Origin of the sequence: Puia sp. P3 (genome assembly GCF_050632245.1) — a bacterium.
GTDB lineage: Bacteria > Bacteroidota > Bacteroidia > Chitinophagales > Chitinophagaceae > Puia.
The window spans coordinates 4,895,748-5,116,819 of the sequence record NZ_CP192583.1; the positions used below are offsets into that span (position 1 = coordinate 4,895,748).

Below are 221,072 nucleotides of genomic sequence, written 5' to 3' on the forward strand. Positions count from 1 at the left end.
CATCTGGGGCATCGGCTGCGACGCCACCAACCCCTCCGCCGTAGCAAAGTCTATGACCTCAAACAACGGGTCGCCACCAAAAGCCTCATCGTCCTCATGGCCGACGAACGCGATATACTAAAATATACCAGCCAGCCCGATCTCCGCGTCTTCGACTACCTCCAGACAACAACCAAACCCACCACCGTCATCTACGAAGGCGCCATAGGCCTCGCCGACAACCTCATCAACGCCGACGGCACCATCGCCATCCGCCTCGTCGACGACCCCTTCTGCAAACACCTCATCAAACGCTTCCGCAAACCCATCGTCTCCACCTCCGCCAACATCTCCGGCGACCCCTCCCCTCCTTCTACAAACAGATCGATACCCGCATCCTCACCGGCGTCGACTACACGGTCCACCACCGCCGCGACGACGAAAACCCCCAAAGAACCCTCCGCCATCGTCAGATACAACACAGACGGCACCATCACCGTCATCCGCGCCTAACCTTCCGTCATTCGCTCTTCAAAATGGCCCTAAATCAGGGTACCCGTCTCCTGCCTATCCGTCCTGCAAAAATCTGTAGTTTTGCCCCGTGCCAAAATTCCTCGTAATACAAACCGCCTTCATCGGCGACGTCGTCCTCGCTACCGCGATCATTGAAAAATTACACCAGTTCTACCCCGACGCCCAAATCGACTTCCTCCTGAGAAAAGGCAACGAAGCCCTCCTCGCCGGCCATCCCTGGCTCAACGAAGTCCTCGTATGGGATAAAAAAGAAGGCAAACTCAGAAACCTCTGGCGAATGGGCCGCCTCATCCGCAAAAAACACTACGACAAAGTCATCAACGTCCAGCGCTTCGCAGCCACCGGCCTCCTCACCGCCTTCTCCGGCGCAAAAGAAACCATCGGCTTCGACAAAAATCCGCTAAGCCGCTTCTTCACCAAAAGCATCCCCCATATAGTAGGCGGCTCCACGCCCCTCCACGAGATCGACCGCAACCAACACCTCATAAAAGAGTTTACCGACACAAAACCGGCCAGACCCCGCCTCTATCCCACCCAAGAGGACGAGGCAAAGGTCCAGCCCTACAAAACCCAAACCCCTTATATCACCATCTCTCCCGCCTCCGTCTGGTTTACCAAACAATACCCGAAAGAAAAATGGGTGGCATTCATAAAGGAAGTCCCCGCCAACTACCATATCTACCCTCCTCGGCGCCCCTTCCGATAAACCGCTGGCCCAATTCATTGTGGACCAGTCAACCACCTCACCATCCGCCCCAAACCTCGCCGGAACGAAAATCACCGACCTCACCGGCCAACTCAGCTTCCTGCAGTCCGCCGCCCTCATGCGCTCCGCCGCCATGAATTACGTCAACGACTCCGCCCCCATGCACTTCGCCAGCTCCGTCAACGCCCCCGTCACCGCCGTATACTGCTCCACCATCCCCGGCTTCGGCTTCGGGCCCCTCTCCGACAACTCCAACATCGTCGAAATACAACAACCCCTCGACTGCCGCCCCTGCGGCCTCCACGGCTACAAAGCCTGCCCCAAAGGCCACTTCAACTGCGCCAAAAAAATTGAAGAATCGCAATTGCTGCAAACTTTAATAACTTCGCGTCCCGATGGACATTAATGTAACAGAACGCGAACTGTTCGTATTCAAAAAGATCGCCCAGGCAGCAGCGACACTCCGGCAACCCGCCTACCTCATCGGCGGATTCGTCCGCGACAAGCTGATCGGCCGCCCCACCAAAGACGCCGACATCGTCACCGTAGGCGACGGCATCGTTCTGGCTCACCGCGTCGCCGAACTCCTCCATCCCCGGCCCACCGTCGCCTTCTTCAAGAACTTCGGCACCGCCCAGATAAAATGGAACGACTGGGAGATCGAATTCGTCGGAGCCCGCAAAGAAAGCTACCGCGCCGAATCCCGTAACCCCGAAGTCGCCCCCGGCACCCTCGAGGACGACCGAGCTGCGCCGCGATTTCACCATCAACGCCATGGCCATCAGCCTCAATACCCAGGACTACGGCAAACTCATCGACCCCTTCAACGGCCTCAGCGACCTCAGGGAAAAGCGCATAAAAACCCCGCTCGATCCCCTCAAAACATTCAGCGACGATCCACTCCGCATGATGCGCGCCATCCGCTTCGCCACCCAGCTGAACTTCACCATCGAAGACGCGACGCTAACGGCTATCGCCCAAGACGCAGGCAGAATAAAGATCATCTCCCAGGAAAGGATCACCGACGAGATGAACAAGATCATCCTCGCACCCAAACCATCCATCGGCTTCGACCTGCTCTACCGCACCGGGATCCTGAAGATCATCTTCCCCCTGATGGTCGACCTCGCCGGCGCCGAATATATCGACGGCATGGGACACAAGGATAATTTCTATCACACGCTCCAGGTTCTCGATAACATCAGCCCAAATACACCAGACCTCTGGCTGCGCTGGGCCGCCATCCTCCACGACATCGGTAAACCCGCTACAAAGAAATTTGAAAAAGACCACGGCTGGACCTTCCACGGTCACGAGGTGGTGGGAGGACGAATGGTCCCGAAGATTTTTACGAAACTCAAGCTGCCCCTCAACGAAAAAATGCGCTTCGTCCGCAAGATGGTCGAATACCATCTGAGACCAATCAGCCTCACAAAAGAGAATATCACGGACTCGGCCATCCGCCGCCTGCTCTTCGACGCCGGCGACGACATCGACTCGCTCATGACCCTATGCGAAGCCGACATCACGTCCAAAAACAAACAAAAAGTAAAAAGGTTCCTCGAAAATTTCGAACTCGTCCGCCAGCGACTCAAAGAGGTCGAGGAAAAAGACAAGATCCGCAACTGGCAGCCACCCATCACCGGTGAAATGATCATGGAAATATTCGGCCTGCCCCCAGGACGCACCGTCGGTGAGCTCAAAAACGCCATTCGCGAGGCCATCCTCGACGGCATCATCCCAAACAGCTACGACGCTGCATACGAGTTCATGATGAACAAAGCCAAAGAGCTCAACCTCTCACCGGCCAAATAACCACGAAATCCATCGATTAGTAGAATTAATGAATTTATGTATCTTGTGAGCTAAATTGCATATTAGTCATGGCGATATTGAAATTCCGGGTATATTTTGAGGAAGACGATAGCATTTACAGGGATGTAGCAGTTCGGCACACGCAGACTTTCGTTCAACTGCACCAGATTATCCTGAAAGCTTACGAATTCGACAGTAAGCACCAGGCAACTTTCTACCGCAGCAACGACAACTGGCAGAGGGGCAGAGAGATCTCGCTCGAGAAATACGACAAACCTTACAAAGTGCCGCCATTGCTGATGGCCGAGACCAACATCGGCTCAGAGATATTCGATCCAAACCAGAAATTTATCTACGTATACGACTTCGTCAAGAACTGGAGCTTCCTCGTTGAGCTGATCAACGTCTCCAAAGAAGAAGGCGGCAAGCTCGAATACCCCGCAGTCATCAAGTCCGAAGGCATCCCCCCTCTCAGTACGGCACCAAGGGTATCGTCGGCGACAAACTCACCGAGATTGAAGAAAAATACGACCTGACAAAAGGTACCGAAGGATTTGGCGAGGAAGGCGAAGAAGGCGAGACCGACCAGGAAGAAGAGGAAAACGGCGAGGAAGGAGGAGGAGAAGAAGAACTGTGACCGTCTTTGTCATCGTCGGACCCACTGCCGTTGGAAAAACCGCGGCCGCCATCCGGCTCGCGCAACAGCTCAACACAAAGATCATATCCGCCGACTCCCGCCAGTGCTTCCGCGAACTCAATATCGGTGTCGCCAAACCCTCACCCCGTGAGCTAAGCGCGGTCCACCACTATTTCATCGACTCACACTCCATTCAGGAAGAGGTCAACGCCGCCGTCTTCGAACGGCTGGCTCCTGCAATGGACCGAAGAGATCTTCAAAACAGCCCCTCGGTCGTCATGGTCGGCGGCACCGGACTATATATAAGGCCTTCACCGAAGGCCTGGACAATATCCCCCCGCCGATGAAACCATCCGCTTCCACATCCAGCAGCAGTACGAGCTCCAGTGGCATCGGCTGGCTGCAGGAAGAGATAAAAAAATACGACCCCGGCTTCTACGAAAAAGGAGAGATCCTCAATCCCCAGCGCCTCATGCGCGCCCTCGAAGTCAGGCTCACAACGGGGCAGTCTATCCTCTCTTTCCGCAGCCGGGATCCCAAACCCCGGCCATTCAATATTCAAACCATCGGTATCCAACTACCCAAAGAACAACTCCACGAACGCATTCACCACCGCGTCGACCAGATGATGAAGGACGGCCTGCTCGAAGAGGTCAAAAACCTCCTCCCCTACCGTGACCACAACGCACTCCAGACCGTCGGCTATCGCGAACTCTTCCAATACCTCGACGGCAAATGCACCCCGGACGCCGCCGTCACCAACATCAAGACCAACACCCGTCAGTACGCCAAACGCCAGCTTACCGTGTTCCGCCGCAACCTCTCCACCCAATGGATCGGCCCCGACGACAACTTTCCCCTTCCCTCCTCCCTGTAACGCTCTCCCGTCCCATACATCCACCCCCACCCGACGTGAACCATTCGTGAACCGCACGACCACCCCCACCCGACGTGAACCATTCGTGAACCGCACGACCACCCCCACGCGACGCGAACCATGCGTGAACCACGCGACCATCCCCACCCCGCGTGAACCACCCCTCCCCCTTCAACCGCGGCCCTCTCCGGCCAAAAACATAACCATAAGGTAACCTTGCCGTAACATAGATAAACCCAAATTTTGCGTCACAAAAACAAATCTCGCCCGGTGGTTCAAAACCTGCACAAACTCATAGCCAGTGGAATTCGGTGATGACTTTCAATGGGGAGTGGCCATGGCCGCCGCACAGAACGAAGGAGCCTCCAACGCCTACGGCAAAGCCCCATCCATCTGGGACAACTTCTCCCGCCGCCAGTGGCAAGATCAAAGGAGGCGGCCGCCCCACCGTCGCCTGCGACTTCTATCATCGCTACAAAGACGATATCCTCCTCGCCAAAGCCCTCGGATTCTCCGTATTCCGCTTCTCCCTCTCCTCGGGCCCGCATCCTCCCCGAAGGCATCGGCCGCGTCAACAAGGAAGGCGTCGCCTTCTACCACCGCGTCATCGACGAATGCCTCAAACTCGGCCTCACCCCCTACGTCACCCTCTATCACTGGGACCTCCCCGTCACACTCGAAAAAGAAGGCGGCTGGACCAGCCACCTCATGCTCAAATGGTTTACCCGCTTCGCCACCTTCTGCGCGGAAGAATACGGGGATAAGGTCAAAGACTGGATCGTACTCAACGAACCCTTCGGCTTCACCAGCCTCGGCTACATGCTCGGCCGCCACGCCCCCGGCAGAATGGGACTCTCCAACTTCCTGCCCGCCATCCACCACGCCGCACTGGCCCAGTGCCGAAGGCGGACGGATCATTAGAGAAAAAGTACCGCACGCCCACATCGGTACCAGCTTCTCCTGCTCCGAGATCGTCCCCTATACCAATTCCCCGAAGACATCCAGGCCGCCAAACGCATGGATATCCTGATGAACCGGCTCTTCATCGAACCGGCCCTCGGCCGCGGCTACCCCCGCGAAGACTTCAAATTCCTCGAACGACTCGAACTCCACAATCGTAGCTGGAAATATACCGAGCGCATGCAGTTCAATTTCGATTTCATCGGCATTCAAAACTACTTCCCGCTCGTCATCCGCCACAACCCGCTCATCCCCATCGTACAGGCCTCCGAAGTAAAAGCCGCTACCCGCAAAGCACGCCGCACCGACATGGGCTGGGAGATCAACGGCGACAGCTTCTATCGTCTGCTGAAAAGATTCTGGCTTTACGGCGGCGTCAAGGAGATCATCGTCACCGAAGGCGGCGCCGCATTCCGCGACGAAATGGTCGATGGCTCCGTCAACGACCAGCGACGCATCGACTACTACCAGGAATACCTGCTGGCAGTTCTCCGCGCCAAAAAAGAAGGGGTCAACATTAAAGGCTACTTCGCCTGGACCCTCATGGATAATTTCGAATGGGCCGAAGGCTACAAGGCCCGCTTCGGCCTCATCCACGTCGACTTCGAAACCCAGCTCCGCACCATCAAAAGCTCCGGCTACTGGTTCCGCGACTGGCTAAGCCAACGCTAGTCGCCCAGCCAAAAATAAAAAACCGGCTGCGCCAGCAGCCGGTCCCTATCAAACCATTCTCTATTAATGGAAATCTCTGTTAATTGCATTACTAAACGTCTTCAAACTCCATCCACCCCCAACAATAATTCTCCTCACCGTCATCAGCGGATCCGTCGGATCCATCTTATCAGCCAGCTGAAACGCGGCAATAAAGCCCCTCTTCCTCAACTCAGGCAGCGCCTGCCGGTTCCACAGCCCAAACGGAAACGCGAAATACCGGATAGGCCCACCCGTAATAGCCTCCAGCTGCTTCGTCGGCTTCTCGATCTGCGTCACCCAGTCCTGTCCCTGATATTTCTTCACACTGTGGTGGTCCCGGTGTGGCTGCCGATCACATTACCGGCGTTATAGAGTTCTTTCACCTGATCTTTCGTCATATAGTGCGGCACCCGCCCCAGGCTAACGGTCATAATGAAGAAAACGCCTTTGAAACCATATTTCTTCATCTCCGGCCACGCGACCGAATACTGGTCCTCGTCGGTGTCGTCGAAAGTCAGCATGATCGGCTTGCTCGGCAATGCCGCGCCCTTCGTCAGGTAAGCATACAGCTGATCCGGCAGGATCGTATGATAGCCGCTGTCGTGCAGCATCTTCAACTCAGCCTTCAGGTCGGCCGGGGGCATGATATAGTCTTTTGAAACTTTCGAGTCCGTCGCCTTCCAGTCCCTTATCTGGTGGTAACACAGAATGGGAACTTCCTTGCGACCCATGATCACCGAAGGCGGTGGAACCTTCTCAGACGGATTCTGAGCTACGACGCTCGTTGCAATACATAACAAACCCAGGCTAGCACTAGCGATTTTCTTGAACATAACTTTAATAGTAAAAAAATTGAATTTGAGTAACTAACGGGCATCCCGTAAAATTATTATACGCAGGTTGTTAAAAGGGTATGGCCCCGACTACCTCCTCCAGCCAACGCTGATCCTCCTCGTCAAACGCACCCAGCTCAACGCTGTCCACATCCAACACCCCCAACACCTCCCCGTCACGAATGATCGGCACCACGATCTCCGAACGCGACAGGCTGCTACAGGCAATATGCCCCGGAAAAGCCTCCACATCGGGCACGATCAGGGTCCGGGCCTCGGCCCAGCTGGTACCACAAACTCCCTTCCCTTTACGGATTCGCGTACAGGCTATGGGACCCTGAAAAGGTCCTACAACAAGTTCGCCGTTCCTGACCAGATAAAATCCAACCCATAACCAGCCAAACTGCTCCCTCAGCGCAGCCGAGACATTGGCGAGGTTGGCCACCGTGTCCGTTTCCCCTCTACAAGGGCCTTTATCTGCGGCAGGAGCGAGCTATAGCGCTCCTTTCTGCTTCCTTCGACTAGCACCAGATCTTCTGCCATTTGCTAAAAATATCCCGCAAAAATACACCGCAATTATTATATTTAATTCTTTTAAACGAGTCACATGCTAAAAACCGTTGTCCTAACAGCGCTCCTGTTGAAGGGAGCCTTTGCCGTATCCGCCCAGTCAGACCCCCACTCAGGTCGTCAGCAACCCACCCCCTCTTCCGGGTCAGACACTATTTATTTACTCCGCCCCGACCGCGTCTTCGACGGCGAGCAAATGCACGAAGGCTGGTCAGTCCTCGTCCACGGCAAGACCATCGAACAAGCCGGTCCCGCCAGCTCCATAAAGACTCCCCCCAACACCATAACCCTCGACCTCAAAGGAACAACCCTCCTCCCTGGTCTCATCGAAGGACACAGCCATCTCTTCCTCCATCCCTATAACGAAGTCCCCTGGAACGACCAGGTCCTCAAAGAATCCCGCGCCGAACGCACCGCCCGCGCCGTCGTCCACGCCCGCGCCACCCTGATGGCAGGCTTTACGACCACCCGCGACCTGGGAACAGAAGGCTGCATGTACGACGACATCGGCCTGAAACAGGCGATTGAAAAAGGCGTCGTCCCCGGCCCCCATATCCTCGCCGCAACCCGCGCCATCGTCGCGACCGGCAGCTACGGCCCCAAAGAACTCAGCTACGACTACGAATCCCCACACGGCGCCGCCGAAGCCGATGGCGCCGAAGGCCTCACCAAAGAGATCCGGACCCAGATCGGCAAGGGCGCCGACCTCATCAAGATCTACGTCGATTACCGCTGGGGCATCGACGGAAAAGCAGCCCCCACATTCACGGTTGACGAACTGAAAAAGGCCGTCGAAGCTGGCTGCCAGCGCCGGCAGATACGTCGCCGTACACTCGTCTACCACCGAAGGCATGCGAAGAGCCATCGAAGCCGGCGTCGCTACCATCGAACACGGCGAAGGCGGCACCCCCGAACTCTTCGCCACGATGAAAGCCAAAGGCATCGCGCTCTGCCCGACCCTGGGCGCCGGAGACGCAATCGCTCAGTACCACGGCTGGCGCAAAGGCATCGACCCCGAACCTCATAATATCTCCCAGAAAAGGAAAACTTCCGCCAGGCACTGGCTTCAGGCGTCACCATTTGTATGGGGGGCGACGTAGGGGTTTTCACCCATGGAGACAACGCACGCGAAATGGAAGACATGGTCGAGTATGGGATGAAACCCTTAGACGTCCTCCGCTCCGCCACTTCCGTCAACGCCGACGTCTTCCGGATCAGCTCGCACACTGGCCGCATCAAACAAGGCCTCCGGGCCGACATTATCGCCGTCGAAGGCGACCCCTCCGCCAATATCCATCAAATTAGAAAAGTGCAACTCGTAATGAAAGAAGGAACCATCTATCACTAACTGAACGGCCCCCGTCCCAACCATCCCGCGTGAACCACCGATCCACCCAGATCCGGGTGAACCATCACTACACCCCCAACCCCGCGTGAACCATCCACCCCGGGACCGCCACGCGTCACCCGCCCCCTTCAAACCCGCGTCAACCGCCGGATCAACTCTCCATGCTCCGGATACTGCTGCACCAACCCCTCCCTCTCCGCCAGCTCAAAATCAGCAAAATCGAACCCCGGTGCCACCGTACACCCCACCAACCCATACTCGCTCCCCTGCGCCGGCTCCGACGCGAACCAACTCCCGGCCTTCACAACGGTCTGAAAACTCTCCCCCTTCGCGGGGTCAGCCCCAAGACGATGCGTGACCAACCGCCCACTATGGCTGATCTCATAGACCACCAGCGGGTCGCCATAATAGAAATGCCATAGCTCATCCGCCGCAATGCGGTGAAACGCCGAGAACTGTCCCCGGGCCAATAAAAAATAAATACTTGTACAGGCGCTGCGGTCCCCCTGAAAGAAAAGCTGGCAGACTACTGCGGGGAATCGTCAGTTCCGACCGGTAAACCTCCCGGAAAGAACCGCCCTCTACATGCTCCGTCAGCTGGAGCTGTTTGATCCAATAAGAGGAATCAGGTCGCATATCGATGATAAGATCGTGATTACTTTTCGATGCTCACCTGCGCCGCATACACGTCGGCCAGTGAGTCCTTGATATGGGTCGTGTCCCGTATCCCCGCTGCGATAGGGAAATATAGCTTGAAATAGGAAGAGTCCTTCTCGTCCATATGAATATTCAGCTGGTAGCCCAGCAGCTGATTATACCGCCGGAGCGCCCTGTTCTTATTGCCAGTCTGCAGGATTACAAATCTGTACAGACTCTGTCCCTCTCCCGGCACCGGCACGCTCAGATTCGGTACCGCCGCAGGGGGCGCCACCACGGCAGTAGACGCCGCACCCGCGGCAGGCGCCGCTGGCACTACACCATGCGTAACCGGCGTATCCACAGCCTTCGCCACGGCAGGACTATCCGTCCGCGTCGCCGATGAGACAACACTATCGGCGGACCGCCTTGCGGCGCTCGTATCCGGCAAAATAGTTGCCTTGTTCTCCGCCGTAGGTTCTATGATGTTATTTCGCTTATAAAGATAGTAACCTCCCCAGCCGATCACGACAAGTCCCGCCACCAGTCCGAGCAGCAACAACACCTGACGGCTCGAACCGCCACCGCTGGCGGGCTCGGCAGCTCTTCCCGTTGATTCTTCAATACTGACAGCCTTCCGCTCAGGGCTCAGGTCGTCCAGTCGGGCGACCACATATTCCCCCGGCGTAAAGTCCAGCCGGCCGTCCTTGTTCTTCAACAGCGTACCGATCCCCTCCAGATGAAAGGGCTTGCCGATATTCAGCAGCTGCTTACCGGTAGTAAGGTAAAAATCCAGGTCCGCCGAAGCCAGCGACTTCATCTTACCCGTATGCTCCTTGATGAAAAGGACAAGCGCCTCATCGGCAACAGCAATATTTGCGTTTTTGAAAGTAATACCCGCAGCCGGCACATGCCCCATCCGGTCCGACTCCTGCGGTATAACCGCGCTTGGGTCCAATTGAAAACTTCCGATCCCGGGCAGATCCAGCTTTTTCGTCTGATACAAAAATTGCGAGAGTAGTTGTGGTAGTTTCAAACCAAAGGATATTTGAGTAAGGCTAAGGTAAAAAAACTTCTTCGTAAAACATTGGAAATGAAAATTTGTTATCCGCACGGACTACCTTTGGGCCATGTTGAGCAAGGAAGAAGCAGCATTCATTAATTACTGGGAAGCCAACCGCATCAAACAAAAAAGGTCTTCCGCCAGTTTCTCGTCGGCATCCCCATCGGCCTTCTGATCGTAATACCCACCGTCATTAGCCTCACCTCCGGCTGGTATAAACGCGCCGAAATGGAAGCCAACAGCTCCAACTTCAACCCGATGGTCCTCTTTGTGGCCCTCCTGCTGATCGTCGCCTTCAGCGCCATCTTCTACCAACGCTGGAAATGGGAACAATACGAACAACGCTACCTCGAGCTCCTCGCCCGCGAAGACCACGAGTCCAAAAAGTCCGCCGCCAACCTCACCCCTACCCCCACCGACACAGCCGAAACCCACCTTCCCGTCAACTCCCCGGAGTCCCACCTTCCCGTCAACTCCCCGGAGTCCCACCTTCCCGTCAACTCCCCCGAATCCGCTAACCCCACCAACGCCACCACTTCCACTCCCCAGGATCCCACCAACCCCAATCCCCCCAACTCATCCCCGACAAACCTGCCCTGACTCCCTTCCAAACCTCCCCGGCACCTTCCCCGGTCCTCCCACCTCCCTGACGCCTTCCTTCCTGTCCCCCACCTCCCGCCACCTAACCCTTGATCCACCTCCTCCCGCCGCCTAACCCCTGGTCCACCCACCTTCCTTCCGCCTTATCCCGGTTTCCGGCAATCTCCCCGCACCCTCCCCGCGGTCTTTTTCACCCGGAAAAATAGAAGAAATTAAAAAAAACCAACTTTTTTTAATTCTCTTGCAGCAATTCCAAAACACCAGTTGTCTAATTTATCGGGGACTATATTTGCGTAAAAAATAGGGATGAGGACTTTACTCTGGTGCTTAGTGTTGATTTTCTTTTGTTTAGGTTCGTGCTCAAAGAAAAAATGTGACTATGTCGACGACGGACTTGTGGCACCGGCATCTGAACAGGCAGCGGTAAAGAAATACCTCGATTCCCTTGGCGTCCAGGCCGTTTTACACCAAAGAGGTTTCTACTATAAGATAGATAACGGAGAGAATGGAACAGGTCCGACACCCGGCGAATGTACACCGATAACGGTGGCCTACAGCGGGACGCTTACGAACGGAACTGTATTTGACCAACAGACAAGCTATGCCACACAATTGTCTAACCTTATCGATGGCTGGCAACAGGGCGTACCCCTGATAAAAAAGGCGGAAGTATTAAATTATATATTCCGCCGTCCTTAGGATATGGTTCAACAGCCATTTCCGCGGGCAACGTAACAATCCCGGCTTCTTCCATCCTGATTTTTGATATACATCTGCTTGATGTGCAGTAACCATGAACTACCTGCTGGAGCCCTGGATCAACCCCAGGGCTTTTTTTATTTTACCCCCTCCCAACGTGAACCGTTCCCACACCCCGAATCACACCCGGTAATCCCTACCCCCTCACCTTCATAAACTCCCCGATCAACCAATTCAACCGCTCCTCCACTGCCCCAAGCCTCGGATCATAATCCCTCTCCACCCTCTCCTCCAATTCCCCCAGCCTCACCCCATCCTTCCTCAACCCCTCCTCGACCACCCGAAGCCCTCCCTCTACCGCCTCCAGCCTCTCTCCCACTCCCTTGTCCTCAAAATCCCCCTCTTCTTCTCCCGGATCCCCTGCAACTCCTCACCAAACGCAGAATAGAACCGTCGCAGAAATGACTTCGTTATCGGCAAATGCCCATTCACATAACTACTGAAGTTGGACCTGTCCATCCCCATCCCCCTGGCTATCTCAGCATCATTATAGGGTAGTAACTCTCTGTCCTGCAGAAACCTACTCAGACTTTCGCCATCCGCGCGCTGCGCCATAGTTATAAAAAATTATAGAAAAGTTCTTGGAAATTGAAAATCCTATGTACCTTAGAGGTCTAATTAGGCCGCATACCAATAAAAGTGTCCCACTGTTCCAGCCTTATTTAATGAGTAAATAAGGAATCTATGGCAAAATATAACTATTGCCCCCACTGTGGGCACCCCATAAATCGCGAACAACGCATGGCAGGTGGCAAACCCATGACAGGAGCGCATCAGCAAGGACGCCGATCACACTGCGGTCTTATTAGACCACAAATATATTTATTTCAGAACACATTCCCGCATTTCCAACAACTTTTTACCATGTCCGCCACAAAAGACCGCATCGACAGATTCCAGGCCGACAAAGCCCTCCTCGGTCTCAGCAACGACGACATTGCCAAAAAGATGCGAATGTCCGGACCACGCTTCGAAGCCTGCGCCCAGGGCCTCATCCCCATCACCGACTCATTCCTGAAAAGATTCTACGGCACATTCGGCTTCGAACTCGGCCGGCGCTGGCAACAACTCCATTCAAACGATTTCGATAACAAAACCATCAGCCCCTCCACCGAAGATACCGACCTGGAAAATCGCATAACCGTCCTCGAAGACGCACTCGCCCAGCTTTCCAAAACCCAACAGAGCATATCCACAGACCTCCTCCGCCTGGACACCAAGCTCGACAAAACCGTCGACAAAAGACTGGATAAAATAGAAAAGATGGTGAACACCCTCATCACACTGGTCCAATCACAATCATCCGAAACACTCACCAAAGAAAAAAGAAGCAGAACGATCAGAAAAAGAAGTCGATCGCAAACTCAGAAAAGACAAACTATCAAAATCCTTCATCAAAAAAACCAAATAACCACGTGAACCGCCGCCACACATCGGCGGCCACGCCCCGCCGCCATACATCCGCGGCGGCCACACCCCGCCGTCACACTCCAGCCACCACACCCGCGGCCGTCACCCCACACCCCCGGCGGCCACCCGTCAATCCACCCAAACCGCCCTCCTCACCCTAACATCCCCTCCTCCCGAACTCACCGTCACATAACAAACACTCCTCCCCGGCAACCCATCAATCGCCATCGTCCCCCCCTGCGAAACAAACAACTTCCTCAACACCCTCCCCTGCCCATCATATACCACCACCGAACAACGCTCAAACCCCTGAGAGGGCAACACCACATTCACCTTCCCCGCGGCTGCACAAACACGAACACCCGACGAAACAACATTCACCACCACCGTCGAACTATATTCATACTTCCCATCCAAATCCTCCTGCCTCACCCGGTATGCCACCCGCTCCACATTCCCCACACCCCTATCCACAAACCCATAAACTGTCCCCGACACACTATTCCCCCCACATTCGCCGACCCCACATACCCTATCTCCGCAAACTCCCCATCCACACCCCTCCGCTCGATCACAAATCCTTTATTGTTCTCCTCCTGCGCCGTCACCCACTTCAACACCACCCCATCCTCTCCCGCAGTCGCCGTAAAAGAAGCAAAATGCACCGGCAACGCCGCCGGATTCGATACCACCACACAGTTCGAGTTACAGGAAGCATCATACGAACAGATCCCCCACACCACCCCCGTCTCCGGATTCGTCATCTCCATCGACAACGTCCCCGCCGTAGGCAGATTAGAGCCGTAAAAACAATAGTTGACCAGCGTATTCCCCGCACTCACCGTCGGCACAGCCGCCGGCCCAAACGAAACACTCTGTATTGTCGTCGTTCCCGATGTCAGCCACACCCTCGTGATAGCAAACGGCGACATAGCCGCATTCGAACCCGTATAACTCAACTGAAAATTTCCGGTCTTCGCCGTCACCGGCACCGTAGCATAGGAAGTCCCCGTAAAATTCGCAGCATACGCAGTCCCGCTAACGTTGGGACAACTAGCGGCACCGCCATTGCTATTAGCCCGCTGGCCTACACCCGTACAGGACGTGGGATACTGGGCAAAACCCTCTACACTCATCGCGGATAAGATGCATACAGCTACGGTCATCCGCAGGCATACCATAGCCGCTAGCCGGAAGCCATAAAATTTGCGGGTCATGCTTAATAATTATTCTACAAACAACGCAAAATAATCAGCGACCATGTACCCCCAAACGTTCAATTTGCCCATTTCTTAGAGGAATACCCTAACACCCGATAAACATTCTACTCAAAGATGCTCCCCGCGCGCCGAAAGCCGATACAACCCCGCCCCATGCCAACGGATCAACGGCGCAAAACTACCCGAGAACCTCCCCAGCCGCTTACCCGTCCACAGATCTACCACCCTGCAACCCGCATCAAATCCAATCTCACTCAACTTCACCGGCACCGGCAACCCCGGGGCCGAAACATTCCCACCCCCGGCAACAACACCTCCACCAACAACACCGCCAACAACACCAACCCCCACCGAATCCGCCCCAGGGACATCCCTCGTATTGAACACCGCGAGGTACTTATCCCCCGACTTCGGAACATCGGCTACCCACGCCACCAGATCATCCGAATGATACAACTGACGATTGTTCACACTATACTTCAACACATTCATCACCGCCTTATTCGTAAGTAACGACAGCGTAAAGGAATCATTAGCGGGCAGATCACCCCCAAAGAACATCGGACTCCGGAAGATCGCCCACAGCGTCATCAGCGTATACTGCTCATCCCTCGTAAACTTAGTCATCCGCGGATCACCCCGCTCCGCCCGTATCCCGATCCGCCCCAACGGCAACATATCCCCATCCGGATAAGCCCCCGCAGCCCGCCACCCATTCCACCGCTCAAAAACTGTAAAATGCTCCTTCAGCTGCTTCCAGCTATCCCAAAAATCCCCCACCGTCCTCCACATATTCGCCTTAGCCTGCACATCTTTCGCCTGATCCACCGGCGTCTCCCCCGGCGACGTACTCAGCACAATAGCCCGCCCGCACCCATCGATCGCCTTCCGTATCATCGCCAGCTCCTCCCCATGATAAGGCTGCGTCAGATCGTCCACCTTCACAAAATCCAAACCCCACGACGCAAACAATTTGAACAAAGAATTGTAATACGCCTGAGCCCCCTCCTTCGTCGCATCCACCGTATAATTATCGTGCAGCCAGTCACACTGCCCCTGCTCACTGTAAATATCACGCGCCGTCACCGCCGAACCATATACAGGCAAAGCCCGCTTGACCGCGATCACCGGCACACCCCTCATCACGTGCACCCCCAGCTTCAACCCCTTTGCATGCATATAGTCCGCCAGCGGCCTGAAACCCTTCCCATCCGCCGCCGAGGGAAAACGTACCACCGACGGCAGATACCGCCCATATTCATCGATATTGAACTCCGCATTGGATTCATTATACCCATGCGCCTTGTCATTATTCACATACCACCGGATATCCACGATAATATAATTCCATCCAAAAGGCTTCAGATGAGCGGCCATATAGTCCGCATTCGCCTTCACCTCCGCCTCCGTCACAGTAGGACCATAACAGTCCCAACTGTTCCAGCCCATCGGCGGAACGGGCGCCCACTGATGAAAGCCGGCCCCCTGCCCCCGTCCGGATAAAGAAAATATCAGAGCCATTACCCCCACAAGGACAAGACGCCGGTCTCCCGAAACACCGATTATAAAATGCTTCATTCCTTTTTTACACTAATATCCGGCATTCTGCGGAAACTTCGGCCCTTCCACCACCCGATCTATCTGACTTTGTGGTATCGGCCGCAGCACATGGAAGCTCCGAATATTGGCCGCCGCCTCCGCATTCCAGTGCCTTGATCACTCTCAAACCCCAATTTTAGGTACTTTCCCCTAGTCCTTGATGAGTTAAGTAATAAAAGAAGGACAAACCACATCAATTATTTGGGCCGCCGCCCCAATCCGATGCATCTTTACATCGTCAAGCAGCCGTTGCTAATCCCAATAACCGATCCAATATCCAGGGCCACCCCAAACTCAACCATCCAATATCCCAGGCCGCCCCAAACTCTGTCATCCAATATCCAGCTAACCCCTGAACCCGGTACACGAGCCTCTACACCCTGAACACTAACCCCTACCCGAACCCCTGATCCCTCTGCCGCTATCTGATCCCTCTGCCGCTATCTGAACCCTGTACCACAAGCCGGCCCCGAACACCTGCCGCAACCCTAAACCCAACGCTGTCGCACTCTTAAACACAAAAGTTATCGCACCCCCAATCCCAAACACGAATTAGCCCGCTGATCGGCGGGCTCTTTCAATTTCTCCCCTTAAATAATATCACTCTTCGCTTTTCCGGTCCACCATTCCTCTACCGGCCACCCATGCCCGCATCTACTTCTCCGCCGCCGGCTCAAACAATTCGATCTTGTTCCCCTCCAGGTCTACGATATGAACAAACTTCCCGTACTCATACGCTTCGATTTTATCCAGCACCGTGACCCCCTCCTTCTTCAACTCTTCAACGAGGGCCTCGATGTTTTCCACCCGGTAATTGATCATAAAGTCTTTCCCCGACGGATCAAAATATTTTGTCTTGTCAGGGAAGGGGGTCCATAACGTATAACCCTTCTTCGTCGAGTCCCCATCCTCCCTCCAGTCAAACTTCGATCCATACGGACTCATGTCCAGACCAAGATGGGTCTTATACCAATCCCTTACTTTTTCGGGGTCCTGACATTTAAAAAAATGCCGCCGATACCTGTAACTCGTTTCATTTTTTATTTTGGTTTTAGTTGTCTCCGTCCAAACGCCCTTAAAAGCGAAACCGACACCAAACGATGCCGCAAGCGCCACAATCATAATTACCCTTTTCATCATTTTTCAATATTAAAACAAGATAATACTTTTTCCTTCTTGACCTCGACAAACCAATTATAGGTACTTCTCCCTATCATCCCGTGAGTTTATTAATGATAGACGCACAAACCGCTCCCAAAACCTTTGATACCCCTCAAAACCGCGGCATCTTTACACCAGAAACACAGTCGTACCAAATCCAATATCCAGTTAAAACGCTGATTCATCACAAACCCTGAATATTACTAAACCTAAGGTTCCTGATCGACCCTAAACCCAAGGCTCTGAATACCCTCTAAACCCAAAGCTCTGATGACAACATCAACCCGCCAGACCCGCGGGTTTTTGTTTTCACCGCCAGCCCTCTCCTCAACAACTGCCAGCCCCTCCCCCAAAACTCCGCAATCCCAAACTCCCACAAAACCAACCCCTTACATTCATCCAACCCCTCACCAACAAAAATTTTCAACAAAAACACAAAACAAACTTGTCTGTTTTATCAAACTCCCCTAGCTTTGACTCATGAAAAAGCCCACAGCCAGAGACGCCATCGTAAAAACAGCCGCCCGCCTGTTCTACAAACAAGGCTATTCCAACACCGGCATCAACCAGATCATCGAAGAAGCCGGCGTTGCCAAATCCACCCTATACCAACGCTTCCGCTCAAAAGAAGACCTGTTGATGACCTACCTCGACACGACCGGGTCAGCAAATATATCGGCCCTCACCAACGCCGCCTCCACCGCCACCAACCCAAAAGATAAACTCCTCGCCATATTCGACTACCTCCAGGAAAGGACAACCCAACCCGAATTTCACGGCTGTCATTTCCTCAACCTCGTCTACGAAATGCCCGAAGGAGAAGAAAGAGCCCGCATAGAGATCAAAAAACAAAAGGACAACGTAAGAACCCTGTTCGCCCAAATCCTCAAACCCATCCACCAGGAACAACTCGCCGACGAGATCTATATCCTCTTCGAAGGCGCACTCATCGGACACAAGACCCACCACGATACCTGGCCGATCCAATCCGCAAAAAACACCATCAGCAAACTGCTCTAAAAATTTTACCCAACAGAAAACAAGTCGGTCTGTTTCGACTTCACCCCGAACACCCAGCCAAATCATTGTCAATAAAGTAAAACTCAGAAAAATGAACACTCAAACAGTCAATTACAGAACAACAAAAGTCCACGACCTCAACGTCTTCTACAGAGAATCGGGCCCAAAAAACGCGCCCACCATCCTTCTCCTCCACGGCTACCCCACGTCATCACATATGTACCGGCAGCTGATACCCATCTTAAATAATAACTACCACGTCATCGCGCCCGACCTTATCGGCTTCGGCTTCTCCGACGCACCACACCACAAAACATTCAAGTATACCTTCGACAACCTGACCAAATACGTCCAGGGCCTGGTCGACCAGCTCGGTCTCAAAAAATTCGCCATCCAGGTATTCGACTACGGCGCACCGGTAGGCTTCCGCCTCGCCATGGCCAACCCGGAAAAGATCACCGGCATCATCTCACAGAACGGTAACGCCTACGTCGAAGGCCTCAGCGAAGGCTGGAACCCGATCCAGAAATACTGGTCCGATCCCACAGAAGAGAACCGCAACAACCTTCGCGCCTTCACAACCCCCGACGCCACAAAATGGCAGTACACCCACGGCGTCGCCGACCCATCCTTCGTCGCGCCCGAATCCTACACACCTGGACCAGTTCTTCCTCGACCGCGGCGACAACGTCGAACTGCAGCTCGACCTGTTCGGAGACTACGCCAGCAACGTAGCCCTCTATCCCAAATTCCACGACTACTTCAAAAAAACCAACCACCCTTCCTCGCCGTCTGGGGCAACAAAGACCCGTTCTTCATACCCCCGGAGCAGAAGCATTTAAAAAGACCTGCCCAAAGCCACCGTCAAATTCTTTGACACCGGCCACTTCGCCCTCGAAACACACGTCCGCGAGATCGGTGAAGAGATCCTGAAATTCCTCTCTACCCTCCCGGAATAATCCTAAAAACAAAAACACGGGCACATGAAAAACGAAATGCATACCAACGACATGGGAATGACAGCAGGCTCCGCAAAAGAATCCGGCCCGGAAAGGGTCAATGCCTTCTCCGACGGCATTTTCGCCATCATCATCACCATTATGATCCTCGACCTGAAAAAGCCCGAAGCGCCGACATTCGCGGCCCTCGCCCAGCAATGGCCCACCTGGATCAGCTACCTGGTAAGCTATCTGTTCATCGCGATCGTATGGACAAACCACCACTTCCTGTCAAAACACATGCATTCGGTTACACCCGGACTCATCTGGGCCAATTTCGGTCATATGTTCGCTGTAGGACTGATCCCGTTCCTGACGTCGTGGATGGCCGAAACCCGGCTCGCCCCCCTCCCCGTCGCCATGTATGCATTCGTTTTTTTGCTCGTCAATCTCACTTATCTGGCGCTCATTTACCAGACACTGTGCAAATACAGCGGAACCACCGCTTCGGAAAGAACGCGCCAGTTGGTACACCTGCGGTCCGTAACAACCATCGGCGCCTTCATCACCGCTACGATAATTTCCTTCTGGCTGCCATACCTGGGATTCCTCATCATCACTCTCTGTCTGACCCTCTATCTGAAACCAGAGGGCGCCCTTATGCCTCGTACCTCCATAACAAAAAACAAAACACATGCATCAACCATCCTGGCGGAATTCGTATGAATAGTGCGGCGCCGTATCATCAGGAAGAGATAAAAACACACCAGACAGGCGGTTTTTTCTTATCTTAGTTATATGTCGGAGGAACTCTATCCCAATATATTTATCTACCGGAGGATCGTCCAGGCGAAACTATATATCGACGCCCACTACGCCAGGCCCCTCGAGGTCAACGACATCGCCGGCGCAGCCTACTCCTCCCAGTTCCACTTCATCCGCCAATTCAAGGAGACCTACGGCAAAACACCCCACCAATACCTGATGCAGGTGCGCATCGCAAAGGCCAAACAACTCTTCGCGACTGGCGCGCGGGTCGCCCAGGTCTGCCACGCCGTAGGCTTCGAAAGCCTCGGCTCCTTCAGCGCTCTTTTCAAAAGGCTCGAAGGCTCAACCCCATCCGAATATCTAAGAAAACACCGCCTGGCCAGAAGCCGCATGAAAGATTCACCCCTCAGCTTCATCCCGGCCTGTTTCGCCCACAAATACGGCATCATCTGAAACCCGCGAGGTTCCATCCGACCATTTTAAGATAATTATGCCCGGATGAAAAAACAGCAATTTTCGAGAAATCCCGTTTCCCGTTTCGGCCTTTCTTTACAAAAAAGAATCAGCATGCAGACTGTTGCCGACAAAATAACAAGGACCGACATCATCGCCCGCATTGTCCAACTCGATCCAAATAGCCCCTCGCAATGGGGAAAAATGTCCGTAGACCAGATGCTCAAACACTGCCGCCTATGGGAAGAAATGGCGCTGGGAAGACTGCCGGCCAAACGCGTCTTTATAGGCCGTATCTTTGGACAGCTCGGGCTGCGGGCAATACTAAAGGACGAAAGACCCCTCACGCAAGGCACACCCACTGCCCCGGAAATACTCGTCACCTGCCACAGCAATATCGACAGCGAAAAAACAAAATGGATCCAACTGCTCGAAGAATACGCCGTCCCCGTGGATACTTACATCATCCACCCTTTCTTTGGTAAAATGACAAGGGAACAGCTGGGGTATATGTCTTACAAACACGCAGACCACCACCTGCGCCAGTTCAACAGCTAAAACAACTATATGATCACAAGCGTCACCCACTTCAACATCAACGTCCTCGACCAGGCCAGAGCCTGCGACTTCTATACCAACAAACTCGGCTTCACCATCGTCACCGACGTCCCCATGGGCAACGGCCACCGCTGGCTGACAGTTACCCCTCCCGGCAACCCCGGACTCGAGATCAACCTCACACCCGTCGTAGCAGGCTTCGGCCACACAAAGGCATCCGCGGAAGCCCTTAGAGAGCTCATCAGCAGCGGCACCTTCGGCGTTGGCGTCCTCACCTGCAACAACGTCTACGCAACATACGAGGAACTAAAAGCCAAAGGCGTCGAATTCACCAAACCACCCAAAGAAGAATTTTACGGGACCGAAGCCCTTTTCAAAGACGATTCCGGCAACTGGTGGTCCCCGGCACAACTAAAAAAGCCTGAGACAGCAAAAACCCCGGGCCTCCTGTATAAACCTTATCCCCGGTCATCAACTATCTGGGGCATCACCATATCCGCCGACAGATTGATCGTCGCGTCCGCGAGAACTACTCACTCCTCCCCCGCCAAAATCCTAAAAGTCAAATTGATCCTCGGCCCCACACCCCTCGACGTCTTTGGAACATGATGCTCATACAGATCCTGCATCGTCTCTCCCATCAGTAAAAAACTCCCGTGCGTCAGCGGAATACTCAACTGCCCCACATCCTTCCTCGACTTATGCCTTATCTTGAAAAGTCGGGTGTCCCCAAACGTTACCGACGCAATAGCACGATGCTTCCCATCGGCGGGCAGCGTATCACTATGCCACGATACCGAATCATTCCCGTCCCTGTAATAATTGAGCAATACCCGGTTAAAAACAACACCGCACTCCTTCTCCACAACATCCTTTATCTCCAGCAACGGAGCCGTCCACTCCAGTCCGTTCGACCCGCCATACCAGGCCGTCAGCCGCGGGTCCAAAACCATCTTGTCGTACATCTTCCGCTCACGCTGCCGCCACGGCGTATCCTCCCTCAGCACCCTGAAATAACCATCCGAGTCGGCCTTCGAAAAGAACTGCTCCCACAGCCTCAGATCAGTCCCCGGCAGCTGAAAATCCGTAAATCGCTTCGTCCCCTCATCAAAAAGGGCTACGTCCTCAAACAAATTCATATCAGCAAAATTAGCAAAAACTAACTTTATTAGCAAATCCAGGCAAAAACCACCCTCTAAATCCTGGGGCCCAATCTTTCTCCTCCGGGGGGCACACCGTCCCCCCCACGCCGTCCCGTCACCCCTTCACCCCCATTACCGTCAACACCACCAACAACACCCCAATCCCAACCAACCCCCAATACACATATCCAAAAAATCGCTCCCCACGAAGCCGATGATTAAAATACCTCCCCAAAAAAATCGCCGGCACCACCGCCGGCAAAACGACTAAAAAATCCCCCAACACCGTCCACCCCAACAACCCCTTCACCCCATAACCTATAACACCAAAAAGACTCGCCGGCAAAAAATACGCCTGCAGCGTCGCCCGAAAATGCTTCGGACTCCACCCCTTCAAATTGCCATACACTGCCAGCGGAGGTCCGTTCACCCCATACGCCCCCCCAGCACCCCCGACAAAAACCCGCACACAAACAAAACCAGTCGGCTATCCCCCTCAACGCCAGCCGCCCCTTCAACAGTATCGAATAACCACTATAAAGAACTATCAGTATCCCCAGACCGATCTTGACCCAGTACTCATTCCCATAACTCAACACCACCAGCCCGACGGGTATCCCCAGAAAAGCATAAAGGATCAGCCACTTCGCACTATAAATTTCAATATGACGGTGGTCCTGTATCACCACCACAAGAGCGACAAACACCGACATAAGCACCGACAAAGGCACCGCCACCCGCAACGGAACAAACAACGCGAACAGCGGTACCGCCACCAACGATTCACCAAACCCGAACGTAGAACGCACCAGCGTCGCTACGAAACTCACGACGATCAGCAACAACGTAACCATCTCCAAAATTACCGGATATCTAATTAATCTCCTAAATTGCACGTAGTCCAGCACCAAATACCAAAAATGGCGAACCTGCTATGACGACTACCGCTCGAGGCTTGCTCTATTTACTCTTACTGATCTCCTGCACCGCCTCCGCGCAATCCTACGGCCTCGGCTTCCACAGCCATACCGAAGTACAGGACCGCCGTACCTCCCTCGACCTCTTCCCAAATACCCCATGGTGTCCCAAAGACAGCTTTACCCTCTCCTTCGAACTCAGCTTCCTCCCCGGACACCACGAATACTTCGGCTATATATTCCGGATGATCAACGACGACAAAAAAAACATCGACTTCATCTACGACGAACGCTCCAATCTGCACCGGCGCTTTAAAATGGTCCTCGGAGATGACCTCACCCATATCGCATTCGACCTCGACAGCAACAGCATGTTCCGCATATGGAACAAATTCCGCATTACCTTCGACCCCGCCGCCGACCGCATCATCTTCCGCAACGACAGCACCTCATTCGTCCAGGAAAAGGTCGGCCTCTCTCCCAGCAGTTGCCTGAAACTCTTCTTCGGCACCAACCAATACAAGCAATTTCAGGTCACCGACGTCCCTCCGATGAAAATCCGCAACCTGCAGATCACCCGCGGCGGCAAGCTGCAGTATAACTGGCCCCTCGACGAACGCGACAGCCTCACCGTACACGAGTTGGTGTCCGGCGCCGACGGCAAGGCCGTCAACCCCATCTGGATTCGCGACGAACACTATTCCTGGCGGCAAGAGCAGGACCTGCTTCTCGACGGGTATGCCAGCGTAGCCTTCAATCCCCAGACCGAACAGCTATACATCGCGGACGGCGACTCCCTCCTCATCTGGTCGGTGTCATCCGGCCAACTCTCCGGTATTCGCTATGCCAACGGCCCGCAGCCCCTGCTCCGCGGCAACCAATCCCTCTATGCGCCGTCTACGTCAACTCTATATAATATATACATCGACCACCAACTCGTGACAGCCTTTGATTTCAAAAACGCGCAATGGGACCAGGCACACAAACAGGGGCCCGTCACAGACTTCTGGCATTTCAATAAATTCTTCTCCGCCGGAGATACATCGATCTATCTCATCGGCGGCTATGGACACTTTCAGTACCGGAACGTCATTTTTCGTTATCATCTGCCGACCCACCAGTGGGACACGATCACATCCAACGGCGACCACCTCGTTCCCCGCTACCTTTATGCACTCGCCCCCACACCCGGCGCCGACTCGGCATATATCATCGGCGGTTATGGCAGCCAGACAGGCCAGCAGATCCTCAATCCGCAGAACATCTACGATATGATGGTATTCGACGTCAGGCGGAAGAAGTTCAAAAATTATTCGACATAAAACCCGGCGGCAGAGACTTCGCCTTCGCCAACTCCCTCGTCCTCGAACCCCATACCCGCAACTACTACGGCCTCATATTTCCCAACTCCCGCTATGCCAGCCAGCTCCAGCTGATCAAAGGCCCCCTCGACGGACCCGCATACCAACTCGTCGGCGATACGATACCGTATTCCTTCCACGACGTGACCTCGGCGTCTGACCTTTTCTTCGCTCCGTCATCCGACAAATTTCTCGCCGTCACCCTGCTGATCGATACGCTGAAAAGAACCCGTGTTCATATCTATTCACTATCCGGCCCCCCGTCACCGCGGAAACCCCCTATCCGGCTACCCCCGCCCCAAAACAATCAGGTTGGCTCAAATATGTCCTTGGTACACTATTCGTCGGCCTAATCATCGCGGCCACCACCATCCGTCGAAAAACAAAAGCCCCGCTGGCCGCAACCGGCTCCACGCAACCGCAAACCTCCGCCGCAACAGCACCACCACCCCCAACCGAACCCATATCCCCCCAACCCATACCCACGAACGAACCACCCTCTCCCCCAATCAACCACATCTACCTCTTCGGCGAGATGCAGATCTTCGACAAGGACGGCGTCGACATCACCCGCCAGTTCACCCCCTGATCCGCGAACTCTTCTTATTAATATTATTGTATTCCGTCCGCAAAGGCACCGGCGTCAGCTCGGACAAACTCACCGAGATCCTCTGGTCCGACAAATCCACCGCCGCCGCCCGTAACAACCGGTCTGTCAATATAGCAAAGCTCAAAGCCCTGCTCGACCGCCTCGGCAACGTCCAGCTCTCCAAAGACACCGGCTACTGGAAGATCGACCTCGACCCCTCCACCACCCACCTCGACTACCAGTCCTACACGGCCATAGTCAAGGACAGACGCCAACTGAGCAAACAAAAGATCAACGAGCTCGCCGACATCACCCGCCGCGGCTCATTCCTCAGCAACATCGAATTCGAGTGGCTCGACGAATACAAGTCCGACACCTCCAACGAGATCATCGACACCTACCTCCACTTCGCCCGCACCGTCCCCATCAAGGACGACCCCGACTTCCTCGTCCGCCTGGCCAACTACATCTCCTACTTCGACGCCGTCAACGAAGAAGCCATCGCCATCAAATGCAAGGCCCTCGCCACCATGGGCAAACACTCCCTCGCCAAAACCGCCTTCGACACCTTCACCCGCCAGTACAAAACCATCTACGGCGAAGACTTCGGCCGTGACTTCCAGCAAGTCGTCGAATCCTGGCCCGACCCCGGCACCCACCCCTAATTTCCCCCTAACAACCCCCTTAATTCCAAAAAATCCTCCCCAAACCCGCTCCTTAATACTTTATTAATCATTTTTTATTCTCCCCCGGATACTTTCACCGCATAATTGATCGGGTCAAAACAACACCCCGTTTCATCACTCCAAAACTTAACGATTATGCGATTTGCCTTGCCACTGCTAGTCATTTACCCGGCACTCATCGGCCTCGGGTTAACATCCACCCTACCCACCCGGGCCCAGTCCCAAACCCAAAGAACCACCATCCACGGCCACGTCTCCGACGACAACGGCAAACCCCTTGCCGGAGCCTCCATCACCTCAACAACCGATAAAGCCTCCACCCTCACTAAAGACGATGGTACCTTCTCCATCACCGTCAACAACCCGGAAAACGCCATCCTCCTCATCTCCCACGTGGGCTTCACCACAAAAGAGCTCGCAGTAAAGGGCAACACCCAACTAACCATCGAATTAGCACAATCCCAGGACAAACTCGGCGACGTCACCGTCATCTCCGCCCTCGGCCTGACAAGAAAACAAAAGTCAATCGGCTATTCCAGCCAAACCGTCAACGTCGACCAGCTCACCGAAGCCCGCGACGTCAATCTCACCAACGGCCTCGCCGGAAAAGTCGCCGGCCTCCAGGTCACCACCACCGGACAACCCGGCTCCTCCTCCCGCATCGTCATCCGCGGCGAGAACTCCATGACCGGCAACAACCAGCCCCTCTGGGTCGTCGACGGCGTACCCATCAACAACGACCCAGGCGACGCCCCCGGCAGCTACGCCTCCAACAGCAATATCGACTACGGCAACGGCGCAGCCGACCTCAACCCCGACGACATCGAGTCGATCACCGTCCTGAAAGGCCCCAACGCCGCAGCCCTCTACGGCTCCCGCGCCGCCAACGGAGCCATACTCATCACCACGAAAAAAGGCAAACCCGCCGACAAGAACCTCGGTATCTCCATCAATCAGAATACCCTGTTCAATACCATCACCGAATTCCCCGCCTACCAGAATGAATACGGCGAAGGCGCCAACGGCGGCATGATCACCAACGGCAACCAGATCGTCCCCGGCACCGGAACGGTCAATATGGGCTTCAACGGCACCAGCTGGGGCATGCCCATGCTCGGTCAGCCGTACAATGACTTCAGCGGCCACCCCATCCCCGGCGGCTACTCACCACAGCCATTCAACGTCCGCGAACTCTATAAAACCAGCATTACCAATACATCCAATTTATCCATCAGCAAAGGCGACGCACTCGGCGCCTTCCGCCTCTCCTATACCAATACGTATAGCAACGACGTGATGGACAAACAGAACCTCATCCGCAAACACAACCTCAGCCTCACGGCCTCGCGCAAATTCGGCGACCTCATCACCATGGACACCTGGATCCTGTATACCAACCAGGCCACTACCAACCGTACTCCGCGTAACCTCGATCCCGCCAGCCCCATGGCAGCCTACGTCTACATGCCCCGCAGCACCAACATCAACTACCTCACGCCATGGGCCAACTCCGTCGGCAATTCCCCCGTCCTCGGATCGATCAACAACACCGAGAACCCACTGTGGGCTATCAACGAAAATACCAACGAAGACACCCACAACCGCCTTATCGGGGGTATCCGCGCCAACATACAACTCCTCCGCCCGCTGAGCCTCCGCCTGCAGGGATCCGGCGACATGGACTTCATCAGTTCGTATATCTATAAGGAACTCGGCGGCCTAAAAATCCCAACGGCTCGTATAGCAATTACAATCAGAACCAGGCCAGTTGGGACTACCAGGCCATCCTCACCTACAACGGGCGCATAAAGACCAACTTCACCCTCACCGCCAACGCCGGCGCCGAGCTCGTGAACTTCAAGAACTCCATCCGCAGCGCCTCCATCAACGCCCTGCTGGTCCACAACATGCCGAGCATCTCCAACAGCAACGCCGTCCCCGCAGTGACCGCAGCTGGCCGGGCCACCCAGACCCAATCCGTCTTCGGCAACGCCACCCTCGGCTTCCGGGATTTCCTATTCCTCGACGTCAGCGCACGTAACGACTGGTCCTCGACCCTCCCGGTCAACAACTGCTCCTTCTTCTATCCATCCGCCACGGGGTCCTTTGTCTTCACCAGCTTCCTGCCGCAAAACAGCATCATCAGCTATGGCAAACTACGCGGCTCCGTCGCCCAGGTCGGCAACTCCGCACCCTTCGGCGCCCTGCTCAACACCTACGGCGGCAGCGTCCTCTTCCTCGGCACCCCGTATATCACGTATACATCCAGACTCAACAACCCCAGTCTCAAACCGGAACAAACCGTTTCGACCGAAGCCGGCCTCGACCTCAATTTCTTCCACGACCGCATCGTCTTCAGCGGTACCATATACCGTTCGACAGCCACCAACCAGATCATCACCGCCAGCACCTCGCCCGAGACAGGCTTCACCTCCCGCGTCGTCAACGCAGGCAAGATGACCAACCAGGGCATCGAACTCTCGATCAACGCCAAAGTCCTAAAAACAAACAAATTCTCCCCGGAACCTCCTCGCCAACTGGTCCATGAACCGGAATAAGGTGATATCATTGACCCCCGGCGTCGACCAGCTGACCCTCGGCACCAACCTCGGCGTCACCGTCGTCGCTAAAAAGGCTATGCCTACGGCACCATGCTCGGCAACGCCCCCTACAAGGTCGGAGACACCGTGCTCGTCAACAGCTCAAACGGCAGGACCATCGTCGATCCCAATGTCATCGTCGGCAACTTCCACCCCGACTGGATCGGCTCCATCGGCTCGGAATTCCGGTACGGCGGCTTCGACCTCTCAATACTATTCACAGCAAAATGGAAAGGTCAAATTTATTCTGCCTCCTACGGCCGCGCCAACTTCGCAGGCGTGACCCGGGCCAGCCTCTATGGCAGGGACGCCTGGCTCTTCAGCAACCTCGTCCTCGGCGAGAACGCGCAGGAACAGATGGGCAACGGCCAGACGGTCGGCAGCACCGTCACGCCATACGGAGACGCCAATCGCCCCAAAGGCGCCGCATACCCGAACGCCTACTTCCCCAAAACTAACCCCGACGGGACCCTCGCCACGGACAAAAATGGCCGTTATATTCCCGGTACAAAAAGCAATATCTGGATGAACCCGACGACCTACGAGTCCGATATGGTACTCAACAACGTCCCGGCCATCACCTACGACGCAACAAGCATCAAACTCAGCCAGGTCATCTTCGGCTATACCTTTCCGCAACAGTGGTTCGGGCGTATACCGATCCGCGGCCTCCGCCTCGCCTTCGTCGGCAGGAATCTCTGGACCCTGCTAAAACACACGCCACAAGGCATAGACCCCGAATCCGCCAACAACTCCGGCAACGCCCAGGGCATCGAGGCCGGCGGCTCCTTCCCCTATGCAACCTACGGCTTTGACTTAAAAGTTAACTTCTAAAACCCGGAACAATGAAACGAATCTATATATACATACTACCGATCGCCCTGCTCGCCGGCTGCACAAAGAACTTTACAAAAAGAATACCGACCCCAACCAGTTCCTCAGCGTCAGCCCCGAAGCGACAATCGAATCCGTAGTCCGCAGCCTCAACAACCAGATGGTCAACTACAACGCGACCAAATTCTGGGACATCTCCAACCAGGTCACCACCGGCTCCCGCTACGACGTCACCGACGGCGGCCTCTGGCAAACTGCCTATGTCAGCGTCCTCGGAAAATCTGAAACAGATCGAGATCAACTACGGCAGCGACACCTCCTACAACAACCGCGTCCAGATCGCCCGCATCCTCAAATGCTACACCTATTCCATACTCACCGGCATCTACGGCCCCATCCCGATCACACAGGCCAACGATCCGAATTATCTCTCCAGTATCCTCTTCGATGGCGAAGACTCGGCCTATGCTTATATCCTCTCCAACCTCAAAGACGCCGCCAGCAGGATCAAGCCGACCGGCGACAAGCTCGCCTACGACGTGGTCTACCCCGGCGGCTCAGTCGCCAACTGGGTCAAATTCGCCAACACCCTGAGACTAAAGGTCGCCCTGCGCTGCATGCGCAACCTCGGAGCCACCGCAACGGCCAATATCCAGGACGTCATGGCCAACGAAGCCACCACCATCAGCTCAGAATCCGACGCCGCCAAAATGTCCTACGAGAACGTCACCAACAACTACAACCCCAACTGGACCCGCTACGTTCAACCCAATAATATCTATCCCTTCAATCCCACGGCCACCAATCCGCCGCCAAAAATGGTCGACAACTTCCAGGCCTTCCTGCGCAGCTACAACGACCCGCGCATGACCGTGTTCTTCGACTCCGTCCCGCTGGCCAACCGGTATATCATCACCGATACCCTCACCAGCACAGCCGACGACTCGCTGAGAGTGGTCACTTACCCCATCCCCTACCCTGGGACAACCGGTATCGCCGCAGGGCATCCTCGGCAGCTGGGTCACCCTCAACGGTATCGCCAACCCTATCGGCGGCCTCAACAACAAGGCCTACTCGAACCTCATGCCCATCTTCCTCTCCAACCCCGCGCGTCCGATCACCATGCTGGGCTACGCAGAGACCCTGTTCATGAAAGCCGAAGCCGCCATTCTCGGTTACGGCGGCTCCAAAACTCCGGAACAATACTATACCGCAGGCATAGACGCCAACTTCGCATACTGGAGCATCCCCTCAGCCGCAGCCACAGCCTACAAGGCTACCAACGGCATCAAGTTCGGAACGTCTGCCACCGGCTTCAACAACTTCACCGGCCTTGTCAACTTCAGTATACCTATCACCGACATCAACAAGATCTGGATCCAGACCTGGATGGCCTACTTCCTCGACGAAGGCTTCGACGCCTGGTGTCTCGAACGCCGGACCCGTTTCTTTACCTTCTCACCGAATACCAACCCTGGCGGCTACAGCAGCTACACCAGTCACCCCACGTTTATGGATATTCCGGGCAGAGGCTCTTATCCCAACTCAGCCACACAGTCGATCCAATCCCTCAACCCCAGCGGCTACCAAAGCGCGCTGAAATCTCTCGGCGTCACGCGCGCCGACGACTACGACCCCGACCAGACCCTGCACTTCGCAGCGCCATACACTATGCCCAACTGGACCAACCCCAACGCCTTCTATGACCTTTCTTACCTCCGCAAATGGTACGGCACGACCATACAGGCGCTCCAGACAGCATCCGCAGCCGGCGGCTTCAAGTACACCGTAACTCTCACCTATCATCCATAATAACATGAAACGTAGTATATATATCGGCTTCCCGGCCACTATCCTCTTCGCCTGCAAAAAATACAGCACGGGCCCTTCTCCCTCGGACAATTTTCTGAACTACAAGATCAACGAGATCCCGGTCACTCAGGACTATACCGTCGGAGCATTCTACTATAATTTCGGCGCCTTCAACGCCAACATCACCGAGGTCCCCGTCGTGGGTAAATACGCCATGCCCGCCGGTGTACTCACACCCAATGTCATGAGCCAGCACATCACCCAGGCGGCCGCGGCGGGTATCGACTATTTTATTTTTTCCTATCGCAGCGCCAACAAGGACGCCAACAACTGGAAATCGGACTCCGCGCTCATCCGCGGCTTCCTCAACGCCAACAGCGGCGGCATGAAATTCGCCCTGCAGTATAATTTCTCCAATACCTCCTACGGGATCTCCAACACGGCGCCCCTCGAGAAGAACGCGACAACACTCAACCAGTTCTTCAACGACATCACCAGGACCGCGCCCTACATGAACGACGCCAACTACATGAAGGTCGGCGGCAAGACGCTCCTGCTCATACAGAACGCGCAGCTGCTCTTCTCCAATAACAACAAGAGCATCTATGATACCCTCCGCAGCCGCCTCTCCGCGCTAGGCTTCACGATGTACCTCGTGGGCATGCAGGACCGCTGGACGCCGCCCGCCCGCTACCCGTTCCGCTACGTCGGCTGCGTCGACGCCATCTACCACCAGTGCTTCAGCACACAGCTTTCCTCCTGGGACCGGTGGTACGTCCTGCCCCAGGCCATCGACCAGAACTGGGAGTACTCGAAAAAATACTTCGCCGACAGCATACACGTATCCTACATCCCCAACATCAGCCCAGCCTACAACTGGCTGATCACCAACCCGACCTCCCTGAACCCCAGCTACCCCCGCACCGACAGCGGCATGATGTACAAACAACTCTGCAACGTCGCCAAAATGAACGCCGACAACAGCACCCGGCTCGTCCTCATCGACTCCTCGAACAGCTGGGCCGACGACTCCCAACTGGAACCCGCAACCGACTACCAGAACCGCTACCTCGACATAACAAAAAAGGAATTTAAAAAATGATGAAAAACCACTGGCTCATCCTTCTGACCCTATGCACCATCGGCGCATCAGTTAAAGCCACGCAGAATCCGTCAAAACACAGCCAATCCTCCGCCTACCCATCGTATAAGGGACTCGTCATGGCGGGCTACCAGGGCTGGTTCAACGCACCCGACGACGGCGCAGGCCGCGGCTGGAACCACTACGTCGCACACGGCGACTTCGCCCCCGGCAACTGCAAGATCGACCTCTGGCCCGACGTCAGCGAGTACCAGCAGGTCTACAAAACCCCGTTCACAACCGCCGACGGACAGCCCACTTACCTGCCAAGCAGCTACGACGCATCCACTACCGACCTGCACTTCAGGTGGATGAAGCAATACGGCATCGACGGCGTATTCGTCCAGCGCTTCATCGGCAGCACCCGCGGCGGCAAGGCCCTGCAGCACAACGACAAGGTACTCGCCCAGTGCCTCGACGCCTCCCGCAAGTACGGCCGCGCCATCGCCGTCATGTACGACCTCTCGGGAATGAAAGACGACGACGCCGACCCGGAAACCGTCATCCGCGACTGGCGCCACCTCGTCGATAGCCTGAAACTCACGGCCCGCGGCAACCACCAGACCTATCTCTATCACAACGGGAAGCCCCTCGTCGCCGTATGGGGCGTGGGCTTCCCCGGCCGGTCCTACGGCCTCAAAGGCGCCGGGAAGATCATCGACTTCCTCAAGAACGATCCCGTCTACGGCGGCTGCTCCGTCCTCCTCGGCGTACCTTCATACTGGCGTACCCTCGACAACGACGCGATGAAAGACCCCCAGCTCCACGACGTCCTACGCAAGGCCGACATCGTCCAGCCCTGGTTCGTCGGCAGGTACAACGAAGACAGCTACCCGAAGTTCAAAGCCCGCGTCGCCGACGACGTCCGCTGGTGCACCCAAAACCACCTCGACTATGTCCCCGTCGTCTTCCCCGGTTTCAGCTGGCACAACATGTACCCAAAAAGCCCGCAGAACCAGATCCCCCGCAACCACGGCCGCTTCTTCTGGGAACAACTGAAAGGCGATATCGACGCCGGCGCCAAAATGCTCTACATCGCCATGTTCGACGAAATAGACGAAGGCACCGCCATCTTCAAACTTTCAAAGAATCCCCCTCCGGCCCCAGCAATTTCGTTACCCCCGACCCGGACATCCCCGGCGACTACTACCTCACCCTCGCCGGCGACGCAGCCCACCTCCTGCGCCACGAACCCTTCGACGAGGCTCAACTCCCCGGCCCGAGCCCCGTCTCATTCGTCGATCCCCTCATCGGCAGCGGCGGCCACGGCCACGTCTTCGTCGGCGCCAGCACTCCGTTCGGCGCAGTCCAGCCCGGCCCCGAAAACTTCTATAAAGGCTGGGACTGGTGCTCCGGCTACAACTACGGCGACTCCGTCTGCATCGGCTTCGCCCACACCCACCTCAGCGGCACCGGCATCGGCGACCTCGGCGACATCCTCATCATGCCCTACACCGGCAACGAACAAACATCCAAAGGCACCGAGACCATCCCCGGCAGCGGCTACGCCTCCCGCTACTCCCACTCCACCGAGACCGCAAGACCCGGCTACTACGCCGTCACCCTCAGCGACTATAATATCCGCGCAGAACTCACGGCCACAGACAGGGTAGGATTTCACCAATATCACTACCCGCCCGGCCAGACCGCCCGACTCGTCATCGACCTCCGAGGAAGGCATCAACGACCGGACAACCCAGTCCTCGGATACGCCAGCTCGACCCCACCACCTTCGAAGGCTGCCGCCGTTCAAAAGGCTGGGCCAAAGACCAGACGATCTTCTTCGCGATCAAAACCTCCGTCCCCATTACATCTTTTCACACCTTCCAGGATACCCTCAAAGGTCTCATCGATCTTCCGCCCAACACAACAACCCTCCAGCTAAAAGTCGGCATCTCCCCCAACAGCGCAGAGAACGCCCTGAAAAACATCGACGCCGAACTCCCCGGCTGGGACTTCACCGCCACCGCCAACGCGGCCAAAGAAAAATGGAACCGCGAGCTCTCAAAGGTCGAACTCACCACCACCGACGAAAAGGCCCGCCGCATCTTCTACACGGCACTATACCATACCATGATCGACCCCGCCCTGTTCAACGACGCGGGCAGCGCCCAAAACACCTACTCCGTCTTTTCCCTCTGGGATACCTACCGCGCCGAAAACCCACTCCTCACCATCCTCCAGCCCAACCGCGCCGGCGACATGGTACGCACGATGATCGATATCAGCCACCGCCAAAAGCTACTTCCCATCTGGCACCTCGAAGGCAACGAAACCGGCACCATGGTCGGCGTCAGCAGTCTGCAGATCATCGCCGAAGCTATCCTCAAAGACCTGAAAGGCTTCAATAAAGACTCCGCCTGGGCGGCCATAAACGCACAACCCTCTCCGATACCCTCGGCTGGCAATATGTCCGCGACGGCCGGCCGATCCCCGACAATATCGAGCGCCGGGCGGTCGCCCGCGCCATGGAATACGCCATCGGCGAAGGCAGCGTCGCCCTCCTCGCAAAACACCTCGGCCAACAAAAAGACTATGAATACTATCGCCAGCGCGCAAAAGACTACGGGCTATACTACGACAAAGCCACCGGCTTCTTCCGCGGCATTCCCGGCAAATCCGGCAACATCCCCGGCATCCCCGCCGACTCCGGCCACTTCAGCACCCCCTTCGATCCCTTTAGAACTACCCCGCCCCGGAGCCGAGACTACGCCGAAGCGCAATGCCCCGGCACATACCTCTGGCTCACACCCCAGACCCCTACGGCCTCATGAACCTCCCTCGGCGGCGAACAAAATTTCCTCAAACGTCTCGACTCTCTTTTCACTGCACAGCCACCCATACCCGATACCCACGCCCCTGGCCGACATCACCGGCACCATCGGTCAGTACGCGCACGGCAACGAACCCAGCCACCATATCGCATACCTCTACGCATACGCCGGCCGCCATGGCAGACAGCGGAAAAGATCAGATACATTCTGAAAGAAATGTACCACGACAACCCCGACGGCATCATCGGCAACGAAGACTGCGGCCAGATGTCGGCTCTGGTACGTCTTCTCGGCCCTCGGGCTTCTATCCCGTCTTCCCCGCTTCCGGCGTATACGTCATGGGCAGCCCTTTATTCGGCAGGGCAACCCTCCGCCTCGAAAACGGAAAAACATTCACCGTTCAAACCACCAACAACAGTCGCGACAACAAGTACATCCAGGCCATGGAACTCAACGGTAAACCATATCCCAAATCCTATATCCTGCACAACGATATCATGGAAGGAGGAACGCTGAAGATCACCATGGGCCCGCACCCAAATAAATCCTTCGGCCGTGCCCAAAACCAGCGTCCCCCCGACAGCCTCAATCCCCCGGGCACCACCCCCCAACCCCACGCCGCAACCACCGTCACCAACCCTCACCCCCGATCCGCCACCGTCCAATCCGCAACCTCCGGTCCCGCCGCTGTCCACCCGTCCTTCCTCCAAACCACCGTCACCAATCCTCACCCCCAGTCAACCACCAAACCCGACACCATCCTCATCCAACTCAACAAACGCCAACTCCATCCCGGCGATACTCCTATCCTTCTCCTGCGACGTCCCCTCCTTCGCAAGAGACAGCACCGTCGGCTCCCTCCACCTCATCCTCGAAGACATCCACACCAACCGGCGCTGGCAATACCGCTATCCCATCATCAACGGTTCCGCATCCGGCGACCTCGTCGTCGGCGGCGGAATACAAGACGGCAACTACGCCGTCAACTTCATCGTCCAGTCCCGCTTCTTCCGCGTCGAAGGAAAAGTAAAGGACTATAAGGAAAAACTCAGTCCGCTTACCTACGTCGTAATGATCCGCAACAAACCCGGTTTCATGGAAAGGATCGTCCCCGACCCCGACGGCACCTTCCGCCTCAAACCCGCCTACATCGAAGACACGGCCTACTATGTCTTCTCATCGGCGAAGAAACAACAGTCTTCAAGACTATGGCTGGACATCCGGACACCAATGGATTCGACCTTCGTCCCCTTCGCCTCCGCCACAAAATTCATCACCGTCTCCTCCCAGGGCGACAGCATTCCGCTCCTGGCCCCGTCCAACTTACCGCTTGAACATGCGACAACTTACCGGCCCCGGCATCCTCCAGACCGTCACCGTAGCCGCCAAAACTAAAAAAGCCGTCGACCGCTTCAACGAAGAATACTCCACCGGCCTCTTCCGCAACAACGCGTATATGACCTTCGACGGCCTCGAAAGCGACGCCATCGCCAAAAGCTTTACCATCTATGATTTTCTGAGATTTCAGATCCCCGGTTTCACCGCGACACCCAACAACGAGGGCGCCTATACGCTCCGCTGGCGCAACACCGGCGTCAGCATCTTCCTCGACGAATTCCCGCTGCTCCATCCCGAGGACGTATATATCGATCCTGCCGAAGTAGCCATGATCAAGGTCTACCAACCGCCCAATTCCATCAGCAACCGCACCGGCGTCATCGCTGTCTATACGAAACGGGGAGACTACGACAAGGATCCCCGCCGCAAAAACAAATTCAAGGTAGCCGGCTATACCGCTCCCGTTGCCGGGTGGCAATAAAAATAAATAGCAAATGAAACAACCTATTTTCATCTCCGTACTCTTCTTATCACTGATCACCCACGCCCAACGCGTCCAGTATACCGCGACCTTCGCTCCGTCCACCGGCCACACCCATCCATCCGAGTCGCCCTGCCGCCAGTCCATTTGTCTCAACGGCAACTGGAGGTTCCAACCGATCCCACTACCCGAAAAATTCAAGGAAGGCGTCGACTCGACACCCATTCTTCCCCCACCTGCCAACACCTGGGAAAAACCCCGATCCGCATCCCTTCACCATGGAATGTGAACAGCTTCGCCGACAGACAGGGCCAGGGCGGCGACTTCCGCACCTACCCCAGCTACCCCAAAAGTTGGGAAACTATAAAAATGGGCTGGCTCCAAAAAGATTTCACCATCCCCTCCGGCTGGAAGGGCAAAAAGATCCAGCTATACTTCGAAGCCCTCGCTGGCGACGCCGAGATCATCGTCAACGGGAAGCCCGCCGGAAACCGATTCGATATCTTTCTTCCCTTCACCATCGATATAACCGATCTGGTCAACTACGGCAAACCCAACCAACTCCGCGTCGGTATCCGCAAACCCTCCCTCTTCGACCACCGGGGGTCTTACGGGCGCCGGCCCTACCAGGCAGGCTCCTTCTGGGGACAACATATCGCCGGCATCTGGCAGGACGTCTACGTCGAAGCCATTCCACCCGTCCATATTTCTAACATATACGTACAACCACTCCTTGATTCCAATCGCCTCCAGGCCGGGATCACCGTTACCAACGAAACCGCCACCACCCAAACCCTGACTATCGGCGGCGATATCTACCGCTGGATCGCGGGAACCCTCCCCCTGCCCTCCACCCAGCTCGAAACAACTCCAACCCTCAGCTTCCCTGACCAATCGATCACAATCCCCCCACACGCTACAACTATACAAAGCCTGACCATCACTGTTAACGACCGCCTCCAAAAATGGTCACCCGATAACCCGGCCCTCTACGGTCTGGTCGCCCACCTGTCCTCAGGGCACCCTATCACCGGTCCGACCCAAACACTCGACGCCCGATACACCCGCTTTGGCTACCGCCAAACCGCCCTCAAAAACAACCAATTCCTCCTCAACAACCAACCCTTCACTCTCAAAGGCGATTCCTGGCATTTCCTCGGCATCCCCCAAATGACCCGCCGCTACGCCTGGGCCTGGTTCACAGCCCTCCGCGATGCCCACCTCAACGCCGTCCGCCTCCACGCCCAACCCTACCCATCTTTTTACCTCGATATCGCCGACGAAATGGGCATCATGGTCCTCGACGAAACTGCCGTATGGGCCAGCGACGGCGGCCCCAAACTCGACGACCCCAACTTCTGGCAAGACACCCGCGAACAACTGCAGCAACAGATCCTCCGCGACCGCAACCACCCCTCCGTATTCGGATGGAGCGTGTCCAACGAAGTAAAGCCCGTTATCCGCAACGTCATGCACGGCCCCCAATCCATGATGGACACCCTGCTAAATAATTTCTCCCTCTGGTCCGCCATCTGCAAAAAACTCGACCCCTCCCGTCCATGGGTATCCGCCGACGGCGAGGACGACGGCGACGGCCGCCTCCCACTATATATCGTTCACTATGGCGGTACCGACGCCATGGACCGCGCTCACCGCACCGGCAAACCCCGGGGCGTCGGTGAAGCCGGCAACGCCTACTACGCCACCCCCCAGCAAGTCGCCGAAATCAACGGCTCCCGCGCCTACCAGTCCTTCGCCGGCCGCATGGAAGGCGTAGCCACCTCGTCCTGGTCCTCCCTCATGGCCCAGCGCAGCCGCGACGCCGTCTATCGCAGCGTCTTCAATCTTGTTTGGTACGGCCTCCAACCCCTGGCCCTCGGCATGAATGACACCACAAAACCTCCGTCAGCCGACGACGGCATCTTCTTCACCAGCTACAAAGAAGGGCCAACCCGGCGTCCAGCCCGAACGCCTCGGCCCCTACTGCACCACCCTCAACCCCGGCTACGACCCTTCGTTACCGTTATACCGCACCTGGCCCCTCTTCAACGCCATCAAAGACGCCTCCGGCCCCGACCCCCTGATCATAGACGCCACCCAACCCATACCAACCGAAAAATTATCCAAACCCTGGCCAGTAACGGTACCGTCCTCATCCTCGGCATCTCCCCCGCCAACCTGGCGACCATCAACCACCTGCTTCCCAAACCCCTGACCCTCACACCGCGAACAGCCTCATCCCTCGACCTCACCACCCCCGACCCCATTACAAAAAACATCACCGCCGCGGATTTATATTTCTCCGAACTCCGTCCCCCCGAGATCATCACCAACACCTTCGACGGCCCGCTCGTCCAAACCAACACGACTATACTCCAGGCTTCCAACACCGACTGGCTCAAATGGAACAAACAACCCGAATACGCCAAAACCGCGATGATCATCCGCTCCGAGCGCGAAACAAAACCCTCCGGCGCGGCACTCATCAGAATAAACAACCTCCTCCTCTCAACCCTCCCCTATAACCCACACCTCCAAAAAGCCCAGCAACTCATCGATAAACTCCTGACCAACCTCGGCGCCCTCACCGACACGGCCACGTCAACCCTCCTTCAACCCAACGGCGACCTCACACCCGACCTCCGCCACCTCCAACCCACAAACACCAACGGCGCGTCCACCACCCCTAACGCGGCGTCCGCCATCCCCAACGGCGCGTCCACCATCCCCAACCAATCCTCCCGCGCTTCCAACCTCGCCTGGCTCGACTTCTGGATCTCCAGCCCACGTTCCCTCGAAGACCTCCTCTCCGAACCCGATATCCCGGTCGTCGGCCTCCAACTATCCGACGAAATCGTCAAAATTGACCTCAACGGACACCCCCTTTTTCCCATTGACCAAAAATCACCTTCCGGACCCCAAAAACCGGTCAATACAGCGCAAGCACTCCCAATTCCCAACCAAAAAAATTTTCGATATACCCTTCCGACCCTCCCCCTCCAACGAGGCTGGAATCACATCCGCATCCTCCTCCAACAAACCCCCGACGGCTGGACCTTCACCGGCCGCCTCACCTGCAACCAACCCGAATTCCTAAAAACCCTCTCCGCCACAATGAACAAACCATAAAAACCATCCATATGAGACACATCACTATCCTTCTATTCATCACAACCATCATCTTCACCAACTGCAAAAAAGCCGAAAACCCAATCAACCAAACCACTCAAACCTTCCCCCGCGCCGTCTCCCCCACCGGCGACGTCGTCGGCAAGATCATCGCCGGCTACCAGTGGTTGGTTTCAGGCGGCCGGCGACGGCGGCCCCTTCAACACGCTGGCAGCACACCAACCTCGAATGCTGGCCCGACATGCGCCAGTATACAAAGACCTACGGCAGCGTGCGCTTCAACCAGGACTCCATCTTCGAGCCCCCCTTCACCGGCACCCTCGGCAACGGCCAGCCGGTTACCATGTTCTCCGACTGGGACCAGTCATCCGTCAACCTGCACTTTCTCTGGATGCAGCAGTACGGCGTCGACTGCGCCGCCCTCCAGCGCTTCGGCTCCCACTTCAGCGACCCAAGAGTATTAACGAGCTCCGACAACATCATCGCCCACGCCCGCTCCGCCGCCGAGACCTACTCCAGAAAATTCTATATCATGTACGACATCAGCGGCTGGACCAACTTCCAAACCGAACTAAAATCCGACTGGACCACCTACATGAGCACCCACACCAGCTCCGCCGCCTACGCCAAACAGAACGGCAAACCCGTCGTCTGCATCTGGGGCATCGGCGTCTCCGGCCGCCCCGGCAACCCCACCACATGGATCGACGTCATCAACTGGTTCCAGTCCCAGGGCTGCTACGTCATCGTCGGCGGCCCCGGCAACTTCGCCACCGACGCAACCAACCGCTCCGCCTACCTCCAGGCCAACATGCTCATGGGATGGCGCGTCGGCGCAAGCCCCACCACCGACTTCGTAAAGAACGATTCCACGGACCGCAACTTCTGCAACTCCAACGGGATCGACTACCAGGTCGACGTCTACCCCGGTACCAGCTTCTTCAACACGAACACAACTAAAAAGAACATCATCCCCCGACAGCACGGCGACTTCATGTGGACCCAGTACGCCGCCGCAAGATCCACCTCCATACCCAGCGTATACATATCGATGTTTGACGAGATGAACGAGGCCACCGGCATCCTCCCCTGCGCCGAAGACAGCAGCATGATCCCAACCGGCCAGTACTTCCTCACCCTCGACTACGACGGCACCCACGTCTCCGCCGACTTCTACCTGCGGCTGACCACCGACGGCGGCAAGATGATAAAAGGCCAGATCGCCTATACCCCCACACACCCTACACCCCACGTCCTTACCCCACCGACCAGCCTGACGCCACACGTGCTTTCGTCCACATCGATCCAGGTCAACGTCTCGGCGGTCACCGACGCCCCCTGCTACAACTTCAAACGATCCACCACCCACGGCGGCCCCTATACGACAGTAGCATCCGGACTCCCCAACCCAACCTTCACCGATACCGGCCTCTCACCAGGCACAACATACTATTATGTTTGCACAACCGGCCGCATCAACGCCGGCGAAAGCATCATCAGCCGCGAAGTCAGCGGCACCACCAACCCCTAACGGCGGTCCCCACCTATAAAAACAAAAGAGGCGGGATTTAGTCCCGCCTCTTCGTTAATCAACGATATATCGCAATCAACAAATCCCAACCCAACCCCCAAATCACTCACCCCCAACACCTTATCTAAATGGCACAATCCTTGGCTATGCCGCCCTACTAAACGTCATCCATTGAACACGCACACCACTATACGACGCCTTCCCAACAATAAGATCGCTCTCAAACCCAAAAAACCGATAAAAAATCCAACACCCCCATCAGAAGATACAATCAACCGCCTCAACCATCTCGCAAAATCCCACCCCTTCTGCCACCCCCACAAAGCAAAAAAACACGATTTCCTATAACCACTCTCCCCGGGGCTCCACACTCCCCTCAATCCCCGGGCTCCACCACCCCCAAAACACCTACAACAATTTCTTCCTTATCCTGCTCAACGATTCCGGCGTCATCCCCATCATCGACGCCAGATACTTCAACGGTACCTGGTTGAACAACTCCGGATTCTGCCCCTGCAAATACCTGTATCGCTCCTCCCCCGTCATCGACAACAACGAAAATACCCTCAGCTCCATGAACTCGAAACACCTCACCATCAGCACGCGCTCCAGCCGCCCCCACACCGGCAACACCTCCGGCAGCCGCAAATAATCTTCCTTCCCGATCGTATAGAACTCACACTGCGTCAGCGCCTGCGCATTGAACCGAGCCGGCGTATCACAGATCAACCCACCCAGATCCGCCATCAGATTCCCCTTCGACGATATCCACTGCGTCACTTCCTATCGCCCTGCTCCGCAAATACCCGCAGCAATCCACTGCGATGAAAACTCAATTTATCGCATACCCTTCCCTGTTTTAAATAATACTCCCCCTTCCGCAGCGACGTCGGATGAAAATACGCGGACAGCGCCTCCATATCGGCATCGGCCACATTCATATACGTCCGAAGATAATTCCCGAGTTCAGTCATGGCCCCAAGTTACCAGCCACAACCGTAAATTTCTTACCATTTATCAAGAATTCCACCCAAAACCCACCCTAATTTTGACCCCCACAAAACACGGCAACACTATGGTCCTCGGTCATTTCGGCGTCGGCCTCGGCGCAAAAAATTCGCACCCTCCCTCTCCCTCGGCTTCCTCTTCATGGCAGCCCAATGGGTCGACCTCCTCTGGCCCGTACTCCTCCTCCTCAACGTCGAGCACGTCGACATCAACAAAGGCGACCCCCACTTCCCCCTCGAGTTCACCTCCTATCCCATCAGCCACAGCCTCCTCATGGGCCTCGTATGGGGCGCGGCTTTCGGACTCATCCACTACCTCATAAAAAAAGACCGGAAAGCCGCGATAATTCTGGGCCTCTGCGTCCCCAGCCACTGGCTCCTCGACCTCATCGTACACAAACCCGACCTCCCCCTCGTCCCCGGCAACAGCCCCCACCTCGGTCTCGGCCTCTGGAACTATCCCGGCCTCACCGCCCTGGCCGAATGCCTCTTCTTCACCATCGGCCTCGTCCTCTACCTGCGATCCACACACGCAAAAGACCGCCAGGGTAAATGGTCCCTCTGGCTCCTCGTCTCCCTCCTCGTCATCAACCAGCTTGCGGGCGTATTCTTCCCCCTTCCCACATCCGCCCACGCCATCGGCTGGGCCGCACAATACCAAGTGGATCTTCATCATCCTCGGATTCTGGGTCGACAAACACCGCCGTCCGAATCAGCCTTCCATAAAGTCTATATCCCCCCTGCAAACCCAACCCTACCCACGCTAAATTTGTGCAACAAAACGCACAAAATGAAATCCATACAGCTCGACCAATGGGGTATCCAAAACCTCCGGCTCAGAGACATCCCCACCCCCTGTACCGGCGAGAACGAAGTACTCGTAAGAACTACCGCGACCGCACTCGAATTCCACGACCTGCTCGTCGTCGAGAACAGGATCCCCTTCGGCATCCGTCTCCCCTATACTCCCCTTACCGAAGGCGTCGGAACAGTAGAAAAAGTCGGCAGCCGCGTCACCCGCTGGAAGAAAGGCGACCGCGTCATGATCCCTTTCATCTCCCGCTGGGAGTCCGGAAAAAATACCCCGTACAACGACCAGCTCCGCACGGGGTTCTCGGCCCCCGGCCTCCTCTCTGAATACACCGTTCAACCCGAAAACACGCTGGTCAGAACACCCGACAATCTCACAGATGAAGAAGCAGCCCAACTGCCGGTCACAGGGCTCACGGCCTGGGCTTACCTCGTCGACCAGGCAAATATGCAGGCCGGCCAAACCCTCCTCACCCAGGGCACCGGCGGCGTCTCCCTTATCGCTATACAACTGGCAAAAATGACAGGCCTCAAAATCATCGCCACCACCGGCAATTCCGCCAAAGAAGCCAGGCTAAGATCCCTCGGTGCCGGCCACACCATCAACTACAACGACTTCCCCAAGGGAGCGGCGAAGCAAAACGCCTCAACGACGGCATCGGCGTCGACATCACCCTCGACGTCGCCGGGACGGACAGTATCGAACAATCTATTCTTTCGGTAAAACAACACGGCTTCGTCGGACTCGTCGGCCTCCTCACCGGCGTCCAGCTATCCATCAACATGATCCCCCTTATCACCAACTATATCCGCCTCCGGCCTACTCCGTCGGCAACGCCCGGCAACTCGCAGACCTCGCCCGCGCTGTCGAAGCCAACGACCTCCATCCGACCATCGACAGCTCCTTCCCCATCGACCGCGCCCAGGACGCCTTCAACCACTTCAAATCCGGCAACCCCTTCGGCAAAGTGATCATCACCGTCTGACCGCTACCCGGTGCGCGCCCCGGTATTTATTCGGCGTCGTATTCACCACCGACCGGAACAGCCGGTTGAACAACGAGATATTATTGAACCCCACCAGCGACGCCACCGTCCCCACCGGTGTATCCGAATTCAGCAACAGCTCACACGCCTTCTGGATCCGCGCCTCCGTCAACGCCTCCTTGAACGTCTTCCCCGTAGTCGCCTTAAAGAACCGGCAGAAAGAACTATCCGTCATCGCCAGCTCATCCGCCACTCTCCGCGTCGTGAGATCATTTGAATACTCCTTCTGGATGATCCGGTACACCTGCTCTATCCGCCGAAGATGCAGCGGTTCCACCGACAACAGCGTTCTGGCCCCCGGCCTCCTCCACCTCCTTCGACAACGACATCTCCCGCAACACCTCGAACAGCCGCAGCAGACGCTGAAAAGAATTCATCCCCATCATCTCCCGGATCATACCCCCGATACGATGCTTCGACTCACCGCCAAACGCCATACCGGTCCGGGCCCGGTCCAAAACCACACTCACCTTCCCGAACTCCGGAAAAGAATCGGCCAACCCCCCGAACCTCCCCGCCGCGAAACTGTATCACGTATTCTTCATACCCCTCCGACTCAAAACCAAAATTGAACGCATTATGCTGGATATTCGACCCCAGCAACACCAGCAGCCCATCGGAAAATACTCCCGCCTGGTGCCCGACAAACCGGCGGCCATTGCCGTGCGGCACATACACGATCTCGAACTCCGGATGGAAATGCCACCAGTCCAGGTGACAAAGACTATGGTCGTCATGATAATGGAGGGAAAAGAAAGACCCATCCGAAGGACTGATCTTCTCGAAACTTGCCTTTTTCATCGATTTTCCTTAAAATCAGAATTAAAGACAATTTAGTGCAATTTTTGGAAAAACCGATGGGAATACCGCCCCAACAGAAACTGGAGCTTTGTGAAATGAAGAACACCAGCACATCCCAATACCGCCTCGCGGTCGTCATATTTTTCTTTATCAACGGCTTCCTCTACGCCAATTGCACCGGCCGCCTCCCCGAGCTCAAAGGCTTCTTCGGCGTCTCCAACAGCACCCTCGGAACCATGCTCTTCATGACCGCCATCGGCGCCCTCGTCGCCATGCCCCTCACCGGCTGGCTGACCACACGCTACAGCAGCGGCAAACTCACCGTCTGGACCGGCCTCCTCTTCTGCTGCGCCGTACCCCTGATCCCGCTGTCCGACAACACACAAATTGGCAGGGTCTTCTTCTTTACGACAGGCTCTTCTCCGGCGCCATGGACATTACCATGAACGGCCAGGCCGTCCTCGTCGAAAGAGCTTATAAGAAAACGATCATGTCTTCCTTCCACGCGGCATACAGCATCGGCATGGCACTCGGCGCCGGCGCGGGCGCACTATTCGCAGCCTACCGCTGCCCCCTGCTCCCCCACCTGCTTTCCGTAGGCAGCCTAAGCCTCGTCACACTGGCCATCGTGTCGCCCATCATCACCAGAAACCAGTCACCCCGCCAGAAAACCCAGACCAGCAAACACTCACATAGACGGATCCCCACATTCATATGGCTCATCGCCATCATCGCCTTCTGCGGCATGACCGGCGAAGGCTCCATCGTCGACTGGTCCGCCATCTATGTCAATACAGTCGTAGGCACTACAAAAGCCTTCAGCGCGCTCGCTGTCGGCGCATTCGCCACCGCCATGACCATCGGCCGCCTCTTCGGCGACCGCATCATCGACCGCTTAGGCAAACGAACCGTCCTCCTCACCAGCTGCGCCGCCGCCATCACCGGTCTCTCCATCGTTCTGATCATCGTATCCCCGGTCACAGCCCTTCTCGGCTTCTTCCTCGTAGGCGCCGGCCTCTCCAACGTCGTACCCGTCATCTACTCCACCGCCGGCAATATCCAGGGCATCGAACCCGCCGCAGGCATCGCCATCGCAAGCACCGTAGGCTACACCGGCTTCTTCGTCGGCCCTCCTTCGATAGGCTACATCTCCGACAGTTTCGGCCTCCGCATCGGCCTCTGCTTCACCCTCCTGCTCTTTACACTCATGCTGACCTTTATCAGCATCAGTCTAGCCGCTTCACGTCCACACCCCCAAAATGAAGCCCTTTGACGATCTCCGGATTACCCATATAACGCAGCTTCGCCTCGCCAAAAGAAGTTATCGCGATCCGGTCCGAAACATTCAGTCTGAACTCGGCCTCTCCATACGCCGTGATCTTACTCTCCTTACCCTTCGTCGCCGTAGTATTCACCTTTCCTTCGCCATAGCAAACATAACGCTGCCACTCTATAGCCCCTGACCTGACTTCAAGGTTACTCTCGCCGTAAATATGCGCATTCATCTCCCGGACACGCATCTCCGTAAAACAAACCCGGGACTCACCATAAATACTCAAAACAAATTTATCCGCAACGACTGGGCTCGTACACAGCTGGGTCTCGTCTCCCCGCAGCGACAGCTCCTCCAGCGACCGGAAGGTCACAGTTGCGACTACGGCATGTTTGGGGTAGAGGGGGACACTTTGAGTGCCGTCCTTTTGATTCTTCGGTATCTCCTTAGCCCCTTCGAGGTACAGTCGCAATGTCCCGTGCTTGACCTCTACATGAAGCTTGTTACTATCCACCAGAAGACTGTTGATCGCGACACTCTCCGTCTCCCCCTTTACAAACTCCACCTGTATAAAAGGGCTTACGATCACTTTGGTGAACGGTGCGACCGCTCCGCCCTGTGCACTGCAGGATAAGGTCAGGGCAACCAAAAGAGAGGCGGGAAAAATATCTTTTAATATTCGCATAACAAAGGCTTTATGCATGATACGCAACTTCCCGCCAAAATGTTACACCCTTCCTATTGTTTCTTCAGATATCCAAAGACCCCATGCCCTTCTCCCCCGGTCCTGCCGTAAAATAGAGCTTCCCCGGATCGAATGTCGCGTCCTCGTTGAAGGGGAAATCGATCGCCCAGAGCCCCGGTATCGCCACCGGCTGCCCGTTCTTCTGCAGCGCCCCCTTATAGGCCCCCGTTGCGTCGTATACATTGATCCATCCATCCCCGAAATTCCCGATCAGGATCGACTTCTCCGGCACCCCCGATCCGGCCGGCGCCTGCGTAACCCCCCACGGCGAGTTCAGCGCACCCTGCGACGCGAAATTCTTCACCAGCTTGCCGTCTGGCGAATAGATATCGACATAGCCGTTCCCCGGACCCGCCTGATCGTCCTCGTTATCCGGCCCCTTCAATTTAGCATAGGTGACATACAGCATCCCGCCGATATTGACAATGTTGAACGGTCCAAAACCCGCCGGTATATTCGGGTCCTTAAAATCCCTGCCCGAAGTCAACTGGAAAGTCTTGTCGAATACGTCGATCTTCCCCTGTTTGAAATTAGCCGCATACAGAAAATTCGTCCCGCCGTCCGAGGCGATCGTACAACCCTTGTACACCGCACCCGCCGACGAAAGATCCGCCACCGTCGTAGTGTTATGATCGTTCAGCCCCAGGCCGAGATCGTGCCGTCCTCGTTTACAAAAATGAACTTGGCCACCCCACCCGTCGCGTGAATAGTAAAATCAGCCGTGGCACTAAAGACGACACCCGTCGGCGACCCACCGTTAGGATTCCCCATGGAAGGTATCGGCACTGGCCCAAGCAAAGTCTTCCCCGTAGAATCATACACGTCCGTTACCCCGCCGTGATTGGAGGACAACCAGATAATATGCGCGCCCGGATTGATCGCAAGACCCCATGGATTCACAAGACTGGCGTCGGTCCTGGCCCCGCCGCCATCGGCATTGTCCGACACCAGATTGGTCTGCTGAAAACTTCCGTCCACCGCCGGCGGCGGAGGATTATTCCCATAACCGTTGTTGTTGTTGTAACTGTTCTTACTGCAGGCGACCGCACCCCCAAGGATAAGTGCCAGAACGAAAACATTCTTTTTCATAGCTGTGCGTTGTGTTTTAAATGTGATACGGATAAGAAACGCCCGCCCAGACACGCGGGTTGCCCATTTTCCCCGCCGCGCAACGGACATTTACACCATCCTCACACTCCACTACATCAACTACACCTGTCTACTCCACGAACTTCTCCCTCCTTTTTCCAAACACCTTTCTCTCCACCACCGGCCACACCCAATATGCCGCCTTCGCCGATAAAAACCCTATCGCCGCACCCGCAACCACCTCACTGAACCAGTGCTTGTCATTGTATACCCTAAAAAACTCGTTCCTACCGCCGCCGTATAACCGGCAATCCCATACCACACACTTCTCCCCTGATACTCCTGCCTCAGGAACTCCGCCGCCGCAAACGCCGTCGCCGAATGCCCCGACGGAAATCCGTCATCGCCACTCCCATCCGGCCGCTCCGCACTGATCACGTGCTTCAATCCCAGCACCGCCGCCCCAAGAACCCCATTCGCCATGATATAAATGACCGTCCGATCCCTCAGATCATGCTTCCCCTTCACGCCCGCGGCATTCAGCACATATACTGTCAGCGCAGGAGCATACTGTAAATAATCATCCACCGGCAACCGGCTATGCGGATTCTTCTCCCACACCACAGACCGCACCGAATGATCAAAAGACACCAGCGGCTCCCACCTGAGCGCCGCAAACCCATACCCCACCATCACCCCTCCTACAACCAGCGAACCCACCGACGGCCTGTACCGCGCGGTATCCGACGACTGCCCAAACCCCCGAAAAAAAATAAGAATAAAAAATAAAGGAAGCAGCGTTCTCTTTAACATAAAACAGTATTAATCCAGAATTTCCACCGAAATTACACAGACAAAGCACTACAGAAAGGACATGAACTACAATAAATACACCAAAGACACCGCAGCCCACATCAAGGACCTCTTCTCCCAACACCCCGAAAAACAATTCCCCTACCACAACCAGGAACACACCATCCTCACCGTCCTCCACGCCCGCGAGATAGCCCAATACTACGCCCTCGACGACGAGAATAACTTCATCGTCACAGTAGCTGCCTGGTTCCACGACATCGGCCACCTCTTCGCCCCCCTCGAAAAACACGAAGAAAAAGGCGCGGAGATCATGACCGAATACTTCACCGCCAACAGCCTCCCGGAACACCTGATACCCACAATCGCCGGCTGCATCCTCGCCACCAAATTCCCCTCCCACCCCGGCACCCTCAACGAACAGATCCTCTGCGACGCCGACACCTACCACTTCGGCACCACCTACTTCCGCCAGACCGACAACGCCGTCCGCCAGGAATTCGAACTCCGCACGGGAAAATCCTTCCCCGACTGGCACAAAAAGACGATCGCCCTCCTCCGCCTCCACCAGCTCTCTTCACCGACTACTGCCAGCAACTCCTCAACCCCGGCAAACAACTAAACATCCTCTGGCTCCAGTCCCTCCCGGACTAACCCACCCAACACCCCTGAAAATGCAGCCCCCCGGAAGGCGGCCGCCCAATCCTACAGAATTCCTCCAGATTAGGGTAGTTATTTTACCCAAAAACCACAATGAAGATACTCATCGTCGAAGACGAGCACGAGCTGATGAAAAGCATGGTGACCTATCTTAAGAGCGAGAACTTCATCGTCGAAGAAGCCCCCGACTACCAAACCGCCCGCCAAAAAGTCGAAATGTTCAACTACGACTGCATCCTTCTCGACGTATCCCTCCCCGACGGCGACGGCCTCTCCTCCTCCAGGAACTAAAAGCTAATAAAAAGACCGACGGCGTCATCGTCATATCCGCCAAAAATTCCATCGGCGACCGCATCCAGGGCCTCAACCTCGGCGCCGACGACTACCTCACCAAACCCTTCCACCTCTCCGAACTCAACGCCCGCATCCTCGCCGTCATCCGCCGCCGCCAGCTTCCAGGGCCAGCAGGTACTCGTATTTAACGAACTCACCATCGACCTCATCGCCAAGACCGTCTTCGTCAGCGACAAAACCCTCGAACTCACCCGTAAAGAATACGACCTCCTCCTCTACCTCGCCTACAACAAGAACCGCGTCATCTCCAAGAACGCCATCGCCGAACACCTCTCCGGCGATGAAGCCGAGATCTTCACCAACTACGACTTCATCTACTCCCATATGAAAAATCTGAAAAAGAAACTCCAGCTCGCCGGCTGCAAAGAATACATCCGCTCGGTCTACGGCATGGGCTACAAATTCGACGTCTGACCATGCGCCTCAACAACAAGACCATACGGAACTACCTCTTCTATTCCTCCATCATCTCCCTGCTGACCATCCCCGTCTTCTACCTCGTCGTCAGAAAAGTACTCCTCCATTCCGTAGACAGCTCGCTAAAATCCCAACTGCATGAGATCCGCGGAAACCTCGACGCCATTCATACCAGCGACGAGCTCCGGGCCTGGACAAAAATGGACAAGGACATTAACCTCTCTCCCACCGACCGCGCCGAAAAAGACAAAATAATCAGCACGACACACTACAGCGTCAAACACCGCGAGGAAGAACCCTTCCGCGAAATGTCCGGCACGGTCAGCGTAGGCGGACAACAATACAAGCTCACCGTCAGCGCCAGCCTCGTCGAGAATGAAGACCTCCTGATCAGCATACTCATGGTCCAGATCGGCGTCCTCCTCGTCCTCATCGGCGGAATGCTCTGGATCAACCAGAAAATATCCCGCCGCCTCTGGCAGCCCTTCTATATCGCCCTCAGGAACATGCAATCCTTCGAACTCAACAAACAGACCGACCTGCCGTTCAAATCCAGTACCACCGACGAATTTAACGAACTCAACAAAGCCATCAACAACCTCTTCAGCCGAAGCACCCAGCTTTACCAGCACCAAAAGGAATTTACCGAGAACGCCTCCCATGAAATGCAAACACCGCTCGCCATCTTCCAGAGCAAGCTCGAACTCCTCATGCAAACCTCCCCGCTCTCCGAAGAACAGGCCGGACTCATCAACGCCCTCGACGAGACCAACAATCGCCTCATCAAACTCAACAAATCCCTCCTGCTCCTCACCAGGATCGAGAACAACCAGTACCAGACCACAGAGACCGTATCCATCAAAAACCTCTGCCTCAAACTCACCCGCCAGCTCTCCGCCTACGCGGAGAACAAAAACACCACCATCCATACCCGCTTCAACGAAGACATCGGCATCGACGTCAACAACACCCTCATAGAGATCCTCGTCGGCAACCTCCTCACCAACGCCATCCGCTACAACCGCGATAACGGCGAAGTCACCGTCACCACCGAATCCAACTCTCTGACTATCGGCAACACCGGCGCCCCCACCGCCCTCGACCCCAGCCGCATCTTCGACCGCTTCCACAAACAGAACGGCACCGAAGACAGCACCGGCCTCGGCCTCGCCATCGTCAAAAATATATGTGCACTATACAATTATAACATTAACTATAGCTTCACCGACGACAGGCACTTCTTCACCGTCATCTTCAGAATAACCCCAGAATCTTCCTCTACCTTTACAGCCAATTATCACCACCAATGAAGATTCCGCTTCTTATACTTATACTTTTCCCATCATATATATACGCCCAAACCCGCGACCTGTCGTTCTACCTCGATCAGGCCAAAACAAACAGCCCCCTCCTAAAAGACTACCAAAACCAGATGCTCTCCCTCGGCCTCGACAGCCAGATGATCCGCGCATCCTACCGCCCACAGGTCACCGGCCTCAGCAACGACCTCTACGCCCCCACCCTCAACAGCGGCTGGGGCTATGACAACGCCGTCACCAACGGCGGACAACTCTCCGCCCAGGTCCAGGCCTCCAAATCCATCGTCAGCCGCAACAACCTCGCAACCCAATACCAGGCGATCTCACTGGACAGGAACAGCATCGGCAACACTGCCGCCATCGCCGGACGCGACCTCAAAAAGACCGTCACCGCACAATATATTCTCGCCTACGGCGACCTCACTACCGTCAACTTCAACAGAGAAAGCCTCGACCTCTTAAAAAAGAAGAGACCATACTGAAAAGCCTCACAGAGACCAACGTATACAAACAGGCCGACTACCTCACATTCTACGTCACCCTCCAGCAGCAACAGCTGCTGTTCCGACAGACCGAGATCCAATTCAGGAACGACCTCAACACCCTCAACTACCTCTGCGGCATCGTCGATACCGGCGAATCGGCTCTCCCCGACCCGGGCATCACCCTGGCGATCGTACCCGACGCCTACAACTCGGAATTCTACCGGCAGTTCACCATCGACAGCCTCAAAAACCTCAACCAGCGCTCCGTCATCAACTATAGCTACAAACCGAAACTCAACGTATTCGCAGACGCAGGCTACCTGTCCAGTCTCCAGTATCAGGCACAAAAGAACTTCGGCACCAGCGTCGGCCTGAACCTCAGCATCCCCATCTACGACGGCAAACAAAAACGACTCAAATTCCAGAAACTCGATATCGCCGAAAGAACCCGCACCGACTACCGCGACTTCTACCTTCGCCAGTACAATCAGCAGATTGCCACCCTCACCCAGCAGCTCCGCGCCACCGAATCGCTCATCGAAGAGATCAGGGGCCAGATCAAATACTCCAATACCCTCATCGACGTCAACGGCAAACTCCTCGAGACCGGCGCCATCCGCATCACCGACCTCGTCATCGCCATCAACACCTGGCTCAACGCAAGAAACCTTCTTAACCAGAATTATATAAATCGCCTCCAGATCATCAATCAGATCAACTACTGGGAAACACAAGCACAATAAACATGAAAAGATACCTCTTCATACTCCTCGTCCTCACCGCCTGCAACCACGGCGCCGAAAAGGCCGGCCCCGCACCCGAAGACTCCGCAGCTGCCGGGACGAAAACTCCCGTAACAACCACATCCGTAGCAGTCAGCGACCTCTCCGACTCCATCGAACTGAACGCTACCTCCTCCTATCTCCAAAGCAGCTACGTCCGGTCTATTGCAACCGGCTATATAAAATCCGTCGACATAAAACCCGGTGAGTTCATCAATAAGGGAGCCTCCATGTTCACCATCGAGACCAAAGAATCCATGGTCATCGGCAACTCGATCTCCAAACTCGACAGCTCCTTCAAATTCACCGGCATGAGCACCGCCAAAGCCCCCTGTCCGGCTATATAACCCAACTCAACCACCAGACCGGCGACTACGTCCAGGACGGCGAACAGCTCGCCGTGATCAGCGACATCAACAGCTTCGTCTTCCTCCTCAACCTTCCCTACGAACTGCGCCCCTACGTCCTCAATAAAAGAAACGTCGACCTCGCCCTTCCCGACGGACAGCGGCTAAAAGGCTATATCAGCCAGGTCATGCCCACAGTCGACTCCGCCTCCCAGACCCAGCCCGTCGTGATCCGGGTCAATTCCCAAACCCCCATCCCGCAGAACGTCATCGCAAAGGTCATCATCATAAAAAGCCTCAAACCCCACGCGCAGACCGTTCCCAAATCTGCGGTACTCTCCGACGAAGCGCAGACCGACTTCTGGGTCATGAAAATGATCGACTCGGCCACCGCCGTCAAAATCCCCATCAAAAAAGGACTCGAACAGAACAATACCATCGAGATCCTCGACCCCGTCTTCGAGAAGACCGACCAGATCCTCGTCACCGGCAACTACGGACTGCCCGATACCGCCAAAGTCATCGTTGAAAAACCGTAACGCATGAAAAATTTCTTCGTCTCCTATAAGAGCCCTATCGGCGCGCTCCTGTTCATCGTCCTGCTCGGCGGACTGTTCGTCTACGGCCGGATGAAGACCTCCCTGTTCCCAGAGATCACCTTCCCCAAAATAAAGATCATCGCCGACGCCGGCCTCCAGCCCGTCGACAAGATGATGGTCACCGTTACCAAGCCCCTGGAAGCCGCTATCAAACAGGTTCCCGACCTCCAGACCATCCGCAGCACCACCAGCCGCGGCACCTGCGAGATCTCCGCCTATATGGACTGGAGCGCCAATATCGACCTCGCCCAGCAGCGCATCGAGTCGAAGATCGCCGAGGTCAGCAACAACCTCCCCGCCGGCGTGCAGATCACCGTCGCCAAAATGAACCCGGCCATCCTCCCCGTCCTCGGCTATTCGCTCGAGACCAGCAACAATATCCCCGCCATCGATATCAAGCAAATCGCCCTCTATACCGTCAAACCCTTCCTCTCCCAGGTACAGGGCGTATCCGAAGTCCGTATCATCGGCGGCAAACAAAAAGAATACTGGCTCACCCTCGATATGCAAAAAATGAGCACCCTCGGCATCACCCCCGACATGCTCACCACTACCCTCGCCCAGACCAACTTCATCCGCAGCAACGGCTACCTCTCCGACTACCACCTGCTCTACCTCACCGTCACCGACGCCACCGTCAAAACCCTCGACCAGCTGAAAGACCTCATCGTCAGCAACAACGGCAAACGCATCGTCCACCTGCAGGAAATAGCCAACGTCTCCATCCAGGAAGCCGTCGAATACACCCGGATCAACGCCAACGGAAAGGAAAACCTCCTCGTCGCCGTCATCAAACAACCCAACTACAACCTGATCGACCTCTCCACCCGGATGGAACAGAAGATCGCCGAATTGCAGAAGATCCTCCCAAAAGGCGTCAGGCTCAAACCCTACTACGTTCAGGCCGACTTCGTCAACGACTCGGTAAAGAGCGTCACAGACAGCCTCTGGATCGGCCTCGGCCTCGCCATCCTCGTCGCCATCGTTTTCCTGCGCAGCCTCAAAGCCAGCGCTACCATCCTCATCACCATACCCATCACCATCTGCCTCGCGCTGATCGCCATCTACGCCTTCGGATACACGTTCAATATTATGACCCTCGGCGCCATCGCCGCGTCCATCGGCCTTATCATCGACGACGCCATCGTAGTCGTCGAACAGATCCAGCGAACCCACGAAGAACACCCCGAGGAACCCTCGAGGCTGCTCGTCCAAAAGGCCATCCGCTATCTCCTGCCCGCCATGGTCGGCTCCTCACTGAGTACCATCGTCATCTTCATCCCCTTCGAATTGATGAGCGGCGTCGCCGGCGCCTACTTCAAGGTCCTGACCAATACCATGATCATCACCCTCGTCAGCTCCTTCCTCGTGACATGGATCGGCCTGCCCGTCATCTACCTCCTGCTTAGCCCCGAAAGAAGAAAAAGCCTCAACAAAAAACAACCCAAAGGCCACGACGTCCGCCAACAAAAATGGGTCGGCTTCTTCATCCACAAACCCTACTTCAGCATCGCCATCATCCTCGGCCTCGCCTCGGCGATATACCTCATCCTCCCCAAACTCGAGACCGGCTTCCTCCCCGAAATGGACGAAGGCAGCATCGTACTGGACTATAACTCACCCCCAGGCACCTCCCTCCAGGAGACCGACCGCATGCTCCAGCAAATAGAAAAGCTCATTACCGCAACGCCCGAAGTCGCCAGCTACTCCCGCCGTACCGGCACCGAAATGGGCTTCTTCATCACCGAACCCAACAGAGGCGACTACCTGATCAACCTGAAGAAGCAACGAACCCGCAGCACCGACGACGTCATCGCCGACCTCCGCAAACAGATCGAGTCCTCGCAACCCGCCCTCCGCGTCGACTTCGGCCAGGTCATCGGCGACATGCTCGGCGACCTCATGACATCGGTACAACCCGTACAGATAAAAATATTCGGCAACGACGCAAAAACCCTGCAACAGATCTCCAAACAAGTCGCCGACAGCATCAGAAAAGTAGACGGTACCGCCGACGTCTTCGACGGCATCGTCATTGCCGGCCCATCTGTCACCGTCGAACCCGACTACAACCGCCTCGCCCAGTACGGCCTCACCCCCGCCGGCCTCCAGACCCAGCTGCAAACCCGGCTGGAAGGCAATATCGTTGGGTCCATCCCGGAAAGAGAACAGCTCACCAATATCCGCATGGTCTACCCCAACAGCCGCACCGCCTCCGTCAGCGATATCCAAAACCTCGAAGTCTTCCTCCCCTCCGGAAAACTCAAACCCATCACCCAGCTGGCCGACGTAAAAGTCAACCTCGGCGACGCCGAGATCAATAGGGAGAATCTACAGTCCATGGGAGAAATCACCGCCCGCCTCGAGAACCGCGACCTCGGCAGCACCATGAAAGACATTCAGCAAACCATCAGTAAAAATATCGTCCTCCCCCAGGGCTACCACATCGAATACGGAGGCTCCTACGCCGAACAGCAGCAATCCTTCAAAGAACTCCTGACCATCCTCATCACCGCCAGCCTGCTCGTCTTTTCGGTAATCCTCTTCCTGTTCCGCGACCTCCGCGTCGCCCTGCTCATCATCGTACTCGCCGTCCTCGGCATCTCCGGCAGCTATATCGCACTCTACCTCACCCAGACACCCCTCAACGTCGGCAGCTACACCGGCCTGATCATGATCGTCGGTATCATTGGTGAAAATGCCATCTTCACCTTCCTCCAGTTCCGCGAATCCCTGCAGACAAAAAGCATCGACGACTCCATCGTCTACTCCATCTCCACCCGCCTCCGGCCCAAGCTCATGACAGCCCTCGGCGCCATCATCGCCCTCCTGCCCCTCGCCCTCGGCATCGGCACCGGCGCCCAGCTCCACCAGCCCCTGGCCATCGCCGTCATAGGCGGCTTCATTGCAGCCCTTCCCATCCTCCTCATCGTCCTTCCCTCGATGCTGCGGATACTCTACCGAAAAAATCCGAATAATTCATAGTATCTTGGCGGGACTAAACCTTCTTTTTTTATGAAGTCCCGCCATTTCCTCCTATCCCTATGCATCCTATCCTCCCTTACCTACCTGTCCTGTAAAAAAGATCCCGGAACCCCACCCCCCGTCATCCACCTCGACAGCCTGAAGTCCATCGACTCCCTAAGCCTCTTGAGATCCGACAGCACGGCATTCAAAGTGGGCGATGTCGTCATCACGCTCTCCGGCGACTCCATCTTCGTCAGCCTGCCGCCCTTTACCGATACCACCAGCCTGATTCCGGTGATCACATACAAAGGGAAGACCATTTCACCCCTCAGCAACACCAGACTGAACTTCTCCTCCCCCGTCACCTTCACGGTCATGGCCGGGGACGGTAGCAAAAGACTTACACCGTCTCCGTCTCCACGCGCGGAGTCGTATACTTCGGCAACTCGGACCACCATTTTTATGCGGTCGACGCAGTACTCGGCAAATTGATATGGAAGGATTCCGCGGGCGATTTCTCCTATTCCGATCCGACACTGGTCAACGGAACCATCTACGCCGGAAATATCGACTACAATATGTACGCTATCGACGCAAAAACAGGCGCAATAAAATGGACCTTCCCCACCGACTTCACCATCGAGTCTCCGCCAATCATAGCCAACGGGATCGTCTATTTCGGCAACGACAATTACCATTTTTACGCCGTCGACGCCGCCACCGGCCAGCTCAAATGGCAGTTCAATACCGGCCACAACATCAGTACCAAACCCCTCGTGTCCAACGGCATCGTCTATTTCGGCAGCGACGACACCAACATTTACGCGCTCGACGCCGCCTCGGGAACACAAAGATGGAAATACTATACCGGCAACCTGTTCAACGCCTCCAGCCCCGCCTTCGACAACGGAACCCTCTACATCGGCAACCGGGATGGCTATATCTTTGCCCTTGACGCCGCAACAGGAACTCTAAAATGGAAATACTTCGACGGCGGCGTCTCCCTCGAACAATCCAGCGCCACCGTGTCCAACGGAATAGTCTACATCGGAGGATGGTACAACATATCGAACTTTAAAATAGCCGGAAGCCTCTACGCCGTCGACGCGTCCACAGGCCTCCTGAAATGGCAGGCGCTCGACAGCCTCGGCATCGGCTCCAACCCCGCCGTCGGAGCAGACAAACTCTATATCACCTGCGACGACAACTATCTCTATGCCGTAGACCTGGCGACCCACAAACCCGCCTGGAAATACCTGATCTATGCCAACGGCGCCTCGCCCGCCATCAGCGGCTCCACCGTCTACTGCGGAGGCGGCGGCGCCCGCAACTTCTTCGCATTCGATACCGGCACAGGCTCGCCAAAATGGACATTCCAGCTTCCCCCCGGCAACTACCTCCCTTTGATGACATCTACACCCGTCATCTCAGGCAAAACAACCCTCCGGTAAACCACCCCACAACACCAATACAAAAGGGTCAGACGAACTGACCCCTTTTTCCGCTATTGACTATAGAACGTAACAACTACTGCTGCTTATAAACATACACCGTGAACGTCCCCGGCACTGCCGTCCTCGTCCCCGGCATAAACTCCGGCGCACTGAAATAGATTTTCTTCGTCTTCTTGTCAAAAGCCATCGTCTTCGCACGCGGCGCCGTGGCGATAGTCTGCACCACCGTATACTTGTCCGCCGACTCCTGCCGGATCACCGTAGCCGTCGCATCCCCGTTGGACGCAAAGATCAATTTATCAGCCGCGTCATAGATCACCGCGTCTACTCCCGCTCCGATAGGTACCGTCGCAATTACCTTTCCACTCGACGCATCCACCACGCTCATCCCCTTATTCGCCCGGCATACCGTAAATAGCCGCTGGTTCGCCGCATCATAAGCGATCCCCGTCGGCTGCCCGCAGGGCGCCAGCGGCCAGGTAGACATCACAGAAAGCCCGCGGGTGTCGATCACCTTCAAAACATTGAGGTCCTCGATATTATTATACAACAACCCTTTCCCGTCAGAGACAGCAAACTCGGGCCCGCCACCCAGATCGATCGTCTTCACCAGCTCCAGCGAATGAATATCGATCACACAGCTGCTCTTGCTGTCGCCATTGAATACAAAAACTTTCTTCGAAGCAGGATCATACACAATAGCATCCTCATCCGAAGCCGGCAGCTTGATCGTCTTGACGACCTTCAGCGTACCCGGGTCCACCACAACAACCGCATCTCCTTTGCCATCGCTGATAAAACCCTTGTTCACCTCGTTGACGATCGCGATCCCATGCACGCCCTTCATCCCATCGATGACGGCAACCAGCTTCTCCGTCGCCAGATCCACCACATTGAATGCCGTACCATGCGATATAAAAAGATGATTGTTCGCCTCGTCGATCGCCATATAATCATACCCGCCGTCACCCGGCACCGCTATCTTCTTGTCCAAAACATACTGCTGCGCACTAACAGGCTGCGAGGCCACGATCAACGCTATCAACCCCGGTAATACAAACTTCATGGTTTTTATTTTAGTCGGCTAAGATGCGAACAAATACTGAGGTAAATCTGGATATACAAAAACTTTACACTGCATACCGGTTCTCTACAGAATTGCATCAAGCCGCCCCCCAGGTCGGCTTTTTCAGGCCCCCAATCTATATACACCCGCATTCTGAACCAATCCTGGAGCGATTCTGTAAACCACGTTAAATAAAAATTAGCGAATGTTTACCAAATCGCTAAATACTCCCCGACCGCACAATCCCGTCATTTTTTTCCCAACTTTTGCCACCTCAACTTAACTACCTATGCTCTCCAAAGCTAACCAGGCAAGGCTTTCACTAAGCCTTCTCTTCACTCTATTCTCATTCATCAGTCAGGCCCAGACCCTGCGCGGCGTCGTCCTCGACGCCAAAACAGGCGAACCCATGAGCGGCGCCACCGTCCTCATCAGACCCAGCAACCTCCGGCAATACGTCCAGCTCGACGGCTACTTCACCTTCAAAACCTCCCGGCCGGCGACTACGACATGGAAATAACCTTCGCCAACTACAAAAAACACGCTGAACACATCAGCCTCGAGAAAACACAACAGCCGCTCCGTATCGTCATGGAACCCTCGATCGTCGAACTCTCCGCAGTCACCATCTCCGGCGGCGGCGAAACCGACCACAACACCCGCAGCCTCGAAAAACACTCCAACCGGCTGGTCAATATCGTTTCTGCCAGAGCAATGCAGCTCTCACCCGACATCACCGTCGCCAACGTCCTGCAGCGCATCGGCGGCGTCACCATCGAACGCAACAACTCCGGTGAAGGCCGCTACCCCATCATCCGCGGGATGGAAAAGCGATACATCAACACCCTCGTCAACGGCATCAAGATCCCCAGCCCCGACGACAAGAACCGCTTCGTCCCCCTCGACCCTTTCTCCTCCGAGATCCTCGAAAGACTCGAGGTCAGCAAAAGCCTCACCCCCTCCATGGAAGGCGACGCCATCGGCGGAACGATCAACCTCGTCATGAAGGACGCACCCTCCACCAAGCTGCTCCAGGTCAACGCCTCCGGTGGATACAACAATATCTTCGACAAACAGGACTACCTCAATTTCAATAGCGGCAGCATCAGCAAGTCCTCGCCCGCCGAGATCCACGGCAGCGACTACCACGCAGTCCCCGCCGACTTCCAGGTCAACTCCCTCAACTATTCGAAAAAAGCACGCCCATCAACACCGCCTTCGGCCTCACCGCCGGCAACCGCTTCGGGAAGAACAAGCAGCCGGGCGTACTCTTTTCCGGCAGCTACCAGAACATTTTCAGCGGGACCCAATCGACCTTCCTGCTGCCCAACGCCCAGCCCGGACTAAATAACCAGCCACAGTTCGTCGACCTCTACTACCGCCGGTATTCTACCGACAACCAACGCCTCGGCCTCACCGGCAAACTCGACTACCACTTCGGCAACAACAACAAGATCGCCCTGACCAATACCTATGTCCGGCTCAATATGTTCCAGACCCGCCAGTCCTATGACACGATAGCCCTCAACTCACTGGTCGACGAGTCCTATCGCACCACCTGGCAATACCAGTCCATCAACAGCACCAGCCTCCAGGGCCTCCACCAGTTGGGACAAGACTGGACCATCGATTGGACCGGCGCATATTCCGTCGCTTCCAACCATATTCCCGACCAGGCCATCTTCACACACGAATACCCCGTCCTGGTCGACCCCGCCACCAAGACCGTCACCCGCGGAACCCCCGACATCCTCCGCGACATGACCCGCAACTGGGAACACAACACCGACAAAGACTGGGCAGGCTATCTCAACGTTACCAAACTGACCCGGCTCATCCGTCGCCCACTGGAGGTCAAAGCCGGCGGCATGTTCAGGGACAAAAAACGCGACAACTTCTACAATGCTTATTCCCTCGGACCCCAGCTCCCGACAGGTGCTACAACGGAACTATTTAGCAATATCAACGCCGCGCAATTCACCTTCAAGAGCGGCAACGACCAGCCCTCCCTCAACGGCCTCAACTATACTTTTACGGAAGACATCTCCGCCGGCTACGTCGAGGGCAAATGGAAGGTGCTCGAAAAACTCGAACTCCTCGGCGGTCTTCGTATCGAACACACCGAACAAAAATTCAATACCGAGCTCACCCCCGACAACTACGGCCGCTCCGGAAAGATCTGGTACAACGACTGGCTGCCCAGCGGCCAGGCCAAATATGACCTGACAGCCCGCCAGTCCTTCCGACTCTCCTACTACCGCGCCATCGCCCGACCCCAGTTCGCCGAGCTGATACACGAAGGCCCCGACAACTTCGAGACCTTCAAACAGGTGGGTAACCCCGACCTGAAACACTCCATATCCGACAACCTCGACCTTCGCTACGAATTCCTGCCCGGTAAGGCCGACCAAATCCTCCTCGGCGTATTCTACAAACATATCCAGGACCCCATCGAACTTACCGCCTACAAGTCCGGCGTCACCGCCCAGCAGCCGACACCGAAGAACATCGGCAACGCAACCAACTACGGAGCAGAACTGGTATTCACCAAATTCTTCGGAACCTTCGGCATATCGGCCAACTACACCTATACCCACTCGCGAGTCACCAACGACAGCATGCTCTATACCTACCGCGACGACCAGGGCAGACAGTTCTCCAAATACATTCCGGAAACCCGCCCCCTCCAGGGCCAGTCCAACCATTTTGGCAACCTGTCCCTGCTATACAAAAGTGCAAAATACGGCCTCGACGCGCAGATCGCCTTCACCTACACCGGCGAACGCATCTCCCTGGTAAGCCCATACGCCGGCCTCCACTACTGGCAGCAGCCCTACGCCGGACTGGACGCCTCCTTCGAGAAACGCATCTTCAAAGGATTCAGCTTCTACGGCAAACTGACCAACCTGACCAACACCCCGACGACCAGCAGCCTCCACGTCCCGTATAACACCTACCTGACGGGCAGCGGCGCAAGAGCCCTCTCCATTCAGAGCGACCCGGCCCACAAACTCATCGTTCAAAAGGACTTCGTCAGGTCATCATTCTTATTCGGTTTCCGCTACAAACTCTAACAACAACTACCATGAAAAAATATTTCTTCCTCACCATCAGCATCATCGCAGTAGCCTTCATCAGCTCCTGCAAAAAGACGGAGAACAGAGACATCTGGAAGGCCGTCATCGTTCCCGCCTCACCCGTCAGCGACGCCGCTCCCCTCTCGGGCACCATCAAGGGAACCATGCTCGCAGGCAAAACCTATACCATCGGCGGCGACGTCATCATCAACGAAGGCGACACCCTGATCGTACAAGACGGCGTCACCGTCAACATCACCGGTAAATTCGGTATCGCGGTGAAAGGCAGCCTCATCTGCATCGGTACAAAAGACCACCCGAACCGCTTTACCTTCCCTGGTATCACAAAGACCGATACCTACGGCGCAGACCCCAACGCCGACCCTGCCTTCTCCGGAAAATGGATCGGCATCATGGGCGGCGTCAACTCACCCATGCTGATCGTAAAATGGACGCACATAGAATTCGGCGGCGCTGCCATCCCCTCCTCCAGCCCGCTCGCCCAGATCAACAAAAGCCCCTATCCCATCTTCTTCCAGAATCCCGGCGGCATCTTCGTCCTCGAAGATTCATGGATATATGGTAGCACCGACGACCCCTTCCGCGTCCTCGGCGGAAAGATCGCCGTGTTCCGCAATACTTTCGAAAAATGCGGCTACACCGGCGGAGAAGCTATGAACGCCAAAGCCGGCACCATCGGCAACTTCGCCTACAACGTCTGCATCGGCATGGCCACCAACGGCCCCAAACTGTCCAACTCCGGCGCGGCAGTGGGCGTACCCGGCTCCAACGTCCGCATGTACAATAACACCATCCTCAACTGCGGCTACAGAAGAGCGGCAGCAGGACGCGGCGGCTCCATCAACTTCGAGGAAGGCGCAGGCGGCATGGCCTACAACAACATCATCGTTAACTGCAAATTCGGCCTCCGCGTCGTCCAGAACCCCATCGCCGACACCGCCAACCTCCGCTACGGCTACAACTGGACCTACGCAGACTCACCCTCCGTCGCCAACAACATCTACCCCTCGATGGCCGTCAGCGTCTGCATCACGCAGGCAATGCCCACCGACATACCTAATCCCTCCTCGTTCCTGCCCGCAGGCTGGAAACCGGGCGATACCTACACTGCTCCCTCTGCCGTCCCCGGTACCAACAACCCCCAGTTCATCAGCGGCCCTATACCCATGCCCGCAGGCCTGAAACTCGCAGACATCTCTACCGTCGGCGCCTATAACTTCCGGCTGAAGACAGAGTCACCCTGTATCGGCAAAGGCTACACCGGCTTCGCACCACGCACCGACGTACCCGTCGACCCCATCCGCGGAGCCACCGAGATCACGCCCCCCGGACGCGACCTCGGCGCCTATCAGTTCGACGGCACCGGCAATCAACACTAAATAAGCAGCAATGCAACTATTCATCAGCATCTTCCTTCTTACCCTCTCCCTCCTGGCAAAAAGCCGAGGAGGCCATATTCATCGCCAAACCCTATCTCAACATCGGCCGCGCCGCCCTCCCCTAACTCCGGCTTCACAACCCTGCGTCACCTGTGTCGTCTGAACACATAAGGAATATTATTAAACACTCCATTACTCACAACCAGCGAATCTACCTTCAGACTCGTGGAATCAATGGTAAGCACACGCGCCGTAAAATTAAAAGTCCCCGTCACCTTCCTCCCGACAGAATCATCAGCACTCACCGTCGCCTGCCCGCTATAAGCCGTCCCCACATGCTGCCACACCGAATCCCCACGGAAAGCCAGCTTGTCCGCAGCATACGCAAAACCCGCCGCGGTACGCCATCCGCCTACCAGATACTGTCCCACGTCGATACTGCTGTCCGCAGCCCTCACAGAACTCGTATCCAGCAGACTCACCGTAATAAATTTGTCTTTTGAAAAACCCGTGATCGTAAGCACCTTCTCCCAGTCATGGTCGCCCTGCACAAGCACGGCCGACACCGAGTCGGCCGTCCAGGCCGTCCCCGCAATAGAGGCGGAAAATACGCCGGTCGTATCAGCAGCCGACGTTGGATTCGCTAGTGGCCCCGTCTTCCGGCAGGCAGTTGTCAATAGCAACGAGAGTCCGGACAATAGGAATACCGGCAAAAGAATAGCTCCTTTGTACATAAAGTTCACAGTTTGATAATGGGAAATATTGTGTCTATTCAAGGATACGCAAGATCATTGCAGTTGGTTGCCGGCCCCCGCGCAGCGATCAACCCACCCACCCGGTCCGGCCACCCACCCACCAATTCTAAAGAGATTTTGGGGGAATCGTGATATAATTATTATCCTACAATTACTTAATTGCTAACTAACTACCGAATAGCAAATTATTCGGTCGCATTCCTTAAAACTTTGCAAAAATTAAATCAAAGCTTTTATGCGAATGAGACAACGACAGCCCCTTTACAGGAACGTCTTTCTTTCCTTCTTGCTGATCTTTCTTTACACTTCGGCATCATCCCAAACCATAAAGGGCAAAGTATACGACCCCGCCACGTCAGAACCACTGGTCGGCGCAAACGTCATGCTCGCCCACACCCATTTCGTCTCCGTCGTACAACTCGACGGCAGCTTCATCTTCCGCCACGTCCCCCGGCAAATACGAGATCGTAGCCTCTACCATCGGCTACGCACCCTCCGCACCGCAGACTGTCGAAGTCTCCGGAAAAAATGACACCAGAATAGTCGGGATCGCACTCATCTCCAAAGCCACCTTCATGCAGGAAGTGCAGGTATCCTCCCTCGCTGGCGGCGACCGCGGGTCACGCCGCCTCGAACAGCGAGCCGACATGGTACAAAATATCCTCGGAGCCCGCGCCATCGAAATATCTCCCGACATCACCGTCGCCAACGCCCTCCAGCGCGTCAGCGGCGTCGTCATCCAGCGCGACAACACCGGCGAAGGCCGCTACGCCATCATCCGCGGCATGGAACAGCGCTACAACAACACCCTCGTCAACGGCATCAAGATCCCAAGCCCCGACGACAAATTCCGCTTCGTCCCCATGGACATCTTCCCCTCCGACATGGTCGAGCGCCTCGAAGTCATCAAGGCCCTCACCCCCAATATGGAAGGCGACGCCATCGGCGGAACCATGAACCTCGTGATGAAAAATGCACCGGACCGCTTCGTCTTCACAGCCAACGCAGCCGGCGGCTACAACACCATCTTCGCCAACCAGCCCTTTACCTCCTTCTCACACAGCGGGATTCCCAAACAGTCCCCCGCCGAGATCCACGGCAACAGCTACGCCGCCAACCCCTACACCGACCTTCCCACAAGCCAGTTCAACTATAGCTCCTCCCACCCGATCAACAGCCAGCTCGGCTTCACCATCGGCGACCGCTTCGCGCAAAAGAAATTAGGCGTGATCCTCTCCGCCAGCTACCAGAACATGTACAAGGGCTCTACCTGGGAACGCCTCGTACCCGACGCCCAGCCCTATACACAGCCCGCCGCCAACACGCCGTCCTTCTCCGACGCCTACGTCCGCCAATACAGCACCCAGACCAGCAGACTCGGCATCCAGAACAAGATCGACTACGTCTTCAACGCCAACAACAGGATCTCCCTGTTCAATCTCTTCCTCCACCAGGTCGACAACGAAATGCGCTATACCCCCGACACCACCGTCGGCCTCAACTCCTCCGCAAGCCAGGCACAGCTGCAGATCGAGAACCGCAGTACATGGACGATCCAGAACATCTACAACGCTACCCTCCACGGCGAGCACCAGCTCGAGCAACAAGGTCAAATTCGACTGGAACGGCGTCTACTCCATCGCCAAAAAAGAGACCCCCGACCAGAGCTGGTATAATTTCGACGCCACCGTAAAAAAATCCGGCGGAAAAATTACCGGGATCGACTCCACGGTCAAACAGGATAAAGGACTCATGACCGCCATCTGGCAGCACAACAAAGACCAGGACCTCGCCGGCTACGCCAACCTCACCTACACTCCCCACCTCTTCGGTCAGGACGTAGAATTCGAGACCGGCGGCCTCTATCGCTACAAGACCCGCGACAACTACTACAACAAATACGACCCACAGTCCGATACCACCGGAGCCTTCCACACCATCGGCGCAACGCCCCGATACTTCACCCCGGCCGACTACGCCACGGGCAATATCACCGCCGTCAACGCCAATTCCTATACCGCCCACGAAAAGATCGCGGCAGGATATATCCAGGCCAAATTCATGCTTGCCGGCGCCCTCCAGGTACTGGGCGGCGTACGCGTCGAGAACACCCAGCAGGACTACACCACCGTAATGCCCGAGACCTTCACCGGCGCCTTCGGCAGCATCCACTACACCGACGTCCTGCCCAGCGTACACCTCAAATACCTGATCAGACACAACCAGAACCTCCGGCTCTCCTATTTCAAATCCGTCAGCCGCCCCGGCTTCGGCGAGGTAGTACCCTTCTCCCTCTCCACCGGCGAACAGTTCACCGAACTCGGCAACCCCTACCTCAAACACGTTCGCGCCGACAATATCGACCTTCGCTACGAGCTGTTCCCGCACATTGCCGACCAGATCCTCATCGGCGCGTTCTACAAACAGCTGCAGAACCCCATCGAATACTTCGTTGTTCGCGACGCCAGCCCCAGCGCGCTCTATGTAAAACCCCAGAACGCCAACAAAGCGACCAACTTCGGCGCCGAAGCTGTCATCACCAAATACTTCGGAAAATTCGGCTTCTCCGCCAACTATACCTATACACACTCGCGGATCACGACGCCCAAACTGGTGTATGAATACACCGCGGGCACAGGCAACCAGACCGTCTCCACCAGCCAGAGCCGTCCCCTCCAGGGCCAGGCCGACCACATCGGCAACCTCTCGCTGCTCTACAAAGACCCCGTCTTCGGCCTCGACGTCCAGCTCGCCCTCTCCTACATCGGCAACCGCGTGGTGCAGGTATCACAGTACTATAACCTCGATATCTGGCAGAAACCCATCCAGCAGCTGGACCTCTCGCTCGAAAAACGCATCGTCCGCAGACTGGCCTTCTACGCCAAGATCAACAACCTCACCAACTCGAAACCCAAACAATACATAAAGATCCCGTACAGCGTCGTCAACGGCAACTTCAACGGCTACTCGATCCCCTTCCAGGACGCCGGCAGCAACTACACGGTCGTTCAAAGGGACACCTACCAGCTCAACTTCCTGGCAGGCTTCAGGTATAAATTCTAATTAGCAAAAACAGAAAAAAAGAATATGCGCCTAAATAAAAGATTCATCGTTCCCATTCTCATCCTCCTCACCGCAGCAGGCTGTAAAAAATGGTCGGACGACAAGATAAATATCCACCAGTACGTAGCAGCGCCGCCGCCGGACAGCATCAAGCTCCACCACCCCGCTCTGCGGCTCCATCAAGGGCACCATGCTCGCCGGCAAGACCTACACCCTCGGCTGCGACATCAACATCCCCAAAGGAGACACGCTCATCGTCCAGCAAGGCGTAACCATCTACGCCACCAACAGCGCCGGCATCGTCGTTCACGGCACCCTCATCAGCCTCGGCACCAAAGCACAGCCCAATACCTTCACCGTACAGGGCGTGACAAAGAACAACACTCCCGGCCTTCCCCTTTCCAAAGACTCCGCCCATATCGGGCTCTGGAGAGGCATCATGTGCGATACCTCCTGCCCGATGCTCGTCCTGAAATGGACCCATATCGACTTCGCCGGCGCCTCCTACGGCAACGTGGACGGTCCCGCAGTCGAAGAGACAGCAGGCACCTCCTTCGACATCCTCTTCCAAAACCCCAACGGCATATTCGTCATGGAAGACTGCTGGCTGTACGGCGGCACCGACGACGCCGTCCGCATCTCCAACGGCAGGATCCACCTCTTCCGCAACACCTTCGAAAAATGCGGCGGCTCCGGCGGAGACATCCTCAACTGTAAAGGCGGCACCACCGGCACCATGGGCTACAACTTCTTTATCGGAACAGCCTACAACGGCCAGAAAGCCTCCAACAAAGGCGAGGTGTAGGCGCCCCCCAGACCAATATCGTCATGTACAACAGCACCTTCGTCAACGGCGGCGTCCAGATCGTCGCGGGCGCACGCGCCGGCGGCATCAACTTCGAACAGGGCGCAAGAGGCGCTTTCTACAACAACGCCTTCATCAACTGCCGCGTCGGCTACCGCGTCGTCAACAACCCCGTCGCCGACACCGCCAACCTCACCTACGGCAACAACTACCAGTGGGCCGACTCCCTCGTCATCGCCAACCAGTTCTTCACCTTCGGCGGCGTCTGTACCAAACCACAGCCCACCGACATCCCCAACCCGTCCCTCTACCTCCCTGCTAACTTCTACTACCCCAACCCGCCGGCCAACGCCTACGACGGCACGCCGGTAGTACAATACGCCAACCCGATGTTCGTCAACTACCCCCTGCCCGTACCCGGAGGCCTGCCCCTGTTCTCTATCACCGCGATAGGCAACTACGACTTCCACCTCCAACCCAAATCCCCCTCATCGGCAAAGGCAACACCTCCGTCGCCCCCTTCGTCACCGTCCCCATCGACCCCGTCTACGGCGCGTCGGAAGTGACACCCCCCGGCGTCGACCTCGGCTGCTACCAGATCAACGGCACCGGCAACCAGCACTAAAAAAAGGCCCGCTACATCGTAGCGGGCCTTCAATCAATTCTCTACCGGCGGCCTCCGGCCGGCCCACCCTCGCATCATCAGTCGTCACCTTCCCCCTGATCACTCCACCCCCAACCCCCTGGACTCTACCCGTCACCCCCAGAGCCACCCCTCTCCAACTGAGCTCTTCCAAAAAAAGAAATCATCGAAAACAGAAGTACAAGGACCGGCAGTTTCATAAAATAACTCGTTTGGTCCCGTAAAAATGTCCTTTAATAACGGAGACCCACTCCCCGGAAGAGAGAAATAAGCAAGCGATAATTTTCAGATAACTATATGATAACAATCGGATTACAAAATCAGAAAACCATCAATATGTCTTCAGATTGATCCCAGTTTTTACTCAGTATTTAGTTTGGCATGAGTTTAGCGCCTTTTTGCTTAAACAAATTTTCCTAACGCGCCTGCCTGATGCAAAACCCCAAAATAATTCTTGTCGACGACGACCCCGACCACCTGCTAGTCTGTAAACTCATCTTCGAAAGACGAAATTTCCAGGTCCACACACTCCCTGGCTTCAATACCCTCGACGACATGATCGGCCAAATCAAAGAACTCGAGCCCCACCTCATCTTCATGGACCACGACATGCCCGGCGTAAAAGGCGACGACGCCATCAAAGCACTCAAATCTTCCCCCGAAACGAACCATATTCCCGTCATCTATTTCTCCGGCACCCACGACATCGAAGAACTCGCACGCCTCGCCGGCGCCGACGCCTACATCCAAAAACCCTTCCTCATCGAAAGCCTCGTGGCCCTCGCGCACAAATACAACCTCACCGCACCAAAACTCTAATACAAACCCAGTATTCTTTTTCCTTTCTCTGAGGTAAATAATATAAATACCGATTGCACGTTTTATATTCGTCTTACGAAGCCCGATGGTCGGCCGCGATACTGACCCGGCAGCCCGCGTAAAAACACGCTGGTCCGCACCCTATGGACATGGACCCGCAGGCAGCCATCAGCATCCGCCACGAACACGTCAAACAAGCTGTTCAAATGAGCCATATACATTCAATATAAGATTCATTTGATCCGTGTCCGAAGTACCCCCTGGGCGACCCTTGCCAGTAAGTAAATTAACTGAGACACCAACACGCAGGTGAGAGCCTCCGGAATCAACTCCCGGAGGCTTTGTTTTTTGCACACATTCTAACTCACCGTCCTATTCTGGCACACAAATGGCAAATAAATCTTATTCTTAAAAAAATCGCTTGCCCATGAGCTTACTAAAATCCATACTCCCAGCAGAAATCTATCAAATCGTTCGAAAGACCTACCAGCGCCTCAGACTCAAACGCATCGGCTCAGACGACCAGTACAGCGACATGAGCCACAGCAAGATCTTCTCCGAGATCTACGACAACGGCCTCTGGTCCCACGGCAAAGAAGCCAACTACCTCCCCGCAGGCGCAAAATACTACTCCGGCTCAGGCTCTTACAACCGGTCCAGCGCCGAATACATCCGCCTCGTCACCGACTATATCAGAGCGCACAACATCACCACCATCACCGATATCGGCTGCGGCGACTTTAACATCGGCCGCCAGATCTGCGAGCAAAACCCATCCCTCTCCTACAATGGAATAGACGTCGTCCCTTCTCTCATCCAGTACAACAACGATACCTTCGCCTCCGAAAAAATTCACTTCTTCTGCCTCGATACCCTCCACCAGAAAATACCCCGCGCCGATCTATTATTGATCCGTCAGGTCTTACAACACCTATCCAACACCGATATAATAACGCTTACCAGCAACTGTTTTCCTGGCTTCCCCCACATCCTCATCACCGAACACCAGCCAAAACCGCAATACCTCATCCGCGAGAACATCGAAAAAGCATCCGGCCCCAACACCCGCGTCGGCTCCTTCACCGGCTCCGGCGTCTACCTCGACAAATCCCCCTTCCACTACCGCTGGCAGCGACTCCTTTCCATCGAAGACGACAACCCGCACACACAGATCAACACCTACAAGATTCTCTAGTTTCCCGTACCGTCCCCTTCTTCTTCTCTAATTTCCCGCCCTCCCCCTTTCCTCTTCCGATCCCGACCTCGCCCCATTCCGCGTCACTCTCCCCCTTCCCCACCGGTACGCCACCCCCAAACTCACAAACCGCGTATAAAAACTGCCCCCATATACTGACGAAACCCCGGATAGGAATCCCTCGACCATATAACCTCGCTCTGAAAAATATTATGCGCATTCAGCGTAACACTACCCCTTCCCTTCCACAATGACCGCCTCACCGCGAGATTCACCAGATAATAACTCCCATACTCCGAACCCACAAACCTCCGCTTCGACTCATACTCTCCCCCTATCTCCCAAGACCAGCGATCATCCAGCCGCAGACTATTGTTCATCGTCCATTCCACCGATACCAGGCCACGCCCCGACAGCAACCCTCCCTCCGAAAAAAATTCTCATACACCGATACCGTATTATCCATACTCCACCAACCCGTCACCCGACCCGTATACGCCAGATCGGCATTCCACGACCGCGCATTTATATTAGTTGGACGCCTCGTGATCGTCATCCCCCCCGAATCCAGATACGGCAGCGTCCGCAGCTATAATCCCGGTCATCATCCACTCCAACAGTCAGGGATATCCTATTCTTCCACGACCATCCCAGCTCCCCATGCCAGGTCAGCTGCGGACGCAGATAAGGATTCCCCTGGAAAAAGAGTTGCCGACAAAGGTCTCCTGAGAGGGATCATCTCGGAATAATCCGGCTTCTCCGTCCTCCTCCCCAACCGCGACACCACCGAGTTCGAACTATCCACCTTATATCCCGCAAACAGACTCGGAAACAACTGAAAATAATCCCGAGTCAATTTCTCCTCACCCACACGGTCTCCAATACCTGTCCTCCACCACTCCACTCTCACTCCCCCTTGTATTTCCAACCTCCCCGCACTCCGATATACCTGACCATACAACGCATCTACTTTCTCATCATTCTGCACCGTATCCTCCACATCCACCCCCACCCTGCTGGACTTCCATCCCGCCTCCATCCTCCCCCAACTCCAGGGCCTCACATAATCCGCCTGCGCCGAAAAAATACGCACCCGCCTCCGTAAAGAAAACACCCCGTCATCGTCCCCGGTCACGCGACCACTCGTATCATACACCACCCCCGATTCTCCTGCACCAGCCGGCTGAAGAACGCCGAATAGTCCAGGTCCACAGTCAACGCGCCTCCCTTCCCACCCAGCTGTTGCGCCCACTTGCAGCGTGCTCATATAATTCGACGGCCGGTCCCTGTCCCGACTCACAAAATCCTCGTGATTGACCACCGCCCCCTTCCTGTCCACCACCGAACCGATCTCGTCCCCCGCCTCCCCAAAACCCGCCATTCCCGACAGACTGAGCGTGGTCTTCGGCGACAGATACCAGTCGATCCCCGCCGAAGGCCGGTCCGTTCGCCTCGTCGCCACACGCCGGTTGTCCGACACCTGCTGATTCATATCCAGCAGCTCACTCGTCGCCCGCTGCCCGAATAAAGTCTTACTATAATTGTAGCCATCCCCGAACGAAATATTAACCCGTTCATTCTTATAACTCCCGGTCACACCCCCGCTGTATCCCGGAAAATACCCCGCCACCCAACTCCCGTTCACATTCCCGTTGAACCTCTCCGCCGAATTCTTCTTGCGCACGATATTGATGATCCCCGCAGTCCCCGTCGCGCCATACCGCGCAGGCGGATTCGTCATGATCTCGATCCGCAGCACCACCGAAGCCCCCATCCCGTTCAACAGCGCAGCCAGATCCTCCGACGACAGAAACGTCGGCTTCCCATCCAGATATACCTGCACTCCCGGCTTCCCATTCAGCGAAACCTCCCCCTCGGGACTCACCTGTACCCCCGGCAACCCCCGCAGCGTCTCCAACACCGTTTCCCCCGAAGCGCTCAATTTCTGATCGACATTGATAACAGTCTTGTCCAGCCGCCGTTCGACCAGCGGCTTCCTCCCCGTAACGGTAACGGCAGCCAGACTGTCCTTCTTCTGCCCCCGCACACACAGAGACACAAACACCAGCAATACAACAACTATTTTTCGCATGCCCAATATTCGGGCAAACCACGTCCCGAAATTTCCCAACTCGTCCAACCCACCCCCAAAATCGACCCGTCCTGTTCAGGGGGCAGTTTTACCCGTTCGTCGACGACCCGGCTGTTTATCCCGCAAATGGCTTATTATTACACCGCTAATGAGCCCGATCGACCATATTCTCCGGTTCCAGAGAAAACACAGGCTGGCCAGCCATATCCTGTTCTGGCTGATCGTCTACCTCCTCGGCCTCAGCTCCAGCAAATACTACGACGGCAATAAATTCTCCTTCGACTTCTCCCTCATCACCGATGGACTCTACCTTTCCCACAGAGATCATCGCCGCCTATTTTCTGGCTTACCTCATCATCCCCGCCTTCCTCTACCGGAAAAAATACGTCATCGCCACCGCCGGCTTCCTGGCAGGTAGCTACTTTATCTGCCTCCTCGCCCGCATCATCATCATCCGCATAGCAGAACCCCTCGCCGGCATCGCCCCCAAAACTTCCGAAGACAACCACGAGCTCCTCACCGATATACCCAAGCTGATCTATGTCTATTTCTTCCAGATCTTCTCCGTCGCCCTCGTCTTCGTCATCATCCGGCTCCTCACACAACACCTCTACCAGCAGCAACGCACCCTGACCCTCGAAAAGAAAAGATCGCTACCGAACTGCGGCTGCTCAAATCCCAGCTCAACCCCCACTTCTTCTTCAACACCCTGAACAATATCTATGCCCTATCCATACTCAACTCCCCCGTCACTTCCACCAGCATCGCCAAACTCGCGGAGATCCTCGACTATATCCTCTACCGCTGCGACAACACCTTCGTCCCCATCGCCGGCGAGATCGGCCTGCTCAACAACTACCTCGAACTCGAACGCCTCCGCTACGACCAGCGACTCTGCCTCCGATTTACCAGCCGCATCGAACAGGACACATCTATCCCCCCGCTGCTCCTCCTCTCCCTCGCGGAAAACGCATTCAAACACGGCGCCAGCCACGACCCAGGACAACCCACCATCGAAATAGACCTCCACGTCACCCGCGACAGCCTCCGCTACTCCGTATCCAATAGCACCACCGCTACATCCACCCCCATACCCTCCAACAAAATTGGCCTCCCCAATATCCGCCAGCAACTCGACCTCCTCTACCCAGGCCGCCACAGTTTCTCGGCAACCAGAGACCAGCAACCAATTCAATACCCTCCTCATCCTCCAACTAAACCCCGCACCATGACCACCAACATCCGTTGCCTGCTCGTCGACGACGAACCACTTGCCATTCAACTGCTGCAAAAACACATCGCCCAGCTGCCTTTCTTCGAAGTCGCTTCCACCTGCTCCAACGCCATTCAGGCCCTCGAAATACTCAACCACCAACCCATCGACCTGCTCTTTCTCGACATCCGCATGCCCAGCCTCTCCGGACTCGACCTCCTCAAAACCCTGCGCAACCGACCGCAGACCATCCTCACGACGGCCTACCGCGAATACGCACTCGACGGCTTCGACCTCGACGTCGTTGACTACCTCCTGAAACCGGTCACTTTCGACCGCTTCTTCATGTCTGTGGAACGCTACCTGCGCATCAACCACCAACCCATGACCCGCGTCCTCTCCTCCTCGGAGCCGCAGTTCATCTACCTCAAGTCGGGGTATAAATACTTCAAACTCGACCTGCAGGAAATTTTATTCGTAGAAAGCAGAAAAGACTATATCCGCGTCATCACAAAAGAAAGGACCATCGTCGCCAAATACAAACTCAGCGACATGGAAAAAGAACTCGAAGACAAAGGCTTCCTCCGCATCCACCGGTCCTACATCGTCAACCGCCATCACATCACCTCCTTCACCGCCGCCGGCCTCGACATCGCCGGTCACCAGCTGCCTATCGGCGACACCTACAAGGCATTGGTTACTGCAACCATTATGCGCTAAACACATCCGTCATTCTTAACAATCTTTTAGTCCGCAACAACCACCGAATCCACGTACCTTCAGCAAAACCTTATTATTATGACAGTAGACGTCTATCAGATCCCCAGCTACTTCCCCACCAACGATCCGGCAAACCCGGGCACCACGTACACCAAGCTCACCACAGTCAGCTTCATTCCGGTCCTCAACTCCTACTTCTGCGACCTCGTCAACGACAAAGCCTACCGCGTTCTTCAGGTCCTTTCCTCCAAAGACCTCGACCGCGCCATCGTCGTCACCGTACCGCAGACCATCTCCGTAAAAAACATCTTCTTTATCCCCGGCGAACACCCGACTTCCACCGTCGACATCTTCGCCGATATCAGCGGCGAGGTCCCCAGCCCTCCCGGCTCCGGAGGCTACGGCCTGATCAATTCCCCCGACTTCATTCCCCCGATCGGCTCGTTCTACTACCAAACCCTCCGCGAGCGGACCTACAGGATCATCGATGTATTATATGCTATCGGCGAAGACCGTACCATCGTCTTAGCCGTTCCATCCGCGCAGGACGCACTGGATATTTTCAATCTCCCATAGTAAACCATCAAAAAGGTGGCCGGCGACAAACCGGCCGCCCTATATACCTATTCCGTTCGCAGATTCTTCACCGGATTCGCCATCGCAGCCCTTACCACATGGAACCCCACCGTCAGGAGCGCCAGCCCCAGCGCCGTAGCCCCAACACCCGCAAACATCCACCACTCCAGCGCCACCCGATAAGGGAACTCCTGCAGCCACTGACTCATGATCAGCCACGACAACGGCGTAGCGATCACCACCGCCAGCGCCACCAGCCCCACGAACTCCCGCGATATCAGCACGCTTATCTGACTCACGCTCGCCCCCAGCACCTTCCGGACCCCGATCTCCTTCACCCGCTGGCTGACGATCAGCAACACCATCGCCAGCAGCCCCATACAGGAAAGAACTATCGCGATCGCCGCGGCAATACCGAAAAACAATGACATCATCCGCTCGCCCGTGTACCAGTCATTGACGTTATCATCCACAAAACTCGCCCTGAACTCCTGCCCCGGCTCGAGCACCGCCATCTCTCTCTTCAACCGCTCCATCAGCCCGACCGCCCCGGCCGCCGTCGTCTTGACAAAACAATAGTCGAGCCCCCCTTCGCAAAACTCAGCGTCAGTGGCCTTATCTGCTGCGCCATCGAATAAAGATGGAAGTCGGCAAAGACCCCGACCACATGCATCCCCTTCGTCTCCCCGTCGGGAATGATCGTCTTCCCAACCACATCCTTTTCATGCAGTTGCTTCGCCATGCTCTCCGATAACAAGACATTGTCCGCCGTATCCGTTCCATAACTCTTATCGAACTCCCTTCCCGCCACCAGCGGGATCCCCAGCGTCTTTAAATAGTCATAGTCGATCCAGGCCCGGTCCGTCGAAACGCTCTTCCCCTTATAGTCGAACCCCGTACTGATCGATACCGTCTTCCGGTCCGCACCCCTCCCCATATTGATATTGCTCCCCGATACCGACAGCACACGCGGGTCCGACGCCAGCATCATCCGCAGCTTCTCCACCGTCTCACGACCCTTTTCGGGCGCCCGCAGCGGTATGCTCACCAGAAAACTCTTATCCATGCCCAGATCGGCATCCTGCAGATGCCTGCCCTGCAGGTAGACTACGAACGTACAACAGATCATCACACACGCGATCACGAACTGCGCAACTATCAGACTGCTCCTCACCCCACTCTTTCGCTTCAACCCCAGCCTGCCCTTCAACGTCTCCACCGTGTTGAACCGCGACATTATCCACGAAGGATATCCCCCGCGACCAATGCGACGAATAAAAGCAACACCACCGACAACCCAAGGAATTTTGGATTCAGCAGTATCTCCCCCAGCGGAATATTCATCCGCTGAATACCATCGATCGAATGCATCAGCACATTGGTCAGCAGCAGCGAAAGGACAAAGGCCAGCGCACATATCATAAAACTCTCGTACCACAACTGTCCGAAAAGCCTGTTCCTCCCCGCCCCCAGACACTTCCTCACCCCGATCTCCCTGCTCCTCGTAAAAGCAGTCGCCAGATTGATATTCACGAAATTAAAGCTGGCGATTGCAATCACCAGCAGCCCCACCAGCAACAGCGTATACACCATCATATAACTCGTAGCCTTATGTCCGTTGACCTGGACGGAGAAATGCGCCTTCGACAGCGGTAACAGCCTCGTCGCATAGATATCCCCATTCTGGTCCGGCTTCGCGCCCTTCTTCACCAGATCCGTATACACGCCCGCCTGATACCGATGATTGATCAGCCGCAGCTGCTGCTCGGCCTCCCGCTGCGTCGCCCCCTCCTTCAGTTCCACATACAACGCCAGCATATGATTGTCCCAGCGATTCGTAGCCGCCGTATAGTCACCCCTGTTCTCTATCCGCGTCAGCATCTCGAATTTTACCGTCGACAACTTCGGGTCTTTGACCACGGCCGACACCGTATACGCCTTCAGTTTTTCCCCCGCCGACGCGCTCAGCTGCTGTCCGATCGGATCCTCGTTACCAAATATCTTTTTTGCCGTTTCCTCCGTCAGGACGATATCCGTCAATTTCCCCAGCGGATTCGACGCATTCCCCCTGACCACCTTGAAAGTAAACATTCGGAACAGATCCTCATCCGCCATCATCACCGGAATATCCAGCGACCTGTTCCTATAATTCAGATGGCTCCCCCCATCGACAAACCGGGCACTCCGCTCCACCGCCGGCGCCTCGGCCCTGATCACCGGACCCGCGGAATAGTCGAACTGGTTGTTGATCCCCGGCCCGTCCGGCCCATTGGTAAAAACATACGCCTCATAGATCCTCCCCGAATTGACATGCTGCGAATCATAACTCAGCTGACTGTATACCAGCAGCAGCACGGCAATACCGATCGTAAATCCGATGACAAGACCACCCATATTTACTGCCGTATGCAGCCTGTTCCGCGACAAATTCCGCCACGCGGACCGAAAAATAGTGTTAACCATAGCTAGATAAAATTACTCCGTTCTAAGATATTTTATTGGATTGGCCATCGCGGCCCGTATGACATAAAAGCTCACCGTCACCAACGCAACCGCCAGCGCCGCCACACCAGCCGCCACAAACACCCACCAGCTCAGACCCGTCCGGTATGAAAAATCCTGCAGCCACTGATGCGAAAAATACCAGGCAATTGGCGTCGCGATCACGATCGACACCCCAACCAGCCACACAAAATCCATGCTCAGACTCGCCGTTATAGCGCTCACACTCGCACCCAGCACCTTGCGGATACTGATCTCCTTCGCGCGGCGCCTCGTCGTAAAAAGCCCCAGCCCGAACAGCCCCATACAGGAGATAAAGATCGTCACCCCCGTAGCCATATTCACCAGCCAGGCAGTCTTTCGCTCCTGCCCAAACAACTGCCCCACATACTCGTCCAGGAACAGGCGATTGAAATCCCTGTCCGGAAATAGCCGTTTCCATTCGCCTTCCATCGCCGTCAGTACCGCTTTCACCCCCTTTACATCCCGCCGGTCAGCCGTCAGCCGGACGGCAATATTCTGCTCCCGCGCCGGCGCATTCTCGATGACCACCGGAGGTATTGCTTCATGAAAAGAGGCGATATGAAAATCCGCCACCACGCCGACTACAGGAAAACCCTTCCCGGCCCCTCCGTTGGATCCCGAGTGATACAAAACCCTGCCGATCGCATCCTCCGGCCGCCGGCAGCCCATCAGCCGCGTCAGCGTAACGTTAACCACCAGCTCGTTCAGACTATCGCCGCGCAGCATATTTCTTCCCGCCACCAGCTTCATATGATAGAACGGAATAAAAGCATCGTCACCGATCTTCGCCGACACCTCGTGCATCTCATTCGACGCCGGCTGGAAAGCGAACATATCCATATCCTGCGCAAACCCCATAGGAGGCGTCCCCTGCAGCATCGCCTTCTCCACACCGGGTATATGGCGGGCCGCCTCGACAAAGACCCGCAGCTTTTCCGGCGGATCATTCCAGTCCGTGACCGTCAATACCCTGTCCATGTCGAACCCCTTATCCGTCCCGTCCATATAGTTTATCTGCTTGCCGATGACCAGCGAAGCAGTAATAAATATCAGCGATACCGTGAACTGAAAGACGATCAGCGCCCGCCGCATATTCGATCGCTCCCGGCCCGCCCCTCCCTTCAGGCTCAATACCGGCACATAACCCGAAAGTACCCACGCAGGATAAAAACCGGCCAGCAACGTAGTCCCCGCAACAAGCCCGAGCAGGAACAGCAGCGTCGACGGCTCCCCGACACGGAACGGCAATCCCTCGGGCACATACTCGCGGAACAGCCCCAACACCGGCTCGACAAGCAGCAAAGCCAGTATAACAGCGAACAGCGTAAGCACACCAGTCTCGACCAGCAGCTGTACCCGGATATCGACCTTACGCCCGCCGATGACCTTCCTCACCCCGATCTCCTTCGCCCGGCTCATCGACTGCGCGGTCGCCAGATTCACAAAATTGATCGCGGCAATCAGCAAAATAAATACTGCCACGCCGATCATCACATACAAGGTCGGTAGATAAGGTTTCCGCCAGTTGTCTCCATCATCCCCCCGGTGAAACTCATGCGTGAAATGAATATCGCTTAGCGGCTGTAACCACATTCTCAATCTGGAATTACCATAGACCCCCTTGACTTTCTGTTTGATATAAGCCGCCATGGCTGCATTCACCTGCTCCGGACGCACTCCCCGCGCCAGTTTCACAAAGGCCATGCTCTTGTGTGGTCGGAGAGGCGTCCAGTCGGCTGTCGGTATCCACGACCTCAGCCAGCTATGCGTCGCAGTACTAACGGACAAAAAATCCGTATAGCCGAGGTCGGTATTCCCCTCCGGGTCGGCAACGATCCCGGCAACCATCACCCGCAGCGAATCGTCATACACTATCGTCTTCCCGACCATCGACGCAAGCGGACCAGACCCAAAATATAGCCTCGCCCGGCTCTCCGTCAGCACCACACGATTTGGCTGGGCCATCGTCCGGGCATTCCCTTCCAGCCATTTATAATCAAAAACAGAAAAATAGTCCGGCCACGTGAACACAGCCGTCGGCTGATAGGCCCCTGGTATGCTGTTGTCCACCTTTTTCGGCGGCTGCCCCGCCTGCGGGATGCTGATCTTGCCACCATAGGTATACAACCCCGAGGCAGCGGCAAAACCCCGTATCTGCGTCTGAAACCCCGCAACACCTGCATCAGGGCTGTTACCGAAACGCGTCTCCCCCGAGGGCGTCACGAGCTCTCCGACGATCCGGTAGATCCGGTCGCCGTCCTTATGATAGCGGTCATAACTGAATTCGTAACTGGTGATCAGATAGAGAACAAGGCAACCACAAACGCCAAAGGCGAGCCCCAATACGTTTATCGCGGCAAATAGCTTATTCCGGGCGATATTCCGCCAGGCAATAACCAGGTAGTTCCTCAGCATGGGAAGGTTAGTTTCATAATCCCGAACGAAACCAATGCCAATACCTAAACCCATTGGCAGCCAAACAACTAACGGTGTACCCCATCCACGGAATGTCCGCTTTTGATACGCCCACTGTCCGGAAAACACCCGCCACTAACCAGAGACAAAACCACACCCTCCTGATAATCAACTCTTTTTTGTTTTGGACCCAATATTGTACCTTCTGGCACAAACCAGCCACTACACATGCTGCTCAGCTATATAAAAATCGCCCTCAGGAACCTTCGACGCAACCAACTGATCTCCTTTATCAACATCTTCGGCCTCGGCCTCGCCATGTCCGTCGGCCTCATGGAGCTCGTTATCGTACAGGACGCTCTCAGCTATGACCGTTTTCACCCCTACCCCAACCGTACGTGGCGCGTCATCAGCGACTACCGCCAGAACGACGGCCAGCACTGGAAGCTCGCCAGCACCCCCTGCCACTCCGCGACGCCCTGGCCAAAGATACCACCGACATCGAAGAGACCGTCAGCATCAACCCCAGCCTCCAGGGCCCGGCCATAGCCGCAGGCCGCGAATTCCACCTGAATGCCGCCTTCACCCAGCCCTCCTTCTTCCGCATCTTCGGCTTTACCCTCGCCTCCGGCGACCCCCAGACCGCTCTTCAAAACCCGGGCTCCGTCGTCCTGACCGCCACCTCATCAAAACGACTCTTCGGCTCCGCCGACCCCATGGGCAAATTCATCAGCTTCGGCAAAAAAGGACAATACATCGTCACCGGCGTCATAGCCGGCAGCACCAATAAATCACATATCGACTTCGAAGCCTACGCATCCGGACCCGACATACTCTCCGACGACTGGGGAGAATGCCGGGCCACCTACACCTACGTGCTCACAAAGAGCACAACACCTCCTGTAAGCCTGCTGAACAGCCTCGCCGCCAACGCCAACAGCCGCGACAAAAATGGCCGGCTTTCCTTCGAAACCCAGCCCATCACGAAGATCAGCCCCGGCCCATCGGACATCTACAACGATATCGGCCGCGGAACCTCCTGGTCCAAACTCTGGACGGGCATCGACGTCACCCTCCTGCTCCTCATCGCCGCCTGCTTCAACTATACCAACCTCACCGTCTCCCGGGCCCTGACCCGCGCAAAAGAGGTAGGCGTAAGAAAGATCAACGGCGCCCGGCGCTACCAGATATTTGTTCAGTATATCGTCGAAGCCTGCATCACGGCCTTCCTCGCCCTCGCCTTCGCCTGGATGCTCTTCTCCCTCATCGTTCGGTATGCCCCGTTCAACGACGGCTACGAGATGGTCCCCTCATCTTTTCACTATAATATTGCATACGTCCTCACCACCCTCGGTTTCGCGGTCTTCACCGGTCTCCTCGCCGGCGCCGCCCCCGCCTGGATGCTCTCTTCCTTCCGTCCCCTCCGCGTCCTCAAGAACCTCACCACAGCCAAACTCTTCGGCAGCATCGGCCTCCAGAAGACCCTCATCGTCTTTCAGTACAGCCTTTCACTCGTCCTCGTCATCTTCTTGTCCTCCTTCTATCGCCAGTTCGCATTCCTCTCGGGAAAAGACCGCGGCTTCAAAAAAGACAATATCGCCGTAGTCCCCCTCGACGGCGCAGATAAAGGACCTGGTGGCGGCCGCATTCGCCTCCACCAGCGGCGTCACATCCGTCTCAGCCATGTCCGTCCGCTTCCAGCCCCGCTACGAAGGACCCCGCGGGCCCGCATGGATCGACAACAACCAGAAGGGCACCATCAACCTCAACTACCTCTACGCCGACCGCGCCTTCATCCCCGCCATGAAGATCGCCCTGACGGCAGGCCATAACTTCACCTCCGACGACAGCACCGAACGCTCCGTCATCGTCAATACCAAAGCCGCCCGGCTCCTGGGCTTTCCAACACCAGCCGCCGCCCTGGGTAAACAGCTCTGGGTCAACGATAGTACAAAACTCACCATCATCGGCGTAACCGCTGACTTCGTCTACGAAGGCGCCGGACGCTCCATCGACCCCACGGCCTTCCGCAACAAGTCCGGCGCCTGCAACTATTTATACATCGACGCCGGCCACTCCGACAAAAAAGCCCTCACCCAACGCCTCGCCGCCGCATGGCATCGCACGGTACCCAAACAATCCTTCACCGGCACATGGCTGTACGATGACATCGCCGGCATGGACTCCCAGTCCGCCACACTCTCGCTGCTCGGCTACCTCGCCTTCATGGCCGTCACCATCGCCACCCTCGGCCTGCTCGGCCTCGTCATCTATAGCGTAGAGACCAGACGAAAAGAGGTCAGCATCCGCAAGGTCGTCGGCGCCAGCCAATCCCAGCTCGTCCGCCTCCTCTCCCGCCGCTTCATAAAGCTGCTCGTGATCGCCGGAGCCGTCGGCCTGCCCATCGGCTACACCCTGAGCTTCCTCTTCCAAATGAACTTCGCCGACCGCCCCGGCAACGGCTTCCTCGCAGCCGCAGCCTGCTACATCCTCCTCCTAACCATCGGCCTCGTTACCATTATATCCCAGACCTACGCCGCCGCCAAACAAAACCCCGCCCCCGCACTAAAAACCGAATGACCATGCTCAAGATCTTTTCACGCTACATCCGCCGCAATAAATTCTATACCGCCGTCAATATCCTCGGCCTCTCCCTCGGACTAACCGCCTGCCTCGTCATCTATACCATCATCCACCACGAACTCAGCTTCGACCGCTTCCATCCCGGCAGCGAACGCATCTACCGCGTCATGGGCGACCTCCCAGAGTCCTCCGGCAAGATCCTCCACTTCGCCCGCATCCCCCTGGCCGCATCCACCTCCACCCCGCCAGGCCTCGAATCGATAGCCAGCTGCGTCCCCTACCCCTCAAGGCCAACCGCCGTCTATACCCAATCAAAATATTTCTCCATCTTCCCCTGCGAATGGCTGGCCGGCAACCCCGCAACCGCCCTCCAGACCCCGTCCACCGTCGTATTGACGCAGGCAAAAGCCAGATTCTATTTCGGCAACACCGCCCCCGCCGACATCATCGGCAAACAGATCGTCTTCGACGATTCGGCTATATCCTCACCTTCGTCCGGGTCTGCTTCACGTCCGTCGGCAAGACTAACGGTATCGGGTATCGTAAAAGACCGTACACAAAACACCGACTTCAACTTTACCGAATTCATCTCCTCCTCTACTGATACCAACACCCGCGCCGACGCCTGGACCCAGGGCGATATGTCCGCGTGGACCTTCATAAAACTCCAACCAAACACAAAACCCGCCGCCGTCGACCGCGCACTCGCGGCCTTCGTCCAACCCCACCTGACCCATAACTTCAAACTCCGCCTCCGGCTCCAGCCGCTCGCCAATATACACTTCGACGCAGACGTCATCGAGAACCCCGTCCGCACCGCCCATATGCCGACCCTCTACGGCCTGCTCGTCATCGCCGGCTTCATCCTCCTGCTCGCCGTCATCAACTTCATCAACCTCTCCACCGCCCAGTCCCTCCGCCGGGCCAAAGAGGTAGGCATCCGAAAAGTACTCGGCAGCACCCGCACCAGCCTGCGCCTGCAGTTCCTGTTCGAAACCGCCCTGATCACCGGTTTCTCCATTCTGCTCGCCGTCACGGCCGTCCGCCCGACCCTGCAACTATTTCACGCCTTCCTCCCTCCCGGACTAAAAGCCAATCTGCTCGCCGGGTCAACCATCGCCTTTATCGCGGCCATCTTTCTCACCACCACCCTCCTCGCCGGCTTCTACCCCGCAAAGGTCCTCTCTTCATATTTACCCGCCCTCAGCCTCAAAGGCGGCGCAGAACAAAAAGGCGGCGAACAATGGCTGCTCCGCAAAAGCCTCATCGTATTCCAGTTTGCCACATCCCTCGTCTTCATCATCGGCAGCTTCGTCATCACCGCCCAGCTCCGCTACGCCCGCGAAATAGACCCCGGCTTCAGCTCCGACGCCATCCTCACCGTCGACGCCCCGCGGGGCGACAGTATCGCCAAAGCCAAAGTCCTCGCCGAAAGACTCCGCAGCATCCCCGGCATCAGCCAGACCGCCCTCCAGTGGGTAACCCCCATGACCGACAACACCCGCGGAATGGCCCTAAAGTCTTCCCCCGCAGACCCCAGGCCCGTCAGCGCAACACAGGTCGTAGGCGACGAGAATTTTATACCCCTCTACCGGATAACCCTGCTCGCCGGTAAAAATATTTCGCCCGCCGACAGCGTCCGCGAACTCGTCATCAACGAGACCCTGTCCCGTCTCCTCGGCGACAAGACACCCGAACAGTCCCTCGGAAGGATCCTGTACTGGAACGACCGTCCCTATCCCGTAACAGGCGTCGTCGCGGACTTCCACACAAAGTCGATACACGACCCCATCCTGCCCGCCTGCATCATCAACCGGCCCGACAGAAAAGGCTCCGTCGCCGTCCGCCTGGCCACAAACAACCCGGCCGCCGTCCTCCCTCAAATGGCCGCCGCATGGAAAGACATCTATCCCGGGCGCCCGTTCACCTACCGCTTCTTCGACGAATCACTGGCCCGCCTATACGAAAACGACCGCCGGACCGCCACCCTCATCGACACCTCCATGGCCACTACCATCCTCATCTCCTGCATCGGCCTCTTCGGCCTGGCCCTCTTCACCGCCGAAAAGAAAGCAAAAGAAATAAGCATCCGCAAAGTCCTCGGCGCCACAACAGGCACCATCACGGTCCTCCTCTTCAAAAATTTCCTGTCCCTCATCATCCTCGCCCTCCTCATCGCCACCCCCTTCGCCTGGTTCCTCAGCAAAACCTGGCTCGACAATTTCGCCTACCACATCCGCCTCAGCCCTGGCCCTTCCTCGCCGCCGGCGCCGCAGCCTCCACCATCGGCCTCATCACCGTCGGCTACCAGTCCATAAAAGCCGCCAAAACAAATCCTGTAAAAAATCTAAAAGCAGAATAACCTCCGGCCGCCGCCACACCCGATCGCAGGATCGTACTCGCCGATACCCAATCCCCATTCACCTATCCGCGAATAAAATCCGCACGGGTATCTCTAGCTTTATCCCCTTATGAGAATCTTCGTATTCTTTTTTCTTTCCTGTCTGTCACTTTATGCAACGGCGCAGCCACACATCCGCGGCAGCATAAAAGGCATCGTCATCGACTCCGCGGCCAACCAACCCCTGTCCGAGGCCACCATCTCCCTCACCCCGGCCTCCGACAGCACCGACGCCCAGTTCGTGATCAGCGACAAACACGGCGCATTCGCCTTCAAAAGCCTCGAACCAGGGCAGCTACCAGCTCGACCATCACCTTCGAAGGCTTCCACCACATCAGCAAACGCCTCACGATCAGCTCCACAACAAAGGACATCGACGCAGGAAAACTCCTCATGAAAAGTGCCACCGACTTCCTCCAGGAAGTCGTCGTCCAGAGCCCACCCATGCGGATCAGAAAAGACACCATCGAATACAACGCCGCCAGCTTCGCCACCAAACCCAACGCCGTCGCCGAAGACCAGCTGAAGAAACTACCCGGCGTACAAGTCGACGCCAGCGGCAATATCACCGCGCAGGGCGAAAAAGTACAGCGCATCCTCGTCAACGGCAAACGCTTCTTCGGCGACGACCCCAAACTCGCCACCCGCACCCTTCCCCCGATATCATCGAGAAATACGAGATCTTCGACGACCTCGACGACCAAAGTAAATTCTCCGGCTTCGACAATGGCAACCGTATCAAGACCATCAATATCGTTACCCGCAGAGACAGACGGCAGGGATACTTCGGCCGGGCCATCGCAGGCGCCGGAACCGACCAGGCCTACAATAACAGCTTCAACTTCCACCGCTTCAACAACAACCAGCAGATCTCCGTCCTCGGCGAAGGCAACGATATCAACAAACAGAACTTCACCGCCCAGGACATCCTCGGCTCCTCCGGCAGCAGACGCGGCAGCGGCCGCGGCCCCTCTGCCGCCACCAACGGCAGCGGCGCAGGCGTAACGACCGTATGGGCCGCCGGTCTCAACTACCGCGACTCCCTCGGCAAAAAGGGCGAGATCTACGGCAGCTATTTCTATAACTTCACCCACGTCTCCACCGGCAGCCAGAGCCTCACCGAAAAATTCTTCGACGCAGCCGAAGACACATCCAATACCACCGCCCGCAACTCCACCGCCTTCCAGCGCAGTACCAACCAGCGCATGAACCTCAACCTCGAAGAAAAGATCGACAACTTCACCTCATTCGTATTCCGGCCCAATATCGCCTTCCAGACGAGCAGCCCCAACTCCTCGTCGGTCTCCTCCACCACCGACCAGCACGCCACACCCATCAGTACCTCGGACGGTACCACCAACAGCACCAACCACGGCTTCAACGTCAACGGCTCCAATATCACCCTCCGCCACAAATTCGCAAAACCATACCGGACCCTCTCCCTCGACATCAACGGGATGGTCAACGTCAACAACGGCTACGGCTACAACAACGCCCTCAACAACTTCTTCCTGCTCGACTCGACCGAGAACCTGCGGCAGTACTATAACGACTCCCTGCACTCCGTCACCCTCAGCCCGACCCTCTCCTATACCGAACCGATCACAAAGAATTCAATCGTCGAACTCAACTACAACCATACCTATACCCACCATACCACCACCAACGACACCTACGACTACCAGGACGCGTCAAAAGGCTACACCGGCTACGACAGCCTGTTCAGCAACTCCTATAAATTCGAATCCAACTCCGACCGCATCACCCTCAACTACCGGATCCAAAACGCCAAATTCAATATCAACGCGGGCTCCGGCGTCCAGTTCACCACCTACAACAGCCTGAACACGACAAAAAGCATCGACGTCGCCCACACCTATGTCAACTGGACACCCGCCGTCAACTTCATGTACTCCTTCTCGCATATGCAGCGGATCCGCTTCTACTACTCCGGCAGGACCGGACAGCCGACGGCCTCCCAGCTGCAGCCCCTGACCACGACCAACGACAACATCAACTATACCACCGGCAACCCGGCGCTGAAACCGCAATTCACCCACAGCGTCCGCCTGCTCTACCAGTCCTTCAACCCATCTACCCAGAACGTCCTTTTCGCCACCATCAACGCCAGCACCACCGTCAACGACATCCAGAGCGCCATCGTCCCCAATAAAAAAGGCGGCCAGACGACCACCTATGTCAACCTCAACGGCACCTACAGCGTAGCCGGCTATTTCGACTACGGCTGGTCCCTGAAACGCCCCAGGTCCAACCTCAACCTCATCACCAACATCAACTACGGACAGTCCCAGACCCTCGTCGATTCCACCATCGCGGGCATCGGTGGCTACCAGCACGACTACTCCCGCAATACCACCCTGTCACAGACGGTCTCATGGACCACCAACATAAAGAAGAATTTCGACATGAACCTCAGCGCCACCTCCAACTACAACATCGCGCGCAACAGCCTCCACCCCCAGCAAAACTTCGACTACTTCTCCCAGGTCGTCGACGCCGAGATAACCGCCTACACCAACAGCGGCTGGCTCATCGCCACCAACTTCACCTATACCTATACCGACAACCGCGTGCCCGGCTACAACGCCAGCATCCCGCTGATCAGCCCCAGCATCGCAAAATCCCTGTTCCGTAAAAAAAATGGAGAACTCCGCCTCACGGTCTTCGACCTTCTGAAAGAAAATACATCCGTCAGCAAGACAGTATCGCTCAACCGCGTATCCACCAGCCGGACCTCTACCCTCCAGCGCTACGCCATGCTGACCTTTACCTATAACCTAAACAATTTCGCCGGCAGGAACCAGCGAAAAATGCCCGGCGTCTTCCCCGGCCGCTTCCGCAACGGCGGAGGTGGAGGAGGCGGCTTCCGCGGCGGCGGCGGCGGCCGGCACTAATCACCACCCCAGTCCCCGTAGTCACCACCCGCGGCCGTCACTAATCCCCTTTACTCCCCTTCCTCACCAACAACACCAACACCCCAGGAAAAGAATCCCCTGCAATCCCCAATACTTCCCAACCACAACCCCCAGAAAACACCCAGCCAAAAACCCAAACAACACCACCGCATCCTGTCCCCCCTTTATCCTATCTCCCTTCAAAAGATTCAGCGCCGCCTGCGTCACATTCCCCGTCATCATCGTCGTCGGCGCATACACATCCTTGCTATATAGCTTCCCAAATGCATTTTGCAAACCCATCGCAAACACCACCATCAGCGCGACCCAAAACACCCCACGGGGCACCCCCAAACCAATAACCCCGCAACCATCAGCACCGCCGCCTCCACCCGCAGTATCCTCAACCCGCTGGCGCGGGGCGCCACACCCAACCCTCCCGCACCGGGCGCCGCCCCGACAAACGGCAACCCTCCACCACGCCTGTCGATCCACCCCCCATCATCACCGCCGAAAAAACACGGGGAATGTCAACAACCTCACCCAGGTCACATAATCCGCCTCATTCACCAGATCGTAGGCAAACAAAATAAAATTCCCCGTCACATGCGCCGAGAACAACTCATCCGCCTTCGTGAACGTGATCGCATCACAAAACCCTGCGCTTAAAACCAGCAATAATGTATTCCTCCGGATACTCATTTCTTAAAGATCGCTTTCGGCAAGGTACAATGTACGCCCACATTCCCATCCACCAGCTCCGTAATATTCACATCCACCGCCACACTGCACAACATATACGCATCCGCCTGGCTCATCCCCTTCTCCTGCATCAAATACGCGATCATCTCCCGCACAGCAATATGCGTAGCCGCATTCAGATCCCGGTCACACCCCATCGTGATGACATGCGTAGCCGTTTCCGCCCGCGGCCACTTCAAACTCTTCCCCTTATGCACCGTAAACCGCAACTTCCCCACCAGCGAGGTCTCGATCGCCGTGATATCCACCTCCCCATTCCCCTGCGCCGCATGCCCGTCCCCCGATCTCGAACAACGCCCCCCTCACAAACACCGGAATGAACAGCGACGAACCCTCCACGAGGTCTTTATTGTCCAGATTCCCCGCATTGACCCACGGCGGAGCGCTGTTCCATTTCCCCACCTCCGAAGGCGGCGCCACCCCGCACTCCCAAAGAAAGGATGCAATGGGATCTCGATACCATCGGCAAAATGCCCGACCATTTTGGAACGGTCCATCTGGATGATCCTCGTCTTCCGGTCAAAGATCTCATCCGACAAAAACCCCGCCTGACCAATCGCGTTATACCCATATGGGATAGCCAGCTGAATGGAGTCATAGTGGACCTCCAGCACGTCCCCCGGCTCCGCCTCCTCGACATAGATTGGTCCCGTCAGCACATGCCCTCCGGGGCCCCGTTCCTTCACCGCCTGCACATCCCGCAACTCCTTCTCCACCTGATCCGCCGGCACTCCCGCCGCCTCCAGTCGTTCAGGATTCGACGTGATCAGCGTCCTTACCCGCACATAGTCTCCCGAATGCACCGACAACACCGGCTTAGCCTCCGACCAGTAATAACCCCAGGCCACCGTGCCCACCGAAGGATTCAATACAAAAGGATTCGCGGCCGATCCCGGCTTTTGCCCGGCTGCACCCAATCCTGCCAACATAAAAACGACGAAACCAAATAGATTTGCTTTCATAACAGACGATTTCGATTGCCGACAAATAACCGGATTTTTTCTACTTTTAAATAAAAAATGGGCCCCAACCCCTCCCCTGCTGGCGCCGTCCCTTCACCTGAAGGCACCAACCCCATTCCAGTTGCACCCGTCCACTCCCCAGCCGGCGCCGCCCCACCACCGGACGCCAACCAAAAACACCGTATTGCATCCATCGACATACTCCGCGGCCTCGTCATGCTCATCATGGCCATCGACCACATCAGGGACGCCCTCCACAAAGGCCACCCCCTCCCCACAGACCTCTCCGTAACCACCCCCATCTTATTCATCACCCGCTTCATCACCCATTTCTGCGCGCCCTCCTTCGTATTCCTCAGCGGCATCTCCGCCTGGCTCGCCGGCGCCCGCCGCACAAAAGACCAAATGGCCGCCTTCCTCTTCAAACGCGGCATCTGGCTCCTCGTCGTCGAAGTAGTGCTGATCAGCTTCGCCATCACCCTCAACCCCCACTACGACTATATCATCCTCCAGGTCATCTGGGCCATCGGCGGAAGCATGATCATCCTCGCACTCCTGATCAAACTAAAAGTCTCCCCCACCACGGCAGGCATCATCGGATTCATCATATTCATCGGCCACAATAGCTTCGACTCCGTAAACCCCGGCCCCATCGCAAGAACGATCCCCCGGCAACTCCTGATATCCGGCAATGGGTGGGACGGCGAGATCCCCCTCGGCCACGGCCGCGTCATCAACGTCCCATACGCACTCCTCCCCTGGACATCCGTCCTGCTCATGGGCTACGCCCTCGGCCCCATCTACTCGGCAAAATTCGACGCCCAACAACGACGGCGTCTACTCCTGCGCACCAGCCTCGGCCTCCTCGTCTTCTTCGTAATATTCCGCTCATTCAACATCTATGGCGACCCCGCCCCATGGTCAGTCCAAAAGACCACAGCCCTGACCATCATCTCCTTCTTCAACGTCACCAAATACCCCTGCTCCCTCCTGTACCTCTGCCTCACCCTCGGCGTCACAACCCTCATCCTCACCCGCACCGAAAACATCCAAAGCAAATTCCTCAAAATTTACGGCTCCGTCCCCTTCTTCTATTATGTCCTCCACTGGTACCTCATTCAAACCATCACCATCATCATCTTCTTCGCCAAAGGATACACCGTCCACCAGATCGTAACCCCCAATAGCGCTTTCCTCTTCGCCCCTCCCGACTTCGGCATCAGCCTGACCGGCGTCTACCTCGTCTGGCTCATAGTCATAACGGTCCTGTACAAGCCATGCAAATGGTTCAGCAACTACAAAAAACCGCCGCGACTGGTGGCTCAGCTATATATAACTGCAACCCCATGACAGTCAACTGTCAACAGACAGCATGGGGTAAATGGGTATAATTTTAACAATTCTATAAAAAAACAGTATCTTAGAACTGGTTATTAACGAATTAACTGCAAAATCTACTCTACTACCGCGCGTCACATGCCTCCTGTTGCAGAATGGGACGGGAATGAATTATTTATTTATAAATTAAAAACCCTTGGTTCAGCTTATGAGATTGGCCAGATTTACCCTTTTTCTACTTTTAGCTTTTTGCTTTCAGGTTTCAGGGCAGGGCGTCAGTCAGAGTGTAACAGTGCACGTGACCGATAGTGTCGGTCAGCCGCTGCCCGGAATTACCGTTCAGGTAAAAGGGACTCCGAGAAAATACGTCTCCAACATCAACGGTGAGCTCACGATCAGCAACCTTCCCTCCGGCGCAGTACTCATCTTCTCCGGTGTCAGCGTCGAAGACCTGCAAATGACCGTGGGCACGAGAACAGAACTCACCGCCCACATGAAAGCAAAGGTAGCCGCCCTCGAAGACGCTGTAGTAACAGGCTTCCAGCGCATCGACCGAAAGAAATTCACCGGTGCGGCCGTCACCGTAAAAGCCGATAGTATCCGCACCGACGGCGTCAACGACATCAGCCGCATGCTCGAAGGACGCGCGGCAGGCGTCTCCATCCAGAACGTATCCGGCACCTTCGGCGCGGCACCCAAGGTCCGCATCCGCGGCGCCACCTCCATCAACGGTGAGAACAAACCCCTATGGGTAGTCGACGGAGTAGTGCTCGAAGACATCGTCAACGTCTCCAACGAACAACTGACCAGCGGCGACGCCAGCACCCTGCTCGGCTCCTCCGTCGCAGGCCTCAACATCAACGACATCGAAACCTTCGACATCCTCAAGGACGCCTCCGCCGCCGCCCTCTACGGCGCGCGCGCCATGAACGGCGTTATCGTCATCACCACCAAAAAAGGACGCGCCGGCACAAAGCCCGTCATCAACTATACCGGCGCCTTCGGCCTCCAGCTCCGCCCCTCCTACTCCAATTACGACGTCATGAACTCGGCCGACCAGATGTCGGTCAACGCGGAAATGGAACGCAAACAGGTGCTCAACTACCCGCAAATGGTCAACGCCGAGAACTCCGGCGTCTACGGCGAACTGGCCCGACTTCTCCAGTCCCCCGACGCCAGCGGCAACTTCGCCGTACAGAACACCCCCGCGGCAAGACAGGCATGGCTGATGAAATACGCGAACGTCAACACCAACTGGTTCAAAACGCTTTTCAAGAACTCCGTCAACCAAAACCATTCGCTCAGCATCTCGTCCGGCAACGAGAAAGCCACCACCTACCTGTCCACCAGCTTCTACAACGACCCAGGCTGGACCGTCGCCGACAACGTAAAAAGCTATATCCTCAGCCTCAACCAGAACTATACGCCAAGTAACCGGCTGTCCTATGGCTTCCTCATCTCCGGCAACGTGCGCCAGCAACAGATCTCCGGCACGGAGAACCGCAGCGTCGACCCCGTCATCGGAGCCTACAGCCGCGACTTCGACCTCAACCCGTTCACCTACGCACTCTCTACGTCCCGTACCCTCCCGGCCTACAACGACGACGGCTCATACAACTACTCGATCAGGTCCTACGCGCCGTTCAACATCCTCGATGAGCTGAAGAACAACTCCACGCACCTCAACGTCCTCGACGGAAAGATCCAGTGGCAGACTCAGCTACAAACTGACACCCTTCCTGACCTATGACTTCACCGGCAGCCTTCGCTACGCCAAGACCACCGAAGAACACGACGTCCTCGGATAATTCCAACGAAGCCAACGCCTATCGCGTAGGCGACGCCAACATCTGGCCGGGTTCCAACAGCATCGTTAACTCGAACAACAAATTCCTCTACCAGGACCCGAGCCTGCCCTTCAACCAGGCCGTCTCGGTACTCCCCTACGGAGGCTTCTACAAGCGGACCGACAGACAACTCTCCACCATCTATCTCCGCAACCAGTTCACCTACAACCAGAGCTTCAACGACCGGCTCCACCAGATCACGGCCCTCGTCGGACAGGAATACATCTCCACCGACCGCCAGACCGCCAGCGACGTCGGCGTAGGCTACCAGTGCGGAACTCCGGCGGAACGCCCTTCGTAGACTATACTTATTTTAAACAGCTCACGCAGACCAACGGCGTCTACTACGGCATGCTCAAAGAATACGAACGCAACGCCGCATTCTACGGCACCGCCACGTATACGTATAACAATCGATATACGATCACCGGTACGGCCCGCGCCGACGGTTCCAACCGCATGGGCAACACCTCCGCGCGCGCTGGCTCCCCACATGGACCGCCGCCGGCGTATGGAACGTCGACCAGGAAAAATTCATGGAGCCGCTGTATCCTACCGTCAGCCACCTCATGCTGAAGAGCAGCTACGGCCTCAACGCCAGCATCGGCAACGCCATCAACAGCACGACCATCCTGAAATCGGCCATCACCAACCGCCAGTACCAGAACGACCAGCAGACGGCCATCAATATCCAGGACCTCCAGAACCTCGACCTCACCTGGGAAAAGAAATACGAATTCAACGCAGGCACCGACATCGGCTTCTTCAAAGAACGACTGATCGTGACCGGGGACTACTACCGCCGTAGAAGCTTCGACCTGGTCGGCCTCGTTCGCACCTCCGGCATCGGCGGCGAAGTCTACCAATACGCCAACTACGCCGACATGCAGTCCCACGGCGTCGACTTCTCCGTCACCGCCAGGGTCGTCCAGCAAAAGGACTGGAGCATATCCAGCACGTTCAACTTCGGATGGAACATCACAAAGATCACCAACCTCAAATCCAACCCCAATATCTGGTCGCTGGTCGGCGAAGGCGGCGGCGCACAACAGGGCTACCCCGTAAGAGGCCTGTTCTCGATCCGCAACCGCGGTCTCGACCCCTACCTCGGCTACCCGCTCTTCCTCAACGACAGCGGTCAGATCAGCCCGGTAGTCAACCTCGCCAGCCTCAACACCTCCTACCTGAAATACGAAGGTCCCACCGACCCCACCATCACCGGCGGCTGGTCCAACACCTTCCGCTACGGCCCGTTCACGCTGAACGTGCTGCTCACCTATCAGGCAGGCAACAAGATCCGGCTGAGACCCGCCTACGCCTCCATCTACTCCGACCTGGACGCCCTCCCCAACGAATTCAAAAAAGATTCGAACTGCCCGGCGACCAGAAACTGACCAATATCCCGTCGGTACAGATGTATACCCAGGCCGGCTACCTGCTCTCGACACTGTCGGCCTTCCCGTATAGCAATTACAACTACTCGTCAGACCGCGTCGCCGACGGCGGCTTCGTCCGCATGAAAGCCGTAACCGTCTCCTATCAGCTGCCCACCACACTGATGTCCAAAGTAGGGATGCGCAGCGGTTCCATCTCGGCAGTCGCCAACAACCTCTGGCTGATCTATTCCGACAAACGCCTCCACGGACAGGACCCGGAATTCTACGCCACCGGCGGAGCCGCACTGCCGATCAACAAACAAGTAACCGTCGCGCTAAGACTTGGACTTTAACCGAAAACATTTCACAGTATGAAAATCACGTTCAAATATATATACATCCTTGCTCCGGTTCTCCTCACAGCTGCCTGTAACAAACAGCTGGAAAAACTGCCGGACAACAGGGCCGTCATCACCAGCGTGGACCAGGTGACACAGCTGCTCACCTCCGCCTATCCCCACGCCATGTACGCCCCCTTCACCGAGCCCATGAGTGACAACGCCGAAGACAAAGGCACCGCCCCCAGGGCACCGATCCGGTATCCTACCAGATCAACTCACAGGCCTACGGCTTTCGGGACATCACCTCCTTCCGCTTCGATTCCCCGACAGCCTACTGGGACTCCTGCTACCGCGCCATCGCCACAGCCAACCTGGCCCTCTCCTACTGCAACGGCCCCGACTCGGCCAACTTCTCCGCGCAGAAAGGCGAAGCCCTCGTATGCCGCGCATACGCCCACTTCATGCTGGTCTGCCTGTTCGCCAAACCCTATGACCCGACGACCTCCGGCACCGACCTGGGCATCCCCTACGTCACCACCGTACAGAGCTCCGTCTTCCAGACCTATAAAAGAGGCACCGTCGCCGCTGACTACGCCGCCATCGAAAACGACCTTACCCGCGGCCTTGCCCTCATCCAGGACCGCATCTACGGCGTAGCCCCGAAATTCCACTTCACCCTGCAGGCCGCACACGCCTTCGCCTGCCGCTTCTATATGTTCAAGCAGGACTACAACTCGGCCATCGCCCACGCCAACGCAGTATTCGGCACCGCCGACCCCGCTACCCTGATCCGCGACCAGGTCAACCTCTACGGCACCCTGCAATACCAGCAGCTCGCCATCTTCAACCCCTCCTCCAGCAACGGCGCGAACATCCTGCTGCAGGAAGCCCAAAGCAACTACTTCGACTCCTACTACCAGTATCGCTACGGCCTTGGCCTCGGCCTCCAGAGCACCGTCCTCGGAGGCAACAACAACGTGACCGGCGGATCATACGCGGTTACCGTTTATGGCGCTACCCCCCAATACTTCAACTTCCCAAAATGGAGTTCCTACAACGTCGGACCCTCCAACCTCAACATCAAATACGGCCTCATGCCCCTCTTCAGCATGGAAGAGGTCCTGCTCAACAGAGCCGAAGCCTACGCATGGACCGGCAACCTCAACGCCGCCCTCACCGACCTCAACTCCTGGGTTAGCAAGAACATCGACAACTACAAACCGGCCACACACGATATCACCCAGCAAAAGGCCGTCAACTTTTACGGAGCGCCGGTCAATATCTCCCTCGTCCTGGCAGCCCTCGACTTCAAAAGAGTTACCTACTTCCAGGAGGGACTCCGCTGGTTCGACAATATCCGCCTCGGCTTTACCATATACCGTTACGCCGGCAGCGACTTCTCGTTCCCCATCGATTCAGTTCCCTATAACGATAAAAGAAGAGTCCTGCTCCTTCCCGCAGAAGCGGTCACCGCCGGCCTCGAACAAAATCCACGCTAAAACCTTCAACCTTTAGACATGAAAACATCCTCAAATATAATACTGGTCCTGATCCTGCTGATAGCGGCAGCCTCCTGCAAAAAGGACAAATTCACACCGCTGACAACCCCGCCGCCGGGACTGGGCGGCGACACCTGGGCGCAGGACGCCACAGACCTGTTCATCCACGACAGCATGACCGTCCCATACAACGTGGCGGTATACTACAAATGGCTCCCCGGCCAGCTGGACTTCCCCAGCGAGATCACCCCGCCCGACGAAGCACAGGTCATCCCCATGCTCAAGGCCCTCCTCAACGTGGCCTACGCACCCTACAACCAGCAGACCGGCAGCACGGCCTTCCTGCGTAAATACCTGCCCAAGGCCCTCGAAATGGCCGGCAGCGCCGAATACCTCCCCAACGGAGCCATATTCCTCGGACAGGCCGAAGGCGGTACCGCCATGCTGCTCTATCAGGTCAACAACTATAGCAGGAAAAAGGCGGACTCCAACACCTTCAAGCAAACGATGCATACCATGCACCACGAGTTTGGACATATCCTCCACCAGAACGTCCTCTACCCCGCCAGCTACAAGACCATCTCCACCGGCTATACCGCACAGTGGTACAACGTGAGCAGCCCCGACGCACGGGCACAGGGCTTCATCACCGCATACGCCATGTCCGGCCCCGACGAAGACTTCGTGGAAATGATCAGCTCCATGCTCGCCGGCGGCGATACCGGCCCGTCCGGAGGCTATGACGAATACGAAGCCCTCCTCACACAGACCGGCGGCCCCGGATCACCAGGCTACACTACCATCAAAGCCAAGGAAGCCGTCGTCGTCGACTATTTCCAGCGCGTATGGAACATTGACTTCTACGCCCTCCGAGCCAAATGCCGTACCGCCTTTGTTAACTATCTGCAATAACCGCCAAAACAAAGCAAAATGAAAAAGATACTTATCTATATACTGGCTGCGATGACCATCGGCGCCGGCTGTACAAAGTCGTACAACGACACTATCAACGGCCAGACACCAGACCAGCGCGTCGCCGCCGCGATGGCCGCCTACCAGAAGAAGCTGACAAGCGCCCCCTACGGCTGGATCCTCATGGAAAGCACCACCGGCGTCGCCTACAACCAGCGGCACCAGCCAGAACGGACCAAAGATCGTCCTGGCCTACTATATGTCGTTCACCGACAGCAACCGGGTGACCATGTTCTCCGACTGGGACCCCACCATGGCCGCGACGCCAAAGACCTCCAGCTACCTGGTCAAGGAACTCACCCGCCCCGCCCTGGTCTTCGATACCTACAGCTATATCCACGTCCCCTGCGACCCCGATCCCAACATCTCCCACAGCCCCTACGGCTTCGGCTACGGATGGGGGACTGACTTTGAATACTCCTTCTCCGACTCCGTCACCGCTGACAAGATCGGCGACACCATCCACCTGACCGGCAACCTCAACAGCGCCAACGCCGTCCTGATCAAGGCCACACAGGCACAGCGCGACGGCTACTACGCCGGCAACGTCCTCGCCCTGATGGGCGGCGCACTCAGCCTCAACAATATCCTCGAATACTTCAAACGCCTGTCCATCGGCGGCAACAACTACGAACTGCGCCTCGACCTCACCAACCGCACCGTCACCTTCACCTGGGTCGACGGCTCAGGCAAGATCCAGACGCAAACCGTCAACTACTATATCACCGGCTCGGGCATCCAGTTCGCCACGCCTATCGTCAACGGCAGTCAGACTATAACCGCCATCAACGGCCTCACCTACAACCCCGGCAACTCCACCGTCACCGTCACCATCGGCTCACAGACGGGAACGATCACAGGCGCCGCCACTCCCCTCAAAGTAGACGCCACCGCCGGATCGCGCTGGTGGAACTACGGCGCAAACAACGGCTACTTCTGGGCTTCCGGCTACGGCTTCCACGTCAACGGCGTCGACGACGCCTATGGGATCAGGAACCAGACAGACACGGCAAAGGGCGGCGGTACATTCTATTACCTCGCCTACTGGCCCGCCTACTACTCGAATCCCGCCGACAGGCTGAGCTCCATCATGCTCTACACCAACTCGCTCGGATTCGCCTCCTATCACTGGGCCGGCTTCCCACCCCTCTATCCCTCCAACGGAACCACCGTCTTCCAGAACGCAGGCAGCGACGGCAACGCCCCCATCCCAGCCGGCGGAGCCTTCGACAAGACCAGACAAACACTCTTCAACCCCGCCGGCTACTACGTCGTACAAACCGGCGAGAAATCTTACGATATGGTCCTGGCCACCGACGGACGCACCTGGATCTCCTGGTTCTGGCCACAATAACAATCACCAACTCTTTCCATACGACCCCGCCACCAGCGGGGTCTTTTTTTAACACCCCACCACCCGAAATATCCACCCATCACCCACCCGGGTTATCCCCCACCCTCCACCCAAACAAACCTTCATCCAAACAATCCTCCCCCAGTCCCCCTCCCCCATCCAAACATATCCTCCCTCCAACCAAACATTTAACGATAAAAAAATACCAATTGGTATTAAAACCTCCTACCTTTATTGCCGAAACCCACCAACATGAAAGTTATTCTGTTCGAAGAATTCGGAGGCTACGACAAACTGAAGATCGTCGACCGGCCCATGCCCACACCCAAACAGGGACAACTCCTCGTAAAGATCACGACCGCAGCCGTAAACCCCGTGGACGATACCCTCCGCCTCGGACACATCAAAAGCAGAGTGACCTTTCCGAAGATCCTCGGCAACGAGGCCGCGGGCATAGTAGTCAAAGGCAACGACGAATTCCCCGACGGCACAAGGGTCATCATCTCCTGCTACGACGCCCAGGGCGGCGTCCGCGGCATTTCCAGCGACGGCTCATGGCAGGAATACCGCGCCCTCGATCCCTCCGAACTGATCAAAATACCCGACACCGTCAGCGACGAGACGGCGGCCTCCTTCCCCGTCGCCTATTTCTCCGCATGGGCCTGCCTCGACAAGGCAGACTTCACCGCCGGCCAAAGCGTCCTCTCATTCGCGGCAGGCGGCGCCGTCGGCAACGCCGGCGTACAACTCGCTACCGCCATGGGCGCCAGCCTCGTCATCACAACCGCCGGATCGACCGATAAATCTAACCGGGCCGCAAACGCCGGCATCTCCAACGTCATCGACCTCAGCAAGTCCCCCCTCACCGAATCGGTCATGCTCCTCACACAAAATAAAGGCGTAAACGTCGTAATCGATATGGTCGGCGGCAACCTCACCGGCCAGGCGCTGAGCGCGCTCTCGAAAGACGGCATACTCGTGGTCATCGGCTACGCCGCCGGTGTGGAATTTACCGCAAAGATCACCGACTTCGTATGGAAAGGCATCCAGATGCGCGGCCAGTCACTCTCCACCTACACCGACAAGGCCAAACACAAACAGGCCCTCGACACCATGCTCCCACTCCTCGCCAAGGGAAAGATCCAGCCACCCGTCGCCAAAGTCTTCACCGCAAACGAAATAGGAAAAGCCCATCGCTACATGATCGAAGACCGCCCCTTCGGCAAAGTCCTGTTCAAATTCTAACACAACAACCCACAAAAAGACCGGCGGAGTAGAAACTCCACCGGGGATATCACATGAGAAAATCTACAAGGGAATACCGGCCGGCTGCGCGGGCCGCAGTTACACCAATTCCGCCTCCGCCTCCTTCCTCGAAAACGCATAAGACGTATTCGTAAGAACGGTCACCTTCTCGAGCAGATCCTGCAGATAAGATTCCCCTATCGGCAAATAACGCTCCGACAAATAGACGGTATGGTTGTCAAAAGACCTGATCTCGCCAACAGCAACGACGAACGACCTGTGTATCTGACAAAAGTCGGCCGGCGGCAACGCCGCGACGAGATGCTTCAGAGCCACATGTACCAGGTACATATGGTCCGCAGTAAAAATTTTGCAGTAATTCCGACTGGCTTCAACGTACTGGATAGTCTTGACGTCTATCCTTTGAAACCGATGTTCTGAGCGGATAAAAAAGGCATTCATACGGCTGACAAGCAATAATTTTTATCAAAATTTAGAAATGTGGCGTAAAAAACCAAGAGAAGTAAAAATATTAATAAAAATAACTAGTTTTGGTCAGCTATACGACAATTTTGACTATAAAGCAGGCCCGACCAGACCCGTTTTAGCAAAAACAACTACCAATGACCGATCTGGATATCATCGATCTCCGCATTCTGGACCTCCTCCAGCACGACGCACGCGTCACGACCAAGGAGATCGGCGACAAATTGGGCCTCACCATCACCCCTATCTCCATCCGCATCCGCCGCCTCGAAGAGACCGGCTATATCCGCCGCTACGTCGCCATCCTCGACAAAGAAAAGATCGGCAAGAAACAGATCGCCTTTACCATGGTCCAGCTCCTTGAGCACTCCCAGGCCGCCCTCGCCGCATTCGAACAGGCCAGCGTCAAATTCAGAGAGGTCATGGAAAGCTACCGCCTCACCGGAAAATTCGACTTCATTCTGAAAGTCGCCGTCCGCGACCTGCAGGAATACAACAACTTCCTCACCGACCGCATCGCCTCACAACCCAATATTGGCGCCGTCCAAACTTCCTTCGTCCTATGGGAAGGGAAAGTCGACACCGCTTATCCGCTGGATTTTCCGACCATCCCATCGAAAACAACAACACCGTCTCGCCGCTCATCTATCACAGACCCCCGCAAACCCGCGAAAAAGAAACGCTGATCACCCGCGACATCCTCGTCATCCCCACCTTCATCCTCCCGATCGCCGCCTTCATCATGTTCATTCATAAAGAGGATGCCGTATCTTCATCCCATGAATAGGACGATTGTTACATTTTTATTTTTTCTAATAATATCTTTTGCCAAAGCCCAATCCGGATCCGGTAAAACCGTCCCTCGGCGCCACTATCAGCATCCTAAACACCAATTACAGCATCATCGCCGACGCCACCGGGCACTTCCAACTTCCACCAAACCTCAGCGCCGGCACCTACATCCTCGAAGTCAGCGCCACCGGCTATGCGACGACAACCCGGACTATCACCGCCCATGATACCCAACTCGATATTCCTCTAACCCCGTCCTCCAAACAACTCGACGAGGTCGTCGTCACCGCGGAAAAAGACAAGACCTCCTCCAACGGGTCCCCATCTCCATCACCGCCCTTTCCTCCCGTCAGGTCACCGACTACCACATCTGGAACAGCCACGACATCACCGCCATCGTTCCCGACCTCTACTCGGCCGACCCCGGCGACGGCCGCAACGCCACCGGCATCCGCGGCATAGCCACCACCTCCTATACACCCGCCGTTGCGACATATATAGACGGCGTCAACCAGTTCAGCCTCGACAGCTATATCTTCCAGCTCCTCGACATCGACCGCATCGAAGTCCTCCGCGGCCCTCAGGGCACCCTCTACGGCCGCAATGCCATGGGCGGCGTCATCAACATTATTACCAAACAACCCAACAACCAGCTCAGGACCTTCGCCGAAATCAGCATCGGCAACTACGGCCGCCAGCGCTATTCGGTCGGATTCCGTGCCCCACTCATTCCAAATAAACTATTCATAGGCGCCGCCGGCCTCTACGACACCCGCAACGGCTACTATCACAACGACTTCACCAACCACTCCTACGAGGACCAGCACAGCTTCACCGGTAATTACTACCTCCGCTGGCTCCCCGCTACCAACTGGGACGTCACACTCAACTTCAAACACGTCGACAACCGCAACAACGGCCCCTTCCCCCTCGTGGCCAGCGATCCCTTCAAAGATCCCTTCGTTCTAAATCAGAACGCCACCACAAAAATGATCGACAACACCCTCAACTCCGGCCTCTCTGTCAATTATAAAGGCCGCGGCTTCATCTTTACCTCGCAGACCGCCTTCCAGCAGAACTATCGCTACTATACCCAGCCCATCGACGGAGACTTCTCTCCCCTCGACGCGATCACCATCATCAACAACTACGGCGGCGACTACAACAAAACAAAGACCTGGACACAGGAATTCAAATTCGCGTCCCCGCGGGCCGCAATTCGCCCTGGAGCTGGACCGCAGGCGCATACCTCTTCCACAACGAAGCTCCGGTAAAACAGGCCACCCACTACGGCAAAGACGCAGGCCTGCTCGGCTCACCCGACATCGATTTCTCGACGATCAATACCACCAAAAGCACCAACAAAGGCATCGCCTTCTATGGCCAGGCCTCATATGCACTGACCCACCAGATCGAATTAACGGCCGGCCTCCGCTACGACTACGAACACCAGTCGGAGAACGTCCTCGGCGAATACCAGCCCGACGGCGCACCCGTCATCGTCACAACTCCCGACACCAGCGGCAAGACCAGTTTTCATGCCTGGTCGCCCAAGGCTACCATCAGCTACTTCCTCTCGAAGAGCCAGACCCTCTACGGCACCTACAGCCGCGGATTCCGCACCGGCGGACTGACCCAGCTGTCTTCCGACCCCTCACAGCCACCACTATACGCTTACTCTCCTGAATACAGCAACAACTTCGAAGCAGGCTGGAAAGGCAATATCGTCCGGGGTACCCTCCAGGCCAACCTCGCCGTATTCTATTCGAACATCCGCAACGCACAGGTCCCCACCCTCGTTCTGCCCGACGCCATCACCGTCACAAAGAACGCCGGCAAACTCAACAGCAAAGGCTTCGAAGCCGAACTCGCCGCCACACCTGTCAAAGGACTCGAGCTCAACTACAGCTTCGGCTATACCCACGCCCTCTACGACCAGCTCAAGCTGTCCTCGAACGGTTCCGTCGTCGACCTCAAAGGCAAACACCAGGTCTTTACCCCGGAATACACGTCCATGCTCGCCGCACAGTACAACTACTCACTCAGCCACCGCGGCCAGCAGCCCGCCCTCGTCCTCCGCGGCGAATGGCGCTACCTCGGCAACACCTGGTTCGACCTCGCCAACACCATCCAGCAGTCTCCCTATAGTATTTTCAATATCAGCGCAGGCATAAAGACGAAAAATTTCAGCCTCATCTTCTGGGAGCGCAACCTGACCAACAAAAGATACATCGCCTACGCCTACGACTTCGGCGCCGCTCACCTCGGCGACCCGCAGACATACGGCGCAACCCTCGGCTTTAACCTTTAAAAACAAGCATCACCATATGAACAGACCTCTCTCCTTAGCCCTCGTAATGACGCTGCTCATTACAGCAAGCTACACCCCCGTCCCGGCGGTCCCGGTACACCTGGTTCCCGCGCCACTGGCGCCACCCCCGGTACCCCCGAAGAAGACCGCTTCACCAAGACACCGCTTGCCATGGGTGAGTTCTTCGAACCGACCGAAATGACCATCCTCCCCAACCTGGACATCCTCGTTGCCCAGCGCCGCGGAGAGATCCTGCGCTACAACCACCTCACAAAAAAGTCAGCCAGGCGGCCTTCCTCAACGTCTACTTCAAGACACAACATACCCCCGGCGTCAACGCCGAAGAAGGCGTGCTTGGCATCCAGGCCGACCCCAACTTCGCGACCAACCACTACGTCTATATCTATTATAGTCCCGCGGACACTTCCGTCAACCGTCTCTCGCGGTTTACATACGTGAACAACCGCATCGACCTCAAGTCGGAAAAGGTCATCCTGCAACTGTACTCACAACGCGAGATCTGCTGCCACACCGGCGGCTCCATCGCCTTCGACGGAAAGGGCCTGCTCTACGTCTCTACCGGTGACAACTCAACGCCGTTTGACGAGCCGAAGACGCCCTATCCCAGCCACGGCTACGCGCCCCTCGACGACCGGCCGGGCCACCTGCAGTACGACTCCCGCCGCGGCGCCGGCAATACCAACGACCTGCGCGGAAAGATCCTCCGCATAAAAGTAAAATCGGACGGTACTTATGAGATCCCCGAGGGCAACCTCTTCCCCGCCGGCGAAGAAAAGACCCGCCCCGAGATCTACGTCATGGGCGACCGCAATCCCTACCGGATCTCCGTCGACAAAAAGAACGGCTTCCTGTACTGGGGCGAGGTCGGACCCGACGCCAACAACGACAGCCTCTCATCACGCGGCCCCCGCGGATACGACGAGGTCAACCAGTGCAAGAAAAGCAGGCTTCTTCGGATGGCCATATTTCGTAGGGAACAACTATCCTTATCATATCCACGACTATGCAACCGATTCCAACGGAATCGCCTTCGACCCGGAGCACCCCGTCAACGAATCCCGCAACAACACCGGCCTCCGCGACCTGCCGCCGGCTCAACCCGCCTTCATCTGGTATCCATATGCAGCCTCCCCCGAATTCCCCGAAGTAGGCAGCGGCGGCCGCTGCGCCATGGCCGGCCCGGTCTTCTACTCGGATCTCTATCCAAAGACCACGCGCCTCCCGGACTACTATGACAAAAAGGTCTTCATCTACGACTTCACCCGCTGCTGGTTCAAGGTCGTATCCCTCAAAGACGACGGCGACTACGACCATATGGAACCCTTTATGGAGCACACCAAATGGAACTCCCCCATCGACGCGGAAATGGGGCCCGACGGCCGGCTCTATGTCCTCGAATACGGCAGCGGCTGGTTCAGCAAGAACCCCGACGCCGGCATCTCCCGCATCGACTTCAATCCCGGCAACCGCAGCCCCGAGGATCACCGATCTTCAGGTCAACAAGACCTCCGGCGGCCTGCCCCTCCACCTCAGCGCCAGCATCGAAGCCAAAGACCCCGAGGACGACGCACTCACCTACGTCTGGCATATTGGCAAGACACTGAGAAAAACGACCACCACACCCAGCCTCAGCTATACCCTCTCCGCCGCGGGTGACTACCCCATCTCTGTAGAGGTCCGGGACGGCAAGAGCAAACCCGCCATCAGCAACACGGTCGGCGTCTACGCCGGCAACGAGGCCCCGACCGTAGGCATCACGCTGAAGGGAAATAAATCGTTTTACTTCCCGGAAACACCCATAGCCTACAGCGTCACGGCAAAGGACAAGGAAGACAAGACCATCGTCAAAAACAATCTGATCGTAACAGCCGACTACCTCGAAGGCTCCGACAAGGCCGCTGCTCCACAGGGCCACCAGGTCCTCAGCTCCGCCGCCACCGGCAGGAACATCATGATGTCCCTCGACTGTAAGACCTGCCACAAACCTACCGAGAAATCCATCGGACCCGCATTCAGGGACGTAGCCATCCGCTACCAGAAGGACCCCAATATGGTCCCAGGCCTCACCCAAAAGATCAAAAAAGGAGGCAGCGGCAAATGGGGCGAGGTCGTCATGCCCGCCCACCCCGACCTGAAAGACGAAGACATCCGGCTCATCATCGGCTATATTCAATCCCTCGCCGCGCCGAAGATCAAGTCCCTGCCCGCCACCGGCACCCTCAAGCCCACGCTCGACAAGCCGGAAAAAGAAAAGGCGTGCTCACCATCACCGCCACCTATACCGACAAGGGCGGCCCCGGCATCAAACCCCTGACGGCCACCGAGGCCCTGTCCCTCCACAACCCGAAGATCACCTTCGGCCGCCGCGGCGGCGAGCGCATACTCTCCACCGATAGTATCGACCTTGCAGAGATCAGGTCCTTCGACATAAGCCTGACCCCCGGAAAGGACACCACCGGCAGCCGCCGTCTCGAGATACACCTCGACGCCGAGTCGGGCGCAACCATCGGCCACCTCGACCTGGACGCCGCCGCCAAAACACCCGGCATCTTCAGCGCGACCCTCGACCCGGTCACCGACGGCCAGCCCCACCGCCTGGTCATCACCCGATCACCCGACGCCGCCGATATGCGAATACACTGGTTACTGTTAAAAGACAAATAGCCTTCACCTGCGGCACAAATTTCAAAGCCGGGCCCCGCGCCCGGCTTTTTTATAGATCTCCCTTGCCTCAACCATCCCGCTAAAATTTGCAAAACCCCAAAACTAAGAGCATCTACTTATCATTGTCCTATCCAATTCCTCAAACCATTTCAAACCACTTCCAAATATTACCACACCCGTCCGAAACACACTACTTTTGAGTCAGGATAAGGTTAAATGGTTAATGGTATTTGATTGAGTGCAACCCGGCTAACACCGGGGTTTTTTTATTTACTGGCCCCGCTCGCTCGTCCCCTCATAGCTCCGCTTCGGCCCCCTCCATCCCCTGGGCATCTCCCCTCACTCCCTCAAATCATCTCCAACCCCGGGGCCCACCCCAATCCGGCCCAATTTTGGTACACCCCTTTCTATGCCATCTTCTGTCGTAAGAGCCATAAAATACGATGAACCATCGCACACCCTGCGGGTCGTCTACGTCTCGGGCAACATCTACGAATACAAAGAAGTGCCCCCGGCCGTCTACGAAAAATGCGATCAGCCGTCTCAAAGGGCATCTTCCTCAACACGGAGATCAAAGGCCACTATGACTTCCAAAAATCAAATGATTATGCCAACACCTACCGCTCACTTCCAGCCCGATGACCGCAATATCGTCATCGTCGAAGACTGCCGCGACATCCATGACGCCGAAAAAGCAGCCGACCAGTTCCTCGATACCATCACTTCCTGCGACGAAGCCGGCTCCCACTACCAGCGCGTCCAGGTCAGCGGCACCCAGCGCGAAGGAAAATACTTCTTCGACGTAGTCGTCGTCCACTAGACAGACCACCCGGTCAACCCCACCCATCAACCACAAACCAACGTCCACCATCTACCCGGCCGCCAAACACCAACCATCCGTCCCCGGCCGACACAATCAGGCCAACATCGACCCCAGGGCCTATGCCAATCCTATCCCAACTTATACCTCAACCACAAAACATCATGCTCCAGCTTCTTCACCTTCAGCAACTTGAGTCTGCTGACCGGCACCTTATTCCCATCACTGTCTTCAAATATGGACGGAGATCCTATATTACAGTCCGCTACCGGCAAATGCAGCACACTCAGCTCATCAATCAATCCCGCCTTCAGGAACGATCCATTCAGATGTCCCCCACCTTCCAGCAGCAGCTTCCGGATAAAAAACCCTTCCCACAACTTCTCCAGTACCAGCTTCAGATCAAGCTCCTTCCTCCCTCCAAAAATATAGCTGATGCCGCGATCCCTCAGATGCCCCAAATAAGCGCTGCTAACCCCTTCATTGAGAACCACCACCAGATGGTCGCCCCCGATCGAAGACTTGTCCCAGTTCAGTTTCCCGTCCTTATCCACCGCGATGGCAAACGATCGGGCGTCAAGTGACGCCAGATGATCGGTCTTCGGAATAGCCTTCCCGCCCCGCCGCAGCTTCAAAGGGTTGCTGCTCGCAAAATCCCGCTCCATCGTCGTCCGTCCGCATATCCAGGCAGTGGCCCTATAGGTATTCCCTGTCTCCTCATAAGCCCCCATTCCCTTCACCCTCCCCCAATTCTTCGTCAGCGTTCGCCCGTCGACCGAGCTCATCATATGACATATAACATATGGTTTCATAGCATTTCATTTACAGGTAAGTTACCACTAATATCCTGAACCCGGTCCCTACCCGCCAATGCAAAAAAAAAGCTGTACTCCTTTTGGGAACACAGCTTTCGCGGATGCTTATTCCATTTACTTTTTATAATTGCGTTTCTGAGGCGCTTTTATAATTGTTCAGCTGGAAATCACCATCCTTGGAACATTATACCATTCTAAAACCGTGCCACCCCATACTCCGCTCAGACCGTCCTGCAGCGACCAATCCCGTCCACACCTCAGGGGCGCAAATGCCACACCACTCTACAACTTATCGATCCACGATTTTACTTCTTCCTTCGTATGTCCGGTCTTCTTCTGGATCCGTCCATATAACTCATCCTCCTTCCCTTCTTCATACAACAGATCGTCATCCGTCAGATTGGCGTACTTCTGTTTGATCTTGCCCTTCATTTCATTCCAGTTGCCCTTGATCTTCAGGCTCGTGCTCGAATTATTAGGTCTGTTTTCCATAATAATAAATTTAAAAAGTGAACAATGGTTTCCACCACCTGCTTCAAAACCTTTGCCACCCCCATACCCTACTGTTTAACCCCTTCACCGCCGGATCTTTTCCACCATCCCCCATCCCCCCGCACCCGGCCCCATCCTTCCACCAAACGAGAGATCGCGCGATCCACCATATTCACCCACCCATCCACGCCCTTAAAATATATGTTTCGTCCAACGGTGTCAGCAGTTCAAAAAATATAACGTATATATACAAACGAAAATAAAAAAATCCATCGCCCTGTTCAAATATGACCAATATTCCGGACCTTCGGGCAGCGACAGCAGTCCGTTGCTAAGGACCAATTATCCGATCTCTCCAAATTCCGCTGTTCGCAGCCTCTGAATACCTAAACCCCTGCCCAACAACCGTTAGATCTTCCAGACCTCTGCCTACTTTTAAACATTGCCATCGCCTGCAGAAAAATCGAGCAAGTTCCGGGTTTCCCACCCACCCAATTCTTCCCATCTTTACACCCTAAACTGAAAACAATGCACCACATAAGTTATCCATCCATTCTCTATTTCGGTACACCGGTTGTACTCGTCAGTACCGTCAACGCGGACGGCACCCACAACATCGCCCCCATATCCTCCATTTTTTGGCTGGGCTGGCGTTGCATGGTCGGCATTTCCGCCTTCTCCAAAACCACAGAGAACCTCCTCCGCACCAGCGAATGCGTCCTCAACCTTCCGTCCGTCAACGAAGTCGGCGCTGTCAACAGGCTGGCGCTCACCACCGGTTCGAATCCCGTTCCCGCCGGCAAACTACAAAAAGGCTACCGCTACGAACCCAACAAATTCGCCATCTCCGGCCTCACTCCCCTATCCTCAGACATCGTCAAACCCGCCCGCGCAAAACAATGCCCCGTCCACCTGGAGAGCGTACTGATGTCCACACACCCCTCAGCGAAGAAGACCCGCAGCAACGCGGCAGAATTATGACTTTCGAGCTAAAGATCGTCCGTGTACACCTCGACGACCAGATCCTGATGGACGGGAAATCCGATCATATCGATCCCGACAAATGGCGCCCCCTCATCATGAGCTTTCAGCAGTTTTACGGCCTCGGCCACCAGGTCCACGCCTCGACCCTGGCCCAGATCCCCGAAGAGCTCTATCAGACCGCCGACCGCGACCATGCCACCCGGGCTTAATCCCCCGGCGGCGTCCCCACCCAACCGGCCCGCATCGGCGCCCCCGCCCCCGTAAACAGCGGAGTCCCGTCACCCAACCATCCACCCCACCGGCGGGGCCCCGTCAACCGGGTCACCCACCCCTAAATCTCCTCCCCCCAACAAGTAATCACCAACTCCCTGCTCCCCCCATGATTCCTATGTTCACATAAATAGATCCCCTGCCACATACCCAGGGCCAGTCTCCCACTATTGACAGGTATCAATACAGAGGACCCGAGGATCGCCGCCTTCAAATGCGCAGGCATATCATCGGGCCCTTCATCATTATGGACATAGTCCGGATCATTCTCCGGCACCGCCTTGTTAAAAAATGTTTCAAAATCTCTTCTCACCGTCGGGTCCGCATTCTCGTTGATGGTAAGCGACGCGGATGTATGCCGGATAAACACCTGGCACATCCCGCACCTGAACCGCGTAATTCCCGGCGCGGCCCGCAGCACCTCCGGCGTAATCAAATGAAATCCCCTGCGCCTCCCGGGAAGCGTCAGACTGTATTGAAGCATTTCCATGGCCAAAAATAACCATTCCCCCGATCAACCGACCCCGGCCAACTCATTTCTCCGGCACCTTCCGCCACTTCGAACTGTTAAGATTACTAGCCCGGCCGTCACAGGCGTCGTCCACAAGGACAAGCGTCAATATATCGTCCTTCAGACTGACGGTATAACGGCCCGTCATATCCTGACACGCATACTGTCCGTCATAGTCACTAATAGTAAGCGTGTCACCGGAAACCTTACAGATCGAACGGACGACCACCGATCCGTCACTGGTCGTTACGAAAGACGAATCCGTCCGGATATGGATGGTAATACTATCATGCAACGGATCCCCGATAAAGGTCCTCCAGCTTGTATTCTTCAATGACTGGGCCCGCACGCCCACAGACATAACGGTTAGGATAAAGCCTAAGAGAGCAATCAGTTTCATGCTGGTGTTTTACCAGTAATATAATCTTTTTTTCAGGACTGAACGGGGTGATTCGTACTGATATGGTATTTATCTTCCATCAACCACAGCTTAGCCCCCACCTTTGATCCCGTCCTGATTCGGAAAAAGGATCATGTTCTCCTCCAGCGGGACCTTCAGCTTCTGCGCTTCACCGCCGCCAATATACAGCCGGTCGTAGTTGAAGACCACTTTAAGGATGCCCAGGACCTTCTCTACCCGCCTGTTCCACTTCTCCTTTCCCACTTCCTTCTGCGCCCGTTCACCGATATAAGCGTCGTAGGTTACGTCTTTACGAATAGGATGATGCGCCAGCTCCATATGCGGCAGCAGAATAGCCGTCGATCAGGAATGCCGTCCCAAAACCCGTCCCCAGCGTAACCGCGATCTCATATCCCTTGCCGCTAACAACCCCAAGCCCCAGCTCGGTCGGCGTCATTCACCAGCCGCACCGGCCTCTTCAGCGCATTGCTGATCTGCTGACCGAAAGGAATGTTCTTCCAGTAGGGATTGTCAAGGTTGGGAGCGGTATATACGACCCCGTTCCTCACATAACCCGGAAATCCAACCGAAACCCGGTCATAATCCGGTAACCCATTCACCAGTTCTGATATGGTGGAAAGCACTTTCTCCGGCCGCGCAGAGGGGGCGTGTCCACCCGCCTGTATTCTGTCTGCATTTCGCCCTGATCATCGAGGATCGTACACTTGATATGCGAACCTCCTACATCGATAGTTAAAATATTACCCATGCGGGAAATTACAAAAAATCCAGCCCCCCCCGTTCAAGCTCCACCAATCCCCCTTCCTGATAATTTGCGTCCACAGCCTTCCACCAGTGTGGAAGCTAAACCACACTATTGCCCGATCAATACCCGCCCCACAATTTTTTTTATACTCCGGAAAACCCAGGGCCCGAACCTCCACCACCCACGCTCCCATCTCAGCACGCGACAGATCCCAACCAGCGCCCAGGCAACTCCGCACCCAGGCCTCACCCCGCACCAGCCCTGAGCCACACTCCCATCCGACCCATCCGTCAACTACATTCCCCGAACCCATGCCCATCACCACCAGCCCCCACTCTCCACCGCGCATAAACCATCGTTGCACCCGACGAACCTCTCTCTCAAAGCCAATTGGCCCCAAAATTGTGCATCCTGAACAAAAACTGGCGTATGAAGAAAATCCTGATTGTCGAAGACGAAGGCGATATGTGTCTGCTCCTCAATATCCTGTTGGATCAGCCGGAGTTGACAATTGACCACGTTAACACCCTTTCAGGAGCCAGGACTTTCCTTGAAAAAGAGACCCCCACTCTCGTCCTGTTGGACAACCGCCTCCCAGATGGCATGGGCGTCGATTTTATCGGATATATCAAGGAAAAATCCCCCGCCGTCAAGATTATCATGATCTCCGGCGTGGACGCAGCAGTCTCGGATCTCGCGCTTGAGATCGGAGCGGACACTTTCCTCTGTAAGCCGTTTACCAAAACCCAGCTGCAGGCAACCGTCCAACAACTGCTTAACTAAATTACCTTATCGCTCACTGACCCCTGCCCCGACGCTAACCAATCTCCCACCACTAACGATTGCCAGTCGGATCAATCATATTTTCTAATTACTTACTTCAATGTAAGCGAATTGTGCAAACAAATGGCAGTACAAAATAATACAATGCAGGGCGTCAGTACCAGAGACAAGATCATCATACTCGGCAGAGACTTCATCCAGCATATGGGATATCATACCTTTAGGTATCAGCTGATCGCAAAGGAGCTCAACATCAAGAACGCCGCCGTACACCACTACTTTCCCGCCAAGGAAGACCTCGGCGTGGCTATCATTGAAAAGGACAGGTCAGACTTCCTCGACCTCATCGAGACGTCCAAGGACCAGTCCGCCAAAGCACGAACGGAGGTCCTTCTCACCATGTATGCCAACTACTGTCTGTCCGGCAAAAATCTCTGTATCATCGGCGCCTGCACCTCCATCTACTCCGAACTTCCACCCAAAATGGAAAAGGCAGCCAACGAATACATCGATACCGTCGATAGCTGGCTCACCGACACCATCCGCGCCGGCCGCGACGCTGGCGAGTTCCGTATCAACCAGTCACCCGAAGACATCGCCGCCCTCTGGACCTCCACCCTCCCCGGCGCCCTCCAGGTCGCTCAGGCAAAAGGAGCGGGCTTCTTCCGCGGCGTCCTCGAACAGCTGCGACGAACCCTTCGACCTGAGTAACCCGCGGCGTCATCCCGTCATCTACCATCACAACACCACAGGCGTCGGATCCTCTCACGCCCTTTCGCGAACTCCCCCGTTTTTCGGCGAAATATCGTCCCCGCCTCCACATGCCGGCACTGGCTATCAAACGCTTATGTCTCTCGCATAGAATTTATACGTATACAACGCACAAATTCAAAAACCAAAAAATCCCTCAATCATGAGAAAAACGGGTACACACGCCGTAGTAGACAAGATCGCAGACCTCCAGAAACGCGGATACTCCTCAGACTTCGTAGTAATGGACAACCAGCTCTTCTGCACACAGCAGAAGATCTTCCTCCGCAACGATGAATTCGACATCAACGAGGTCCACAGCTTCCCCCACACCAATTCGCGCAACGAAACCATCCTCTTTGGCATCGAGTCCGAACGACACGGGTAAGAGGCATCCTGCTCACGCAACCTTCATCCCACAGCTCCCCCGTCCCCAACATCCTCTTTAAAAAAATGGGAAAATTTTGGACCTAGACGCTGGCGCACCCGCTAGCACCGGTCCTCGGACCACCCGCTAACTAAAGTATAATTCCGCCTCCGCCTTTCGCCGCTTCAGCAACCCGTCATTCACCACGAGCTTCCCGTCGACGTGGATCTTATCCCACATCTGAAAAGCATCCCCGATCGACGGGTCCGCTGAATTAGCCTTGACCAGTTTCAGCAGCGTACTGCCATGCAGCGCACCCGTACCCACATTATAGGCAAAATCCACAAGCGCGTCGAACTGGTTTTGATTCAATCCCTGCGGCACCATCGCATTGACCGCGACACCGGTGTCCTGCAGATCGTTGTGCAGGTAGTTCTCCGCCTGCTGCTGAGTTATCGGACCGTCTTTCATGGTCACATGCGCCCCGCCCGGATACCGGGTAGTGCCGTATCCGATCGTCGGAACACTCGCCTGATCGAGATAAGGGTGAAGTACAAGGCCTTCCTGTGACTTGATAAGGTCGATACAATTGCCGGATGGTGCCATAACGGTTTTGAGTTTTTAAGGCTGGAATTTACAATTCTTCCACACTATGTACCATTCTTCCACACCACCGGAAGATACAATTTACCCAACTGCCGGAACATACCACTTACCGGGAAATATTCCTCCCATCCCGCCGAAAATGCACTCACCGGGAAATCTGTACTTTTACACCATGCTACAGGACTCTTTCCATATCGAAAGACTCGACCCAACGGTCTCCCCAAATTCCCAGCCCCAACGACTCGACGACCACCAACTATTCCTTATCACCGGCGGCTCATCCCAGGTCCACGTCGACCTGACTACCTACACCCTCTCATCAGGCAGTCTATTGTTAATTTCCAAAGGACAAGTCTATACCTTCCTGCCGGCCGCATCATCCGACACCTCAATTTCCCACGGAAGCCACCCCGCCCGAGGCAACACCGTTGCCCGCAACACCCGATCCCCTCATGGCAACCAACTACCTTCCGCCACCCAGCCAACCTCCGATACCCACCCCCTTTCCGGCCTCCGCCTCCGGTTCGGCGACTGCTTTTGGCAACGCACCCCCATCAGCGCCAGCAACTGCAAGGCCGTTCTCTTCGACGACCCGGCCGCCGGCCGCCTCTTCCTGCCCGGGCCCGCGGATCTCAAAGACCTCGAAACTCTCCTAATCACAACTCTGGGGGAATACCAAACCCCCGACTACTCCAACAAAAGCGACGTCCTGGCCGCCTACCTCAAGATCATCATCATCAAGACCGCCAACATCCACTCCCTGCTCCGGAAAGACATCGCTACCTATGACGGCCGTATCTACCAGGACTTTCTCGCCCTCGTCCGTGACAACTATAATACAGCGCACGACGTCCCCTTCTTCGCCCGGCAACTCGGCGTCACCACCCGCAAACTTGCCGCGGTCTGCAGAACCTACGGCGCAGGAGCCAAGGAAATAATCATCGAACAGCTGATATCCGAAGCCAAACGTTCCCTCCGGTTCAGCTCCCGCAGTATCAAGGAAATAGCCGGCGACCTCGGCTTTCCGAGTCCCTACCAGTTCAGCAGCTTCTTCAAAACCTACACACAACAATCCCCTTTGGACTATCGCGAACAATCCACGCCGAAACCCACGGTAAAAATTCATATCTGATTCTCCATTTCTGACATTTTCTCCAGGCCCATGCCTGCATAGCTTTGAAGAAAAAAGATGTCAGTAGAACGTCCATCGTCAGTAGCCGGGATCAGTATCCCCGACAGCAAGATCGCGAAACAAGCAACAGAATTATTATTGGAACACGGCAACGAATTCATCTACAACCATTCCCTCCGCGTATTTCTTTTTTCTTCCCTCAACGGTAAACAACGCGGCCTCGCCTACGACCCCGAACTGCTCTACGTCAGCTCGGCCTTCCATGACCTCGGTCTGACACCCCACTACAGCAGCCCGGACAAACGCTTCGAGGTCGACGGAGCCAACGCCGCCCGCGACTTTCTCAAAAGCCACGGTCTTCCACCGACCACCCTCCAGCTTCGTCTGGGACACCATCGCCCTGCACACTACAATTGGGATCGCCGAATACAAGCAGGCCGAGGTCGCACTGATGTACTCCGGCGTAGGACTGGACGTAATGGGCGAAGGATACCACGAACTTTCACCGGCAGACCGCGAAGAGATCACCCGCTTCTTCCCACGCCCCGGTTTCAAAAAGAAGATCATCCCGGCATTCTTCGAAGGCTTCAAACACAAGACAGAAACAACCTTCGGCAACATCAAGGCCGACGTCTGCGCATTCATGATCCCCGGCTTTCAGCGGAAGAATTTCGTCGACCTCATCCTCGCCTCTCCATGGAGCGAATAGTTATTTTTTGTGATGATCGCCGTCGCCTCCACCTCTATCAATACGTCATCACGATAGAGCTTCGCGACCTCGACCAGCGTGCTGGCAGGCGGAGTCCTGGTATTCACATACCGGTCCCTAACGGCGCGGACAGCCGCAAGACCGGAAAGGTCGGTAACATAAAAGCCCAGCCGGACCACGTCATCCATCGTGCCGCCGGCATCGGTAACGATCGCCTTGATATTTTGAAATACCTGCTCCGCCTGCTTCTCCATATCTCCTTTCCCTACAAGATTTCCCTGCAGGTCCATCGCCACCTGCCCGGACAGGATCACCATCTTACAGGTACCAAGGTCAACCACCGCCGCCTGCGAATACCCCTTCGGCCTGGCCACCGTAGTCGGATTGACCAACTGAACATTCCCCTGCGCAAAACACCCAAACGTGCACCCAACGGCAAAAACAACCCCAAGCAAAATATTTTTCATAGCCAAAATTTATCACAATATACTCCAACCGGGTCACCCACCCCTTCCGGATCACCCGAACCCCACCCCGTTTTCCCATTGACCAAAATTCACTACCCTTCAGCCCACAATTGGTCAATACAAAGCAAGCACCCCTCAAAAATCGACCTCTCTCAAAAAACACATATGTCCTCCGCCGCCACGCGAACAACACCCACACCCACCTGAACCACCAAACCCACAACACCATCCCCCCTATTTCACCGCATCATAGATCTTCCCCAACTGGTGCAGATGTCGCTTCGTATGATACACCTGAAAACTGATCCACTCCAGCCTGGTCAGCTGACCCACCATCGGCATCTCAAAATCCAGACAAGTCTCGTTCATATCCAGTGTCTCCACCGCTTCCTCAAACCGACCCCACACCTTCTTCAGCTGCCCCAGGATTTCCCCTTATCATGGTACCCGTCAGACGGCACTATAAAACCCGGTGACGACATCCTGATCGAAAAGTCCAGGAACATCCTCAAAACCGGCAGCTTCTCATCCGGCGGACGACTCGTCGGACCCACCCGCCCATAGACTACCTCCGCCACACCCGCCGACTTCACCAAATGCTCCCCCACCTGCCCGGCCGTCCAGCTCCCTTCATATGGAACCTTGTTCAACTTTTCTTCACTAAATTGATTCAACCCTTCGATGATCGCCGCCCCGGTCTTTCTGACTTCCTCCTTTAAATTTTCCATACCTTAATTTTTTATAAAGGTGCGCAACAAACGCCAGACCAAAGGGGGGAACACCTGACATTCCAGAGGGGCAATCCCGCCACCCTAACCAAACGATGGGTGGTCGTAGCTCCAGGCCCCACCGGCTGCCGCCTCCTGCTCGCAAAGGCCTCCACCGCCTAACTCCGCAACAACTATAAACCCACAACAACTAATAGCTGATCGTCACCCCGGCACCATACCCCATATCACTGTCATAGTGCGTCGAGATCCCAAAATACTTCGTGATAATATACCGGGCACCAACCATATACTCCTTGTCCGTATTTACCATAAAATTCATCCTTAGCCTGCTCGTCACCGGTATATCCTCCCGTCCCAGCTGTAGCCTCACATAGCCCTTCGAGTCGATCCGCCAGTCCGCCACCACCAGATAAGGCAATAAATACTGCACCCCAAAACAGAACACATTCCGGTGGTCCTTCGTATCCGTCTGCCCGAACAGACTCTTCTCACCCACATCCGATATCCGGCGATACCGGAAATCCCATCCCACATAAGGCATCCAGTACTGCATCTTCCCCAGATAACGCCCGATATGACTCTCGGTCTCATAACCCTTCCGCTCATCCGTACCGACCCTCCACTCCGCCTGGAATCTATACCTCGTATTGGCCAGCATCACCTCCCCATCACTCCCATTACTTTCCAGCCCCACACTCGCCGCGGGCCTGATCTCCCGGTCATCGGCATAGATCTTCCTCAGCGCCTTCTTCGGGTCGGCAATACCGGGTATCGGGCTGAACGCCGATCCGCTGCTGTCTGTATAATGAAAGATCCGCCCCATCCCGCTCATCATATGGTAGAGGATATGGCAGTGGAAGAACCAGTCCCCGCTCTCCGTTGCCGCAAACTCGATGGTATCCGTCTCCATCGGCATGATATCCACCACATTCTTCAGCGGCGAATAGTCCCCCTGGCCGTTCAACAATCGGAAAAAATGCCCGTGCAAATGCATCGGATGCCGCATCATCGTCCAGTTGGTCATGACGATCCTGACCCTCTCTCCATGATGGATCAGCACCTTGTCCGTTTCCGACACGGTCTTGTTGTCCACCGTCCACACATACCGGTTCATATTCCCCGTCAGCGTCCATTTGAAAGTCCTCACCGGTCCATCCGGTAACACCGTCTTCCGCGGAGACTTCAGCATTCCATAGTTCAGCGTCACCAAACTATCCATCTTTTCCTGATACATAACCCCATTCATATCCATAGTTTGATTGGTCATCGCCATCCCCATATCCTTCATATCCCCGTTGCCCTTCATCATCTCATTCATCATCTTCATTCCTTCGAAATACTTCAGCTTCGGCATCGGCGCAAGCCCCAGTTTCTCCCCATCTCCAAGCCACAGAGAAGTCCTTCCCGTCCTGTCCTCCGAAGTCGCCGAGAACTCGTACTTCCCGGAGCCGGGCAGCGTCACGATAACATCATACGTCTCCGATACCCCCACGATCAGCCTGTCCACCTCCACCGGCTCTACATCCTGTCCGTCGTTAGCCACCACCGTCATCTTCCCGCCCGCCCATCGCAGCCAGAAATACGTCGACGAACTTCCGTTGATAACGCGCAGCCGCACCCGCTGTCCGGCACGGTACCCCGGCACATTCTCCTCCGTCTTCCCGTTGGCCAGCATCCGGTCATAAGCTACATCGCTGACGTCCATGGCCAGCATCCGTTTTCTTTCATTCGCCAGCTTCGTCCCGAAATGTCCTTCTTTGATGGCCGCCAGATAGTCCTGCGCTGCCCCCTTTCTGATCCCATACCAGTCCGTGGCATAGTGCAGACTACGCTGCACCTCATACGGCTTCTCATTGGTCCAGTCACTCAGCAGAACCACATGTTCAGGAACACTATCCCGCTCTTTCTTATGTATCACAAACGCTCCATACAACCCCCACCTGCTCCTGCAGCATCGTATGCGAATGATACCAGTACGTTCCATTCTGTACAATGGGGAACCTCGCCACATACTCTCCCATCGGAGCTATAGGCGGCGAAGTCAGATAGGAAACCCCGTCATATTGATTGGGAACGATCAGCCCATGCCAGTGCACAGACGTCTCCATCATCATTTCGTTGTGGATATGTATCTCGGCCGTATCCCCCTCGGTAAAATCCAGCTGCGGGCCGGGCAGTGTACCATTCACCGCAATCGCCGGCCTTCGCTTCCCGGTATAGTTAACTGTCGTATCCGTAATGTACAAATGATAAACCTTCACCCCCGGCCGCGACGAGTCCGGCTCAGCACGCGCCATATGATGCATCTGGGCATACCCACGCCCCGCGCCGCCGGCCAAAAAGACCAGCAACACCAAAAAATAATTCCTCATTATCCTACGGTTTTAACGCGCCCGTTACCTTCCCGCAGGTAAGCATGCTGCTGCCATAATAAGGGTTCTTTACCGACGAATCACTGCTGAGCCAGTACGCCTTTTTCATCGGGCAGTACTCCTGGTAGACGGGCTCTGCCGACAAATGCGCCTGCTTCGCAAAAGCGCTCATACTTGCGGAAAGCGCCTCAAAATGCTCGCGCTGGTGCGCGATATCCGACGACTCCGCAATATGCCTTGCGTCAAAAGACAGCTTGTCCTTTAACGACATATAGGCCATATGATCCTTCGACGGAAGGGCCTTCATATCGACGCCGTCCACGGCCTTCTTCATATCCGCAGCCTTCGCCGCCGCAGCCTTTGCATCGCCGGCCACCAGCGCGTCCTTGACGCCATAATACGAATCCAGAATGGGAGAGAGAGAATTAGCCTGCTGTGCAATTACAGGCTGTGCAAATCCAAAACCAAGCGCAAAAAATGCGGCTAAAAAAATAATATGTTTCATTGTAAATGAATTGACCGTTAAAGAATAGAAAAAATGTCTTGAACTTCAATCCATCAATCAAATGCGATAACTCTGATATAGCGCCTGTCTGTCGGGTGGAGCATATTGGCAGGACGACCAGGCGGCCCTCCCGAACCCTTCAGCGGGCCGCTCCACCGGGGCCACAACACGTACAAAACCCAACACCACCACCGGCAGATCACCCATCACCACCGAAGAAGCCACCTGCTTCTCCACCAGATTGAACCGCACCGCCTGCATCCCCTGGCAATCCGAATGCTTCGGCTCCCCCGGAGCCTTCTTCTCACAACACGAATGATGCACAGCAGCGGCCTCCGCCCTCGCCGCACAAGTGGCAAAAAACGAGAAAATTGGCGGCAAACACCACCAACATAAACATCGCCTTCCACCATATGCTCCGGCTCTTATACATTACCACAAAGTTATAGAAAAAATATTACCCGCCACCACACACCCATTACCCCACAGCCTCCACAAACGCCTTCGCCCTCCCTTTTAACACTTCCAGCTCTACCTCGCTAACTCCCTGAGCAGAAGACACCAACGCACTCCCAACCCCAAAAGCCACCGCGCCAACTTTCTTAAATTCATTGATAGTATCCAGAGTCACGCCGCCCGTAGGCATCAGCGGTATCTGTGGCAAAGGCCCCCGGATATCCCGAAAATAAGCCGGCCCGACCGAAGCGGGAAACACCTTCACGATATCCGCCCCACCCCTCCATGCCGCCAGTATCTCCGTCGCCGTGAAGGCCCCCGGCACACTCACCACGCCCAGCGCCTTCGTCACCCGTATCAGTTCGATATCCAGAGCAGGAGACAGTATAAAACGCGCACCCGCTCCCACGGCCGCCCTCACCTCGTCTTCCGTCAACACCGTTCCGGCGCCAATGATCATCCGGTCTCCAAAATTCTTTGCCACCGCCGCGATCGCCTCCAGCGCTCCCGGCGAATTGAGCGTGATCTCCAGCAGACGCACGCCGCCGTCATACAAGGCGCCGGCAATAGCCAGCACATTCGCGGGATCACATCCCCTCAAAATGGCTATAATCTTGTGCCGGAGTATTTCTTCCTGAGTAGTCATGGTTTCTTTTGAACCGTCTATCCATTTTGGAGAACACCGTCGAGGACATACTTCAGCTGGTCAGCCCTCACCACTCCACTCTGTCTCCACTCACTTCCCCATCCCTGAAAACGATCAGCGTTGGCACGCTCTGTATCTGATAGGCATTAGCCACTTGCAGGGTTCTTATCGATGTCTAACTTTAGGATCGTAACATTCTCCCCCTACCTTATCTTTCAATTCCTTTAAAATTGGCGGCATCATCTTACAAGGACCACACCACTCCGCAGAAAAATCAACGAGTACCGGCTTGTGCCCCTTGATCAGCTCGCCAAACGAAGGTTTTACACTTGTATCCATAATCTCCCGATTTTGATAAAGTTACCAAATCTATTCCTTCACCCTATCAAAAAATTCTTTTTGCAATTCAAGCGTCTTATTATCAGCCTTCACCGCTTTCAGCGCCTCCACCAGCTGCCCGATAAAATGTTCATTCACCAGCTGACCCTCCGCACGCGTCGCCTTCGACCCGTCGCCGGCATAGTGATTCGGATAGTCCGCATACCACCAGATCGCCGTGTAAATATTGGGGATATTCAGGCGGTGCTGATTGGCCCCCGACTGATTATTCGCGCTGTCCATCTGCACCAGATCGGGCCGCAGGTACAACAGCGAAGACGTCTCCCGTTCACCCGCATGCGCATCATTCGCCGGGTCGGACCTGTGCAGCGCAGCCAGCTGCTTCGTATACACGCTATCATTATTCGGTTCGAAAAAGAAGACCGCATAGTCCCTTCTCTTTTCCAGCCGCGTCTGAATAAAATACCGGATCAGCTGCGGATTCCCGCCGTGTCCGTTGATGATCACGATCTTCTTGAAACCATTGCGGCCGATCTCGTCACAGGTCGCCTCCAGCAGGTCCCAAACTATCCGCTCGGGCAAAGAAAAGTCCCCGGCTGATGCCGCGCCTCGTTGATCTGTCCGTAAAAATAGTCGGGGAATACCACCGCATACTCTTTCTTCGTGGCCCGCGCCGCCCACTCCCGCACCTGGATCAGGTCCGAACCGATCGGCACATGCGGACCATGCTTCTCCAGGATCCCGATAGGCAGAATACAGGTCTGATTCGATTTCGCCAGCGCCTTCGGCCAGTCACTGGCCGTCAGCTCATCCCAACGCGCATGCAATTCCTGACCCTGCGCGGCGGAACGGCCACCCTCCTGCGCCCAGGCGCCCAAACCAAACACGCTCATTACAACAACAAGTAGACTCTTTTTCATATGACAATTACGATTTAATCTTTTGCAAACCTCACCGCTATGCCCACCACCAACTCCCCGAAACCTTCAACACTATACTCGGCCCCACTCCGGCGCGCGCTATTTCTTCAAAGAAATAACGTCAAATACTATTTTCTCGCCCTGGCAGATCTCTTCGTCAAGAAATTTCTTAAACCGCAGCCTTAATTGGCGGTAATATTCGATCAGCTCTCTGGCCTCATCCGAGATCGTAGACCCGCCTCCCCTTCTCTCCTCCCGTAGCCGTGATCACCAGCGGCCGGTGCGTCAGGGAATTCAAATGGTTAACGATCTCCCAGGCCTTCTTATATGACATCTCCATCTTCTTCGCCGCCTGGTTGATACTCCCAGTCAGCTCGATATACTCCAGCAGCTCCACCGGACCTGGCCCGAAAAAACGTTTCCCGCCAGCTTTCCAGCCACAGCTTCCCGCCGACACTAAGATTCATCGTATTTAAAATCGAGGAAATATCCTTCATCATTCGGAAGTTAATGCAAGCGACTGACGGGCATTACCCAATAAGGCGATCAGCCTGTCCAGTTTCCGGATATGCTCGCCGGAGAATTGCTGCCGCTGACCATCGGCATAGAGCATATTCTTAACGAGGGGACCGAATACGGGATCACCCAGGCCCTCAGCGCTTTCGCCACCGCATCCATCGCGTTGATCCCCTGCATCGCCTGACCGCCGTCCGCCCAGCACACCAGCCCGACCACCTTGTCCGTCAGATACGGCTTCTCCTGCCTCGCCGTGATCTCCAGCCAGTCCAGACAGTTCTTCATCGCGCCCGTCATTCCGCCATGATACAAAGGAGTCAGCCAGATCTGCAGATCCGACTGCGTAAAAGCCTCGACCATCCGCTCCACCGCCTCCGGCGAATGCGGCAGCCTCAACTGAAAAAAGGTATATGACCCTCGGAAACATTTATCTGTGTAACGGTATAGCCCCTCGCGACCAGCTGCTGATGCAGATAAGCGGACAGCTTACGACCGGTAGTCTCCGGCCCATTGTCGCTGCAACCGTTGAAGAGTAGCACATTCATGTCATAAAAATACGAAAATTCCCCGTCACCGTCCACCCGCAGAAACCCGCCCCGGCTCACCGAATCCACCCGGGCGGCGAATCCACCCTCAGTGGCCGCACAGCCACCTGCCCCCTTTAATGGTCCGCCAACGCCACCACCGGCTTTTTCCCCCTCCCGCCCGAAGAAAGCAACAACAAAGGCAAACTCACCAGAAAGATCCCCCCCAACAGCAAATACGCGTCCCCAAAACTCAACATGCTCGTCTGTCTCGACACCCCAGCCTCCAGCAACCCCAGCGCCTGATGCTGCGCATCGGCAACACTCGCCCCCTTCCCCACAAAATAGTGCGTATACCCCGCCAGCCTGTCCGTCACCTGCGGATTCCCCGCAGTCACATTCGACACCAGGTCGGTCCGGTGCACCGCATTGCGACGCGTCAGATACGTGTTCACGATCGCTATCCCAAACGATCCCCCAGCTTGCCGCATCATATTATTCAGCGCCGTCCCCTGCGGAATATCTTTTAAGTCGAGCCCGCTCACCGCAAGCGTCGACAAGGGCACCGTAATAATGGCAATACCGATCGCCCGCCATATCAGCGGCATATAAAAATCACCTCTTCCCGCGTCCAGGTCCAGCCTCGACATCATCCAGGTAAAACAAATGAACAGGAACATCCCCATCGTGATCATCGCCACAGGCGGCGTCCCCCGCTGCAACAGCCTCGCCGTTATCAGCAGTCCTCCAATGGCAAAGAACGACCCCGGCAGATACATCAGCCCCGACTGCGTAGGCGTAAACCCCAGCAGCCGCTGCGCAAACACCGGCGTCAGATATACCGAGCTGAACAGGCCGATACCCGACACAAAGGTCAATACCGCCGCAATACTCAGATTCCGGCTCTTCATGACCCGCAGATTCACCACCGGCTCTTTGATCTTCAATTCCCACCAGACGAACAGGACTAGCCCCAGCACCGCAACCACCGTCAGCACGATGATATAGTTGGCCGCAAACCAGTCATCGGTTTCGCCACGCTCCAGCACCGTCTGCAGCGATCCAACCCCCGCCATCAACAAAATTATCCCCGTCCAGTCGATCTTTCCGACCCTCGGTTTTATCGGCGGTTCACCCAGCAGCCGGCTACAGATGACGGCAACGATGATCCCGATCGGAAGATTGATATAAAAGATCCATGGCCAGCTATAGTGCTCCGTGATAAACCCACCCAGCGTCGGCCCGATGGTAGGCCCCACAAAGATCCCAACCCCAAACAAAGCACTCGCCACATTCTGCTTCTCCTTCGGAAACAGCTCATATACTATAGCCGCAGACACAGACAGCAACGCACCCCCACCCATCCCCTGAAAAAAGCGGCAGACCACCAACATCCATATATTGGTAGCCTGACCGCATAACAGGGAGCAAACGGTAAACAGCACCACCGATCCGATATAATAGCTCCTCCTCCCCAGCTTCCCGGAAAGAAAGCTCGTTATCGGGATAATGATCACGTTTGCGATCGCATAGGCAGTGATGACCCATGACGTATCTTCCAGCGTCGCCCCCAGATTGCCACTCATGTATGACAAAGCCACATTCACTATCGACGTATCGATCAACTCCATGATGGCGGCCGCTATGACCGTGATCATCAAGACCGTTCGTTTCATCTTGTATTATCTTACGGAGTCCAGTCTAATTATCTTGCTGTGTTCAAAGCCAAAAACGCCTGCTCCGGAGACTGCAGATACAGATGGTATATATCCGCCGTATTCCCCACGAGTATGTCATAACTTTCCGTCTCAAAACCTTTCTTCAGATCTTCCGCAACCACAGAAGCAGGGATACCATTTTCCAAACCGCCGATCTCCGACGAGAATTCAGTCGCAACCAGCGGCGGCCTCAGCTCAAAGACTTTCACCGAACTATCCGCCAGCGAATGCCTTAGCGACAACGTGTACGAGTGCAGCGCCGCCTTACTCGCACCATACGTAGATAACCGGGACCCGGGAACGATACTAACGATCGACGAAACATTCACGATCGCAGCGGATGCCTGCTTCTTCAGCAAAGGCAGCAGCTTCTCATTCAGGCGTATCACCGACAGATAGTTCGTCAGCATCTCCGTCTGCGCCCTTTCAAAGGCATTCACGCCCTCATCCGCCAGACTGTATACACCCGCCGCGGCGCCCGCATTGTTGATGACCACGTTCAGGTCCGAATGATCCTTGTTCAGCTGCGCAACCAGCCTGTCCACATCGGCCGCATTCGAAACATCCCCGACGATCGCCGTGACCTTGCTTCCCAAAGCGGCCAGCTTCTTAACCGCCCCGGCAAGACGAGCTTCATTACGGCCCGTAATAATTACTTTGTTGGTTGCACCAAATAACTTCGCGAGTTCGTATCCGATACCGGCACTCCCGCCAGTGATCAGAATAGTGTTGTTTACCGTTTTCATTTTGTTCTTGTTTTATATTATACCGATCGGTATATTTTTTTGTAAAAAAAATTCCTGTCTCTTTAGCTCCGGGTCACAACCCTTTTATCAATGTAGTGAGCGAATTCACCAGAAACTTCCGGTAAGTCGGCTTCCCCGTCGCCTTTACAAAAAGCACGATCCCCTCCAGCAGCGCGATCATCGTTACCGCCATCTCCTCCGCATCAACCCCCGAATGAAACTCCCCAGCCTTCACCCCTTCCGCAATAAGAGCAGTAAGCCTATCTTTCCACGATAGCAACGCCTCCACCGCTTTAGCCTTCAGCTGCGGGTGCGTGTCATCACATTCCGTGATCGTATTCAGAATGGGACATCCCCCTCCAGCGACGAATTCTGAGTCGTCGTTAAATTTCCGTAGAGCTCCACATAAACCATCAGCTTCTCCCGGTAAGACGACCGCTTCGCCATCTCCGCCCTGACAGCAATTCCCATCAGCGACGAGTTATAAGCAAAAGCCGCCAGCGCCACCTCATCCTTGTCCGCAAAATTCCCATAGATACTCCCCTTCGTCAAACCCGTCACCTCAGTCATATCAGACAACGAAGTCCCCGCATACCCTTTCTTATTAAAAATGGGCGCCGTCTTCTGAATGATAAATTCCCTGGTTTTTTCAGCTTTACTCATTTTCTGCTCCCCCTTTTGACAACCCAAAATTATACCAATCGGTATTATCTACCAAATTTTTCTTTTCCTTTCTTAAATTCGTTCAAAATCAGTCCCATGTACGAGGCCATCGACCGTTTTGTCGCAAAATACATCGCCCTCACGGAGGAAGAACTGGCCTTCTTCCACTCCCTCCTCAAACACCGTAAACTAAAGAAAAAGTCTTTCCTCTTACAGGAAGGCGAGATCTGCGACTTCGAAGCCTTCGTCCTCAAAGGCTGCATCCGCAGTTATTATATAGACAAGGACGGAGTCGAAACCATCCTCCTCTTCGCCGTCGAGGACTGGTGGGTAAGCGACCTCACCAGCTTTGCCGAACAAAAGCCGTCCCATCTGTTCATCGAAACCATCGAAGACTGCGAGCTCCTCTCCATCGACTTCAAAAATAAGTCTCTCCTCTTCCAAAAGATCCCCGCCTTCGAACGCATGTTTCGTCTCCTCGTCCAGCGCGCCCTCGGCGTCCTCCAGCAACGTTTCTACGCCTCCGTCTCCCAGACCGCCGAAGAACGCTACCTCCAGTTCATGGAAAAATACCCCCTCATCGCCCAACGCGTACCCCAGCACCAGATCGCCCGCTACATCGGCGTCTCCCCCGAATTCCTCTCAAAGGTCCGAAGCACCATGTACAAAAAGCACTAACCCCAAACCCCCACGTTCACCGCATCCCCTATCTCTTTCTGTGTGATCGTATGTCCCATCCCGGGATACACCCGAACATTCACCTCCGCCCCCATCTCCTTCAAAACCTTCTCCGTATCGAGCACCCGCTGCACCGGCACATGCGGATCAGGATCAGCCGTCCCGATAAACACCCGCGTCCCCCCAAAATTCCCGGTATACTTATCTCTGTATATCTTATCCCCTATCAATCCCCCGTAAAAGCCGCGGCGCCCCCATATTTCCCCCCATTCCGGCCAAGATACTCCAGCGTCAAACAAGCCCCCTGCGAAAAACCAGTAAACCAGACCTTCTCCAGCGGCAACCCAATCTCCTCCACCAGTTGCCCCACCACATCCACTGCCGAAGACAACCAGGGCTCATTCCTCTCCGGCGCCATCAGGAACGAGTACGGATACCACGAATTACTCACTCGCCTGCGGCGCAAACAGCGTAAACCCCTCCACCGGCAGGGCATCAGCCAGCGAAAGAATATCCTCCGCCGACCCACCCCTCCCATGTATCATAATCAGCGCCTTCCCCGTCTCCTCCACCGGCTTCCCGGCAGTCTTATATTGTAACTTATGCATAATATTATATTTTCAATTTCGGCAAACCCTTCTCAATATCCGCCCTCCGGGCCTCATACTGAACCGGCAACTTCAAATTCGTCCCCAGTTCATTCAACGGCTCATCCACCGTAAACCCAGGATTATCCGTCGCGATTTCAAACAGCACCCCACCCGGCTCCCGGAAATACAACGAGTAAAAATAATCCCGGTTGATCTTCGGCGTTATATTCGTCCCCATCTTTAACAACTTCTCCCGATACTCCATCTGCACATCCTCATTTGGTACCCGAAAAGCCACGTGGTGATTCGTCCCACCTCCCTGATGTCCCCGGGCCTCATCCGGAGCTTCCACCAGATCCACAATACTGGCCGTCGGCACCGCATCCGTTACATATCTATACCGGCCTCCGTCCTGCTCCTTCAATTCATACCCGAACACATCCGTCAATATCGTCGCCGTCGGCTTGATACTCCTCAACGTCAGCGTCACACTATGAAAACCCTTCGTCGCAGCCTCACCCGGCACACCGCCACCCACCCAGGGCTGACGATCATCACCGTATTTACTCGCTATCAACTCCAGTTTCAATCCATCCGGATCCTGAAAAGGCAAATACAGCTCCCCAAACCGCTCCGATATTTCCCCCTGCTTAACCCCCGACTCCTTAAACCGATTCACCCAGTACTCCAGACTATCCTTCGGTACCGAATAACCGATCTCCGTGGCCATACCCGTTCCCGTCCTTCCACCCACAATCCCTTCCCACGGGAAAAAGGTCAGTATCGTACCTGGCATCCCGGTCTCATTGCCATAATAAAAATGGTAGGTACCCGGATCGTCGAAATTCACGGTCTTCTTCACCATCCGAAGCCCCAGTACTTTGGTATAAAAATCGTGATTGCGCTGCGCGCTACCCGCTATCGCGGTGATATGATGTATACCCTGTATCTTATTTGTCATAACCCTTGTTGTTTAAAATTGATAAAATTTCGTTTTCCAAAAGCCCGCTTCCACCCCCAAAATGCCGGGTCACCACAATGGATGGATACCGTTCATTGACCCTCCGCCGCAATCCTTCCTCCTCCTCAGCCCCCACACCCGCCGCGACAAACACTATCCTGTACTCCTTCTCCACCAGCGCCGCAAACGCCTGCTCCTCTTCCGTAACCACTTGTCGCTTTCCAATCTTCGTGCGAATTGATCAGCCGCTCCACCACCTCGAGGATAGCCCTGTCACGGCCGATCACCAGAATATTGACTTTCATTTTACTTGATTTTATTCTCCATGGGGACATCCATGATCAGTATTTCCGAATCGGGCTCCAGCGATTTCAGTCGTATCACACCACTACCCGTGATCCCCAGCCCATCCCGGCTTTCCAGTTTCTGCCCGTCGGTCGTGAACGAACCCTTTAATACGAACAGGTAAACGCCGTTCTCTCCCTTCTTTTTTTCATAGGTAAATTCCTTGTCCGTGTCAAAATGCCCGCTAAAGAACCACGCATCCTGATAGATCCAGCTTCCTTCCTCTGACCTGTACGGGGATATCAACTGCTGCAGCTGATTATCTCCCTTCTCCCTATCGATCTTCACCTGATCATACCGCGGCTCCACGTTTAATTTATTCGGGAACAACCATATCTGCAGGAATTTTACCGGCTTGTCCGGCGAATTATTATACTCACTGTGAAAAACCCCGCTGCCCGTACTCATCACCTGGATCTCACCGGCGCTCACCACTTCCTTGTGACCCATATTGTCTTCATGTACCAGACTTCCTTCGAGGGGAATGCTGATGATCTCCATATTGTCGTGCGGGTGCGACCCAAATCCCCTTCCACCGGCAACCATATCGTCGTTCAGGACACGAAGTACGCCAAACTGCGTCCTTTCGGGATTGTAATAACCCGCAAAAGAGAAAGAATGATAGCTGTCCAGCCAGCCGTGGTCGGCATGTCCCCGGGTAGCCGCTTTATGTAAGATGGTATTGCTCATAACGTTTTCCTTTTTTTATACCACAAAGCTACTACCCCGGCATGCCGCTATCCATTAACCTAAATTAAGATTTTGGGCACCCCGTATCCCCCCCGTAACATCTCCCCCTGCACCCCCGTAACATACAGATTTGCAAGGAAAACCACTATTTGTACATTTTTTGCGTCAGTTTTCGACCGATCTTTGTACTTATGAGAAAAGCGTTAACCCTACTGACTGCCATCCTTACTATTTCCGTCGGCCTCCTCGCCCAGAACGGCCGCGATACTGCTGGAAAGTCTCCCGCCACACCCGACAACCCTTCCGCCACCACCGAAAGGACCTCCGTCTACACCTTACATCCCAAAGTCGATATCCCCCTGATCGCCGCCAGCGCCGCCTGGGACATCTATGGCTTTTCCCAGATCTCCAAAAAAGACGGCCTTACCGAGGCCGAGGTCCTGGCCAAAGACAAAAACAAGATCAACTGGTTCGACCGCTGGGCCGTCCATCCCTATTCCCACAGCATCGACCGGCTCAGTTATATACCGTTCTACGTGGCGGTACCCCTCCCCTCGCAGTTTTCGCTGTCGACAATAAAATGAGGAAAGATTTCTGGAAACTGACCACTCTCTACGGAGAAGCGATGATCCTGACAGGCGTACTCTATACTTCGGCGGTACACTACGTGAGAAGAAGCCGCCCCTGGTCTACGAGTCGGCCAGCCCCATGGGAACACGCCGAAGCTCCAACTCGCAGAACTCCTTCTTCGCCGGCCATGTCGCGCTGGTAGGGACCTCGATGTTCTTTATCGCCCAGGCCTACGCCGACTATCATCCTGAATCCAGATACAAATGGGCCTTCTACACCGGCGCAGGAGTCGTGACCGGCCTCACCGCCCTCTGGCGCAACAAGGCGGGTGAACACTTCCCCTCCGATATCGCCCTCGGCTCCGTCGTTGGCGTAGCATCCGGACTCCTGACACCCATGCTCCACCGCACCAAAATTATTCGCAACAAGAAATTGAGCATCCTCCCCTTCACCAGCTCCGGCCGGGCCTCGCGCTGCTCTATCACCTGTAAACTCCACCCCTCACCCGGGTCACCCATCCCCTTTGTCATCCGCCCGACCCCCAATCCCGGGGGCGATCGCTACCTTCATGCCATGCCACGAAACATCCTCGCTATATCCGGCAGCATACGGAAAACCTCCGTCAACAACGCCATCCTCAACTATATCCACACCATCCATAACATCCACGTCTTCGATATTACAACCCTCCCATATTTCAATCCCGACCTCACCGACCCGGAAAATCTCCCCCAAACCGTCAAAACCTTCCTCTCCCAAATAGCAGCGGCCGACGGCGTCATCCTCTGCACCCCCGAGTACGTCTTCACCATCCCGGGCATACTAAAGAACGCCATCGAATGGTGCGTAGCCTCCACCGTATTCCAGGACAAACCCCTGGCCATGATCGTAGCCTCCCTCTCCGGCCAGAAGGCATTCGAATCCCTCGACCTCGTCATGACCACCGTCGGAGCCCGGGCCACCGAGGACACAAAACTCCTCCTATCCGGCGCTTACGGCAAGCTCGACAAAGCCACCCATGCGCTGGACAGTCACACCATAACCCTCCTTGACCAATTGATGAATTCCTTCCTACGCCTGCTTCTTCGGCGGTAGATCAAAAGCCACGGCCTCATGCTCGAAGTGCCCCTTGTGCGACCCATCACAGAAAGGCTTATTCTGCGAACGACCGCAGCGGCAAATACTCACCACCTCCCGGCCACCCAGCCCATAAGCCTTCCCGTCCTTGTCGACGATCTCAAAATCCCCTTCTACCTTGATCGATCCATTGTTGTTGACAGTAATCTTTACCGCGGCCATAATTGTTTGATTTTTAAGCGGCCAAAAATAGCAAAAAACCACGCTAATCGAAGAATCTATCAAATTAGTCGAAAACTTTTCGAAACGCGGCCGACCCCGGCTACTTTTACCTGACTAACAACTTATGGAATACGACAACGACAGACCCCGAAAACGCCCGCCAAGACTGGAGATCTTCTACTGGATCGTCCTGGCACTACTGACACCCCTGACCAACAGCATCACCCTGTTCCCAAGGGACCCACGCATCTGGCCCGTCCTGCTCCTGATCGCCGGACTCCTGCTCCCCGTCTATATCATTTACTCCCGCGTCATGGGCTCAGCCCTGACCCGAAGCAACCGGACCATCCTTTCCATCTGGCGCAATCCCGTCCCCTTTATCATCCTGCTTTCCGTCCTATTCTTCCTCATCATCCAGACCTTTATCCAGGCCGTCTACACCCTCATCCTCAAATTTCCCCTCTCCGCGGGCGAGCACTTCTATTTCGCCCTCCGCAGCCCCACCGTCGCCCGGGAATGCTGGTGGACCCTGGTCAACATGGCCCTGTCCGTAGCACTCTTCTACATCCGCAAGGCCGACGACGAGAAAGACCTTATCTACGCCATGCAAAAGGAGAATACTTTTTATCAGCTGCGCTACCTCCGCAGCCAGCTCAACCCCCATTTTCTCTTTAATACCCTCAATAGCATCTATTCCCTTACCCTCCAAAAGTCGGACAAGGCCCCGGAGGTCGTCATCCGCCTGGCCGACATCATGCGCTATCTCATCTATGAGTGCAACGAGGAAAAGATCCCCCTCGACAAGGAAATAGAGTTTATCCGCAACTATATCGAAATTGAAAAAATGCGCCACAGCGCCGACATCCGCTTTACGGTGGAAGGCGCCACCAACGGCATTCATATCGAACCCTATATCTTCATATCCTTCATCGAGAACGGCTTCAAACACGCCATGGACCACAGCTTCGGCGACCCCTTCATCTTTATCACTCTAAGGGTGGGCGACGGCCAGCTGACCCTCAACGTCATCAACAGCACCAGCGCGGACCTCGAAATGCAGGCCCGACGGATCAATGGCAAGGGTATCTCCCATAGCCGCAGCCTCCTCGAACTGCTTTATCCCGCCTCCTACGACCTCGACATCATCCAGACCGAAAAGGACGAATCCCGGACCAGCGAGATCCGCATGCGCAACGCCCGTGAAAGACTGGAAAACCTCTATCCGGATTCTCACACCTTAGACGTAATTTTGAACAAAAGCACCTTTACCGTATCGTTAATCCTAAAAACCGCCAGGGCTTGATAAAATGCATCATCGTCGAAGATGAGACCCTCGCCCAGGACGTCATTCGCAACCACCTGGACCATTTCGACCAGTTCGAGCTGGTGGGTGTCTGCCGCAACGCCCAGGAAGCCGCCGGGACCCTCAAACAACAGGAAGTCGACCTCATGTTTCTGGACATCCGCATGCCCGGCATGAGCGGTCTTCACTTCCTTCGCAGCCTGACCGACCCGCCCCTGGTAGTCCTGACCACCGCCTATGCCGAATACGCCCTCGAAAGCTACGACTTCAACGTCATCGACTACCTCCTCAAACCCATCTCCCTCGAACGCTTTACCAGGGCCGTCAACAAACTCCTCAACGGAAGGCTCTATCCCCTTACCACCAAAGAGCCGCCCGCCGGCTCCGATCATATATTTATCAAGTCCAACAGTAAATTCTTCCGGGTCAATTTCTCCGAGATCCTGTACGTGGAAGGCATGAAAGACTATCTGAAGGTCCACACCCCCGACTATACACTCGTCACCCACCAGACTATGAACGATATCGAAAAAACCCTTCCCCCCGCCAGTTCATACGGGTTCACCGCAGCTACCTCGTAGCAGTCGGCCATATCAAATCCATCTACGGCAACTCCATTGAACTCGGTAAAACCACCATCCCCATCGGCATCAACTACAAGGAATCCGTCATGACCCTCATCGGCCGCCGGCCATAACCAGCGATAACACGCTCATCCCGATCATCAGCGCATCCTCCAGGATCGTCACCGTACTCATCGGCAGATTAAAAACCGCTCCCAGACAGGCGCATTTGATCTTTTTCTTATTCAAGACACTCTGCAAAACCCCGATAATACTCACCGTCATCACTACCAGCGTGACAAGGTTGACCCAAAAAGGAGCCACCCCCGTCACAAACGCCACGCCCAACCCCAGCTCCACAAATGCATATAGATACCCCCATCCCCTCCAGCGCCTGGCGACGATATCATACATCGAATAACTATCGGCAAAAGCCGAAAGATTCAACAGCTTAAAAAAGGAAAAACTCAAAAAGAACCCAGCCATAAATACCCGCATAAACTGCCTCGTATCCCCACGCCCCGCGGCCACCGCGACTACCGTCACATAACCCAGTATCAGCAACACCGGCTTGTACGTCTCCAGCCACGACCGCTTTTCCTCCTCCTCAACCATCTCAACCACCTTTTCCGTCAACTGATACTTTGGATAATCCTTCAACGCCGCCCTCAGCTCACCAGTCCCCACATGCTTCGTCATATCTACATCGGCCACACCGCTTTTAAGATCGATCCTAACCTCTTTAACCCCATCCACCTTCCCCAGCAACCCCTTCACCTTCGCCTCACAACCCGAACAAGTCATCCCCGAAATAGCATATTGATGTGTCATATTGTTTCTTTTGACACAAATTTACCCCCGGTCATCCCCGTCCCACTTATGCAATTTTGAGATTGATTTATAAGATTTACAGATCTTCTATATTCCTCCTCTTATGATCTTTCAACGATTTAAAATACGTCGGCGTCAACCCCGTCACCTTCTTGAACTGCGTCGACAACGCCGCCACACTACTATACCCCAGCTGATCCGCAATCTCCGAAAGAGATAACTCATCATATACCAGCAACTCCTTCACCTTCTCTATTTTCTGCGCGATAAAATACTTCTCGATCGTCGTCCCCTCCACCCCCGAGAACAAATTACTCAGATAGGTATATTCGTAGTGCAACCTCTCCGCCAGATAATCCGACAAATTCACCGTCCCCAGTTCTCCCGGTTCCTGCACCAATTTAATGATACTGGTCTTTATCTTTTCGATGATCCTGCTCTTCTTGTCATCGATCAGCTCAAACCCCAGCTTCCGCAGACTCCCGTCCAGTGCTCCGAGCTGCTCCTTCGTCGGACTAACCCCTACCTCCACCTCTCCCAGCTTCCACCGTAAGGGGATGCAAACCGGCCTTCTCCAGCTCGGCCTGCACCACCATCCGGCACCGGCTGCACACCATATTCTTTATATACAATCTCATTTCTTCAGATATCTTTCCAAAAATTCAAACTGTACCGTCGCGATCAGCAGCGAACTCTGCGGATTATACGCAGCCCCATGCGCTCCCGGCGGATAGATCCTCAGTTCAGCATCCTTTCCGGCATTCGTCAGCGCCGTCAGCAGCTGCATCGTATGCGCCGGATGGACATTGTCGTCGCTCATCGAATGGATCAGCAATAATTTGTCCTTTAGCGCCGCCGCATGCGTAATACTGGCGCTGTTTCGGTAGCCTTCCTGGTTCTCCGTCAGCGGCGCCATATAACGCTCGGTATAGACGTCGTCATACAGCCGCCAGTCGGTGACCGGCGAGTTGGCAATGCCGACCTTGAAAACGCCCGGATGGGTCAGCAATGTATAAGTTGTGCTGTAACCGCCATAGCTCGTGCCCATGATCGCCATATTGGCACCATCGACATAGGGCAGCTTTGCCAGATAGTGCGCCGCCTCCACAAAATCATGGCTCTCCCATTTTCCCAGCTGCTTATAAACACACTTCATGAACTTGCTGCCATAATTGGCGATCCCTCTATTGTTGATATTGACGACAATGTAACCGTTCTGCGCCAGCCACTGCTGCCATCCGCTCGCCGCCCACCGATCAAAAACGTCATGCGACTCAGGTCCGCCATACACCGTCATCACCACCGGATACCGTTTTGTGCTGTCGAAATTGAACGGCTTGATCATATATCCGTCGATGCCCACCGCGTCGCTCGTCGTAAAATGGAACAGCTGCTGCGGCGCATAAGCGTGTTTCGCCACAAAGTCCGTCACCGCCTGATTATTCTCCAGCTGCTTTAACTGCTTACCGCTGCCGTCATACAACCCTACCTGCAACGGCGTCTTTACATTACTGTACTCGTCGATATAATATTTGGTGTTGGTGGACATATCGATATCGTGATATCCTTCCACCTGTGTCAGATGCTTTTTGCCCGACCCATCCCACCGGATCGAGTAAAGCTGCTGTTCCAGCGGTGAAGCCTCCGCCGAGAGATAATAGATCATCTTCTTTCGGACGTCGATACCCGTCACCTTGATCATATCCCAGTCCCCTTTGGTAACGGCATTGATCAGCTTGCCGTCATAACCGTAGTGATAGATATGGTAGTATCCGCTGCGATCGGAGACCCAGAAGAAATCCTTCGTCCCATCCGGGAAATAGACCATATCGTTGACATCGGTATAGAAATTAAAGATGGCCACCCAGCTGCTGTTCTGCTCTTCCAGCACGACGCGGTGCTCTCCCGTCTTCACGTTGAAGAAATACAACTTCATATGATTCTGCGCCCGGTTCAGCGTCATCACCGCGAGCTGGTCGGGATCGCTCGTCCAGTAGATCCGGGGATATAAAAATCGCCGGTCTCGTCGGTGTTAAGCCATATCTTCTTCCCCGATTCTACATCGACGACGCCTATACGCACTGTCGGATTGGGGTCGCCAGGCTGAGGAATGGAGATCTTCAACTGTTCGTCGTGAAAACCCTCGTAATTGGTCATTTGAAATACGGGCACCTGGCTGTCGTCGAACTGCCAGTATGCGATATATCGGCTATCCTTCGACCAGCTCCAGGCCTGCGCCTGACCGAACTCCTCTTCATATACCCAGTCATAGTGTCCGTTAAAAACACCCGTCTCACTGGTAGAGTCTGAGGTCAGCTGCACCTCCTTACCGGTTCCCAGACTATACGCGAACAGATTACCCTCCCTCTCGATCCCCACCTTCGTCCCGTCGGGCGACAACTCGGCCGAACGCGCGTCCTTTGCCGCCTGCTTCAGCTGGCGACCATCCACGTCATAGATATAGTAGTCGGAGATCCCGCTGTGGCGGTAAATATGCCTGAAATTACTGCGGAACACCAGATGCCGCGAATCCTTCGACCACTGAAAGGAGAGGTAATCGAACGGTTTTCCATCACCCGGAAACCTAACTCCGTTCTTATTGAATACCGTCTTCTCCTGCAGCGTCGCCGGATCCATCACATGGATCTCATCCCCGGAAATAAAGGAATACTGATCCCCGCCATTGATCCAGTTGACACTCGCCGGCCCCGATTTCCCCCTCAACTGCTGCCCCCCGCCCCTCAGGGCATCCCCGATACTCCCATACGCCTGCTGCGCCCTCACCCCCGTCCCTACAAACAAAACAAGTGCTATCGCCAGTGATACTCTTACCATTTTTGATAATTAAGGGGCTAAAAGTATCAAATTACCCCGATACTCCCCTTCCCTCCCATATAACTCCTCCACCGAACACCACATCCGTCCGGCACTACCGGGAACCGCAACAAAATGACCACTCCTCTCCTCGGCCTGGGGCAACCGGGCAAACCATAAATAAATGTAAAAAAGGAAAGATGGGGACCACACCCCCTAAAACGAAAAAACCCCCAAGAGTTAGTCAGGGGCCTTTCAAGAGAAATTGGAATTTTGGTGCTTTCTTTGATCCGTTGAAAGCGTTTGGTTTTTCTGGATTTTAGTTGGCGTTCATCGGTATTGGATAGGACAAAACTACATCACAATCAAACGTTAAAAAAGAGTGATTGCCCTCGATTTTTATCGTATTTCTACGATACCCCCGCCTTTCTAATCGCATTCTAACCCCGGCTTTCTTTTTTCCCTTTTACATTTATAGGAGTAAAATCCACTCAGCTTGAGAAAGTACCTCTTCTTACTTGCCGCCACCATATCCACGGTCGCCACACTGTCCACAACCACCCTTACCGCCCAAACCCCCACCTCTCCGCTCCTGGGCCCCACTCAGTCCACCGACACCACCCGCGTCCCCGACACCACCCTAAACTCAGACAAAAATATCCGCAACAAAGTCCTCGGCGACATCCAGAACAACCTCGACAAAAAGACAAAAAACATAGACCAAACCCTCTCCCGCACTGGACCACAAGGTCGATTCCCTCGACATCGAGATAGCCGCCTCCCGCGACGCCCGCGACAAAGCCGACAAACTCCTCCTCCGCGTCCAGTCCCTCGAGAAAAAACAACAGGCCATCGAAGAGAACGAACTTTACGTCTACCAGGCCAACTACCAGTCCGCCATCATCAACCTCGTGTCCATGGACAAGGAGATAAAACCCCTCGTCCTCTTCAACTCCGCGAAGAGCTTCTTCTCGACACTCAGCGAAACCGCCGACCCGATGAAATACCCCGGCTACCAGGACTGGTATAAGAAATTTTATGACTATATCGAGCGCGAGAAGGACCGCGAACCCGCGCTCAACGTCCTCCACGACATGGTCCAGATCACAGGCAACCTCACCAGCGCGGCCTCCATCACCGGCCCGATCTCACAGGCCCTCTTCCTGGGCATCAACTCCTTCATCAATTCCCTCGGCAGCAAGAAGAAAGAACTCCGCGACCAGAGCCAGAAGATGTTCCTACTCACCGCCAAACTCAGCCAGTTCGACTACGACAAAGACCTCGTCGAACAGCAATGGGACCTCGTCACCAACGAGCTGGAAAAACTCCAGATACACTACGATACCATCCTCAACCAAAACCTCACCCTGCTAAAAGTCTCCCCGGGAGAATACAGCCGCCAGTTCTCCAAAGAGACCGACGCGGAACTCCGCTACCAATTCCTCACCGACCTCCGCAAATCCGCCTCCGCCCTCGTCACCAACCGCAAGTCCGCCGACATCAAGAACTGGAAACAACCCATCTACTACGAACTCATGGACGTCCAGTCCCTCAAAATGCGCTTCGGCGAACTCACCTTCGATATCCGCGGCATCATCGGCCGCTACCAGGACCTCATCAAAAAATACCGCAACGACCCAGAGATCGGCACGAAGATCCAGGGCCTCGAAGTGAAACTCAACGCACTCAGCGACACCTTCGACGGCGCCTTCGACCCCACCGAATACATCAACTCCGCCACCCGCATGTATCTCGTCAACTAACCCTCCGACCGCCGGGGAAAAATATTTTATCCTATGCATTGAATTCTTATGTATATTGGTGGCAAAATACCGCCATGCAAGCCCGATTGCTTCTCCCGCTTATCGCCATTTGCGCCACCCTTCACAGCTCTACCGCCCAATCAGTGCCACCACAGATCACAGACAGGATCGACAGTCTTTTCAATCAGTGGAACAATACTTCCGGTCCCGGCTGCGCCATTGGAGTGGTGAGAAATGATTCACTGATCTTTTCAAAGGGCTACGGCATGGCCAATCTGGAATATGGCGTTGCCATCACGCCCCAAACTATCTTTCACATGGCATCGGTCTCCAAACAATTCACTGCCTGGTCCATTTTGCTGCTTGAGAGACAGGGAAAGCTCAGCCTGGATGATGATATCCGTAAATACCTGAATTGGTTTCCCGATCTGAAGGAAAAGATCACCATCAGCAACCTGATGAACCACACCAGCGGCATCCGTGACCAGTGGGAATTGCTGGCCATAGCGGGCACGCGGCTGGATGACGTGATCACACAGGACCAGATCATCAAGATACTCGCTAAGCAGAAGGCCCTGAATTTCAAACCCGGAACAGACTGGAGTTATTCCAACAGCAACTTTACGCTGCTTGCCGAAATTGTCAGATCCGTCAGCGGACAAACACTGCGGCAATTCTCCGACTCGGCCATCTTCAGGCGCCTCGGAATGAAAAACACCCATTTTCATGACGACTATACCGAGATCGTGCCCAACCGGTCCTATTCTTATTTTATGCCCCAAAAGGATCACTATGTCAACGCGGTGCTCAGCTACTCGACCGTCGGCGCGACAAGCCTTTTCACCAATATCGACGATATGAGCAAATGGATCATCAACTTCTATGATCACACAATCGGCGACAATAAAGAAGTTCAGGAATTGACAGAGCCGGTTCTCGTCAACGGCTCGAAAGTTCGCAACTATGCCAAAGGGATCGTGGCGGACAGCATCTATGGTCAGCTGCGCTATCAGCATGGCGGAGGGGATGCAGGCTACCAGACATTTGTCAGCGTTTTTCCCGCCCGGAAAATGGGATTTATCGTCTTCAGCAACCTTGGCGGCTTCAATGCCCAGCGCATAAACGACCAACTCGCGGCACTATTCATAAAAGATGAAAAAGGCACACCCAAAAATAAATCATCCCGCCGGGACAGCGCCCAGGCTGTTCTGACCGATACTGGAAACCTCCTCAACTACACCGGCAACTATATTGCCGATGACGGCACCCGCTTTGCCTTCGTGATAAAGGATCACAAATTCTATGCAATCACCCCGGACCACAAATATCATTTACTGATTGCGGCCGGAACCGACACCTCCAAGGTGTTCACCGACACGACCTCAAGCTTTATTTTTTCCGGTGGAAATACCGGACATCCCATCACCGAAGAATCCTGGCCTGTGGGTAATCATCTGCACTGGGAAAAATATGATACCGCTGCAAAGACGGACCGCCAACTGACCGCCTATACCGGCACCTACTATTGCCCCGAACTCGACTGCAGCTACCGGATCAGCCTAAAAGACCATCGTCTGTTACTCAGCAATGCAAAATACAACGATTCACCCCTCACCCTGTCTGGCAGCGACCACCTGATAAGCGATTTCTGGTGGATGAACCACCTTCACATTACGCGCAATGCCAAAGACCAGATCACGGGTTTTGAACTCAATGGCAACAGAGTGATGCACCTCCAATTTGTCAAAAAAGCCCCTGAAAAATCAGGGGGGCTAACCAGAGCACGGATTGATAAACAAAACAAACTGCAGGCAGGCAGTGTCCCTACTTATGCTCGAGTAGTTTAAAGAATTGATCCAGCTGGGGCAGGATCACGATCCTCGTACGACGATTCTGCGCCCTTCCTTCATTGGTATCATTGGTTGACACAGGCACATACTCACCCCTTCCGGCAGCAGCCATCTTCGCCGGCTCGAGGCCATACTGATTCTGCAGGATCCGGACCACCGCGGTAGCCCTCTTCACACTCAGGTCCCAGTTGTCCAGCAACACCCCTTGCGGAACGGCTTGTTGTCCGTATGTCCTTCCACCATAAATTCAATATCCGGCTGTGCCTTCAACACTTTCGCCACCTTCCCCAATACTTCCTGTGCCTTCTTCGTAACATCATATTTTCCGCTGGCAAAAAGCAGCTTGTCCGATATATCCACATAGACCACACCCTTGTCGACCTTGATATTGATGTCCTTGTCGTTCAAGTCGCCGATCGCGCCCTTCAGATTGTTCACAAGCGCCATATTCAAAGAATCCTTATGCGCCATCGCCGACTGCAGACTCTGAATATAAGCATCCTTCGCACCCAGATTGTCCAGCGACCTCTTGATGCTCTCCGCCTGCGTGCCCGAGATCACCGACATATCCTCCAGCTGCTTCAGGGCCTGAGTATTGTTGGCCTTCAGGAAATCTACCTGCTTCTGCAACGCAGCCACCTTCGCATCACAATCCGACTTATCCTGCACGAGGCCCGCCGTCTTACCATTACAATTTTTGAGGTCATTCTGCAAATCGCCATACGACTTGCTCAGAGAATCATACTTCGACTGCAGGGTCTTGAACTTCTTACTGCTGACGCAGGAGACGCACAACAGCGCCGGCAGGACACCGGCCAGCGCCAGGGTTTTGATACGCATAAAGGTTGATTTGATTGAGACAACAAGGTTGAACACCCGGATTAGGCGAAGATTAAAGAAGAATTAGAATTTGATTAGATTTTACCATGAGCCGCCTCCACACCGTCCGTGAACCATCGCTACCCGGGTCCCAGCCGCCCCTACACCCCCCGGGCCCCCGCCACCGGCAACACAATATAAAACATCGACCCCACCCCAACCGTCGACTCCACACTAATCCACCCCTTATGAAGTTGTATGATCCTCCTCGACAACGACAACCCCAACCCAAACCCCGGAACCGTATGCCTCTCCTCCGTCCTATAGAACGGTTGAAAGATCCTCTCCCTCTCCTCCTCCGCTATCCCCTTCCCCCGATCCTCCACCGATATCCGGATCTCCTTCCCCTGCACCGCCAGCCTCACCACCGCCCGATGATCATCCGAATATTTACACGCATTCACCACTACATTCCGTATCGCCGTAAACAACAACTCCTCATTGCCAAACACCAACAGTGACTCCTCCGCCTCCGGCAACCCATCAAAATTCAACCCCACTTCAAAAGACCCCGCCGCCCCGGCAACCCCACCCGCGCCGCCCAAACCCCCAACCCCACCGGCCACCCCAACCCCATATCCCCCCCATGTCCCCACCTTCCCTATCTCCCCCGGCAACCGCAACAAAACCTCATCGATCCTTATCAGATCGATCTCCAACCCCGCCGCCGTCCCAGAAGCCCTCGCAAACTCCAGCAACGTCTGCGTCAGCTTGCTCAACTGCCGCGCATCCTGATACACCGACTGTATCACCTGCCGGTACTCCTCCACCGTCCTCACCCGCTGCAACGCCACCTCCAGCTGACTCGATATCGACGTCAGCGGAGTCGATAACTCGTGCGACGCATTCGCAATAAATCGTCCCTGTATCTCAAAACTCTCCTGCATCCGGTTCAGCAGCTGGTTCAGCGTCCCCGAAAGATAGTCCCACTCATCCCGGCTCTCGGCAGTCGACCTGATCCGCCGCGTCAGATTCCGCGCCGAGATCTCATTCACCTCGTCCGCTATCCGCCGGATAGGATGCAATAAAGAAATAGAAAACAAATACCCCCGACCACCGAGATCAGTATCCCGCCAACAAAACTCAGGGAAAGCACAAGTCGAAGATGCCGCATCTTCTCATTCCCCGGCTCGTCATACGCCGCCGCAACGATCACCAGGCCCCCGTCTTTATAGTCCACCCCCACCGCATCGCGACGCCCCTGCGTAAAATACAGGACGCCATCCGAGCGCCTTCCGCACCCGCTCGATCACCGCCTTCACGACAGACAACGTATCCTCCGGCCCATCACTATACCAATATACTTTCCGGTCTGCGCTGTCATAAGCCTCCATCACCTTGTCCTGCATCGCCATCGACGTCGACGCGTCTATCTTCCGCAGCAGCGCCTGGTCAAAAACCCCGCCCTGACTCAGCAGGCGGCCGGTGGTGATCGCCCGGTTGGTCAACCGGGTACGTATATCCGAAATTCGATTGGTATAGGAGAAATAATAGACAGAACCACAAACCAGCGTGAGTATCCCCACTACCAGCAGGGTGAACAGCAGCGTTATGCGGATCTTTACCGGCATCAGCTTCCGCCGGTTTTAAGAATATAACCCATCCCCACATGGGTCTGGATCAGCTTGTAGTCGAAATCCTTGTCCACCTTATTGCGGACATAACTAATATATACGTCGATGACATTGGTATTGGTATTGAAGTCCACGTCCCAGACATTGATCGCCAGATCCGCCCGCGAAACGACCCTGTTCTTGTTCCGCATCAGGTATTCCAGCAGCTGGAACTCCTTCGCCGTCAGCTTGATCCGCTGCCCCGCCCGGTGTACCTCCTTCGTATCCAGGTTCATCTCAAGGTCTCCCGCCCGAAGCACATTACCCACCGGCACCGCCTGCCCCGGCGTTCGCTTCAGCAAGGCCCGGATCTTCAGCAACAGCTCTCTGAACTCAAACGGCTTGACCATGTAGTCGTCCGCCCCCGCGTCATAACCTTCCACTTTGTCATCCAGCGAACTCATCGACGTCAGCATGATCACCAGTTTATCCGGGTCACGGTACCGGATGGCCCTGCAAAGATCATAGCCATTCATCCCCGGCAGATTGATGTCCAGAATGATCAGATCATACCGGTGCGTGACGATCAGCTGGTGGCCGATCTTCCCGTCATACGCCACCTCGACATAAAAACCATTCTCCTCCAACCCCAGTTTCAGGGTGTCGGCGATCTTCCGCTCATCCTCCACAATTAGTATCTTTCTTTCCTCTGCCATCCCATAAAATTACAAATTATCACCCGCGCACCCCAAAAACCCGGCGGTCTCTAATCTAATTCTAATATCATCGCCACCCCAAATTCTCTAATCTAATTCTAATCCCCCTCTAATTAATTGTTAATATCCGTTAACCAAATTGTACCATATGGCGATAGTCTTTACAAAACTCCTTATTCCCGTCGACTTCACCCTCAACACGGAGATCGCGGTAAAAAAAGCGATCAGCCTTATCGGGGCCGATAAGGTCGTACTCCACCTCCTCCACGTGGTGCAGCCCCACCGCCCCCTGCCGCCCTGGTCGCCAAAACCCAGCTCGACCAGCTGGCGCAGCGAATAAAGGAGACTACCCCGGACCGGAGATCAAAACCCACGTCCTCAAAGGCGCTGTCCAAAAAATGATCATAGAATGCGCCAACTTCCTGACCCCCGACATCATCGTCATCGGCAAACAAAACCAGCTAAAACCCTGGACCCCCGGGTGGGCGATCAACCTCCTGACCAAAACATCAAAGGTCTCCCCCGACACAGTCGCGAAAAAACGAATAGCCCTGTGTTAACGGCCAAACCAGGATCCATCGATACCCGACCAAGGGTTATCGTCATCCCCATCCGGGATTTCCTGCCTCAACGGAAACTCGAATGGGGGATCCTGCTGGCCCGACGCTACCGGGCACAGGTACACCTTCTGGCCATCCAGAAGAATGACAACGAAGAGGGCCTGCCACAGGCATTCCTCAAAGCCTATCACCAGCTGCGTGAAAGCCTTCACCACCCCATCGAAGTCTCGTCCGTGACAAGACATGACCTCGCAAGGGCCACCCTAAGTTATGCCGAACTCATCATGGCCGACCTGATCCTGCTCAACCCCGCGACCGAGAGCGGTATCGGCGGATCACGGCACATCAGCGACCTCCTCCGCCGGGACTCTAAAATTCAGGTATTGGACCTGGAACCATATAAAAACAATTAATTATAACGATGCGACAACTACTACTTTTCACGACAGTTCTCTGCCTTGCTATCGATGGCACAAAAGCTCAGTCCCCCTCTACAGCCGACGCAAGACACCTCCTCTACTACGAGCGATACGACGGCGCCGCCACCGAACTCCAGTCAATCCTAACTACCGACCCCGGCAACTCCGAAGCCTGGTGGCTCCTAACCGAAACATACCTCAACCGACACCAACCGGCCCCCATAACCATCCCTGCCCCGGCAGCAGAACAACCCACGGGGCTCTGCGCCAGAGGCTTCATATTCCTGTATAACCACAAAAAAGACAGCGCCGCCTCCTGTTTCAGCAAAGCCCTGACTGCTACAAAGGAAAAAGACCCGGTCATCCTGCTCGCCGTCGCACACGCCCACAATATGTCCGACTCCGGCGACGCCCACTACGCCCTGGAACTCCTCACAAAAGCGATCAAAAAAGACAAACACAACCCCGAACTCTACGTCGAAATGGGCGACTCCTACAGAAGGCTCGAAGACGGAGGCAACGCATTCAGGGCCTACCACGACGCACTCACCGAAGACGCCAAATACGCAAAAGCCATGTACAAATCGGGCAAGATCTTCGTCTCACAGAATAACTCCGAACAATACCTGCAGTACTTCAACGACGCCGTCGCCGCCGACACCAGCTACGCCCCGGCCTGGTACGAGCTATACTATCACTGGTATTTCCGCGACGTCAACAAGGCCATGGATGATCTCAAACACTATACCGCCAACGACGACCCCGGCATCCGCAACGACTACCTAGTCACCGACATGCTGTATTCCTCGGCCAAATACGCCGACGCCGTACAAAAGCGCAGCAGCTGCTCAGCCAGCCACGCCGGCGCTACCGAACCCCGCCTGTACAAGCTCATAGCCTATTCATACAAAGAGTTGCACGACTCGGCAAAAGCCCTCGACTACATGCAACAGTACTTCAATAAACAGAAAGACACCAGCTTCGTCGAGAAGGACTTTGAAACTATGGGCGACATATACGCCTCCCTCAACCACCCCGACTCCGCAACCAAATACTACGCCCAGGCCGCCCTTCTTCAAAAGGACACCCTCCAGCGCTACGCCTTCGCCAAAAAACTCGCCGACGGCTACAAAAAACAAAAGGACTACGCCAACCAGGCCATCTGGCTCGGCAAATACTACAATGGCAACACAAAAGCCACCAACCTCGACCTCTTCAACTGGGGCCTCGCCCACTACATGGCAAAGGACTATCCCATGGCCGACAGCGTCTTCGCCATGTACGAAACAAAATACCCCGACCAGGACTTCGGCTACTACTGGCGCGCACGCGCAGACGTGGCCATCGACACGGCAATGACCACGGGCATGGCCATCCCCCAATATATGAAGCTGATCGATATCTGCACAAAAGATACCACCAACAAGACCAACCGAAAACACCTCATCGAATCCTACGGCTATATCGCCGCCTACCGCGCCAACGCCCAAAAGGACTACGAAGGAGCCATCGAATACTTCGGCAAACTCCTCGCCCTCGACCCGGGCAACACCGACGCCGAACACTATATCGCCATCCTCAAAAAGAACCCGGAGAAATCCCGCTCTACCACAACCCATTCCACCGCCGCAGGCGGGGAATGGGCACCAAATAGTCACAAAATCCACCCATTTCATCACATTTGAAAAAAACCACTCCCCTTTTGGCCTAATCTTGTCAAAAAAACAAGATGCCGAGCCCTAAACATACAACAAGGTGGCGCGAACACGAATTCCTCCTCGTCACCCTCCTTTGCACCATCGCCGTTGTCGGGAATTTCTGGCGCCTGCTCCAGCACTCGGCAACGGCCCTTGCAAGGGACTACGGCGAGAATTTCTTCAGCGAAAACCTCCCCTTCACCTACACCGGCAATATCCTCCTCCCCGATATCGCCACACCCATACTGATCTACGTCAGCTACGTCTCGATGAACCTATTCATCCTGCCCCGCCTGCTCCATACAGAAGGAGCCGCCATCGGCAGCTTCAGGGTCCAGGTCACCAACAACGCCAACGCCCGCATCCTCATGTCCGGCCCCGGCAGCGAGTCGCTGAGAAGATTCATCATCGGTCTGGCCCAGACCTTCCTCCTGATCATCGGCCTCGGCACCGGTCTGGGCATCGCCTACTTCTATCGCCACCGACCATTCATGCCCCGCGATATCTCCAATATCATGATCATGGGCAAAGGCCTTCGGATGGCCATCAATCTTACCATTGCATACACCGTCTACGCCATCATCCGCGAGACCCTCCTCAAAAAACTCGAACGACTATCCGATACCATGACCGGCCGGATCCAGCTTCTCAATCAGCTCGACCGCACTCATCACCTGCTACTTCACCTTCGGCGAACTGCTCTATTATTTCGAGTTGATGGAAGGCCCCACCACCGTCTGGTACTTCGGCATCATCCCCGCCATGACCCTCTCCGGCATCATCAATATCTACTGGATCTTCCCGCTCCGACCCGAAGCAAGAATCCTCGACCGCAAAACACTCCTGCGCGTCCTGCTGACCTCCACTGGCCTGGTGCATCCCCTTCGCCATCGCCACAGCCCCCGACGAACACTCCGTACCCCCGGTCGTCATCTCCCTCTGGATCGCGCAGACAGTATTCACCTATCCCCTGTCCCGCTATATCTTCCAGCAGCAAAAGGCCAGGATCATGCGGATAAGAGGCCTCGAGACCGAACTCGGCCAGTCAAAAGCCGACCTCCAGTTCCTCCGCTCACAGATCAACCCCCACTTTCTGTTCAACGTCCTCAACACCCTCTATGGTACCGCATTGCACGAACACGCCAACCGCACAGCCGGAGGCATCCAGCAGCTCGGAGACATGATGCGCTTCATGCTGCACGAGAACAACCTCGACCGCATCGCCATGAACAAGGAAATTGAATACGTAAAGAATTATATAGCGCTCCAGCAGCTCCGTACCGAAACCTCTCCCAATATCACCATCGAGACAGACATCGACGAAGACTTCCCGGACGGCAACATCGCCCCCATGCTGCTCATCCCATTCGTCGAGAACGCCTTCAAACACGGCATCAGCCTCCGCGAACCCTCCTGGATAAAGATCAACCTCCACCACGAAGGCAACTCCCTTCGCTTCGAAGTGCGCAACAGCATACACGTCCGCCAGGGCGCCGACCCCGAAAAAGGCCGGTCCGGAGTAGGCATGAAAAACGTCCTGTACCGGCTAAAACTCATCTATCCCGACCAGCACGAATTCTTCATGCACCAGGACGAAAAGGAATTCTTTGTACAGCTCGCCCTTCAATTGTAACTTCAACCCAGGCAACAGCATATGCTAAAAGCTATCGCAATAGACGACGAACCCATGGCGCTGGAGGTCATCCGCAACCTCTCGGAAAAAATATCCTTCATCGACCTCACAGGCGCCTTCACCAACGCCTTCACGGCCATGGACGCCATGCGCGCCCAGCGCCCCGACCTCCTCTTCCTGGACATAAAAATGCCGGACATCTCCGGCATCGAATTTCTCACCGCCCTGCCCGACCCGCCCATGGTCATCTTCACCACGGCCTACAGCGAGCACGCCGTCACAAGCTTCGAGCTCGACGCCATCGACTACCTCCTGAAACCGTTCTCCCAGTCCCGCTTCCTGAAAGCCTGCAACAAAGCCCTCCAGCAATTCGAGCTGAAACACAACAAGCCCCTCCCGGGAGACGTCTTTATAAAGAGCGGCTATGGCCAGGTAAGAGTGAATATAGGAGACATCCTGTACGTCCAAAGCATGGGGAATTATATGCAGTTCGTACTGCCCGAAGAGAAGATCTTGTCGAGGCTGACAATGCAGGAGACCGAAGCCCTCCTTCCCTCCGAATATTTCGTCCGCATCCACCGCAGCTACCTCGTCGCCTGCAGCAAGGTCAGCCGCGTAATTAAAGACACCGTCTGGATCGGGGACAAAGGACTGCCCGTCGGTGCAGGCTACGCACGCGAACTAGGCCGTATAACGAGAAGATGACCGGGCGCGAACCCAGCCATATCACGAATTACCCAATTCTCTACCAATTAATTTAGCGGGAAACTTTAATTCTCCTTTACCAAAACCTTATCGGAATAGACTTCGATGACGCCTGAACGCTTATCAGCCACCATTTGGTTGTACACCTTGTTCACGACGCATTTATTCTGGAAACGGGCGAGATAGTCAACTTCTTTGATCTGTAACGGGTCGATAAAATTACCCTGTTCATCAATGAGTCTGATCTTAATATTGCTGGGTAAATGCCCCCAAAGCGCTGTAGAATGATTCGAAACGTTTAACATAGACATATAGGATTTAAAAAATCTACTAGGATTTCAAATATAAGGATTTAATTGTTAAAAAAATCTCTATCTGGGAAAAAATATTATTTCTTTCTCATGGAGGTCACCCCCTACTTTTCTCCCACCGCGGCTATTCCTTCCTTCTGGTGGACTATTATCTCCGCCCTCCTGTTCAGCCATGCCTGGTTCGGATCACTGTTATCGGCCACAGGATTGTCACTGCCATAAGCCTTCGCCTTCATCAAGCTCGGTCGGTACCCCCTGCTGTTCATATAGTCCAGCACCATCTTGGCCCGCCTCCGCGACAGAACATTATTAAAGGAATTACTACCCACGGAGTCAGTGTATCCCTTTATCTCCACGTTGAACTCATTGCTGCTTCTCTTCAGATGGCTGATCACCTTGTCGATAGCACCGAACGCCCTCGAAGTAAGCCCGTATTCATTGAACTCGAAATACACCACGAACCGCAGCACAGGCTTCCCGTCCAGCGAATCGATACGGTAATCGCCCTCGTCAAAATCATCCAGCCCCAGGTTGCGGAACGCCTTGTTGCGCCTTCCACGCCCGCCGCGTCCACCGGCTCCGTCGTCGTCGCCGTCATCTCCGCCCCGGATAGGCTTGCCATTCTCGTCCAGCAGCCCCTTCGACTTCAGCACCGAGTCCATATTGATCGTGATATAGATATTGTTGACGACGCCGCCCTTACCTGTGCTATCCTTCTTCTCTTCCTTACCCTTCCGGTTGTACGGCGATTTATCGTCCTGATCCAGTTGCTTCTGCTTCTTATTCTTGATCGGCAGATAGATCCCGATAGAATACATAGTCGTATTGGAAATAGCCTTGCTGATCGCGTACCCGTACATCACCTGCCCCGTCACCATTACCTTGCGGGCATTGAACTTGGCCCCGATCCCCATCGGTACGCTGGCATAGGAAGCATCGTTGATGACGTCGTTGATCCCCACCGTTACATAGGGCTGCAGACGATAGGAAGGCGCTAATAAATGATAGTAGAGGGCCGCATTCAGTAAATTATAGGTCTTCGACTTCGTCTGGCTGATCAGCACATTGTCATTCGTCACATGCCCAAAACTAAGTCCGATATCCGCGCTCACCGACAACCGCTGGGTCAGATTCTTATACGCCGACGCCGCAAACGACCCGTTACCACGCTGCAGAAAAGGCAGCGTATTCGCATCACTCAGATACCCCTTCCTGTTCTTCTCCAGCAGGGCAAAATCCTGGAACTGCGCCTTCAGCAGCGGAGAGATGAACCACCTCGTATCCAGTTTTCTCGTATTCTCCTCTTCCTTGTCCTCCTTCGTTGCCGTATCCTTCGGTTCTACCGGCTTCACATCGGCATCGGCGTTGTCCTTCTTCGAAGAAGCATACATCACCGTATCCTGTTTCGGCGCAGGATCACCGGCCAGCGAGATTACCGTATCCTTTACCTGCACGGTCGAATCCCGAACCTGTATGGTAGTATCCTTTCCAGGAGTGGAAATAGTCACCTTCGTATCTCCATCGGTTGGCGTTATAGTCACTTTCGCATCGTTCCCGACAGTGACAACCTTCGTCACCTTCCCGGCAGGAGCCTTCGCAACCGGAGCAGCCGCCGTCGTATCCTTCACCGCGGGCGCGGCAACCGTATCTCTCGATATAACCGACCCACCCGTCGCTTGCCCGGCAGACCCGCCCGTCGCTTGCCCGACCGATCCAGCCGGCATTTGAGCAGCTGTGTCCACCAGCGACAGGACCGAATCCTCAGCCGCCCTGGTCGTATCCGACACAGCGGGACCCTGGGCCCTTAGGGTTGTGAGGGCCATCAGGAAGCAACCAACCAAACAAATCATTACCTTCTTCATGGGGTTAAGTTTAAAAGTCCATTCTTAAAGCCAATTCTACGCCATTGCGCGCGATCCCTGCCGCACTGATCGTCGAAATATTTACATCATATAAAATTGCAAGTGACATCTTCTGGTACCTCAGCTCAACATCGGGAACCAACGCGTCATTGTACCGGTAGCCCAGTCCAAGCCCCACAGCCGCGCCGCCCTGTACTCCAGGGATCGCCTTGACATAGGAGAGATTATAATAGTGACGATACGCCGGCCCCTGCCAGTTCATCGCCACATAAAAACCAACTTCGTCATCTGTCTTCGTTGTAAATCTATATCCGCCCTGCACCCCAAGCCCCATCTTCAGCCGCGTCGAATCCGCCTTGATCTTATAGGAATAGGGCTGATTGACCTGCATCCCCGACACCCCGATATACCAGCTTGTCATTCCGCCCATTGCTGAACAGCGATATTCCCGCATTGGCATTGAAATGGCCATACGACCAGCCATTGGCCAGCCGGTCCGCGCTCGGCGCCCCTTCTATCGGTCCGTAATTATCGTACTGGTCGCCAAAAGCATTCGACACACCCGCCAGATTCAGCGAACTCCGGTAGTATTCGCCCTGAAATCCGGCGGCGAGATAGGTCTCGTGCCGCCCGATCGGGATGGCATACGAAATACCCATCATCCCCAGCGTATTGTTCAGGATCCCATCATTGGTTTTATCGGAAGCAGCCCCGGCGCTAAAGGAGAAATAGCCGGAGTTGGGTTTATTCTTTCCGTCCCTGGACAGCAGCGGCATATCGAACAATGCCGCAACACTGTTGTAGGCGATCTGCCCGCCATAACGGACGCTCCTGTAGTTGAGCTTAAGACTATTCTGTTTATCGGTTTTGAGGGATTGGTTGTACCATATGGTCATATCCTGCACCCGCGAAAAATTGATCTCCTGCCCGCGGACAAGCCCCGCGACCGAAAGGAGAATCAATAATGTGTAAATCTTCCTCATCAGGATATTGGATTTTAAATTTATTTTTTGAATACGATCATTTTACTCATCCATAAAACCATCCCCCCGGGCCACCCGCCTACCTCACCAGCGACGTCATCCCCTTCGCCACGATCCTCTTCCCTTCCACATCAACCCCCTCGGCCATCCACAAATACGTCTCCACCGGCTGCGCCACTCCTTGAACGTCCCATCCCATCCACGGTTCGGGTCCTCCGTCGTAAAGATCAGATTACCCCACCGGTTATACACACTGAAGTAGCGGAAGGTCTGTATACCCACCAGTATCGGCTTCAGCAGATCGTTAGTTCCATCATTATTCGGAGTGAACACTTTAGGCACATAGATATTGATCATCGCAAACTTCACATACACAGGGCTGCCGTACGTGATCTCCAGCCCCTGGACAGACGCAGTCACCTTTACCTTCCCCGGCGTCTTGCTGGTCAGATAAATAATGGCATTCCCTTCCGCATCCGTCATCACGGAATCCGGACCGACGAACTGTGCCGTACCGGAATCGATCTTGAACTTCACATACACGCCCGCCATATCATCGCCGCTCATATCGACCACATGCGCCTTCACCGCCGTCTGCTGCGAACCATCCGCCAGCGCCTCGTAGATGAACACGTCGATTCTCGTCTTCGGATTGTTGACATCCGGCTTATCCGTGAACGTCACCACCTGATAACTACCGTCGATCAGCACATTTTGCGACAACAGTATCGCATTGACGAATACCGTTCCCGGCTTCGTGCTCGTCAGCGCTATCCTCGCCATGCCCTGGTCATCCGTGACCACATCCAGCGGACTGATCGTGAACGCAGCAGTGGTAGTCGCCGTACCCGAGGTAGGCAGCAACTGTATGATGAATTGAATATGCTCTCCCTTTAACGGATGCTTGTACGCGTCAGTGATATAGGCGATCACACTGTCCTGCCCGTTTCCATCGCCAAGCCTGTAATCCTGGCTCACGAACAGATGCGTAAACCCGTTGTTATCGGACGGTCCGGAATTATTGCCATTTCCACCTCCCGGATTGGTTCCGGGACCACCCGAACCACCGCCGTTATTACCACCGGGAGGATTACCCCCATTTCCAGGAGGAGTACCCCCCGTACCGCCGCCGCTGGGATCACCAGGAACAGCCGCACCGACGACAAAATGAATAGTTACATAATTATTTGCAGGCGCGTTCTTATCATAAAGCACCACGCCATTGTCCGTGGTCCCCGTCACCTGCGGATTCTCGGGATTGAAATCGATAAACACCGCGGTCACGACATTGCCAACCACCGTCTTTACCTTCAGCGTCGCACTGCCTCCCACCACAAAGTTCACATTCCCTGTCGTCGGATTCCCCTGCGCGTCGAACAGATAAGCCGTCACGATATCCTGCGCCTGGCCATTCGCCAGCTGATAGTCCTGTGTCACGATAAAATAGCTGTGGTTCTGATCGGGAGGACCCACGACAAAATTGACCTCTGCCGGACTTCCATTGGTGACCGGCACGACCGGACCGCTACCATATTGAGCCGTCGCGGTGAAATCTACCGTTCCGACGTTCGGATTCGTAATATTGATAAAGACATCCCCGTTGGCGTCGGTATACCCCGTGCCAACTACGACAACGACCGCCGTCGTGTTAGCCGTTCCCCCGCTGGTCGTGAACACAACCTTCGCGCCTTGCATCGGCTGGCCATCGGTGCCAACGATATGTGCGTGTACAGTCGCCGTCCCCCCATTCGCAAGAGCCGTCGGAACATCCACGATCAACGCCGTCAGTGGATTGGTCGGGTCGGGCGTCACAGAAGTAAAGGTCACCGTTGCAGGACTACCATTGGTAATCGGATAGGTTGTAGGAGTGACCAGGTCTGGGCCGTCGCAGTGAAGGTCACAGTCCCCCACTGCGAGTTCTTGATATTGATGTACGCATCCCCGTTGGCATCCGTATACCCCGTACCGATAACTACGACGATCTGCGTCCCGAAAGCCGTCCCGCCGGTCGCCGTAAATACCACCTTCGACCCCGGCAGCGCCTGACCATTGGTGCCGACAACATGCGCATGTATGGTCGTGGTACTGTTACCGTCGGCAGGCGCCTTCGGTACATCCACGATCAGCTGCGTAGCGGGATTGGTTGGGTCGGGTTTGTCGACAAAAGTCACCGTCGCCGGACTGTTGTTCGTAATAGGGACTTCCACACCACCATAAGTATAGGTCGCGGTAAATATAACCGTCCCCGGGTTCATGTTGGTGATCTGGATTATAGCGTCTCCATACTTATCAGTTGTCCCGTTGATGATTTTGACGACCGCCGTTCCCTTTGCAGTCCCGCCAACTACGGTAAAGGTTACCGGCAGGTCCGGATAGCCGGCGCCGAACGTGTTTACAATATGCGCATGGATCGTAGTAGGAGTATTTCCATCATCCGGCGCAGTCGGCACATCCACGACGAGCTTCGTGGCAGAACTGCTCGAATTATCGGGAATACCGGCGACCCAGGTAAAATTTATCGGCACCATCGTGCCGTCGTCGCCCTTCACCTGCACATCGATCTCCTTCGTTTGCACGAAATTGCTGGATAAGCCATAATCATAATAGCCCGAACCATTGGTGCTTGGCGTACTTTGCACGCCTGAGGCTGCGATCGTTATACTCAGCTGGATATTGGGCAGCAGTACAGGACTGGCCGGATTGGTAACATCATACACCTGTATCCGCACCACGTCATTCACGCCACTTCCCGCAACGGCATTATTATTGATAGGTGTCAGGACCACCTGGTAAGCAACTGGTCGGTCCCCCACCCCCTCCGCCCTGCCCGGTAGGGAAAAACCCAGCATCATCCACACCCACACCGCCAGGAGGGGCATCAAACGGGCCAGACGCCAATCGCATGTTTTTTTATTTTTCATACACGAGGTCATAGCATACGGAAATTTCACCAAACACAACTAGCACGGTAACCACCATGTCCAGGACAACAATCTTGTATATAGGAGGGAATATCGGCCCCCGGAGGGACCTTCATAGTACTCGGTACTATTTTGACCTATATGTCATTTTGAAGAAGTAGTCGGGAAGGTTCTACAGGTTGTGTAAGGTTTGGGTTTCATAAATAATTGGGTTTTATATCGGGTTTTCTCAGGTTATCGGATTAATACTAATTACGCTATCTATTATAAATGGGTTAAAACCTATTTTATTGTATAAATAGTCGTAATAATTTTGCTATGACCCATAATGTTATTGCGTATGTATTTGGTTACCAATAAAAATGTCTCATATAGTCGACCTGTCACCCTTCTCAATATTCCAACAAAAAGTTGCGGCAAACTAATAATATCTTTACCCTTTTTCACATGATCCTGACAGAAGCGATTTTAGAGAGATTCATAGTCCACTATACCGGTAACAAACAGAATGGAGGCGCCCTTTTACTTTCCAGACAGGAACAAAAGACCGACATAGAGCTCCGGGAAAAAATGCGCGAAGCCCTGCTGGAAAAATTCAGCAACTGCCACGAACGCTACACCTTCCACCACCCGTCATCCCTCGAATTCAACGAAGTTTATAATTTTAGCAGCCGCCTCTTTCAGGAACCCGCCGAATTCTACGACGCTTCCGTAAAAATAGCGTCCCACCTCTTCGAGGCATCCGTACACCCAAAGATCAAACCCGGCGAACTCTATATCGCCAGCTTTAGCAACGTCATCATCGACGAACAGTCCGTCAACGCCATCGGCCTCTTCAAAGCCGAAACAAAAACGCTCTTCGCCGACCTCATCCCCAGCATGGACGACCTCGACCTCCAGCTAAAAGAAGGCGTCGAACTATCCCGACTCGACAAAGGCTGCCTCATCCTCCAACTGGAAGAAGACAAAGGCTTCGAACTCCTCATCTTCGATTCCAATGGCAAAGGCGAAGAAGCACAGTACTGGAAGGACAAATTCCTCAGCGTCATGATCCGCCAGAACGCCTTCCTCCACACCCAGGACTTCCTTTCCATGACTAAGAATTACGTCACGCAACACATGCCCGACGAATTCGAAGTGTCCAAAACGGAGCAGATCGACATCCTCAACCGGAGCATGGACTATTTCAAAACACACAGTAACTTTAATAAATCGGAATTCGAGACCGAGGTCCTCCACCACGAAGACCTCATCAACTCGTTCAGGAATTACGACCAGCAACACCGGCAGTCCAACGAAATGGGCGATAGGAATGAATTCGAGATCTCAACCCACGCAGTGAAGAAGCAGGCGCGGGTATTCAAAAGCGTGATCAAACTGGACAAGAACTTTCATATCTATATCCACGGCGACCGCCAGCTCATCGAAAAAGGCTACGACGACGGCCTGCAGAAACACTATTATAAGATCTATTTCGACCAGGAGGCATAAACCATGAATACGAATACCACCAACCAGTCAAACCTGGTACCCCACCCCCTCCACGGCAAGACCGCTATCGTCACCGGCGCAGGCCAGGGCATCGGCTTCGCCATCTGCCGCCACCTCCTTTCCCGCGGCGCAAAAGTCATCCTCAACGACGCTGACCCTACCCTCGCCAACAACGCCGCCGCAACACTCGGCGCCAATTGTATTTCTTTACCCGGAGACGCCGCCGACATCCCCTTCACCCGTAACCTCGTCGACACCTGCGTCAACGAATTCGGCCGCCTCGACATCGTCATCGCCAACGCCGGCCTTACCCTGTTCGGCGACTTCTTCTCCCTATACACCCGAGTCCTTCTCCCGTGTCATGCAGCTCAACCAGGCCGGAACCTTCTTCCTCACACAGGCCGCCGCCCTGCAGATGCGCAAACAACAACAGGGCGGAAGCATCCTCTTCACTTCCTCCGTAACAGGCCACCAGGCCCACCAACACCTCGCAGCCTACGGCATGAGCAAAGCCGCCCTCGAAATGCTGGCCCGCAACCTCGTCATCGACCTCTCCCCTACGGCATCAACGTCAACACCGTAGCGCCGGGAGCCACCCTGACCGAACGCACAGCCGAAGACCCCGCCTACGAAAAGACCTGGTCTGCCCTCACCCCAATGGGCCGTCCCGCCAGCGTCGACGACATCGCCTCCGCCATCCTCTTCCTCGTGTCCCCCGAAGCAAGACATATCACCGGTCAAACCCTCATTGTAGACGGGGGCTGGACCGCCATCAGCCCCGGGCCATAGTCACGAAACTCCACCTACCTACACCCCCAGGGCTCCACCCCTCTCTATACGTGCGACGAACAAATTGATTCGCCTCATCGAAATTGGTTATCTTCATATTCGCCCCATCCCAGAGAAGCTTAATATGCCTTCCCGGGTAGTCGAACTTCCCGTCCGCGCGCGGCCTGCGAACATCATAGCTCCGGATAGCCAGATTCCCCATCAGCACCGTCTCCGTCAGCGGACCCGCTACCGTAAAATTGGAACTGAGCGCTTTCTCCTTTTCACTGCCATAACCCGCCATACAGGCCTCCAGCCACGCATTATAATGCCCGGTAATATCGGCGCCCGGCACCCGCGCAATCGTCTGCGGCACCGTCTCCACCCGCGTAGTCGGCAGCAACTTAGGATCGCGGCCATAAGTGCCGCACATCATCTTACCCTTCGTACCGATGAACAACGTGCCGTTATCCCCGTCCCCAAACACTTCCTGCGGCCCCAGTTCTTCCGGCCTCTCCGGCTGTATCCCGCCGTCCATCCAGTGGAGCTTCACGTCCGGCTTGCCCGGCGCGCCCTTAAATCTTAGTGTGATATGAGACGACGGCGGACAACTATCCGGAAAATAACCCTGTTTGAACTCCCCTACATAAACACTTCCCACACTGCACTCCGCCTCGGTCGGATAACCCAACCCCAGCACCTGAAAAGCTGGAGCGACGATATGGCACCCCATATCCCCCAGCGCCCCGGTACCATAGTCCCACCACCCGCGCCAGTTAAAGGGCACCAGGTTGTCAACATAATCCTTATAAGGCGCCGTTCCCAGCCACAGATTCCAGTCCAGCTCCCCCGGCACCGGCGCCTTCTGCGCCGGCCACTGAATACCCTGCGGCCACACGGGACGGTTGGTAAAGCAGAACACTTCCGAAACATCACCGATGACCCCCGCCCGGTACCAGTCCACCAGTTGCCTGACGCCGTCGCCCGAACCGCCACTGGTTGCCCATTTGCGACACCACCTTATAACGCGCCGCGCCCTGTGTCAGCATCCGCGTCTCATAGATATCATGTGCAAGGGGCTTCTGGATATACACGTGCTTCCCCAGCTGCATCGCCGCCATTCCGATGACCGCATGCATATGGTCGGGCGTGGAAATGCTCACGGCATCCAGGTGCTTGTGCTCCTTGTCCAGCATCTCCCGGTAGTCTTTATAGTATTTTGCGCTGGGAAACTTCTGCCGGATAACGGCAGCCCTCCTGTCGTCGACGTCACAGAGAACGCCGATATCGGCCTTACCCGTTCCAAAAAGGTAATTGATATCGCTCTCTCCCTTCCCCCAATGCCGATACAGCCCAGCCGGACCTTATCGCTGGGCGCCGTATACCCCTTCCCCCCAATACGTGGCGGGGCAAAATATAAACGCCGGCAGCAGCCAGCATTCCCTTCTTCAAAAAATTACGTCTTGAATCGTTGTGGAGTGGTGGATTTTTCATCCTTAAATTTAGGGGATTTTACAAGACCCCCTTCCACCTAATTATGACTGGACGGAATAGCCAGATATTTCCTCCCCGCCAGTATCTGCCGCACGGCCCAAAGCAACTCATCCGGCGCCGCATCCTTTCCCACATACCCCGATGCCCCCGCCTGCAACGCCCTCAGCGCATAGTGCTCCTTGGTATAGAGGCTTAGTATCAGCACGGGCAAACCCGGAAAATCCTGTTTGATCTGCGCCAGCGTGTTCCATCCGCCCCTGTCAGCACTCGGAAGATCGGATATGATCATATCCCATGGACTGCGCTTTAGCTTTTCCGTCCACTCCTCCCCCTCCTCGATCTCCTCAATCTCCGCGTTTGGATACGCCTGGGTTAATATTTGCCTGACCCCCTTTCTGATGATGGTAAAGTCATCAGCTAATAGAATCCTGATCATAATTTCTTGTCATTAAGTTATTGAATTACAAAGAGAAAGGTCTAATTCCAGGAAAGCTACAGGAAGGCCTTAGCCAGACAGGCTACAGAATGACAAGATATATGGAATTCTTTACAAAACACAATGACCATATAAGCAAAAACCCTTAGCCGAAATAATTTTTGACAATAGTCAACGTAGGTTTACTCATTGATCGTCAGGCTTCTTTTTTGTTTCGGTCAGGCCCAGCCGTAGAAAAATACCATTCCCCTCATCCCCCACAACCACACAAACGATCTCCTTCGAACCGCCCTTTCCATCCTTCGATAACAGCTGAAATCTCCCCTTCCCCTTACGGACCGAACACAGCTCGTCAAAATTGGCTTTCTTCACCTCCAGCGACAGCTTTGCGAGCTCCTCCCCATGACCGGCATCGATCATATTACAGTTGAGCGAGGTCAGCCGATGACGCGAATCGATCCTTACGTCCTGCCCGCACGCACTCAGCGCGCCGAACACCAGCAGCGAACAAATAATGGTTCTCATTTTATTTATGTTTAGCGTTTTTCAAACCGTCCAGTCGCTTTATCCCCATATCAGACGATAGCCGCGACAACTTGTCCAGGTCGATATCCCCCACAAAACTCATCAGCGTAAAATCATCGTCATCCTCCGCTACCATCAGCAGCTCATGTACCACTCCGTTGTCCTCCTTCACCATAAATCGCACATTGTCCTTACTGCTCCTCACCGTGATCAGCTCCTCATATTCCTTCCGGTCGATATGCGCCATCGCCTCTTTATAAAATGCCGCGGGCGTGGTCGACGTCGACAGGATCCGCAGACTCGTCAGCCGGCTCACCGTCTGCTTCAGATCGGCCGGAATAGAATCCCAGCTGACCTTCGACATCAGCCTGAACATCTTCGGACTGATCGAGACCACCGTAAACCTGCTGTCCTCTACATACTTTCCAAAAAATTTCCCGATCGCATCATCCTGTGCAAATACGCCGGTCCCCAGCATCAACAGCGGCAAAAAAAGTATCCGTTTATTTAAGTTGTTCATACGCGTTAAAATTATTATTGAGACGATGCATATTTTTCTGTGTGATCTTCTCTCCCTCGTTCATGCGCGACGACGCCACCAGCAGCGCGCGCTGCACTGCGGCAAACGCCTTCTCCGGGTCGTCATAGGTATCGGTTATCTCACCCGCGCCCGACTGCTTCACCACCAGAAAGACACTGATGATACACACCGTTATCGCGGCAGCCGCAGCATACCCGAACTTTATACGCCTAACCACAGGTCCCCGTTCCGTCAACCTCTCCAGCATCCGCTCCTCAAACCCCTCCGGCGCCACCACCGCCGCCTCTTCTCCGATATAGTCGAAAAAGGCGCGATACGGCTCCAGCGAGGGATCGACCTCCCCGCCCCGAAAATAGTCGGCGATCCTCTTTTCTTCGTCCAGCGTGGTCTCCGCCGCCCAGTACTTCTCCAGCAATACCCTTATTTCTTCGTTTTCCATATCTCTTCTTTTTCCAATATCAATTTTTTAATGGCATTCCTCCCCCTGAACAGGTTGATCTTCACCTGATCCAGCGTCATCTGCAATACCTCAGCAATTTCATTATAGGTAAACCCCTCCATCTCCCGCAACCGGACCACCTGCTGCTGGTTCTCCGGCAGGGTATCCATGCACTGCCGTATTCTTTCTATTAGTTGCTTATCCATCATCTTCTCGTAAGGATCTCTCTCCGGACTGCTGACCTGCCGGGCCCGGTCCTCCTGAACCGCCACATTTCGTCGCCCGCGGATCCGGTCCAGACAATTATTCCGCGTCGCCGTCATACAATATGCCCCGATATTCTTCCATTCCCCCCACTGCTCCCGCCGGGCCCAGACGCCCGCCATCACATCCTGCACGGAGTCTTCAGCCTCCTGTACATTCTGCAGCAGCCGGAAGGCCATCCGGAACAGCCTGTCCTTCATTGGTAAAATTTGCTCTTTAAAAACTTTGATTGACATTCCCGATTGATGACGACAGGAAATTAAGAATGTTACAGAATACTTCATTAATTTGAACGACCAAAACACTTCATCCGCCATGCAGCTCAAAAAATACCTCCCGGCCCTCACCCTGCTCCTCCTGGCCGGCCAAACCCTGTTCTCCCAGCCACAAAGCCCCTCCCCGGCCACCGATTCCGCCCGCCTGACCCAACTCACCGGCGCCGAGCAACTCTACGACCTCAGCTTTACTCCCCCAAAAGGGATTCTATTCTGAGCGGCCTCGAAGACCACCTGCGCATCTACCGGTACTTCCACGAACACTACCTGCGCAACGATATCCCCCTCAGCATGAATTTCGATCCGCTGATCCCCGGCACCCCCTACGAACGCCAGCAGACAAAGATCTCCTGGAACATCCCCTCCGAAACCGTCCTGCCCGCCGACCCCAACGAACTGGCCTTCTGTTCGATTCCCGAACTGGCCTCCCTCCTGAAAAGAAAAAGATCAGCTCCGTCCAGCTGACCCAACTATACCTGCAGCGCCTCAAAAGATTCGGCCCCGTCCTCCACTGCGTCATCGAACTGACCGGGGACAGCGCCCTCGCCCAGGCCCGCAGGGCAGACGCCAATTTCGCAAAAGGCATCATCAAAAGTCCCCTCCAGGGCATCCCCTATGGGATCAAGGACCTCTTTGCCGTAAAAGGCTCCCACACCACCGGGGGACGCCTCCCTATAAAGAACAGACATTCGAATACAGCTCTTACGTGGCCCAGCGCCTCGCCGACGCCGGAGCGGTCCTCGTCGCCAAACTCTCCCTCGGCGAACTCGCCATGGACGACGTCTGGTTCGGCGGCCTGACCCGCAACCCCCGGAAGCCCTCGACAGGATCCGGCGGCAGCTTCCGCCGGTTCGGCAGCAGCCACGTCTGCCGGACTCGTCCCCTTCGCCATCGGAACAGAGACCTACGGCTCCATCGTCGACCCCTCCATGCGCTGTGGCGCCACCGGCCTTCGCCCCACCTTCGGCAGCATCGCCCGCACCGGCTGCATGGCGCTCTGCTGGAGCTCCGACAAGGTCGGCCCCATCTGCCGCAGCGCCGAAGACGCAGCCTACGTATTTGCGTATATCCATGGCCGCGACAGCGCCGACGCCTCTTCCCGAACCATGCCCTTCAACTACACCGGAAAAACAAATATCCCTCAGCTGAGGATCGCCTATACGAGTAACTCCATCGACTCCCTCCCCGACGACAGCCCCGAAAAACAGACCATCAGCATCCTGAGAAAACTCGGCGCCCGCATCACCCCCCTCAATTTCCCGGAGAACCTCCACGGCAACGATATCCTGAGCCTGATCATCAGCGTCGAATCCGCAGCCGCCTTCGACATGCTGACCCGCACCGGCGCCGACGACCAGATGGTGCAGCAGAACAAGGACCGCTGGCCCAACACCTTCCGCACCGCCCGCTTCATCCCCGCCGTCGAATACGTCAACGCCGCCCGCATGCGCTCCGCCATCCAGCACACCATATCGACCCTCTTCCAGCAATACGACGTCATCATCGCTCCCCCGAAACCGGCGACCAGCTCGCCATCACCAACCTCACCGGCCACCCCTCCGTCACCCTCCCCGTCGGCTACCACTCGGACGGCACCCCCGGAAGCATCACCTTCATCGGCCACCTCTTCGGCGAAGCCCGACTCCTCGCCTTCGCAAAGGCCTTCCGAGGACGCCACGCCCTACAACAAACAACGCCCAAAAGGATTTACAATTCCTTAATCCCACCCACACCCCTTCTCCCCTAAATTTGCCGATCAACCAACTACAAATGAATCGTCGGAACCTGCTAAAACAACTTGGCCTCCTCGGCCTCACCCCCTCCCTCACCACCACTGGCCTCACCAACTACCGGTCAACCCCAACCGGCGGGACACACCACTGCCAAAAAGCGCACCCTCCGCTTCGCCCACCTCACCGACATCCATATCCAGCCCGAGCTCCGCGCCGCCGAAGGCCTCGCCGCCTGCCTCCACCACCTGCAGGGCCAGTCCGACGCCCCCTCCTTCATCCTCAACAGCGGCGACTGCGTATTCGACTCGCTCAAACAGACAAAGGATCGCGTCAACCTTCAAGTGGAACCTCTGGCACGAAGTCTTCAAAAAGAGAATTCCCTGCCCATCGAATACTGCATCGGCAACCACGACTGCTGGGGCATTGGCGAAAAAAGCGACCCCCTCTACGGAAAAAAATTCGCGCTGGAAAAAATGCGCCTCGAACGCCCCTACCATAGCTACGACAAAGCCGGCTGGCACTTCATCATGCTCGACAGCGTCCAGCCAAAATCCGACGGCAGCTGGTATACCATGAAACTCGACGACGAACAGTTCGCCTGGCTGCAAAAAGACCTCCAAAGCACGCCATCCACAACTCCCATAATCGTCGTCTCGCACGTTCCCATCCTGTCCGCCGCCGTTATATCGATGGCCCAGTCAAAAGGAGAAGAAGGCTATATCGTCAGCGGCGGCCTCATGCACACCGACTCCGCAAAGATCCTCGCCCTCCTCAACCAGTATAAGAACGTCAAACTCTGCCTCAGCGGCCATATCCACCTCTACGAACAGATCAAATACGACGGCATCTCCTTTATCAGTAATGGGGCCGTCAGCGGCAACTGGTGGAAAGGCATCCACGAACAGACAGGCAACGGATACGCCATGATCAATCTGTATGACGACGGCAGTTTCGACAACGACTACTTCCTCTACGGCTGGAACACATAGTCACTGTATCATTAACGTACACAAACTGCCCGCTACCGTACCTCCCAGATCCGATCATTTGCCGCAACCAGCTGTATTCCATATATTTATAGTATTGGCATGCAACCGGTAACACATAGCTCATGATCAGGAACTATTTTCTCATCGCGTGGCGCAACCTTCGCAAGAACAAGATTTACTCCGCCGTCAATATCATCGGACTGGCCACAGGCCTCGCCGTCTTCTGGCTCATGGCCCTCTACGTCACCGACGAGCTTAGCTATGACCGTTACCCGCCCAACGCCAGCCGCATCTACCGGGTCACCCACTCCGGTCAGTCGGGCGGCAACAGCTTCAACCTGGCCATCACGCCATCTTCTTTTGCGCCAACCCTGCTCAATGACTATCCGGAGATCGGGGACGCGGCCCGCATCGACGCCGAAGGCGGAGGCACCCTGGTCTATGGCGATAAAAAGATCCAGCGCAATGACATCTTCGCGGTGGACAACTCGCTGCTGAAGATCTTCGGTTTCCCCTTCCTCTACGGAGACGCCCAAAACGCACTCTCCACCCCGGGATCGATCGTCCTGACCCGAACCCTCGCCGAACAACTCTTCGGCAAGGCGGAAGACGCCCTCAACAAAACCATCATCCTCGACAACCAACTCCCTTCCAAAGTCACCGGCGTCATGCACGACCTGCCGGCGAACTCGCACCTATCCTTCAGCGCGCTCCGCTGGCTGAGCCCGCCCACCGACAACAGCCTCAACTCGTATCTGTATACATACATTCTTCTTAAAAAAGACGCCAATCCCGCCGCCCTGCAATCCCGACTGGCCGGATTCTACGACAGACACCTCAAAGCCCGCATGCAGCCCGGTACCCAGTATGCCATGGAGCTACAGCCCCTGACGTCCATCCACCTGCATTCGCACCTCGACTACGAAATGGCCCGCAACGGCGACGTCCGATACGTCTGGCTCTTCTCCGCCATCGCCTTTCTGGTGCTCATCATAGCCATTATCAACTATATCAATCTGGCCACCGCAAGGTCTTCCCTCCGCCTGAAAGAAATTGGCGTTCGCAAGGTCATCGGCTCCGGCCGCCGGCAACTGGCAATCCTCTTCCTTATCGAATCCGTCTTCTTCACCCTCCTCGCAGCCGCAATAGCCACAGTGCTGGCTACCCTCCTGACCCCCGCATTCAATACACTGTCCGGGAAAGAACTCAGCCTCTGGCAATTCGGCGCCATGAGAACCATCACGATCCTCATAACCTTTACACTCGCCACAGGCCTGCTCGGCGGCGCATACCCCGCGGCGTTCCTGTCCGGCTTCCATACTCTTCCTTCTCTCAAAGGGCAGCAGGGCGACCTCTCCGGAACGATCCTGTTCCGCAAATCACTGGTCACCTTCCAGTTCGTCGTCACCGTCTTCCTGATCGCAGGCTCAGCCATCATCTATCTTCAGTTACGATACATGCAGCACAAAGACCTTGGCTTCAACAAGGACCAGGTCCTCTCCTTTCATATTTCCAACAGGGACGTCCGCGAACACATCGAAGACTTCAAACAACAGATGCTAAAAGACCCCTCCGTCCAGGCCGCCGCCGCCGCGGGCAACCCCATCGGCAACAACGATATCGGTTCCACGGCGCTCTATTTTGAACAAAACACCACCACACCCGTCAAGGTCCAGACCTTCTACGTCGACGCCGACTACCTCCCCACGCTCCAGATAGGGCTGGCAGCAGGCCGCAATTTCTCCGCAACCCAGCCAACCGACCGGTTCCATTCCATACTTATCAACGAAACGCTGGCCCGCAGACTCGGATGGGCCAACGCAATTGGAAAAAGAGTACAATGGCCGAACAACGGCGGCGAGACCCAATTCGCCACGATCATCGGTGTAGTAAAAGACTTCAACATCTACAGCCTGCAGCATACCATCCAACCCCTCGTGCTGCAAATGCCGCCCGTAAGAAAAGAAGAAGATAACCTCTGCGTCCGTCTCAACCGCAGCCGGATCACACAGGGCTTACAATACATTGAATCGGTTTATAAAAAATGGGACGCAACAACCCCATTCGAATACCATTTCCTCGACGACAACTTCTCCCGGCAGTACGCCGCCGAGAGAAGACAGGGCAGCCTCCTGCTGACCTTCACCGCCCTCGCCATCCTGATCGCCTGCCTCGGCCTGTTTGGCCTGGTCACCTTCAGCGTCGGACAGCGCACAAAGGAAATAGGAGTAAGGAAAGTTCTCGGCGCCAGCGTTACCCGGATCGTGCTGCTGGTATCCAAAGACCTGATCAAACCCGTACTTCTCGCGTCCGCGATCAGCATCCCGCTGGCCTGGTTCGCAACCAGCCGCTGGCTCCAGGGCTTTGCCTATCATATATCCCTGAATATTGTCGTATTCCTCACCGCAGGAATCGTCGCGGCGCTGATCGCCATGTTCACCGTCGGATGGCAGGCCATGCGCGCCGCCAGGGCCAACCCCGCCGAAAGCCTCCGGACAGAGTAAAACGCCCAATTCCCGCTCATAAATCCACGGGGGCCGACCGCTCACATACCAAAAAGGGGTGGGAAATATCCCACCCCTCATAAGTAAAGGTTTTCACGGTGCTGGTATTTGAACAATTACATCTTCTTCATCATCTTGTGGCATTTCTCTGCCTCGTCGAGATGATGACGTAACACGTGCAGCGTGCTGTCAGCAAAACCACGGATATCAGCGTCCGAGCCGTTCTTCGACTCGTCTTCAAAAGCGCTGATCACTTTCTTGTGGTCAGAGATCATCATATCTATATAAGCCTTATCAAAATCTTTCCCCTGTTTCTTGTTAAGATCGTCCAGATCGGTTTGCTTATCCGAAGACAGCGTCGCTGGGAGGGTCAAATTCTTGGACGCGGCTATCATCTTCAACTTATCGGCCGCCGCCGTATGGTCCTTCACCATCATAGCCCCATAGTCCTTCACGTCCTGCGCCATCCCCTTCTGCTGCGCCATCTGCCCCGCCTGTATCTCGGTCATACCGGCATTGGCCGTATTAACCGCAAAATCCTGGTCCCCCTTGCTGACCGATGGAGGGATCGCCGGCGTCGCATTCGTCGTGCCGCTTCCCGCGCTATCCATCTTCGCATTATTGGAGTCCTTCGCCTGCGTCGTGCTATCAGAACTGCTGCCACCACAGCTAAAACAAAGGATTGCCAGAGACCCCATCAGTGTAAACTTTGCTAGATTTTTCATAAATGGCTGTTTTTCAGTTGAAAACTTTTACAAGCAAAAACTCAAAACCTATGCCACGGGTCCTCCCCACTCCATATCCCACCTCCCGGGTCACCCATACTCAACATCTCACCTCCCGCGTCACCCCTCCTCAACTCACCTCCCGGGTCACCCATACTCAACATCCCACCTCCCGCGTCAGGTCTTCCACACTCCACATCTCAACTCACCCCACTTACAACACTCTCCCCGCGTGAACCACGCGGTTCACACCACCGGGGATCCGGGGCCAACTATAACAAGGTCAGAACAAAACCCTCAGGCCGGGCGCGGGCAAGGACGAGACAATCAACAATCTATAGGCTAACCCACGAGCCGACAAGGGAACATCAACGAACAAAGGATACGGGGAGGGTGGTAATTCAAAGGAAGGACAGGCAAACATGGTTCCGGGTAGGAATAAAAAGGGCTTAGGCTACGGGGCGGTAGGAGAACATAGACATAGAAGTATCGGAAAGATGATAGGGCCGGTAACCACGACGGGTATTGAACATCCACGAATGCAGCTGATCTAGCAGATCCCTCCACCAGCCCGCATGCCTTGCAGGATCCGGAGTCTCGAAATAATCTGCCTTCGACATCCTCACCTTTATCAGAACAAGATGATTCGCCGCCAGCTCACGGATATCATCATGGACAAGATTGTTGATCTCTTCCGGGTCATCGACGATATACGCCTTGCCCAACACGTGCAGGAAGTACTGTCTCCCCTTTTTAAAAATTCCAGCTTGACGGGAAACTCCCTGTCAAACTCGTACAGCGCCTGCCGCGGCTTGGGTACAAAGAACCACATTTGTCCCAATTCGTCCACTTTCAGGACAGTTACGATAGTGGTGGCCATTCTCAGAAAGGGAAGTGCTTTGGCTGAAAAAAAGTGCATTCTTTAAATCCTGAATTTTTTCCTGTAAAAAATTCATATCGGATGGATTCGGCATAAAGGAGTTATTTTAACAGTATTTTTTCAAATTCAATACCACTTGCAACTACCCAAACCCATCCATCCGGAAATTACACATCCCGTTCATCCCCGATCTTTCATTATCAGGCACAACCGTGGCGTGAAAAAGAACAAGAGATCATTTCTTCTGTTTAACAGGACCACCGCCGCATGAGGAAAATATTACACAAACTAAAGGAGAGATAAACCCATCTGGCACAGTTTTTTAATACTATACCATGTCAATAAACCTGAAAGAATAAGATCAAGGACCCTGTTTCTACGGGGTCCTGTTTACTTTACGATTCAATCACTTATAATACATATACTATGATACGTAAACTTAAATCCGGGCAGTACCGCATCTATTCCAGAAAAATAGACCCCCGGACAAACAAACGCAAAAACCTCGGCACCTTCGAATCCCTAGAAGCCGCCCGCAAACAGGAACGGGAAATCCAGTACTTCAAACACCACTAACCCGACACCATCACCTGGCCGCCGGGCTATCGCCAGCCGCCATCACGCGGCCGCCAGCCACCGTCAACCACGGTCCTTGTCCCCAGTCTCCCCTACCACCTTAACCAACCTCTCCCTCGCCCGCTCCAACGACCACAGCTGTCTCTCCACCAGGTCCTGCAGATTCCGGGGCAACGCACCGCTATCCAGCGCGTGCCTGTATACCTGCTGTATCAACTCCTCCCCATGTACGCAGGCCGCACACCGGCTAACCAGCGTCTCCCCGTCAAAATTGACCTTACCATTCAACCAGTGCAGATACAACTTGCCGGCGATCGTCGACTGCGTCACAGGCGCACCGCCCATCCGGATCACCTCCGCATGCAGATCATTCACATACGACCTGCTATCCGTCGCTAGCCGGTAAAAAACATCTCTGATCTCCGGACCAGAACTCATCTCCTCGTGAGCAGCCTTTTCGTAGGCCGTTATACGATCGATATTTACACGGATAAGATCGTTCAGAACACTCAATACCCGATTTTGCTGCCCGGAGGTTTTTCGCAGACGGCCCCAATGAGGCCCCCGCCCAGGTAGATTCGCTTTCATAACACACGCTTTAGATTCTCAGATAAGCCCGGCGCCAAAGCTCCGCACTCTGGGAACAGATCGTTTAACAGGGTCCCCTGCCGGCAAGACGTTAAAAAAATATGCCATACTAACCCCAACCCCCACCCAGAGTCCCTTCCCGCCTTCCCAACTACCAAACTTCGTGGAAAACTTTCCCAAATTGTAGAAGTCGCCACACATCCGCGTCAACCACACTCATTCCCCGCGCCAACCGCGGCCACACCCCTCAACCACTCATTCCCCGCGTGACCGCGGCCACACCCCTCAACCACCACTCCCCGCGTGCACCACCCCTACACTAAAAAGGATACCCAATCGCCAGATTCAACACCATATTCGATATATCCGTCACCGCATGAAAATTCCACTTCTTATCCCCCTCCACCCACGGAAACCTCACCGGCGCCGCCACATCCACCCGCAACACCAGGATCGAAAGATCAAACCTCAACCCCGTCCCCACCCCAACAGCCACATCATTCAAAAAATGTGATGTAAACTCCGCACCAGGCCTCGAACTATCCGCCCTCCGCGTCCACACATTCCCCATATCCGTAAACACCGCCCACCGCACCAGCGAAAACAACTTACACCGATACTCAAAATTCATCTCCAGCTTGATATCCCCTGGCTGATCCGGCAACAACGGTATCTGATTCGGATTCCCCGCATAATAACTCCCCGGCCCCAACGCCCTCGACCGGAACGCCCGGATATCATTCGTACCCCCGCAAAGAACTGCTTGATAAAAGGCAACGCCACACTATTCCCATACGCAATTCCAATCCCCCCGTGACCCGCGAAACAAACTGACTATACTGCCCCAATCGCAAATAATGCCTGAAATCCGCCTCCAGCCGGACAAACTGCGCCAGCGGCACATTGAACAGCTCCCGAACCTTCCCCTTCTCCGCATTCGCCCCCGACACCAGACCTATCAGATTGTTCGACAGATCCACCGTCCCGTTGAAATAATAATTGTTCAGCCGCCTGTTCGCCCGCGTCTGCGAATTATAGTTGAAATTGTAGGAAGGCCCGATGATGAACTGCTTCTCGATCGCCCGCGCCAGCATAATATTCGAATCCAGACGCTTCTGATACAACGGATCGATGTGTGTCGGCCGGACATAATTGATGCCCAGTATCGTCAGCTGATTCTCCGAATTCAGCCGGTTCTTAAAAATATACCCAAAACTTCCCCTTGCCGACCGCAGCGTATACTCCGAACTCCGGTCGAAAATATCATACGCCATATTGATCCTCGTCTTCGGCACAAAAGCTGAACTCGTATTCAGGTCGAACGGCGAAATGATCCTCGGCACATACAAATTCAGGTCCACCCCCGCCCTCTTCGTACTCACTTTCTGCCCCAGCCCGATGAACTGCTCCTCCAGCCCGCCGTAAATACTCGCCGTAAACAACTCCGCCCCCCGGAAAAAATTCCGGTGACGCCACGACAGCGACAACTCCGTACCCGTCGTATTGTCCGAACGCGTCAACCCCGACGCCTCGAACCGGATCGACTTCTTCGCGCCAGGCGTCAGATAGTAATAGGCATCCAGCACACTATTCGTATCCGCCTCCGACGCCGGCTGGAACCGGGCTTTTACGAACTTGAACACACCCAGACTCACCAGCCTGCTCAGCGAAAGATTGTGATCGTCCCGCTTGTACAGATCACCCGGCTTGAACACCAGCGTCTTCTGGAACACCAGCGACCGCAGAAAATGCGCCGTGTCGATGATACGGTATCCCTCCGGTGTCGTATATGCCCGTTTCAGGCTTGTATCCGACCGGATATCGTAATTCGCAAACACCACCACACGCCCGATATGATAAGCATTAAAAGCAGCATCCGGCGTCTCGTCCTTCAGATCCAGACGCAGGTCGACCTTATGGCCCCCCACCGTAGTATCCGCATTCACGATAATATCATCCGGATTGAAGAAAAAGAAACCGCGGTTCTTCAGCCGCCCGTCGATCCGCTCCCGCTCCTGCCGGATCACCGCCAGGTCATAAAAGTCGCCCGGCTTCAGCAGCGACCGCCGACGAAGCGTATCATTTGGACGACGACGCCTCTTGCGGGCAAACGCCCCCTTCCATACACTGTCGATCGTCCTCCCGAGCAGATCCGTAGAATCCGTCGGAAAACTAACGTTCCGGATAACATAGCGCGGCCCTATCTGCGCAGTATACGTCGCCGTCAGATGCTTGTCCTTTACCTTCGTATCCGTGACCACGGTATCGTGAAACCAGCCCTTGTTCTCCAGATGGTTCTGCAGCACGTCCGCATTCTTCTTGATCAGCGACTCCGAAGCCAGCACCGGCGCCTCTCCCACCTTATACTTCAGCCAGTGCTTGAACCCCTTGTCCTTCTTCGGCGTGCCCGCAATATTGTAGATCCACAGCTTAAGCCGGAAGCCAAGGAACTTGCCGTTCAGCTTCGGCCGCAGCAGATCGCCCAGCTCATCTTTCAGCCCCTTCTTCTCTTTCTTCTTCATCGGGACCGACGACTCTATCTTCACCACATTACCGGTATATAGGGTCTGCCCCGCACTCAAATATTTGGATTCGTGACAGGCCGACAAACACAACATTAGACACAACCCGGCAACCCATAGTTTCATTCCTTTCATTTTCATTGTTTTGATGCCGCGCTTTTTGCTGGTTTACTGATTGTCCTTTCCTGCAATTTCTCGTCCCGGGTCTTTCCGAACAACTCCCTCAGACGATTATAGTCGAAGGTCAGTATGAAACTTACCCCCGTTTCCACCACCTGCCCCTCGATGACGGCCTCATACTGGTTCTTCCGGTAGGCCCGCACCATATACCTGCCATCCTTGGTCAGCTTGTAGTCCACCGCCACATCCCCCGCAATATTTGACGCACTCTGCCCCGCTGCCCCCGTTCCCTGCACGTCGAAATTACTGCCCACGCTGACCTGTATCCGGTCGCTGAACAGCCGCTTGCTTACCGAAACATTCAGTTCGGTATAGTCCTGCTCCGTCCCCGTACTATAATCCTGCTGATTGTTCAGGTCAAAATTAATATCGACGCCCTTGATCAAACTCGCCGCCAGCTGGTTCAGCTGATTGGTCAGTATCTGGCTCGCGCTCTGGAAAGCCATATTGCCCAGCGTGCTTCCCCCTCCCGCCTGGCTCTGCAGTGGGTCCTCCCCGACAAATCTGTTCAACAGCAACAACGCGAACACCTGCTTGTCCAGCTCCGACTCCTGCGTCCTTATCTGCTGCAGCTTCTGGTCCACGTCCGGCCACAACGATAAATAATTTGTCGGCAGCGTAATGTCAAACGTGATCTTCGGCTTCAGCAGCTCGCCCTCCATCTTCAGCGTGACCAGAAAAGGCAGCTTCTGCTTGAACTTGTTGATATCCGTCTGACTCCGCCCGGCGATCTCGTTCGCGATCAGATCGATGGAAGGCGTGTTCGCCGTATAGGTAGCGTTCAGATCGATAGTCGCCGAATACGGATCTCCCGTCCACGTGATGGTACTCCCCCGAACAATAGCGAACTTCCGCTTCAGCGCCTGCAGCGAAAGATTGTACGCACCGCTCTCGACCTCATAGCTCCCCGTAAGGGTCATCTTCCCGCTCTTGTCCATGCCAAAAACTAAATTTGACCTCCCCCTCGCCGTCAGCTGATCCCCCGTCCGCTCATCCACCACCATCGTAAATACGGCACTGCTGTCCGTCGATATATTCATACTCAGGTCCACCCCCGTAACGGCATGCTTTACATGCACCAATTTTGACTTATCCACCAGCGAATCTCCACGCGCATTGACAAATCGTACCACTCCCTGTCTGTCCACCACCTCCGGATCACTCCCCGGCAACACAAAAGAAATCGGTCTGCCTGTTCACCCGCAGGTCGCCATCCACCTTCGGCGAAACCATATCCCCCTGCAGATTGATCGCCGCATCGATATTCAATTTGCCATAGAATTCCTGGTTGCCCGACTCAGGCGCATTCACCAGCCGGAAATTCGCCGCGTTCAGCGACATATCGAACCCATACTTACGGTAGTCCTTAGTAAACACGTTACCGTCGATCGTCAGCTTGTTCCCCGCCGAATCCGACATCCGGAACTTGCTGAAGTTAAATCCGTCCTCGTCAAACTCTATCCGGTCATTCGACAGCACGAGCGGCTCCCCGCTGATCACCGGCGTCAGCCTCGCACTGTCAAAATTCAGATTGCCGCGCAACAGCGGCTTGTCCAGCGTCCCCGACAAAGCCAGCTGCCCCTTCAGAAATCCCCGCATCCCCTGCACCTGGCCCGCAGCAGGCCCGTTCAGACTCGCCAGATTCAGTTGGTTCAGCAGGACCTTTAAATCCATCCTCCCCTCACCCGTATAATATTCCCCCTGTATCTTTACGTCGTTCTTATTCCCCGTCAGGGCTATATCCGCAGAGAACGCATTCGCTTTTTCATTATTTACCTTTACCGCGATATCCCCCACCGTATCCGCCCGGTACGAAAACCCCGCAATGACAAGATCCGCCGTAAACACAGGATTGCTCATCACATCCTTCACCACCGCATGGCCGTTCAGCGTCCCGTCCAGCAGCAACGAATCCTGATTCGCCATCCGCGTCAGCGTCCCCAGCCGGAAATTCGCAAATCGTACATCGATAGGCGAGTTCGGAGACGCCGGGTTACTGTTTACAGACAGCGAATCTCTCTTATTCGAAATACCCAGCTCATGAATGACAATACCCGCGGAGTCATATAAAAATAATTCGCGGTGTTCACCTGCCAGCGATCATAGTTCAGCACCAGACTATCCGGATTGAGCACGAACTTCAGCCCGTCATCCAGCTTGTCCAGCTGCCCCGACAGCCGGTACCGTTCCTTGTCCTTCCTGTCCCTCAGTACCAGCGAACTCACCAGGTGATTGTCCTTCAGATACCCTCCCAGCGAGGTCCGGTAGAACTCGAGCCCGCTGCCATTCCCGTCCGTCATCCCAATCGCATAATTCAGCTGTCCGTCTGCCGTCGCCACATGCACGCCGACATTGTGAAACCGCTGCCCGCCCACAACGACCCGCGGCGTACGCAGATCGAGGCGCAGATCGTCCCTGTCGCTGTTAAAGACCATTATTCCCCCAAGGCTATCGGTATTCTTTAAAGAAGGCATCAGCGCCAGCACCAGCGGCGAAGGTCGAAAATGCATCGTCATCGTCCAGTCCTGCGCCGCAAACGAAGTATCCTTGTATCCATTGAGACGGTAGTACCGGTTGATCACATGCTGCAGCGCCACACCCGTCTCCGTCAGCCTGTATTTGCCTTTCCAATTGATATCCGCCGCCTCCGACCGTAAAACAATATTTTGAATGTCATTGTCTCTACTCGCCACCAGCGAGACCGTATCCGTCGACAAATGCTGGACGCCACGGGTCACCCCTACCCCATATAACTTCAGATCCCCCTGCAGCGAATCCGGGTTGATATCCGCAAAGTCCGCGTGGACATGCCCCCTGAATGCCATCGTATCTTTTAGAAGATGAAGGGCGAACATATCCACCGTATCGACCTGCCAGTCCAGCTTTAGCGCCGGCCACTTCCGCGAAAGGTCCGCGGACCCTTCCAGCTCAAAATGCACCGCTGTGGAATTGATCGAAGACTTCAGCTCGGCGTGCTGATCCGCCAGACTCCCGTCGATCGCAGCCCCTTCATAAGCGTAACCCCTGTATACAGCCGAATGCACTCTCCCGCTAAACACGGCATTCGCCGTATGCTGATCATATCCTTTACCCTTCACGGTAAAATGCGCGGTAGCAGCCCCATACACACTGTCTTTCAGAATTTTCCCCAAATTCAACCCCTTCGTGTCCAGAACAAGATCATAGCTCGCATTGCTGGCGGACCTGAACTGCCGCATATACCCCTTCAGCCGCACCATACCCGAAGAAGTATTCAGCACCATATCGGTCTGAAACCCCTCCATGTTCCCCGCCACCTTCCCGCGCAGGTCAAATCGCGACGGGACCTCGATATTCGCCGGCAACACCCCCTTGGGCAACAACCCCACCAATGCATCCCGGCTGCCCGACAGCTGACGGATGTTCAGGTCGGCGCTGATCCTGCTCGTATCCATCGGATGCAACAATTTCCCGGTAACATCCAGCCGCAGGTCCCGGATCCCGCTGAACCGAAGTCGCTGTATATTCAGCACATCCAGCGTCCCCGTAGTCCGGGCATCGATATTCCAAACCGCACTGGGATTGGCAAAAGCCGGTTGTGATGCCAGAAAAGGCGCGAAATACAGTATATCCCGAACCTGCACTTTACTGTTCACCAGGTCGACATCCAGCCTGGTCCGCGCAGGATGCTTCACGATCCCCATCACCGAGTCATACTCCATCGCCGCGGCGCGCTGTAGTAAACTCCCCGGCGTCCGCACCAGCAGGTCCTTCAGCCAAACTCTCCGGTCCGAATAAAAGAAGCGCGTCTGCAGCTGATCCAACCGGAAACCCGACTGCTCGCTGAACTCCCCTCTGCTGATATGCCCGCTGATCGAATCGGCGCTATAGGAGAAATTGTCCGCACTCAACCCCAGCCCCTTCACGGCCAGATGCGCATAGTCCATTCCCCTCTTCTGCTTCTTCTGGCTATTGTCGTCATAGCGTAAGTCCGTACTATCCGCCTCTATCCTGCTCACCTCAAACCCCATTTTCTCCAGATCCACCCTCTTCACCTGCGCCGCCAATTCCCCAACCTTCACCTCCGCCCGCATCTCGCCACTACCATACTCCAAATAACTATCCTTCACACCAATCCTCCCTAATCTCAACAACAAAGGCGGCGCAGACGAGGACTTCGTCGGAGCGTCGTCCCTCGCTCCTTCTCGTCCGTTCCCTTCGCGGGGCTCGGGAATCGAAGATGCCGCAGGCCGCGTCAGCGGCCTCCCCTGAATAACCCTCCCCCTCAATCCACTCACCTCAATAGAAGGCACCCCATATCTCCCTCCGGCAACATCCAATGTATCCAGCTTCGTCTCATTATGCCCCAAAAACACCTCCACATCATTCCCCGTAACCGTATCCTTATAAACCATCCTGATCCGGTTCATCACCAGATCATGCAACGCCATCTTCATCGGCGCCGAAGCCGCAGTGTCCTTCGGGGCAGAACTCCCCCAACAAAAGCATCCACAATGAACTGGAAATTAAAGGCGGTATCCGGCAGCTCCCGGCGGATCTTCATCGTTATATCCCCCAACTCCACCCGCTTGATATCAAGATTATTATGCAAAAGCCCCAGCACATAAAGGTTGACATCGATCAGCCCCGCCGACAACAGCGTATCCTGCCGGCGATCCCCGACAAACACATCCCTCAGCGTCACCGAATGCAGAAAGTTGATCCTTAGCCCGCCGATCCGCACAGCCGTATTCAGCTTCCGGGACAGATAAGTCTCCGCCTTCGCCCGAACAATATTCTGGACCCACGGCGTCTGCACCAGCAGCAACACGATGACCACAACTATAATGATCGTCAACAGGGTTTTCCCAACAATTCTCGCCAACCGGCGGGGCAGTGACCTCGGACTTGCGGTTTGGCGTGTACCCATAGATAGTAATTCTGAATAATATTTAAGATAGGCTAATACCGGAACCTGGCAAAATACAGACCACAAAAGCCACACTTGCTCAAGCTAGGTGGATCCTTTTAGAATCCGTTGTCAGTCAATTGATTTGTAACCTTTTTTCTACAAGACCGTATCTGATTTTCCCCAGGCGCCTGACCGCGGCCCGCGCTTTGCGCCTTGAAGCCAGCAACTTAGCTTTTGGTCCCTCATTTGTCGTCTTTCCACTACAATTTCTAAAACCAGGGTATCATGCTGAAGCAAGTACAAACGCAAAAACAGCAACACACCATTCTGCCTCAACAGATCGAATTGCTAAATCTCTTCCATCTGAATACCCTTGAACTGGAACAACGGATACAGGACGAACTCAGCGAGAACCCAGCCCTCGAAGAACTGGGCTCCGGCGACGACGCCCTCGGCGACAAGTTCTCCAAAGACGCTGTCCAGGACTTTCAGGGTTACGAGGAGTATTGCTACGACGACATCCCCGACTACAAGACGGAGTACAACAATTATATCAACACCGAAAAGGTCCCGGAAAAACCGATTGCCGAAGTTCCCGACTTTCGGGAAGAATTGAAAAAGCAATGCCGGTTTCTCGACGTCCCCGAGGATAAATACTACCTGTACGACTTCCTGATCGACTCCATCAACGAAAACGGCTTCCTCGAACAGGACCTCGAAGAACTGGCCTCAGAGCTGTCCTTCAAACGGAAGGTCTGGATAGAGACCGACGAACTCGAAAACGCCCTCCATCTGATCCGCGAACTCGAGCCCGTAGGCGCCGGCTGCCGCAGCCTCCAGGAGTACATGCTCCTCCAGCTGAGCAGGATGAATACAAAAAGACCGGACGTCAAAATGGCCATCACCCTCCTCGGCAACCATTTCCAGGACCTCCGCAGCTGCAATCTGGACAAACTCCGCAAACAGCTGGGCCTCGAAGAAGACGAGATCCGCATCGTCCTCGAACTCCTCGGCCCATCTCCGGACCCGGCCCTTCAACCCGGAGACCAGCGCCATGCAGGCCAACCCCTCCATCCTCCCCGACTTCGTGATCCTTGACCAGGGCGACACCCTCGAACTGGCCCTCTACCGCCAACGCAGTGCTAACCTGCATATCAGCCAGTCCTGGATGGAAATGGTACAGCAGACCGCACAGAACGCCACCGCCGACCGGTCGACCAAACAATACCTTCGCAGCAAGTTGTCCTCTGCCCAGTGGTTCATCAACGCCATTCAGCAGCGGGAATCTAACATGCTCAAGATCATGCAGGCCATCGTGGATATGCAGTTCGACTACTTTAAATACGGCGATATCCTTATGCTCAAGCCGATGAAACTAAAGGACATCGCCGACAAGGTAAAAGTAGATATCTCCACCGTCTCCCGCCTTACCTGCAACAAATATGCGGAGACACCCTTCGGGACCGTCCTGCTGAAGGACCTCTTCACCGAAGGTATCGTTAACCAGGAAGGCACCAACATCAGCAACAAGGTCATCCAAAATATCATTGGTGAGGTCATACAGACCGAAGACAAGAAAGCACCATACACGGACCGCCAGCTCGTCGCTATTCTCGCGGAAAAAGGATACAATATTGCCCGGCGAACCGTCGCCAAATACCGTGAACTCATGAACATACCCGTCGCTCAGGTGCGAGGCCTCTGGAACTGACTCAATAAAAAAACCCCGCGACAGCGGGGTTTCTCTTTCTCAAAAATATCATGTCTTAAAATCCAAACCCCACATAGAAATTAAACCCCGCATTCTTCGAATTCTTCGTCAGCGCACCGGTCAGATTGTCGTCCTTGCCAATATGCGAAAGACCATAATTATACCTCGCGCCAATAGTGAAATTCTCGATATCGAAAGCGGCGCCGCCGGCAAGACCGAAATCCCAGCGGTTAAAATCGCCCGTACTCAGCTCGGTAGCACCAACCACGGTTCCCTGATCATTTACATTCTTGATATTCGCATTCACCAGATATGCCGCATAACCACCGGCGTGAATACTGAAATTAGGAGCGATGTTCACAACAGCCAGCAGCGGCAATTCCATATAACCCAGATTGAATCTGTATTCGCCGCTACCCTGCGCGAAATTGTTATAATCCTCCTTCGCCCCCTTCAGGCTATACAGCAGCTCAGGCTGGATGGAAAAACCCCTGGTCACCGGCAATTTGGCAAAAACCCCGGCGTTGAAACCGGCCTTCATATGCTCGGTGGACACGTCGGCGACATAAAGATTTGTCAGGTTCAGTCCGCCTTTTATCCCGAACTTTGCCTTTAGACTGCTCTCGGTCGTTGTCTGCTGCTCCTGCGCACGGGCCGCCGTCGACGCGAGCAGCAACCCTCCCACAATGAAAACTACAAATTGTCTTTTCATAAAAGATTATTTAGTTCCCTGTAAAATATTCAATTGTTGTGCCTGGCATAACAATTACTAAACCAATAAAAAAAGGAAACTATGAGATCGATTTGGACCGGGGCTATCGGCTTTGGCCTGGTGAATATCCCCATCAAAATGTACAGCGCCGTACAAGGCAGCGAACTTGACCTCGACATGCTCGACAAAAAAGACCATTCCAACATCCGCTTCAAGCGCGTCAACGAAAAGACCGGCAAGGAAGTCGCATGGGAGAACATCATCAAGGGCTACAAGCTCAACGACCAGTACGTCATCCTCACCGACGAAGACTTCGCCAAGGCGAGCCCCGAAAAATCGAAGATCATCGAGATCAACGAATTCGTGGAAGAGACAAAGATCGACAGCATCTACTACGAGACCCCCTACTACCTCGAACCGGACAAGTCAGGGGCAAAAGCATATGCCCTTCTCCGTGAAGCGCTCCACAAGACCGGCAAGGTCGGCTTTGGCAGCTTCGTCCTCCGCAACAAGGAAGGCCTCTGCCTGATCAAGCCGATGGAGAATATCCTCGTCCTCTGCCGAATCCGCTGGGCCCGAGGAGATCCGCGGCACCGACGAACTCAACGTCCCCGCCGGCAACCCCAAACCCGCCGAAATGAAAATGGCCGTCGAACTCATCAACCAGCTCTCCGGCCCCTTCGACATCGCCAAATACAAGGACACCTATACCGACGAACTGCTCAAATTAATAAAAGCAAAGGCTAAAGGAAAGAAGATCGCCGAACCCAAACTCAAGGTCGTACACCGGCAGAGCGAAGACCTGTTGTCCCAGCCGAAAGCCAGCCTCAAGGGACGCAAGGCCAGCTAGGCCGGTCCCCGGACTCTTTTTTCATATCAGCTCTCTCGACTCTTTTTTCAGGATAAACACGGCCTGCGACGACGGCCGTATCCCATACCCATGCTCCATCGCATAGGCCTTGGTAAACTCCGCCCCGAAATAAAGGATAATGCTGGAATAATATACCCAGGTCAGTATAACGATGATCGACGCCGCAGCCCCATACATCAGACCTATATTGGAATGGCCGAGATACAGCCCGATACCCGCCTTCCCCAGCATAAAGAACAACGCAGTAAATACCGCCCCGATAAAGGCATCCTTCCACCGGATCGTCGCATCCGGGAGCACCCGGAAAATGATCATGAACAGAAGGACGAATACCGCCAGCACAAGCGCCAGATTCACCCAGTAAAAGAACAGGACCGTGAACTGAGAGAAATAATGCTGCAGCCACGCGCTCAGCAGATCCATCAGCGAATTGACCAGCAGTGATACCATCGAAATGAACCCAAACCCGACGATCAGGGAAAAAGACATCAGCCGGTTGACGATCAGCTTCAGCCATCCCTTCTTCGGCTTGGCCTGTACCGACCACATATAGTTGATCGAACTCTGTATCTCCGTGAATACCCCCGTGGCGCCGATCACCAGCACGATCCCACCGAACACCGCCCCTGCCACCGTATGCCTCGACCGCAGCGTATATTTGATGATCTCCTGTATCTGCGACGCAGCCGCACTCCCCACCATCCCTTTGATCTGCTCGTATACCCTCCCCTGCACCGCATCATGTCCCCAAAAGATCCCAACCAGCGAGATAACGAGGATGACCAGCGGCCCCATCGCAAAGACCATCGAATACGACAGAGACGCCGCCAGCTTGAATCCGTTGTCGTTATTGAAGTCGATCGCCCCCTTCTTTATGGCAGTCCAGACCGACCCGATTTTGAACTTCTTCTTCATGCACTAAGAATTAGCAAGATTGAGACCAGACACTCGCGGCCAAATGTAGACTTTATTCCCCAAAAACGGCCCCCGAAGCCATTTTCAGCCGCCTAAAAAATTGGCAAGCATTTTTCAATACTACCCACGGACAGACATCAAATTCCTTACTTACTTAAAATCATTTTTTATGAGCGGACTCCTTTATCTGATTGCGGTAATACTCATCATAGGATGGCTATTAGGCGTATTTGTTTACAGCGTAGGTGGCCTCATCCACGTACTGATCGTACTGGCGATCATCTCCCTGGTACTCGGTATCATAAGGCGAGCCTGAGCAAGTGCCTAAGCAAAAGCCGGTCGCCAATGGCCGGCCGGCTTTTCCATTTATAAAATCTGTGAATATACCTTGGACCAACTCAAATTCGCCTCGCCGCTACGCATCGCCTCGATCCTGATCATCCTGGTCATCTGCTTTGTCATCCTTTCATGGGCAGCCGACGTCATCGTACCCCTGCTTTTCTCCCTGATCTTTTCTTCCATGCTCTTCCCCATCTGCTTCCGCCTCGAAAAATGGGGATGTCATAAGGGACTCGCGGCTTTCACCTCCATTCTCGTAGCCGGCGTCGTGACTGCGATCTTCCTCGGCGTCGTCGTGACACAACTCATACACCTCGTCGAACAGGCCCCCCAGTTCATCCGGCGCATCTCCGACCTCAGCGACAAAGCCGAATCTTTCATCGCCCAACGCTACCACATCGAGAAATCCGCTCAGGCTGACCATATCCACCAACAACTGGGTAAATTGCTGGACAACAGCAGCACCTACTTCTCTTCGACCATGACCTTTACGAGCAACCTGCTCACGAACTTCGTGCTCATCCTCCTGTTCAGTTTTTTCCTCCTGTACCTCCGGGTCTTCTTCCTCGAATTTTTCTACAAAGTGTTCGCATCATCCGAAAAATCTTTGATCGACGAGACCCTGCAAAAGATCTACGAGGTCATCCAGAACTACCTCCTCGGCCTGCTTAAAGTCATTTGTATCATCGGTACACTCAACTCGGTCGGCCTCTGGATCCTCGGCATCGAATCCCCCTCTTCTTCGGCTTCCTCGGCGGCCTCCTGGTCATCATTCCCTATATCGGCATCCTCATTGGCTCCGCCCTCCCCGTCATCGTCGCCCTCGTCACAAAAGATTCCTACTGGTATGCCGTCGGCGTCTTCGCCGTATTCCTCTTCGTACACATCCTCGAAGGCAACCTCATTACCCCTTATGTGGTCGGCTCCAAGGTCAGCATCAATCCCCTCGTCGCCGTCTTCGCCCTGCTGCTGTTCGGCAAGCTCTGGGGCCTCGCGGGCCTCATCCTCGCCCTGCCCGTCACCGCCATCTGCAAGATCATCTTCGACACACTTCCCGGCTTCAAGGCAGTAGGTTTTCTCCTGGGCAAACCCCAGAAATACCACTTCAAGCGACACTCCATTCTTTATACGAAGCTAAAAAGCCGCAACAACGGCGGCAACGCGATCACCCCAACGGACTGACCAACCTACTCCGTTACCCCAATGGACTGACGCGGATATACTTCTGCAGTATCTTCATCAACACTTCTTCTTCCGTCCCCCCGGCATCGGACAAATACTTATTGAGCTTGTTCTCCTCATACAACTGAACCAGCCCGGGGTGAACATAATATTTCTTACAGACCGCCCTCGTATTCCCCAACTCCCTGCTCACGGCATCGAACACCGCCACCACATTCTTCTTACACTCCGCCTCGCTGCAGGCCTCTCCCAGCTCAGCAAAAGCCCGCAACGCGTGCAGGCTTCCGGCCCAGGTGCGGAAATCCTTCGCCGTAAAATCCATCCCCGTCGCGTCCTTGATATACTGGTTGACCATGCCCGAGTCGATCCCATGCCTGGTCCCGTCCTCCGCATAATACTGAAAAAGTTCCGCCCCCGGTATCTCCTTACACAGACTCACTGCACGGGCCAGCCGCTTGTTGCGCAGTGTGATATCATGACGCACGCCCTTCTTTCCCGGAAAAGAGAACACCAGTCTGTCCCCGCTGATCGCCACATGCTTATTCTTTAACGTCGTAAGACCATAGGACCCGTTGGCCTTCTCATACTCATTGTTCCCCACCCGGATATAGGTCCGCTCCATCAGACTAAGCACCGTCGCCAGAACCCTGTCCCTGCTCAACGCCTGCTGTCTGTCCCCGCTCCCTTCCTTCTGCCCGTCCTGGTTCACTTCCTTCTGCCGCATGTCGGCATCTATCTTCTTCCGTAGCAACGGCAGGGCTTTTCCAAATTCATACAGCCGGTGAAACTTCGTCTCCGTCCGCAAACTATTCCACTTCGCATGATACCGGTACTGCTTCCGCCCCCTCAGGTCCAGCCCCGTAGCCTGAATATGTCCGTTAGCAGCAGGACAGATCCAGACACTGGTCCACGAGGGAGGTATCGCCAGGCTTTTGATCCGCCCCAGTTCCTCCACATCTTTGACAGGTTTGCCGTCCAGAAGATAGCAATACCCCTTTCCCCTCTTAACCCGGCCGATCCCCGGTCCGCTATCGCTGACATACCTCAGATGCACAACGGAAGCCGCCTTCTCATAGTCGCGATCCACCTGCAGCAACGCCTTATGAGACAATACCATACCCGTATTCATACTCCTTCATTTTTAAAAAAAGGACTCTAACTAAAAGCCATCCCGGGGAACCGGGATGGCATCCATTAACCTAAACCTCTATCGCACAAATTCTTAATTTTAACAACCTCTGCCTTATCCACCGAAAAACCCGTGCCAGCCCCCATCCCTCCTCCCGCCAATTTCTGGCTTAAAGCTTGTAACTTACGGGAACACTAAGCAGCAAGGCTATGCCCGACCAATTTCTTGACCAATTCGACCACCTCCCCAACCTTCTATGGGATATCATCCTCGCGGTGGTAGCCGTCGTCATCGGCCTGATCGTAAAATTCATGCTCGCACTCCTGATCAGAAAAAAACCCAAAGAAGTCCCTGCCTGGTCTGTTACCCGCTCCATCCTCTCCCGCCTGGGCAAACCCTTCAGCTACTTTCTGCCCCTGCTGACATTCAACTTCCTCCTCCCTGCCATGCGGATGAAGGCCTCGATCTACCCCGTCATCAACAAGATCACCGAGATCCTCCTCGCCATCTCCTTCGCCAACGTACTGATAGGCGTCATCAAGGTCTTCGAAGACTATATCTACCATCACTTCGACATCCAGAAAGCCGACAATCTTAAAGAAAGGAAAATCAGGACACAGCTGCAGTTCATCCGTCGCATCGCCATCGGCCTGATCGTCATCCTCACCGTCTGTGCCATTTTGTTAAGTTTCAACAATCTCAGGAAAATAGGCACCGGCCTGCTCACCGGCGTGGGCGTGGGCGGTATTATTATCGGCTTCGCCGCCCAGAAATCGCTGGGTAACCTTCTGGCCGGCTTTCAGTTGGCGTTTACACAGCCCCTGCGCATCGACGACGTCCTCGTAGTGGAAGGAGAATGGGGTCGCGTGGAAGAGATAACCCTCACCTATGTGGTCCTCAACATCTGGGACCAGCGCCGGCTCATCCTGCCGATCAATTATTTTGTGGAAAAACCGTTTCAGAACTGGACCCGAAACACCGCGGACATCCTCGGAACCGTCTTCCTCTACCTCGACTATACCACGCCAATCGACCCGCTCCGCGAAGAGTTTCACCCGCCTGCTCGACAGCAACCCGCTCTGGGACAAACGCGTCAAGGTCATGCAGGTCACCAATACCTCCGAACGTACTATCGAAGTCCGCGCCCTGATGAGCGCCAGCAGCTACCGGGCAACGCCTTTGACCTCCGCTGCGACGTCCGCGAGGGACTCCTCAAATTCCTCCAGCAGCAGTATCCCCACTGCTTCCCCGTCACCCGTGCCCTCATCGAAAAAGAAGACCGCCCCATCCTCCGCCCGCCCAAAAAAGAAGACGCATCCCACCCCTCGGAAAAAGGCGAACGCGTCGGCGAACCCGAGGCTTACCAAATAATCTCACTTACAATCATCACACACCACAACGATATTTTGCGCAAACCGCGGACTGACGCTAACCACCTTCTTATTCACCCGTATCTCCATTTGTCCATCGTACTCCTGCCGCGAGATCACTTTCAATTTATTATTGATCCCCAATCCCAGTTTCGAAACATACTGTAGAAAAGGCGCGGAATTATCCTTCACCGCCACCATCGTACAATGGTGTCCAACCTGCTCTTCCAGCAGCGTCTTTTTGTGTACTGCAGGCAACTCTCCCCTTCCATTGGGGATCACATCCCCGTGCGGGTCATACGCCGGATAGTTCAGAAACTCGTCCAGCTTATCCACCAGCTTGGCGCTCTGGATATGCTCCAGCTGCTCCGCCACCTCGTGCACCTCATCCAGGTAAAATCAAAGGTAGAATACAAAAAAGTCTCCCACAGCCGATGCTTCCGCACTACCTCGATCGCCTTCTTCCTCCCCTCCGCAGTCAGCGAGATCTTCCCATATTTCTCATAGTCGACCAGCTTCTTCTCCTTCAGCTTCTTCAACATATCATTCACCGACGCCGGCTTAACCCCCAAATAGGCCGCCAGTTCGTTCGTCCCGACCTCTCTTTCCCCTCCACCCAGGTTAAATAAATTCTTGAGATAATTCTCTTCGGTCTGAGATAACATGAACTAAAATTAATAAAAAATGGCAAACAAATATTGTTAGGTTAGTCTAACTTTAATTATTTTACACCCAAAACTTAACCACCATGTGGCTCTTACTATATCTATCCTGCGCTATTCAGGCACAAGACACCGTCCCCAAAATAGACTCTCTCACAAGTATCACTGTCACCGGCGTCCGCGGCGCCGTCCTCCTCCGCGAAACCCCTATCGCCGTCACCACCGTCCCGACAAAAAAACTCGCCGCCACCATCGAACCCAATATCATCGACGCCCTCGTCCGTCACGTCCCCGGACTCAACGCCGTAAAAACCGGTCCCAACATCTCCAAACCCTTTATCCGCGGACTCGGCTACAACAGGGTCCTCACCCTCTACGACGGCATCCGTCAGGAGGGCCAGCAATGGGGCGACGAACATGGCATCGAAGTCGACGCATATGGCATAGAAAGAGCCGAGATCATCAAGGGCCCGGCCAGCCTCCTCTATGGTTCGGACGCCCTCGCCGGCGTAGTCAGCCTCTTCCCCTTCGTGCCATCCGATAAAGACGGACACCTGCACGGCCGCTGGCTCGAGGAATACCAGAGCAACAATGGCCTCATCGGCACCGGCCTTCGCTTTTACTACAGCGACAGCAAATGGTGGTGGGCCGCCAAAGCGTCCTACCGTATCGCGCGCAACTACTCCAATCCCATCGACGGCCCGGTCTACAACACCGGCTTCCGCGAAACCAACGCCACCCTCGAAGCCGGCCGCCAGCTGACCGACGGCTCCATCGGCCTCCACGCCACCCTCTACGATAACCTTCAGGGAATCCCCGACGGAAGCCGCGACTCCCTGACCCGCCGTTTTACGAAACAGGTCTATGAGTCCGGCCAGGATACGGTGGACCGGCGCCCCATCGTCCCCAACTCAGACCTCGGCAGCTACGCCATCAGCCCACTCCACCAGCACATCCAGCACTACAGGCTGTATACGACAATAAAAAAGGCCGCACAGAAACCCTGCTCGGCCTCCAGCAAAATATCCGCCGGGAATACAACCACCCCGCCGATCCCCGGCAGGCAGGCCTGTACGTTAGGCTCAATACCGTCAACTACGGCTTTAAATATATGGTCCCCCAATGGCATAATTTCGATATCACCACCGGCATCAACGGCATGTACCAGGCCAACAGGAACCTCGACGGCACCGACTTCCCCATCCCCGACTACCACCTCGCCGACGGCGGCGCCTATCTCTATGGTAAATACAAATACCACTCTTTTACCGCCAGCGGCGGCATCCGCTACGACGTCCGTCACCTCTCCATCCCGGACAATCACCAGTTCAAATTCCTCGAAAATACCTACACCGGCGCCTCCTCCAGCCTCGGCCTAACCTGGCAGGCCAGCTCCTCACTCACGGTCAGGGCCAGCACGGCCAGCGGATACCGCAGCCCCAACATCACCGAGATAGCCTCCAACGGACTCGACCCCGGCGCACATATCATCTATCTCGGCAATCGCGACTTCGTCCCCGAGCTCAGCTGGCAGCAGGACCTCGGCATCGACGACAAAACCCGCGACTGGGACCTCTCCCTGAGCCTCTTCAACAACCATATCCGGCACTATATCTACCTCGCCCAGCCGGCCGACCCCGCCGGCAACCCCGTCGTCGACGCCCAGGGTAATAAGACCTTCCAGTACCAGCAATCTGCTGCTCACCTCTACGGCGTCGAAGCCTATACCTCCGTCCATCCCGAAAGCCTGAAACACCTCAGCTTCACGAGCACCCTCGCCATCGTCTATGGCGTCAACGATGCGGAAAAATTCACCCACACCGGCATCCGCGGCGAATACCTCCCCTTCATCCCGCCCCTTCGCTGGACGGGCAACTTCGAATGGATGCTGTCTCCACACGCTACGATCAACACCGGCTGGGAATACAACGCACCCCAGCACCGCTACCCGGCCCTCTACAATACGGAAACACCAACCCTATCCTATACCCTCATCCACGCCGGCATGAACACAAATATCCGGCTCTCAAAAACCCTCACCATCCGGTGGCTCGTACAAATAGAAAACCTGCTGAACGCTGCCTATCAAAGCAACCTCAGCAGGCTGAAATATTTTGAATACTATACCCAAAGTCCCAACGGACACCTGGGCATCTACAACATGGGCAGATCCCTCAATACCCGTATCACCGTCCCCTTCTAACAGAGCTCCCGATAACCCCTTTCATCACGGGCCCCCGGGTACCCCATTCCAGGCGGGACTTAGTCCGAATCCCTCCCCGTACCAAAATCCTCCCTCTCCTCGTGATCATCTTCATCACTGAGGCTATAGTCATTATTCTCTTCATCCTCTTCCCCGATCTCTTCGTCAGAGTCGTCATCCTCCGCACCCGGCACATCCAGATCATCACCCGTAAGGTCGTTGTCATCCTCATTCAGCGGATCCCCATCATCATCAAATTCATCCAGCCTCCCCTCGCGCAATACCTCATCCTCACTATCCGCCCGCCTGCTGTCGATATGCGCAAGAGTCGACCGCTCATCGGCCGTTACGTCCCCATCATTTCCCATCACCAGATCATCATCCTCGTCGCCCTGATTCAAAATATCATCTCCCTCTTCATCCGCGGAAGACGCGGTGTTGTCCGCCAATTCCCCAACCGGGGCGCCCTGATATGCTCCTGACCAGGAATATCACTGACATCAGGCAGATCGATCGAATTCTTATTTTTCTTTGCCATAAGGTTAAATTTTAATAGCTGTAATTTAAACCAATTTTGCTTCCTCGAGCCCGCTCCCCCGCGTTAATAAATTGTACTTTTTATCGCTTTTCTGTCCTTCCCCTTCAACCACCAAATCCCCCCTTCAACACCCAAACTCCAATTCCCCTGCCACAACCTGCGTCGCCCCAGTCAACCACCCTCAAATCCTCCCCAAATTACCCACCCCCAACCTCACCGCAATAAAAATGCCCCGTGGAAATACCCCGCGAAGTCGCAAACAATGGACAAAATGCCTTCTTGAATGGACGGGGTCACCTAAAGGGCGCTAGAAACTTTTCGCTAAAGCGTTTTATCAATTACAAATTAAAAAAAAACCTACTCTTTAGTTACAATTTTTAAAATCTATAAAGAAAACATATAAAAATCAATCAATTCTCTATATTCTATAAGAGTTATATTTAGAACTTATTTAATTTAGCAGCAGGATAAGGTCTAAATTCGAGTCGACTCACTACCCGGTATGTTCATACCGGGTTTTCTTTTTATCCCCGGTCCCTCCTCCCGCGTGAACCATCCCAACACCCCCGCCTGAACCATCCCAACGCCCCCGCGTGAACCACCCGCCACCCCCACAACACCCAGCCCCCCAGCTCTATTCACTATAAACCGCCGCCCCGGCCGGCTGAAAATTAAAATACTGCCGCGCATTATAATAACAAATATCCCTCACTACCTTCCCAACCCACTCCATATCATTCGGCATCTCCCCATTCGTAATATCCTCCCCAAAAAGATTACACAGGATCCTCCGGAAATACTCATGCACTGGAAACGACAAGAAGCTCCGCGAATCCGTTAACATCCCCACAAAACGACTCAGCATCCCCATATTCGACAACGCATTCATCTGCCTCACCATCCCATCCTTCTGATCCAGAAACCACCACCCCGATCCCAACTGCACCTTGCCCGCCACGCTGCCATCATTGAAATTCCCAACCATCGTCGCCATCAACTCATTATCGGAAGGATTCAGATTGTACAAGATCGTCTTCGCCAGCTTGTCCTCCCGATCCAGCCGGTCCAGGAACTTCGCCAAAGACCGCCCCTGCGAAAAATCACCGATCGAATCCCAACCTGTATCCGGCCCCAGTTTCTGCATCATCCGGCTGTTATTATTCCGCAGCGCCCCAAGATGAAACTGCTGCACCCAGCCCTTCTCCCAGTCCCACTCCGCAAAATGCACCAGCATCGCAGAACCTGAACTTCCTGCGCTCCAGCTCATTCAATTCCCTCCCCGCACGCACCTTGTTGAAGATCGCCTCCAGCTTCCCATCCGTAAACTCCTCCACATAGATCTCCTCCAACCCATGGTCCGAAACCGTACAACCCATCGAAGCAAAGAAATCATGCCTGTTCTCCAGCACAAACAAATAGTCGTTAAAACTGGATATTGCAACATTCGTCGCCCCCTCCAGCCTCTTGATATACGCATTGAATTTCTCCGGACTATCCACATTCATCGCATTGTCAGGCCTGAAAGCCGGCAATATCGGTATCTCAAACCCATCCTGCTTCAACTGTGCATGATACTCCAGCGTATCGACCGGATCATCGGTCGTACACACGTACGAACATTCATCTTCCTCAGCAGATTCCGCACCGAATACTCCGGCGTCTGAAGCTTCGCCGAACAAGCCTCATAGATACTCCTCGCAGTCCGGCCGCTCAGTATCTCATTTACGTCCGAAATAACGCTGCAACTCCAGGTGCGTCCAGTGATACAGCGGATTTCGCAAGGTATAGGGAACCGTCTCCGCCCATTTCTGGAACTTCTCATAGTCCGACCCGTCACCGGTGCAATATTTCTCGTCTACCCCATTCGTCCGCATCGCCCTCCAGCCTGTAGTGATCCCCATACAACCAGGCCTGCGTCAGATTTTCGAACCGATGGTCCGCCGCGATCTGCTGCGGCGGCAAATGACAATGGTAATCGATCACCGGCATCTCCTTCGCATATTCATGATACAACTGCTGCGCCGCCTTCGAATTGAGGAGAAAATTTTCGTCAAGAAAGTTCTTCATAACCTGCATTATTTGGTGTTTGTCTGCTTAATCATCCACTGGGTCGCATCCCTCGCGGCATTAAAATTCTCAAAATCCGCCGGAAGCTTCCTTCCATCGGTGTATTCATTGTAGAACCGGGGATCACCCACGGCAAATACCGTCCCCTTTCCAACCTTCCGCGGTCGCAATGATCACATTCCCCCCATCGGAATAATGCGCCTTCGCCGGGCCGCTCAGCCGAAGGGTACTCAGCTCCTTTGATGTAAAATTTGTGAGTTGTAGGGAATATTTGCATCCTGTACTGTCATGGTAAAGGCCCCCATTTCATACTGGTTACCCGTTACTTTATGATAATCATCAAAATTAAATTTGATCCCCAAACCGTCCCGCCAGCCTGTTGAAATGCGTAAAGCTCCATATTGGCCGAATCATTCCCCATCAGCACCAGCACCCCGCCAGCCTTCACCCAGGCCTCTATCGCGTCGATATCGCTTCTCCTGGATGAAATTAGGCGCCGGCGACTCCCGCTCGTTGTCCGGATCCACGACGATATAAATGGACGCCTTCTTCAGCCCCTCCGCCGTCGGCGCCACCGCTAGCGAATCCGTCTTCATCCCGTACTGCCGGAACAGATGCCCCCACAACGAATAGCCATTGTTATCCATCTCATCCCAGATATAGTGGAACCGTACCGAAGTCCCCGTAACGTCTTTATGATGCTCACCGTTGAAATAATAGTCCAGCATCACCGTCTTCCCCTTCCCTAAGCCGCGCGCCCCCAAAACATCCATCTCTCCCGCAGCCAGCAAAAAGGCCCCTACACCCTTCGGATCATTCTGTATCACCTTTTCTTTGATATAATATGCATAACTCCCATCCCGGTACGGATCCCCGCCAAGCCCGCTAACACTCACCGTCCCCTCCAGATTCGTAGAGCCCATCCCGACCCCGTCGTCAGAAACTTCCTCACGATCCCTTCATACCCCTTCTTCGCCGCCCCCCAGAAAAGACTCCGGCAAATACCCCAGCCTGACCCCCTTCGCCAGCGTATAGACAAACATCGAGCTCGCAGAAGCCTCCAAATAGTTCCCCTGCGCCCCCGGCTTGTCCAAAATATCCCACCAGCAGCCACTGGCCTGGTCCTGAACCTTTATGACCGCCGCCGCATACCGGCCCAGAATCCCCACCAGCTCCTTCCTCCCCGGGTCCCCCGCCGGATACTGTTCAAGCGCATCAACCAGCGCCATCCCATACCAACCCATCGCACGCGCCCAGAAATTAGGCGAATGCCCCGTCGCTTTATCCGCCCACATTACTCACTCTTCGACTCATCCCAGCCATGATACAACAGACCCGTCCTGGCTTCCCGCGTGTGCTTTTTCGATCGCCACGAACTGACGCGTTATATCCGCAAACACCGAATCTTCATGGAACAGCGCGGCATACTCCGCAAAAAAGGCTGCGCCATATACAACCCGTCCAGCCACACTTGCTCCACATACTTCTTCTTGTGCCAGTAACTCCCTTCCAAGGTCCGCGGCTGCGTCCGCAGCTGGTCCCTCAAATGACCAGCAGCCTTATAATATTTTTCCTGACCCGTCACCTTATACAACATCAGCAACACCCTGCCGCAAAGCACATTGTCGAGGTTATAATCCTCCAGCTTATAGGTTCGGATCTCGCCCTCTTTATTAACAAGACGATCCATCTGATGTTGCACGTATTTGAACCAGTAGGCATTCCCTGTATTCAGCCACAGCCCCTCCATCCCCTTCCACATAACCCCTTCGTCATAGGTCCACCTCGCCTTCGAGGAATCACCCGTCTCCGGCCACAGCTGCACCGCCCTGGCCGCCAGCCGCTCACCCGGCGTAGCCGCCACCGCCCGCCCGTCTGGCCGTGAACTGTCGCTACACAACCACCAACAACTCCTAAAAATAAAAAAGATAACTTTCTTCATATAACAGGGTATATTTTGGCAATTCTAAACCACAATTTCCGGAAACTCCCCCTGCACCGGAGTCTTTATTTACGCAAACGTTATCGAAAAGGCACGATCTTCTTCTCTTTCAAACTTTCATAGGCCTTTTCAATCACCCCGTATTACCAGCGCCCCCTGCTCGGCGGTCACCGGCAAAGGCGAACCATTCCGAATCGCCTCGGCAACCCCCTGAAATATTCCCTCGCATCCCCCCTCTCCGTCGGCACCAACTCCCTCACCACCTTCCCGTCGATCTCCGTATGCAGTAAACCCCGCTCACCCTCCGGCTCGATTCCCCAGTCCGCACCCTCCGGCATTTTCCCCGCCAGCAGATTCTTCTCCTGCACATCCGCCCTGCTCTTAAAAAACGTCCCATTATGACCATAGACGCTATAAGCCAGGCAAAGCCTCACCGCACCGAGATAACTCGACTTCACCCGCACCCGCATCCCCGGATAAAACAGCAACACCTCCATATAGTCATCCACCAGAGAATGATCCCTGATGATAAAAAGATCGGCAAACACAAATTGTGGCTCACCCCACAGCATGCAGCACCTGGTCGATCAGATGCGACCCCAGATCGTACAACAAGCCTCGCCCCGGACCCGGCGTCTCCTTATGTACGCTTCAGGACTCAGTGCCGGAGCTAAACCGGTCATAGTGGATCTCCGCTTCCACGATCTTCCCCAGCACCCCCGACTCCACGACCCGTCGGACCGTCTTGAAATCACTGTCAAAACGCCGACTCTGATAAGAAGACAGCTTCCAGCCCCTTCATGGCGGCCAGCGCGATCAGCTCGTCAGCCTCCGCCGACGTCACCGTGAATGGCTTCTCCACAATCACACATGCTTGCCGGCCTCCAGTGCCTGCTTCGCATACTCATAATGGGTATAGTTGGGGGTATTGACGATGACCAGCTCCACCGCCGGATCAGCCAGCAGCTCCTCCAGCGACCGGCACACACGCACCGACGGATAGAGCTCAGAAGCAAGGTTCTTGCTCCTCTCCCACACCGAATAGAACTCGAACTCCGGTAAAACATGTAAAAGGGGCGCCTGAAAGGTACGGCCCGACATACCAAACGAACATACAGCTGTCTTGACAGGTATCATATACTTATTTTAGTTCCATGACGCTACGATCGGCCCCATAGTTGAAGGCCGCATCATGGACCGCTTTCGAAGCATCAGTACCCGTTACCCGTATATCGGAACACTTCTTCCCGTTGATACTGAACAACAGCCCCGCCCCCTTGTCGAATTTCAAACCCTCAAAACGCAGCTTGCTGCTGTTCTCGATATACACGACCGGATCCTTTTCCTTCGTCACCAGCCGGATATTCTTCAGCGAGATCCCCTCCGCCTCAGCGATCGAAGCCCCCCTTATCCGCTTTTAGTACCATATCCGATAAGTAGATATCCCTGATATTCATCTCCGGCAGTCCACGCACAAATATACCCTCTTCAGCCCCATTACAGACAATATTGCTGATATGAATATCCCGGAATTGAGGGGTCGCCTCCGTCACCGCCGGAACATCCACCTTCGCCGCCCCCGAATAAACATCCGCTATCGACGGCGGTTTAGCAAAATAATACATGTCCAGAAACACCGCCTGGTGGACGATATCCCTCATCACAATGTCCCTGATATAGATTTTTCCACAATACCTCCCCGGCCCCTCACGGTCTTGAATCGCAACCCGATATCCGTCCCGATAAAACTACAGTTGTATACAAAAATATTCCTCGCCCCCCGGACATCTCACTTCCCACCACAAACCCTCCATGAGCCCGGTAGACGATATTATTCCGAACGATCATATTCTCTGTCGGCCTCCCCCGCTTCCGCCCGTCCTCATCCCGTCCCGACTTCACACAGATGCCGTCGTCCCCGCGTCAAAGGTATTTCCATCCAGCAGCACATTCCGGCAGGACTCCACGTCGATACCGTCCCCATTGGCCGCATTCCAGGGATTGCGGACATGCACGTCATGCAGCGTCAGATGCTCGCACAACAATACATGCAGACACCAGGCCGGCGAATTCTGAAAACTCGTCCCCTCCAGCAATACCTTCTTACAATTGGTCAGCACCAGCAGATTAGGCCGCAGAAAGTCCCGGATCTCCCCGAACTGATCCGGCGTCATGCCCGGCTTCAACACCCCCGCTTCCTTCGTCCGGTACCCCTTCATCGACTTCTCGGATGGAAACCGAGTCCTGCCATCCTCCGTTACCACACCCCCGAAGCAACCCTCTGCTTCCACTCTCCCTCCGTAAGCCGGTCCTTCGCTATCCAGCGCCAGCATCCCCATTCCCATCCACGATACCACCACCGGTAATAGCAATATTCTCCGCATCAGTCGCCGATATCGGCGACTGACAACGCGCAGCAGGATGCCCCTCCCAGTTGCCCGCAACTATCGGATACTGATTCTTGTCATCCGTAAATTGTATGATCGCAGCCCGGTCGATATGCAGATTCACATTCGACTTCAGCACCACCGGCCCCGTCAGCCACAACCCCTGCGGTACCAGCACCACTCCCCCGCCCTTCTTGTTGCAATCCGCGATAGCCCCGTTGATCGCCACTTGTATTCAGCGTAATACCATCCGCCACAGCGCCGTACGTTACGATAGAGAACGTATCCTTTCTGAATACCGGACGGTCCACCACAGGCAAATGACTCCACGAATACTCCTGCGCAAAAACCCCGGAACCCGTAAGGGCCAACATAAATCCAAACGCAATACGGACCTTTTTCATTAACTGTAATTTTTACATTTATACGCCTAAAGATAAGCCGCGACATCCCAATCCCCAAAAACTACCCGCGGCGTAATACCACCCGCCTCTGCATCCGACAACTGCTTAGACCACGATACCCTTCCCGCAACTCCCCCACCCGGACCATAATCCCCATATTCCGCATACCGCGCCGTCTTCCAGTTATCGGTCTTGTTCCACCCCGACCATCCCTCCCGTACAATATGCGCCCCGAGATAACAGTTCATATACACCACATCCGCATACGGCCTCCACGGACGCCCCAGATAAACCCGGTCCAGTCCCGAATCCGCCGTCAGCGTGCAATCATAGAAAACGAAACCATACGCATGATCCATCGGCGTGGAAGCCGCCGTGACATAAGAATTTTTCCTGCTGTGTATATGGCAGCCGGTAAACCAGGCCGTAGCCGACCCAAAAATAAAATCCGTCGTCCCCTCGATATAACAATCCTTATACAACTGGCGACTACGCGAACTATTCAGAAAAAGGATATCCTGATTCCCCACGATCCGACAACCCTCGAAAACAAGCCTGTCCCCCGCGCCTCCACCCCAACCGCCTGCCCCGCACTAAAACCCGCATCATTCCGGAACGTAATATTCCTGGCACAAAAATCGTCGGCGCTGATCCGGCAGCTATATGCATTACGCGTATTCACACTATCCCCCTGCGGATTCACCATCCCCGTATGCTCGTCATAAGTCAGTATCGTCCCAAACCTCGACTCCCCCTCCAGGGTCACCCACCGCTTAGTCGAATCCAGATGCAGCTTCTCCCGGTATACGCCATCTCGGACATACACCGTCACCGGCCGCTGGTTATTCATCGGCACCGCGTCAAATGCCGCCTGCACCGTCCTGAAATCCCCGCTCCCATCCTTAGCAACCGTCATTCTTTTTCCTTCCTTATTATTCACCCCTATATGCTCTTCCAGCCCCAGCTTCAATTTTTTCAAATCCCTCAGCACGATCTCCGCCATCTTCCTCGCCCCCAGTTCACTAAAATGCGTATCATCCTGCCTTCCGTCAGGATAATTCGGATGCTCTCCTGGCTCCAGATAATTGAACAGCGCCTTCGACCCTTCCGTCCCCAGCCTCTGCAGCAACTCCAGACTCTCCTTATCCAGATCGATCAGCGCCACCCCATGCTCACTGGCCACCCTACGAACGATCGCCGCATACTCCGCATGCGTCTCCTGGATCACCCCCACAGCATCGAACTTACGACGCGCCACCGGCGTGATCAGCACCGGCACCACCTTCCTGGAACGGGCCGCCTCCACCATCCGGATCAGATTCGCCTCATATTCCGCCGGCGGTGTATACGTCGCCTTCGTCGGCACCTCGTCGTTGTGACCGAACTGTATCAGCACATAATCACCCCCCTTCATCCCCTTCTCTACCGCATCCCATCTTCCTTCATGAATAAAAGATTTCGTACTCCGCCCATTTTTCGCAGTGTTCACCACCTTTACCGTGGAATCGAAAAAATAAGCGAAAGGCATACCCCAGCCGGTCTCGGGGTACGCCTTGATCTCTTTGTCCGCCATGGTCGAATCCCCGACCAGCCAGACAGTAATATATGCCATCAGGATTGTCCTAATAACCATAGTCCTGTTTTAAATTATAGTTCGCATCCAGCGCAGGCTGCGGTATCGGCAGTAGCTCGCTGTGATTGGCCTTGAAATAAAATGCATAGCCATTCGAAGATCCCGATAGGTTCAGCACATTGGCGACACTCTTGGAGACCCACAGGATCATCGAATCACCTGCCGCCGGCAATAACCCGGCGCGGGGCGCATACAACGAATTCCGCAGCACCAGCCCCGTCGGCGACGTAGAGGCCTTGCTGTACACCATCGAATCGGGCAGCTTACTGAAGTCCAGCGCATTGTTGGCATAGACTCCTGCAAAAGTCCCGCTGCGCTTTGACATCGCCGTAAGGTCGGCCTTCGCCTCCGCCAGCCGCTGCCCCAGCAGGTTCCACCGGATCAGATCGAATTTTCGGATCCCCTCCCCACCAAATTCCAGCGACCTCTCCTTCACGATCGCACGGAAGAATCCGTCGTGATCCGTCGGCGTCGTTCCAATAGCGCCCGCATTCTTGCCATACCCCCTCTTCCTCACCTCCTCGAACGCACTCACAGCCGCGGCGGAAGGCGCCCCGTTCATTTCGTTGTCCGTCTCCGCAAACATCAGCAAAATATCCGAGAACCGCTGTATCGGCCAGTTGATACCATAGTACTGCGCCGTTGACGTCATCTGCGTGGGATTGCTGATCCAGTCCCTCCTGAACTTTGCCTCGACCAGCGTCGTCGGCGGATGCATAGCCAGCGTCGTCAGGTCCTTATTCACCTCATACGCCGCACAGGTCACATCCCGCCGCGAATCAGTCGAATCAAAAAGATAATAGTAAGTAGGCAGCACCCCGATTGCTGAGTTACCCGTCAGCGAAGCATTCACCTTCACCCCGTCATAATACCCCAGCTTGCTGTCGTACGAACCCGCCCCGCCGGCCATCGCCACCTGGAACATCACCTCTCCCGCCTTATCCGACGTATGCGCATCCAGCGCATCCTTAAAAACGCTCTGAAAGGTTGTGTTCAGCGTATGCTGCTCCCGATGCCCCATCAGATCGGAGCACTCGTCGTGCGCGATCTTGTAATAAGCTATATAATCCGACGGCCTCGCCATCACCTGCCCGTAGGAACTCGACGCCCTGCGCAAAGAATAACCGCCCCTGTACATCGCGATCCTCGCCCGCAGACCCTTGACGGCCCCCTTCGTGATCCGCTCATCCGCAGGATCACCCAGCGCCGCTATCTCCGTCCGCCACGGCACCAGCCCTTCCGCCGTGAGCAGATCGTTCAGCAAATGATTGTAGATCGTATCCCTGTCGGTCTTCGCCTGGAACACATTGTCCATCATCGCTGACGGCACCCACTGAACCGGAACATCACCCCAGTCCCTGACCAGCTCCAGATAATACTGCGCCCTCAGCGTCAGCGCCTCACCGTACAGCCGCTTCAACTCGCCGACCTGCTGGGTAGTCCCGCTGGTATACATATCCATCTTTGGGATATAATAGATGCAGATATTGGCCCTTTCAATGCCCTGATACAACTGGCTCCATGGCGCATTTATCTGACCATTGCCCGCATTGGCATTGTAGTGCGCGATATCCCCCCGGTCATTGTCCCCTATCTGGTGGATCCCGATCATCTCGTCATTGTCGTACGGGAAATACATGCTGATACGGATTCCGTACCCGTTGTCACCGGCCAGATCCTGATAGACGCCAAGCAACGCCTTCTGCGCATTCGGCACATTGCTGAATACATAGTCCGGACTGAACGACGACACCGGCGCCGGCTCGAGGTATTTTTTGCACGCCATCGCCAGCACCAGCATGGCAGGGACAACCAGACCTATTTTGCTATATATACTTTTCATGATTTTTTGTTTAAAACCCACCCCTTCCAGGGCATTAAAAGGTTACATTAAGCCCAGCGATAAAACTCCTGCTTCTGGGATAGGCCGAATAGTCCACACCCGGCGTCACCGGCGTGTCACGCCGTGTATTCACCTCAGGATCATACCCGCTGTATCCCGTGATCACAGCCACATTGTTCACCGTGCCATACACCCTTATCCGCGTCAACTTCATCTTCCTCACAAGGCTCACAGGCAGAGTATACCCCAGCGTGATATTGTTGATCCGGATAAAGGAAGCATCCTCAACCGCCCACGACTGCGGCGTAAAAGAAGTGCTGCTCGACCCGACCAGCGGTATCCAGTACTTCGCCCCCTTATTCAGCGCATTCAAAGAATCCGGAGAAGCCCCTACTACCTGACCCGCAGAGTTCAGCTGCTCCAGGACATTGCCATTCCCGTCCACCGTGTGCCAGCGGTCCTTCATGAATCCCATCAGCGAAGCACCCGGCGTATAACCGCTGCTGAACTCCAGCTTGTTGTAGTTGTAGACCTTATTCCCATACTGGAAGTTGATAAACACACTCAGGTCGAACCCATGATAGCTGACCTGCTGCATCAGGCCGCCGAAGAATTTGGGCTGCGCATTTCCGATGATCTGCCTGTCCGCCGCCGTAATCACCGAGTCCTTTCCAATTCCTTTGTACTTCAGCGAACCCGGCATCGGCGTAGAAGCCGTGATCGAGGCGTCATTCGGCTGCCCCGCCTTCAGCGTATACACACGCGTCGCGGGATTGTAGTCGAAATCGCTCGTCTTATAGAACCCATCCGTGACCAAACCGTACATCGAACCCACCGGCTGACCCACCTGCACGATATAATCCGCCGGGTTGCCGCTTCCCGCCCAGCCCGAATTCTGCAAATAGGACTTCTGGAGCCCAAGGCTCGTGATCTTATTCTGGTTGAAGGAGATATTGAAACTACCCGTCCACGTAAGCTTCCGGTTTTGCAGGATCGTTCCGGTCACCTGTACTTCCACTCCCTTGTTGGTCGTCGACCCCACATTCTGCAGCTGCGTCGAATACCCGGCGCTGCTCGGGATAGGCGTATTGACCAGCAAGTTCTTCGTCCTGTTGCTGTACGCGTCTACCGTCAAACCAAGCCGGTTGTTGAACAGCGTCGCATCCAGACCTATATTCCGCGAGATCGTCGTCTCCCATTTCAGATTGGGATTGCTGAAGGAAGCCGGCGCAAATCCCGTCACCAGCTGGTCGAGCAGACCGTACTGGGTGTTTGTATTGAACTGTGGCGAATACAAATAGGGATTGATCCGGTTGTTCCCCGCCGATCCATAGGAGAACCGCAGCTTCAGATCGTTCACCCACGGGTAGTTCTGCATAAAGTTCTCCTGCGATATCCGCCACGCCGCCGTAGCCGACGGGAAATACCCCCACCGGTTGTTGGGCGCGAACAGCGAAGACGCATCCGCCCGGAATGACAAATAGGCGAGATACTTCCGGTCATACCCATAGGTCAACCTCGAGAAAAGCGAGAACAATGTCGTGCTCACATCCGTCGTCGTAGGCTTGGGCTCGATCAGACTGGCATTCGGCGGAGTACCCAGGTTCATATTCCCCAGCGCCGCGCTCGCCGTCGTCCCGATCGGAAAATACCGGGTCTCGATATAGCTGCCCTTCGCATGCGTCTGATAGGTCTCCTCCCCGCGATCAGCGTAATGGCGTGTTTCTGGCTGAAAGCCCCGGTATCGCTGCATTGGAAAAGGTGAATACGTTTGAGTTGTCGATTGTCGTATTCAGCTTGGAAGTTATATCCCCTATCGGCAGGCTCGCACCGTTGATCTTCGAATTATAGGTCAGCGTGTCGTCGAAAGCATCCAGCCGCATATTGTTGTAGTCATACCCGAACGTACTCCGAAACGACAGCCATTTGGTAAAGGTATAGTTGGCATATCCGTTTACATCGAGAATATCGCTATTGCTCCTCCGGTACGTCGCATTGTTCAGCAGCACGGGATTGACCAGCGAAAGACTGTTCGCATTGGTCTCCGTATAATAAGTGGCGTCGAAACTATTGTCCGTCTGACCAGGCAGGATAAAAGGCCGGTACCGCACCACCTGCCGGAGATAGTTCAGCGCCGAGGAACCGGGATTCGAAGTCCCCGCCCCATTGACGACCGTATTGTTATAGCGCACGTTGAACCCGATCTTCAGACCGGCGCCCGCGTTGTGGTCGAACCGGAAAGCCAGCAGTTTCCGGTCATAGTCCGAATTCAGCATCACACCCTCCTGCCGCTGGTCCGTCAGGCTGAGATTGTACTGCGTCTGCTCCGTACCGCCCGTTACGCTCACATTATGCGACTGCTGGAAAGCATGGCGGCCCAGCACCTTATGCTGCCAGTCATACGGCGAGACATTCTTATATTTCTGTACCGTATCCCATTTGTATCCATACGGCACGATACCGCTGCTGTCGCCCGTCTGCTTCGCCCGCTCGTACTGATAGTACATATAGTCATAGGGCGACTGTACCGGCAGTTCCTTCTCGAGCACGTTCACCCCGAACAACCCGGTATAGGAGATCGTGGTCCTTCCGCCCGTATTGCGGCCACCCTTGGTCGTGATGATCACTACCCCGTTCGCCCCGCGAGCGCCATAGATAGAAGTCGACGCCGCGTCCTTCAATACGTCGATCGACTCGATATCCTGCGGCGAGATCGTCGAAAGGGCATTGTCCAGCTGGATGCCGTCGACTATATAAAGGGGTGAGTTATCCTGCGTGATCGACCCTCCGCCGCGAACCCGGATCATCACCTGCGCATTCGGCGAACCCTCGGAACCCGTCACCTGCACCCCCGCCAGCCTCCCGGCCAGAGCTTCCTCTGCGGAGTTGAGGGGAATATCCCTGAGCTGACGGCTACCAATGGACGATACCGAGGCCAATACGTCCCTTCTGCGGACGGACTGATACCCGATGACGACTACGTCCTCCAACGCCTTCGACACCCGCTTCAGCCGCAGATTCAGCGGCGCCCCCGCACCCGCAACCGGCACCGTTAGTTGCTCGTATCCGGAGTGTGACACCACAAGACTGTGTTTTCTTCCGTCTGTCGGGAGGGTGAGAGAAAAAAGCCATCTAAGGCGGTAGTAGTACCTTTCGAGGTACCAGAGATGGCTATTGAGACATCCGCAAGCGCGGAACTAGTGCTGTCATCTATGACCCTGCCCCTGATCGTTTCCTGGGCGCTCGCACCCGTTCTGATCGAAAGCAGCAGGCCAATAAAGAACATTACTTTCTTCATATGGCAGTTGTGTTTTAATGGCAAATCGTTGGCAAACCGAAACTCAATGCTAGTGAGAATTGACGGGATAGCAGAACATTAGCATCCCTTTATTTACGCAATCGTTCCCGGTAACGAATGCGGAAAGGCACATACCCCCCCTGGCAACGCCTTTGCATATAAATTCAAAAACTTCATGTACGATACTCCCCTTCCCCCCATCTGGTTCGGCACCAGCGGTCTCGTCCTTCCTGTTCCCAACAAACAATCCTTCCCGCAGGAATTTCAGTCAGCCTCCCGCCTCACCTATTACTCCTCACTCTTCAACAGCATCGAGGTCAACAGCAGTTTCTACAAGGTCCCCCAGCCTCATACGTTTACAAAATGGACCCACGAAGTGCCTGACCACTTCCGCTTCACGGTCAAACTCTGGCGCGGCATCACGCACACACCCGACCTGGCCTTCATCCCGATCGACGTCAACAAATTCATGCACGCCGCCGACCACCTCTTCGCAAAAAAAGGTTGCCTCCTCATCCAGTTCCCGCCCTCACTAAAAGCACACAGACTCCCCCCAACTCCAGCGCCTGCTGGAAAGGATTCTTCAGTCGGACCCGCAACACACCTGGAAAATAGCAGTGGAGTTTCGCAACCGCACCTGGTACAAAAAGAAGTGGAAGACGTTCTCGCCAGCTTTCCACGCCACGAGAGTCCTCCACGATATGCCCGACTCCAAAACGACGGAGCCGTTAAACAGTCCCTTCACCTATCTCCGCTTCCACGGCCCCGCCGGCGACTACAAAGGCGGCTACGGCGAAAAGCCCTCCAGCCCTATGCCGACAAGATTCGCCAATGGCAGGAAAAAGGAAAAGAAGTCTTTGTTTATTTTAACAATACGGCCGGCGACGCCATCGCCGACCTCAACACTCTGCGAAACCTTTGCGGCAGCCAGGCGACTCCCTCCCCCGCCTCACAATGGATGTCCATAAATAGATCCCTTCCTCAGCCTCAGCGAAGCTCCATTCCTCGCCGAAAAATGACTCCTTATCTCAGCCAGTATCGACAACGCGATCTCCTCCGGCGTGGCGGCACCGATATCCAGTCCAGCAGGAGCATAGATCCTCCTCCGGTCAGCCTCCCCAAGCAAATACCCGTCCTCCGCCATCGCGTCGAATATTTTATCCGCCCGCTTACGCGGCCCCAGCATACCGATATAAGACGCCGCCGAAGGCAACACCTTTTTCAGATTCTCCATATCTGTTCGGTAGTCGTGCGACATCAGCAATACGGCCGTATAAGCATCGATAGCCGGTAGCCCCGGTTCTCTATTATCCATCACCCGCGTTGCCGCCCTGCTCAGCGACCTGTCCGCCCGCGACGCGTTCAGCACCACAGTCGAATCCCACCCTATCTCCTTCACCTGAATCAACAAGGTCCTGATATCATAGTTCCCGCCATAAGCCACCACATGAATAGCCGGCAGGATCACCTCGATAAAAATTCTATTTTCCCCATACTCCACCGTCCGCGAAACCCGATCCTCCAGACATGTCCGCATATCCGCCGCCATCTTCTCCTCCAGCCCCGGAAACCCACCCGCAAAAGCCTCAACGCCCCCAATCCCCGCATCCCCCACAAACGTCCTCCCCAATCCCCCCTGATCCGGCGAACCCGTCACCGTCAGTAGCACCTCCGGCCGTCGTATATCCGTCAATCCCGACAGTATTTCCACAGGATTACCCGCCGATCCCGGCCGCAAGGGCGTAAACAACACGTCGACGATCCCCTGACAACCCAATCCCACACCTATCTGGTAGTCGTCATCCTCCGTCGTATCATACGTGATCACCGACGACCGCCCCAACGCGATCCCCTTCTGCGCCCGCCGCAGCGCATCCCCCTCCAGACATCCACCGCTGATTCCCCCGAGATAGGTTCCGTCATCCAATACCAGCATACGCGCCCCCGCACGACGATAAGAAGACCCCTCCACCCGCACCACAGTCGCCAGCGCAGCCTGCGTTCGGGAAAAGTCGATACTCTTATAGGCTTCGACAATAGTCCTGATTTCTTTCACCCCCACAATTTACGACTTCCAGTCTTTCAGGAGCCGCCGCACAACAATAATCTCCCCCGTATGATAGCTGGTATGATCCGCTATCAGCAGCGCCTCCCTCAATAATGACTGCCCGTGCCCATGCGCAAATGGCTCGTAAATTCTCTCCCCGCAGCCTGCAGCAAGCCGATGAATTCCTCCCTGTCCGCCACTATCCGCTCCACCGCAAGGGCAAGATCCCCTCACGCGCCGGCGCCGCCACCGTTGGCCAGTATCCCTCCGGCCATTCAGGACTCTGATAATTCGGATTCCGCGAAAATTCCAGGATATCCCACTGCGTTATCCGGATATGCTCCACCAGCTGCCAGAGACTGTACGGCAACCCCTCAGGCACCACGCCCACTATCCGCGGCGAAACCTCCTCAACCGCATCCTCAAAGGGAACATGCGCATTCCCCTTCCGGATCAAATCTTCCAGCTCCCTGATAATAATATCCGTTGTTGATTTCTTCATACTCCTAAAAGCCACAAATCCAATACCAAAACCTGGGCATAAAAATGGCATACCTACCCAAAACGAATATTATGAAAAAGCATAACCTCACCAAACAAAAGGACGTCACCGAAGACAAACCCACACGCGCCGAACACCACCACGGGTCCACCACCCAGGCGGGCTCCAACTACGGCCAGGGCTCCAACGACTCCGGCAGACAGGACGCCAACCGCCAGGGCAGCGAATCCAACAGCGGCTCCAACTATGACAACGAAAAAAAGAACTGGGTCAACGAAGCGCTCCGCCGCAAAGACATCACCCAAAACCGCCAGGACCGCTAACCCCGCAAAAAAACACCTGCCATGACCCCCAACTTCAGGAACATCCTTTGCATCGGTACCGACAACATGGGCGACGTCATCATGACCTCACCCGCGCTACGGGCGCTCAAAGAAACCTTCGACCCCCATATCACCCTGCTGACCTCGACCATGGGCGGCCTGATCACTTCCTATATCCCCGACATCGACTCGACCATCGTTTCCGACCTCCCGTGGATGTCCACCCAATCCTTCCAAACACCCGATAACTGCCAACAATTAATCCGCCAGCTGCAGGACCAACAATTCGACCTCGCCGTCATCTTTACAATGTATAGCCAGAACCCGCTGCCCGCCGCCCTCCTCTGCTGGATGGCCGGTATCCCGCGCCGTCTGGCCTACTGCCGCGAAAACCCTTGCCACCTCCTGACCGACTGGGTCCCCGACAAAGAACCCTATTCCGTCATCCACCACCAGGTAGAACGCGACCTCTTCCTCGTCAGCCACCTCAGCGCGACCACCGGCGACGACAAACTCCGCCTCTCCTTCGGCCCCTACGCACGCCACTGGGCCATGGAGAAAATCCACGCCATCGGACTCGACACCAGCCAACCATGGATCACCATTCATCCCGGCGTCAGCGAAAAAAGAGAATACCCCATCCCCCTATGGATCGACACGATTCGTCTGGTCCGCGAACAAACCCATACCCAGTTGCTGATCACCGGAAGCAATATGGACATCCCACTGGCGGAACAGCTGGCCTCCGCTATACCCGAAGGTATATATGCAGCAGCCGGCCTCCTGACGATAGAAGAATTTATCGCCACCATCGCAGCCAGCCAGATGGTCATCTCTGTCGATACCGCTACTATACATATCGCCGCTGCCGTCGGCACGCCCGAAGTCGTACTTTACGCCCAGACCAGTCCCCAACATACCCCATGGAGAGCGCAGGCCGAAATTTTGCAGATGCCCGTCGACCGGTCCAGCCGCAGCCGCAACGAGGTCATCCGATATGTAAATGAAAAACTCTATAACACAGAAATTAAATACCCTTCCCCCCGCGATATACTCGACGCGACAAACCTCATCCTGCAATCCTCGCTTCATACGGCCTCAGCCTGACCCCTCCCCCAAACCTGCTCCTTACCACTGAAATTCAGTACGACTGTCCATTCCTCATCGCCAAGTTTCCTTCTGTACGCATACACGTGCGGATGCTCCGGACCCAATACCTCGTACGCGCCATAGACCAGCGCAGGACTCGACTTTCGCAGTCGTATCAACTTCCGCACATAATTCAGCACAGAACCCTCATCCCCTCCTCCGCCTTCCTGTTGATGCTAGTGAAAATTCGGATTCACCGCAATCCACGGCATCCCGCTGGTAAAACCCGCAGCCTCCCCATCCGTCCACTGGAATGGCGTCCGCCCATTATCCCTCCCCGTTATCTGCTGGTCCTCTAAAAACCGGCAACATTTCCTCCCTGCTTCTGCAGGTTCTCATACATCCGGTGCGTCTCCACATCCCGATAGTCGGAAATATCCGTGAAGCGTATATTCGTCATCCCCAACTCGTCCCCGTTATAGATAAAGGGCGTCCCCCTCATCGTCAGCAACCACGTAAAAAGCAGCTTAGCCGATACCGCACTGCCATCCCCCCACCTCGATACCATTCTCGGCTGATCATGATTGCCCAGATACAACGCCCCCCACGACCGGCCCTTTAAAACAGCGTCCCACCTCGTATATACCTCCTTCCATTCTTCCAGTCGGTAGCCCGCCGGATCAACCTTCTTGAACTCCTCCGGCAAATAGCCGATCGAGATCCCCTCAAAATGATACAGCAGGTCCAGCTCGCCATCGAACAAATGTGCCTCCTCCGAGCCCACACCCGCCATCTCGCCGATAACCACCACGTCGTAATTCGAGAACACCGCCGCCCGCATCTCTTTCAGATACTCGTGCAGCCTCGGCCCCGAGGCGTAAAAATGTCCCCAGTCATTATGATACTTCGACCGCAAGATCTCCGGACCGATCTCCGGCCACTCCACATCCTTTGAAATGAAGCAGATGGCGTCCAGCCGAACTCCGTCCACCCCCTGTCCAGCCACCACCGCAGCATTGTGTACAGCTCCCAACGAACCAGTGGATTCTCCCAGTTGAGGTCCGGCTGCTGAGCCGCGAAATAGTGCAGGTACCAGGAATCAGTCGCGGCATTATACTCCCATCCCCTCCCCGATGCGTCAAAAAAACCACAGCGATGCGGCGGTTCTCCCCTCTCTGCCGGCCACCAATGGTAATAGGAATAATACGGATTCGCCCTCGACGACCGCGCCGCCCTGAACCACCGGTGCTCATCGCTCGTGTGATTTAGCACCATGTCGATTATTATTTTAATACCCCGCCGGTGCAACCCGTCTATCAGCCGCAGCATATCCTCCATCGTACCATACTGCGGATCGATCGACCTGAAATCGCTGATGTCATAGCCGTTGTCAAGCCCCGGAGAAAGATATACCGGATTGATCCATACCGCATCCACACCCAACGATGCAATATAGTCGAGCTCGCCGGTCAATCCCGGCAGATCCCCAACCCCGTCCCCGTCACTGTCTTTAAAACTACGTGGATAGACCTGGTAAATAACAGCCCCTTTCCACCATTGCATTTCCATGGCACTTCGATTGCTGGTTACGTTAACATGCCAAACACGCATCAAAAACAATACCTCTGGTGGCAGGACGGGATTATCTATCAGGTCTACCCCCGATCCTTTCAGGACGGCAACGGCGACGGCATCGGCGACCTGCGTGGCATCATCCAACGCCTCGACTACCTGAAATGGCTGGGAGTCAAGGCCATCTGGATCTCTCCCATCTATCCGTCCCCAATGGCCGACTTTGGCTATGATATCTCCAACTATGAGAACATCTGGGCCCCTTTCGGCAGCCTCGCAGACTTTGACGAACTCCTCCAACAGCTGCACGCCGCAGGTATGCGCCTCATCCTCGACCTCGTCCCCAACCACAGCTCCGATGAACACCCCTGGTTCGTCGAGTCCCGCAGTTCCCGGGACAACCCCAAAAGAGACTGGTACATCTGGAAAGACGCCAAACCTGACGGCACCCCTCCAAATAACTGGCTCAGCGTCTTCGGCGGCAGCGCACTGGCAATGGGACGAAACAACAAAACAATACTACTACCACGCCTTCCTCGTCAAACAGCCCGACCTCAACTGGCGCAATCCCGAGGTCGTCGAAGCAATGCACAACATCATGCGCTTCTGGCTCGACAAAGGCGTCGACGGCTTCCGCGTGGACGCCATGTGGCATATGATAAAAGACAGCCAGTGGCGCGACAACCCCCACAATCCCGACTACAAGGACACCATGGCGACCTACGAAAAATTGCTCCCCGTATATTCCACCGACCAGCCGGAAATGCACGAAATAGCTGCCGGAATGCGGAAGGTCCTCGACCAGTACGACGAGCGCTTGATGATCGCCGAGATCTACCTCCCCGTTCATCGCCTCGTCACCTACTACGGTACCCAAGACAAGGAAGCCCACCTTCCCTTCAACTTCATGCTCATCTCCCTTCCCCGGGAACCCCGCCTCATCGCCGCAGCCATCGACGAATACGAAGCGGCTCTCCCCGGAGGCGACTGGCCCAACTGGGTCATCGGCAACCACGACCAACCCCGCATCACCAGCCGCGTCGGCGCACAACAGGCGAAGATCGCAGCCATCCTCCTCCTCACCCTCCGCGGCACACCGACCATGTACTACGGCGACGAGATCAGCATGCGCGACATACCCATACCCGAAGAAGAAGTACAGGACCCGCAGGGTCTCAACATGCCCGGCAAAAACCTCAGCCGCGACCCCGAACGCACCCCAATGCTCTGGGACAACAGCGGCAACGCCGGCTTCACCGGCGCCAAACCCTGGCTCCGCATCGACCCCGCCTTCCAGCGCCGCAACGTACAGATCCAAAAGACCAACCCCATCTCCGCCCTCACACTCTACAAATCGCTCATCGACCTGCGACAACAGGAACCTTCTCTGATGACCGGCGACTACAAACCAGTCTGCTCGGACCACCAGATGATCGCCTATATCCGGCAGGCAGAAGGACAGCCCGGATTCCTGATAGTACTCAACCTGACACACCGACCCTGTTATTTCAAGCCGGGAACCATCCTCTTCAAAGGAACGATCGTGATCGACACGGTCCCGGAACAACTGAACGCAACCGTCCGCGACAAAATAGACCTCAGCGGCGACGAAGGATTGGTAGTCAGGCTCGACGAATGGCAGTCTGTATCTTCCAATCCCTCATTATGACCCAACACTCTCCATATACCTCACGCCCCATCACATGGCCGCGCCTCCACCAGGGCGGCTGCCATTTCCGGGTCTGGGCTCCCGAAAAAAATCGATGACCCTTCTCATCAACGATCAGCATTTCCCCCTCCAACCCGACAACGCCGGCTACTTCCAGGCAGACATCCCAGGCGCCAAAGCAGGCGATCACTACTATTACATCCCCGACAACACTTCCCCATACCCCGACCCCACCTCGGCTTATCAACCCGAAGGCGTCCACGGGCCCTCCGCTATCGTCGACCATTCGAGCTACCAATGGCACGACAACGACTGGAAAGGCCTCCCCTTTCCCAGCCTCATTTTCTACGAACTCCACGTCGGAACTTTCACCCCGGACGGCACCTTCGACGCCATCATTCCACGTCTCCATGACCTTGCCGCACTCGGCATCAACGCCATCGAACTCATGCCCGTCGCCCAGTGCCCCGGCAAACGCAACTGGGGCTACGACGAAGTCTTCCTATATGCCGTACAGGACAGCTACGGTGGTCCCGACGGACTCAAACGACTCGTCGACGCCTGCCACTCACACGGCATCGCCGTCTTCCTCGACTCCATCTACAACCACGTCGGCGGCGAAGGAAATATCCTGGACAATTTCGCTCCCTATTTCTCCGATAAATACCATACTCCGTGGGGAAAAGCATTCAACTACGACGGCGCCTGGTCCGACGGCGTACGGGATTTTATCGTAAACAACACCATGTACTGGGCCGAACACTTCCATATCGACGGACTCCGCCTCGACGCTATCCACGAGATCTTCGACCGCAACGCCGTCACCATCTGGGACGACCTCGACCATGCCATCGACACCTGGACGTCAACCAGCGGCCATCCCTTCTATCTCGTCGCCGAAAGCGACCTCAACAGCCCCCGCGTCGTAAAACCCACCGCAGCAGGCGGACTCGGCTTCGACGCCCAGTGGCTCGACGACTTCCACCATGCCCTCTACGTCCTGCTCGACCCCGACGGCATCCGCCACTACAGCGACTTCGGTCACCTCTGGCAGCTGGCCAAGGCCTACACCGAAGGCTTCGTTCACAGCAACGAATACGTTCTCTTCCGCCACCGTCGCCACGGCGCGTCCTCCGCAGGCATTCCGGGACACCGCTTCGTCGTCTTCAACCAGAACCACGACCTCCCCGGCAACAGGCCGGACGGCCAACGCCTATCCACACTCGTAGACCTGCCCCGCCTCAAACTCGCGGCCGCCGCCATCCTCCTCAGCCCCTACATACCACTGCTTTTCATGGGAGAGGAATACGGCGAGACCACCCCTTTTATTTTTTCTCGGACTACAGCGACCCCCAGATATTCATCGGCCTCAAAGACTCGCGCAAACGACAGTTCAAAGACTTCGGCTGGGAGGCAGACTCCAATGACCCCCAATCGGAAGAAACCTTCAACCAGTCACGGCTCAACTGGAACCGCCGTATCACCGGCGACCACGCCATCCTCCTCGACTGGCACCGCCAGCCGATCGGCCTCCGCCGCAGCCATCCACTACTATCCAATCTTGAAAAAAATAATTTCCGCGCGGACCTCATCGCCGACCGGGGCATCGCCCTCTCCCGTCACTCCTCCGACCACCATCAACAGCTGCACTGCCTGCTGAACTTCTCCGACCAACCCCTCCACTGCCAGGGGTACCCGATCACGGGCCCGCTCCCGCCATGGGGCGTATCAGTGTTCGACGTCCACCCGCTGACCAGGCAGCTGCAGTTTCGACTGTAGCACGATCATCGACCTGTCCCACGCCTTGACCCGCGCGCCTGCACCGTACTCCTTCTTCACACCCGGAAAGGCCGTATCGAATACGACATTCCATTTTTTTCCATACTGATCGGCCGGCAGCACAAACTCCAGCTCCTCATAATGCGCATTGAAGATGATATAGAAGCTATCGTCAACCATTGGATTGTTCAACGGATCCACCGTATGCAGTCCTCCGCCGTACAGGAAAATGCCCAGCGACTTCGCAAATCCGCTGTTCCAGTCCTCGTCCCCCATATCGCTCCCGTCCGGCTTGAACCAGGCAATATCCGTGAGACCCTTGCTCCTGACAGGCCTCCCCTTGAACCACTGCTTCCTCGAAAAGACGGGGTGACGGCGCCGCAAAGCGATCACATCCGATGCGAACTGCACCAGATCCCTATCCCTCTTCTCCCAGTTGAGCCAGGAAATTTCATTGTCCTGACAATAGGCGTTATTATTCCCATTCTGACCATGTCCCATCTCATCGCCCGCCAGCAGCATCGGCACACCCTGCGACAACAGCAGCGTTGCCAGAAAATTCCGCTTTTGCCTACCCCGCAGTTTGATGATATTCGGATCATCCGTTGGCCCCTCGGTTCCACAATTCCAGCTGTGGTTGTCGTCCGAACCGTCCTTATTGTCCTCGCCGTTCGCCTCGTTATGCCGGTCGTTGTAGCTCACCAGATCGTTCAGCGTAAACCCGTCATGCGCCGTAATAAAATTGATACTCGCCGTCGGATTCCGGTTGTCCTCCTTGTACAGGTCGGAACTTCCCGTAAACCGCTCCGCAAATTCCGCCAGCACACTGTCCGCACCCCTCCAGTAGTCCCGCATACAATCCCTGTACTTCCCGTTCCACTCCGCCCAGCCCGGAGGGAACTGTCCTATCTGATATCCACCCTCCCCGACATCCCAGGGTTCCGCGATCAGCTTAACCTGCGAGATCACCGGGTCCTGGTAGATGATGCTGAAGAAAGCGCTCAGCCTGTTGACATCCTGCAGCTCACGCGCCAGCGCCGCCGCGAGGTCGAACCGGAAACCGTCAACGTGCATCTCCTGCACCCAATACCGCAGACTGTCCATGATCAGCGCCAGGACATTGGGCAGCCGCGCATTCAGCGTATTGCCCGTCCCGGTATAATCATAGTAATAGCGCTTGTCATCGGCCAGCCGGTAATACTCTGTATTGTCGATACCACGATAGCAAAGCGTCGGTCCCATCTGATTCCCCTCGGCGGTATGATTGTATACCACGTCCAGGAATACCTCTATCCCCGCCTTGTGCAGCTCCTTTACCATATTCTTGAACTCATACACCTGGCCGCCGGAATCATCCCCGCTGTAGAACCGGATCCCCGGTGCAAAAAATCCGATGGTGTTATAGCCCCAGTAGTTCGTCAGCCCCTTTTCCACCAGGTGCCGCTCGGCGATGCTCTGGTGTACCGGCATCAGCTCGACCGCCGTAACACCCAACTTTTTCAGATAATCGATAACGGTAGGATGCGCCAGCGCCGCATAAGTGCCCCTGATCTTTTCCGGTATCTCAGGCATTAACTTCGTAAACCCTTTCACATGCATCTCATAGATGACCGTGTTGTGATAAGCCACCTTCGGTGGCCTGTCGTCGCCCCAGTCGAAATGATGATCGATAACGATCGACTTCGGCGCCACCCCGGCATTGTCGCGCTCGTCCTTTGAAAGATCGTCCTTTCCGATCTCGTAACCGAACAGACTGTCATCCCATTCTTCTATCGAACACATGGCCCTCGCGTAGGGGTCCATTAATACCTTGGAAGGATTAAATCGATGTCCGCCGGAAGGCTCGTATGGCCCATATACGCGGTAACCATAGACCTGCCCGGGCTTGCAGTCTCCGACATAAATATGCCAGACATCGTGCGACCGCTCGGTCAGCTTGATACGCTGCACCTCCTTTTCCCCTTTTGGAGCATTGAAAAGACATAGTTCTACCGCCGTAGCATTGTGAGAATAAACGGCAAAATTCACACCCTTCCCATCCCAGAAAGAGCCCAGAGGATAAGGGTTGCCCGGATAGATCGTCATATGAAAGGTTTATTGTAGAAAATGCGGGACACCGCGGACAGCACTCCCCATCACCCCGCACCCGGCCTTTAGCGGCCACACCTGCCATCACCCGTCCCTTTAAACATGGCACGTACCCTACAGCTCAAAGGGCATCTGCTGATCATGACCGGCCTCCGGTATCCTCCTGATAAAATTGTCATACCCCTCCTCATCTTCGTGGCTGCTATAAGTCCCATAGGCATCCAGGCTATACCCCATCACCCCGTCTTTGGCGCGGATAACATACAGGATCTCCATATAGGCGGGATCGCTGACACCCTCGAACCGGAAAGCTTTCAGAATCAACAGATCCTCCGGCTGATACACCTTACCCTTTCCTACAGTAAAACCATCAGGCGTCCAGCGGAACTCATTGTCTATCTTGTGCTGTCGCAGCGTCTCCATTACCTGGGAGGAAGTATTCATGCTCTCGGGCGTATTCGCATTGATCATAAGTCGTTGTTTCCCCGTAACACGGCAAATTGCATACCCCCGTCGCCCCGGACAATTCGGCCTGCCTTTTGCGGGACTTTATCTGTTTAAAGCCCAAAAACATGTATCCCCTGACGCAAGAACTCGCAAACCCCAAACAACAACGGGTCGGCCCGGCCGATGCCGCCACCAATCCCCCCTGACACTACTGCCACCACGAATATTTCCCCTGCCATCTCTGCAGGCATTCCCCCTAACACTACCGCCTCCGTGAATATCACCCCTGACGCTACCGCCACCGTCATAGTAGAAAAACTGACCGAATGGAACGTGGACGTAGTTTTCGGTCTCGACTCAGATAATGACAACCCGCTGGTCCAGGCCCTGATGAAAAAAGACTCCATCCGATATATCTCCGTCCACCACGAAAGATCCGCCGCCTTCATGGCCGCCAGCTTTACCAAATGCACGGGTAACCTCGGGGTCTGCATCGCAACTAACTGCACATCCGCCGAACAGCTCCTCAAAGGACTGGCCGACGCCGCCAGAGAAGCGACGCCCATCCCGGCCATCACCTGCGCTGTCGACCACGAAACGCCCCGCACCCCATTCGCCGTATTTGAACAGGAGATTACCGGCCCCATCGACGCCCTGACCGTCGTAGACCTCGCCTGCCGTTCGGCCCTCCATACACCCGGTATCGCCCACATCTCAATCACCCTCGACACACCGCAGCGGCAGCCCGACGAATACCAGCCAGCCAAAAGGCCTAACCGGACCGACGCCGCCATCTGGCCCCAATACCTCGCCGCCGCAATATGCCACCAGATAAAAGACGACGCCATCCTCGCCGTCGATCCCGGAGCCCGCATGATCTTCTCCACCAACCACTGGCGTACCAGAACCGGCCAGATTCTTGTCATCGCCAACGCCCCGGCAACACCCGGCTTCCTTTGCCCTGGCCGCCCGCTGGCCTGGCCCAACCGTCAGTGCGTCGCCCTCGTCAACGACGACGACTCGGCAACCCTCATGGACGACCTCTCCGCTGCAGTATACTGTCAACTGCCGGTAAAGGTAATCCTCATAAAAGACAGTCTTTATTCAATAGATTTTACAAAACTAGCCGCCAGCTACGGCATAGACGCCTATGCCTGTGAACAACCCGGAGAGCTTCATTCTGTCCTGCGGCACGCCCTCGCCACCAAGTCCCCCGCCCTCATCGAAGTCGGGCTCGAGGCCTCCCCCACCGGGAACGGCTGACCACCAAAACACCTGAATTATCACTCCGGCTCCTCTCCAAAATATTTAACAATTTCCGCTCCTATAGCATCCACCAGCTTTTGATCATTCACCAGATCCATTTCCCATCCACTCTTCCCGTACCGGATGATCCCCATCATGTCATTATTCAAAGAAACCTCCAGCTCATAACAAAACCCTTTCTCGCAGGTCTGCGCCACCGGCACCCCCTTGCCTGCCGCTTTCCCGGCCGCCTTTTTAACTTTCGTTTTCGTCGGAACTTTCACACTCATGACTGAATAATTTATTTATATATCCATGAAATTCCTATGCCGTCCCATGGCATAGTTTTTTCGGCAACCTCTCCCGAAGCGCTTCACTTATTTGGTTCTTTATTTTTTTTCATCAAAAAACTTTGAGGTATGGCAACGAGAAATTCAGGAAGACGCGGCTTCGCGTCGATGGATCCGGACGAACGTCGTCAGATGGCACGCCGCGGCGGACAAGCGTCCCACGGCGGGTACGGCAACCAGTACCGGCAGGAAGAGGACTATGGCGAAGACTACGATGAAGACTACGACGAAGACGAAGAGCCCTCCGCCATGTACGGGGAATACGAAGAGGACGACGACTACGACGACTATGAAGAAGACTACGACGAGGACGATGAAGAGGACTACAATCAACCGTATTCCCGCTACGATCAGGACGACCGCGGCAACGACCGGCAGGGCCGCTACGACAGCGGCGGACGCGACTACGATCGCGACCATAACCGTAACTACAACAGCGACTACGGCCGCAACCAGAACCGCGGGTCGTCCCGGGACTACGATAACCGCAACACCTCCAGTGACTACGACCGCAACCGCAATCAGAACCGCGGTTACTCCCAGGGCAGCGGCAACCGGGGCGCCCAAAACAGAAGCTCCCGGAATCAGGGCTCCGGCACCGGCAGACGCGGCTTCGCCTCCATGGACCGCGACCAGGTCAGACGCATCGCCAGCGAAGGCGGGCGCGCCTACCACGAACAACGCGGGCGCTACGGCCATGACGAAGGCGGCGGCGGAAGGGGACGCTCTTCATACAACTCCGGTCGTGGCCGCTCATCTCAGGGTTCTTCAGGCAGAAGCTCCGGCAGCAACGACGGCTCCCGCAGCCGCCAGGGCAACTCGGGCCAGTCCCGCAACTCGCGCGGCCAGTTCACCAGCCGCAGCGGCCGCTCAGGCTATGGCAGCGGGTCATCCGGCAGCCGCAACTCGCGCAGCCGCTAACCACGCGGCAACACCCATTAAATACGACAAACAAATAGGGTTGCCAACGACTCTATTTGTTTGTTCCTCGAAATCGAATCCGGATTCCGTCCGCCACCGTCGGGCTCAGTCCATTCCGGGATTTAAATCTCAATAAAAATTTTCTCATTATGAAAAATACAAGAAATGCTACAAAGACAAGGAAGACCCCTGCCTCAACTGGCAGATCATCCAATGCACAAAATCGCACAGGTAGCCGCCAGCCCGGCTCCTCAGACAACCGCCAGTCCGGCTCCGCCGGCAGCAGGCAGACCGGCTCCTCATCCGGCCGCCAGACAGACAACGACGAGGAAAACTCCCCCGCGCCAACGACCGCTCAACTGGCAGAAGCAGACAGAACTCTTCTGCTCAAAAAGACGCTGGGCAACAAGGCTCCTTCGAGGGAGATTCACCCCTCGAAAAATTCTTTTTAGACCAGTTGAAGGACATCTACTACGCGGAGAACAAGATCCTCCAGTCACTTCCAAAAATGCAGAAAGCCGCCACTACAGAAGAACTGAAGGAAGCCTTCGAAGACCACCTCCACCAAACCCAGCGCCACGTCCGTCGCCTCGAAAAAGTATTCGAAACGATCGACCAGCACGCCGAAGGGAAAAAATGTGAGGCTATCGAAGGCATCTCCCGCGAGTGGAATCCATCATCGACGAGACCGAAGAAGGCACAATGACCCGCGACGCCGCCCTCATCATCGCCGCCCAAAAAGTAGAACACTACGAGATAGCTACCTATGGCGGCCTGGTACAGCTCGCCATCACCATGCAGCTCCACGACGCCGCCGACCTCCTCGACAAAACCCTGGTCGAAGAAGAAGACACCGACGCCCACCTCACCGAGATCGCCGAGAACTCCATCAACCTCCGCGCCGAACACGAAGGCTCCACCGGGCCAAACCACTCTTCACCCATCGAATAACACATGATCCTGCCGGCCCACCCGGACCAGCAGGATCATTAAATTTTACTACAATGCCAACCACAAAAAGATCTTCCTCTCACCGCGGCTCCAAATCCGCCACCTCCCAATCCTCCAAAAAAGCCACCGGCAGCTACCCGGCTAAGAAATCGTCCACCCCCCGCGGCCCCAAAACCTCCCAATCCTCCAAAAAAGCCACCACCCCCAACGCGAAAAAATGGTCCTCCTCCGTCACCAAACACTCCAACGCCCTCGACCTCGACAAAGACATCTTCAAATCCAAATCCCCCAATAAAATAGCCCACTCCCTCGAACACTCCGCCGAAAAAAGCACCCGCAAAAAAGGAACCTCCTACCAGTCCGCCATGTCCATGCTCAACTTCTACATCAACCGCGCCGGCAAAAACCTCCCCGCTAAACAAAAAGCCATCCTCAATGAAGCAAAAGAAAAACTAAAAGCCCTCCACGAAAAAGACTCCCAAAAAAACCCATCCCGCCACAAACAGTCCCGCTAAACCCCAAAAAAGGACGGCCCGCCGAAGGCGGGCCAATCCATATTTCCCCATGTGAAGTAGAAATCTTTATCGGGCACCCCAACCACCTGCGACTTAGCAGCAGGCCAGTCAGCCGGCGCAAACGCCCTATTCTTCACCGCATTTTACCAGCGGCTTCCCGGAATACTCACGGAATCCCTGTACCGACTTCATCGTATCGGTCAGATACCTCATCGCCCCGATAAAGAACCAGCTCTTCTTACGCAGATCATTATCCGCATATTTGGAATAGGTTCCGGAGTATAGCAGTTTTTGGCATCACGTTAGTTTTTAGGTTAATAAAATTAACCTCGCGCGTATACACGGACCTGTTAATGGAAGCCAAACAGACTGTTAACAGAAATTAAATTCTTTTTGCTAAAATTTAGAACTGGAACCAGACCAATGCTACTGCGGCTGCAGTCATCAGAATAAGCGTAAGAAAACCAAGTATATTGGAGAACCGGCTGTTGGTGTGTTCCCCCATTATGGTTTTATTGTTACCAATATGTAGTATAACGGCCACCATTACAGGAGCCGTCACCCCATATAATATGGCCGTGTAGAGCAGAGCCTTCACCGGCGACAGACCGAATAGCTGCATACACAATCCCGCAAGCAGACTTACGATGACCACGCCGTAAAAAGGTCTCGCCTGGTTGAACTTCTTGTCCAGCCCCATCGGGAAATTAAAGGTCTCCGCCAGAATATACGACAGACAACCGGCAAGCACCGGTATCGCCAGAAAGCCCGTACCGATCACTCCGACAGCAAACAACACATAACTCAGATTTCCCGCCAGCGGCTTCAGCGCCTTGGCAGCTTGTTCGACCGTGTCGATATTCTTCACCCCAGCATTGAACAACACGGTTCCCGCGGTAAGGATCACAAAGAACATCACCAGGTTCGAAAAGAACATCCCCGAATTGACATCGCTGCGCATATTGCCCAGCACCCGTTTGTCCACGACGATCCTGCTGGACGTTTTTTCTGCCGGACATGCTGCTGATCCTCCGCCTCCATCGTCGCCTGCCAGAAGAAAAGATAAGGCGAGATCGTCGTCCCCAGGATGGCGACGATAATGCTCATAAATTCTTTATTCAAATGGATCTCCGGAATAAAGGTAGCCTTTGCAACGGCCGCCCAGTTCGGATGCACCAGGAAAGGAACGATCAGATAAAGCAAAAGCCCCAGACACAGCCACTTCAGCAGGGCCGCCATCCGCTGATAGGAGTACTGAATGATGATATACATTAGCAGCGCCGTAAAAAATATACTGAACGCAAGCGCCGGTATGGCCGGAAACAGTAGATTCGCAACCGCTCCCATACTCTGGATATCGGCGCCGATATTCATGATGACCGCGGGGAAGGAAAAAGCGATCATACCGTACATCACCCACCTCGGATAATAGGTTCTCAACGTTCCGCTCAACCCCTTGGCAGTGACTAGTCCGATTCGCGCCGCCATCCCCTGCATGGCAGCCATCAGCGGAAAGGTCAGCAACGCCGTCCACAGCGTGGCCAGTCCAAACTGCGCGCCGGCCTGGCTATAGGTCACTATCCCGGATGGGTCGTCATCGCTCGCTCCGGTCACAAGACCTGGACCAAGCGTCTTCAAAAATTTCTTTATACCGGTTGGGGCCTTCCTGGCAGTGCGTTTCAAGAGTTATAGTACGTTTTTAAAAACCTAGATCTCATCCAGATTAATATTCTTGTTTCTGTTGTCGTCGAACTGCTTGTTCAAATTATAGGCCGCGCTGATCAATGCCATATGCGTGAACGCCTGCGGAAAATTACCCAGGTGCTCCCCCTCATAACCCAACTGCTCGGAATACAAACCCAGATGATTCGCATAACCCAGCATCTTCTCGAAATAGAACCGGGCCTTGTCCAGCTCGCCCGCCCGGGACAAACACTCCACATACCAGAAACTGCACATCGAAAAGGTTCCCTCCCTGCTGTTCAACCCATCCGGCGCAGCCACCTCGGGCCGGTAACGGTAGACCAGTGAATCGGTCACCAGATCCTCGTCGATCTTCTTCAGCGTCGAAAGCCAGCGCGGATCCTTCGGGCTTATAAACCGGAACAGAGGCATCAGCAGACTCGAAGCATCCACCGTCTTCGCTCCCGGGTACTGCATAAAAGCCTGCTGCTTCTCGTCCCAGAACTCATCAAAGATCTGCTTGTATATCTTATCTCTCTGTTTTTTCCAGTGTCCGTTTATCGGGAAACTCCGCATCTCCGCGATTTTCACCGCCCTGTCGAGCGCCACCCAGCAGGCCAGACGGGAATAAAGAAAATTATGCGCTCCGCCCCGAACTTCCCAGATGCTGTCGTCCTTCTGGTCCCAGTTCTCCGCCAGCCAGTCCATCTGTATCGCCAGGTCCTTCCAGAAATCGTACGAGATCGGCTCCCCGTATTTGTTATAAAGGTACACCGAATCCATGAGCTCGCCGTATATATCCAGCTGCAGCTGGCCGTATGCATCGTTGCCAATACGGACAGGACTCGAACCCTTGTACCCTTCGAAATTTTCCAACTGATACTCCGCCAGCTGGCGTTTGCCGTCGACCGAGTACATTATACCCAGCCGCTCACGCTCTTTTTATGTCCCTGCATATCCCCTCGATCCAGTTCATGAAAGCCCCGGCCTCCTTGGTGTAGCCGAGACGGATAAAAGAATACACCGTAAAGGAGGCATCCCTGATCCAGGTGTAACGATAGTCCCAGTTACGTTTACCCCCCAATCGTTTCGGGCAGACCAAAGGTCGGCGCCGCGATGATCGACCCGTACTGACACGAGGTTAGCAGCTTCAGCACCAGGGCACTCCTGTTCACGACCTCCATCCACCTCCCGCTGTACGTCGACCGGCTGACCCAGTCCTTCCAGTAGTGGATAGTCGTAAAAAGACTCTCCGTCAACGCCTGCGAAAACGACTCATCACCGATCGCCTCGTTCTCCGCATTTTCGATCATAAAATCCGCCGTCTCCCCGCCTTCAGCGTAAACTCCGCCATCGCATCGGAACCTTGCACCTCCAGGGGCACACTCGCCTGCAGTCGCACGGCTATTCCACTTCTACCGCTGGCATGAAAGACGATCTCCTTTTCCTTATTCTGTTTTATCCGGTGCTTTTCCTTTCCGTAATGGAATCGGGGGCAGCAGGCCAGTTTGAACTTCACCTCCCCCGCACCATGGTAAGCCGCCGAATCAGCCTCCTCACCACCTGCTGCCCCACCGGCATATAGTCCGTGATCTCGCCCACTCCCTCAGACGACAGAAACCGCGTCAGCAGCACATTGGTATCCGGCAGATACAGCTGCTTCGTCCTCATCTCCTTAAATTCAGG

The 221,072-nt window shown here is 55.1% G+C and carries 258 protein-coding genes and 35 pseudogenes (2 of these 293 cut by a window edge); 146 read left to right on the forward strand and 147 right to left on the reverse strand.

What is annotated here, in order from left to right; genetic code table 11:
- The 9 genes and pseudogenes from ACQ86N_RS30520 to ACQ86N_RS30560 form a co-directional block, all read left to right on the forward strand.
- Window positions 1-492 (forward strand): annotated as a pseudogene (locus tag ACQ86N_RS30520) (L-threonylcarbamoyladenylate synthase); it begins 77 nt to the left of the window's first position.
- 88 nt (window positions 493-580) lie between these two features.
- The gene (locus tag ACQ86N_RS30525; RefSeq protein WP_431210341.1) at window positions 581-1,219 is read left to right on the forward strand and encodes a glycosyltransferase family 9 protein; all 639 of its coding nucleotides are present in this window, start codon (window positions 581-583) and stop codon (window positions 1,217-1,219) included.
- A gap of 118 nt (window positions 1,220-1,337) precedes the next feature.
- Complete coding sequence (locus ACQ86N_RS30530) at window positions 1,338-1,625, forward strand: glycosyltransferase family 9 protein (protein WP_431217663.1); 288 nt, start codon at window positions 1,338-1,340, stop codon at window positions 1,623-1,625.
- Window positions 1,615-1,902: pseudogene (locus ACQ86N_RS30535) on the forward strand (tRNA nucleotidyltransferase); the annotation flags it as partial. The gene ACQ86N_RS30530 and the pseudogene ACQ86N_RS30535, both read left to right, overlap by 11 nt.
- 91 nt (window positions 1,903-1,993) lie before the next feature.
- Window positions 1,994-3,034, forward strand: coding sequence for a CCA tRNA nucleotidyltransferase (locus ACQ86N_RS30540; protein ID WP_431210342.1), 1,041 nt, complete (start codon window positions 1,994-1,996; stop codon window positions 3,032-3,034).
- 68 nt (window positions 3,035-3,102) lie between these two features.
- A complete protein-coding gene (locus ACQ86N_RS30545; protein WP_431210343.1) occupies window positions 3,103-3,570 on the forward strand; it encodes an IS1096 element passenger TnpR family protein in 468 nt (155 codons plus the stop codon).
- A 97-nt stretch (window positions 3,571-3,667) separates the two neighbouring features.
- Window positions 3,668-4,548, forward strand: a pseudogene (gene miaA, locus ACQ86N_RS30550) (tRNA (adenosine(37)-N6)-dimethylallyltransferase MiaA).
- A gap of 425 nt (window positions 4,549-4,973) precedes the next feature.
- Window positions 4,974-5,030 (forward strand): annotated as a pseudogene (locus ACQ86N_RS30555) (hypothetical protein); the annotation flags it as partial.
- A 79-nt stretch (window positions 5,031-5,109) separates the two neighbouring features.
- Window positions 5,110-6,180: pseudogene (locus ACQ86N_RS30560) on the forward strand (glycoside hydrolase family 1 protein).
- A gap of 63 nt (window positions 6,181-6,243) precedes the next feature.
- Here the strand turns inward: ACQ86N_RS30560 and ACQ86N_RS30565 are convergent.
- From ACQ86N_RS30565 to ACQ86N_RS30575, 3 genes are all read right to left on the reverse strand, one after another.
- Window positions 6,244-6,525 (reverse strand): polysaccharide deacetylase family protein, encoded by a 282-nt coding sequence (locus tag ACQ86N_RS30565; RefSeq protein WP_431210344.1) that lies wholly within the window; start codon window positions 6,523-6,525, stop codon window positions 6,244-6,246.
- Window positions 6,522-7,034: a polysaccharide deacetylase family protein gene (locus ACQ86N_RS30570; RefSeq protein WP_431210345.1), complete on the reverse strand. Its 513-nt coding sequence runs from the start codon at window positions 7,032-7,034 to the stop codon at window positions 6,522-6,524. The genes ACQ86N_RS30565 and ACQ86N_RS30570 overlap by 4 nt, the downstream gene beginning before the upstream one ends.
- Before the next feature lie 70 nt (window positions 7,035-7,104).
- Window positions 7,105-7,479, reverse strand: a complete 375-nt coding sequence (locus ACQ86N_RS30575) for a GAF domain-containing protein (protein ID WP_431210346.1) — start codon at window positions 7,477-7,479, stop codon at window positions 7,105-7,107.
- 162 nt (window positions 7,480-7,641) lie between these two features.
- Here ACQ86N_RS30575 and ACQ86N_RS30580 point away from each other — a divergent pair, with 162 nt between their 5' ends.
- Both ACQ86N_RS30580 and ACQ86N_RS30585 read left to right on the forward strand, forming a co-directional pair.
- Window positions 7,642-8,631 (forward strand): amidohydrolase family protein, encoded by a 990-nt coding sequence (locus ACQ86N_RS30580; protein WP_431210347.1) that lies wholly within the window; start codon window positions 7,642-7,644, stop codon window positions 8,629-8,631.
- A gap of 27 nt (window positions 8,632-8,658) precedes the next feature.
- A pseudogene (locus ACQ86N_RS30585) lies at window positions 8,659-8,952 on the forward strand (amidohydrolase family protein); the annotation flags it as partial.
- A gap of 128 nt (window positions 8,953-9,080) precedes the next feature.
- Here the strand turns inward: ACQ86N_RS30585 and ACQ86N_RS30590 are convergent.
- From ACQ86N_RS30590 to ACQ86N_RS30600, 3 genes are read right to left on the reverse strand one after another with little or no spacing between them, the layout of a single operon-like run.
- Window positions 9,081-9,422, reverse strand: coding sequence for a cupin domain-containing protein (locus ACQ86N_RS30590; protein ID WP_431210348.1), 342 nt, complete (start codon window positions 9,420-9,422; stop codon window positions 9,081-9,083).
- Window positions 9,376-9,588: a cupin domain-containing protein gene (locus ACQ86N_RS30595; RefSeq protein WP_431210349.1), complete on the reverse strand. Its 213-nt coding sequence runs from the start codon at window positions 9,586-9,588 to the stop codon at window positions 9,376-9,378. Before ACQ86N_RS30595 ends, ACQ86N_RS30590 begins: the two co-directional genes overlap by 47 nt.
- Window positions 9,589-9,607: 19 nt before the next feature.
- The gene (locus tag ACQ86N_RS30600) at window positions 9,608-10,594 is read right to left on the reverse strand and encodes a hypothetical protein (protein ID WP_431210350.1); all 987 of its coding nucleotides are present in this window, start codon (window positions 10,592-10,594) and stop codon (window positions 9,608-9,610) included.
- A gap of 285 nt (window positions 10,595-10,879) precedes the next feature.
- Here ACQ86N_RS30600 and ACQ86N_RS30605 point away from each other — a divergent pair, with 285 nt between their 5' ends.
- Together ACQ86N_RS30605 and ACQ86N_RS30610 are read left to right on the forward strand one after the other, a co-directional pair.
- On the forward strand, window positions 10,880-11,251 hold the full coding sequence (locus ACQ86N_RS30605; protein WP_431210351.1) for a hypothetical protein: 372 nt from the start codon (window positions 10,880-10,882) through the stop codon (window positions 11,249-11,251).
- Between the two features lie 306 nt (window positions 11,252-11,557).
- Window positions 11,558-12,042: pseudogene (locus tag ACQ86N_RS30610) on the forward strand (FKBP-type peptidyl-prolyl cis-trans isomerase).
- A 104-nt stretch (window positions 12,043-12,146) separates the two neighbouring features.
- On the opposite strand, the gene ACQ86N_RS30615 reads toward ACQ86N_RS30610, so the two are convergent.
- Together ACQ86N_RS30615 and ACQ86N_RS30620 are read right to left on the reverse strand one after the other, a co-directional pair.
- The gene (locus tag ACQ86N_RS30615; RefSeq protein ID WP_431210352.1) at window positions 12,147-12,329 is read right to left on the reverse strand and encodes a hypothetical protein; all 183 of its coding nucleotides are present in this window, start codon (window positions 12,327-12,329) and stop codon (window positions 12,147-12,149) included.
- A complete protein-coding gene (locus tag ACQ86N_RS30620) occupies window positions 12,305-12,565 on the reverse strand; it encodes a hypothetical protein (protein WP_431210353.1) in 261 nt (86 codons plus the stop codon). The genes ACQ86N_RS30615 and ACQ86N_RS30620 overlap by 25 nt, the downstream gene beginning before the upstream one ends.
- Window positions 12,566-12,874: 309 nt before the next feature.
- Here ACQ86N_RS30620 and ACQ86N_RS30625 point away from each other — a divergent pair, with 309 nt between their 5' ends.
- On the forward strand, window positions 12,875-13,429 hold the full coding sequence (locus ACQ86N_RS30625; RefSeq protein ID WP_431210354.1) for a hypothetical protein: 555 nt from the start codon (window positions 12,875-12,877) through the stop codon (window positions 13,427-13,429).
- 120 nt (window positions 13,430-13,549) lie between these two features.
- Here ACQ86N_RS30625 and ACQ86N_RS30630 read toward each other — a convergent pair whose 3' ends face one another.
- The 4 genes from ACQ86N_RS30630 to ACQ86N_RS30645 all read right to left on the reverse strand — a co-directional run bounded on the left by ACQ86N_RS30630 (window position 13,550) and on the right by ACQ86N_RS30645 (window position 17,379).
- Window positions 13,550-13,873, reverse strand: coding sequence for a hypothetical protein (locus ACQ86N_RS30630; protein WP_431210355.1), 324 nt, complete (start codon window positions 13,871-13,873; stop codon window positions 13,550-13,552).
- Window positions 13,849-14,637: a hypothetical protein gene (locus tag ACQ86N_RS30635; RefSeq protein ID WP_431210356.1), complete on the reverse strand. Its 789-nt coding sequence runs from the start codon at window positions 14,635-14,637 to the stop codon at window positions 13,849-13,851. Before ACQ86N_RS30635 ends, ACQ86N_RS30630 begins: the two co-directional genes overlap by 25 nt.
- Before the next feature lie 111 nt (window positions 14,638-14,748).
- On the reverse strand, window positions 14,749-16,218 hold the full coding sequence (locus tag ACQ86N_RS30640) for an alpha-galactosidase (protein ID WP_431210357.1): 1,470 nt from the start codon (window positions 16,216-16,218) through the stop codon (window positions 14,749-14,751).
- A 675-nt stretch (window positions 16,219-16,893) separates the two neighbouring features.
- Entirely contained in the window at window positions 16,894-17,379 is a 486-nt protein-coding gene (locus tag ACQ86N_RS30645) for a VOC family protein (RefSeq protein ID WP_431210358.1), read from the reverse strand.
- Between the two features lie 501 nt (window positions 17,380-17,880).
- On the opposite strand from ACQ86N_RS30645, the gene ACQ86N_RS30650 reads away from it, so the two are divergent.
- From ACQ86N_RS30650 to ACQ86N_RS30675, 6 genes are all read left to right on the forward strand, one after another.
- Window positions 17,881-18,420 (forward strand): TetR/AcrR family transcriptional regulator, encoded by a 540-nt coding sequence (locus ACQ86N_RS30650; RefSeq protein ID WP_431210359.1) that lies wholly within the window; start codon window positions 17,881-17,883, stop codon window positions 18,418-18,420.
- 91 nt (window positions 18,421-18,511) lie between these two features.
- Complete coding sequence (locus ACQ86N_RS30655; protein ID WP_431210360.1) at window positions 18,512-19,297, forward strand: alpha/beta hydrolase; 786 nt, start codon at window positions 18,512-18,514, stop codon at window positions 19,295-19,297.
- A 106-nt stretch (window positions 19,298-19,403) separates the two neighbouring features.
- A complete protein-coding gene (locus ACQ86N_RS30660) occupies window positions 19,404-20,084 on the forward strand; it encodes a TMEM175 family protein (protein ID WP_431210361.1) in 681 nt (226 codons plus the stop codon).
- 72 nt (window positions 20,085-20,156) lie between these two features.
- Entirely contained in the window at window positions 20,157-20,579 is a 423-nt protein-coding gene (locus ACQ86N_RS30665) for a helix-turn-helix domain-containing protein (protein WP_431210362.1), read from the forward strand.
- Window positions 20,580-20,693: 114 nt separating this feature from the next.
- A complete protein-coding gene (locus ACQ86N_RS30670; protein WP_431210363.1) occupies window positions 20,694-21,137 on the forward strand; it encodes a DUF1569 domain-containing protein in 444 nt (147 codons plus the stop codon).
- Between the two features lie 9 nt (window positions 21,138-21,146).
- On the forward strand, window positions 21,147-21,746 hold the full coding sequence (locus ACQ86N_RS30675; protein ID WP_431210364.1) for a VOC family protein: 600 nt from the start codon (window positions 21,147-21,149) through the stop codon (window positions 21,744-21,746).
- On the opposite strand, the gene ACQ86N_RS30680 is transcribed toward ACQ86N_RS30675, so the two are convergent.
- From ACQ86N_RS30680 to ACQ86N_RS30690, 3 genes are all read right to left on the reverse strand, one after another.
- On the reverse strand, window positions 21,671-22,276 hold the full coding sequence (locus ACQ86N_RS30680; protein WP_431210365.1) for an alpha-ketoglutarate-dependent dioxygenase AlkB family protein: 606 nt from the start codon (window positions 22,274-22,276) through the stop codon (window positions 21,671-21,673). The genes ACQ86N_RS30675 and ACQ86N_RS30680 overlap by 76 nt on opposite strands.
- A 118-nt stretch (window positions 22,277-22,394) precedes the next feature.
- Window positions 22,395-22,589, reverse strand: coding sequence for a hypothetical protein (locus tag ACQ86N_RS30685; RefSeq protein ID WP_431210366.1), 195 nt, complete (start codon window positions 22,587-22,589; stop codon window positions 22,395-22,397).
- A complete protein-coding gene (locus ACQ86N_RS30690) occupies window positions 22,498-23,133 on the reverse strand; it encodes a TSUP family transporter (protein ID WP_431217664.1) in 636 nt (211 codons plus the stop codon). Before ACQ86N_RS30690 ends, ACQ86N_RS30685 begins: the two co-directional genes overlap by 92 nt.
- A gap of 101 nt (window positions 23,134-23,234) precedes the next feature.
- On the opposite strand from ACQ86N_RS30690, the gene ACQ86N_RS30695 reads away from it, so the two are divergent.
- A complete protein-coding gene (locus ACQ86N_RS30695) occupies window positions 23,235-24,518 on the forward strand; it encodes a Kelch repeat-containing protein (protein WP_431210367.1) in 1,284 nt (427 codons plus the stop codon).
- Here ACQ86N_RS30695 and ACQ86N_RS30700 read toward each other — a convergent pair.
- The gene (locus tag ACQ86N_RS30700) at window positions 24,506-24,697 is read right to left on the reverse strand and encodes a hypothetical protein (RefSeq protein ID WP_431210368.1); all 192 of its coding nucleotides are present in this window, start codon (window positions 24,695-24,697) and stop codon (window positions 24,506-24,508) included. The genes ACQ86N_RS30695 and ACQ86N_RS30700 overlap by 13 nt on opposite strands.
- A 172-nt stretch (window positions 24,698-24,869) precedes the next feature.
- Between ACQ86N_RS30700 and ACQ86N_RS30705 the strand changes: the two genes are divergently transcribed.
- From ACQ86N_RS30705 to ACQ86N_RS30740, 8 genes and pseudogenes are all read left to right on the forward strand, one after another.
- Window positions 24,870-25,811, forward strand: coding sequence for a hypothetical protein (locus ACQ86N_RS30705; protein WP_431210369.1), 942 nt, complete (start codon window positions 24,870-24,872; stop codon window positions 25,809-25,811).
- 156 nt (window positions 25,812-25,967) lie between these two features.
- On the forward strand, window positions 25,968-27,641 hold the full coding sequence (locus ACQ86N_RS30710) for a TonB-dependent receptor plug domain-containing protein (protein WP_431210370.1): 1,674 nt from the start codon (window positions 25,968-25,970) through the stop codon (window positions 27,639-27,641).
- On the forward strand, window positions 27,617-28,390 hold the full coding sequence (locus ACQ86N_RS30715; RefSeq protein ID WP_431217665.1) for a TonB-dependent receptor domain-containing protein: 774 nt from the start codon (window positions 27,617-27,619) through the stop codon (window positions 28,388-28,390). The genes ACQ86N_RS30710 and ACQ86N_RS30715 overlap by 25 nt, the downstream gene beginning before the upstream one ends.
- Window positions 28,391-28,483: 93 nt before the next feature.
- Entirely contained in the window at window positions 28,484-29,266 is a 783-nt protein-coding gene (locus tag ACQ86N_RS30720) for a hypothetical protein (RefSeq protein WP_431210371.1), read from the forward strand.
- 260 nt (window positions 29,267-29,526) lie between these two features.
- Window positions 29,527-30,144 (forward strand): annotated as a pseudogene (locus ACQ86N_RS30725) (SusD/RagB family nutrient-binding outer membrane lipoprotein); the annotation flags it as partial.
- A 205-nt stretch (window positions 30,145-30,349) separates the two neighbouring features.
- Window positions 30,350-30,814 (forward strand): annotated as a pseudogene (locus tag ACQ86N_RS30730) (SusD/RagB family nutrient-binding outer membrane lipoprotein); the annotation flags it as partial.
- A 123-nt stretch (window positions 30,815-30,937) separates the two neighbouring features.
- Window positions 30,938-31,078: a hypothetical protein gene (locus tag ACQ86N_RS30735; protein ID WP_431218012.1), complete on the forward strand. Its 141-nt coding sequence runs from the start codon at window positions 30,938-30,940 to the stop codon at window positions 31,076-31,078.
- A gap of 4 nt (window positions 31,079-31,082) precedes the next feature.
- On the forward strand, window positions 31,083-32,180 hold the full coding sequence (locus ACQ86N_RS30740) for a glycoside hydrolase family 99-like domain-containing protein (protein WP_431210372.1): 1,098 nt from the start codon (window positions 31,083-31,085) through the stop codon (window positions 32,178-32,180).
- A 71-nt stretch (window positions 32,181-32,251) separates the two neighbouring features.
- Here ACQ86N_RS30740 and ACQ86N_RS30745 read toward each other — a convergent pair whose 3' ends face one another.
- Window positions 32,252-32,797: a hypothetical protein gene (locus tag ACQ86N_RS30745; RefSeq protein WP_431210373.1), complete on the reverse strand. Its 546-nt coding sequence runs from the start codon at window positions 32,795-32,797 to the stop codon at window positions 32,252-32,254.
- Window positions 32,798-32,820: 23 nt separating this feature from the next.
- Between ACQ86N_RS30745 and ACQ86N_RS30750 the strand changes: the two are divergent.
- A pseudogene (locus tag ACQ86N_RS30750) lies at window positions 32,821-33,843 on the forward strand (hypothetical protein); the annotation flags it as partial.
- 34 nt (window positions 33,844-33,877) lie between these two features.
- Here the strand turns inward: ACQ86N_RS30750 and ACQ86N_RS30755 are convergent.
- Complete coding sequence (locus ACQ86N_RS30755) at window positions 33,878-34,027, reverse strand: hypothetical protein (protein ID WP_431218013.1); 150 nt, start codon at window positions 34,025-34,027, stop codon at window positions 33,878-33,880.
- 121 nt (window positions 34,028-34,148) lie between these two features.
- Here ACQ86N_RS30755 and ACQ86N_RS30760 point away from each other — a divergent pair, with 121 nt between their 5' ends.
- From ACQ86N_RS30760 to ACQ86N_RS30790, 7 genes and pseudogenes are all read left to right on the forward strand, one after another.
- Window positions 34,149-35,204 (forward strand): glycoside hydrolase domain-containing protein, encoded by a 1,056-nt coding sequence (locus tag ACQ86N_RS30760; RefSeq protein ID WP_431217666.1) that lies wholly within the window; start codon window positions 34,149-34,151, stop codon window positions 35,202-35,204.
- Between the two features lie 127 nt (window positions 35,205-35,331).
- Window positions 35,332-35,466 (forward strand): annotated as a pseudogene (locus tag ACQ86N_RS30765) (glycoside hydrolase domain-containing protein); the annotation flags it as partial.
- A gap of 82 nt (window positions 35,467-35,548) precedes the next feature.
- Window positions 35,549-36,388 carry a hypothetical protein gene (locus ACQ86N_RS30770; RefSeq protein WP_431218014.1) on the forward strand — a complete coding sequence of 280 codons (840 nt, stop codon included), beginning with the start codon at window positions 35,549-35,551 and terminating at the stop codon, window positions 36,386-36,388.
- A complete protein-coding gene (locus tag ACQ86N_RS30775) occupies window positions 36,330-36,812 on the forward strand; it encodes a hypothetical protein (RefSeq protein ID WP_431210374.1) in 483 nt (160 codons plus the stop codon). The genes ACQ86N_RS30770 and ACQ86N_RS30775 overlap by 59 nt, the downstream gene beginning before the upstream one ends.
- A gap of 13 nt (window positions 36,813-36,825) precedes the next feature.
- Entirely contained in the window at window positions 36,826-37,101 is a 276-nt protein-coding gene (locus ACQ86N_RS30780; protein ID WP_431210375.1) for a hypothetical protein, read from the forward strand.
- Window positions 37,098-39,941, forward strand: coding sequence for a glycoside hydrolase family 2 protein (locus ACQ86N_RS30785; RefSeq protein WP_431210376.1), 2,844 nt, complete (start codon window positions 37,098-37,100; stop codon window positions 39,939-39,941). The genes ACQ86N_RS30780 and ACQ86N_RS30785 overlap by 4 nt, the downstream gene beginning before the upstream one ends.
- A 163-nt stretch (window positions 39,942-40,104) precedes the next feature.
- Complete coding sequence (locus ACQ86N_RS30790) at window positions 40,105-41,472, forward strand: hypothetical protein (protein WP_431210377.1); 1,368 nt, start codon at window positions 40,105-40,107, stop codon at window positions 41,470-41,472.
- A 408-nt stretch (window positions 41,473-41,880) separates the two neighbouring features.
- On the opposite strand, the gene ACQ86N_RS30795 is transcribed toward ACQ86N_RS30790, so the two are convergent.
- Window positions 41,881-42,252 carry a Crp/Fnr family transcriptional regulator gene (locus tag ACQ86N_RS30795; RefSeq protein ID WP_431210378.1) on the reverse strand — a complete coding sequence of 124 codons (372 nt, stop codon included), beginning with the start codon at window positions 42,250-42,252 and terminating at the stop codon, window positions 41,881-41,883.
- Window positions 42,249-42,446, reverse strand: coding sequence for a hypothetical protein (locus ACQ86N_RS30800; RefSeq protein WP_431210379.1), 198 nt, complete (start codon window positions 42,444-42,446; stop codon window positions 42,249-42,251). Before ACQ86N_RS30800 ends, ACQ86N_RS30795 begins: the two co-directional genes overlap by 4 nt.
- 175 nt (window positions 42,447-42,621) lie before the next feature.
- Here ACQ86N_RS30800 and ACQ86N_RS30805 point away from each other — a divergent pair, with 175 nt between their 5' ends.
- Together ACQ86N_RS30805 and ACQ86N_RS30810 are read left to right on the forward strand one after the other, a co-directional pair.
- On the forward strand, window positions 42,622-44,013 hold the full coding sequence (locus ACQ86N_RS30805; RefSeq protein WP_431210380.1) for an alcohol dehydrogenase catalytic domain-containing protein: 1,392 nt from the start codon (window positions 42,622-42,624) through the stop codon (window positions 44,011-44,013).
- A gap of 169 nt (window positions 44,014-44,182) precedes the next feature.
- Window positions 44,183-44,275, forward strand: a complete 93-nt coding sequence (locus ACQ86N_RS30810) for a hypothetical protein (RefSeq protein ID WP_431217667.1) — start codon at window positions 44,183-44,185, stop codon at window positions 44,273-44,275.
- On the opposite strand, the gene ACQ86N_RS30815 is transcribed toward ACQ86N_RS30810, so the two are convergent.
- Genes ACQ86N_RS30815 through ACQ86N_RS30825 form a run of 3 tightly spaced genes read right to left on the reverse strand, consistent with a single transcriptional unit; the run spans window position 44,265 to window position 45,136 of the window.
- The gene (locus ACQ86N_RS30815) at window positions 44,265-44,612 is read right to left on the reverse strand and encodes a helix-turn-helix domain-containing protein (RefSeq protein ID WP_431210381.1); all 348 of its coding nucleotides are present in this window, start codon (window positions 44,610-44,612) and stop codon (window positions 44,265-44,267) included. The genes ACQ86N_RS30810 and ACQ86N_RS30815 overlap by 11 nt on opposite strands.
- A complete protein-coding gene (locus ACQ86N_RS30820; protein WP_431210382.1) occupies window positions 44,545-44,772 on the reverse strand; it encodes a hypothetical protein in 228 nt (75 codons plus the stop codon). The genes ACQ86N_RS30815 and ACQ86N_RS30820 overlap by 68 nt, the downstream gene beginning before the upstream one ends.
- On the reverse strand, window positions 44,756-45,136 hold the full coding sequence (locus ACQ86N_RS30825; RefSeq protein WP_431210383.1) for a hypothetical protein: 381 nt from the start codon (window positions 45,134-45,136) through the stop codon (window positions 44,756-44,758). The genes ACQ86N_RS30820 and ACQ86N_RS30825 overlap by 17 nt, the downstream gene beginning before the upstream one ends.
- 95 nt (window positions 45,137-45,231) lie before the next feature.
- Here ACQ86N_RS30825 and ACQ86N_RS30830 point away from each other — a divergent pair, with 95 nt between their 5' ends.
- Both ACQ86N_RS30830 and ACQ86N_RS30835 read left to right on the forward strand, forming a co-directional pair.
- On the forward strand, window positions 45,232-45,582 hold the full coding sequence (locus ACQ86N_RS30830) for a hypothetical protein (protein ID WP_431210384.1): 351 nt from the start codon (window positions 45,232-45,234) through the stop codon (window positions 45,580-45,582).
- Window positions 45,567-46,409: an MFS transporter gene (locus ACQ86N_RS30835; protein WP_431210385.1), complete on the forward strand. Its 843-nt coding sequence runs from the start codon at window positions 45,567-45,569 to the stop codon at window positions 46,407-46,409. The genes ACQ86N_RS30830 and ACQ86N_RS30835 overlap by 16 nt, the downstream gene beginning before the upstream one ends.
- Here the strand turns inward: ACQ86N_RS30835 and ACQ86N_RS30840 are convergent.
- The 4 genes from ACQ86N_RS30840 to ACQ86N_RS30855 all read right to left on the reverse strand — a co-directional run bounded on the left by ACQ86N_RS30840 (window position 46,363) and on the right by ACQ86N_RS30855 (window position 49,056).
- Entirely contained in the window at window positions 46,363-47,094 is a 732-nt protein-coding gene (locus tag ACQ86N_RS30840) for a GIN domain-containing protein (RefSeq protein ID WP_431210386.1), read from the reverse strand. The two genes, ACQ86N_RS30835 and ACQ86N_RS30840, sit on opposite strands and share 47 nt — an antisense overlap.
- A gap of 64 nt (window positions 47,095-47,158) precedes the next feature.
- Complete coding sequence (locus tag ACQ86N_RS30845) at window positions 47,159-47,770, reverse strand: TIGR03118 family protein (RefSeq protein WP_431210387.1); 612 nt, start codon at window positions 47,768-47,770, stop codon at window positions 47,159-47,161.
- A gap of 20 nt (window positions 47,771-47,790) precedes the next feature.
- Window positions 47,791-48,243 (reverse strand): hypothetical protein, encoded by a 453-nt coding sequence (locus tag ACQ86N_RS30850; RefSeq protein WP_431210388.1) that lies wholly within the window; start codon window positions 48,241-48,243, stop codon window positions 47,791-47,793.
- A 219-nt stretch (window positions 48,244-48,462) separates the two neighbouring features.
- A complete protein-coding gene (locus tag ACQ86N_RS30855; RefSeq protein WP_431210389.1) occupies window positions 48,463-49,056 on the reverse strand; it encodes a hypothetical protein in 594 nt (197 codons plus the stop codon).
- 61 nt (window positions 49,057-49,117) lie between these two features.
- On the opposite strand from ACQ86N_RS30855, the gene ACQ86N_RS30860 reads away from it, so the two are divergent.
- The 9 genes and pseudogenes from ACQ86N_RS30860 to ACQ86N_RS30900 all read left to right on the forward strand — a co-directional run bounded on the left by ACQ86N_RS30860 (window position 49,118) and on the right by ACQ86N_RS30900 (window position 57,004).
- A complete protein-coding gene (locus tag ACQ86N_RS30860; protein WP_431210390.1) occupies window positions 49,118-49,678 on the forward strand; it encodes an HD domain-containing protein in 561 nt (186 codons plus the stop codon).
- Between the two features lie 176 nt (window positions 49,679-49,854).
- Window positions 49,855-50,198: pseudogene (locus tag ACQ86N_RS30865) on the forward strand (response regulator transcription factor).
- A gap of 19 nt (window positions 50,199-50,217) precedes the next feature.
- Window positions 50,218-50,484, forward strand: a complete 267-nt coding sequence (locus ACQ86N_RS30870) for a winged helix-turn-helix domain-containing protein (RefSeq protein WP_431217668.1) — start codon at window positions 50,218-50,220, stop codon at window positions 50,482-50,484.
- Window positions 50,485-50,486: 2 nt separating this feature from the next.
- The gene (locus ACQ86N_RS30875; protein ID WP_431210391.1) at window positions 50,487-51,797 is read left to right on the forward strand and encodes a sensor histidine kinase; all 1,311 of its coding nucleotides are present in this window, start codon (window positions 50,487-50,489) and stop codon (window positions 51,795-51,797) included.
- Window positions 51,794-52,288, forward strand: a complete 495-nt coding sequence (locus ACQ86N_RS30880; protein WP_431210392.1) for a hypothetical protein — start codon at window positions 51,794-51,796, stop codon at window positions 52,286-52,288. The genes ACQ86N_RS30875 and ACQ86N_RS30880 overlap by 4 nt, the downstream gene beginning before the upstream one ends.
- Before the next feature lie 323 nt (window positions 52,289-52,611).
- Entirely contained in the window at window positions 52,612-53,034 is a 423-nt protein-coding gene (locus ACQ86N_RS30885; RefSeq protein WP_431217669.1) for a TolC family protein, read from the forward strand.
- A 2-nt stretch (window positions 53,035-53,036) separates the two neighbouring features.
- Window positions 53,037-53,420, forward strand: a complete 384-nt coding sequence (locus ACQ86N_RS30890) for a hypothetical protein (RefSeq protein WP_431210393.1) — start codon at window positions 53,037-53,039, stop codon at window positions 53,418-53,420.
- Window positions 53,417-53,959, forward strand: a complete 543-nt coding sequence (locus tag ACQ86N_RS30895; protein ID WP_431217670.1) for an HlyD family efflux transporter periplasmic adaptor subunit — start codon at window positions 53,417-53,419, stop codon at window positions 53,957-53,959. Before ACQ86N_RS30890 ends, ACQ86N_RS30895 begins: the two co-directional genes overlap by 4 nt.
- A 3-nt stretch (window positions 53,960-53,962) precedes the next feature.
- Window positions 53,963-57,004 (forward strand): efflux RND transporter permease subunit, encoded by a 3,042-nt coding sequence (locus ACQ86N_RS30900; RefSeq protein ID WP_431210394.1) that lies wholly within the window; start codon window positions 53,963-53,965, stop codon window positions 57,002-57,004.
- Between the two features lie 80 nt (window positions 57,005-57,084).
- Here the strand turns inward: ACQ86N_RS30900 and ACQ86N_RS30905 are convergent, their stop codons facing one another.
- Complete coding sequence (locus ACQ86N_RS30905) at window positions 57,085-57,444, reverse strand: hypothetical protein (protein WP_431210395.1); 360 nt, start codon at window positions 57,442-57,444, stop codon at window positions 57,085-57,087.
- A 15-nt stretch (window positions 57,445-57,459) separates the two neighbouring features.
- Here ACQ86N_RS30905 and ACQ86N_RS30910 point away from each other — a divergent pair.
- Window positions 57,460-58,437 (forward strand): annotated as a pseudogene (locus ACQ86N_RS30910) (PQQ-binding-like beta-propeller repeat protein); the annotation flags it as partial.
- 76 nt (window positions 58,438-58,513) lie between these two features.
- On the opposite strand, the gene ACQ86N_RS30915 reads toward ACQ86N_RS30910, so the two are convergent.
- A complete protein-coding gene (locus ACQ86N_RS30915; protein ID WP_431210396.1) occupies window positions 58,514-59,506 on the reverse strand; it encodes a YncE family protein in 993 nt (330 codons plus the stop codon).
- 289 nt (window positions 59,507-59,795) lie between these two features.
- On the opposite strand from ACQ86N_RS30915, the gene ACQ86N_RS30920 reads away from it, so the two are divergent.
- From ACQ86N_RS30920 to ACQ86N_RS30935, 4 genes are all read left to right on the forward strand, one after another.
- Entirely contained in the window at window positions 59,796-60,026 is a 231-nt protein-coding gene (locus ACQ86N_RS30920) for a hypothetical protein (RefSeq protein ID WP_431210397.1), read from the forward strand.
- Window positions 60,017-60,853 (forward strand): TonB-dependent receptor plug domain-containing protein, encoded by an 837-nt coding sequence (locus ACQ86N_RS30925; protein ID WP_431210398.1) that lies wholly within the window; start codon window positions 60,017-60,019, stop codon window positions 60,851-60,853. The genes ACQ86N_RS30920 and ACQ86N_RS30925 overlap by 10 nt, the downstream gene beginning before the upstream one ends.
- 140 nt (window positions 60,854-60,993) lie before the next feature.
- Window positions 60,994-62,580 (forward strand): TonB-dependent receptor domain-containing protein, encoded by a 1,587-nt coding sequence (locus ACQ86N_RS30930; RefSeq protein ID WP_431210399.1) that lies wholly within the window; start codon window positions 60,994-60,996, stop codon window positions 62,578-62,580.
- An 11-nt stretch (window positions 62,581-62,591) separates the two neighbouring features.
- A complete protein-coding gene (locus ACQ86N_RS30935; protein WP_431210400.1) occupies window positions 62,592-63,983 on the forward strand; it encodes a hypothetical protein in 1,392 nt (463 codons plus the stop codon).
- 146 nt (window positions 63,984-64,129) lie between these two features.
- Here ACQ86N_RS30935 and ACQ86N_RS30940 read toward each other — a convergent pair whose 3' ends face one another.
- Window positions 64,130-64,717, reverse strand: coding sequence for a DUF6252 family protein (locus ACQ86N_RS30940; protein WP_431210401.1), 588 nt, complete (start codon window positions 64,715-64,717; stop codon window positions 64,130-64,132).
- A 262-nt stretch (window positions 64,718-64,979) separates the two neighbouring features.
- Between ACQ86N_RS30940 and ACQ86N_RS30945 the strand changes: the two genes are divergently transcribed.
- From ACQ86N_RS30945 to ACQ86N_RS30975, 7 genes are all read left to right on the forward strand, one after another.
- Window positions 64,980-65,270 carry a hypothetical protein gene (locus ACQ86N_RS30945; protein WP_431210402.1) on the forward strand — a complete coding sequence of 97 codons (291 nt, stop codon included), beginning with the start codon at window positions 64,980-64,982 and terminating at the stop codon, window positions 65,268-65,270.
- A gap of 43 nt (window positions 65,271-65,313) precedes the next feature.
- Window positions 65,314-66,414: a TonB-dependent receptor plug domain-containing protein gene (locus ACQ86N_RS30950; protein ID WP_431210403.1), complete on the forward strand. Its 1,101-nt coding sequence runs from the start codon at window positions 65,314-65,316 to the stop codon at window positions 66,412-66,414.
- The gene (locus tag ACQ86N_RS30955; protein ID WP_431217671.1) at window positions 66,377-67,801 is read left to right on the forward strand and encodes a TonB-dependent receptor domain-containing protein; all 1,425 of its coding nucleotides are present in this window, start codon (window positions 66,377-66,379) and stop codon (window positions 67,799-67,801) included. The genes ACQ86N_RS30950 and ACQ86N_RS30955 overlap by 38 nt, the downstream gene beginning before the upstream one ends.
- Before the next feature lie 190 nt (window positions 67,802-67,991).
- Window positions 67,992-68,606 (forward strand): hypothetical protein, encoded by a 615-nt coding sequence (locus tag ACQ86N_RS30960; RefSeq protein WP_431210404.1) that lies wholly within the window; start codon window positions 67,992-67,994, stop codon window positions 68,604-68,606.
- A gap of 23 nt (window positions 68,607-68,629) precedes the next feature.
- Window positions 68,630-69,172 (forward strand): hypothetical protein, encoded by a 543-nt coding sequence (locus tag ACQ86N_RS30965; protein ID WP_431210405.1) that lies wholly within the window; start codon window positions 68,630-68,632, stop codon window positions 69,170-69,172.
- A 509-nt stretch (window positions 69,173-69,681) separates the two neighbouring features.
- Window positions 69,682-70,068: a response regulator gene (locus ACQ86N_RS30970; protein WP_431210406.1), complete on the forward strand. Its 387-nt coding sequence runs from the start codon at window positions 69,682-69,684 to the stop codon at window positions 70,066-70,068.
- A 427-nt stretch (window positions 70,069-70,495) separates the two neighbouring features.
- Window positions 70,496-71,263: a class I SAM-dependent methyltransferase gene (locus tag ACQ86N_RS30975; protein ID WP_431210407.1), complete on the forward strand. Its 768-nt coding sequence runs from the start codon at window positions 70,496-70,498 to the stop codon at window positions 71,261-71,263.
- Between the two features lie 122 nt (window positions 71,264-71,385).
- On the opposite strand, the gene ACQ86N_RS30980 is transcribed toward ACQ86N_RS30975, so the two are convergent.
- Together ACQ86N_RS30980 and ACQ86N_RS30985 are read right to left on the reverse strand one after the other, a co-directional pair.
- A complete protein-coding gene (locus ACQ86N_RS30980; RefSeq protein WP_431210408.1) occupies window positions 71,386-71,682 on the reverse strand; it encodes an outer membrane beta-barrel protein in 297 nt (98 codons plus the stop codon).
- A gap of 212 nt (window positions 71,683-71,894) precedes the next feature.
- The gene (locus tag ACQ86N_RS30985) at window positions 71,895-73,355 is read right to left on the reverse strand and encodes an outer membrane beta-barrel protein (protein ID WP_431210409.1); all 1,461 of its coding nucleotides are present in this window, start codon (window positions 73,353-73,355) and stop codon (window positions 71,895-71,897) included.
- Between the two features lie 299 nt (window positions 73,356-73,654).
- Between ACQ86N_RS30985 and ACQ86N_RS30990 the strand changes: the two genes are divergently transcribed.
- The 4 genes and pseudogenes from ACQ86N_RS30990 to ACQ86N_RS31005 all read left to right on the forward strand — a co-directional run bounded on the left by ACQ86N_RS30990 (window position 73,655) and on the right by ACQ86N_RS31005 (window position 75,864).
- Complete coding sequence (locus ACQ86N_RS30990) at window positions 73,655-74,068, forward strand: hypothetical protein (protein ID WP_431210410.1); 414 nt, start codon at window positions 73,655-73,657, stop codon at window positions 74,066-74,068.
- A pseudogene (locus ACQ86N_RS30995) lies at window positions 74,065-74,190 on the forward strand (histidine kinase); the annotation flags it as partial. The gene ACQ86N_RS30990 and the pseudogene ACQ86N_RS30995, both read left to right, overlap by 4 nt.
- A gap of 393 nt (window positions 74,191-74,583) precedes the next feature.
- Entirely contained in the window at window positions 74,584-75,288 is a 705-nt protein-coding gene (locus ACQ86N_RS31000; RefSeq protein WP_431210411.1) for a LytR/AlgR family response regulator transcription factor, read from the forward strand.
- A 78-nt stretch (window positions 75,289-75,366) separates the two neighbouring features.
- Complete coding sequence (locus ACQ86N_RS31005) at window positions 75,367-75,864, forward strand: hypothetical protein (RefSeq protein WP_431210412.1); 498 nt, start codon at window positions 75,367-75,369, stop codon at window positions 75,862-75,864.
- Between the two features lie 47 nt (window positions 75,865-75,911).
- Here ACQ86N_RS31005 and ACQ86N_RS31010 read toward each other — a convergent pair whose 3' ends face one another.
- Genes ACQ86N_RS31010 through ACQ86N_RS31025 form a run of 4 tightly spaced genes read right to left on the reverse strand, consistent with a single transcriptional unit; the run spans window position 75,912 to window position 80,805 of the window.
- Complete coding sequence (locus ACQ86N_RS31010) at window positions 75,912-76,400, reverse strand: ABC transporter permease (RefSeq protein ID WP_431210413.1); 489 nt, start codon at window positions 76,398-76,400, stop codon at window positions 75,912-75,914.
- The gene (locus ACQ86N_RS31015; protein ID WP_431210414.1) at window positions 76,400-77,101 is read right to left on the reverse strand and encodes an ABC transporter permease; all 702 of its coding nucleotides are present in this window, start codon (window positions 77,099-77,101) and stop codon (window positions 76,400-76,402) included. Before ACQ86N_RS31015 ends, ACQ86N_RS31010 begins: the two co-directional genes overlap by 1 nt.
- Complete coding sequence (locus ACQ86N_RS31020; RefSeq protein ID WP_431210415.1) at window positions 77,101-78,327, reverse strand: ABC transporter permease; 1,227 nt, start codon at window positions 78,325-78,327, stop codon at window positions 77,101-77,103. The genes ACQ86N_RS31015 and ACQ86N_RS31020 overlap by 1 nt, the downstream gene beginning before the upstream one ends.
- Before the next feature lie 12 nt (window positions 78,328-78,339).
- On the reverse strand, window positions 78,340-80,805 hold the full coding sequence (locus tag ACQ86N_RS31025) for an FtsX-like permease family protein (RefSeq protein WP_431210416.1): 2,466 nt from the start codon (window positions 80,803-80,805) through the stop codon (window positions 78,340-78,342).
- Between the two features lie 228 nt (window positions 80,806-81,033).
- Between ACQ86N_RS31025 and ACQ86N_RS31030 the strand changes: the two genes are divergently transcribed.
- The 6 genes and pseudogenes from ACQ86N_RS31030 (at window position 81,034) to ACQ86N_RS31055 (ending at window position 86,794) form a co-directional block, all read left to right on the forward strand.
- Window positions 81,034-81,354, forward strand: a complete 321-nt coding sequence (locus ACQ86N_RS31030) for a hypothetical protein (protein WP_431210417.1) — start codon at window positions 81,034-81,036, stop codon at window positions 81,352-81,354.
- Window positions 81,306-82,205, forward strand: a pseudogene (locus tag ACQ86N_RS31035) (ABC transporter permease); the annotation flags it as partial. The gene ACQ86N_RS31030 and the pseudogene ACQ86N_RS31035, both read left to right, overlap by 49 nt.
- Before the next feature lie 283 nt (window positions 82,206-82,488).
- Window positions 82,489-83,385, forward strand: coding sequence for an ABC transporter permease (locus tag ACQ86N_RS31040; protein ID WP_431210418.1), 897 nt, complete (start codon window positions 82,489-82,491; stop codon window positions 83,383-83,385).
- Between the two features lie 2 nt (window positions 83,386-83,387).
- The gene (locus ACQ86N_RS31045) at window positions 83,388-85,706 is read left to right on the forward strand and encodes an ABC transporter permease (protein WP_431210419.1); all 2,319 of its coding nucleotides are present in this window, start codon (window positions 83,388-83,390) and stop codon (window positions 85,704-85,706) included.
- 153 nt (window positions 85,707-85,859) lie between these two features.
- Complete coding sequence (locus ACQ86N_RS31050; RefSeq protein ID WP_431210420.1) at window positions 85,860-86,186, forward strand: carboxypeptidase-like regulatory domain-containing protein; 327 nt, start codon at window positions 85,860-85,862, stop codon at window positions 86,184-86,186.
- Entirely contained in the window at window positions 86,183-86,794 is a 612-nt protein-coding gene (locus ACQ86N_RS31055) for a hypothetical protein (RefSeq protein WP_431210421.1), read from the forward strand. Before ACQ86N_RS31050 ends, ACQ86N_RS31055 begins: the two co-directional genes overlap by 4 nt.
- A 73-nt stretch (window positions 86,795-86,867) precedes the next feature.
- On the opposite strand, the gene ACQ86N_RS31060 is transcribed toward ACQ86N_RS31055, so the two are convergent.
- Window positions 86,868-86,996, reverse strand: a complete 129-nt coding sequence (locus tag ACQ86N_RS31060) for a hypothetical protein (RefSeq protein WP_431210422.1) — start codon at window positions 86,994-86,996, stop codon at window positions 86,868-86,870.
- Between ACQ86N_RS31060 and ACQ86N_RS31065 the strand changes: the two genes are divergently transcribed.
- Complete coding sequence (locus tag ACQ86N_RS31065) at window positions 86,995-88,704, forward strand: outer membrane beta-barrel protein (RefSeq protein WP_431210423.1); 1,710 nt, start codon at window positions 86,995-86,997, stop codon at window positions 88,702-88,704. The genes ACQ86N_RS31060 and ACQ86N_RS31065 overlap by 2 nt on opposite strands.
- A 63-nt stretch (window positions 88,705-88,767) precedes the next feature.
- Here the strand turns inward: ACQ86N_RS31065 and ACQ86N_RS31070 are convergent, their stop codons facing one another.
- The 5 genes and pseudogenes from ACQ86N_RS31070 to ACQ86N_RS31090 form a co-directional block, all read right to left on the reverse strand.
- Window positions 88,768-89,040, reverse strand: coding sequence for a DUF1275 family protein (locus ACQ86N_RS31070; RefSeq protein WP_431210424.1), 273 nt, complete (start codon window positions 89,038-89,040; stop codon window positions 88,768-88,770).
- Window positions 89,022-89,174, reverse strand: coding sequence for a hypothetical protein (locus ACQ86N_RS31075; RefSeq protein ID WP_431210425.1), 153 nt, complete (start codon window positions 89,172-89,174; stop codon window positions 89,022-89,024). The genes ACQ86N_RS31070 and ACQ86N_RS31075 overlap by 19 nt, the downstream gene beginning before the upstream one ends.
- A 34-nt stretch (window positions 89,175-89,208) precedes the next feature.
- On the reverse strand, window positions 89,209-89,382 hold the full coding sequence (locus ACQ86N_RS31080; protein WP_431210426.1) for a DUF1275 family protein: 174 nt from the start codon (window positions 89,380-89,382) through the stop codon (window positions 89,209-89,211).
- A gap of 20 nt (window positions 89,383-89,402) precedes the next feature.
- Window positions 89,403-89,738 (reverse strand): annotated as a pseudogene (locus ACQ86N_RS31085) (acetamidase/formamidase family protein); the annotation flags it as partial.
- A 30-nt stretch (window positions 89,739-89,768) separates the two neighbouring features.
- Window positions 89,769-90,428 (reverse strand): acetamidase/formamidase family protein, encoded by a 660-nt coding sequence (locus ACQ86N_RS31090; protein ID WP_431210427.1) that lies wholly within the window; start codon window positions 90,426-90,428, stop codon window positions 89,769-89,771.
- A gap of 57 nt (window positions 90,429-90,485) precedes the next feature.
- Here ACQ86N_RS31090 and ACQ86N_RS31095 point away from each other — a divergent pair, with 57 nt between their 5' ends.
- The 11 genes and pseudogenes from ACQ86N_RS31095 to ACQ86N_RS31145 all read left to right on the forward strand — a co-directional run bounded on the left by ACQ86N_RS31095 (window position 90,486) and on the right by ACQ86N_RS31145 (window position 100,400).
- Window positions 90,486-91,778, forward strand: coding sequence for a DUF1624 domain-containing protein (locus ACQ86N_RS31095; RefSeq protein WP_431210428.1), 1,293 nt, complete (start codon window positions 90,486-90,488; stop codon window positions 91,776-91,778).
- A gap of 280 nt (window positions 91,779-92,058) precedes the next feature.
- Window positions 92,059-93,516, forward strand: coding sequence for a TonB-dependent receptor plug domain-containing protein (locus ACQ86N_RS31100; protein WP_431210429.1), 1,458 nt, complete (start codon window positions 92,059-92,061; stop codon window positions 93,514-93,516).
- Window positions 93,513-93,914 (forward strand): hypothetical protein, encoded by a 402-nt coding sequence (locus ACQ86N_RS31105; RefSeq protein WP_431210430.1) that lies wholly within the window; start codon window positions 93,513-93,515, stop codon window positions 93,912-93,914. Before ACQ86N_RS31100 ends, ACQ86N_RS31105 begins: the two co-directional genes overlap by 4 nt.
- Window positions 93,884-94,189 (forward strand): hypothetical protein, encoded by a 306-nt coding sequence (locus tag ACQ86N_RS31110; RefSeq protein ID WP_431210431.1) that lies wholly within the window; start codon window positions 93,884-93,886, stop codon window positions 94,187-94,189. Before ACQ86N_RS31105 ends, ACQ86N_RS31110 begins: the two co-directional genes overlap by 31 nt.
- The gene (locus ACQ86N_RS31115) at window positions 94,150-95,007 is read left to right on the forward strand and encodes a hypothetical protein (RefSeq protein ID WP_431210432.1); all 858 of its coding nucleotides are present in this window, start codon (window positions 94,150-94,152) and stop codon (window positions 95,005-95,007) included. The genes ACQ86N_RS31110 and ACQ86N_RS31115 overlap by 40 nt, the downstream gene beginning before the upstream one ends.
- A gap of 20 nt (window positions 95,008-95,027) precedes the next feature.
- Entirely contained in the window at window positions 95,028-95,342 is a 315-nt protein-coding gene (locus tag ACQ86N_RS31120; RefSeq protein ID WP_431210433.1) for a hypothetical protein, read from the forward strand.
- A gap of 287 nt (window positions 95,343-95,629) precedes the next feature.
- Entirely contained in the window at window positions 95,630-96,829 is a 1,200-nt protein-coding gene (locus ACQ86N_RS31125; RefSeq protein WP_431217672.1) for a RagB/SusD family nutrient uptake outer membrane protein, read from the forward strand.
- Between the two features lie 18 nt (window positions 96,830-96,847).
- Window positions 96,848-97,741, forward strand: coding sequence for a substrate import-associated zinc metallohydrolase lipoprotein (locus ACQ86N_RS31130; protein WP_431210434.1), 894 nt, complete (start codon window positions 96,848-96,850; stop codon window positions 97,739-97,741).
- A 51-nt stretch (window positions 97,742-97,792) separates the two neighbouring features.
- Window positions 97,793-97,918 (forward strand): annotated as a pseudogene (locus tag ACQ86N_RS31135) (DUF4302 domain-containing protein); the annotation flags it as partial.
- Window positions 97,919-98,030: 112 nt separating this feature from the next.
- Complete coding sequence (locus tag ACQ86N_RS31140; protein WP_431210435.1) at window positions 98,031-99,155, forward strand: DUF4302 domain-containing protein; 1,125 nt, start codon at window positions 98,031-98,033, stop codon at window positions 99,153-99,155.
- Between the two features lie 252 nt (window positions 99,156-99,407).
- On the forward strand, window positions 99,408-100,400 hold the full coding sequence (locus ACQ86N_RS31145; protein WP_431210436.1) for a quinone oxidoreductase family protein: 993 nt from the start codon (window positions 99,408-99,410) through the stop codon (window positions 100,398-100,400).
- 99 nt (window positions 100,401-100,499) lie between these two features.
- Here ACQ86N_RS31145 and ACQ86N_RS31150 read toward each other — a convergent pair whose 3' ends face one another.
- The gene (locus ACQ86N_RS31150; RefSeq protein ID WP_431210437.1) at window positions 100,500-100,862 is read right to left on the reverse strand and encodes a LytR/AlgR family response regulator transcription factor; all 363 of its coding nucleotides are present in this window, start codon (window positions 100,860-100,862) and stop codon (window positions 100,500-100,502) included.
- A 161-nt stretch (window positions 100,863-101,023) separates the two neighbouring features.
- Between ACQ86N_RS31150 and ACQ86N_RS31155 the strand changes: the two genes are divergently transcribed.
- From ACQ86N_RS31155 to ACQ86N_RS31175, 5 genes and pseudogenes are all read left to right on the forward strand, one after another.
- The gene (locus tag ACQ86N_RS31155) at window positions 101,024-101,572 is read left to right on the forward strand and encodes an Lrp/AsnC family transcriptional regulator (RefSeq protein WP_431210438.1); all 549 of its coding nucleotides are present in this window, start codon (window positions 101,024-101,026) and stop codon (window positions 101,570-101,572) included.
- Window positions 101,573-101,711: 139 nt separating this feature from the next.
- Window positions 101,712-102,140, forward strand: coding sequence for a carboxypeptidase-like regulatory domain-containing protein (locus tag ACQ86N_RS31160; RefSeq protein WP_431210439.1), 429 nt, complete (start codon window positions 101,712-101,714; stop codon window positions 102,138-102,140).
- Window positions 102,047-102,238, forward strand: a pseudogene (locus ACQ86N_RS31165) (hypothetical protein); the annotation flags it as partial. The gene ACQ86N_RS31160 and the pseudogene ACQ86N_RS31165, both read left to right, overlap by 94 nt.
- A 48-nt stretch (window positions 102,239-102,286) precedes the next feature.
- Complete coding sequence (locus ACQ86N_RS31170) at window positions 102,287-102,952, forward strand: hypothetical protein (RefSeq protein WP_431210440.1); 666 nt, start codon at window positions 102,287-102,289, stop codon at window positions 102,950-102,952.
- Window positions 102,874-103,989 (forward strand): TonB-dependent receptor, encoded by a 1,116-nt coding sequence (locus ACQ86N_RS31175; RefSeq protein WP_431217673.1) that lies wholly within the window; start codon window positions 102,874-102,876, stop codon window positions 103,987-103,989. Before ACQ86N_RS31170 ends, ACQ86N_RS31175 begins: the two co-directional genes overlap by 79 nt.
- Window positions 103,990-104,058: 69 nt before the next feature.
- Here ACQ86N_RS31175 and ACQ86N_RS31180 read toward each other — a convergent pair whose 3' ends face one another.
- Entirely contained in the window at window positions 104,059-104,256 is a 198-nt protein-coding gene (locus tag ACQ86N_RS31180; RefSeq protein WP_431210441.1) for a hypothetical protein, read from the reverse strand.
- Between the two features lie 83 nt (window positions 104,257-104,339).
- Between ACQ86N_RS31180 and ACQ86N_RS31185 the strand changes: the two genes are divergently transcribed.
- The 5 genes and pseudogenes from ACQ86N_RS31185 to ACQ86N_RS31205 all read left to right on the forward strand — a co-directional run bounded on the left by ACQ86N_RS31185 (window position 104,340) and on the right by ACQ86N_RS31205 (window position 107,494).
- A complete protein-coding gene (locus tag ACQ86N_RS31185; RefSeq protein WP_431210442.1) occupies window positions 104,340-105,245 on the forward strand; it encodes a PQQ-dependent sugar dehydrogenase in 906 nt (301 codons plus the stop codon).
- A 152-nt stretch (window positions 105,246-105,397) separates the two neighbouring features.
- Window positions 105,398-106,324 carry a c-type cytochrome gene (locus ACQ86N_RS31190; protein ID WP_431210443.1) on the forward strand — a complete coding sequence of 309 codons (927 nt, stop codon included), beginning with the start codon at window positions 105,398-105,400 and terminating at the stop codon, window positions 106,322-106,324.
- Entirely contained in the window at window positions 106,267-106,674 is a 408-nt protein-coding gene (locus ACQ86N_RS31195; RefSeq protein ID WP_431210444.1) for a hypothetical protein, read from the forward strand. Before ACQ86N_RS31190 ends, ACQ86N_RS31195 begins: the two co-directional genes overlap by 58 nt.
- A 409-nt stretch (window positions 106,675-107,083) precedes the next feature.
- Window positions 107,084-107,149 (forward strand): annotated as a pseudogene (locus ACQ86N_RS31200) (hypothetical protein); the annotation flags it as partial.
- 132 nt (window positions 107,150-107,281) lie between these two features.
- Entirely contained in the window at window positions 107,282-107,494 is a 213-nt protein-coding gene (locus tag ACQ86N_RS31205; protein WP_431218015.1) for a hypothetical protein, read from the forward strand.
- Between the two features lie 131 nt (window positions 107,495-107,625).
- On the opposite strand, the gene ACQ86N_RS31210 is transcribed toward ACQ86N_RS31205, so the two are convergent.
- Entirely contained in the window at window positions 107,626-108,306 is a 681-nt protein-coding gene (locus ACQ86N_RS31210; RefSeq protein WP_431210445.1) for a dihydrofolate reductase family protein, read from the reverse strand.
- Window positions 108,307-108,591: 285 nt separating this feature from the next.
- Window positions 108,592-108,801 carry a CsbD family protein gene (locus ACQ86N_RS31215; protein WP_431210446.1) on the reverse strand — a complete coding sequence of 70 codons (210 nt, stop codon included), beginning with the start codon at window positions 108,799-108,801 and terminating at the stop codon, window positions 108,592-108,594.
- Between the two features lie 528 nt (window positions 108,802-109,329).
- Between ACQ86N_RS31215 and ACQ86N_RS31220 the strand changes: the two genes are divergently transcribed.
- The gene (locus ACQ86N_RS31220; RefSeq protein ID WP_431210447.1) at window positions 109,330-109,782 is read left to right on the forward strand and encodes a flavin reductase family protein; all 453 of its coding nucleotides are present in this window, start codon (window positions 109,330-109,332) and stop codon (window positions 109,780-109,782) included.
- The gene (locus tag ACQ86N_RS31225; protein WP_431210448.1) at window positions 109,779-109,994 is read left to right on the forward strand and encodes a hypothetical protein; all 216 of its coding nucleotides are present in this window, start codon (window positions 109,779-109,781) and stop codon (window positions 109,992-109,994) included. Before ACQ86N_RS31220 ends, ACQ86N_RS31225 begins: the two co-directional genes overlap by 4 nt.
- Window positions 109,995-110,116: 122 nt before the next feature.
- Here the strand turns inward: ACQ86N_RS31225 and ACQ86N_RS31230 are convergent, their stop codons facing one another.
- The 5 genes from ACQ86N_RS31230 to ACQ86N_RS31250 all read right to left on the reverse strand — a co-directional run bounded on the left by ACQ86N_RS31230 (window position 110,117) and on the right by ACQ86N_RS31250 (window position 111,610).
- Window positions 110,117-110,545 carry a secondary thiamine-phosphate synthase enzyme YjbQ gene (locus ACQ86N_RS31230; RefSeq protein WP_431210449.1) on the reverse strand — a complete coding sequence of 143 codons (429 nt, stop codon included), beginning with the start codon at window positions 110,543-110,545 and terminating at the stop codon, window positions 110,117-110,119.
- A gap of 43 nt (window positions 110,546-110,588) precedes the next feature.
- A complete protein-coding gene (locus ACQ86N_RS31235) occupies window positions 110,589-110,966 on the reverse strand; it encodes a hypothetical protein (RefSeq protein WP_431210450.1) in 378 nt (125 codons plus the stop codon).
- Window positions 110,967-111,056: 90 nt separating this feature from the next.
- The gene (locus tag ACQ86N_RS31240; protein ID WP_431210451.1) at window positions 111,057-111,305 is read right to left on the reverse strand and encodes a hypothetical protein; all 249 of its coding nucleotides are present in this window, start codon (window positions 111,303-111,305) and stop codon (window positions 111,057-111,059) included.
- Window positions 111,277-111,423, reverse strand: coding sequence for a hypothetical protein (locus ACQ86N_RS31245; protein ID WP_431210452.1), 147 nt, complete (start codon window positions 111,421-111,423; stop codon window positions 111,277-111,279). Before ACQ86N_RS31245 ends, ACQ86N_RS31240 begins: the two co-directional genes overlap by 29 nt.
- Window positions 111,389-111,610 carry an ROK family protein gene (locus ACQ86N_RS31250; protein WP_431210453.1) on the reverse strand — a complete coding sequence of 74 codons (222 nt, stop codon included), beginning with the start codon at window positions 111,608-111,610 and terminating at the stop codon, window positions 111,389-111,391. The genes ACQ86N_RS31245 and ACQ86N_RS31250 overlap by 35 nt, the downstream gene beginning before the upstream one ends.
- A gap of 551 nt (window positions 111,611-112,161) precedes the next feature.
- Here ACQ86N_RS31250 and ACQ86N_RS31255 point away from each other — a divergent pair.
- The 3 genes from ACQ86N_RS31255 (at window position 112,162) to ACQ86N_RS31265 (ending at window position 113,653) form a co-directional block, all read left to right on the forward strand.
- On the forward strand, window positions 112,162-112,515 hold the full coding sequence (locus ACQ86N_RS31255) for a response regulator (RefSeq protein ID WP_431210454.1): 354 nt from the start codon (window positions 112,162-112,164) through the stop codon (window positions 112,513-112,515).
- A gap of 144 nt (window positions 112,516-112,659) precedes the next feature.
- Window positions 112,660-113,226 carry a TetR/AcrR family transcriptional regulator gene (locus ACQ86N_RS31260; RefSeq protein ID WP_431210455.1) on the forward strand — a complete coding sequence of 189 codons (567 nt, stop codon included), beginning with the start codon at window positions 112,660-112,662 and terminating at the stop codon, window positions 113,224-113,226.
- 202 nt (window positions 113,227-113,428) lie between these two features.
- Complete coding sequence (locus ACQ86N_RS31265) at window positions 113,429-113,653, forward strand: hypothetical protein (protein ID WP_431210456.1); 225 nt, start codon at window positions 113,429-113,431, stop codon at window positions 113,651-113,653.
- Between the two features lie 126 nt (window positions 113,654-113,779).
- Here ACQ86N_RS31265 and ACQ86N_RS31270 read toward each other — a convergent pair whose 3' ends face one another.
- Window positions 113,780-114,238 (reverse strand): lysozyme, encoded by a 459-nt coding sequence (locus ACQ86N_RS31270; RefSeq protein WP_431210457.1) that lies wholly within the window; start codon window positions 114,236-114,238, stop codon window positions 113,780-113,782.
- 172 nt (window positions 114,239-114,410) lie between these two features.
- On the opposite strand from ACQ86N_RS31270, the gene ACQ86N_RS31275 reads away from it, so the two are divergent.
- The 3 genes and pseudogenes from ACQ86N_RS31275 (at window position 114,411) to ACQ86N_RS31285 (ending at window position 116,079) form a co-directional block, all read left to right on the forward strand.
- Window positions 114,411-115,370 carry a helix-turn-helix domain-containing protein gene (locus ACQ86N_RS31275; RefSeq protein ID WP_431210458.1) on the forward strand — a complete coding sequence of 320 codons (960 nt, stop codon included), beginning with the start codon at window positions 114,411-114,413 and terminating at the stop codon, window positions 115,368-115,370.
- 57 nt (window positions 115,371-115,427) lie between these two features.
- A pseudogene (locus tag ACQ86N_RS31280) lies at window positions 115,428-115,718 on the forward strand (HD domain-containing protein); the annotation flags it as partial.
- Window positions 115,719-115,821: 103 nt separating this feature from the next.
- The gene (locus tag ACQ86N_RS31285) at window positions 115,822-116,079 is read left to right on the forward strand and encodes a hypothetical protein (protein WP_431210459.1); all 258 of its coding nucleotides are present in this window, start codon (window positions 115,822-115,824) and stop codon (window positions 116,077-116,079) included.
- Here the strand turns inward: ACQ86N_RS31285 and ACQ86N_RS31290 are convergent.
- The 17 genes and pseudogenes from ACQ86N_RS31290 to ACQ86N_RS31370 all read right to left on the reverse strand — a co-directional run bounded on the left by ACQ86N_RS31290 (window position 116,028) and on the right by ACQ86N_RS31370 (window position 126,682).
- Window positions 116,028-116,546 carry a RidA family protein gene (locus ACQ86N_RS31290; RefSeq protein WP_431210460.1) on the reverse strand — a complete coding sequence of 173 codons (519 nt, stop codon included), beginning with the start codon at window positions 116,544-116,546 and terminating at the stop codon, window positions 116,028-116,030. The two genes, ACQ86N_RS31285 and ACQ86N_RS31290, sit on opposite strands and share 52 nt — an antisense overlap.
- Window positions 116,547-116,780: 234 nt before the next feature.
- Window positions 116,781-116,954: a hypothetical protein gene (locus tag ACQ86N_RS31295; protein ID WP_431210461.1), complete on the reverse strand. Its 174-nt coding sequence runs from the start codon at window positions 116,952-116,954 to the stop codon at window positions 116,781-116,783.
- Between the two features lie 5 nt (window positions 116,955-116,959).
- Window positions 116,960-117,274 carry a hypothetical protein gene (locus tag ACQ86N_RS31300; protein ID WP_431210462.1) on the reverse strand — a complete coding sequence of 105 codons (315 nt, stop codon included), beginning with the start codon at window positions 117,272-117,274 and terminating at the stop codon, window positions 116,960-116,962.
- A 190-nt stretch (window positions 117,275-117,464) separates the two neighbouring features.
- Entirely contained in the window at window positions 117,465-119,195 is a 1,731-nt protein-coding gene (locus ACQ86N_RS31305; protein ID WP_431210463.1) for a multicopper oxidase domain-containing protein, read from the reverse strand.
- The gene (locus ACQ86N_RS31310) at window positions 119,185-119,649 is read right to left on the reverse strand and encodes a multicopper oxidase domain-containing protein (protein ID WP_431210464.1); all 465 of its coding nucleotides are present in this window, start codon (window positions 119,647-119,649) and stop codon (window positions 119,185-119,187) included. The genes ACQ86N_RS31305 and ACQ86N_RS31310 overlap by 11 nt, the downstream gene beginning before the upstream one ends.
- Window positions 119,650-119,653: 4 nt before the next feature.
- Entirely contained in the window at window positions 119,654-120,154 is a 501-nt protein-coding gene (locus ACQ86N_RS31315; protein WP_431210465.1) for a DUF3347 domain-containing protein, read from the reverse strand.
- 57 nt (window positions 120,155-120,211) lie between these two features.
- A complete protein-coding gene (locus ACQ86N_RS31320) occupies window positions 120,212-120,478 on the reverse strand; it encodes a hypothetical protein (RefSeq protein WP_431210466.1) in 267 nt (88 codons plus the stop codon).
- Between the two features lie 154 nt (window positions 120,479-120,632).
- Window positions 120,633-121,256, reverse strand: coding sequence for a bifunctional 4-hydroxy-2-oxoglutarate aldolase/2-dehydro-3-deoxy-phosphogluconate aldolase (locus ACQ86N_RS31325; protein WP_431210467.1), 624 nt, complete (start codon window positions 121,254-121,256; stop codon window positions 120,633-120,635).
- A 165-nt stretch (window positions 121,257-121,421) separates the two neighbouring features.
- A complete protein-coding gene (locus ACQ86N_RS31330) occupies window positions 121,422-121,595 on the reverse strand; it encodes a thioredoxin family protein (RefSeq protein ID WP_431210468.1) in 174 nt (57 codons plus the stop codon).
- Between the two features lie 30 nt (window positions 121,596-121,625).
- Window positions 121,626-122,515 (reverse strand): annotated as a pseudogene (locus ACQ86N_RS31335) (creatininase family protein).
- A gap of 217 nt (window positions 122,516-122,732) precedes the next feature.
- Window positions 122,733-122,912 carry a winged helix-turn-helix domain-containing protein gene (locus ACQ86N_RS31340; RefSeq protein ID WP_431210469.1) on the reverse strand — a complete coding sequence of 60 codons (180 nt, stop codon included), beginning with the start codon at window positions 122,910-122,912 and terminating at the stop codon, window positions 122,733-122,735.
- A 149-nt stretch (window positions 122,913-123,061) separates the two neighbouring features.
- Entirely contained in the window at window positions 123,062-123,427 is a 366-nt protein-coding gene (locus ACQ86N_RS31345; RefSeq protein ID WP_431210470.1) for an NADPH-dependent FMN reductase, read from the reverse strand.
- Entirely contained in the window at window positions 123,424-123,576 is a 153-nt protein-coding gene (locus ACQ86N_RS31350) for a hypothetical protein (protein WP_431210471.1), read from the reverse strand. The genes ACQ86N_RS31345 and ACQ86N_RS31350 overlap by 4 nt, the downstream gene beginning before the upstream one ends.
- 116 nt (window positions 123,577-123,692) lie before the next feature.
- Window positions 123,693-125,231, reverse strand: coding sequence for a DHA2 family efflux MFS transporter permease subunit (locus ACQ86N_RS31355; protein WP_431210472.1), 1,539 nt, complete (start codon window positions 125,229-125,231; stop codon window positions 123,693-123,695).
- A 29-nt stretch (window positions 125,232-125,260) separates the two neighbouring features.
- Window positions 125,261-126,019: an SDR family oxidoreductase gene (locus ACQ86N_RS31360; RefSeq protein WP_431210473.1), complete on the reverse strand. Its 759-nt coding sequence runs from the start codon at window positions 126,017-126,019 to the stop codon at window positions 125,261-125,263.
- 73 nt (window positions 126,020-126,092) lie between these two features.
- Entirely contained in the window at window positions 126,093-126,365 is a 273-nt protein-coding gene (locus tag ACQ86N_RS31365) for a TetR family transcriptional regulator C-terminal domain-containing protein (protein WP_431217674.1), read from the reverse strand.
- A complete protein-coding gene (locus ACQ86N_RS31370; RefSeq protein WP_431210474.1) occupies window positions 126,359-126,682 on the reverse strand; it encodes a TetR family transcriptional regulator in 324 nt (107 codons plus the stop codon). The genes ACQ86N_RS31365 and ACQ86N_RS31370 overlap by 7 nt, the downstream gene beginning before the upstream one ends.
- A 96-nt stretch (window positions 126,683-126,778) precedes the next feature.
- Here ACQ86N_RS31370 and ACQ86N_RS31375 point away from each other — a divergent pair, with 96 nt between their 5' ends.
- Window positions 126,779-127,360, forward strand: a complete 582-nt coding sequence (locus ACQ86N_RS31375) for a Crp/Fnr family transcriptional regulator (RefSeq protein ID WP_431210475.1) — start codon at window positions 126,779-126,781, stop codon at window positions 127,358-127,360.
- Here ACQ86N_RS31375 and ACQ86N_RS31380 read toward each other — a convergent pair.
- From ACQ86N_RS31380 to ACQ86N_RS31405, 6 genes are all read right to left on the reverse strand, one after another.
- Window positions 127,357-127,590, reverse strand: coding sequence for an alpha/beta hydrolase (locus ACQ86N_RS31380; protein WP_431210476.1), 234 nt, complete (start codon window positions 127,588-127,590; stop codon window positions 127,357-127,359). The genes ACQ86N_RS31375 and ACQ86N_RS31380 overlap by 4 nt on opposite strands.
- Entirely contained in the window at window positions 127,587-127,811 is a 225-nt protein-coding gene (locus ACQ86N_RS31385) for an alpha/beta hydrolase (RefSeq protein WP_431210477.1), read from the reverse strand. Before ACQ86N_RS31385 ends, ACQ86N_RS31380 begins: the two co-directional genes overlap by 4 nt.
- Window positions 127,804-127,968: a hypothetical protein gene (locus tag ACQ86N_RS31390; RefSeq protein WP_431210478.1), complete on the reverse strand. Its 165-nt coding sequence runs from the start codon at window positions 127,966-127,968 to the stop codon at window positions 127,804-127,806. Before ACQ86N_RS31390 ends, ACQ86N_RS31385 begins: the two co-directional genes overlap by 8 nt.
- A 4-nt stretch (window positions 127,969-127,972) precedes the next feature.
- Complete coding sequence (locus ACQ86N_RS31395; RefSeq protein ID WP_431210479.1) at window positions 127,973-128,911, reverse strand: ring-cleaving dioxygenase; 939 nt, start codon at window positions 128,909-128,911, stop codon at window positions 127,973-127,975.
- Window positions 128,912-129,036: 125 nt separating this feature from the next.
- Complete coding sequence (locus ACQ86N_RS31400) at window positions 129,037-129,216, reverse strand: hypothetical protein (protein WP_431210480.1); 180 nt, start codon at window positions 129,214-129,216, stop codon at window positions 129,037-129,039.
- A gap of 1 nt (window position 129,217) precedes the next feature.
- The gene (locus tag ACQ86N_RS31405) at window positions 129,218-129,946 is read right to left on the reverse strand and encodes a pirin family protein (protein ID WP_431210481.1); all 729 of its coding nucleotides are present in this window, start codon (window positions 129,944-129,946) and stop codon (window positions 129,218-129,220) included.
- Window positions 129,947-130,137: 191 nt separating this feature from the next.
- On the opposite strand from ACQ86N_RS31405, the gene ACQ86N_RS31410 reads away from it, so the two are divergent.
- Window positions 130,138-130,530: a hypothetical protein gene (locus ACQ86N_RS31410; protein ID WP_431210482.1), complete on the forward strand. Its 393-nt coding sequence runs from the start codon at window positions 130,138-130,140 to the stop codon at window positions 130,528-130,530.
- Between the two features lie 100 nt (window positions 130,531-130,630).
- On the forward strand, window positions 130,631-131,611 hold the full coding sequence (locus ACQ86N_RS31415) for an NAD(P)H-dependent oxidoreductase (protein WP_431217675.1): 981 nt from the start codon (window positions 130,631-130,633) through the stop codon (window positions 131,609-131,611).
- On the opposite strand, the gene ACQ86N_RS31420 is transcribed toward ACQ86N_RS31415, so the two are convergent.
- Window positions 131,588-131,815 carry a CDGSH iron-sulfur domain-containing protein gene (locus ACQ86N_RS31420; RefSeq protein ID WP_431210483.1) on the reverse strand — a complete coding sequence of 76 codons (228 nt, stop codon included), beginning with the start codon at window positions 131,813-131,815 and terminating at the stop codon, window positions 131,588-131,590. The genes ACQ86N_RS31415 and ACQ86N_RS31420 overlap by 24 nt on opposite strands.
- A gap of 124 nt (window positions 131,816-131,939) precedes the next feature.
- Here ACQ86N_RS31420 and ACQ86N_RS31425 point away from each other — a divergent pair, with 124 nt between their 5' ends.
- Genes ACQ86N_RS31425 through ACQ86N_RS31435 form a run of 3 tightly spaced genes read left to right on the forward strand, consistent with a single transcriptional unit; the run spans window position 131,940 to window position 133,815 of the window.
- A complete protein-coding gene (locus ACQ86N_RS31425) occupies window positions 131,940-133,118 on the forward strand; it encodes a sensor histidine kinase (protein WP_431210484.1) in 1,179 nt (392 codons plus the stop codon).
- Window positions 133,115-133,699, forward strand: coding sequence for a LytR/AlgR family response regulator transcription factor (locus ACQ86N_RS31430; RefSeq protein WP_431210485.1), 585 nt, complete (start codon window positions 133,115-133,117; stop codon window positions 133,697-133,699). The genes ACQ86N_RS31425 and ACQ86N_RS31430 overlap by 4 nt, the downstream gene beginning before the upstream one ends.
- Window positions 133,700-133,710: 11 nt before the next feature.
- A complete protein-coding gene (locus tag ACQ86N_RS31435) occupies window positions 133,711-133,815 on the forward strand; it encodes a hypothetical protein (RefSeq protein WP_431217676.1) in 105 nt (34 codons plus the stop codon).
- Here the strand turns inward: ACQ86N_RS31435 and ACQ86N_RS31440 are convergent.
- The 6 genes and pseudogenes from ACQ86N_RS31440 to ACQ86N_RS31465 all read right to left on the reverse strand — a co-directional run bounded on the left by ACQ86N_RS31440 (window position 133,796) and on the right by ACQ86N_RS31465 (window position 138,179).
- Complete coding sequence (locus ACQ86N_RS31440; RefSeq protein ID WP_431210486.1) at window positions 133,796-134,512, reverse strand: heavy-metal-associated domain-containing protein; 717 nt, start codon at window positions 134,510-134,512, stop codon at window positions 133,796-133,798. The genes ACQ86N_RS31435 and ACQ86N_RS31440 overlap by 20 nt on opposite strands.
- A gap of 76 nt (window positions 134,513-134,588) precedes the next feature.
- Entirely contained in the window at window positions 134,589-135,044 is a 456-nt protein-coding gene (locus ACQ86N_RS31445; RefSeq protein ID WP_431210487.1) for a helix-turn-helix domain-containing protein, read from the reverse strand.
- Complete coding sequence (locus ACQ86N_RS31450; RefSeq protein WP_431210488.1) at window positions 135,028-135,150, reverse strand: hypothetical protein; 123 nt, start codon at window positions 135,148-135,150, stop codon at window positions 135,028-135,030. The genes ACQ86N_RS31445 and ACQ86N_RS31450 overlap by 17 nt, the downstream gene beginning before the upstream one ends.
- Complete coding sequence (locus tag ACQ86N_RS31455; RefSeq protein ID WP_431217677.1) at window positions 135,147-136,061, reverse strand: alpha/beta hydrolase family protein; 915 nt, start codon at window positions 136,059-136,061, stop codon at window positions 135,147-135,149. Before ACQ86N_RS31455 ends, ACQ86N_RS31450 begins: the two co-directional genes overlap by 4 nt.
- A 6-nt stretch (window positions 136,062-136,067) precedes the next feature.
- A pseudogene (locus tag ACQ86N_RS31460) lies at window positions 136,068-137,347 on the reverse strand (DPP IV N-terminal domain-containing protein); the annotation flags it as partial.
- A 625-nt stretch (window positions 137,348-137,972) separates the two neighbouring features.
- A complete protein-coding gene (locus ACQ86N_RS31465; protein WP_431210489.1) occupies window positions 137,973-138,179 on the reverse strand; it encodes a hypothetical protein in 207 nt (68 codons plus the stop codon).
- A gap of 64 nt (window positions 138,180-138,243) precedes the next feature.
- Here ACQ86N_RS31465 and ACQ86N_RS31470 point away from each other — a divergent pair, with 64 nt between their 5' ends.
- Together ACQ86N_RS31470 and ACQ86N_RS31475 are read left to right on the forward strand one after the other, a co-directional pair.
- On the forward strand, window positions 138,244-139,089 hold the full coding sequence (locus ACQ86N_RS31470; protein WP_431210490.1) for a hypothetical protein: 846 nt from the start codon (window positions 138,244-138,246) through the stop codon (window positions 139,087-139,089).
- A 74-nt stretch (window positions 139,090-139,163) separates the two neighbouring features.
- Window positions 139,164-140,936, forward strand: a complete 1,773-nt coding sequence (locus ACQ86N_RS31475; protein WP_431210491.1) for a serine hydrolase domain-containing protein — start codon at window positions 139,164-139,166, stop codon at window positions 140,934-140,936.
- Here the strand turns inward: ACQ86N_RS31475 and ACQ86N_RS31480 are convergent.
- From ACQ86N_RS31480 to ACQ86N_RS31505, 6 genes are all read right to left on the reverse strand, one after another.
- The gene (locus tag ACQ86N_RS31480; protein ID WP_431210492.1) at window positions 140,914-141,138 is read right to left on the reverse strand and encodes an OmpA/MotB family protein; all 225 of its coding nucleotides are present in this window, start codon (window positions 141,136-141,138) and stop codon (window positions 140,914-140,916) included. The two genes, ACQ86N_RS31475 and ACQ86N_RS31480, sit on opposite strands and share 23 nt — an antisense overlap.
- A complete protein-coding gene (locus ACQ86N_RS31485) occupies window positions 141,117-141,779 on the reverse strand; it encodes an OmpA/MotB family protein (RefSeq protein ID WP_431210493.1) in 663 nt (220 codons plus the stop codon). Before ACQ86N_RS31485 ends, ACQ86N_RS31480 begins: the two co-directional genes overlap by 22 nt.
- Window positions 141,780-141,919: 140 nt before the next feature.
- Window positions 141,920-142,813 carry a sensor histidine kinase gene (locus tag ACQ86N_RS31490; protein WP_431210494.1) on the reverse strand — a complete coding sequence of 298 codons (894 nt, stop codon included), beginning with the start codon at window positions 142,811-142,813 and terminating at the stop codon, window positions 141,920-141,922.
- Window positions 142,814-142,821: 8 nt separating this feature from the next.
- Window positions 142,822-142,998: a hypothetical protein gene (locus ACQ86N_RS31495; RefSeq protein ID WP_431210495.1), complete on the reverse strand. Its 177-nt coding sequence runs from the start codon at window positions 142,996-142,998 to the stop codon at window positions 142,822-142,824.
- Window positions 142,988-143,389, reverse strand: a complete 402-nt coding sequence (locus ACQ86N_RS31500; RefSeq protein ID WP_431210496.1) for a hypothetical protein — start codon at window positions 143,387-143,389, stop codon at window positions 142,988-142,990. The genes ACQ86N_RS31495 and ACQ86N_RS31500 overlap by 11 nt, the downstream gene beginning before the upstream one ends.
- The gene (locus tag ACQ86N_RS31505; RefSeq protein ID WP_431210497.1) at window positions 143,389-144,087 is read right to left on the reverse strand and encodes a response regulator transcription factor; all 699 of its coding nucleotides are present in this window, start codon (window positions 144,085-144,087) and stop codon (window positions 143,389-143,391) included. The genes ACQ86N_RS31500 and ACQ86N_RS31505 overlap by 1 nt, the downstream gene beginning before the upstream one ends.
- Before the next feature lie 148 nt (window positions 144,088-144,235).
- Here ACQ86N_RS31505 and ACQ86N_RS31510 point away from each other — a divergent pair, with 148 nt between their 5' ends.
- Genes ACQ86N_RS31510 through ACQ86N_RS31540 form a run of 7 tightly spaced genes read left to right on the forward strand, consistent with a single transcriptional unit; the run spans window position 144,236 to window position 149,101 of the window.
- Window positions 144,236-144,427, forward strand: a complete 192-nt coding sequence (locus ACQ86N_RS31510) for a universal stress protein (RefSeq protein WP_431210498.1) — start codon at window positions 144,236-144,238, stop codon at window positions 144,425-144,427.
- A 58-nt stretch (window positions 144,428-144,485) separates the two neighbouring features.
- Window positions 144,486-144,647: a hypothetical protein gene (locus ACQ86N_RS31515; protein ID WP_431210499.1), complete on the forward strand. Its 162-nt coding sequence runs from the start codon at window positions 144,486-144,488 to the stop codon at window positions 144,645-144,647.
- Entirely contained in the window at window positions 144,641-145,060 is a 420-nt protein-coding gene (locus ACQ86N_RS31520) for a hypothetical protein (RefSeq protein WP_431210500.1), read from the forward strand. The genes ACQ86N_RS31515 and ACQ86N_RS31520 overlap by 7 nt, the downstream gene beginning before the upstream one ends.
- Before the next feature lie 8 nt (window positions 145,061-145,068).
- Window positions 145,069-146,751 carry a hypothetical protein gene (locus tag ACQ86N_RS31525; protein ID WP_431210501.1) on the forward strand — a complete coding sequence of 561 codons (1,683 nt, stop codon included), beginning with the start codon at window positions 145,069-145,071 and terminating at the stop codon, window positions 146,749-146,751.
- A 44-nt stretch (window positions 146,752-146,795) separates the two neighbouring features.
- On the forward strand, window positions 146,796-147,782 hold the full coding sequence (locus tag ACQ86N_RS31530; RefSeq protein WP_431210502.1) for a hypothetical protein: 987 nt from the start codon (window positions 146,796-146,798) through the stop codon (window positions 147,780-147,782).
- Window positions 147,773-148,396, forward strand: coding sequence for a sensor histidine kinase (locus tag ACQ86N_RS31535; protein ID WP_431210503.1), 624 nt, complete (start codon window positions 147,773-147,775; stop codon window positions 148,394-148,396). Before ACQ86N_RS31530 ends, ACQ86N_RS31535 begins: the two co-directional genes overlap by 10 nt.
- A 21-nt stretch (window positions 148,397-148,417) precedes the next feature.
- Window positions 148,418-149,101, forward strand: coding sequence for a LytR/AlgR family response regulator transcription factor (locus ACQ86N_RS31540; protein WP_431210504.1), 684 nt, complete (start codon window positions 148,418-148,420; stop codon window positions 149,099-149,101).
- Between the two features lie 65 nt (window positions 149,102-149,166).
- Here the strand turns inward: ACQ86N_RS31540 and ACQ86N_RS31545 are convergent, their stop codons facing one another.
- The 6 genes from ACQ86N_RS31545 to ACQ86N_RS31570 all read right to left on the reverse strand — a co-directional run bounded on the left by ACQ86N_RS31545 (window position 149,167) and on the right by ACQ86N_RS31570 (window position 155,136).
- Window positions 149,167-149,406, reverse strand: a complete 240-nt coding sequence (locus ACQ86N_RS31545; protein ID WP_431210505.1) for a hypothetical protein — start codon at window positions 149,404-149,406, stop codon at window positions 149,167-149,169.
- Between the two features lie 110 nt (window positions 149,407-149,516).
- On the reverse strand, window positions 149,517-151,274 hold the full coding sequence (locus ACQ86N_RS31550; RefSeq protein ID WP_431210506.1) for an OmpA family protein: 1,758 nt from the start codon (window positions 151,272-151,274) through the stop codon (window positions 149,517-149,519).
- A gap of 10 nt (window positions 151,275-151,284) precedes the next feature.
- The gene (locus ACQ86N_RS31555) at window positions 151,285-151,665 is read right to left on the reverse strand and encodes a type IX secretion system membrane protein PorP/SprF (protein WP_431210507.1); all 381 of its coding nucleotides are present in this window, start codon (window positions 151,663-151,665) and stop codon (window positions 151,285-151,287) included.
- Window positions 151,637-152,257: a hypothetical protein gene (locus ACQ86N_RS31560; protein WP_431210508.1), complete on the reverse strand. Its 621-nt coding sequence runs from the start codon at window positions 152,255-152,257 to the stop codon at window positions 151,637-151,639. Before ACQ86N_RS31560 ends, ACQ86N_RS31555 begins: the two co-directional genes overlap by 29 nt.
- Before the next feature lie 96 nt (window positions 152,258-152,353).
- On the reverse strand, window positions 152,354-154,168 hold the full coding sequence (locus tag ACQ86N_RS31565) for an Ig-like domain-containing protein (RefSeq protein WP_431210509.1): 1,815 nt from the start codon (window positions 154,166-154,168) through the stop codon (window positions 152,354-152,356).
- Window positions 154,081-155,136, reverse strand: coding sequence for an Ig-like domain-containing protein (locus ACQ86N_RS31570; protein WP_431217678.1), 1,056 nt, complete (start codon window positions 155,134-155,136; stop codon window positions 154,081-154,083). Before ACQ86N_RS31570 ends, ACQ86N_RS31565 begins: the two co-directional genes overlap by 88 nt.
- Before the next feature lie 489 nt (window positions 155,137-155,625).
- Here ACQ86N_RS31570 and ACQ86N_RS31575 point away from each other — a divergent pair, with 489 nt between their 5' ends.
- The 3 genes and pseudogenes from ACQ86N_RS31575 to ACQ86N_RS31585 all read left to right on the forward strand — a co-directional run bounded on the left by ACQ86N_RS31575 (window position 155,626) and on the right by ACQ86N_RS31585 (window position 157,458).
- Window positions 155,626-156,669, forward strand: coding sequence for a nucleoid-associated protein (locus ACQ86N_RS31575; protein ID WP_431210510.1), 1,044 nt, complete (start codon window positions 155,626-155,628; stop codon window positions 156,667-156,669).
- Window positions 156,670-156,672: 3 nt separating this feature from the next.
- Window positions 156,673-156,981: pseudogene (locus tag ACQ86N_RS31580) on the forward strand (SDR family NAD(P)-dependent oxidoreductase); the annotation flags it as partial.
- A gap of 49 nt (window positions 156,982-157,030) precedes the next feature.
- Window positions 157,031-157,458: pseudogene (locus ACQ86N_RS31585) on the forward strand (SDR family NAD(P)-dependent oxidoreductase).
- Here the strand turns inward: ACQ86N_RS31585 and ACQ86N_RS31590 are convergent.
- The 7 genes from ACQ86N_RS31590 to ACQ86N_RS31620 form a co-directional block, all read right to left on the reverse strand.
- Window positions 157,442-158,401: a hypothetical protein gene (locus ACQ86N_RS31590; protein ID WP_431210511.1), complete on the reverse strand. Its 960-nt coding sequence runs from the start codon at window positions 158,399-158,401 to the stop codon at window positions 157,442-157,444. The pseudogene ACQ86N_RS31585 and the gene ACQ86N_RS31590 sit on opposite strands and share 17 nt — an antisense overlap.
- On the reverse strand, window positions 158,370-158,789 hold the full coding sequence (locus tag ACQ86N_RS31595; RefSeq protein ID WP_431217679.1) for a Gfo/Idh/MocA family protein: 420 nt from the start codon (window positions 158,787-158,789) through the stop codon (window positions 158,370-158,372). The genes ACQ86N_RS31590 and ACQ86N_RS31595 overlap by 32 nt, the downstream gene beginning before the upstream one ends.
- 179 nt (window positions 158,790-158,968) lie before the next feature.
- Entirely contained in the window at window positions 158,969-159,367 is a 399-nt protein-coding gene (locus tag ACQ86N_RS31600) for a response regulator (RefSeq protein WP_431210512.1), read from the reverse strand.
- Between the two features lie 186 nt (window positions 159,368-159,553).
- Window positions 159,554-159,892 (reverse strand): hypothetical protein, encoded by a 339-nt coding sequence (locus tag ACQ86N_RS31605; RefSeq protein WP_431210513.1) that lies wholly within the window; start codon window positions 159,890-159,892, stop codon window positions 159,554-159,556.
- A 1-nt stretch (window position 159,893) separates the two neighbouring features.
- Complete coding sequence (locus ACQ86N_RS31610) at window positions 159,894-160,412, reverse strand: DUF4252 domain-containing protein (RefSeq protein WP_431210514.1); 519 nt, start codon at window positions 160,410-160,412, stop codon at window positions 159,894-159,896.
- Window positions 160,396-160,872, reverse strand: a complete 477-nt coding sequence (locus ACQ86N_RS31615) for a hypothetical protein (protein ID WP_431210515.1) — start codon at window positions 160,870-160,872, stop codon at window positions 160,396-160,398. Before ACQ86N_RS31615 ends, ACQ86N_RS31610 begins: the two co-directional genes overlap by 17 nt.
- Window positions 160,854-161,336, reverse strand: a complete 483-nt coding sequence (locus tag ACQ86N_RS31620; protein WP_431210516.1) for an RNA polymerase sigma factor — start codon at window positions 161,334-161,336, stop codon at window positions 160,854-160,856. Before ACQ86N_RS31620 ends, ACQ86N_RS31615 begins: the two co-directional genes overlap by 19 nt.
- 88 nt (window positions 161,337-161,424) lie before the next feature.
- Here ACQ86N_RS31620 and ACQ86N_RS31625 point away from each other — a divergent pair, with 88 nt between their 5' ends.
- The 5 genes and pseudogenes from ACQ86N_RS31625 (at window position 161,425) to ACQ86N_RS31645 (ending at window position 166,637) form a co-directional block, all read left to right on the forward strand.
- The gene (locus tag ACQ86N_RS31625; RefSeq protein ID WP_431210517.1) at window positions 161,425-161,628 is read left to right on the forward strand and encodes a hypothetical protein; all 204 of its coding nucleotides are present in this window, start codon (window positions 161,425-161,427) and stop codon (window positions 161,626-161,628) included.
- Between the two features lie 74 nt (window positions 161,629-161,702).
- Window positions 161,703-161,876, forward strand: coding sequence for a hypothetical protein (locus ACQ86N_RS31630; RefSeq protein ID WP_431210518.1), 174 nt, complete (start codon window positions 161,703-161,705; stop codon window positions 161,874-161,876).
- Window positions 161,877-161,929: 53 nt separating this feature from the next.
- Window positions 161,930-163,132: pseudogene (locus ACQ86N_RS31635) on the forward strand (amidase family protein).
- Between the two features lie 77 nt (window positions 163,133-163,209).
- Window positions 163,210-164,133 (forward strand): metallophosphoesterase family protein, encoded by a 924-nt coding sequence (locus tag ACQ86N_RS31640; RefSeq protein WP_431210519.1) that lies wholly within the window; start codon window positions 163,210-163,212, stop codon window positions 164,131-164,133.
- Window positions 164,134-164,255: 122 nt separating this feature from the next.
- A complete protein-coding gene (locus tag ACQ86N_RS31645; RefSeq protein ID WP_431210520.1) occupies window positions 164,256-166,637 on the forward strand; it encodes an ABC transporter permease in 2,382 nt (793 codons plus the stop codon).
- 116 nt (window positions 166,638-166,753) lie between these two features.
- Here ACQ86N_RS31645 and ACQ86N_RS31650 read toward each other — a convergent pair whose 3' ends face one another.
- The 9 genes from ACQ86N_RS31650 to ACQ86N_RS31690 all read right to left on the reverse strand — a co-directional run bounded on the left by ACQ86N_RS31650 (window position 166,754) and on the right by ACQ86N_RS31690 (window position 176,945).
- Window positions 166,754-167,362 (reverse strand): DUF4142 domain-containing protein, encoded by a 609-nt coding sequence (locus tag ACQ86N_RS31650; protein WP_431210521.1) that lies wholly within the window; start codon window positions 167,360-167,362, stop codon window positions 166,754-166,756.
- A 449-nt stretch (window positions 167,363-167,811) separates the two neighbouring features.
- Window positions 167,812-168,090, reverse strand: a complete 279-nt coding sequence (locus ACQ86N_RS31655; protein ID WP_431210522.1) for a hypothetical protein — start codon at window positions 168,088-168,090, stop codon at window positions 167,812-167,814.
- 791 nt (window positions 168,091-168,881) lie between these two features.
- Window positions 168,882-169,406, reverse strand: coding sequence for a PA2169 family four-helix-bundle protein (locus tag ACQ86N_RS31660; RefSeq protein WP_431210523.1), 525 nt, complete (start codon window positions 169,404-169,406; stop codon window positions 168,882-168,884).
- A gap of 319 nt (window positions 169,407-169,725) precedes the next feature.
- Window positions 169,726-170,142, reverse strand: coding sequence for a BamA/TamA family outer membrane protein (locus ACQ86N_RS31665; RefSeq protein ID WP_431217680.1), 417 nt, complete (start codon window positions 170,140-170,142; stop codon window positions 169,726-169,728).
- A gap of 1 nt (window position 170,143) precedes the next feature.
- Window positions 170,144-172,054: a POTRA domain-containing protein gene (locus ACQ86N_RS31670; RefSeq protein ID WP_431210524.1), complete on the reverse strand. Its 1,911-nt coding sequence runs from the start codon at window positions 172,052-172,054 to the stop codon at window positions 170,144-170,146.
- An 11-nt stretch (window positions 172,055-172,065) separates the two neighbouring features.
- A complete protein-coding gene (locus tag ACQ86N_RS31675; RefSeq protein WP_431210525.1) occupies window positions 172,066-173,259 on the reverse strand; it encodes a translocation/assembly module TamB domain-containing protein in 1,194 nt (397 codons plus the stop codon).
- A 7-nt stretch (window positions 173,260-173,266) separates the two neighbouring features.
- Window positions 173,267-174,034, reverse strand: coding sequence for a translocation/assembly module TamB domain-containing protein (locus tag ACQ86N_RS31680; protein ID WP_431210526.1), 768 nt, complete (start codon window positions 174,032-174,034; stop codon window positions 173,267-173,269).
- Between the two features lie 74 nt (window positions 174,035-174,108).
- A complete protein-coding gene (locus tag ACQ86N_RS31685; RefSeq protein ID WP_431210527.1) occupies window positions 174,109-176,544 on the reverse strand; it encodes a hypothetical protein in 2,436 nt (811 codons plus the stop codon).
- Window positions 176,541-176,945 (reverse strand): hypothetical protein, encoded by a 405-nt coding sequence (locus tag ACQ86N_RS31690; protein WP_431210528.1) that lies wholly within the window; start codon window positions 176,943-176,945, stop codon window positions 176,541-176,543. The genes ACQ86N_RS31685 and ACQ86N_RS31690 overlap by 4 nt, the downstream gene beginning before the upstream one ends.
- A 339-nt stretch (window positions 176,946-177,284) precedes the next feature.
- Between ACQ86N_RS31690 and ACQ86N_RS31695 the strand changes: the two genes are divergently transcribed.
- Together ACQ86N_RS31695 and ACQ86N_RS31700 are read left to right on the forward strand one after the other, a co-directional pair.
- A complete protein-coding gene (locus ACQ86N_RS31695) occupies window positions 177,285-178,097 on the forward strand; it encodes a hypothetical protein (RefSeq protein WP_431210529.1) in 813 nt (270 codons plus the stop codon).
- Window positions 178,054-178,710, forward strand: a complete 657-nt coding sequence (locus ACQ86N_RS31700; protein WP_431210530.1) for a hypothetical protein — start codon at window positions 178,054-178,056, stop codon at window positions 178,708-178,710. Before ACQ86N_RS31695 ends, ACQ86N_RS31700 begins: the two co-directional genes overlap by 44 nt.
- Before the next feature lie 55 nt (window positions 178,711-178,765).
- Here the strand turns inward: ACQ86N_RS31700 and ACQ86N_RS31705 are convergent, their stop codons facing one another.
- A complete protein-coding gene (locus ACQ86N_RS31705; RefSeq protein ID WP_431210531.1) occupies window positions 178,766-179,422 on the reverse strand; it encodes a porin family protein in 657 nt (218 codons plus the stop codon).
- Between the two features lie 81 nt (window positions 179,423-179,503).
- Here ACQ86N_RS31705 and ACQ86N_RS31710 point away from each other — a divergent pair, with 81 nt between their 5' ends.
- Window positions 179,504-180,169, forward strand: coding sequence for a Ku protein (locus ACQ86N_RS31710; RefSeq protein ID WP_431210532.1), 666 nt, complete (start codon window positions 179,504-179,506; stop codon window positions 180,167-180,169).
- 124 nt (window positions 180,170-180,293) lie between these two features.
- On the opposite strand, the gene ACQ86N_RS31715 is transcribed toward ACQ86N_RS31710, so the two are convergent.
- A complete protein-coding gene (locus tag ACQ86N_RS31715) occupies window positions 180,294-181,208 on the reverse strand; it encodes a YihY/virulence factor BrkB family protein (RefSeq protein ID WP_431210533.1) in 915 nt (304 codons plus the stop codon).
- A gap of 169 nt (window positions 181,209-181,377) precedes the next feature.
- Here ACQ86N_RS31715 and ACQ86N_RS31720 point away from each other — a divergent pair, with 169 nt between their 5' ends.
- Together ACQ86N_RS31720 and ACQ86N_RS31725 are read left to right on the forward strand one after the other, a co-directional pair.
- Window positions 181,378-181,524, forward strand: a complete 147-nt coding sequence (locus ACQ86N_RS31720; RefSeq protein WP_431210534.1) for a lmo0937 family membrane protein — start codon at window positions 181,378-181,380, stop codon at window positions 181,522-181,524.
- A 72-nt stretch (window positions 181,525-181,596) separates the two neighbouring features.
- Window positions 181,597-182,729: pseudogene (locus tag ACQ86N_RS31725) on the forward strand (AI-2E family transporter).
- A 13-nt stretch (window positions 182,730-182,742) separates the two neighbouring features.
- Here ACQ86N_RS31725 and ACQ86N_RS31730 read toward each other — a convergent pair.
- Window positions 182,743-183,858 (reverse strand): DNA topoisomerase IB, encoded by a 1,116-nt coding sequence (locus ACQ86N_RS31730; protein WP_431210535.1) that lies wholly within the window; start codon window positions 183,856-183,858, stop codon window positions 182,743-182,745.
- Between the two features lie 452 nt (window positions 183,859-184,310).
- Between ACQ86N_RS31730 and ACQ86N_RS31735 the strand changes: the two genes are divergently transcribed.
- The gene (locus ACQ86N_RS31735; protein ID WP_431217681.1) at window positions 184,311-185,396 is read left to right on the forward strand and encodes a mechanosensitive ion channel family protein; all 1,086 of its coding nucleotides are present in this window, start codon (window positions 184,311-184,313) and stop codon (window positions 185,394-185,396) included.
- Here the strand turns inward: ACQ86N_RS31735 and ACQ86N_RS31740 are convergent.
- Window positions 185,313-185,893, reverse strand: a pseudogene (locus tag ACQ86N_RS31740) (iron dependent repressor, metal binding and dimerization domain protein); the annotation flags it as partial. The gene ACQ86N_RS31735 and the pseudogene ACQ86N_RS31740 sit on opposite strands and share 84 nt — an antisense overlap.
- Window positions 185,894-185,976: 83 nt before the next feature.
- Between ACQ86N_RS31740 and ACQ86N_RS31745 the strand changes: the two are divergent.
- Window positions 185,977-186,390 (forward strand): annotated as a pseudogene (locus tag ACQ86N_RS31745) (TonB-dependent receptor plug domain-containing protein); the annotation flags it as partial.
- A gap of 611 nt (window positions 186,391-187,001) precedes the next feature.
- On the forward strand, window positions 187,002-188,093 hold the full coding sequence (locus ACQ86N_RS31750; protein ID WP_431210536.1) for a TonB-dependent receptor domain-containing protein: 1,092 nt from the start codon (window positions 187,002-187,004) through the stop codon (window positions 188,091-188,093).
- Between the two features lie 59 nt (window positions 188,094-188,152).
- Here ACQ86N_RS31750 and ACQ86N_RS31755 read toward each other — a convergent pair whose 3' ends face one another.
- From ACQ86N_RS31755 to ACQ86N_RS31845, 19 genes and pseudogenes are all read right to left on the reverse strand, one after another.
- Complete coding sequence (locus ACQ86N_RS31755) at window positions 188,153-188,542, reverse strand: hypothetical protein (protein ID WP_431210537.1); 390 nt, start codon at window positions 188,540-188,542, stop codon at window positions 188,153-188,155.
- 723 nt (window positions 188,543-189,265) lie between these two features.
- Entirely contained in the window at window positions 189,266-189,865 is a 600-nt protein-coding gene (locus ACQ86N_RS31760; protein ID WP_431210538.1) for a glucuronate isomerase, read from the reverse strand.
- Window positions 189,789-190,417, reverse strand: a pseudogene (locus ACQ86N_RS31765) (glucuronate isomerase). Before ACQ86N_RS31765 ends, ACQ86N_RS31760 begins: the two are co-directional and overlap by 77 nt.
- Window positions 190,350-190,532 (reverse strand): glucuronate isomerase, encoded by a 183-nt coding sequence (locus ACQ86N_RS31770; protein WP_431210539.1) that lies wholly within the window; start codon window positions 190,530-190,532, stop codon window positions 190,350-190,352. Before ACQ86N_RS31770 ends, ACQ86N_RS31765 begins: the two are co-directional and overlap by 68 nt.
- Window positions 190,465-190,698, reverse strand: coding sequence for a glucuronate isomerase (locus ACQ86N_RS31775; protein ID WP_431210540.1), 234 nt, complete (start codon window positions 190,696-190,698; stop codon window positions 190,465-190,467). The genes ACQ86N_RS31770 and ACQ86N_RS31775 overlap by 68 nt, the downstream gene beginning before the upstream one ends.
- Window positions 190,699-191,108: 410 nt before the next feature.
- Window positions 191,109-191,621, reverse strand: a complete 513-nt coding sequence (locus ACQ86N_RS31780; RefSeq protein ID WP_431210541.1) for a hypothetical protein — start codon at window positions 191,619-191,621, stop codon at window positions 191,109-191,111.
- Between the two features lie 36 nt (window positions 191,622-191,657).
- Window positions 191,658-191,993 (reverse strand): glycoside hydrolase family 88 protein, encoded by a 336-nt coding sequence (locus tag ACQ86N_RS31785; protein WP_431210542.1) that lies wholly within the window; start codon window positions 191,991-191,993, stop codon window positions 191,658-191,660.
- A gap of 89 nt (window positions 191,994-192,082) precedes the next feature.
- Complete coding sequence (locus ACQ86N_RS31790) at window positions 192,083-192,640, reverse strand: glycoside hydrolase family 88 protein (RefSeq protein ID WP_431210543.1); 558 nt, start codon at window positions 192,638-192,640, stop codon at window positions 192,083-192,085.
- A gap of 167 nt (window positions 192,641-192,807) precedes the next feature.
- A complete protein-coding gene (locus tag ACQ86N_RS31795; protein WP_431210544.1) occupies window positions 192,808-193,212 on the reverse strand; it encodes a hypothetical protein in 405 nt (134 codons plus the stop codon).
- A gap of 292 nt (window positions 193,213-193,504) precedes the next feature.
- The gene (locus tag ACQ86N_RS31800; protein WP_431210545.1) at window positions 193,505-193,777 is read right to left on the reverse strand and encodes a Gfo/Idh/MocA family protein; all 273 of its coding nucleotides are present in this window, start codon (window positions 193,775-193,777) and stop codon (window positions 193,505-193,507) included.
- 4 nt (window positions 193,778-193,781) lie between these two features.
- Window positions 193,782-193,994 (reverse strand): hypothetical protein, encoded by a 213-nt coding sequence (locus ACQ86N_RS31805; RefSeq protein WP_431210546.1) that lies wholly within the window; start codon window positions 193,992-193,994, stop codon window positions 193,782-193,784.
- A gap of 34 nt (window positions 193,995-194,028) precedes the next feature.
- Window positions 194,029-194,301 carry a hypothetical protein gene (locus tag ACQ86N_RS31810; protein WP_431210547.1) on the reverse strand — a complete coding sequence of 91 codons (273 nt, stop codon included), beginning with the start codon at window positions 194,299-194,301 and terminating at the stop codon, window positions 194,029-194,031.
- Window positions 194,302-194,538: 237 nt separating this feature from the next.
- Entirely contained in the window at window positions 194,539-195,000 is a 462-nt protein-coding gene (locus ACQ86N_RS31815; RefSeq protein WP_431210548.1) for a glycosyl hydrolase family 28 protein, read from the reverse strand.
- Window positions 194,957-195,256, reverse strand: coding sequence for a hypothetical protein (locus ACQ86N_RS31820; protein ID WP_431210549.1), 300 nt, complete (start codon window positions 195,254-195,256; stop codon window positions 194,957-194,959). The genes ACQ86N_RS31815 and ACQ86N_RS31820 overlap by 44 nt, the downstream gene beginning before the upstream one ends.
- Window positions 195,257-195,457: 201 nt before the next feature.
- Window positions 195,458-195,961 carry a pectinesterase family protein gene (locus ACQ86N_RS31825; RefSeq protein WP_431210550.1) on the reverse strand — a complete coding sequence of 168 codons (504 nt, stop codon included), beginning with the start codon at window positions 195,959-195,961 and terminating at the stop codon, window positions 195,458-195,460.
- A complete protein-coding gene (locus ACQ86N_RS31830; protein ID WP_431210551.1) occupies window positions 195,934-197,043 on the reverse strand; it encodes a pectinesterase family protein in 1,110 nt (369 codons plus the stop codon). The genes ACQ86N_RS31825 and ACQ86N_RS31830 overlap by 28 nt, the downstream gene beginning before the upstream one ends.
- 10 nt (window positions 197,044-197,053) lie before the next feature.
- Window positions 197,054-198,907, reverse strand: a complete 1,854-nt coding sequence (locus ACQ86N_RS31835; RefSeq protein ID WP_431210552.1) for a RagB/SusD family nutrient uptake outer membrane protein — start codon at window positions 198,905-198,907, stop codon at window positions 197,054-197,056.
- Between the two features lie 34 nt (window positions 198,908-198,941).
- Window positions 198,942-200,660 (reverse strand): SusC/RagA family TonB-linked outer membrane protein, encoded by a 1,719-nt coding sequence (locus tag ACQ86N_RS31840; protein WP_431210553.1) that lies wholly within the window; start codon window positions 200,658-200,660, stop codon window positions 198,942-198,944.
- Entirely contained in the window at window positions 200,614-201,990 is a 1,377-nt protein-coding gene (locus ACQ86N_RS31845; RefSeq protein WP_431210554.1) for a TonB-dependent receptor plug domain-containing protein, read from the reverse strand. Before ACQ86N_RS31845 ends, ACQ86N_RS31840 begins: the two co-directional genes overlap by 47 nt.
- A 390-nt stretch (window positions 201,991-202,380) precedes the next feature.
- Here ACQ86N_RS31845 and ACQ86N_RS31850 point away from each other — a divergent pair.
- Both ACQ86N_RS31850 and ACQ86N_RS31855 read left to right on the forward strand, forming a co-directional pair.
- Window positions 202,381-202,686, forward strand: a pseudogene (locus tag ACQ86N_RS31850) (DUF72 domain-containing protein); the annotation flags it as partial.
- A gap of 136 nt (window positions 202,687-202,822) precedes the next feature.
- Window positions 202,823-203,061, forward strand: a pseudogene (locus ACQ86N_RS31855) (hypothetical protein); the annotation flags it as partial.
- Window positions 203,062-203,154: 93 nt separating this feature from the next.
- Here the strand turns inward: ACQ86N_RS31855 and ACQ86N_RS31860 are convergent.
- Together ACQ86N_RS31860 and ACQ86N_RS31865 are read right to left on the reverse strand one after the other, a co-directional pair.
- Entirely contained in the window at window positions 203,155-204,261 is a 1,107-nt protein-coding gene (locus ACQ86N_RS31860) for an XdhC family protein (protein WP_431210555.1), read from the reverse strand.
- A gap of 190 nt (window positions 204,262-204,451) precedes the next feature.
- A complete protein-coding gene (locus ACQ86N_RS31865; RefSeq protein ID WP_431210556.1) occupies window positions 204,452-204,754 on the reverse strand; it encodes a hypothetical protein in 303 nt (100 codons plus the stop codon).
- Window positions 204,755-204,825: 71 nt separating this feature from the next.
- Between ACQ86N_RS31865 and ACQ86N_RS31870 the strand changes: the two genes are divergently transcribed.
- Complete coding sequence (locus tag ACQ86N_RS31870; RefSeq protein WP_431210557.1) at window positions 204,826-205,077, forward strand: hypothetical protein; 252 nt, start codon at window positions 204,826-204,828, stop codon at window positions 205,075-205,077.
- A 21-nt stretch (window positions 205,078-205,098) separates the two neighbouring features.
- The gene (locus ACQ86N_RS31875) at window positions 205,099-206,184 is read left to right on the forward strand and encodes a glycosyltransferase family 9 protein (RefSeq protein ID WP_431210558.1); all 1,086 of its coding nucleotides are present in this window, start codon (window positions 205,099-205,101) and stop codon (window positions 206,182-206,184) included.
- Here the strand turns inward: ACQ86N_RS31875 and ACQ86N_RS31880 are convergent.
- Complete coding sequence (locus ACQ86N_RS31880) at window positions 206,166-206,366, reverse strand: alpha-glucosidase C-terminal domain-containing protein (protein ID WP_431210559.1); 201 nt, start codon at window positions 206,364-206,366, stop codon at window positions 206,166-206,168. The two genes, ACQ86N_RS31875 and ACQ86N_RS31880, sit on opposite strands and share 19 nt — an antisense overlap.
- 155 nt (window positions 206,367-206,521) lie before the next feature.
- Window positions 206,522-207,777, reverse strand: a pseudogene (locus ACQ86N_RS31885) (alpha-glucosidase).
- Here ACQ86N_RS31885 and ACQ86N_RS31890 point away from each other — a divergent pair.
- The 4 genes and pseudogenes from ACQ86N_RS31890 to ACQ86N_RS31905 all read left to right on the forward strand — a co-directional run.
- Window positions 207,763-208,155 (forward strand): annotated as a pseudogene (locus tag ACQ86N_RS31890) (alpha-amylase family glycosyl hydrolase); the annotation flags it as partial. The pseudogenes ACQ86N_RS31885 and ACQ86N_RS31890 overlap by 15 nt on opposite strands.
- Window positions 208,097-209,407 carry an alpha-amylase family glycosyl hydrolase gene (locus ACQ86N_RS31895; RefSeq protein ID WP_431210560.1) on the forward strand — a complete coding sequence of 437 codons (1,311 nt, stop codon included), beginning with the start codon at window positions 208,097-208,099 and terminating at the stop codon, window positions 209,405-209,407. The pseudogene ACQ86N_RS31890 and the gene ACQ86N_RS31895, both read left to right, overlap by 59 nt.
- A 94-nt stretch (window positions 209,408-209,501) precedes the next feature.
- A pseudogene (treZ, locus tag ACQ86N_RS31900) lies at window positions 209,502-210,839 on the forward strand (malto-oligosyltrehalose trehalohydrolase); the annotation flags it as partial.
- Window positions 210,840-210,931: 92 nt separating this feature from the next.
- A complete protein-coding gene (locus ACQ86N_RS31905; RefSeq protein WP_431217682.1) occupies window positions 210,932-211,186 on the forward strand; it encodes a DUF3459 domain-containing protein in 255 nt (84 codons plus the stop codon).
- Here the strand turns inward: ACQ86N_RS31905 and glgX are convergent.
- Both glgX and ACQ86N_RS31915 read right to left on the reverse strand, forming a co-directional pair.
- The gene (gene glgX / locus ACQ86N_RS31910; RefSeq protein WP_431210561.1) at window positions 211,136-213,271 is read right to left on the reverse strand and encodes a glycogen debranching protein GlgX; all 2,136 of its coding nucleotides are present in this window, start codon (window positions 213,269-213,271) and stop codon (window positions 211,136-211,138) included. The two genes, ACQ86N_RS31905 and glgX, sit on opposite strands and share 51 nt — an antisense overlap.
- A 117-nt stretch (window positions 213,272-213,388) precedes the next feature.
- Window positions 213,389-213,745 (reverse strand): hypothetical protein, encoded by a 357-nt coding sequence (locus ACQ86N_RS31915; RefSeq protein ID WP_431210562.1) that lies wholly within the window; start codon window positions 213,743-213,745, stop codon window positions 213,389-213,391.
- 159 nt (window positions 213,746-213,904) lie between these two features.
- On the opposite strand from ACQ86N_RS31915, the gene ACQ86N_RS31920 reads away from it, so the two are divergent.
- A complete protein-coding gene (locus tag ACQ86N_RS31920; protein ID WP_431210563.1) occupies window positions 213,905-214,984 on the forward strand; it encodes a thiamine pyrophosphate-binding protein in 1,080 nt (359 codons plus the stop codon).
- Between the two features lie 20 nt (window positions 214,985-215,004).
- Here the strand turns inward: ACQ86N_RS31920 and ACQ86N_RS31925 are convergent, their stop codons facing one another.
- The gene (locus ACQ86N_RS31925; RefSeq protein WP_431210564.1) at window positions 215,005-215,256 is read right to left on the reverse strand and encodes a hypothetical protein; all 252 of its coding nucleotides are present in this window, start codon (window positions 215,254-215,256) and stop codon (window positions 215,005-215,007) included.
- A 129-nt stretch (window positions 215,257-215,385) separates the two neighbouring features.
- Between ACQ86N_RS31925 and ACQ86N_RS31930 the strand changes: the two genes are divergently transcribed.
- From ACQ86N_RS31930 to ACQ86N_RS31945, 4 genes and pseudogenes are all read left to right on the forward strand, one after another.
- Window positions 215,386-216,237, forward strand: coding sequence for a KGG domain-containing protein (locus ACQ86N_RS31930; RefSeq protein WP_431210565.1), 852 nt, complete (start codon window positions 215,386-215,388; stop codon window positions 216,235-216,237).
- 149 nt (window positions 216,238-216,386) lie between these two features.
- The gene (locus ACQ86N_RS31935) at window positions 216,387-216,689 is read left to right on the forward strand and encodes a hypothetical protein (protein ID WP_431210566.1); all 303 of its coding nucleotides are present in this window, start codon (window positions 216,387-216,389) and stop codon (window positions 216,687-216,689) included.
- A gap of 5 nt (window positions 216,690-216,694) precedes the next feature.
- Window positions 216,695-217,188: pseudogene (locus tag ACQ86N_RS31940) on the forward strand (ferritin-like domain-containing protein).
- A 53-nt stretch (window positions 217,189-217,241) separates the two neighbouring features.
- Window positions 217,242-217,703: a DUF3175 domain-containing protein gene (locus ACQ86N_RS31945; protein ID WP_431210567.1), complete on the forward strand. Its 462-nt coding sequence runs from the start codon at window positions 217,242-217,244 to the stop codon at window positions 217,701-217,703.
- Between the two features lie 403 nt (window positions 217,704-218,106).
- Here the strand turns inward: ACQ86N_RS31945 and ACQ86N_RS31950 are convergent, their stop codons facing one another.
- The 7 genes from ACQ86N_RS31950 to ACQ86N_RS31980 all read right to left on the reverse strand — a co-directional run.
- Entirely contained in the window at window positions 218,107-218,664 is a 558-nt protein-coding gene (locus ACQ86N_RS31950; protein ID WP_431210568.1) for an NRAMP family divalent metal transporter, read from the reverse strand.
- The gene (locus ACQ86N_RS31955) at window positions 218,619-219,341 is read right to left on the reverse strand and encodes an NRAMP family divalent metal transporter (protein WP_431210569.1); all 723 of its coding nucleotides are present in this window, start codon (window positions 219,339-219,341) and stop codon (window positions 218,619-218,621) included. The genes ACQ86N_RS31950 and ACQ86N_RS31955 overlap by 46 nt, the downstream gene beginning before the upstream one ends.
- Window positions 219,342-219,410: 69 nt before the next feature.
- Window positions 219,411-220,304 carry a glycoside hydrolase family 15 protein gene (locus tag ACQ86N_RS31960; RefSeq protein WP_431210570.1) on the reverse strand — a complete coding sequence of 298 codons (894 nt, stop codon included), beginning with the start codon at window positions 220,302-220,304 and terminating at the stop codon, window positions 219,411-219,413.
- A gap of 13 nt (window positions 220,305-220,317) precedes the next feature.
- Complete coding sequence (locus ACQ86N_RS31965; protein ID WP_431210571.1) at window positions 220,318-220,470, reverse strand: glycoside hydrolase family 15 protein; 153 nt, start codon at window positions 220,468-220,470, stop codon at window positions 220,318-220,320.
- Entirely contained in the window at window positions 220,460-220,699 is a 240-nt protein-coding gene (locus ACQ86N_RS31970; protein ID WP_431210572.1) for a hypothetical protein, read from the reverse strand. Before ACQ86N_RS31970 ends, ACQ86N_RS31965 begins: the two co-directional genes overlap by 11 nt.
- Window positions 220,696-220,905 (reverse strand): hypothetical protein, encoded by a 210-nt coding sequence (locus tag ACQ86N_RS31975; RefSeq protein ID WP_431210573.1) that lies wholly within the window; start codon window positions 220,903-220,905, stop codon window positions 220,696-220,698. Before ACQ86N_RS31975 ends, ACQ86N_RS31970 begins: the two co-directional genes overlap by 4 nt.
- A protein-coding gene (locus ACQ86N_RS31980) for a trehalase-like domain-containing protein (RefSeq protein ID WP_431210574.1) crosses the window boundary here: on the reverse strand, window positions 220,902-221,072 show its 3' portion. Its footprint extends 168 nt past the window's final position; only the last 171 of its 339 coding nucleotides appear in the window; the start codon falls outside the window, past its right edge; its stop codon occupies window positions 220,902-220,904. The genes ACQ86N_RS31975 and ACQ86N_RS31980 overlap by 4 nt, the downstream gene beginning before the upstream one ends.

What these genes read in the sequence shown, in the direction of transcription:
- ACQ86N_RS31760 (WP_431210538.1), bottom strand. Translation starts at nt 189,865, where the DNA reads ATGCTGGTGCATTTTGCGGAGTGGGACTGGGAGAAGGGCTGGGTGCAG.
- ACQ86N_RS31570 (WP_431217678.1), bottom strand. Translation starts at nt 155,136, where the DNA reads ATGCCCCTCCTGGCGGTGTGGGTGTGGATGATGCTGGGTTTTTCCCTA.
- ACQ86N_RS31960 (WP_431210570.1), bottom strand. Translation starts at nt 220,304, where the DNA reads ATGTACTCGGTCGACGGCAAACGCCAGCTGGCGGAGTATCAGTTGGAA.
- ACQ86N_RS30595 (WP_431210349.1), bottom strand. Translation starts at nt 9,588, where the DNA reads ATGCGACCTGATTCCTCTTATTGGATCAAACAGCTCCAGCTGACGGAG.
- ACQ86N_RS31465 (WP_431210489.1), bottom strand. Translation starts at nt 138,179, where the DNA reads ATGGCCTGTTGTTTTTTCTCGAGGGACTGGACGCGGAGGAGGAGTTTG.
- ACQ86N_RS31030 (WP_431210417.1), top strand. Translation starts at nt 81,034, where the DNA reads ATGCTGCTCAGCTATATAAAAATCGCCCTCAGGAACCTTCGACGCAAC.
- ACQ86N_RS30530 (WP_431217663.1), top strand. Translation starts at nt 1,338, where the DNA reads ATGCGCTCCGCCGCCATGAATTACGTCAACGACTCCGCCCCCATGCAC.
- ACQ86N_RS31230 (WP_431210449.1), bottom strand. Translation starts at nt 110,545, where the DNA reads ATGGAAATGCTTCAATACAGTCTGACGCTTCCCGGGAGGCGCAGGGGA.
- ACQ86N_RS31645 (WP_431210520.1), top strand. Translation starts at nt 164,256, where the DNA reads ATGATCAGGAACTATTTTCTCATCGCGTGGCGCAACCTTCGCAAGAAC.
- ACQ86N_RS31050 (WP_431210420.1), top strand. Translation starts at nt 85,860, where the DNA reads ATGAGAATCTTCGTATTCTTTTTTCTTTCCTGTCTGTCACTTTATGCA.
- ACQ86N_RS31510 (WP_431210498.1), top strand. Translation starts at nt 144,236, where the DNA reads ATGGCGATAGTCTTTACAAAACTCCTTATTCCCGTCGACTTCACCCTC.
- ACQ86N_RS31925 (WP_431210564.1), bottom strand. Translation starts at nt 215,256, where the DNA reads ATGAGTGTGAAAGTTCCGACGAAAACGAAAGTTAAAAAGGCGGCCGGG.
- ACQ86N_RS30975 (WP_431210407.1), top strand. Translation starts at nt 70,496, where the DNA reads ATGAGCTTACTAAAATCCATACTCCCAGCAGAAATCTATCAAATCGTT.
- ACQ86N_RS30850 (WP_431210388.1), bottom strand. Translation starts at nt 48,243, where the DNA reads ATGAAAAAGAATGTTTTCGTTCTGGCACTTATCCTTGGGGGTGCGGTC.
- ACQ86N_RS30920 (WP_431210397.1), top strand. Translation starts at nt 59,796, where the DNA reads ATGCTCTCCAAAGCTAACCAGGCAAGGCTTTCACTAAGCCTTCTCTTC.
- ACQ86N_RS31215 (WP_431210446.1), bottom strand. Translation starts at nt 108,801, where the DNA reads ATGGAAAACAGACCTAATAATTCGAGCACGAGCCTGAAGATCAAGGGC.
- ACQ86N_RS31620 (WP_431210516.1), bottom strand. Translation starts at nt 161,336, where the DNA reads ATGAAGGACAGGCTGTTCCGGATGGCCTTCCGGCTGCTGCAGAATGTA.
- ACQ86N_RS31700 (WP_431210530.1), top strand. Translation starts at nt 178,054, where the DNA reads ATGCAGGCCAACCCCTCCATCCTCCCCGACTTCGTGATCCTTGACCAG.
- ACQ86N_RS31735 (WP_431217681.1), top strand. Translation starts at nt 184,311, where the DNA reads ATGAAGGCCTCGATCTACCCCGTCATCAACAAGATCACCGAGATCCTC.
- ACQ86N_RS31485 (WP_431210493.1), bottom strand. Translation starts at nt 141,779, where the DNA reads ATGCGTATCAAAACCCTGGCGCTGGCCGGTGTCCTGCCGGCGCTGTTG.
- ACQ86N_RS31010 (WP_431210413.1), bottom strand. Translation starts at nt 76,400, where the DNA reads ATGGAGCGGTTGAAGAGAGAGATGGCGGTGCTCGAGCCGGGGCAGGAG.
- ACQ86N_RS31220 (WP_431210447.1), top strand. Translation starts at nt 109,330, where the DNA reads ATGCACCACATAAGTTATCCATCCATTCTCTATTTCGGTACACCGGTT.
- ACQ86N_RS30690 (WP_431217664.1), bottom strand. Translation starts at nt 23,133, where the DNA reads ATGGTTACGTTGTTGCTGATCGTCGTGAGTTTCGTAGCGACGCTGGTG.
- ACQ86N_RS31945 (WP_431210567.1), top strand. Translation starts at nt 217,242, where the DNA reads ATGCCAACCACAAAAAGATCTTCCTCTCACCGCGGCTCCAAATCCGCC.
- ACQ86N_RS31390 (WP_431210478.1), bottom strand. Translation starts at nt 127,968, where the DNA reads ATGCATAAGTTACAATATAAGACTGCCGGGAAGCCGGTGGAGGAGACG.
- ACQ86N_RS30635 (WP_431210356.1), bottom strand. Translation starts at nt 14,637, where the DNA reads ATGACCCGCAAATTTTATGGCTTCCGGCTAGCGGCTATGGTATGCCTG.
- ACQ86N_RS31560 (WP_431210508.1), bottom strand. Translation starts at nt 152,257, where the DNA reads ATGAGGAAGATTTACACATTATTGATTCTCCTTTCGGTCGCGGGGCTT.
- ACQ86N_RS30580 (WP_431210347.1), top strand. Translation starts at nt 7,642, where the DNA reads ATGCTAAAAACCGTTGTCCTAACAGCGCTCCTGTTGAAGGGAGCCTTT.
- ACQ86N_RS31555 (WP_431210507.1), bottom strand. Translation starts at nt 151,665, where the DNA reads ATGCAGGTCAATCAGCCCTATTCCTATAAGATCAAGGCGGATTCGACG.
- ACQ86N_RS31950 (WP_431210568.1), bottom strand. Translation starts at nt 218,664, where the DNA reads ATGCGCAGCGATGTCAATTCGGGGATGTTCTTTTCGAACCTGGTGATG.
- ACQ86N_RS31475 (WP_431210491.1), top strand. Translation starts at nt 139,164, where the DNA reads ATGCAAGCCCGATTGCTTCTCCCGCTTATCGCCATTTGCGCCACCCTT.
- ACQ86N_RS30820 (WP_431210382.1), bottom strand. Translation starts at nt 44,772, where the DNA reads ATGGCGTTTGGCGGTGAGTCGAAGCATCGTATCGGGGGTATGATCCGG.
- ACQ86N_RS30620 (WP_431210353.1), bottom strand. Translation starts at nt 12,565, where the DNA reads ATGGCGCAGCGCGCGGATGGCGAAAGTCTGAGTAGGTTTCTGCAGGAC.
- ACQ86N_RS31535 (WP_431210503.1), top strand. Translation starts at nt 147,773, where the DNA reads ATGCGGATAAGAGGCCTCGAGACCGAACTCGGCCAGTCAAAAGCCGAC.
- ACQ86N_RS31350 (WP_431210471.1), bottom strand. Translation starts at nt 123,576, where the DNA reads ATGAATGTGCTACTCTTCAACGGTTGCAGCGACAATGGGCCGGAGACT.
- ACQ86N_RS31355 (WP_431210472.1), bottom strand. Translation starts at nt 125,231, where the DNA reads ATGAAACGAACGGTCTTGATGATCACGGTCATAGCGGCCGCCATCATG.
- ACQ86N_RS31400 (WP_431210480.1), bottom strand. Translation starts at nt 129,216, where the DNA reads ATGAAAGTCAATATTCTGGTGATCGGCCGTGACAGGGCTATCCTCGAG.
- ACQ86N_RS30640 (WP_431210357.1), bottom strand. Translation starts at nt 16,218, where the DNA reads ATGAAGCATTTTATAATCGGTGTTTCGGGAGACCGGCGTCTTGTCCTT.
- ACQ86N_RS31290 (WP_431210460.1), bottom strand. Translation starts at nt 116,546, where the DNA reads ATGAAAAATATTTTGCTTGGGGTTGTTTTTGCCGTTGGGTGCACGTTT.
- ACQ86N_RS30710 (WP_431210370.1), top strand. Translation starts at nt 25,968, where the DNA reads ATGCGATTTGCCTTGCCACTGCTAGTCATTTACCCGGCACTCATCGGC.
- ACQ86N_RS31615 (WP_431210515.1), bottom strand. Translation starts at nt 160,872, where the DNA reads ATGGAAAACGAAGAAATAAGGGTATTGCTGGAGAAGTACTGGGCGGCG.
- ACQ86N_RS31550 (WP_431210506.1), bottom strand. Translation starts at nt 151,274, where the DNA reads ATGAAGAAGGTAATGATTTGTTTGGTTGGTTGCTTCCTGATGGCCCTC.
- ACQ86N_RS31190 (WP_431210443.1), top strand. Translation starts at nt 105,398, where the DNA reads ATGTCCTCGAATACGGCAGCGGCTGGTTCAGCAAGAACCCCGACGCCG.
- ACQ86N_RS31325 (WP_431210467.1), bottom strand. Translation starts at nt 121,256, where the DNA reads ATGACTACTCAGGAAGAAATACTCCGGCACAAGATTATAGCCATTTTG.
- ACQ86N_RS30800 (WP_431210379.1), bottom strand. Translation starts at nt 42,446, where the DNA reads ATGACTGAACTCGGGAATTATCTTCGGACGTATATGAATGTGGCCGAT.
- ACQ86N_RS31840 (WP_431210553.1), bottom strand. Translation starts at nt 200,660, where the DNA reads ATGCAGCGATACCGGGGCTTTCAGCCAGAAACACGCCATTACGCTGAT.
- ACQ86N_RS31105 (WP_431210430.1), top strand. Translation starts at nt 93,513, where the DNA reads ATGACTTCACCGGCAGCCTTCGCTACGCCAAGACCACCGAAGAACACG.
- ACQ86N_RS31440 (WP_431210486.1), bottom strand. Translation starts at nt 134,512, where the DNA reads ATGACACATCAATATGCTATTTCGGGGATGACTTGTTCGGGTTGTGAG.
- ACQ86N_RS30875 (WP_431210391.1), top strand. Translation starts at nt 50,487, where the DNA reads ATGCGCCTCAACAACAAGACCATACGGAACTACCTCTTCTATTCCTCC.
- ACQ86N_RS31545 (WP_431210505.1), bottom strand. Translation starts at nt 149,406, where the DNA reads ATGTTAAACGTTTCGAATCATTCTACAGCGCTTTGGGGGCATTTACCC.
- ACQ86N_RS31540 (WP_431210504.1), top strand. Translation starts at nt 148,418, where the DNA reads ATGCTAAAAGCTATCGCAATAGACGACGAACCCATGGCGCTGGAGGTC.
- ACQ86N_RS31660 (WP_431210523.1), bottom strand. Translation starts at nt 169,406, where the DNA reads ATGAAAGCGAATCTACCTGGGCGGGGGCCTCATTGGGGCCGTCTGCGA.
- ACQ86N_RS31610 (WP_431210514.1), bottom strand. Translation starts at nt 160,412, where the DNA reads ATGAACAACTTAAATAAACGGATACTTTTTTTGCCGCTGTTGATGCTG.
- ACQ86N_RS30970 (WP_431210406.1), top strand. Translation starts at nt 69,682, where the DNA reads ATGCAAAACCCCAAAATAATTCTTGTCGACGACGACCCCGACCACCTG.
- ACQ86N_RS31715 (WP_431210533.1), bottom strand. Translation starts at nt 181,208, where the DNA reads ATGAAGAAGAAGTTCAAAATCGGGTCGGTCTGGACTGCCATAAAGAAG.
- ACQ86N_RS30645 (WP_431210358.1), bottom strand. Translation starts at nt 17,379, where the DNA reads ATGATGAAAAGGGTAATTATGATTGTGGCGCTTGCGGCATCGTTTGGT.
- ACQ86N_RS31790 (WP_431210543.1), bottom strand. Translation starts at nt 192,640, where the DNA reads ATGAAGAAAGTTATCTTTTTTATTTTTAGGAGTTGTTGGTGGTTGTGT.
- ACQ86N_RS30840 (WP_431210386.1), bottom strand. Translation starts at nt 47,094, where the DNA reads ATGCGAATATTAAAAGATATTTTTCCCGCCTCTCTTTTGGTTGCCCTG.
- ACQ86N_RS31310 (WP_431210464.1), bottom strand. Translation starts at nt 119,649, where the DNA reads ATGAGGAATTATTTTTTGGTGTTGCTGGTCTTTTTGGCCGGCGGCGCG.
- ACQ86N_RS31005 (WP_431210412.1), top strand. Translation starts at nt 75,367, where the DNA reads ATGACAGTAGACGTCTATCAGATCCCCAGCTACTTCCCCACCAACGAT.
- ACQ86N_RS30675 (WP_431210364.1), top strand. Translation starts at nt 21,147, where the DNA reads ATGATCACAAGCGTCACCCACTTCAACATCAACGTCCTCGACCAGGCC.
- ACQ86N_RS31780 (WP_431210541.1), bottom strand. Translation starts at nt 191,621, where the DNA reads ATGGGCTCTACGAATCTGGAGGGGACGGTGAGTGTTAGCGGGCTTGGC.
- ACQ86N_RS31130 (WP_431210434.1), top strand. Translation starts at nt 96,848, where the DNA reads ATGAAAACATCCTCAAATATAATACTGGTCCTGATCCTGCTGATAGCG.
- ACQ86N_RS31115 (WP_431210432.1), top strand. Translation starts at nt 94,150, where the DNA reads ATGGAGCCGCTGTATCCTACCGTCAGCCACCTCATGCTGAAGAGCAGC.
- ACQ86N_RS31500 (WP_431210496.1), bottom strand. Translation starts at nt 143,389, where the DNA reads ATGCCGGTAAAGATCCGCATAACGCTGCTGTTCACCCTGCTGGTAGTG.
- ACQ86N_RS31120 (WP_431210433.1), top strand. Translation starts at nt 95,028, where the DNA reads ATGTATACCCAGGCCGGCTACCTGCTCTCGACACTGTCGGCCTTCCCG.
- ACQ86N_RS30890 (WP_431210393.1), top strand. Translation starts at nt 53,037, where the DNA reads ATGAAAAGATACCTCTTCATACTCCTCGTCCTCACCGCCTGCAACCAC.
- ACQ86N_RS30680 (WP_431210365.1), bottom strand. Translation starts at nt 22,276, where the DNA reads ATGAATTTGTTTGAGGACGTAGCCCTTTTTGATGAGGGGACGAAGCGA.
- ACQ86N_RS30660 (WP_431210361.1), top strand. Translation starts at nt 19,404, where the DNA reads ATGAAAAACGAAATGCATACCAACGACATGGGAATGACAGCAGGCTCC.
- ACQ86N_RS30655 (WP_431210360.1), top strand. Translation starts at nt 18,512, where the DNA reads ATGAACACTCAAACAGTCAATTACAGAACAACAAAAGTCCACGACCTC.
- ACQ86N_RS31330 (WP_431210468.1), bottom strand. Translation starts at nt 121,595, where the DNA reads ATGGATACAAGTGTAAAACCTTCGTTTGGCGAGCTGATCAAGGGGCAC.
- ACQ86N_RS31090 (WP_431210427.1), bottom strand. Translation starts at nt 90,428, where the DNA reads ATGAAAGCAAATCTATTTGGTTTCGTCGTTTTTATGTTGGCAGGATTG.
- ACQ86N_RS30990 (WP_431210410.1), top strand. Translation starts at nt 73,655, where the DNA reads ATGGACTCTACCTTTCCCACAGAGATCATCGCCGCCTATTTTCTGGCT.
- ACQ86N_RS31270 (WP_431210457.1), bottom strand. Translation starts at nt 114,238, where the DNA reads ATGGCACCATCCGGCAATTGTATCGACCTTATCAAGTCACAGGAAGGC.
- ACQ86N_RS31265 (WP_431210456.1), top strand. Translation starts at nt 113,429, where the DNA reads ATGAGAAAAACGGGTACACACGCCGTAGTAGACAAGATCGCAGACCTC.
- ACQ86N_RS31405 (WP_431210481.1), bottom strand. Translation starts at nt 129,946, where the DNA reads ATGAGCAATACCATCTTACATAAAGCGGCTACCCGGGGACATGCCGAC.
- ACQ86N_RS31155 (WP_431210438.1), top strand. Translation starts at nt 101,024, where the DNA reads ATGACCGATCTGGATATCATCGATCTCCGCATTCTGGACCTCCTCCAG.
- ACQ86N_RS31920 (WP_431210563.1), top strand. Translation starts at nt 213,905, where the DNA reads ATGCCGCCACCAATCCCCCCTGACACTACTGCCACCACGAATATTTCC.
- ACQ86N_RS31260 (WP_431210455.1), top strand. Translation starts at nt 112,660, where the DNA reads ATGCAGGGCGTCAGTACCAGAGACAAGATCATCATACTCGGCAGAGAC.
- ACQ86N_RS31300 (WP_431210462.1), bottom strand. Translation starts at nt 117,274, where the DNA reads ATGGAAAATTTAAAGGAGGAAGTCAGAAAGACCGGGGCGGCGATCATC.
- ACQ86N_RS30805 (WP_431210380.1), top strand. Translation starts at nt 42,622, where the DNA reads ATGGCAGCCCAATGGGTCGACCTCCTCTGGCCCGTACTCCTCCTCCTC.
- ACQ86N_RS31045 (WP_431210419.1), top strand. Translation starts at nt 83,388, where the DNA reads ATGCTCAAGATCTTTTCACGCTACATCCGCCGCAATAAATTCTATACC.
- ACQ86N_RS30855 (WP_431210389.1), bottom strand. Translation starts at nt 49,056, where the DNA reads ATGTTAAAGAGAACGCTGCTTCCTTTATTTTTTATTCTTATTTTTTTT.
- ACQ86N_RS31395 (WP_431210479.1), bottom strand. Translation starts at nt 128,911, where the DNA reads ATGACAAATAAGATACAGGGTATACATCATATCACCGCGATAGCGGGT.
- ACQ86N_RS31145 (WP_431210436.1), top strand. Translation starts at nt 99,408, where the DNA reads ATGAAAGTTATTCTGTTCGAAGAATTCGGAGGCTACGACAAACTGAAG.
- ACQ86N_RS31915 (WP_431210562.1), bottom strand. Translation starts at nt 213,745, where the DNA reads ATGATCAATGCGAATACGCCCGAGAGCATGAATACTTCCTCCCAGGTA.
- ACQ86N_RS31095 (WP_431210428.1), top strand. Translation starts at nt 90,486, where the DNA reads ATGGGCCCCAACCCCTCCCCTGCTGGCGCCGTCCCTTCACCTGAAGGC.
- ACQ86N_RS31140 (WP_431210435.1), top strand. Translation starts at nt 98,031, where the DNA reads ATGTTCTCCGACTGGGACCCCACCATGGCCGCGACGCCAAAGACCTCC.
- ACQ86N_RS31680 (WP_431210526.1), bottom strand. Translation starts at nt 174,034, where the DNA reads ATGGCGAATCAGGATTCGTTGCTGCTGGACGGGACGCTGAACGGCCAT.
- ACQ86N_RS31875 (WP_431210558.1), top strand. Translation starts at nt 205,099, where the DNA reads ATGACCCCCAACTTCAGGAACATCCTTTGCATCGGTACCGACAACATG.
- ACQ86N_RS30570 (WP_431210345.1), bottom strand. Translation starts at nt 7,034, where the DNA reads ATGTTCAAGAAAATCGCTAGTGCTAGCCTGGGTTTGTTATGTATTGCA.
- ACQ86N_RS31775 (WP_431210540.1), bottom strand. Translation starts at nt 190,698, where the DNA reads ATGAAGAACTTTCTTGACGAAAATTTTCTCCTCAATTCGAAGGCGGCG.
- ACQ86N_RS31170 (WP_431210440.1), top strand. Translation starts at nt 102,287, where the DNA reads ATGGGCGGCGTCATCAACATTATTACCAAACAACCCAACAACCAGCTC.
- ACQ86N_RS31530 (WP_431210502.1), top strand. Translation starts at nt 146,796, where the DNA reads ATGCCGAGCCCTAAACATACAACAAGGTGGCGCGAACACGAATTCCTC.
- ACQ86N_RS31000 (WP_431210411.1), top strand. Translation starts at nt 74,584, where the DNA reads ATGACCACCAACATCCGTTGCCTGCTCGTCGACGACGAACCACTTGCC.
- ACQ86N_RS31285 (WP_431210459.1), top strand. Translation starts at nt 115,822, where the DNA reads ATGTACTCCGGCGTAGGACTGGACGTAATGGGCGAAGGATACCACGAA.
- ACQ86N_RS30960 (WP_431210404.1), top strand. Translation starts at nt 67,992, where the DNA reads ATGCTCGCCGGCAAGACCTACACCCTCGGCTGCGACATCAACATCCCC.
- ACQ86N_RS30930 (WP_431210399.1), top strand. Translation starts at nt 60,994, where the DNA reads ATGTTCCAGACCCGCCAGTCCTATGACACGATAGCCCTCAACTCACTG.
- ACQ86N_RS31970 (WP_431210572.1), bottom strand. Translation starts at nt 220,699, where the DNA reads ATGATCGAAAATGCGGAGAACGAGGCGATCGGTGATGAGTCGTTTTCG.
- ACQ86N_RS31225 (WP_431210448.1), top strand. Translation starts at nt 109,779, where the DNA reads ATGACTTTCGAGCTAAAGATCGTCCGTGTACACCTCGACGACCAGATC.
- ACQ86N_RS31025 (WP_431210416.1), bottom strand. Translation starts at nt 80,805, where the DNA reads ATGCTGAGGAACTACCTGGTTATTGCCTGGCGGAATATCGCCCGGAAT.
- ACQ86N_RS31750 (WP_431210536.1), top strand. Translation starts at nt 187,002, where the DNA reads ATGGTCCCCCAATGGCATAATTTCGATATCACCACCGGCATCAACGGC.
- ACQ86N_RS31065 (WP_431210423.1), top strand. Translation starts at nt 86,995, where the DNA reads ATGAACCTCAACCTCGAAGAAAAGATCGACAACTTCACCTCATTCGTA.
- ACQ86N_RS31210 (WP_431210445.1), bottom strand. Translation starts at nt 108,306, where the DNA reads ATGAAACCATATGTTATATGTCATATGATGAGCTCGGTCGACGGGCGA.
- ACQ86N_RS31830 (WP_431210551.1), bottom strand. Translation starts at nt 197,043, where the DNA reads ATGGCATATATTACTGTCTGGCTGGTCGGGGATTCGACCATGGCGGAC.
- ACQ86N_RS31600 (WP_431210512.1), bottom strand. Translation starts at nt 159,367, where the DNA reads ATGATCAGGATTCTATTAGCTGATGACTTTACCATCATCAGAAAGGGG.
- ACQ86N_RS30985 (WP_431210409.1), bottom strand. Translation starts at nt 73,355, where the DNA reads ATGCGAAAAATAGTTGTTGTATTGCTGGTGTTTGTGTCTCTGTGTGTG.
- ACQ86N_RS31275 (WP_431210458.1), top strand. Translation starts at nt 114,411, where the DNA reads ATGCTACAGGACTCTTTCCATATCGAAAGACTCGACCCAACGGTCTCC.
- ACQ86N_RS30940 (WP_431210401.1), bottom strand. Translation starts at nt 64,717, where the DNA reads ATGTACAAAGGAGCTATTCTTTTGCCGGTATTCCTATTGTCCGGACTC.
- ACQ86N_RS31705 (WP_431210531.1), bottom strand. Translation starts at nt 179,422, where the DNA reads ATGAAAAGACAATTTGTAGTTTTCATTGTGGGAGGGTTGCTGCTCGCG.
- ACQ86N_RS31375 (WP_431210475.1), top strand. Translation starts at nt 126,779, where the DNA reads ATGTACGAGGCCATCGACCGTTTTGTCGCAAAATACATCGCCCTCACG.
- ACQ86N_RS31455 (WP_431217677.1), bottom strand. Translation starts at nt 136,061, where the DNA reads ATGTCCACCAACACCAAATATTATATCGACGAGTACAGTAATGTAAAG.
- ACQ86N_RS31810 (WP_431210547.1), bottom strand. Translation starts at nt 194,301, where the DNA reads ATGAGGGATATCGTCCACCAGGCGGTGTTTCTGGACATGTATTATTTT.
- ACQ86N_RS30605 (WP_431210351.1), top strand. Translation starts at nt 10,880, where the DNA reads ATGGAAGCCAACAGCTCCAACTTCAACCCGATGGTCCTCTTTGTGGCC.
- ACQ86N_RS30625 (WP_431210354.1), top strand. Translation starts at nt 12,875, where the DNA reads ATGTCCGCCACAAAAGACCGCATCGACAGATTCCAGGCCGACAAAGCC.
- glgX (WP_431210561.1), bottom strand. Translation starts at nt 213,271, where the DNA reads ATGACGATCTATCCGGGCAACCCTTATCCTCTGGGCTCTTTCTGGGAT.
- ACQ86N_RS30935 (WP_431210400.1), top strand. Translation starts at nt 62,592, where the DNA reads ATGAAAAAATATTTCTTCCTCACCATCAGCATCATCGCAGTAGCCTTC.
- ACQ86N_RS31410 (WP_431210482.1), top strand. Translation starts at nt 130,138, where the DNA reads ATGAGAAAAGCGTTAACCCTACTGACTGCCATCCTTACTATTTCCGTC.
- ACQ86N_RS31710 (WP_431210532.1), top strand. Translation starts at nt 179,504, where the DNA reads ATGAGATCGATTTGGACCGGGGCTATCGGCTTTGGCCTGGTGAATATC.
- ACQ86N_RS31630 (WP_431210518.1), top strand. Translation starts at nt 161,703, where the DNA reads ATGAATTTCGATCCGCTGATCCCCGGCACCCCCTACGAACGCCAGCAG.
- ACQ86N_RS31685 (WP_431210527.1), bottom strand. Translation starts at nt 176,544, where the DNA reads ATGAAGATGGCGTTGCATGATCTGGTGATGAACCGGATCAGGATGGTT.
- ACQ86N_RS30650 (WP_431210359.1), top strand. Translation starts at nt 17,881, where the DNA reads ATGAAAAAGCCCACAGCCAGAGACGCCATCGTAAAAACAGCCGCCCGC.
- ACQ86N_RS31930 (WP_431210565.1), top strand. Translation starts at nt 215,386, where the DNA reads ATGGCAACGAGAAATTCAGGAAGACGCGGCTTCGCGTCGATGGATCCG.
- ACQ86N_RS31425 (WP_431210484.1), top strand. Translation starts at nt 131,940, where the DNA reads ATGGAATACGACAACGACAGACCCCGAAAACGCCCGCCAAGACTGGAG.
- ACQ86N_RS31870 (WP_431210557.1), top strand. Translation starts at nt 204,826, where the DNA reads ATGAAAAAGCATAACCTCACCAAACAAAAGGACGTCACCGAAGACAAA.
- ACQ86N_RS31795 (WP_431210544.1), bottom strand. Translation starts at nt 193,212, where the DNA reads ATGCTGTGGGGTGAGCCACAATTTGTGTTTGCCGATCTTTTTATCATC.
- ACQ86N_RS31695 (WP_431210529.1), top strand. Translation starts at nt 177,285, where the DNA reads ATGCTGAAGCAAGTACAAACGCAAAAACAGCAACACACCATTCTGCCT.
- ACQ86N_RS30825 (WP_431210383.1), bottom strand. Translation starts at nt 45,136, where the DNA reads ATGAAAAAGGCAAGTTTCGAGAAGATCAGTCCTTCGGATGGGTCTTTC.
- ACQ86N_RS31360 (WP_431210473.1), bottom strand. Translation starts at nt 126,019, where the DNA reads ATGAAAACGGTAAACAACACTATTCTGATCACTGGCGGGAGTGCCGGT.
- ACQ86N_RS31800 (WP_431210545.1), bottom strand. Translation starts at nt 193,777, where the DNA reads ATGATACCTGTCAAGACAGCTGTATGTTCGTTTGGTATGTCGGGCCGT.
- ACQ86N_RS31020 (WP_431210415.1), bottom strand. Translation starts at nt 78,327, where the DNA reads ATGGTTAACACTATTTTTCGGTCCGCGTGGCGGAATTTGTCGCGGAAC.
- ACQ86N_RS30945 (WP_431210402.1), top strand. Translation starts at nt 64,980, where the DNA reads ATGAGACAACGACAGCCCCTTTACAGGAACGTCTTTCTTTCCTTCTTG.
- ACQ86N_RS30860 (WP_431210390.1), top strand. Translation starts at nt 49,118, where the DNA reads ATGAACTACAATAAATACACCAAAGACACCGCAGCCCACATCAAGGAC.
- ACQ86N_RS31150 (WP_431210437.1), bottom strand. Translation starts at nt 100,862, where the DNA reads ATGAATGCCTTTTTTATCCGCTCAGAACATCGGTTTCAAAGGATAGAC.
- ACQ86N_RS31935 (WP_431210566.1), top strand. Translation starts at nt 216,387, where the DNA reads ATGAAAAATACAAGAAATGCTACAAAGACAAGGAAGACCCCTGCCTCA.
- ACQ86N_RS31450 (WP_431210488.1), bottom strand. Translation starts at nt 135,150, where the DNA reads ATGAGATTGTATATAAAGAATATGGTGTGCAGCCGGTGCCGGATGGTG.
- ACQ86N_RS30950 (WP_431210403.1), top strand. Translation starts at nt 65,314, where the DNA reads ATGCAGGAAGTGCAGGTATCCTCCCTCGCTGGCGGCGACCGCGGGTCA.
- ACQ86N_RS30900 (WP_431210394.1), top strand. Translation starts at nt 53,963, where the DNA reads ATGAAAAATTTCTTCGTCTCCTATAAGAGCCCTATCGGCGCGCTCCTG.
- ACQ86N_RS31785 (WP_431210542.1), bottom strand. Translation starts at nt 191,993, where the DNA reads ATGTGGGCGGATAAAGCGACGGGGCATTCGCCTAATTTCTGGGCGCGT.
- ACQ86N_RS31670 (WP_431210524.1), bottom strand. Translation starts at nt 172,054, where the DNA reads ATGAAACTATGGGTTGCCGGGTTGTGTCTAATGTTGTGTTTGTCGGCC.
- ACQ86N_RS31470 (WP_431210490.1), top strand. Translation starts at nt 138,244, where the DNA reads ATGGACAAGGAGATAAAACCCCTCGTCCTCTTCAACTCCGCGAAGAGC.
- ACQ86N_RS31240 (WP_431210451.1), bottom strand. Translation starts at nt 111,305, where the DNA reads ATGGAGCTGGCGCATCATCCTATTCGTAAAGACGTAACCTACGACGCT.
- ACQ86N_RS30780 (WP_431210375.1), top strand. Translation starts at nt 36,826, where the DNA reads ATGAAACAACCTATTTTCATCTCCGTACTCTTCTTATCACTGATCACC.
- ACQ86N_RS30740 (WP_431210372.1), top strand. Translation starts at nt 31,083, where the DNA reads ATGAAACGTAGTATATATATCGGCTTCCCGGCCACTATCCTCTTCGCC.
- ACQ86N_RS31040 (WP_431210418.1), top strand. Translation starts at nt 82,489, where the DNA reads ATGTCCGTCCGCTTCCAGCCCCGCTACGAAGGACCCCGCGGGCCCGCA.
- ACQ86N_RS30775 (WP_431210374.1), top strand. Translation starts at nt 36,330, where the DNA reads ATGCGACAACTTACCGGCCCCGGCATCCTCCAGACCGTCACCGTAGCC.
- ACQ86N_RS31420 (WP_431210483.1), bottom strand. Translation starts at nt 131,815, where the DNA reads ATGGCCGCGGTAAAGATTACTGTCAACAACAATGGATCGATCAAGGTA.
- ACQ86N_RS31055 (WP_431210421.1), top strand. Translation starts at nt 86,183, where the DNA reads ATGAAAAGTGCCACCGACTTCCTCCAGGAAGTCGTCGTCCAGAGCCCA.
- ACQ86N_RS30880 (WP_431210392.1), top strand. Translation starts at nt 51,794, where the DNA reads ATGAAGATTCCGCTTCTTATACTTATACTTTTCCCATCATATATATAC.
- ACQ86N_RS30830 (WP_431210384.1), top strand. Translation starts at nt 45,232, where the DNA reads ATGAAGAACACCAGCACATCCCAATACCGCCTCGCGGTCGTCATATTT.
- ACQ86N_RS30670 (WP_431210363.1), top strand. Translation starts at nt 20,694, where the DNA reads ATGCAGACTGTTGCCGACAAAATAACAAGGACCGACATCATCGCCCGC.
- ACQ86N_RS31235 (WP_431210450.1), bottom strand. Translation starts at nt 110,966, where the DNA reads ATGAAACTGATTGCTCTCTTAGGCTTTATCCTAACCGTTATGTCTGTG.
- ACQ86N_RS30720 (WP_431210371.1), top strand. Translation starts at nt 28,484, where the DNA reads ATGCTCGGCAACGCCCCCTACAAGGTCGGAGACACCGTGCTCGTCAAC.
- ACQ86N_RS31650 (WP_431210521.1), bottom strand. Translation starts at nt 167,362, where the DNA reads ATGAAAAATCTAGCAAAGTTTACACTGATGGGGTCTCTGGCAATCCTT.
- ACQ86N_RS31060 (WP_431210422.1), bottom strand. Translation starts at nt 86,996, where the DNA reads ATGCGCTGGTTGGTACTGCGCTGGAAGGCGGTGGAGTTGCGGGCGGTG.
- ACQ86N_RS31315 (WP_431210465.1), bottom strand. Translation starts at nt 120,154, where the DNA reads ATGAAACATATTATTTTTTTAGCCGCATTTTTTGCGCTTGGTTTTGGA.
- ACQ86N_RS31720 (WP_431210534.1), top strand. Translation starts at nt 181,378, where the DNA reads ATGAGCGGACTCCTTTATCTGATTGCGGTAATACTCATCATAGGATGG.
- ACQ86N_RS31245 (WP_431210452.1), bottom strand. Translation starts at nt 111,423, where the DNA reads ATGACGCCGACCGAGCTGGGGCTTGGGGTTGTTAGCGGCAAGGGATAT.
- ACQ86N_RS31865 (WP_431210556.1), bottom strand. Translation starts at nt 204,754, where the DNA reads ATGAAGAAATCAACAACGGATATTATTATCAGGGAGCTGGAAGATTTG.
- ACQ86N_RS30915 (WP_431210396.1), bottom strand. Translation starts at nt 59,506, where the DNA reads ATGAAGTTTGTATTACCGGGGTTGATAGCGTTGATCGTGGCCTCGCAG.
- ACQ86N_RS31605 (WP_431210513.1), bottom strand. Translation starts at nt 159,892, where the DNA reads ATGAGAACCATTATTTGTTCGCTGCTGGTGTTCGGCGCGCTGAGTGCG.
- ACQ86N_RS30965 (WP_431210405.1), top strand. Translation starts at nt 68,630, where the DNA reads ATGTACAACAGCACCTTCGTCAACGGCGGCGTCCAGATCGTCGCGGGC.
- ACQ86N_RS31835 (WP_431210552.1), bottom strand. Translation starts at nt 198,907, where the DNA reads ATGAAAAGTATATATAGCAAAATAGGTCTGGTTGTCCCTGCCATGCTG.
- ACQ86N_RS31205 (WP_431218015.1), top strand. Translation starts at nt 107,282, where the DNA reads ATGCCAACACCTACCGCTCACTTCCAGCCCGATGACCGCAATATCGTC.
- ACQ86N_RS30665 (WP_431210362.1), top strand. Translation starts at nt 20,157, where the DNA reads ATGTCGGAGGAACTCTATCCCAATATATTTATCTACCGGAGGATCGTC.
- ACQ86N_RS30540 (WP_431210342.1), top strand. Translation starts at nt 1,994, where the DNA reads ATGGCCATCAGCCTCAATACCCAGGACTACGGCAAACTCATCGACCCC.
- ACQ86N_RS31505 (WP_431210497.1), bottom strand. Translation starts at nt 144,087, where the DNA reads ATGGCAGAGGAAAGAAAGATACTAATTGTGGAGGATGAGCGGAAGATC.
- ACQ86N_RS30925 (WP_431210398.1), top strand. Translation starts at nt 60,017, where the DNA reads ATGGAAATAACCTTCGCCAACTACAAAAAACACGCTGAACACATCAGC.
- ACQ86N_RS31515 (WP_431210499.1), top strand. Translation starts at nt 144,486, where the DNA reads ATGATCATAGAATGCGCCAACTTCCTGACCCCCGACATCATCGTCATC.
- ACQ86N_RS31730 (WP_431210535.1), bottom strand. Translation starts at nt 183,858, where the DNA reads ATGAATACGGGTATGGTATTGTCTCATAAGGCGTTGCTGCAGGTGGAT.
- ACQ86N_RS31895 (WP_431210560.1), top strand. Translation starts at nt 208,097, where the DNA reads ATGAACACCCCTGGTTCGTCGAGTCCCGCAGTTCCCGGGACAACCCCA.
- ACQ86N_RS30735 (WP_431218012.1), top strand. Translation starts at nt 30,938, where the DNA reads ATGCCCAACTGGACCAACCCCAACGCCTTCTATGACCTTTCTTACCTC.
- ACQ86N_RS31525 (WP_431210501.1), top strand. Translation starts at nt 145,069, where the DNA reads ATGCGACAACTACTACTTTTCACGACAGTTCTCTGCCTTGCTATCGAT.
- ACQ86N_RS31770 (WP_431210539.1), bottom strand. Translation starts at nt 190,532, where the DNA reads ATGGGGATCACTACAGGCTGGAGGGCGATGCGGACGAATGGGGTAGAC.
- ACQ86N_RS30545 (WP_431210343.1), top strand. Translation starts at nt 3,103, where the DNA reads ATGGCGATATTGAAATTCCGGGTATATTTTGAGGAAGACGATAGCATT.
- ACQ86N_RS31370 (WP_431210474.1), bottom strand. Translation starts at nt 126,682, where the DNA reads ATGAGTAAAGCTGAAAAAACCAGGGAATTTATCATTCAGAAGACGGCG.
- ACQ86N_RS31255 (WP_431210454.1), top strand. Translation starts at nt 112,162, where the DNA reads ATGAAGAAAATCCTGATTGTCGAAGACGAAGGCGATATGTGTCTGCTC.
- ACQ86N_RS30905 (WP_431210395.1), bottom strand. Translation starts at nt 57,444, where the DNA reads ATGGTGGTCCGAGTTGCCGAAGTATACGACTCCGCGCGTGGAGACGGA.
- ACQ86N_RS31015 (WP_431210414.1), bottom strand. Translation starts at nt 77,101, where the DNA reads ATGTCGCGGTTCAACACGGTGGAGACGTTGAAGGGCAGGCTGGGGTTG.
- ACQ86N_RS30835 (WP_431210385.1), top strand. Translation starts at nt 45,567, where the DNA reads ATGGACATTACCATGAACGGCCAGGCCGTCCTCGTCGAAAGAGCTTAT.
- ACQ86N_RS30755 (WP_431218013.1), bottom strand. Translation starts at nt 34,027, where the DNA reads ATGGGGACGGAGGTTTTGATCGCGAAGAAGATCGTCTGGTCTTTGGCC.
- ACQ86N_RS31575 (WP_431210510.1), top strand. Translation starts at nt 155,626, where the DNA reads ATGATCCTGACAGAAGCGATTTTAGAGAGATTCATAGTCCACTATACC.